Origin of the sequence: Pseudomonas putida (genome assembly GCF_026625125.1) — a bacterium.
GTDB lineage: Bacteria > Pseudomonadota > Gammaproteobacteria > Pseudomonadales > Pseudomonadaceae > Aquipseudomonas > Aquipseudomonas putida_X.
Genome location: NZ_CP113097.1, coordinates 1315355 through 1546040 on the forward strand (window position 1 = coordinate 1315355; position 230686 = coordinate 1546040).

The 230686-nt window shown below is 60.3% G+C and carries 207 protein-coding genes, 4 tRNA genes, 2 pseudogenes and 1 riboswitch (2 of these 214 cut by a window edge); of the genes and pseudogenes, 120 read left to right on the forward strand and 93 right to left on the reverse strand.

What is annotated here, in order from left to right:
* The 8 genes from OSW16_RS06030 to OSW16_RS06065 all read left to right on the forward strand — a co-directional run.
* Positions 1–6 carry the 3' end of a flavin monoamine oxidase family protein gene (locus OSW16_RS06030; RefSeq protein WP_267821502.1) on the forward strand. It extends 1929 nt beyond the left edge of the window, so only the last 6 of its 1935 coding nucleotides appear in the window; its start codon lies beyond the left edge, outside the window; the stop codon is at positions 4–6.
* Between the two features lie 149 nt (positions 7–155).
* Positions 156–1052, forward strand: coding sequence for a nitrilase family protein (locus OSW16_RS06035; RefSeq protein ID WP_267821504.1), 897 nt, complete (start codon positions 156–158; stop codon positions 1050–1052).
* 10 nt (positions 1053–1062) lie between these two features.
* Positions 1063–2217, forward strand: coding sequence for a hypothetical protein (locus OSW16_RS06040; RefSeq protein ID WP_418942033.1), 1155 nt, complete (start codon positions 1063–1065; stop codon positions 2215–2217).
* Entirely contained in the window at positions 2214–3203 is a 990-nt protein-coding gene (locus tag OSW16_RS06045) for an asparaginase (protein WP_267821507.1), read from the forward strand. The genes OSW16_RS06040 and OSW16_RS06045 overlap by 4 nt, the downstream gene beginning before the upstream one ends.
* A gap of 73 nt (positions 3204–3276) precedes the next feature.
* A complete protein-coding gene (locus OSW16_RS06050; RefSeq protein WP_267821509.1) occupies positions 3277–3831 on the forward strand; it encodes a UPF0149 family protein in 555 nt (184 codons plus the stop codon).
* 129 nt (positions 3832–3960) lie between these two features.
* Positions 3961–4584, forward strand: a complete 624-nt coding sequence (locus OSW16_RS06055) for a glutathione S-transferase family protein (protein ID WP_267821511.1) — start codon at positions 3961–3963, stop codon at positions 4582–4584.
* Positions 4585–4611: 27 nt separating this feature from the next.
* Entirely contained in the window at positions 4612–6642 is a 2031-nt protein-coding gene (locus OSW16_RS06060) for a pyridoxamine 5'-phosphate oxidase family protein (RefSeq protein ID WP_267821513.1), read from the forward strand.
* A 52-nt stretch (positions 6643–6694) separates the two neighbouring features.
* Positions 6695–7591 carry a LysR family transcriptional regulator gene (locus tag OSW16_RS06065; protein WP_267821515.1) on the forward strand — a complete coding sequence of 299 codons (897 nt, stop codon included), beginning with the start codon at positions 6695–6697 and terminating at the stop codon, positions 7589–7591.
* Between the two features lie 2 nt (positions 7592–7593).
* Here the strand turns inward: OSW16_RS06065 and OSW16_RS06070 are convergent, their stop codons facing one another.
* The 8 genes from OSW16_RS06070 to OSW16_RS06105 all read right to left on the reverse strand — a co-directional run bounded on the left by OSW16_RS06070 (position 7594) and on the right by OSW16_RS06105 (position 15620).
* Positions 7594–8511 carry an aldose 1-epimerase gene (locus OSW16_RS06070; protein WP_267821517.1) on the reverse strand — a complete coding sequence of 306 codons (918 nt, stop codon included), beginning with the start codon at positions 8509–8511 and terminating at the stop codon, positions 7594–7596.
* Between the two features lie 24 nt (positions 8512–8535).
* Positions 8536–9456: an EamA family transporter gene (locus tag OSW16_RS06075; RefSeq protein WP_241802718.1), complete on the reverse strand. Its 921-nt coding sequence runs from the start codon at positions 9454–9456 to the stop codon at positions 8536–8538.
* A 156-nt stretch (positions 9457–9612) separates the two neighbouring features.
* Positions 9613–10893 carry a TRAP transporter large permease gene (locus OSW16_RS06080; protein WP_267821522.1) on the reverse strand — a complete coding sequence of 427 codons (1281 nt, stop codon included), beginning with the start codon at positions 10891–10893 and terminating at the stop codon, positions 9613–9615.
* Positions 10894–11421, reverse strand: a complete 528-nt coding sequence (locus OSW16_RS06085) for a TRAP transporter small permease (protein WP_241802720.1) — start codon at positions 11419–11421, stop codon at positions 10894–10896.
* Between the two features lie 68 nt (positions 11422–11489).
* Positions 11490–12461 (reverse strand): TRAP transporter substrate-binding protein, encoded by a 972-nt coding sequence (locus OSW16_RS06090; RefSeq protein ID WP_267821524.1) that lies wholly within the window; start codon positions 12459–12461, stop codon positions 11490–11492.
* A gap of 65 nt (positions 12462–12526) precedes the next feature.
* Positions 12527–13405, reverse strand: coding sequence for a glucurono-1,5-lactonase (locus OSW16_RS06095; RefSeq protein WP_267821526.1), 879 nt, complete (start codon positions 13403–13405; stop codon positions 12527–12529).
* Between the two features lie 26 nt (positions 13406–13431).
* A complete protein-coding gene (locus OSW16_RS06100) occupies positions 13432–14238 on the reverse strand; it encodes an NAD-dependent epimerase/dehydratase family protein (RefSeq protein ID WP_267821528.1) in 807 nt (268 codons plus the stop codon).
* A 143-nt stretch (positions 14239–14381) separates the two neighbouring features.
* Complete coding sequence (locus OSW16_RS06105; RefSeq protein WP_267821531.1) at positions 14382–15620, reverse strand: OprD family porin; 1239 nt, start codon at positions 15618–15620, stop codon at positions 14382–14384.
* Between the two features lie 617 nt (positions 15621–16237).
* On the opposite strand from OSW16_RS06105, the gene OSW16_RS06110 reads away from it, so the two are divergent.
* Entirely contained in the window at positions 16238–17086 is an 849-nt protein-coding gene (locus OSW16_RS06110; protein WP_267821533.1) for a hypothetical protein, read from the forward strand.
* A gap of 233 nt (positions 17087–17319) precedes the next feature.
* On the opposite strand, the gene OSW16_RS06115 is transcribed toward OSW16_RS06110, so the two are convergent.
* From OSW16_RS06115 to OSW16_RS06145, 7 genes are all read right to left on the reverse strand, one after another.
* Positions 17320–18540, reverse strand: coding sequence for a type II toxin-antitoxin system HipA family toxin (locus OSW16_RS06115; RefSeq protein ID WP_267821535.1), 1221 nt, complete (start codon positions 18538–18540; stop codon positions 17320–17322).
* Entirely contained in the window at positions 18540–18761 is a 222-nt protein-coding gene (locus tag OSW16_RS06120) for a helix-turn-helix domain-containing protein (protein ID WP_372490412.1), read from the reverse strand. The genes OSW16_RS06115 and OSW16_RS06120 overlap by 1 nt, the downstream gene beginning before the upstream one ends.
* Before the next feature lie 361 nt (positions 18762–19122).
* Complete coding sequence (locus OSW16_RS06125; protein WP_267821537.1) at positions 19123–19659, reverse strand: Bro-N domain-containing protein; 537 nt, start codon at positions 19657–19659, stop codon at positions 19123–19125.
* A gap of 936 nt (positions 19660–20595) precedes the next feature.
* Positions 20596–23100, reverse strand: a complete 2505-nt coding sequence (locus OSW16_RS06130) for a hypothetical protein (protein WP_267821539.1) — start codon at positions 23098–23100, stop codon at positions 20596–20598.
* The gene (locus OSW16_RS06135; RefSeq protein ID WP_267821541.1) at positions 23097–24050 is read right to left on the reverse strand and encodes a TniB family NTP-binding protein; all 954 of its coding nucleotides are present in this window, start codon (positions 24048–24050) and stop codon (positions 23097–23099) included. Before OSW16_RS06135 ends, OSW16_RS06130 begins: the two co-directional genes overlap by 4 nt.
* 4 nt (positions 24051–24054) lie before the next feature.
* Positions 24055–25968, reverse strand: a complete 1914-nt coding sequence (locus tag OSW16_RS06140; protein ID WP_267821543.1) for an integrase catalytic domain-containing protein — start codon at positions 25966–25968, stop codon at positions 24055–24057.
* Between the two features lies 1 nt (position 25969).
* Positions 25970–26620 (reverse strand): hypothetical protein, encoded by a 651-nt coding sequence (locus OSW16_RS06145; protein ID WP_267821545.1) that lies wholly within the window; start codon positions 26618–26620, stop codon positions 25970–25972.
* Positions 26621–27020: 400 nt separating this feature from the next.
* Between OSW16_RS06145 and OSW16_RS06150 the strand changes: the two genes are divergently transcribed.
* From OSW16_RS06150 to OSW16_RS06165, 3 genes are all read left to right on the forward strand, one after another.
* Positions 27021–27899: a hypothetical protein gene (locus OSW16_RS06150; RefSeq protein WP_267821546.1), complete on the forward strand. Its 879-nt coding sequence runs from the start codon at positions 27021–27023 to the stop codon at positions 27897–27899.
* Positions 27900–29067: 1168 nt separating this feature from the next.
* Positions 29068–29256, forward strand: a complete 189-nt coding sequence (locus tag OSW16_RS06160; RefSeq protein ID WP_267821548.1) for an antitoxin Xre/MbcA/ParS toxin-binding domain-containing protein — start codon at positions 29068–29070, stop codon at positions 29254–29256.
* Between the two features lie 134 nt (positions 29257–29390).
* Entirely contained in the window at positions 29391–29549 is a 159-nt protein-coding gene (locus OSW16_RS06165) for a hypothetical protein (RefSeq protein ID WP_169725158.1), read from the forward strand.
* A gap of 90 nt (positions 29550–29639) precedes the next feature.
* On the opposite strand, the gene OSW16_RS06170 is transcribed toward OSW16_RS06165, so the two are convergent.
* The gene (locus OSW16_RS06170) at positions 29640–30062 is read right to left on the reverse strand and encodes a hypothetical protein (protein ID WP_267821553.1); all 423 of its coding nucleotides are present in this window, start codon (positions 30060–30062) and stop codon (positions 29640–29642) included.
* 339 nt (positions 30063–30401) lie between these two features.
* Entirely contained in the window at positions 30402–31379 is a 978-nt protein-coding gene (locus OSW16_RS06175) for a DNA-binding protein (protein WP_267821555.1), read from the reverse strand.
* A 173-nt stretch (positions 31380–31552) separates the two neighbouring features.
* Here OSW16_RS06175 and OSW16_RS06180 point away from each other — a divergent pair, with 173 nt between their 5' ends.
* The gene (locus OSW16_RS06180; protein WP_267821557.1) at positions 31553–32461 is read left to right on the forward strand and encodes a site-specific integrase; all 909 of its coding nucleotides are present in this window, start codon (positions 31553–31555) and stop codon (positions 32459–32461) included.
* A 283-nt stretch (positions 32462–32744) separates the two neighbouring features.
* Here the strand turns inward: OSW16_RS06180 and OSW16_RS06185 are convergent, their stop codons facing one another.
* Positions 32745–32945 carry a hypothetical protein gene (locus OSW16_RS06185; RefSeq protein WP_267821559.1) on the reverse strand — a complete coding sequence of 67 codons (201 nt, stop codon included), beginning with the start codon at positions 32943–32945 and terminating at the stop codon, positions 32745–32747.
* Between the two features lie 463 nt (positions 32946–33408).
* Positions 33409–34476, reverse strand: a complete 1068-nt coding sequence (locus OSW16_RS06190; RefSeq protein WP_267821561.1) for an aromatic ring-hydroxylating dioxygenase subunit alpha — start codon at positions 34474–34476, stop codon at positions 33409–33411.
* Between the two features lie 117 nt (positions 34477–34593).
* Between OSW16_RS06190 and OSW16_RS06195 the strand changes: the two genes are divergently transcribed.
* Positions 34594–35547 carry an AraC family transcriptional regulator gene (locus OSW16_RS06195; protein ID WP_267821563.1) on the forward strand — a complete coding sequence of 318 codons (954 nt, stop codon included), beginning with the start codon at positions 34594–34596 and terminating at the stop codon, positions 35545–35547.
* A gap of 121 nt (positions 35548–35668) precedes the next feature.
* Here the strand turns inward: OSW16_RS06195 and OSW16_RS06200 are convergent, their stop codons facing one another.
* Positions 35669–36490 carry an SDR family NAD(P)-dependent oxidoreductase gene (locus tag OSW16_RS06200; protein ID WP_267821565.1) on the reverse strand — a complete coding sequence of 274 codons (822 nt, stop codon included), beginning with the start codon at positions 36488–36490 and terminating at the stop codon, positions 35669–35671.
* A 286-nt stretch (positions 36491–36776) separates the two neighbouring features.
* On the opposite strand from OSW16_RS06200, the gene OSW16_RS06205 reads away from it, so the two are divergent.
* From OSW16_RS06205 to OSW16_RS06235, 7 genes are all read left to right on the forward strand, one after another.
* Complete coding sequence (locus OSW16_RS06205; RefSeq protein ID WP_267821567.1) at positions 36777–38384, forward strand: DUF1302 domain-containing protein; 1608 nt, start codon at positions 36777–36779, stop codon at positions 38382–38384.
* A gap of 17 nt (positions 38385–38401) precedes the next feature.
* A complete protein-coding gene (locus OSW16_RS06210; RefSeq protein WP_267821569.1) occupies positions 38402–39751 on the forward strand; it encodes a DUF1329 domain-containing protein in 1350 nt (449 codons plus the stop codon).
* Positions 39752–39806: 55 nt separating this feature from the next.
* Positions 39807–40877, forward strand: coding sequence for a WD40/YVTN/BNR-like repeat-containing protein (locus OSW16_RS06215; RefSeq protein ID WP_267821602.1), 1071 nt, complete (start codon positions 39807–39809; stop codon positions 40875–40877).
* An 11-nt stretch (positions 40878–40888) separates the two neighbouring features.
* Complete coding sequence (locus OSW16_RS06220) at positions 40889–43363, forward strand: efflux RND transporter permease subunit (protein ID WP_267821604.1); 2475 nt, start codon at positions 40889–40891, stop codon at positions 43361–43363.
* A 186-nt stretch (positions 43364–43549) separates the two neighbouring features.
* Positions 43550–44080: a transposase gene (locus OSW16_RS06225; protein ID WP_267821606.1), complete on the forward strand. Its 531-nt coding sequence runs from the start codon at positions 43550–43552 to the stop codon at positions 44078–44080.
* Positions 44081–44146: 66 nt separating this feature from the next.
* On the forward strand, positions 44147–44368 hold the full coding sequence (locus tag OSW16_RS06230) for a hypothetical protein (protein WP_267821608.1): 222 nt from the start codon (positions 44147–44149) through the stop codon (positions 44366–44368).
* Between the two features lie 48 nt (positions 44369–44416).
* Positions 44417–44641: a hypothetical protein gene (locus OSW16_RS06235; RefSeq protein ID WP_267821610.1), complete on the forward strand. Its 225-nt coding sequence runs from the start codon at positions 44417–44419 to the stop codon at positions 44639–44641.
* A gap of 330 nt (positions 44642–44971) precedes the next feature.
* On the opposite strand, the gene OSW16_RS06240 is transcribed toward OSW16_RS06235, so the two are convergent.
* From OSW16_RS06240 to OSW16_RS06255, 4 genes are all read right to left on the reverse strand, one after another.
* Entirely contained in the window at positions 44972–45781 is an 810-nt protein-coding gene (locus OSW16_RS06240) for an alpha/beta fold hydrolase (protein WP_267821612.1), read from the reverse strand.
* 94 nt (positions 45782–45875) lie between these two features.
* Positions 45876–46214, reverse strand: coding sequence for a c-type cytochrome (locus OSW16_RS06245; protein WP_267821615.1), 339 nt, complete (start codon positions 46212–46214; stop codon positions 45876–45878).
* Positions 46211–47869, reverse strand: a complete 1659-nt coding sequence (locus OSW16_RS06250) for an FAD-binding oxidoreductase (protein ID WP_267821617.1) — start codon at positions 47867–47869, stop codon at positions 46211–46213. The genes OSW16_RS06245 and OSW16_RS06250 overlap by 4 nt, the downstream gene beginning before the upstream one ends.
* Before the next feature lie 32 nt (positions 47870–47901).
* Entirely contained in the window at positions 47902–48495 is a 594-nt protein-coding gene (locus OSW16_RS06255; RefSeq protein ID WP_267821619.1) for a hypothetical protein, read from the reverse strand.
* Positions 48496–48953: 458 nt separating this feature from the next.
* Here OSW16_RS06255 and OSW16_RS06260 point away from each other — a divergent pair, with 458 nt between their 5' ends.
* Complete coding sequence (locus OSW16_RS06260; RefSeq protein ID WP_418942034.1) at positions 48954–50180, forward strand: FAD-dependent oxidoreductase; 1227 nt, start codon at positions 48954–48956, stop codon at positions 50178–50180.
* Positions 50181–50226: 46 nt separating this feature from the next.
* Here the strand turns inward: OSW16_RS06260 and OSW16_RS06265 are convergent, their stop codons facing one another.
* From OSW16_RS06265 to azu, 8 genes are all read right to left on the reverse strand, one after another.
* Positions 50227–52992, reverse strand: a complete 2766-nt coding sequence (locus OSW16_RS06265; RefSeq protein WP_267821623.1) for a LuxR C-terminal-related transcriptional regulator — start codon at positions 52990–52992, stop codon at positions 50227–50229.
* 119 nt (positions 52993–53111) lie between these two features.
* Complete coding sequence (locus OSW16_RS06270) at positions 53112–53909, reverse strand: N-acyl homoserine lactonase family protein (protein WP_267821625.1); 798 nt, start codon at positions 53907–53909, stop codon at positions 53112–53114.
* 192 nt (positions 53910–54101) lie between these two features.
* On the reverse strand, positions 54102–54488 hold the full coding sequence (locus OSW16_RS06275; RefSeq protein WP_267821629.1) for a carboxymuconolactone decarboxylase family protein: 387 nt from the start codon (positions 54486–54488) through the stop codon (positions 54102–54104).
* 18 nt (positions 54489–54506) lie between these two features.
* The gene (locus OSW16_RS06280) at positions 54507–55403 is read right to left on the reverse strand and encodes an NAD(P)-dependent oxidoreductase (protein ID WP_267821631.1); all 897 of its coding nucleotides are present in this window, start codon (positions 55401–55403) and stop codon (positions 54507–54509) included.
* A gap of 128 nt (positions 55404–55531) precedes the next feature.
* A complete protein-coding gene (locus OSW16_RS06285) occupies positions 55532–56200 on the reverse strand; it encodes an alpha/beta hydrolase (RefSeq protein WP_267821632.1) in 669 nt (222 codons plus the stop codon).
* Positions 56201–56214: 14 nt separating this feature from the next.
* Positions 56215–57171: a VOC family protein gene (locus OSW16_RS06290; RefSeq protein ID WP_267821634.1), complete on the reverse strand. Its 957-nt coding sequence runs from the start codon at positions 57169–57171 to the stop codon at positions 56215–56217.
* A 47-nt stretch (positions 57172–57218) separates the two neighbouring features.
* A complete protein-coding gene (locus OSW16_RS06295) occupies positions 57219–58274 on the reverse strand; it encodes a maleylacetate reductase (protein WP_267821636.1) in 1056 nt (351 codons plus the stop codon).
* A 440-nt stretch (positions 58275–58714) separates the two neighbouring features.
* On the reverse strand, positions 58715–59155 hold the full coding sequence (gene azu, locus OSW16_RS06300; RefSeq protein ID WP_267821639.1) for an azurin: 441 nt from the start codon (positions 59153–59155) through the stop codon (positions 58715–58717).
* A 206-nt stretch (positions 59156–59361) separates the two neighbouring features.
* Between azu and OSW16_RS06305 the strand changes: the two genes are divergently transcribed.
* From OSW16_RS06305 to OSW16_RS06355, 11 genes are all read left to right on the forward strand, one after another.
* The gene (locus OSW16_RS06305; protein ID WP_267821641.1) at positions 59362–59979 is read left to right on the forward strand and encodes a TetR/AcrR family transcriptional regulator; all 618 of its coding nucleotides are present in this window, start codon (positions 59362–59364) and stop codon (positions 59977–59979) included.
* Between the two features lie 118 nt (positions 59980–60097).
* Complete coding sequence (locus OSW16_RS06310; RefSeq protein ID WP_267821642.1) at positions 60098–61132, forward strand: aromatic ring-hydroxylating oxygenase subunit alpha; 1035 nt, start codon at positions 60098–60100, stop codon at positions 61130–61132.
* A gap of 88 nt (positions 61133–61220) precedes the next feature.
* Positions 61221–62168 (forward strand): PDR/VanB family oxidoreductase, encoded by a 948-nt coding sequence (locus tag OSW16_RS06315; protein WP_267821644.1) that lies wholly within the window; start codon positions 61221–61223, stop codon positions 62166–62168.
* Positions 62169–62280: 112 nt separating this feature from the next.
* Positions 62281–63087 carry an SDR family NAD(P)-dependent oxidoreductase gene (locus tag OSW16_RS06320; RefSeq protein ID WP_267821646.1) on the forward strand — a complete coding sequence of 269 codons (807 nt, stop codon included), beginning with the start codon at positions 62281–62283 and terminating at the stop codon, positions 63085–63087.
* Between the two features lie 25 nt (positions 63088–63112).
* Complete coding sequence (locus tag OSW16_RS06325; RefSeq protein ID WP_267821648.1) at positions 63113–64276, forward strand: serine hydrolase domain-containing protein; 1164 nt, start codon at positions 63113–63115, stop codon at positions 64274–64276.
* Positions 64277–64314: 38 nt separating this feature from the next.
* Positions 64315–65571: a cytochrome P450 gene (locus tag OSW16_RS06330; protein WP_267821649.1), complete on the forward strand. Its 1257-nt coding sequence runs from the start codon at positions 64315–64317 to the stop codon at positions 65569–65571.
* 106 nt (positions 65572–65677) lie between these two features.
* Positions 65678–66637: a SphA family protein gene (locus tag OSW16_RS06335; protein WP_267821651.1), complete on the forward strand. Its 960-nt coding sequence runs from the start codon at positions 65678–65680 to the stop codon at positions 66635–66637.
* A 72-nt stretch (positions 66638–66709) separates the two neighbouring features.
* Entirely contained in the window at positions 66710–67909 is a 1200-nt protein-coding gene (gene fdhA / locus OSW16_RS06340; protein WP_267821653.1) for a formaldehyde dehydrogenase, glutathione-independent, read from the forward strand.
* A gap of 835 nt (positions 67910–68744) precedes the next feature.
* A complete protein-coding gene (locus OSW16_RS06345) occupies positions 68745–70337 on the forward strand; it encodes an SAVED domain-containing protein (protein ID WP_267821654.1) in 1593 nt (530 codons plus the stop codon).
* A 240-nt stretch (positions 70338–70577) separates the two neighbouring features.
* Positions 70578–71558 carry a cyclic GMP-AMP synthase DncV-like nucleotidyltransferase gene (locus OSW16_RS06350; protein ID WP_418942176.1) on the forward strand — a complete coding sequence of 327 codons (981 nt, stop codon included), beginning with the start codon at positions 70578–70580 and terminating at the stop codon, positions 71556–71558.
* Entirely contained in the window at positions 71540–72217 is a 678-nt protein-coding gene (locus OSW16_RS06355) for a hypothetical protein (protein ID WP_267821660.1), read from the forward strand. Before OSW16_RS06350 ends, OSW16_RS06355 begins: the two co-directional genes overlap by 19 nt.
* A 117-nt stretch (positions 72218–72334) precedes the next feature.
* Here the strand turns inward: OSW16_RS06355 and OSW16_RS06360 are convergent, their stop codons facing one another.
* Positions 72335–73453, reverse strand: a complete 1119-nt coding sequence (locus OSW16_RS06360; protein ID WP_267821663.1) for an SAVED domain-containing protein — start codon at positions 73451–73453, stop codon at positions 72335–72337.
* Positions 73454–73731: 278 nt separating this feature from the next.
* On the opposite strand from OSW16_RS06360, the gene OSW16_RS06365 reads away from it, so the two are divergent.
* The 3 genes from OSW16_RS06365 to OSW16_RS06375 all read left to right on the forward strand — a co-directional run bounded on the left by OSW16_RS06365 (position 73732) and on the right by OSW16_RS06375 (position 75067).
* Positions 73732–74091: a histone-like nucleoid-structuring protein, MvaT/MvaU family gene (locus tag OSW16_RS06365; protein WP_267821666.1), complete on the forward strand. Its 360-nt coding sequence runs from the start codon at positions 73732–73734 to the stop codon at positions 74089–74091.
* Between the two features lie 139 nt (positions 74092–74230).
* A complete protein-coding gene (locus OSW16_RS06370; protein ID WP_267821668.1) occupies positions 74231–74410 on the forward strand; it encodes an AbrB/MazE/SpoVT family DNA-binding domain-containing protein in 180 nt (59 codons plus the stop codon).
* 105 nt (positions 74411–74515) lie between these two features.
* Complete coding sequence (locus OSW16_RS06375; protein WP_267821670.1) at positions 74516–75067, forward strand: 3'-5' exonuclease; 552 nt, start codon at positions 74516–74518, stop codon at positions 75065–75067.
* Here the strand turns inward: OSW16_RS06375 and OSW16_RS06380 are convergent, their stop codons facing one another.
* From OSW16_RS06380 to OSW16_RS06395, 4 genes are all read right to left on the reverse strand, one after another.
* Positions 75068–75388, reverse strand: coding sequence for a Mov34/MPN/PAD-1 family protein (locus OSW16_RS06380; RefSeq protein ID WP_418942178.1), 321 nt, complete (start codon positions 75386–75388; stop codon positions 75068–75070).
* A 158-nt stretch (positions 75389–75546) separates the two neighbouring features.
* Positions 75547–76935: a ThiF family adenylyltransferase gene (locus OSW16_RS06385; protein ID WP_267821672.1), complete on the reverse strand. Its 1389-nt coding sequence runs from the start codon at positions 76933–76935 to the stop codon at positions 75547–75549.
* Between the two features lie 382 nt (positions 76936–77317).
* Complete coding sequence (locus tag OSW16_RS06390) at positions 77318–78571, reverse strand: nucleotidyltransferase (protein ID WP_267821674.1); 1254 nt, start codon at positions 78569–78571, stop codon at positions 77318–77320.
* A 656-nt stretch (positions 78572–79227) separates the two neighbouring features.
* On the reverse strand, positions 79228–79737 hold the full coding sequence (locus tag OSW16_RS06395; protein WP_267821676.1) for a hypothetical protein: 510 nt from the start codon (positions 79735–79737) through the stop codon (positions 79228–79230).
* A gap of 142 nt (positions 79738–79879) precedes the next feature.
* Here OSW16_RS06395 and OSW16_RS06400 point away from each other — a divergent pair, with 142 nt between their 5' ends.
* Positions 79880–80158, forward strand: a complete 279-nt coding sequence (locus tag OSW16_RS06400) for a helix-turn-helix domain-containing protein (RefSeq protein WP_267821678.1) — start codon at positions 79880–79882, stop codon at positions 80156–80158.
* Between the two features lie 141 nt (positions 80159–80299).
* On the opposite strand, the gene OSW16_RS06405 is transcribed toward OSW16_RS06400, so the two are convergent.
* A complete protein-coding gene (locus OSW16_RS06405; protein ID WP_267821680.1) occupies positions 80300–81550 on the reverse strand; it encodes a ribonucleotide-diphosphate reductase subunit beta in 1251 nt (416 codons plus the stop codon).
* Positions 81551–82097: 547 nt separating this feature from the next.
* The gene (locus tag OSW16_RS06410; protein ID WP_241802730.1) at positions 82098–84977 is read right to left on the reverse strand and encodes a ribonucleoside-diphosphate reductase subunit alpha; all 2880 of its coding nucleotides are present in this window, start codon (positions 84975–84977) and stop codon (positions 82098–82100) included.
* 682 nt (positions 84978–85659) lie between these two features.
* Between OSW16_RS06410 and OSW16_RS06415 the strand changes: the two genes are divergently transcribed.
* Together OSW16_RS06415 and OSW16_RS06420 are read left to right on the forward strand one after the other, a co-directional pair.
* On the forward strand, positions 85660–86358 hold the full coding sequence (locus OSW16_RS06415) for a response regulator transcription factor (RefSeq protein ID WP_267821682.1): 699 nt from the start codon (positions 85660–85662) through the stop codon (positions 86356–86358).
* Positions 86355–87962 carry an ATP-binding protein gene (locus tag OSW16_RS06420; RefSeq protein WP_241802732.1) on the forward strand — a complete coding sequence of 536 codons (1608 nt, stop codon included), beginning with the start codon at positions 86355–86357 and terminating at the stop codon, positions 87960–87962. Before OSW16_RS06415 ends, OSW16_RS06420 begins: the two co-directional genes overlap by 4 nt.
* Before the next feature lie 3 nt (positions 87963–87965).
* On the opposite strand, the gene OSW16_RS06425 is transcribed toward OSW16_RS06420, so the two are convergent.
* Positions 87966–88667 (reverse strand): 4'-phosphopantetheinyl transferase family protein, encoded by a 702-nt coding sequence (locus OSW16_RS06425; protein WP_267821685.1) that lies wholly within the window; start codon positions 88665–88667, stop codon positions 87966–87968.
* Between the two features lie 63 nt (positions 88668–88730).
* On the reverse strand, positions 88731–89522 hold the full coding sequence (locus OSW16_RS06430) for a dienelactone hydrolase family protein (protein ID WP_267821687.1): 792 nt from the start codon (positions 89520–89522) through the stop codon (positions 88731–88733).
* A gap of 129 nt (positions 89523–89651) precedes the next feature.
* On the opposite strand from OSW16_RS06430, the gene OSW16_RS06435 reads away from it, so the two are divergent.
* From OSW16_RS06435 to OSW16_RS06450, 4 genes are all read left to right on the forward strand, one after another.
* Positions 89652–90257, forward strand: coding sequence for a porin family protein (locus tag OSW16_RS06435; protein ID WP_241802735.1), 606 nt, complete (start codon positions 89652–89654; stop codon positions 90255–90257).
* Between the two features lie 125 nt (positions 90258–90382).
* Entirely contained in the window at positions 90383–91060 is a 678-nt protein-coding gene (locus OSW16_RS06440) for a response regulator (protein WP_241802736.1), read from the forward strand.
* On the forward strand, positions 91057–92403 hold the full coding sequence (locus OSW16_RS06445) for an ATP-binding protein (RefSeq protein ID WP_267821689.1): 1347 nt from the start codon (positions 91057–91059) through the stop codon (positions 92401–92403). The genes OSW16_RS06440 and OSW16_RS06445 overlap by 4 nt, the downstream gene beginning before the upstream one ends.
* A 314-nt stretch (positions 92404–92717) precedes the next feature.
* Positions 92718–94040, forward strand: coding sequence for a dicarboxylate/amino acid:cation symporter (locus OSW16_RS06450; RefSeq protein WP_241802738.1), 1323 nt, complete (start codon positions 92718–92720; stop codon positions 94038–94040).
* A gap of 105 nt (positions 94041–94145) precedes the next feature.
* On the opposite strand, the gene OSW16_RS06455 is transcribed toward OSW16_RS06450, so the two are convergent.
* A complete protein-coding gene (locus OSW16_RS06455; protein ID WP_241802739.1) occupies positions 94146–94640 on the reverse strand; it encodes a SprT family zinc-dependent metalloprotease in 495 nt (164 codons plus the stop codon).
* 139 nt (positions 94641–94779) lie between these two features.
* Positions 94780–95379 (reverse strand): Yip1 family protein, encoded by a 600-nt coding sequence (locus OSW16_RS06460; protein WP_241802740.1) that lies wholly within the window; start codon positions 95377–95379, stop codon positions 94780–94782.
* 262 nt (positions 95380–95641) lie between these two features.
* Here OSW16_RS06460 and ttcA point away from each other — a divergent pair, with 262 nt between their 5' ends.
* Positions 95642–96466, forward strand: a complete 825-nt coding sequence (gene ttcA / locus OSW16_RS06465) for a tRNA 2-thiocytidine(32) synthetase TtcA (protein WP_241802741.1) — start codon at positions 95642–95644, stop codon at positions 96464–96466.
* 3 nt (positions 96467–96469) lie between these two features.
* Complete coding sequence (locus OSW16_RS06470) at positions 96470–97141, forward strand: DNA-3-methyladenine glycosylase I (protein ID WP_267821692.1); 672 nt, start codon at positions 96470–96472, stop codon at positions 97139–97141.
* A 33-nt stretch (positions 97142–97174) separates the two neighbouring features.
* Here OSW16_RS06470 and OSW16_RS06475 read toward each other — a convergent pair whose 3' ends face one another.
* From OSW16_RS06475 to arsC, 3 genes are read right to left on the reverse strand one after another with little or no spacing between them, the layout of a single operon-like run.
* A complete protein-coding gene (locus OSW16_RS06475) occupies positions 97175–97588 on the reverse strand; it encodes a DUF2069 domain-containing protein (protein ID WP_267821694.1) in 414 nt (137 codons plus the stop codon).
* Positions 97581–98186, reverse strand: coding sequence for an NAD(P)H:quinone oxidoreductase (gene wrbA, locus OSW16_RS06480; protein ID WP_012313121.1), 606 nt, complete (start codon positions 98184–98186; stop codon positions 97581–97583). Before wrbA ends, OSW16_RS06475 begins: the two co-directional genes overlap by 8 nt.
* Positions 98183–98536 (reverse strand): arsenate reductase (glutaredoxin), encoded by a 354-nt coding sequence (gene arsC, locus OSW16_RS06485; RefSeq protein ID WP_241802744.1) that lies wholly within the window; start codon positions 98534–98536, stop codon positions 98183–98185. Before arsC ends, wrbA begins: the two co-directional genes overlap by 4 nt.
* A gap of 85 nt (positions 98537–98621) precedes the next feature.
* Between arsC and OSW16_RS06490 the strand changes: the two genes are divergently transcribed.
* Positions 98622–99086, forward strand: coding sequence for a TlpA disulfide reductase family protein (locus tag OSW16_RS06490; RefSeq protein ID WP_241802745.1), 465 nt, complete (start codon positions 98622–98624; stop codon positions 99084–99086).
* A gap of 208 nt (positions 99087–99294) precedes the next feature.
* Here the strand turns inward: OSW16_RS06490 and OSW16_RS06495 are convergent, their stop codons facing one another.
* The 4 genes from OSW16_RS06495 to OSW16_RS06510 form a co-directional block, all read right to left on the reverse strand.
* Entirely contained in the window at positions 99295–99699 is a 405-nt protein-coding gene (locus OSW16_RS06495; protein WP_267821698.1) for an META domain-containing protein, read from the reverse strand.
* On the reverse strand, positions 99696–100133 hold the full coding sequence (locus OSW16_RS06500) for a hypothetical protein (RefSeq protein ID WP_267821700.1): 438 nt from the start codon (positions 100131–100133) through the stop codon (positions 99696–99698). The genes OSW16_RS06495 and OSW16_RS06500 overlap by 4 nt, the downstream gene beginning before the upstream one ends.
* A 31-nt stretch (positions 100134–100164) precedes the next feature.
* Positions 100165–101154, reverse strand: a complete 990-nt coding sequence (locus tag OSW16_RS06505; protein WP_267821702.1) for a 2-hydroxyacid dehydrogenase — start codon at positions 101152–101154, stop codon at positions 100165–100167.
* A gap of 215 nt (positions 101155–101369) precedes the next feature.
* Positions 101370–104129 (reverse strand): response regulator, encoded by a 2760-nt coding sequence (locus tag OSW16_RS06510; protein ID WP_267821704.1) that lies wholly within the window; start codon positions 104127–104129, stop codon positions 101370–101372.
* 194 nt (positions 104130–104323) lie between these two features.
* Between OSW16_RS06510 and OSW16_RS06515 the strand changes: the two genes are divergently transcribed.
* The 7 genes from OSW16_RS06515 to OSW16_RS06545 all read left to right on the forward strand — a co-directional run bounded on the left by OSW16_RS06515 (position 104324) and on the right by OSW16_RS06545 (position 112608).
* Positions 104324–105040: a response regulator transcription factor gene (locus OSW16_RS06515; protein WP_267821706.1), complete on the forward strand. Its 717-nt coding sequence runs from the start codon at positions 104324–104326 to the stop codon at positions 105038–105040.
* Positions 105041–105043: 3 nt separating this feature from the next.
* Entirely contained in the window at positions 105044–106435 is a 1392-nt protein-coding gene (locus tag OSW16_RS06520; RefSeq protein WP_267821708.1) for a sensor histidine kinase, read from the forward strand.
* Positions 106436–106552: 117 nt separating this feature from the next.
* Positions 106553–107452 carry a cysteine synthase CysM gene (cysM, locus tag OSW16_RS06525; RefSeq protein WP_241802752.1) on the forward strand — a complete coding sequence of 300 codons (900 nt, stop codon included), beginning with the start codon at positions 106553–106555 and terminating at the stop codon, positions 107450–107452.
* A complete protein-coding gene (gene rlmD / locus OSW16_RS06530; RefSeq protein ID WP_267821710.1) occupies positions 107453–108811 on the forward strand; it encodes a 23S rRNA (uracil(1939)-C(5))-methyltransferase RlmD in 1359 nt (452 codons plus the stop codon).
* 95 nt (positions 108812–108906) lie between these two features.
* A complete protein-coding gene (relA, locus tag OSW16_RS06535; RefSeq protein WP_267821712.1) occupies positions 108907–111147 on the forward strand; it encodes a GTP diphosphokinase in 2241 nt (746 codons plus the stop codon).
* A gap of 61 nt (positions 111148–111208) precedes the next feature.
* A complete protein-coding gene (gene mazG, locus OSW16_RS06540; protein ID WP_267821714.1) occupies positions 111209–112042 on the forward strand; it encodes a nucleoside triphosphate pyrophosphohydrolase in 834 nt (277 codons plus the stop codon).
* Between the two features lie 26 nt (positions 112043–112068).
* Entirely contained in the window at positions 112069–112608 is a 540-nt protein-coding gene (locus OSW16_RS06545) for a DUF2058 domain-containing protein (RefSeq protein WP_241802756.1), read from the forward strand.
* 275 nt (positions 112609–112883) lie between these two features.
* On the opposite strand, the gene OSW16_RS06550 is transcribed toward OSW16_RS06545, so the two are convergent.
* From OSW16_RS06550 to purM, 4 genes are all read right to left on the reverse strand, one after another.
* Positions 112884–113066 carry a hypothetical protein gene (locus OSW16_RS06550; protein ID WP_241802757.1) on the reverse strand — a complete coding sequence of 61 codons (183 nt, stop codon included), beginning with the start codon at positions 113064–113066 and terminating at the stop codon, positions 112884–112886.
* A 165-nt stretch (positions 113067–113231) separates the two neighbouring features.
* Positions 113232–113942 (reverse strand): DUF3108 domain-containing protein, encoded by a 711-nt coding sequence (locus OSW16_RS06555; RefSeq protein ID WP_241802758.1) that lies wholly within the window; start codon positions 113940–113942, stop codon positions 113232–113234.
* 8 nt (positions 113943–113950) lie between these two features.
* The gene (gene purN, locus OSW16_RS06560; RefSeq protein ID WP_267821719.1) at positions 113951–114604 is read right to left on the reverse strand and encodes a phosphoribosylglycinamide formyltransferase; all 654 of its coding nucleotides are present in this window, start codon (positions 114602–114604) and stop codon (positions 113951–113953) included.
* The gene (gene purM, locus OSW16_RS06565; RefSeq protein ID WP_012313138.1) at positions 114604–115662 is read right to left on the reverse strand and encodes a phosphoribosylformylglycinamidine cyclo-ligase; all 1059 of its coding nucleotides are present in this window, start codon (positions 115660–115662) and stop codon (positions 114604–114606) included. Before purM ends, purN begins: the two co-directional genes overlap by 1 nt.
* A gap of 317 nt (positions 115663–115979) precedes the next feature.
* On the opposite strand from purM, the gene OSW16_RS06570 reads away from it, so the two are divergent.
* From OSW16_RS06570 to OSW16_RS06590, 5 genes are all read left to right on the forward strand, one after another.
* The gene (locus tag OSW16_RS06570; protein WP_267821721.1) at positions 115980–117047 is read left to right on the forward strand and encodes a DUF2066 domain-containing protein; all 1068 of its coding nucleotides are present in this window, start codon (positions 115980–115982) and stop codon (positions 117045–117047) included.
* Positions 117048–117059: 12 nt separating this feature from the next.
* Positions 117060–118133, forward strand: coding sequence for an AI-2E family transporter (locus OSW16_RS06575; RefSeq protein ID WP_267821723.1), 1074 nt, complete (start codon positions 117060–117062; stop codon positions 118131–118133).
* A gap of 689 nt (positions 118134–118822) precedes the next feature.
* Positions 118823–119530, forward strand: a complete 708-nt coding sequence (gene hda, locus OSW16_RS06580) for a DnaA regulatory inactivator Hda (protein ID WP_039601502.1) — start codon at positions 118823–118825, stop codon at positions 119528–119530.
* Positions 119531–119656: 126 nt separating this feature from the next.
* The gene (locus OSW16_RS06585) at positions 119657–120301 is read left to right on the forward strand and encodes a C40 family peptidase (RefSeq protein WP_267821727.1); all 645 of its coding nucleotides are present in this window, start codon (positions 119657–119659) and stop codon (positions 120299–120301) included.
* A 135-nt stretch (positions 120302–120436) separates the two neighbouring features.
* Complete coding sequence (locus OSW16_RS06590) at positions 120437–120970, forward strand: C40 family peptidase (RefSeq protein ID WP_267821729.1); 534 nt, start codon at positions 120437–120439, stop codon at positions 120968–120970.
* Positions 120971–120982: 12 nt separating this feature from the next.
* Here the strand turns inward: OSW16_RS06590 and OSW16_RS06595 are convergent, their stop codons facing one another.
* On the reverse strand, positions 120983–122299 hold the full coding sequence (locus OSW16_RS06595; protein WP_267821731.1) for a PQQ-dependent sugar dehydrogenase: 1317 nt from the start codon (positions 122297–122299) through the stop codon (positions 120983–120985).
* A 192-nt stretch (positions 122300–122491) separates the two neighbouring features.
* Positions 122492–122712, forward strand: a riboswitch (cobalamin riboswitch).
* Between the two features lie 117 nt (positions 122713–122829).
* Here OSW16_RS06595 and cobO point away from each other — a divergent pair.
* The 15 genes from cobO to OSW16_RS06670 all read left to right on the forward strand — a co-directional run bounded on the left by cobO (position 122830) and on the right by OSW16_RS06670 (position 135313).
* Entirely contained in the window at positions 122830–123441 is a 612-nt protein-coding gene (gene cobO / locus OSW16_RS06600; protein WP_267821733.1) for a cob(I)yrinic acid a,c-diamide adenosyltransferase, read from the forward strand.
* Positions 123438–124733 carry a cobyrinate a,c-diamide synthase gene (locus tag OSW16_RS06605; RefSeq protein ID WP_267821736.1) on the forward strand — a complete coding sequence of 432 codons (1296 nt, stop codon included), beginning with the start codon at positions 123438–123440 and terminating at the stop codon, positions 124731–124733. The genes cobO and OSW16_RS06605 overlap by 4 nt, the downstream gene beginning before the upstream one ends.
* Positions 124730–125380, forward strand: coding sequence for a 5,6-dimethylbenzimidazole synthase (gene bluB / locus OSW16_RS06610; RefSeq protein WP_241802769.1), 651 nt, complete (start codon positions 124730–124732; stop codon positions 125378–125380). Before OSW16_RS06605 ends, bluB begins: the two co-directional genes overlap by 4 nt.
* Positions 125377–126285, forward strand: coding sequence for an adenosylcobinamide-phosphate synthase CbiB (gene cbiB / locus OSW16_RS06615; RefSeq protein WP_267821738.1), 909 nt, complete (start codon positions 125377–125379; stop codon positions 126283–126285). Before bluB ends, cbiB begins: the two co-directional genes overlap by 4 nt.
* Positions 126278–127270, forward strand: a complete 993-nt coding sequence (gene cobD / locus OSW16_RS06620; protein ID WP_267821740.1) for a threonine-phosphate decarboxylase CobD — start codon at positions 126278–126280, stop codon at positions 127268–127270. Before cbiB ends, cobD begins: the two co-directional genes overlap by 8 nt.
* Complete coding sequence (locus tag OSW16_RS06625) at positions 127267–128721, forward strand: cobyric acid synthase (RefSeq protein ID WP_241802772.1); 1455 nt, start codon at positions 127267–127269, stop codon at positions 128719–128721. The genes cobD and OSW16_RS06625 overlap by 4 nt, the downstream gene beginning before the upstream one ends.
* 1 nt (position 128722) lies before the next feature.
* Positions 128723–129244: a bifunctional adenosylcobinamide kinase/adenosylcobinamide-phosphate guanylyltransferase gene (gene cobU / locus OSW16_RS06630; RefSeq protein ID WP_267821742.1), complete on the forward strand. Its 522-nt coding sequence runs from the start codon at positions 128723–128725 to the stop codon at positions 129242–129244.
* Positions 129241–130296, forward strand: coding sequence for a nicotinate-nucleotide--dimethylbenzimidazole phosphoribosyltransferase (gene cobT, locus OSW16_RS06635; RefSeq protein ID WP_267821744.1), 1056 nt, complete (start codon positions 129241–129243; stop codon positions 130294–130296). The genes cobU and cobT overlap by 4 nt, the downstream gene beginning before the upstream one ends.
* The gene (cobC, locus tag OSW16_RS06640; protein ID WP_267821746.1) at positions 130293–130862 is read left to right on the forward strand and encodes an alpha-ribazole phosphatase family protein; all 570 of its coding nucleotides are present in this window, start codon (positions 130293–130295) and stop codon (positions 130860–130862) included. Before cobT ends, cobC begins: the two co-directional genes overlap by 4 nt.
* Before the next feature lies 1 nt (position 130863).
* Positions 130864–131598, forward strand: coding sequence for an adenosylcobinamide-GDP ribazoletransferase (locus tag OSW16_RS06645; protein ID WP_267821748.1), 735 nt, complete (start codon positions 130864–130866; stop codon positions 131596–131598).
* A 163-nt stretch (positions 131599–131761) separates the two neighbouring features.
* Complete coding sequence (locus OSW16_RS06650; RefSeq protein ID WP_267823901.1) at positions 131762–132883, forward strand: glycoside hydrolase family 5 protein; 1122 nt, start codon at positions 131762–131764, stop codon at positions 132881–132883.
* A 42-nt stretch (positions 132884–132925) separates the two neighbouring features.
* Positions 132926–133330 carry a MarR family winged helix-turn-helix transcriptional regulator gene (locus OSW16_RS06655; RefSeq protein WP_241802778.1) on the forward strand — a complete coding sequence of 135 codons (405 nt, stop codon included), beginning with the start codon at positions 132926–132928 and terminating at the stop codon, positions 133328–133330.
* A 63-nt stretch (positions 133331–133393) separates the two neighbouring features.
* Positions 133394–134596 (forward strand): MFS transporter, encoded by a 1203-nt coding sequence (locus OSW16_RS06660; RefSeq protein ID WP_241802780.1) that lies wholly within the window; start codon positions 133394–133396, stop codon positions 134594–134596.
* Positions 134593–134715, forward strand: coding sequence for a hypothetical protein (locus OSW16_RS06665; RefSeq protein WP_267821751.1), 123 nt, complete (start codon positions 134593–134595; stop codon positions 134713–134715). Before OSW16_RS06660 ends, OSW16_RS06665 begins: the two co-directional genes overlap by 4 nt.
* Positions 134716–134761: 46 nt before the next feature.
* Positions 134762–135313: a glutathione peroxidase gene (locus OSW16_RS06670; RefSeq protein ID WP_267821753.1), complete on the forward strand. Its 552-nt coding sequence runs from the start codon at positions 134762–134764 to the stop codon at positions 135311–135313.
* Between the two features lie 202 nt (positions 135314–135515).
* Here the strand turns inward: OSW16_RS06670 and OSW16_RS06675 are convergent, their stop codons facing one another.
* From OSW16_RS06675 to OSW16_RS06685, 3 genes are all read right to left on the reverse strand, one after another.
* Complete coding sequence (locus tag OSW16_RS06675; protein ID WP_267821755.1) at positions 135516–136781, reverse strand: OmpP1/FadL family transporter; 1266 nt, start codon at positions 136779–136781, stop codon at positions 135516–135518.
* 146 nt (positions 136782–136927) lie between these two features.
* Positions 136928–137410 carry a hypothetical protein gene (locus tag OSW16_RS06680; protein ID WP_241802788.1) on the reverse strand — a complete coding sequence of 161 codons (483 nt, stop codon included), beginning with the start codon at positions 137408–137410 and terminating at the stop codon, positions 136928–136930.
* 248 nt (positions 137411–137658) lie between these two features.
* Positions 137659–137880, reverse strand: a complete 222-nt coding sequence (locus tag OSW16_RS06685; protein WP_241802790.1) for a hypothetical protein — start codon at positions 137878–137880, stop codon at positions 137659–137661.
* A 953-nt stretch (positions 137881–138833) separates the two neighbouring features.
* Between OSW16_RS06685 and OSW16_RS06690 the strand changes: the two are divergent.
* Positions 138834–139178, forward strand: a pseudogene (locus OSW16_RS06690) (sel1 repeat family protein); the annotation flags it as partial.
* A gap of 169 nt (positions 139179–139347) precedes the next feature.
* Positions 139348–140721 carry a DNA recombination protein RmuC gene (gene rmuC / locus OSW16_RS06695; RefSeq protein ID WP_241803389.1) on the forward strand — a complete coding sequence of 458 codons (1374 nt, stop codon included), beginning with the start codon at positions 139348–139350 and terminating at the stop codon, positions 140719–140721.
* On the opposite strand, the gene OSW16_RS06700 is transcribed toward rmuC, so the two are convergent.
* Both OSW16_RS06700 and OSW16_RS06705 read right to left on the reverse strand, forming a co-directional pair.
* On the reverse strand, positions 140693–144169 hold the full coding sequence (locus tag OSW16_RS06700; protein ID WP_241802791.1) for a hybrid sensor histidine kinase/response regulator: 3477 nt from the start codon (positions 144167–144169) through the stop codon (positions 140693–140695). The genes rmuC and OSW16_RS06700 overlap by 29 nt on opposite strands.
* Positions 144170–144313: 144 nt before the next feature.
* A complete protein-coding gene (locus OSW16_RS06705) occupies positions 144314–145051 on the reverse strand; it encodes a GntR family transcriptional regulator (protein ID WP_267821758.1) in 738 nt (245 codons plus the stop codon).
* A gap of 167 nt (positions 145052–145218) precedes the next feature.
* Here OSW16_RS06705 and OSW16_RS06710 point away from each other — a divergent pair, with 167 nt between their 5' ends.
* Positions 145219–146052: an amidohydrolase family protein gene (locus tag OSW16_RS06710; RefSeq protein ID WP_267821760.1), complete on the forward strand. Its 834-nt coding sequence runs from the start codon at positions 145219–145221 to the stop codon at positions 146050–146052.
* Positions 146053–146084: 32 nt separating this feature from the next.
* Positions 146085–147386 carry an SLC13 family permease gene (locus OSW16_RS06715; RefSeq protein WP_267821761.1) on the forward strand — a complete coding sequence of 434 codons (1302 nt, stop codon included), beginning with the start codon at positions 146085–146087 and terminating at the stop codon, positions 147384–147386.
* Positions 147387–147452: 66 nt separating this feature from the next.
* Here OSW16_RS06715 and OSW16_RS27025 read toward each other — a convergent pair whose 3' ends face one another.
* Entirely contained in the window at positions 147453–148316 is an 864-nt protein-coding gene (locus OSW16_RS27025) for a methyl-accepting chemotaxis protein (protein WP_372490476.1), read from the reverse strand.
* Between the two features lie 39 nt (positions 148317–148355).
* Positions 148356–149441: pseudogene (locus OSW16_RS27030) on the reverse strand (methyl-accepting chemotaxis protein); the annotation flags it as partial.
* Positions 149442–149638: 197 nt separating this feature from the next.
* On the opposite strand from OSW16_RS27030, the gene OSW16_RS06725 reads away from it, so the two are divergent.
* The gene (locus OSW16_RS06725) at positions 149639–151516 is read left to right on the forward strand and encodes a 1-acyl-sn-glycerol-3-phosphate acyltransferase (RefSeq protein WP_267821765.1); all 1878 of its coding nucleotides are present in this window, start codon (positions 149639–149641) and stop codon (positions 151514–151516) included.
* Between the two features lie 10 nt (positions 151517–151526).
* Here the strand turns inward: OSW16_RS06725 and sugE are convergent, their stop codons facing one another.
* Positions 151527–151844, reverse strand: a complete 318-nt coding sequence (gene sugE, locus OSW16_RS06730) for a quaternary ammonium compound efflux SMR transporter SugE (RefSeq protein ID WP_012313171.1) — start codon at positions 151842–151844, stop codon at positions 151527–151529.
* Between the two features lie 201 nt (positions 151845–152045).
* Positions 152046–152966: a recombination-associated protein RdgC gene (gene rdgC / locus OSW16_RS06735; RefSeq protein ID WP_267821767.1), complete on the reverse strand. Its 921-nt coding sequence runs from the start codon at positions 152964–152966 to the stop codon at positions 152046–152048.
* Between the two features lie 216 nt (positions 152967–153182).
* Here rdgC and OSW16_RS06740 point away from each other — a divergent pair.
* From OSW16_RS06740 to OSW16_RS06755, 4 genes are all read left to right on the forward strand, one after another.
* Positions 153183–153258, forward strand: a tRNA-Val gene (locus OSW16_RS06740).
* A gap of 13 nt (positions 153259–153271) precedes the next feature.
* Positions 153272–153348 (forward strand) — tRNA-Asp (locus OSW16_RS06745).
* Positions 153349–153517: 169 nt separating this feature from the next.
* Positions 153518–153593: transfer RNA gene (locus OSW16_RS06750), tRNA-Val, on the forward strand.
* Between the two features lie 13 nt (positions 153594–153606).
* Positions 153607–153683, forward strand: a tRNA-Asp gene (locus OSW16_RS06755).
* 88 nt (positions 153684–153771) lie between these two features.
* Here the strand turns inward: OSW16_RS06755 and map are convergent.
* Positions 153772–154569, reverse strand: coding sequence for a type I methionyl aminopeptidase (gene map, locus OSW16_RS06760; protein WP_267821769.1), 798 nt, complete (start codon positions 154567–154569; stop codon positions 153772–153774).
* A 292-nt stretch (positions 154570–154861) separates the two neighbouring features.
* Here map and OSW16_RS06765 point away from each other — a divergent pair, with 292 nt between their 5' ends.
* The 4 genes from OSW16_RS06765 (at position 154862) to pcaQ (ending at position 163127) form a co-directional block, all read left to right on the forward strand.
* Positions 154862–158851 (forward strand): bifunctional nitrate reductase/sulfite reductase flavoprotein subunit alpha, encoded by a 3990-nt coding sequence (locus tag OSW16_RS06765; protein WP_267821771.1) that lies wholly within the window; start codon positions 154862–154864, stop codon positions 158849–158851.
* A gap of 302 nt (positions 158852–159153) precedes the next feature.
* Positions 159154–161706 carry a nitrite reductase large subunit NirB gene (gene nirB, locus OSW16_RS06770; protein WP_267821773.1) on the forward strand — a complete coding sequence of 851 codons (2553 nt, stop codon included), beginning with the start codon at positions 159154–159156 and terminating at the stop codon, positions 161704–161706.
* Positions 161706–162068: a nitrite reductase small subunit NirD gene (gene nirD / locus OSW16_RS06775; protein WP_267821775.1), complete on the forward strand. Its 363-nt coding sequence runs from the start codon at positions 161706–161708 to the stop codon at positions 162066–162068. The genes nirB and nirD overlap by 1 nt, the downstream gene beginning before the upstream one ends.
* A 126-nt stretch (positions 162069–162194) precedes the next feature.
* On the forward strand, positions 162195–163127 hold the full coding sequence (gene pcaQ / locus OSW16_RS06780) for a pca operon transcription factor PcaQ (protein WP_267821777.1): 933 nt from the start codon (positions 162195–162197) through the stop codon (positions 163125–163127).
* Between the two features lie 62 nt (positions 163128–163189).
* Here pcaQ and OSW16_RS06785 read toward each other — a convergent pair whose 3' ends face one another.
* Positions 163190–164506, reverse strand: coding sequence for a hypothetical protein (locus OSW16_RS06785; RefSeq protein ID WP_267821779.1), 1317 nt, complete (start codon positions 164504–164506; stop codon positions 163190–163192).
* Positions 164507–164853: 347 nt separating this feature from the next.
* Between OSW16_RS06785 and OSW16_RS06790 the strand changes: the two genes are divergently transcribed.
* The 6 genes from OSW16_RS06790 to OSW16_RS06815 all read left to right on the forward strand — a co-directional run bounded on the left by OSW16_RS06790 (position 164854) and on the right by OSW16_RS06815 (position 168123).
* Positions 164854–165606, forward strand: coding sequence for an FKBP-type peptidyl-prolyl cis-trans isomerase (locus tag OSW16_RS06790; RefSeq protein WP_241802803.1), 753 nt, complete (start codon positions 164854–164856; stop codon positions 165604–165606).
* A gap of 279 nt (positions 165607–165885) precedes the next feature.
* On the forward strand, positions 165886–166326 hold the full coding sequence (locus tag OSW16_RS06795; RefSeq protein WP_267821782.1) for a YkvA family protein: 441 nt from the start codon (positions 165886–165888) through the stop codon (positions 166324–166326).
* A 73-nt stretch (positions 166327–166399) separates the two neighbouring features.
* The gene (locus tag OSW16_RS06800) at positions 166400–166570 is read left to right on the forward strand and encodes a YhfG family protein (RefSeq protein WP_241802805.1); all 171 of its coding nucleotides are present in this window, start codon (positions 166400–166402) and stop codon (positions 166568–166570) included.
* Entirely contained in the window at positions 166567–167175 is a 609-nt protein-coding gene (locus tag OSW16_RS06805) for a Fic/DOC family protein (protein WP_267821784.1), read from the forward strand. The genes OSW16_RS06800 and OSW16_RS06805 overlap by 4 nt, the downstream gene beginning before the upstream one ends.
* A 244-nt stretch (positions 167176–167419) precedes the next feature.
* A complete protein-coding gene (locus OSW16_RS06810) occupies positions 167420–167758 on the forward strand; it encodes a helix-turn-helix domain-containing protein (protein WP_241802810.1) in 339 nt (112 codons plus the stop codon).
* Complete coding sequence (locus OSW16_RS06815) at positions 167755–168123, forward strand: hypothetical protein (RefSeq protein ID WP_012313182.1); 369 nt, start codon at positions 167755–167757, stop codon at positions 168121–168123. The genes OSW16_RS06810 and OSW16_RS06815 overlap by 4 nt, the downstream gene beginning before the upstream one ends.
* A 144-nt stretch (positions 168124–168267) precedes the next feature.
* Here OSW16_RS06815 and OSW16_RS06820 read toward each other — a convergent pair whose 3' ends face one another.
* Positions 168268–170349 (reverse strand): carboxy terminal-processing peptidase, encoded by a 2082-nt coding sequence (locus OSW16_RS06820; protein ID WP_267821788.1) that lies wholly within the window; start codon positions 170347–170349, stop codon positions 168268–168270.
* Positions 170350–170491: 142 nt separating this feature from the next.
* On the opposite strand from OSW16_RS06820, the gene OSW16_RS06825 reads away from it, so the two are divergent.
* Complete coding sequence (locus OSW16_RS06825) at positions 170492–171454, forward strand: NAD(P)H-quinone oxidoreductase (protein WP_267821790.1); 963 nt, start codon at positions 170492–170494, stop codon at positions 171452–171454.
* A gap of 115 nt (positions 171455–171569) precedes the next feature.
* Here the strand turns inward: OSW16_RS06825 and OSW16_RS06830 are convergent, their stop codons facing one another.
* The 6 genes from OSW16_RS06830 to OSW16_RS06855 form a co-directional block, all read right to left on the reverse strand.
* Entirely contained in the window at positions 171570–172223 is a 654-nt protein-coding gene (locus OSW16_RS06830) for an HAD family hydrolase (protein ID WP_267821792.1), read from the reverse strand.
* Between the two features lie 13 nt (positions 172224–172236).
* On the reverse strand, positions 172237–173226 hold the full coding sequence (locus OSW16_RS06835) for an ABC transporter ATP-binding protein (RefSeq protein ID WP_267821795.1): 990 nt from the start codon (positions 173224–173226) through the stop codon (positions 172237–172239).
* A 1-nt stretch (position 173227) separates the two neighbouring features.
* Positions 173228–174034, reverse strand: a complete 807-nt coding sequence (locus OSW16_RS06840) for an ABC transporter permease (RefSeq protein WP_267821797.1) — start codon at positions 174032–174034, stop codon at positions 173228–173230.
* A complete protein-coding gene (locus tag OSW16_RS06845) occupies positions 174024–174863 on the reverse strand; it encodes an ABC transporter permease (protein WP_267821799.1) in 840 nt (279 codons plus the stop codon). The genes OSW16_RS06840 and OSW16_RS06845 overlap by 11 nt, the downstream gene beginning before the upstream one ends.
* Complete coding sequence (locus OSW16_RS06850) at positions 174860–175666, reverse strand: alkaline phosphatase family protein (protein WP_046787413.1); 807 nt, start codon at positions 175664–175666, stop codon at positions 174860–174862. The genes OSW16_RS06845 and OSW16_RS06850 overlap by 4 nt, the downstream gene beginning before the upstream one ends.
* A 109-nt stretch (positions 175667–175775) precedes the next feature.
* Positions 175776–176840: an ABC transporter substrate-binding protein gene (locus tag OSW16_RS06855; RefSeq protein WP_267821802.1), complete on the reverse strand. Its 1065-nt coding sequence runs from the start codon at positions 176838–176840 to the stop codon at positions 175776–175778.
* Between the two features lie 340 nt (positions 176841–177180).
* On the opposite strand from OSW16_RS06855, the gene OSW16_RS06860 reads away from it, so the two are divergent.
* Positions 177181–177894 (forward strand): UTRA domain-containing protein, encoded by a 714-nt coding sequence (locus OSW16_RS06860; RefSeq protein WP_267821804.1) that lies wholly within the window; start codon positions 177181–177183, stop codon positions 177892–177894.
* Positions 177895–177921: 27 nt separating this feature from the next.
* Here OSW16_RS06860 and OSW16_RS06865 read toward each other — a convergent pair whose 3' ends face one another.
* Positions 177922–180078, reverse strand: coding sequence for a mechanosensitive ion channel family protein (locus OSW16_RS06865; protein WP_267821806.1), 2157 nt, complete (start codon positions 180076–180078; stop codon positions 177922–177924).
* Positions 180079–180122: 44 nt separating this feature from the next.
* Positions 180123–180290, reverse strand: coding sequence for a hypothetical protein (locus OSW16_RS06870; protein WP_012313193.1), 168 nt, complete (start codon positions 180288–180290; stop codon positions 180123–180125).
* 210 nt (positions 180291–180500) lie between these two features.
* On the opposite strand from OSW16_RS06870, the gene OSW16_RS06875 reads away from it, so the two are divergent.
* Both OSW16_RS06875 and OSW16_RS06880 read left to right on the forward strand, forming a co-directional pair.
* Positions 180501–180932 carry a hypothetical protein gene (locus OSW16_RS06875; RefSeq protein WP_267821808.1) on the forward strand — a complete coding sequence of 144 codons (432 nt, stop codon included), beginning with the start codon at positions 180501–180503 and terminating at the stop codon, positions 180930–180932.
* A gap of 51 nt (positions 180933–180983) precedes the next feature.
* The gene (locus OSW16_RS06880) at positions 180984–181790 is read left to right on the forward strand and encodes a hypothetical protein (protein WP_267821810.1); all 807 of its coding nucleotides are present in this window, start codon (positions 180984–180986) and stop codon (positions 181788–181790) included.
* On the opposite strand, the gene OSW16_RS06885 is transcribed toward OSW16_RS06880, so the two are convergent.
* The 5 genes from OSW16_RS06885 to minC form a co-directional block, all read right to left on the reverse strand.
* Positions 181766–183055 carry a M18 family aminopeptidase gene (locus tag OSW16_RS06885; protein WP_241802829.1) on the reverse strand — a complete coding sequence of 430 codons (1290 nt, stop codon included), beginning with the start codon at positions 183053–183055 and terminating at the stop codon, positions 181766–181768. The two genes, OSW16_RS06880 and OSW16_RS06885, sit on opposite strands and share 25 nt — an antisense overlap.
* A gap of 339 nt (positions 183056–183394) precedes the next feature.
* Positions 183395–184030, reverse strand: a complete 636-nt coding sequence (locus OSW16_RS06890) for an RluA family pseudouridine synthase (protein ID WP_241802831.1) — start codon at positions 184028–184030, stop codon at positions 183395–183397.
* Positions 184031–184230: 200 nt separating this feature from the next.
* Positions 184231–184485 (reverse strand): cell division topological specificity factor MinE, encoded by a 255-nt coding sequence (minE, locus tag OSW16_RS06895; protein WP_241802832.1) that lies wholly within the window; start codon positions 184483–184485, stop codon positions 184231–184233.
* Positions 184486–184488: 3 nt separating this feature from the next.
* Entirely contained in the window at positions 184489–185301 is an 813-nt protein-coding gene (gene minD, locus OSW16_RS06900) for a septum site-determining protein MinD (RefSeq protein ID WP_012313198.1), read from the reverse strand.
* Positions 185302–185401: 100 nt separating this feature from the next.
* Complete coding sequence (minC, locus tag OSW16_RS06905; protein WP_267821815.1) at positions 185402–186154, reverse strand: septum site-determining protein MinC; 753 nt, start codon at positions 186152–186154, stop codon at positions 185402–185404.
* A gap of 111 nt (positions 186155–186265) precedes the next feature.
* Here minC and OSW16_RS06910 point away from each other — a divergent pair, with 111 nt between their 5' ends.
* A complete protein-coding gene (locus OSW16_RS06910) occupies positions 186266–187201 on the forward strand; it encodes a lipid A biosynthesis lauroyl acyltransferase (RefSeq protein ID WP_267821817.1) in 936 nt (311 codons plus the stop codon).
* 66 nt (positions 187202–187267) lie between these two features.
* Positions 187268–188416, forward strand: coding sequence for a patatin-like phospholipase family protein (locus tag OSW16_RS06915; RefSeq protein ID WP_267821819.1), 1149 nt, complete (start codon positions 187268–187270; stop codon positions 188414–188416).
* A 56-nt stretch (positions 188417–188472) separates the two neighbouring features.
* Here OSW16_RS06915 and OSW16_RS06920 read toward each other — a convergent pair whose 3' ends face one another.
* Together OSW16_RS06920 and OSW16_RS06925 are read right to left on the reverse strand one after the other, a co-directional pair.
* Positions 188473–189297, reverse strand: a complete 825-nt coding sequence (locus OSW16_RS06920) for a VacJ family lipoprotein (RefSeq protein ID WP_267821821.1) — start codon at positions 189295–189297, stop codon at positions 188473–188475.
* Positions 189290–190588 carry a serine/threonine protein kinase gene (locus OSW16_RS06925; protein ID WP_241802847.1) on the reverse strand — a complete coding sequence of 433 codons (1299 nt, stop codon included), beginning with the start codon at positions 190586–190588 and terminating at the stop codon, positions 189290–189292. Before OSW16_RS06925 ends, OSW16_RS06920 begins: the two co-directional genes overlap by 8 nt.
* Before the next feature lie 195 nt (positions 190589–190783).
* Here OSW16_RS06925 and OSW16_RS06930 point away from each other — a divergent pair, with 195 nt between their 5' ends.
* The gene (locus OSW16_RS06930; RefSeq protein ID WP_267821824.1) at positions 190784–191152 is read left to right on the forward strand and encodes a hypothetical protein; all 369 of its coding nucleotides are present in this window, start codon (positions 190784–190786) and stop codon (positions 191150–191152) included.
* Between the two features lie 256 nt (positions 191153–191408).
* Here OSW16_RS06930 and OSW16_RS06935 read toward each other — a convergent pair whose 3' ends face one another.
* Entirely contained in the window at positions 191409–192974 is a 1566-nt protein-coding gene (locus OSW16_RS06935; protein ID WP_267821826.1) for a beta (1-6) glucans synthase, read from the reverse strand.
* A gap of 197 nt (positions 192975–193171) precedes the next feature.
* On the opposite strand from OSW16_RS06935, the gene OSW16_RS06940 reads away from it, so the two are divergent.
* From OSW16_RS06940 to OSW16_RS06950, 3 genes are all read left to right on the forward strand, one after another.
* Complete coding sequence (locus OSW16_RS06940) at positions 193172–194032, forward strand: glycine betaine ABC transporter substrate-binding protein (protein ID WP_267821828.1); 861 nt, start codon at positions 193172–193174, stop codon at positions 194030–194032.
* 164 nt (positions 194033–194196) lie between these two features.
* Positions 194197–194508, forward strand: a complete 312-nt coding sequence (locus OSW16_RS06945; protein WP_267821830.1) for a DUF485 domain-containing protein — start codon at positions 194197–194199, stop codon at positions 194506–194508.
* Entirely contained in the window at positions 194505–196169 is a 1665-nt protein-coding gene (locus OSW16_RS06950) for a cation acetate symporter (protein ID WP_241802854.1), read from the forward strand. The genes OSW16_RS06945 and OSW16_RS06950 overlap by 4 nt, the downstream gene beginning before the upstream one ends.
* Before the next feature lie 73 nt (positions 196170–196242).
* Here OSW16_RS06950 and OSW16_RS06955 read toward each other — a convergent pair whose 3' ends face one another.
* A complete protein-coding gene (locus tag OSW16_RS06955; protein ID WP_003252624.1) occupies positions 196243–196395 on the reverse strand; it encodes a DUF3309 family protein in 153 nt (50 codons plus the stop codon).
* 205 nt (positions 196396–196600) lie between these two features.
* Here OSW16_RS06955 and OSW16_RS06960 point away from each other — a divergent pair, with 205 nt between their 5' ends.
* Positions 196601–197416 carry an SDR family oxidoreductase gene (locus OSW16_RS06960; protein ID WP_267821832.1) on the forward strand — a complete coding sequence of 272 codons (816 nt, stop codon included), beginning with the start codon at positions 196601–196603 and terminating at the stop codon, positions 197414–197416.
* Positions 197417–197536: 120 nt separating this feature from the next.
* Positions 197537–197725, forward strand: a complete 189-nt coding sequence (csrA, locus tag OSW16_RS06965; protein WP_241802856.1) for a carbon storage regulator CsrA — start codon at positions 197537–197539, stop codon at positions 197723–197725.
* A gap of 54 nt (positions 197726–197779) precedes the next feature.
* Here csrA and OSW16_RS06970 read toward each other — a convergent pair whose 3' ends face one another.
* From OSW16_RS06970 to mnmC, 5 genes are all read right to left on the reverse strand, one after another.
* Complete coding sequence (locus tag OSW16_RS06970; RefSeq protein ID WP_039603187.1) at positions 197780–198007, reverse strand: YheU family protein; 228 nt, start codon at positions 198005–198007, stop codon at positions 197780–197782.
* 61 nt (positions 198008–198068) lie between these two features.
* A complete protein-coding gene (locus tag OSW16_RS06975; protein WP_267821835.1) occupies positions 198069–199253 on the reverse strand; it encodes an osmoprotectant NAGGN system M42 family peptidase in 1185 nt (394 codons plus the stop codon).
* Between the two features lie 144 nt (positions 199254–199397).
* Positions 199398–201143, reverse strand: coding sequence for an N-acetylglutaminylglutamine synthetase (gene ngg, locus OSW16_RS06980; protein ID WP_267821837.1), 1746 nt, complete (start codon positions 201141–201143; stop codon positions 199398–199400).
* A gap of 3 nt (positions 201144–201146) precedes the next feature.
* Entirely contained in the window at positions 201147–202934 is a 1788-nt protein-coding gene (locus OSW16_RS06985; RefSeq protein WP_267821839.1) for an N-acetylglutaminylglutamine amidotransferase, read from the reverse strand.
* Positions 202935–203211: 277 nt separating this feature from the next.
* Positions 203212–205185, reverse strand: a complete 1974-nt coding sequence (gene mnmC, locus OSW16_RS06990; protein WP_267821841.1) for a bifunctional tRNA (5-methylaminomethyl-2-thiouridine)(34)-methyltransferase MnmD/FAD-dependent 5-carboxymethylaminomethyl-2-thiouridine(34) oxidoreductase MnmC — start codon at positions 205183–205185, stop codon at positions 203212–203214.
* A 191-nt stretch (positions 205186–205376) separates the two neighbouring features.
* On the opposite strand from mnmC, the gene pap reads away from it, so the two are divergent.
* Together pap and OSW16_RS07000 are read left to right on the forward strand one after the other, a co-directional pair.
* Positions 205377–206870 carry a polyphosphate:AMP phosphotransferase gene (pap, locus tag OSW16_RS06995; RefSeq protein WP_267821843.1) on the forward strand — a complete coding sequence of 498 codons (1494 nt, stop codon included), beginning with the start codon at positions 205377–205379 and terminating at the stop codon, positions 206868–206870.
* A gap of 119 nt (positions 206871–206989) precedes the next feature.
* Positions 206990–207952 (forward strand): DMT family transporter, encoded by a 963-nt coding sequence (locus OSW16_RS07000; protein ID WP_267821846.1) that lies wholly within the window; start codon positions 206990–206992, stop codon positions 207950–207952.
* A 306-nt stretch (positions 207953–208258) separates the two neighbouring features.
* On the opposite strand, the gene OSW16_RS07005 is transcribed toward OSW16_RS07000, so the two are convergent.
* Positions 208259–209653, reverse strand: coding sequence for a class II fumarate hydratase (locus OSW16_RS07005; protein WP_267821848.1), 1395 nt, complete (start codon positions 209651–209653; stop codon positions 208259–208261).
* A gap of 155 nt (positions 209654–209808) precedes the next feature.
* Here OSW16_RS07005 and OSW16_RS07010 point away from each other — a divergent pair, with 155 nt between their 5' ends.
* The 7 genes from OSW16_RS07010 to OSW16_RS07040 all read left to right on the forward strand — a co-directional run bounded on the left by OSW16_RS07010 (position 209809) and on the right by OSW16_RS07040 (position 217965).
* On the forward strand, positions 209809–210333 hold the full coding sequence (locus OSW16_RS07010; RefSeq protein ID WP_241802870.1) for a DUF2059 domain-containing protein: 525 nt from the start codon (positions 209809–209811) through the stop codon (positions 210331–210333).
* A 10-nt stretch (positions 210334–210343) separates the two neighbouring features.
* Complete coding sequence (locus OSW16_RS07015) at positions 210344–210643, forward strand: BolA family protein (protein WP_241802871.1); 300 nt, start codon at positions 210344–210346, stop codon at positions 210641–210643.
* 342 nt (positions 210644–210985) lie between these two features.
* A complete protein-coding gene (locus tag OSW16_RS07020) occupies positions 210986–211918 on the forward strand; it encodes a rhodanese-related sulfurtransferase (RefSeq protein WP_267821850.1) in 933 nt (310 codons plus the stop codon).
* Between the two features lie 4 nt (positions 211919–211922).
* Entirely contained in the window at positions 211923–212555 is a 633-nt protein-coding gene (locus tag OSW16_RS07025) for a DsbA family protein (protein ID WP_267821852.1), read from the forward strand.
* Positions 212548–214380 carry an ABC transporter ATP-binding protein gene (locus OSW16_RS07030; protein ID WP_241802876.1) on the forward strand — a complete coding sequence of 611 codons (1833 nt, stop codon included), beginning with the start codon at positions 212548–212550 and terminating at the stop codon, positions 214378–214380. Before OSW16_RS07025 ends, OSW16_RS07030 begins: the two co-directional genes overlap by 8 nt.
* Before the next feature lie 303 nt (positions 214381–214683).
* On the forward strand, positions 214684–217140 hold the full coding sequence (locus OSW16_RS07035) for an EAL domain-containing protein (protein ID WP_267821854.1): 2457 nt from the start codon (positions 214684–214686) through the stop codon (positions 217138–217140).
* A gap of 39 nt (positions 217141–217179) precedes the next feature.
* The gene (locus OSW16_RS07040) at positions 217180–217965 is read left to right on the forward strand and encodes a TenA family transcriptional regulator (protein ID WP_241802884.1); all 786 of its coding nucleotides are present in this window, start codon (positions 217180–217182) and stop codon (positions 217963–217965) included.
* Positions 217966–218005: 40 nt separating this feature from the next.
* On the opposite strand, the gene OSW16_RS07045 is transcribed toward OSW16_RS07040, so the two are convergent.
* The 3 genes from OSW16_RS07045 to ubiG form a co-directional block, all read right to left on the reverse strand.
* The gene (locus OSW16_RS07045) at positions 218006–218746 is read right to left on the reverse strand and encodes a YciK family oxidoreductase (protein ID WP_241802887.1); all 741 of its coding nucleotides are present in this window, start codon (positions 218744–218746) and stop codon (positions 218006–218008) included.
* A 149-nt stretch (positions 218747–218895) separates the two neighbouring features.
* Positions 218896–219567: an N-acetylmuramic acid 6-phosphate phosphatase MupP gene (mupP, locus tag OSW16_RS07050; protein WP_241802891.1), complete on the reverse strand. Its 672-nt coding sequence runs from the start codon at positions 219565–219567 to the stop codon at positions 218896–218898.
* A 2-nt stretch (positions 219568–219569) separates the two neighbouring features.
* A complete protein-coding gene (gene ubiG, locus OSW16_RS07055) occupies positions 219570–220268 on the reverse strand; it encodes a bifunctional 2-polyprenyl-6-hydroxyphenol methylase/3-demethylubiquinol 3-O-methyltransferase UbiG (protein WP_241802900.1) in 699 nt (232 codons plus the stop codon).
* A 110-nt stretch (positions 220269–220378) separates the two neighbouring features.
* Between ubiG and mtnA the strand changes: the two genes are divergently transcribed.
* The 7 genes from mtnA to rpsA all read left to right on the forward strand — a co-directional run.
* Complete coding sequence (gene mtnA / locus OSW16_RS07060; protein ID WP_267821859.1) at positions 220379–221455, forward strand: S-methyl-5-thioribose-1-phosphate isomerase; 1077 nt, start codon at positions 220379–220381, stop codon at positions 221453–221455.
* A gap of 315 nt (positions 221456–221770) precedes the next feature.
* On the forward strand, positions 221771–224542 hold the full coding sequence (gyrA, locus tag OSW16_RS07065) for a DNA gyrase subunit A (protein WP_241802903.1): 2772 nt from the start codon (positions 221771–221773) through the stop codon (positions 224540–224542).
* A gap of 175 nt (positions 224543–224717) precedes the next feature.
* Positions 224718–225803 carry a 3-phosphoserine/phosphohydroxythreonine transaminase gene (gene serC, locus OSW16_RS07070; protein ID WP_267821861.1) on the forward strand — a complete coding sequence of 362 codons (1086 nt, stop codon included), beginning with the start codon at positions 224718–224720 and terminating at the stop codon, positions 225801–225803.
* Entirely contained in the window at positions 225803–226897 is a 1095-nt protein-coding gene (pheA, locus tag OSW16_RS07075) for a prephenate dehydratase (RefSeq protein ID WP_039604669.1), read from the forward strand. Before serC ends, pheA begins: the two co-directional genes overlap by 1 nt.
* A gap of 331 nt (positions 226898–227228) precedes the next feature.
* Complete coding sequence (locus tag OSW16_RS07080) at positions 227229–229469, forward strand: bifunctional prephenate dehydrogenase/3-phosphoshikimate 1-carboxyvinyltransferase (protein WP_267821864.1); 2241 nt, start codon at positions 227229–227231, stop codon at positions 229467–229469.
* Positions 229466–230152, forward strand: a complete 687-nt coding sequence (gene cmk, locus OSW16_RS07085; RefSeq protein WP_267821866.1) for a (d)CMP kinase — start codon at positions 229466–229468, stop codon at positions 230150–230152. The genes OSW16_RS07080 and cmk overlap by 4 nt, the downstream gene beginning before the upstream one ends.
* Positions 230153–230275: 123 nt before the next feature.
* A protein-coding gene (gene rpsA / locus OSW16_RS07090) for a 30S ribosomal protein S1 (RefSeq protein WP_012313291.1) crosses the window boundary here: on the forward strand, positions 230276–230686 show its beginning. The gene runs 1266 nt beyond the window's last position; 411 of the gene's 1677 nt are visible here — the first part of the coding sequence; the start codon lies at positions 230276–230278; the stop codon falls past the right edge of the window.

Below are 230686 nucleotides of genomic sequence, written 5' to 3' on the forward strand. Positions count from 1 at the left end.
CGGTAAACAAAGCGTTTGAAGGTCTTCGAATAGGCCGTTTCCTACCAAAACTCTTCACTTTTCCTACAGGTCTCTGGGAGCGGGCTGACTGTCGCTCCCCAGCCTGGCCCCGCTTTACTGGCGCTCTTCCACAACAACCATAAAAGGAAGCCGCCATGTCCGAACAATGCCTCCCGATAAGCCCGGTAAAAGTTGCCGTCATTCAGTTCGACCCTCAGGTCGGCCTAGAAAATCGCAATGCCAACCTGAAACGCGGGTTGGCGCTGGCCCGTCGAGCGGCCCGTGAAGGCGCCGGCCTGATTGTGCTGCCTGAACTGGCAGACACCGGTTATACCTTTCAGTCGCGTGCCGAAGCCTATGCTCATGCCCAGACGCTACAGGACGGGCCCAGCCTCCAGGCGTGGGCGGACTTTGCTCAGGAGCAACAGGTTTATCTGGCCGCAGGCTTCGCGGAACGCGATGGTCTGAAACTCTATGACAGTGCAGTACTGTTCGGGCCAGGAGGGATGCTTGGGCATTACCGCAAGGCTCACCTGTGGAATCAGGAAAAGCTGTGGTTCACCCCCGGCGACTTGGGTTTCCCTGTTTTCGAAACGCCCATCGGGCGTATAGGTTTGTTGATCTGTTGGGATATCTGGTTTCCCGAGGTCCCCCGCTTGATGGCGGCCCAAGGCGCCGACATCCTCTGCAGCCTGAACAACTGGGTATGGACGCCACCACCGCTGTTCGATGTTGCCGGCCGTTGCATGGCTTCTTACCTCACCATGACCGCAGCACACGTCAACAATGTTTATATCGCCGCCGCCAATCGAATCGGTAGCGAGCGGGGAGGCCGTTTTCTGGGCTGTTCGCTGATCGCTGGGACCAATGGGTGGCCTATCGGCGAAATGGCCAGTGCAGATCACGAAACCATCCTCTATGCCGATGTCGATCTCAGCGCGGCCCGTTCGGCGCCAATCTGGAACAGCCTCAACGATTTGCCACGAGACCGGCGGACAGATCTTTACGACGCCACGCTCGGCTACCGCATGCATGCACCCATGCCACGCTGAGGAGATGGTAATGAAGGTTAAGTTCATTTCTTCCCAGCAATTGCTTCCTGCGTTGATGCTTGCCGGCCTGACAGCATTGCTGACTGCCAGTGTGGTACTGGGTCAATGGCCCGATTATGCACAGTGGACTGCGACCCTTGATCAGCCACTAAGCCGCCTGCGCTGGATAGTCGCAGACATCAGCGAAGTCACTTTCTACAAGCATGAACTACCCGCTCTCGGCTTGCTGCTCGGCGCTTGCCTGGCGCATTGGGCCTATATCCGAGGCTACCGGTGCCAGGGCTTCGCCGTCTGTTATGGCAGCGGTTTGTGGCCCTGGGTTGTCACCAGCTCGCTGCTAGGGCTGCTGCTCAGTCATACCATGTGGGGCTGGACCCTGGCCAGTGGCGCCTGGCAACCCACATTCGTCGCCTTCGTCTCGCTGCCGGCTGCCATGGTGCTGCTGTTTGGTGGCGGCTGGCAGGTAACGGTCACTGGTGCGGTCCTGGGTGCACTGCTGGTAGCACCAGCCAGCCTGTTGCTGGTCAATTACCTCTGCTACCCCCTGCAGTTACCTCCCGTGATCGGCACTGTCAGCGGGATGGCTGTAGCAAGCGTGATGGCTTTCATGCTGTGCAGGCGTTTTCCTTCGTTGGTCAAGGGCGGCCGCAGGCCCGCGACGTTGCAGGCCGTTGCGCCAAATCCGGACTATGGAGTGCTCTGGTCACTCCGGCGAGTGCTGGCCGATTTTAGCGAAGGCCCATTCTTCGGAAATGAACTGGCCAGTCTGGGGCTCTTGCTGGGGGTGCTGGCCGCCTACATGCTAGCGCCCGCTGCCCCCGCCTATGGCTCGCAACTGGTTGTTCAACTGTTGGCCGGGCAGGGGTTGTCTTCGTTGATTGGTGTTGTGATCTGGCGGCGTCAATGGCAAGCACGTGGCTGGTATCCCACTTATATCCCCATCGTGTCCATCGTTCCTGCCGCGATACTGACCCATGGCGGTAGCTGGCAGGTGGTCATGCTCAGTGCAGTGTCGGGCGCACTGATCGCACCGCCGTTGGCTGTGGCCATCAGCCAGCGATTACCGAGCTATATGCATGGCTACATCGGCAATGTTCTGTCCATGGCCATCAGTACAGTCGCTATCGTGCCGCTGGTCGGTCTTGTTACGGGAGTTGGCATATGACGGAAGTTGAAAATTTGCCTCGCTTGTCGATTGCCAGCCTGGGAGGAACGGTCAGCATGCAGGCCGATGCTCCTGGGCGGGGAGTGACGCCGAGTCTCGATTGTGAGAAGCAATTGGCCTTGCTACCCCAATTACGTGAGATGGCGCAGCTTGAAGTTGCCACGCTGTGCCTTGTCCCTAGCGCCTCCCTGAGTTTCGTGATGCTTCTTGAGGTGCTGGCCTGGGCCCGTGTTGAAATCGAAGCTGGCTCACAGGCAGTGATACTGACTCAGGGAACCGACACGCTGGAGGAGACGGCGTACTTCTTCGACCTGCTCTGGCCTTACGATGCGCCGCTGGTGCTCACCGGTGCAATGCGCTCGGCCAGCCAGCCGGGGAGCGATGGGCCGGCCAATCTGCTGGCGGCGGCGCAGGTAGCACTGGCTCAGGAGAGTAGGGGACGAGGTGCGCTGGTGGTGATCAACGATCAGATCCACTGCGCAACGAGGGTTCGCAAGACAGCCAGCCTGGCGATGGCGGCGTTCGAGTCGCCTGGCAGTGGTGCCGTTGGAGAGCTGGTAGAAGGCATGGCGGTTTATCGTCAAATGCCTTGCCCGCGCGCCGTGCTACCGCTGCCCGAACGCGTTGAACATCGGGTTGCACTGCTGGAGGCCTGCCTCGATGCAGATACCGCCTTGCTGCAGGCTGTGGCGGCCTTTGGGTTCGAGGGGCTGGTAATAGCTGGTTTCGGTGCTGGGCACGTTTCCAGCGCCTGGTCCGATGTGCTGGGTGAGCTCGCGCCGAATCTGCCAGTGATTGTCGCTACCCGCACCGGAAGTGGTACCACCGCTCGGTCGACCTATGGCTTTGCGGGGGCAGAGATCGACTTGCAGTCCAAGGGCGTACATATGGCCGGGCAGCTGTGTCCGCGCAAGTGTCGAATATTGTTGTGGTTGCTACTCGGCTCGGGGCAACAGTCGTCGCTGTGCACCTGGCTACCCCATTAGGGGAACTGCCCGCAGCCCTTGCCCCGCCGCTGTGATAGGGTGCACACACTTTGGCTTTTCAGGATGTGCCCCCATGCTTCCTCCCCTCAGCGAAAAAGAGCTCAACCGCCTTGAAGACCTGCTGATCACCTACGGTAACGACTATTCGGTACTCAACCTTGCCGAGCTCAACGGCTTTTTCACCGGCCTGGCCAGCTCGCCGGGTCGGGTCAACCCCGAGCAGTGGTTACCTGCGGTCGCCGGTGGCAAGGTGCCGAAGTTCAAGAAGCCTGCCCATGAAGAAGCCTACACGGCACTGATGCTGCGCTATGCCCACCAGGTGGCGGAACAGCTTGCGGAGAATGTCGACGGCTTCGAGCCGGTGTTCGAAGAAAGTGAAGGCGAGGAAGGGCCAGCGATCATCATGGAGGAGTGGTGCTTTGGCTACATGCGCGCTACCCAGGTCGCGCAATGGGGCGAGCTTCCGCCAGAGCAGGATCAACTGCTCAAGGCCATTTCGCTGCACGGGCTGGAAGATAACTTCGAGCTGCTTGATACCATGAGCTTCGATGAGCTTCAGGCTTGTGTGCCCCACGTGGTCGCTGCAGCCAAGGGCTTGTATCGGTATCAGAAGCAGCAACGACATTGATCTGCCCAGGGTCATTATTTCGCCTGGCGAAATTATGATCTCCTCTGCGCGCTGATTCTGCTGCCCGCCGAATCAGCGCAGCATGTGTTCCAGCAGCACCACCCCGGTGCCACGCCTGGAGCGCAGACCATGATCAAACTCTACAACTTCCCCAAATCCGGCCATGCCCACCGCATCGAGCTGATGCTGTCACTGCTGAACCTGCCCACCGAACTGGTCTTCGTAGACCTGGCCAAAGGGGCGCACAAGCAGCCGGAATTTCTCGCCATCAACCCGTTCGGCCAAGTGCCTGTTATCGATGACAACGGTACTGTCATCGCCGACTCCAACGCCATCCTCGTCTACCTCGCGGGTACTTATGACAAACGTGGCCAGTGGCTGCCCCAAGATCCGCTTGCCGCTGCCCGCGTGCAGCGCTGGCTGTCGGTTGCTGCCGGGCCCGTTGCTTTCGGCCCTGCTGCTGCTCGCCTGGTCACGGTGTTCGGCGCCTCGTTCAACACCGACGAAGTCATCGGCCGTGCCCACAGCTTGCTCAAGGTGATGGATGCCGAGCTGGCCAAGACGCCGTACCTGGTGGGCAGCGAGCCAACCATCGCCGACGTCGCCAACTATTCGTACATCGCCCATGCCCCCGAAGGCAATGTCTCGCTGGACCCGTACCCCAACGTGCGTGCCTGGCTGGCGCGTGTCGAAGCGCTGCCTGGCTTCGTTGCCATGCCACGTACCGCCGTGGGCCTGCAAGCCAGCGCCTGAGCCGCTACCCTACCGAGGAACGCCGCCATGCAAGCACTACCAGACCCTCGTACTTCCCCTTGGCACGCTGGCGAGAAACGGCTGCAGGAACAGGCCGGTGTGGCGGAACGTATGGAGGTGTTCGGGCGGAAGGTCATTCGTGACTACATGCCCGACCAGCACCGCGACTTCTACCGGCAATTGCCGTTTCTGGTTGCAGGTGCCGTGGACGCCCACGGTAAACCCTGGGCGACGCTGCTTGAAGGCCCCGAAGGCTTCGTCAGCTCGCCCGACCCTCGGCAGTTGCTGATCGACACCCAGCTCGCCAGTGACGACCCGGCAGCGCCAGGCCTGGGCCCAGGTGGTGCTGTCGGCCTGCTGGGCATCGAGCTGCACAGCCGCCGCCGCAATCGCATCAACGGCCTTGTCCAGCAAGGGAACGATGGGCGGCTGGCGGTGGCGGTGGAGCATGCTTTCGGCAATTGCCCCCAGTACATCCAGATGCGTGCTTACACGCGTGTCGATGAGCCGGCGCAGGGGCGGCTGGATTCAAGCGTGCTGGATGCCCATGCGGTGACCATGATCGAGCAGGCCGACACCTTTTTCGTGGCCAGCTACATAGACCACCCAGACGGCCACCGCGCGGTGGACGTCTCGCACCGCGGCGGCCGGGCCGGGTTCGTCAAGGTCGATGGCAACCGCCTGACCATCCCCGACTATGCCGGCAACCTGCACTTCAATACCCTCGGCAACCTGTTGGAAAATCCGCAGGCAGGGTTGTTGTTCGTCGATTTCAGCAACGGTGATGTCCTGCAACTGACTGGCCGCACCACTATTGTGCTCGACAGCCCACTGATCAAAGACTTCGAAGGCGCCGAGCGGCTATGGACGCTTCAGGTCGAACAGATCGTGCTGCGCCGGGCTGGCGTGTCATTGCGCTGGGCCTTCCAGGAGTACGCACCTACCAGCCTGATGACCGGCACCTGGGCCGAGGCCGAGCAGCGCCTGCAGCAGCGCGAACGGCAGCGCCAATGGCTGGCCTGGCGTGTGCAGCGGGTGGAGCAGGAAAGCCGAGACATCCGCTCGTTCTACCTCGCCCCAGATAGGCCGGTAACGTTCGCCCCAGGGCAGCACATTCCGGTGCGCCTGGCCTTGGGAGGCGAGACGCCGTTGATTCGCACCTACAGCCTGTCGTGCGCGCCATCGGACGGCTACCTGCGCATCAGCGTGAAGGCCCAGGGGGCGGCTTCGCGGTATCTGCACGAACAGGTCGGCGTGGGCGATCTGCTCGGCGTGCGGCTGCCCATGGGCAGTTTCACCTTGGATGGCGACAGCGCAAGGCCCATCGTGCTGATGGGGGCAGGCGTGGGCATTACCCCGCTGATCGCCATGTTGCGCGAGCAGCTGGCCCGGCAGCAGGCGCGGCGAATCCACCTGTTCCACAGTGCCCGCCGCCTCGCCGACTTGCCATTTCAGCAGGAACTGGCGGCGTTGGGCGAGCAGGCAGGCGGCCTGTTGAGTGTGCATCGTTTCCTTAGCCAGCCCGAGGACGATGCACTACCAGGACGCGACTACGACCATGCCGGGCGCCTGGCGATCGAGCAGGTCAAAGCGAAGCTGGCGCTGGATGACTACGACTTCTACCTGTGTGGGCCCGCCAGTTTTACCCAGGAGCTGTACGAAGGGCTGCGCGCCATTCATGTACCCGACAAGCGCATCCATGCAGAAGCCTTCGGCCCGTCGACCCTGAAGCGTCATACCGATGACAACCAGCCGACATTGCAGCAGCCACCGGCTGCCAGCGAGCCGGTGCCGGTGTACTTCGCCAGCTCGGCCAAGGAGGCGCGCTGGGCGCCGGGCGGTGGTACCTTGCTGGAACTTGCCGAGGCCCGAGGGCTGTCCCCGGACTTCAGCTGCCGGGGCGGTTCGTGCGGCACCTGCAAGACCAAGGTGGTGAGCGGCCAGGTGCATTACCCGAACCCGCCTGCGCAGATGCCGGACGCGGGGACAGTGCTGATCTGTTGCGCGGTACCGGGCAAAACGCAGGAGGGTGGGCAAGCGTTGGTACTGGACATTTGATGCCGCCTGCAGATGGCTGATAATCACTCGACACCCGTCCCCAGGAGCTGACATGGACCAGATTCACCTGATGAAGGTGTTCGTTGCGGTAGGCGAGCTGGAAAGCTTCGCAGCCGCCGCCCGCCGTCTGGATATCTCGCCCGCTGCCGTAACCCGCGCGGTCAGTGCGCTCGAGGACATGCTCGGCGTCAAACTGTTGCTACGCACCACGCGCAGCGTGCGCCTGACCCAGGCGGGTGGCCGCTATCTGGAGGACACCCGCCATATCCTTGCCAGCATCCTTGAGGCCAACGAGGCCGCCGCCGGCATCAACGCCACGCCCAAAGGCGAGCTGGCGGTCACTGCGCCCATCCTTTTCGGCAAGAAATTCGTCATGCCGAGCATCGTGCGTTATCTGCAGCAGTACCCCGAGGTCAACGTCTCTGCCTACTTCCTCGACCGCATCGTCAACATGGTCGAGGAGGGCATGGACGTTGCCGTGCGTATCGGTCCGCTGCCTGACTCCGGCCTCAAGGCCCTGCGCGTGGGCAGGGTCAGGCGCATGCTCTGCGCCTCGCCTGAATACCTGCTGCGCCATGGCTTGCCGCAGCACCCTTCGGACTTGCCGGCGCATGCGGTGATCGCCACCACCAACCTGTCACCGCGCGCGGGCTGGCGCTTCGGCGTGACGGACGAACCGACCCTGGTGCGCATCCAACCCAGGCTCACCGTGACCAGCAACGACGGTGCGATTGCCGCGGCGGTGGGTGGGCTGGGGATTGCCCGGTTGCTGTCCTATCAGGTGGTGGACGAGATCGCCAGCGGGCAGTTACAGGTGATCCTTGCCGACTATGAAGAAGCCCCATGGCCGATCCATGTGCTGCACCGCGAAAGCAAGCACGGTTCGGCCAAGGTGCGCGCGTTCGTCGACATGCTGGCGCATGAGCTGCGGGCCCAAGGGCTGGACTGACGTCATCCTGCTTTCGGGCCACCCGGCTCAGCTTGCTCGCTGACAACCGTCTGGATCGCCTGGTACTCCAGGCTGAACCCCAGGCTCATTTCTTCACCCTGCTGCAACAAACGCAGCCCCGGTTGCCCCGGCAGGTGATGGGCATTGATTGGATGGCTCACCGGCTCAAAGCAGAAGAACGGTTTGTCCTGGGGGCAGAACAGCAAGAAATGCTCGGCGCCGTTGGCGCTGCATGCCAGGCGATAACCGGCCGCGGGTTGTTCGATCACGCAGTGCCCGGCCCAGCCGCCGAAGGCATGGTCGACCACGGTGCTCGGCAGGCCGGCCGGCGCATCGAAGCGCCACGCTTCAGGCACTGCTGCCTTGTACGACGGCAACCGCCCCTCTTCGGCCAGCCACACATGCTGCGCCGCTGCCCGCAGCCGGGTGTCTGGGTAGCGCGGGAAGTAAGGATGCAAGCCCAGCCCGTACCAGGTAGCGGGCTCATCCAGATGCGTCACATGCAGGTCAAGCCTCAGGCAGCCTTCATGCACATGCACATCCAGTACCGCCCGGTAGGCGAACGGCACGCTGCTCTGAAGGGTCAACCTTGCACTTCGCTCAGTGTGGTGAGCCACCTGCCAGGCCTGCTGCCAGGCAGTGCCATGAATCGGATACGGATCGTGTGGGGTGTTGGGCGCCAGGGCCAGCCAACCTTCGGGTCTTGCAAAACCACCTTCGCCGATGCGGTTGGACCACGGCGCCAAGGGGTAGCACGCCAACTGCCGCGGTGTACCGCTGGCCAGCGTCGCCGGGTCGGTATGACGCAGCAGCGCCTGCCCGGTCGCCTTCACTTCCCAGTTGACCAGGCTGGCGCCCAGCTCGGGCGCCAGGGTCAGGCGGGTCAGGCGGTCTTGCAGCTGCAGTTCGGTGACAGCCATCAGCGGCTCCTTTCACAAAGCGGGTCAGTTGGCCCGGCGGTAGGTCAGCAGCACGATGCCGCACACCACCACGGCGGCGCCGATCAATTGCCAGGTGCCCAGGCGTTGATCCAGCAAAGCCCAACCCAGCAGGAGTGTAGCGATGGGCTCGATATTCATCACCGGCGCGTTCTGCGCCATGTTCAGCCGTGGCACGCAGACGAATAGCAAGGTGAAGGCCACGCCATACAGCACCACCAGGCTGGCCAACGCTGCCCAGCCGCTGGCGCTGGCCGGCAGCGACAACCCGGATGGCATCACCCCGCTGGCACCGGCCACCAGCATGCTGGCGAACACGATCAACAGGGTCAGCAAGCTACGCACCGGGCCGCGAACCGCCGCCAGTTTGTGGTCAGTGATCCACAACGCGCAGGCGAACACGCAGGCGGCGCAGAACGAAAGGCCCACGCCCAGGAGCCAGTGCGGGTTGGCCTCACCCTCATTGCTCAGGCGCCCAGGTACATCCAGCGCCAGCACCAGGCCACACAGGATCAGCCCCATGAACAGCACGGTGCGCCCGGTCGGGCGAGCGCCGCCCAGCGCCCAGGTCAGCAGCGCCAGCAGCATCGGGAAGGTATTGCCTACCAGCAGCGCCAAGGCAACCGGGATGCGCGCCACGGCCGAGTACAGGCACAGGCTCTGGGTGGCGATCAGCAGGCCCAACAGCAGTTGCCAATGCCGCGTGCCAGCCGGCAGGCTCAGTGGCTGGCGCTGCCATAGCACCAGGCTGGCCAGCACCAGGAAGGTGATGCCGGAACGACAGAGGATGGCCAACAGAACGCCGGTGTCGTCATCGAAGGCGATGCGTGCGGCAATGTGGTTGCCGGCGAACGAGCAGGCCAGCAGCGCCAGTAGCGCGACCGCCAGCTTGCGTGGGAAAAGCGAGGTAGAAACAGCGACAGCCATGTGCAGGGTCCATTTGCAGGAGTGTCCATGGGCTACTGCGCAGCCCATCGCCGGCACGCCAGCGCCCACAGGTTTCGCATGATCCATCAGATCGGCGCTGTACCTGGGAGCCGGCATGCCGGCGATGGGCCGCACAGCGGCCCCGGATGAGGTCGGTTACAGCACGACGCTCGGCAGCCACAGCGAGATGGCCGGGATGTAGGTGACCGCGATCAGCACCAGGAACAGCGCGATGTAGAACGGCAGCAGCGCCTTCACCGTCGATTCGATACTCACCTTGCCGATGGCCGAGCCGACGAACAGCACCGCACCGACCGGTGGTGTGATCAACCCAATGCCCAGGTTCACCAGCATGATCATGCCGAAGTGCACCGGGTCCACACCTATGCCGGTGATGACCGGCAGCAGGATCGGCGTCAGGATCAGAATCAGCGGCGCCATGTCCATCACCGTGCCCAGCAGCAACAACATGAAGTTGATGCACATCAGGATCACATAGCGGTTGTCTGACAGGGTCAGGAACACGGTGGTGATCTTCGACGGGATCTGCATCAGCGTCATCACGTAGCCGAAGCTGGCGGCAAAGCCGATCAGGATCATCACGATCGAGATGGTCCGCACCGTACGGTGCATCAGCTTGGGCAGGTCGCGCCATTTGTAGTCACGGTAGATGAACATGGTCACGAAGAACGACCAGACCACTGCCACGGCCGCTGATTCGGTGGCGGTGAACACACCCGAGAGAATACCGCCGAGGATGATCACCATCGCCATCAGCCCCCACAGTGCTTCGCCGGCGATCTTCAGCGCTTGGCGCAGCGGGATCACCTCGCCTTTGGGGTAGTTGCGCTTCTTGGCGAACATCAGGCACAGGCCCATCATCACCGCGCTCAGCAGCAAGCCCGGCATGATCCCCGCAATGAACAGCGAGCCAATCGACACCGTGCCGCCCGCCGCCAGCGAGTACAGCACCGAGTTGTGGCTGGGTGGGGTGAGCAATGCCTGCACCGAGCCGCTGACGGTCACCGCCGTGGAGAACTCACGCGGGTAGCCCTTGCGCTCCATCTCGGGGATCAGGACCGAGCCTACCGATGCGGTGTCCGCCACCGACGAGCCGGAAATGGCGCCGAAGAAGGTCGAGGCCATGATATTGACCAGCGACAAACCGCCCCGTACGAAGCCCACCAGCACGCCGGCGAAGGCCACCAAACGCCGTGACATGCCACCTTCGGCCATGATTGCGCCAGCCAGTACGAAGAACGGAATGGCGAGCAGCGAAAACTTGTTAACCCCACTGGCGATCTGAATCATCATCGCCTGCAGCGGGATGTCGATCCACCAGGCGCCGATCAGCGCCGACAGGCCCAGAGCGAAGGCCACCGGCATACCGATCAGGATGAGCACGATGAAGCTGCCCAACAGAATGAACGCATCCATTTACGCAGCTCCTTCGTTTTCTTCGGCCAGATCGTAACGAACCACCTTGCGGTTGCTCTGATCGCCCAGCAGGAGTTTTTCCAGTACAAAAACCAGGGTCAGCAGGCCACCGACGGGGATCGGCGCGTAGGTCATGCCCACCCGCACCCCAGGCAACGAGGCCAGCGACTGGTTCCACGTGGTGATGCACAGCTTGACGCCGTAGTAGGTCATGAACACGCATACCAGGATCATCAGCACCTGAACCAGCAGTGCAACCAGCTGGCGCTGCAGTGGTGGCAAACGGTCGGTGATCATCCCCACCGCCATGTGCGCGCCGGCCCGGTAGCTGGCGGCAGCGCCGACAAAGGTGAACACCACCATCAGCAGGATCGCTACCGGCTCCGGCCAGCTGGAGCCGGTACCCAGCACATAGCGGGCGAAGATGCCCCAAGGGATGATCAGCGACATGGCCAGGATCGACAGGCCCGCGACCCAGATACAGCTGCGGTAGAGCGTGTCGTTGACGCTCAGGAAAAGCGATTTCATAGGTATCACCAAAGCGGCAGGGCGACGGGCGTCGCACTGCCGAGGTCAAACTTGGAAAGGGGCCGGTATTACTGTACGGCGTCGATACGCTTCATCAGGTCGGCGTACGGTGCACCGTATTTCTCGCGTACCGAAGCGGTAGCGTCGAAGAACGGTTTCTTGTCGACGGTGATGAACTCCACGCCAGCGGCCTTGAGCTTCTCTTCACTGGCGGCAGTCTTGGCATCCCACAGCGCACGCTCTTCCATCTGCGCTTCGCGGGCGACCTTCTTCACCAGCGCCTGCTGCTCAGGGGTGAGCTTGTTCCAGGTGGTCTTGGACATCACCACCGGCTCTGGCAGGATCAGATGGCCAGTGAGGGTGAAGTACTTGGCGCTCTGATAGTGGTTGTGCTCGAGCAGGGTTGGCGGGTTGTTTTCGGCGCCGTCGATCACCCCGGTCTGCAGGGCGCTGAAGATCTCGCCGGTATCCATGGCGATGCCGTTGCCCCCCATGGCGTTCATCATGTCGATGAACAGCGGGTTGCCCTGCACGCGGATCTTCATGCCCTTGAGGTCTTCCAGGCTGCGCACCGGCTTCTTGGTGTAGATGCTGCGCGAGCCACCGTCCATCCAGGCCAGGGCCACCAGGTTGAATTCGGAATTGGTGATCTTGTCGAGGATCTCCTGGCCGATATCGCCGTCGATGATCTTGCGCATGTGGTCATGGTCGCGGAACACGAACGGCATGTTGAACACATTCACGTCAGGCACCACCGGGCCGACGATCCCCAGGCTGACGCGGGTCATCTGCACGGCACCGATCTGCGCCTGCTCGATGACTTCCTTTTCCGAGCCGAGGACGCCGCCAGGGAACATCTTGAAAGTGATCTCGCCATTGCTGGCCGCTTCGATCTTCTTGCCCATGTTCTGCTCGGCGACCACGGTCGGGTAACCGGCCGGGTGGATCTCGGCGAACTTGATGTCCAGCGCGTGGGCTGGCAGGGAGAGGCTGAAAGCGAACGGGAGTGCAGCAAGAAGCAGCTTGCGTTTGAACGTCATGATGAAACTCCGTGGTTTTTATTATCTGGTTTCGGGCGTGCGAGTGTGGTTGGCAGTACGGGTGTTCAGCCCCGGCAGGCAGGTTCCTCCAGGCCTTTGACGCCGAGTTCGAAAGCAAAAACGCCCCCGGCCAGCGGCTGGTCGCCGAGGTCGATGCCCGTGGGGCGGATCGAGGTGACGAACAGGGTGTCCAGGTGCGAGCCGCCGAATGCGCACATCGCTGGCTTTTTGACCGGCACGTTGAGTGAGCGGTCCAGGCGGCCATCCGGTGTGAACCGATGGACCTGACCGGCATCGTTGCCGCAAATCCAGTAGCAGCCGTCCTGGTCGATGGCAGCGCCGTCCGGGCGGCCGGGGAAGGCATGCATATCGACGAACAGCCGCTTGTTGTGGGGTGTGCCACTGTCAATGTCGTAGTCGAACACCCAGATTTTCTGCACGTCAGGGTGCGAGTCCGACAGGTACATGCGCGTGCCGTCGGGGCTGAAGGCCAGGCCATTGGGCACGATCATGCCGTCCTGCTGCAGGTGCAAGCGGCCCTCGCCGTCATGCCGGTACAGCGCGCCGACCGTGGCGCCTTGCTGCATGTCCATCAGCATGGTGCCGGCCCAGAAGCGGCCCTGGCGGTCACAGCGCCCATCGTTGAACCGCATACCGCTGCGGGCATGGTCGACGGCGCTGAGCAAGTGGCTGGCCAGGCTGCCATCGGCCTTGGTTTCAAGCTGGAAGATGCCGCTTTCCATGCCGGCGATCCAGCCCTGCTCAGTGCGCGCTATGCAGGCGATCATCTCGTCGCCTTGCCAGCTCTGGTGCGCACCATCGGGCTGCCAGCGATGCAGCGTGCGGGCAGGAATGTCGACCCAGTACAGGGCTTGTTCGGTGGGGTGCCACACGGGGCTTTCGCCGGTGCCGTTGCGGGCGTCGACGATCAGTTCGCAGTTCATGGCCGGGCCTCCTGAAGCACTGGGTATCAGTTGAACGGTCCGGCAACGGCGAAGGCGCCGCCCTGATAGACCATGCTCGGGTCATCGGCGGCAGGGGCCGGCTGGGCCTCTACCACGTCGCGAAACACCTCGGAGGTGTCTTTAGGCGCGTAGCCCAGGTGCGCGGCATAGCGGTTGTCCCACCATACGGTGCGGTTGTCGGAGGCACCGTAGACGATGGTGTGGCCCACATTGGGGGTGTGCAGCCCGCGTTCGATCAGCTGCACCAGGTCGTCGTAGCTCAGCCAGGTGCACAACATCCGCAGGTTCTGTGGCTGGGGGAAGGAGGAGCCAATGCGGATGCTGACGGTCTCGATGCCATAGCGGTCGAAGTAGAAGCTGGCCACATCCTCGCCGTAGCACTTGGACAACCCGTAGTAGCTGTCGGGCCGGCGCGGGGCGTGGGCGTCGATGCGTTCGTCCTGGCGGTAGAAACCGATGGTGTGGTTGGAGCTGGCGAAGATGATGCGCTTGACCCCATGCTTGCGCGCCGCCTCGTAAACGTGGAACACACCGCAGATGTTGGGGCCGAGGATGTCTTCGAAGGAGTGTTCGGTGGATACGCCGCCGAAATGGAGGATGGCGTCGACACCTTCTACCAGCGCGTGGACGGCGGCCTTGTCGGCCAGGTCGCAGGTCACGACCTCTTCATGCGGGCCCGCAGCAGGTGCCATCGGGCTGATATCGGAAAGGCGCAGGACCTCGGCGTAGCCTTGCAGGCGTTCGCGAAGGACCTTGCCCAGGCCGCCTGCGGCTCCGGTGAGCAGCAGGCGCTTGAGGGGGGTAGTGGTCATGGCCGGCTCTTTTGTTAATTGTTGTAGGTTGTCGTATGACTTGCCTGGATTATCGGCAGTGACTTCCGGGGTTGTCAATGTTATTTCTGTGACCTTGCGGCCCATCGCGAGCCACGGCGCGATGGGCCGCCACGTGCCTGCCTTTACAGCAACGACAATGGGTAATTGAAGATCAACCGGTTCTCATCGAATTCGTTGTTGCTGTAGTCGCGCCGAATCGAGGAGTTGCGCCATTTAACGCTCAGATCCTTGAAAGCCCCGCTCTGGATCACATAGGCCAGCTCCGTTTCCCGCACCCACTCCTTGCCGTCGCTGACCGACGCGGTGTGCACGTCCTGGCCGCTGATGTAGCGGTTCATCAGCGTCAGCCCCGGCACGCCAACGGTGACGAAGTTGAAGTCATGACGCACCTGCCAGGAGCGCTCGTTGGCATTGTCGAAACTGGAGTTGTAGCTGTCGTTGGCCAAGGTCCCGCCGCTGGTACCGTTGACCCGCATCCAGGTATCGCCATCGACTTTCTGCAGGCCCACCCAGAACGTGTTGCCGCCATATTTGGCCGAGAACATCCCCGAATACGTCTTGTTGTCCAATTGCCCGGCCTTCTCGGAGCCGTCTTCGCCGCCGTGGAAGTAACCGAGGTTGGCGCCGAAGGTCCAGCTGCCCACCGGCTGGCTGTGGCTCAGCTGCAGATACTGCTGCTCATAGACGTCCTTGAGCACAGCGTTCCACAGCCCGACCAGGGTGCGGTCCTGGTTGAACTTGTATTCGCCACCGACGAAGTTGAAACGGTCCGACAGGGCGCCGGCGTAGCTCATGTCGTCCATGCTGGCGTCGTTGCGCGGGCTGTTGCCGCGGAACTGCCCGCCGTACAGCGTCAGCCCGGCGATTTCATTGGACGTGATCTGCCCACCGCGGAAGGTCTGTGGCAGCGAGCGGCCATCGTCGGAACGCAGAATGGGCAGCACCGGCATCCACTCGCCGATCTTCAGCTCAGTCTTGGAAATCCGCGCCTTGCCCGCCACCGCCAGGCGCCCGAAGTCATCCGCCGGCCGGCCATCGTCATGCCGTGGCAGCAGGGCGGTGCCATAGGTGCCGCCACCGCCATCGAGCTTCACCGACCACATCCCCAGCACATCCACACCGAAACCGATCGGCCCCTCGGTGAAGCCTGAGCGTGCATCGAGGATGAAGCTCTGCGTCCACTCCTCGGCTTTGCTCTGCGGGTTGCTGGGGTTGGTGAAGTTGCGGTTGATGTAGAAGTTGCGCAGGCCAAGCGTGGCTTTGGAATCCTCGATGAAGCCTGCGGCCACGCTGGTGCCCGGCAAGCTCCCGATCATGCCGGCGCCCAGCAGGGCGAGGGGAAGGGTTTGGCAGATTTTCATTATTGTTGTGCTCCACAAAAGGGTGAGGCAACCCGTCCACCGGGCACGCGAAAGCGGCCTGCGGCAGGAGCGGGTGGGTACGGGCCGGTGAAGGCCGGGTAGGGTGAACCGGGTTTACGGCACTAGGTGGCCGTGCGTGATGCAATGGAGGGCGGTGCGAGGCTTGGGTGTAGCGCGATGGGGGTCGACATGGGGAGAGTGTCCACTGATTGTTGTTTTTGTTATGTGTTGTCGTACAACTATGGCGATTTTTTAGCAAGCGCAGGCGGTTATGTCAACGCCTACCGAGGCCAATCACGCCTGGTGTAGTAGCTTTCTGAGAGGCATTTTTGATCAACAGAAGCTCTAGCCCGGGCATCCCCCTGCTTTGAAAGAGATACTACGACTAAAGTCGGTGTGAAGGGCGTTGATTGGCCGGTAACCCTGGAATTTTGTGTATTCGGACCGGATCAGGGCGGTTAAGACGCGTTATGTTGAATTCAAGACCCGGCGAGATTGTTGAGCGCCTCTGCAAGCGTGCGTACCGAGCAGACCCTTTCCCATGAACCTTTGCTAACAGGACATGTCTTACTGCCACCATCGACATGATGTCATTTCACACGCAAGGAGGCTCCATCATGCAATCCACCCCACCTACATCCACCGGTAAGCTGCTGGGCACCTATGGCTACGGCAAGGCGCTGATCATCAGCATGCTCATCCTGGGCAGCATCTTCTTCGGCTTGGCCGTTTTCGTCGGCTACCAAAGTATCGCCAGCGACCTGCAATTCAACGGACCCAAGCACATCTTCTACTTCACCGTCGCCTTGTTGGCTGTGCTCGGGCTGAGCATGTTCGCGCTGGCCCTGTGGCAGATAAAGCTGCGCAAAGCGCGTTACGAGGTCTACGAAAAAGGCATCTGCCAGATCATCGGCAGCGAACGTGACTACGTGCCTTTCAGCGAGATGAATGACGTGTACCTGTTCGCCTCTGGCCAGACAGCCTTCGCAGGCCTCATCAACAACGTGGCTTATCGGCGCAACGCAAGCGAGCCTTTCCGCCGGGTCAATCCGCACCTCAAGGGCCTGTTCGCCTTTATCGAACAGGTGCGCGACCAGCATCTGAACGAACGGCTGCCAGCGGTATACGCCACGCTTCAAAATGGTGGCGGAGTGCAGTTCAACTATCTCGACACCAAACAGGTATGGGGCAAGCGGATCAGTGGCGACTTCTTTAACGTCACCACCAAGCCCCTGACCGTCACCCGCGACGCGCTCGACATCGATGGCCGTAAGGTCGCGTTGAGCAGCCTGGCCAATGTCGACCTCAATCAGTGGACAGAGTTGGTCGTTATCAAGGACGAGAGCGGTCAAACACTGTTGTCGACCGTAGGTAACGGGATCATGAGCTTTGACCTGTTCCTCAATACCCTGCACAACCTGCTAGACGCACCGCAAGCGCAGGCGGACAACGCCGTCACTGCCTGACGACAGGCATCGGAGCCGCTTGGCGGCTCCTGATTGAGTCAAACCTGAATTGAAGCGCTTCGATGGGGTTGGTGTCTCCGCCAACCGGCCTTATACTCCTCCACGGCCTCGCCCTCGACCACGTGACTGGCTTGTTCCATGTCGGGCACACTTCTGCCCCTTGTCGGCGTGGGCGAGGCCTCTCCCTTATCCAGTTGTCCCCCCGGTCCACGCTCGAATGCTGTGCTTGCAGGTCATTCAAGCAGTTTGCTTGCACCCATGGCCATTATGGCAAGGTCCCGCTCCGGCACTTCGAGGCTGCGACGATAATGCTCCTCGAGATCCGGTGCCCAGCTCACCACTTCATCAATTATCTCGATGGCCTGCGCCTGGGAGAGCCCATAGTGTTCAACTTGGCTCAACAGGTTTCGTCGTGAAATTTCATGCCCATAACTCCCGATAGCCATTGCCAGGCGTGAAGGCGGGGCCCCATCGGTAGTCGGCACTACGTCATACATCGGCGACAATCGCCAGCAGTCGTTCGTAAACACCACTGCCACATTCTTAGGATGGTCATCATCGTTACCGACAAGAATGTTGAAACAGATCCGCTTGAACAGCTCCTGGCGGTCCGCTTCCGGCACGCCACGGCGGTTCATTTCGTCTACCAGCACCCCGTAATGCCATTTCTTCCAATCCCCCTGCCCGAGCCAGTTGCTGTCGAGCAAGGTCAAGCCGCTTAGCATCGGAACGCGTGAGTATTGGCCGTTAGCTGCCGGCGCTCTGTCAAACCGGTCGACCAGCAATGTGTTGACCCGCCCTTTGTGCAAGCGAACGTTGGCAACATTCAAGCCTTTGTTGGCGGCGAATACCATGCACGCATACTCAAGCGAAGGGATGTCGTAGTTGTCGTGGCGATCCCGAGGTTTGGCCAGGATGAATCTGCCTGCCTCGACCAAGGTACATTTGGGGCGCGCACCACCGAGCGAGGAGCGTTGCTGCAACGTAGCCTTGGTCGCTCTATCCGTGCCAGGTGGGAAGCCGCCCTGGACTCCGTCTGCAAACTGGATGAACGCATCCAGTTGAGTGAGTGTGCCCAGACCTGCCTGGCCGATGCCTTCAGGTGGCACTTTGCTGCTGCCCACCATCAGGCTGCCGGCGCGATCATGGTTGGGCGACTTCTGCAGGTAACTGATAGCGTCCATCTCGCCGCCATGCTCGCGGATGACCAGCCGCTCGCCCCAGCCATCCGGCGCGGCATCCCTGATGAAGCCAGGAAGGCCGCCGTTCTTGGTAATGTTGGTATAGGGCTCCACGCGCAGAGGGTAGTGCAGTGGATCAGGCACCCAGCCCCCTGCCTTGTAATAGTCAGGGCTGTAGACGAACTCACCAACACCCTTTTCCACGGTAAGGCGCCCGAGCGTGGTGATCTCAAGCGATCCAGGTTGCTGGATGTAAATGTACAGTGAAGGCATCAGAAATCATCCTCGGAGATACGCTTGAGACGCACGCGATGCTCGGTGGTGTAGGGCGCGGGGGAGGTCTCAGGGATTTCCTTGAAGACATCGTCAAGCAGGCCGAGATGCCACAGTGCGGTCATATAGCTGCGCATTTCCACAGTCGGCGTACCTGCTTCGATTTTGCTCAGCGTGGTGGTAGACAGGCCGGATTGAGCTGCAAGATCTTTCTGACGCATTCGACGTTCTAGCCGTCTGGTTTTGACCAGAAGCCCGATTTTCGTTAGCCGGTCTGCACACATCAAGGGGAAGGCGAGCATTTTAAGATATTCTATAAGCGTTTTTATCGAAGGTAAGCATGACTATAGCACTGCTTATATGTACTGAAAACCCGAGTGCCGACCCGAGTGTACGGGCAGGCGAATCATGGAGCATACGTCTTCCACTGGATTCGGCAGAGCACTCGAGGTAGGCGGCGAGCCCGTAAGACTTCAGCATTTAACGTCTCTATAAGCATGCTTAAGTGGCTTAAGCATGCTTATAGAGGCTTTTATGAAGAGAGTTGATCGGCATTCGCTACGTGGTGCTCACAGCAGCTCTTTAGACGCCATGCATGCGCAATGCCCGCTGAGCGCACTCGCGCCAGCTCATTTTGCGCTTCGCCATCGGCGAGTGTCCGGCCGCTTCCCCCGCCATCATTACCGGCATATCCCGCATCCTAACCCAGGGCTCACTTTGCCAATACAACAGCGTCGCCGTACGCCCGCCTGGCCAACACATCTGTCCAAGTCGCGGCACATCCTCGAATGCTGCCGCCTGCCCATCGCGCAGAACCGCCACCACCTCATGCGTCAGCCACCAGCGCAGGTGGCGATTCTCCGGAATGTGATGATGCGCCAATAAGGTGTAGGCCCCGGATTCGCTGACCATCATGGTCTCTTTACACTGCCCATAGCGCAGCAGTTGCACGTTGCGGTACTGGTCCGGGTCGAGTTTGCGAATGCAGTGTTCATCGAAGAAGCGAGCGCTCAGCCGGCCTAGTTCGTGAGCGCAGAACCAAGCTTGGGATTCGAGCCAGAGCGAGTGGAGGGGGCGGTTGTGGCGGGTGAAGAGGATAGGGGTGTGAAGGTCAGGCATGGCCGGCCTCCGCAATCTTTAAAGACTCGAGCAGGTGTGGTGCATGTGGGGAAGGTACGGTATTGCTAGGCCTGATAGGCATTTCCTTTACCTCTACGTGATTTCAGCTTTCTTAGGGCTGGGTGTCGGGAGCTAAGAAATCCCACGTAGCGGACCGGACGTATTCCCCTTGCGGGTCTTGTATTAGTCCGCTCCCGACATAACACGTTTTCTGCGCGCAGGATTAAACCACAGGCAAAAAAATGCCGCATCTGTCGGGGCGGATTGACCGCTACGTGAGGCGTTTCTTAGGCGCCGCGGAGAAAGGTAAATCGATCAGACGAGCCCGTCAAACTCAAAAGCTGTAGTCCTTTTCTGAACTTCTTTGTTAGGCTTTTTTGCTTTGGCTGTGGTTGCCGGGATATATGAGGGTAGGTTTAAGATTAAGTTTCCAAGTTTGAGCTTGCGGAGTGCTTAATCAAAGCTCCTGATCTGCCATAGGTAACAAACTCAATTGCCGAAAAGAGCTCAGGTAGCCTGTATTGCCTCAATAAAAAGGGCTGCCTCTTGGCAGCCCTTTGCCTTATTTTTCACTGACTTCCGAATATTAGGCATTGATAAATATAGTTTTTTTCAGCGCGGACCGAACAAAAATATCAAAAAAATTGAACCAGAAGACTTTTAGTCACTGGCAATCGTATTGATGTTATCAAGGGCGCCTAGGTTCGAGTTCTGATCGCTCAGGCGCTAGGGCAGGTGGACGTCTGCAGACTATGCAAGCGCCATAAAGGTGCCCTGCTCTCTGGTCGATTGTGACCGCTTCACGGGGATTTGTGGTGGGCCGAATGACTGAGTGCGCTCCTCTCGCAGACTGTATTGATGTCTACGAAGGCAGTCGATCGGACCTAAATGAACTACAGCCCTGGAAGGTGAGTTTTTGAAGTGTAGGCTGTCATATTAATAACGCCTACCGGGTGAAGATTGAAAACGCTTGATTTGAATGGCGACTGCCCGTTTGCTGATGAATATCCCGCCCGCTAATTGGAGCGGAAGCTTGGTTGCGATGCGTATTGCACCTATGTCTATGAGATATTTAAAACGCCCTTTGGCACCTGCGCGTGAATCTGCCATGGCTAAAGTGCAGTAGGCTTTCAGAAACTGACGAACCTTGTTGTGATCTTCATGAGAGATCCAATCCTTGTCCCTTGCGCGGATGGTGTTCACGTACCCCGTCTTGGTGAAATGCTTGGTAAAATCTTGAAGGGAAATCTTAAGTTTATTGCATGCATCTGGCAGTGATACGAAACCATCTAGATATGTTTCGTTCGAACTGTTGGTAACGAGCTTGAAGCCTAGCTGTTGAAGATCTCTGAGAAGAAAAAAAGTTTCACATGCTTCGTTGGGGTTTCTATGTGTTGGTAATATATTTCTATTTTTTAAAAAGGTTTGTATTTTTGAAGGGCTGATACCAATCATTTTGGAGGCTTCGGTGGCACTAATATGATTGATTAGAAATTCATCTGCCTTCGATTTGTCGATGAATAATTTGCTCGGCGCACCATTGCAATCGGCAGATATCTCACGAGTTGTCAATAGTGTTGTTACAGTGCTTACCGAAAGCTGAAGGTAGCTGCTGGCTTCAAGGATTGTCATCGTTTCGTTATTGTGGCTTGAGTTTTTGCGGACTATTTCTTCAATGTCTTTACGGTGAAATATTGTAGTGTCACCGCAGCCAGCAAATGGACCTGCTAACGGCTTCAATCCCAAGCTTATAAGCAGCTTGGTTGCTAAATTATGGACGGTGCCAATAATTTTTGCGAATTCTTCCGCTTTTAAGAAATCATATTTTGCTGCCTCAGCATCCGTTTTTAGCAAGTATAAAGAGTTACCCCTCCGTTTTCTTCGTCGAGCGATGAGCCAACCATCTTTAATAAGCTTAGCGATTGTGCAAGGTGAGAGGTTTGACAGCTCTGAGGCTTTCTGCGAACAGCAATACTTATCGATTTCTGCCTCATCAATAAACGCCAGTTGAGCTCTTTGAACTCTTGGGTGCTTCTCATGCGGCACTCGTGCCTCCAGATATGCACCGAGCCGATCGGTAACAGAGCGTTCTAGAGGGACCGCATAAGTGAATTGCTGTGCTGGAGGGGGGATTATATCGAGGGCCTGCATAGCCAATATCACTGAATTTCTATCCGTATTAGTCCTTGAGCAGAACTGCGCCAAGGTTTCGTACCTATCTTCAAAATTTCGAATCTGACGCTCGTTGACGCTATAGGAATTGTCGCCATGAACTGTAACCTCAAGCAGACCCTCTTGGATGATTCGATTAAGCCTATGCCTAGTTACACCGAGTCGTTGTGCTGTAGACCCTAGAGTCATTCCTTTTTTTTCTGGCTCCTTCCTGATTGGGCGATTTCTGAATTCATCAGCTTTTTCTACCAACTCAAGGATAAGGTTTTCAGGAATCATACGTTGGCGGCCAACGCTTTTCCAAATGTGCTGAGTTTCTTTGTAGAGGGCTAGCAACACACTTCGAGGTAGGTTTAAGAGTTTTCTGATTTGTGTTCTAGCTAAGAAAAACGTTTTTCCTGGTTGTCTGTGAGGTGTGCTGGATGAACCAGAGGTAGCGGGATGGCCTGCATCTTTGTTATCCAAGAACGATTCAACCACCTTTCTAGAAGCTTCAGTTTCTACATTCGATAATGCCGCCGCAATGATGCGGCGCTCCAAATGTGGATGGCGGGAGTGAAGGGTGTTAAGAAATTCAATCAGGGTTTTTTGATCATTTTCAACTATCGCCACTGCAACAAGGAGCGTAGCCCTGTCAGGGTCACCGCTTGAAACAGGGTAGGTGTAATTTAGAGCGTGGAGCGCATGCTCTAGCAAATCAATATTTTCTTGCTTTGACTCACGAAACCAGTTTAGTAATTTCTGTTCTGGGTTTGTATCTTCGATAGTGCATGGTGGAGAGATCAATTCATTCTCGCAGGCTCTGCAGTGTAGCGTCAGTGCATCAAACCACGAGATGAGAGCGCTGCAATGTGGGCAATTAAATAAATAATTTCTGGTGTGGAAGGGGCAATGGAAGCAAAATCGAATGTCCTTAAGAAAGTGCTCCATGCCTTCATGCCAGCAGTCAGAGCACAATCCTCGTCCCGACCAGCGTATCATCGAGTTCTTGATCAAAAGGTTGTTAACAGAGTAATGCCTATTTGATCGAAATGCAGTTAAAGGGGAATAGAATCCTGATAATACTTTATCTTTGTAAATGCCGGACCTGTCGGCGAGCCATACTGCCGGTTCCCCATTGCGGCTGAGTGAATTAAACAAAGGCAATGGGATACCGAGACTCGAAAATTGAGCGCGTGTAACGCAGCCGTGCTTTAAAGCGAATCGTTTCAATAAGCTTGTCGGGCTTTCCTCAGGCAAGGGAAACGGCAAGTAAAATACTTCATTCATGCTGACACCCGATACAATTTTATTTTCTCTTGAACCTCTTTTGATTCTATAAGTCGAAGATTGCTCACTAGATCTGCTGCGAATGGGTTGCGAGATGATAGCCTGGTATCTAAACTTAGGTGCTCACAGGAATAATGCAGGTCGGCTAGCTTTAAACCCTTGCCATCATCGCGTAAGAGACATCGCTTCAGCGCAACGAAGAGAATCTTCCTGAGCCAGCCAAGGTTACCTGCTGTTGCTATGAAAAGGCCCAAAGCGATGGACGGGTCATGAAGGTTAATGTCACTGGAAAGGCCTGTGACCGTGAAAAGAGCCTCATTTAGCTTTTCCAATGTGCGAGCGTAATCTGAGTTTGGATCGTCACTGTAGGTGAAAAACTCCAAAGTTACTTGATATGGGAAGCGTGTCGCGAATGCGCCGAGATGAGACCGTATGTCAACACATTCTTCGGTGCCGCTAATAATTACTGGCTTACCTAGCTTCGTAGTAAAAGATGCTATCCAACCAAGAGTTTGCGGGCGTATTTTTTTGGCGGCGCCGATACAAAGGCGGTTGATTTCATCTAAGAATACAAGCTCTACACGTAGTTGTTTCAGCAGGCTTACAAGTTGCTGTGTCATTTCCTCAAGACTGCCTCTGGGTTTGCTAATGCCTAGTGCGATTAACATCTGTCGCGGCATGCCCTTTACTGTCACGTCGCTAGGGACTTCGAAGTAGATTACGGGCTTGCATAGGTCGACTCCACCTTCGACAATGCTTGCATACCTTTCTACGTATTGTTCCATAGCACTAAAACATAGCGTTGTTTTTCCTGTGCCCGTCCTGGCGCACAATATTGCCCCATAAGGTTCTTCTGATACCTTAGTATCCTCGATTGCATCCAGTAGAACCGAATGCGCAGCATTGAATCGTGGGAAGTGAACCCTACAATGCTTGAAGGCATTGAGCATTGAATTAATCCGTGCGGTCTCCATTTCGACGGCCCCCTATTGAAAGCGTAAAGTCTTCAGGAGTTGCAGTGTTATATTCGTGACAAGGCACTACGTTGTCCAATGGCAATGATGGTTGCTCATAAATTTCTGTCACTTGCTGCGTACTCAACTTCCCATCCTCTAGCGCTGTCAAGAGTGTTTGGTAGCCCTTTTTGTTGGCCTTTGCAATCTTCCAGAGTAGTTGTGTTCGCGCCTCCAGTGCTTTGCAATAACACTGCGTCTTCCTGATAGCCTTTTGCTGCGCTTGGATCAGATGATGAAAATGCAGCGTTAGACCCTTTTGGTATTGAGGGTGCATCGGGATTAGCGGCTGGATATCATGCGGATAGCTCGGGTGGCAGATCCAGGCTTGGCTTACGTCGCCAGCATCAAAATAAAGAATGAGCTTCTTTACTAGGGGGTGCTTTGTGGCTAGATAACTAACCGCAGGCCCATACCAGTGCAGATTCTGATGGCGTACCCGTCCGCTTGGATTTCCCGTTACTTCCGCAGATCGCCAAAAACAGCGACGCAGATCCTCGTCTGAGAATCTTTGAGGCGGAAATTGGTTAGTCACGGCTAGTGACCAAGCTTCGTTTGGGGACATTTCCAACGAACTGTGTTTGTCAGCATGATACGTATCAAGCCATTCGGTGAAAATGCTTTGGACTTGTTCGATCGTATACATCGCTTGCCCTTCAGAGTCGTAGTCACCTTTCGCCTCAATACTTTTGTGGGTCGTGCCGCGCATCATGTGCTCTATTTCACAGGCCCAGGTCTTAAAGAAAGCTTCGATATGCGGTTTCTGATTCGGTTCGTCTTGCTCGCAAAAAGTGACCGCTGAGCCCAAGAAATGAAGAAGTTTTCTCAGGGTTTTAGCGATAAATTCGGCACCGTTATCAAAAATGTATAGTTCAGCCAAGCCACCTCGCGGATTGTTGGAACTTAACGATCTCTGTAAGACATTGATGGTAGAGTCCAAGGACGCCGGATTAAGCGAGATCAGCCAAGCGATAACATAGCGGGTCTTAACTTCGATAAAGGCAGTAAGTACAGGCTTTCCTACTGGCTTGCCATGTTTATCCACTACTATGACGTCCAAGGGGCGTGAGTCGGCCTCTACACGCTCAAATAGTCGATCAGGCTCAGGTATCGGCGCGCCCCAGTAATGAGTTTTCTTGGCAGCTTTTCGGCCGCGCTGATGAAGTATGGTTTCGTGAGCGTTAACCTCGTTGATGATTCTATAAAGAGTTGATACGGATGGAACGCGAAACTGCTCAGTGAGCCGGCGCCGTTCATTCAATGCTTTCAGCATCAACCTAATGCTGGAGATTAGGGCTGTTTTAGTGAAGGGGGTTGGGTTCCAGAAAAGTGTGGCGATATTGGATTTTATGAGTTGCTGTACTTCCAGGGGTTGATGAGAAATGTGCTTGTTGATTGACCTGAAAGTGTTAGGTATTAAGGCGGTAAAGTTTCTGCCGGCATTTAAAAATGCCCGTTTCCATTCCCACAAAGTAGTATAACTAGGAGCCTTATGAGGCCCAAGTTTTTTGACCATGATTTCGACAAAATCATGATGAGTCCGCCGTGTGACCCACCCGCAGTCTCCTAAGAAGGCTTCGACATAGGCGGCGCGAGTTTCGAGAGCACGAGCTTCCCTCTTGGGTAAGCGGGAAATTATTAAGTGGGCATCAGTTTGTATTGGTGCTTCCTGCAGTTTAATCATCTTGCCCTGATCAATTGCTCGACGAAGCGTGGTGATATATTGATAAACAACTTGAGCAGGACCGTAGATCGAACGTAGTTGGGCGCGTTCGTCGTCAACTTCCATTACCTGGTAATCTCTGCCGCAGTAGTGATAACGCTCTCCCGTCCGAATTTCAATCAAAGCGCGCATGTTAAGAGCTACGCACGCGGGTATCGAGGTTGAATGGTTGGCTAAGATTGACAGAGGTCATCTTGTGAAAAATTGAATAAGCTATGTCTTCAGCCAGATGGCCGCTGCTGAGCAGATGCTGGACTGATACCTCATCAGAATCGAAATTATTAATTGTTGCAACTACCCGGCGCGCGCCTTCTGATGTGCCATGCAGGGCGTGATGGTAAAGAAGCCTAAGGTTATGAGTTTTTGGGGATTGGCTAATGCTGGCGAGCATGATTATTTCCAGGTTTAGCCCCGCTTCGCTAAAGAGTGCGCGCAGCCCGCTCTGCCTATCTTTTTCTACTTGAAGAATGACAGTTGTAGGTTTCAACAGTTCGTAGAAGACCATATGCCCTTCGTCGAACAAGGCGCAGAAGTCAGGGCTGTAGCACTGATTAGTTTTTTCGAAACGAATTTTTCCGGGCCGGCTGCAGTAGCCTGTGACTCTGGGTTCATATTCTAAATGAATACAAAAATCTGAATGCTGCAGTACCGTGCAGCCCACAGCGGACTTGTTTTTATTCGATGGGAAGTGGGTGATTCGCCTATGGTGTTGACCAGTCGTTAATTCAGCACGCGCTGTGATCGTAACCGTGCCTGGCAGATGGCGTTTCAGATCAAGTTCCATAAAGTCTCCGTACAGACGGGCTTTGGGCTCTCTAATCAAAACTGTGATCTTCCCCTGCCTCAGGCACTGACGGTGGGCTTGACGCGGGTCAGCGGGGGAAGGCATCCCCGTTGACTCCATTTTCACCCAGCTCGGCTCACCTTGACAGACCATGATATGAATAAAATCTATTGTTCTGACGTAGGCAGTTTTTCGAAAAATCAATAGGTTAACAAATGCGAAAACTTCTGCATTTGTGAATAGGGACGGCAATGACCGCTCCTTTGTAGTGCCGCAAGTCCGTCATGTAGTGGTAAGGCTTGATGTGTAGTGCTGCTACATTTTTTGTTGCGACACTACATTCAGATGCGATCCGTTTCCTCCTCATGGGTTAGGGCGACACTGGAAAGGAGTTCTTGTTATGAGGGATGGCCGGTTGGATTTGCCCGAGCTCAGACGTGCTCGAGGCATCGCTTTTTCCGTTTCGGTGGCTGAATGCTATGGGTGTCAAGACAGTGCTTCAGCGGTAGCAGCCTGTGAAGCTGCCCACGACATCACAGTTCTCCCGCAAACGGGAACACCTCTAGAACTGCTCAAGCTTTGGCGACGCCGGTTCAAGGGCGCCGTTGCGTCTGAGCCAGCTCGAGTGAGTTTGTATGAGCGCTTTCCCGACCTCCGCAGTGTTTTCGATTCCTCCTTGTGGAGCTTGCTCAAGCCAGATTTATTGCCCACACGCGTTGAAGAGTTAGCGCAATCGGTGCGCGTGAATGGCAAGCAGTTGGCAGGCTTCAGCCCGAAGTCATTGGCAATACTCTCTGGCTGCCCTCATTGGCAGCGGCTAGCTCCGCTGCTCGCGATCCTTCGCTCGAAATCGAGCACGTTCCTTATGCAGCGCTGCTGGTTGAGAAAGTCCTTTGCCGCTTTTTGCTGCTTGATGTGTGTGCGACCAGGTCATAGAAAACTGGCAGTACCGCTTTGGAAGGCAATTCATTCACTAGAGGCCCAGGGCAAGCTCGGTGACATAGCGTTTTGGCCGGCGGATGCTGGGTGCTTCGAGCGCCTCTTGATGAAGCAGATCAAACTGGGTGATCGGCTGATTAGTAACGGATGGGTCGATGGTTGGGATGATGAGTGTCTGCTTTGGCTTTGGTCTTTGGCTGAACCACAACACACTGGATTGGTGGAAGCCCTGCTATCCACAGAGGTGTTTCCGCACGGCATGAAACCCCCCGCGGTAACCATCGAAGTGCAACGGGCGTTAGTCAAAAGGGCACGATTTGTTGTCACGCTGTCGATGTGAAGAAGGATCAGATTCTCCAAATCTCAAAATGATCGCCGAGCGATGGGCTCAGCTCGGTCAACCTTTGTTTGCTATGGATACCGGCCCGGTAGCAACACCTCGGGCCCTGCCAATATTCACGCTTGCTCTGGCATTGATCGATCGACTGGACGAGTCAGTTGTCATCTTCCCACGTAAGTGCTAAGCGTCAGTGGCGTGGAGTACATGTGTACTCTAGTCGGAATGTCCGGAAGGTAGTCTCGTGCCGGCACGTGCAGAGGATTCATCGACTGGATGGTGTGGGAGGACCGCTTGTGGTACCTGTGAGGCATCGTTTGCCGGTATCGAAACCCGGAAATGGGTCAACAACTCTGCACATTTTTCTGCATAAATTCCTATCCACCCTGAATCAGATGACGCGGGGCTTTCCTCGCTTTCTCATCGGTTGAATATGGCTGTTTTCTACACATTTTTTTGCTGACATTTTCGGACATATCTACGCGCTTACCGCAGCAGCCGATCCGGAGCAACGGAGCGGCCGGCCTGTCGCGACGGCGAGGCACATAACCGGTCCCTCCCAACTGAGTTGGATCTCATCGCCCAGTGAAAGGTCGTTTGAGGGGCAAACTTCACTGAGACCAGGACGTCACGGGGCTGGACGGATTTGCCCCAGCCTGGATACTTCCGTCAGTTTCATCAATGCGCCACGCTACGACTCAATCGCTCACCCGTTGGTGTCTCCATTGCCCCAGCTGCAGAACGATCTCATAGGAATTGAAAGATTAGCGATCAAATACCTTCTCAGAGCTCCCCTAGCGCAAAGCTCTTTTTCCACTCTTGTTATGCAACAGTGCTCAGAGCCGCTGATGCCCGTTACGATGTCCGTGGCTACGTGTTATCAGAGCTGGTCAGCCTGTGCTTAGGCAATCGCGCTACAGTACCGCTTGTATATCGCGCCCATTACGAACGCTACGTGCAAAGGGAGGCGATGGCTTTCGTGGAGTCTTTCACCGCTCAGTTATTGTTTCGGGCGGGACGATTCTCTCCTCACGAATACCGTTACAGACCAGAGGCGCCCGCAGCGCCTGTGGGCAATCACCCACCGGAGCCGCGCATGACTGCATTTAGAGTTCTCGCACCCAGCTCGCCTTTTCCTAACAGGTGTTGGAGTCTGAACCATCACTGCTTCATGAGACGACGCCATGAGATTTTGATAACCGGTGAGCAGGTGTTCGGAAATCGTGAGCTGGCTGAAACATGGTTCACCAAGCCGGCGATCGGACTTGGCCGGCGTCTGCCGTGCATGCTGTTGAAAACCAAGAACGGTTATACGGAGCTGGCGGAGTTCCTCGTCCGGCTCGATTACGGTGTTTATTGATCGTCACCCGGCTTCTAAGTAGCACGCCTGCGTGCCCCGGGCTGATACTGTCGAGTATGATGCGAGGACGCGTCTTGTCATCGCCACCGCCCAGCAATCCTATCCACCCGAAGGTCACGACACACGAGGTGTCTATGAGGCAGATCAAGCAGGAACCCAAACCCTTGATGGCCGCCCGCTTTCAAGCAGAAGCACGCGAAGCCCTGGCCAAGCGCAGTAGCCAGGGTCGCTTTATTGATATTGCCGCCTCCAAAGACCGGAGTTGGGAGCCAGTAGGGCGTTTGGCTGGTTGAGTTTTCCGGGGGAAAAATGTTGCTTAGGCCCTCATGGGCAGATATGCCCACAGCCTTGGCGACGCTAACGCGAAATGTACAGGCAATCTATCACCCATGCAGCGCTCCGTACGCCTCGCTTCGGGCTGCATCCAGTACCCGCGCGGGGACGGTGGCGATCATATCCTTCGGCAACTGGCCTCCCAAGTAGCTATTGGTTGAGCCGAACCAGAGCGCCATAGCCCAGTCATGCTTGCTAGAGGCGAGTGTCGTGATAATGGCTGCCAATGGCGAAAGCGGACGGAAGCCGGAAGCGGGGTCAAAGGCGTAGAGAGGAAAGAACTCCTTGTCTTCATGAGCCAGCGAAAAGATGTTCCTCGCCCGCTTCCACGCCATGAGTTCAAGAGTGCATTGCTCCGTGCTCAGCTGAGCCATGACTGCGAACGCTTCGGCAGTCAAGAAGTCACCGCTGCTCAGGAGACGTACTTTGCCCTTTTCCAGCATGGCCGTTTCTCGGGAAAGGGTAGGGCGCATACACATGGATATCCGTCTGGTGATCAGTGGATGCCTTCCCCTCAGTTCTGCGATGTGATCCAAGGGTCCAACAATCTGTGCTGGGCTGGCAGGACCCCGCGTCGTAAGTCGGGATCGCCAGGTCGCTGTGGCAGGCTAGCTTAGTGCTTGAGTGGATGAGGCTATCCGGGAATTTTCTGTGCAGAAAGACTCGGTCATCAGCTTTTTCTTAAGTGGCCCATGAAAATCTTCATTTTTGGAGTTTTGCTCTATTTTTTCTTAACTTTCCTGCCCGGCATGCGCTGAGGTACACAGCGACGCTCGCCTGAGGTGGGACGACTCCGCGCCAGGTTTGATCCATCATTGAGGAATTGGACTGTCAGATGACCCCGGCTCGACCACGCCCTGCAGGCGTGCCAGTTGTTGCGCCTGCGCCCGCAGGAGGCGCTGGTCATGACGGTGGGCGAGGAGGTAAGACCTGGACTTCTCGCGGAGCAAGGTGATCTCACTCGCCATCATTTCTGCCTGCTGATGCGCCTGGTTCATCTGCAGCTTCTCGGCCGCCAAGTGCTGCTGCGCGGCATTCAACTCCCGCTCGAGCTGACGGAGCTGTTGCTGCTGGTAGCCCTCCGTGCTGGTCGAGCGTTCCAGGTCTCGGTACAGCTGTGTCAGTTCTTCCTGGCGGACAGCGAGTTGTTCACGCAATCCCCGCACCTCGGCTTGCAACTGACTCAACTGCTGATCATGCCGTTGCAGTTCTTCCTGGCGTTGCACCTGATGCTGCTGGCGAAAGTGCTCCAGCGATTCACGCGCCTGTTGGTGTTTGGTCTCGAGCGAGTGGATCGTCGTCGCTCGCTCCTCGAGCAGCTGGAGCTGCTGCCGGCACGCTTCTTCAAGACGCCGTCGCTCACCTTCGGTCAGTTGCAGTTGATCCGTCAGCTGCACTTCACGCAGACGCAACTGCCGATGGGCCTCTATTTCTGCGGTGTGTGCCACTTGCAACTGCTCGAAGCGCGCAGCCTCCACCGCGCGCTGCTGCTGGTAGGCCGCTTGTTGCCGCTCCAGGCGGGCGCGATCGGCGGCGACCGTGGCCTGCGCTTCGTTGGCCAAACGCTCAGCTAGACTTTGCAGCAGCGCCTGTAATTCTTCCGACAGGTTCACCTGTGGCGGATGGGGTTCTGCTACATCCAGCTCACGCAGGTAGCGAAGGATGGTGGTCTTCGAGCCCGTATGGCCGAGTTCCGCACGTACGGCCTCGATACTGGGTGACAGACCACGGGCGAGGAGGGCATCACGTGCTCGCTGCACGAGGGCTTTATTGATTCCGGCGCGGGCCATGCTGCTGCTCCCACTTTTTCGTACTGTTCAAACAGTATGGAAGTACACGCGTACAGATGCCCGATTCGGTACCAATAATCGGACAGACTGACGTTTGAGAAGCCAAGTTTCTCGCACGTGATAGCGCGTTTAGCGGTGATTTGCTGTTTTCGGGGGTACAGACGGAGGCCGTGGTGGACACTTCGCCCGATCGTTATCTCCAGGCCGCGCGTCGCGCCAGTACCGAGCGACGCTACGCTCAGGCCATCGCGCACTTCGAGACGGAGTGGGGTGGGTTGCTGCCCGCCTCCAGCGAAAGTGTCGTGCGCTACCTCACGCATTACGGCGACCAACTGACGAGCCGAACCCTGCGGGTGAACCTGGCCGCCTTGGCCCGCTGGCACCAGCAATTGGGCTTTACCGATCCCACCAAATCCTATCGGGTGCGCGATACGCTGAAGGGGATTCAGGCGCTGCATCCGCAGCCGGTGAAACAGGCCGAGGCCCTGGCGCTCCACGAGTTGGAGCTCTGCATCAATCAATTGGCTGAGGAGTTTGCGGATCCGCTGCCAGTGGTGAGGCTGCGTGCAGCCCGTGATCAGGCGCTCATCCTGCTCGGCTTTTGGCGGGCATTTCGCAGCGATGAATTGAGCCGGTTGCGCATCGAGCATATCCAGTGGCGGCAAGCGCAGGGCCTGGAGCTATTCTTGCCGAGCAGTAAGTCCGATCGCAGCAACCGCGGCCGTGTGGTCAAGGTGCCGGCCCTCAAGCGCTTATGCCCCGTCGCGGCCTATGAGGTGTGGTTGGAAGAGAGTGGGCTCACCGAGGGGGCGCTGTTTCGTTCCATCGACCGCTGGGGCCATATCGGGAAGCAGGCACTTAATGCAAACAGCCTCTCGCGGTTGTTGCGCCAGGTTTTTCTGCGCAGTGGCGTCGACCCTGAAGGGTATTCGGCCCACTCGCTGCGACGCGGCTTCGCCACTTGGGCGAGTGAAAATCAATGGAGCAGCAAAGCCTTGATGGACTATGTCGGATGGCGCGATGTGCAGACGGCTGCTCGGTATATCGAGAGCGACGCGCCGTTCGGGAAATGGCGCCGCTGACAAATCTACACGTTCACCCCGCGACGTGCGTTCGGGTGAATAAATGAGGACGTTCCGCTATGCATCATTGGTATGTGCGACCTGTTGTTGAAAGCGTGGTGTCGAAGAGTAGTTGGGGAGGCCGTGCAAGTATCTAAAGGACGATGTGCTACCGAATTCGATCAAAAACGCGCTCGGCTGCCAGGTGGTTGAAGCGTATTTGCAGCGCGTAGAGTAGTTATTGATATGTTCATCAGTATGGATGCCTCAGGATACGTGAACACTCCGCACGAGGCCTCAGATGTCACAGAAGCTGCTGAAAAGTAATTTCAAGTTCAAGGGTCGCGCAGATCAACGCTTGAATAGCATTACCACTGAACCGGATTTGATGTGTGCGTTTCTGATTTCCCGGATGCGCGGGGGTGTAGACGACCAATAACTCGCGATTGGTGGCGTCATACTTCACTTCAGAAATAGTTTGAACATGGGCAACAGTAAAATTCATTCAGTACAATGCCAGGCGCGGGAGGAAACCGCGTCTATAGCATCCCTCTCATCAGACAGCTGATAGTAAGGCCCCTCAAGGTATGGAAGGCCATCCCCGGAAGCCCTGTGGCAGATTGCATGGTGCGTTTGCTATTTGACAGACGCTGACCATCTGCGTCGTCTGCTCAGCGGGTGTTGGGGAAATTAGCAAGAGGGCCATAGCGCCGAACAGACATGCCAGCAATGCCAGAGTTTTTATTTTTGTTTTCATATCTTCGTCTCGTGAGAGCAAAAATTAGCTCCAAGATGAAGGGCGGTCCGTAGAATAGATCCTATCTTTTGATTGGAGCGGGCTTGGATCGCCTGACGGTTGACAGTGAAAGCTATTGCGCCATGACCGACCGGCGGTCAGTACCGCCGATCGCCTGCCGTGGGCAATGGTTGCTACCTAAAAATGACCGTAAAGATTTCGCTCGGTCAGATCATGAAAGCGTTTGGTCTTTATGCGCTGCTGATAATTCTTCTTTTTTCAATTTATCTAGCACCCAGCGCATCATCGACAAGGCGGTGTCGAATGCGATCGGGATCTGCTTTGGATTCGGCGTTTGCTGGAGCACTCTGGCCTGGGCCTCAATCATGATCCTGTCCTCTTCAAAGGCCATGCGTGCAATCGCAATCATGTCATCGGCCAGTTTCTCGCTACACCCAGCGAGTGCATGACGATTGGGCGCCCATGAAAAAAAGTAACGGGAATTATTCTCATTAGTGGGGGTAATTGCTTGGCAAGTTACGTCATGCGTGATGGGGGCGATACCCTGCGGTTGCTCTCCATTGAAGCTCTCAAGGGTTCCCCGGGGAAAGGCATACGAATTCATCACCATTACCCCAGGTGCCAAGTAATCATAGGCCGTGAAAATATCGACGGTCTCAGACTCGACCACCCCCTTAATGTGATTGGGTGTTGGTTGGGCGGGGAGCCATCGTTGAACCCTTACCCCTCGGTCGAGGCGGGATACCGTAGGCCGAACGTGTGCCCAGTCCTCGCTCATACCAAAGCTCTCAGGGTGGAGAAAATACAGATGGGAGAAGTCCAAGAGATTGTCGTTCACCAACAGGTAGTTAGCTTGATACTCGATACTCCCGGAGCGGAAAATCCAGTCTGGATGGTCATGACCTACTGCGGGCGGAATAAGCGCCGGGTCGGCTGCCTTCGGATCTCCGAGCCAAACCCAGACCCAGCTGTCGCGCTCAATGACTGGGAAGCTGCGCACGCATGCTTGCGCGGGGATAACATCTTGCCCGGGTATTTCGGTGCATTTGCCGGAGCTGTCGAACTTGAGGCCATGGTACATGCAGCGAACGCAATCTCCCTCCTTCCTGCCTATGGATAGGGGCGCCGAGCGGTGGCAGCAGCGATCCTGCAATGCGGCTATGGCCCCGTTGGCCATGCGGTAAAGCACGATAGGTTCATCAATGATTGTGCGCGCTACCAGCCCATCATTGATCTCATGGTCCCAGGCTGCAACATACCAGCATTCATGTAAATACATAAAATCCTCCGGCGACTCTGCTCTTTTTATTAGTATCGCCAGCTTATTGAGGCGGCAGCAGTCGTTCCATGCCCTGTTGGAGCGACTTTCGGCTGTATCCATCACTTTGGAGCGAACATGGACCTGCTAGGTGAAGTGCTTTTATCCTTGAAGGTGGAGAGCAACTCGGGCGGCATCTATACATTAGGAAACCCGTGGGGGCTCAGTGTCCCTGCCTTTCCGGTTGCCAGTGCTTACGCCTTGTTCTGCTTGGATGTACCGATGTGGCTCATGGCTTCAAACCAAGCTCCCGTGCGTCTGGAACCGGGTGATTCGGTGTTGTTGCTGCATGGGATTGCTTACCGGGTCGCGTCAAGTCCAGACAGTGACTGCGTCGATTTAATGGAGTATTGGCACGCCAACGAATTGCCGAAGCTGGTCGCCGGGAAGTCCCAGGCGGCGCCGATCAGTGGTCTAGAACTAGGGGAGGGTGAGAAGGTAGGGTGCATGATGATACTGGCATTCCTACTTCAAGCTGCGCAGAGCAATCCACTACTACATGCCCTCCCGAGTGTGATTCATCTAAAAGCCAGTACCAGCGGCATTTTTCCATCTATAGGGTCACTGGTGGAGTTTCTCGTTGAGGAAGAAACGGCTAGCCGCCCTGGATATGTGGCGACAGCGGCTCATATTTCGAACCTGATCATTTCCAGTTTCATCCGTGCATACGCATTATCCGCGCCGCAGGATCGCAGCGGCTGGTTGAAGGGGATTGCGGATCGCCGCATTCGCCAAGCATTGGCGGCCATGCACGCGCGTCCAGGCGACCCTTGGACCACTGATTCGTTGGCGGTTGAATCGAGTATGTCGCGGCACACTTTTGGGCGCCGTTTTACTCGTTTGGTCGGCCAATCTCCTATTGATTACCTTATTGACCTACGGATGCAGATTGCTGCGGAGCACCTGCGCGCTGGTAGACCAGTGGCACGTGTGGCTGAAGCCGTTGGTTACAATTCGGAGCGTGCATTCCGTGAGGTTTTTCGTAAGCGATTCGGGGTGTCTCCGCTGCGGTACAGCAAAGTAGAGGACTGACCTTCTCCTTTCTGAATCACCTGCCCTGAACCACGTAATGATGTGCTGATCGTCCGGTATCAGGTTGGCAGGGTGAAGAGGTTCCTTAACCCTGCCGAGGAAAAGTGGGCAGTCTGTACGGCTAGTCTGCTTGCCCCAGAATTGCACCGCCGTCAACGACGATTTCGCTCCCTGTCATGAATGATGAGGCTGCAGAGGCAAGTAACAGCGCTACGCCTTTGATCTCGGACGTTTTGGCGACTCTGTGCTGTGGATTCCCCGCTTCTAAAAGCTCACGCACTTCAGGAAGACCAGCATGGCCGTCAGCAATATTGGTAGCAAACGGCCCTGGGGCTATGGCATTCACCTGGATGTTGTATTTGGCCAGCTCAAGCGCCGCTTGACGCATCAGATGTGAGCCTGCGGCTTTAGCAGCCAGGTAGGGTGTCCCGACCCAGGCGACGCTTCGAAGGCTTGCGATTGAAGTGGTGACCACTATTTTTCCCGAACCTTGCGGTTTCATATACTTGGCAGACTCTTGTAGACAATGAAGTACACCATTTAGATTGATCGCCATTACGCGCTGCCAATTCAAGTGGTCGAGGTTCTCGAGTGCACCCTCCTTTAGCCGTTCCCCCTGGAGACCGAGAAATCCTGGTCCGGCATCGATCCCGGCGTTCGCAAACACAACGTCAAGCCTGCCGTAGTGATTGATCGTATTCTGAAATGCATTAGCGACGGATGCATGGTTGCTGACATCCACAATCTCTCCCCGTACTTCGAATCCTTGGCCTGTTAGCGAAGAGACGGTCTGGTCGAGAAGCTGAGCGTTTATGTCCATCAGAATCACTTTTGCGCCATTTTCGGCGAGTGCCTCCGCGCAGGCCAGCCCAATGCCACTCGCACCGCCAGTGACTACGCAGATCTGACCAGATACATCAAACAAACGTGAAGCAGTGCTCATGTTGACTCTCGCTTTTTTTAGGGGGAAGCGTTTCAAATAACGCGAATGCTTCTGCGTGACACCTATCGGATGGCGGTGCCTGGAACTGCCCATCACTGGCATTACGATTTATGAAACAAGCATCTGCATCTGAGTGAGGCACGCTATCTATGGATAGGTGCTCAAGGGGGTGCCATCTCCGTACGTTCGTTGCACAGGTGCTTGCTCTAGCAGCTAGATGGAATTCAATAGAATTTGATCGGCCTAATCAATCTAGTGCCTTACCGATGGTCGGAGAACAATAATAATGTCGAAAAATAAGCCTGATAGTTTGGCAAAAACTAATAACATAAGACCGGCATCGTCACTGCCTGCAGCAGCATTGCTGAGCATGGCGTTCGCTACATGGGGTATCAGCGCTCCCAGCAGTGCTGTGCAATTCCAAGTGGATGAGGTCGACGTCAATTGGACGAATACATTTAAGTATTCCCTCGGCACGCGATTGACCGACCCTACTGAAAAGAATCTCGCCAACCCTAACGCGGATGACCCTGATCAGAATTTTGAGCAAGGCTCGTTGATCATGAATCGCTTTGACTGGTTAAGTGAATTCAGCGCCCGATGGCAGAATATTGGATTGAATTTGAGTGGTGCGGCTTGGTACGACAATGTATATAATCAAAGTAATGATAATAAATCGCCTAGTTCATTCAATCCTTATTCAGTAGAACATGATCATTTTACTGAGCAGACAGAGAAGTGGGCCGGTAAGAAAATTGAACTAATGAACGCTTTCGTATCTGGCCAATTCACGCCGCTTGATGTGCCGGTGAGCATGCGTTTGGGTCAGCATACTTTAATCTGGGGTGAAAGTCTTTTTATCACAGATAATGGTGTCGCTGCGGGTATGGCGCCCGTGGACGCTTATAAAGCGCTGAGTGTACCGAATATCAAAGCTCAAGAAGTTTTTTTGCCAACGAATCAACTGTCACTGAGTGTTCTTCTTTCTGACAGTTGGGTCGTTGAGGGTTACTACCAGTTCGAGTGGGAGAAAACTCGGATCCCACCGGTGGGCAGTTATCTCTCCTCAGTCGATATTCTCGATGAAGGCGGCGAGCGCATTATTGCTGGAGCCGGGACCTTTTTCTATCGCGGTGCAGACAAGACGCCTGACGCCGCACAGTATGGCCTTTCGGTGCGTTGGCGACCGGTTGACCTGAACCTCGATATGGGCGTTTATGCGCTTCGTTATAACGATAAAACTCCACGAGTGAACACCATCCTGTCAGGCGGTTTCGATCCCGTAACCGGTTCAATCGGTGAATATTATCTGGATTATAAGGAGCATATTGATCTGTATGGAGTGAGTGCTAACATGTCGTTCGGTGCGCTCAATCTAGGTGGAGAAGTTTCTTATCGCAACGGTGTGGCGCTTCGGGCCGCCGGTGATGTACTTACTCCCGATGTGTTAGGCAATACATTGCACGCTCAGTTGTCAGCGGTGTGGGTGGGTAACGCAGGTGTGGCGTGGGATGGGGTCAGTATCGCAGCGGAGCTAGCGGGGCACAGACTTCTTGAAGTCACAAAAAACGAGCAGCAGCGTGACACCACCTTGGATGATTCAGCGTACGGGATTAGAGGCGTTACAACCTTCAAGTACTTTCAAGTTCTACCGAGCTTGGATGTCGAGGTTCCAATCGGTCTGGGCTATAACTTCAAAGGAAAGTCACCAATATCGGCAGCTTTTAACAACTACGGTGGTAATGAAGGCGGCGACATTACGGTCGGTGTTGTGGGGACCTATCAGCAGGCGTGGACGATCGGCGTGAACGCGACTCACTTCTTTGGAAGTGAATCGTCGAATTACTATTCAGGTCGTGATTTTTTGATGGCTTCCGTTAGTCGCTCCTTCTAATATTCAGGTATCCATTTATGAATAATTACAAAATCAAATGTTTACTGTCAATCGCGGTGCTGACGGCACTGATCAGTGCTCCTGCGCGGGCCGCAGTGACTTCTGCCGAGGCGGCGAAGTTAGGGAGCGAATTGACCCCCTTGGGAGCCGAGCGAGCAGGTAATGCCGAAGGCAGTATTCCTGAGTGGACGGGGGGGTACAAAGGCGTACCAGCGGGGCATAAACCCGGCAGCATGATTGCTGATCCGTTCCCGGACGAAAAGCCGACGCTGGTCATCACCGGCAAAAACGTCGCGTCTTACAAGGAGCGGTTGTCTCAAAGCGTTGTGAAAATGCTGGAGCAAAATCCTGAGTGGCGCTTGGATATCTATCCAACCCATCGTACCGCGTCGGCGCCAGATGCTTTTTATAACTACACAGAGCAGAATGCGGTCACGGCGCAGTTGAGTGGCGACGGTATTGGCGTCAAGAATGCCTATGGTGGTATTCCGTTTCCATTACCCAAAAACGGTTCGGAAGTTCTTTGGAACCATTTTCTCTCATGGAAAGGGGTCGGGGTGGAAATGGAGGGTGGCATGTACATGGTGGATGCCAAAGGACGGTCTTCATTGACGGCTGCGTTAAAGATGGATGGTTTCTATCGATATGCCTTGCCGGGCGGGGAAAAAGATTTCGATGGCTTCTTCCAATGGCATAGATCGCTGACGACTGCGCCTGGACGGAGCGCCGGCGAAGCGCTCGTAGGCATCTGGCCACAGGACTTTACGGTTCAGCAACCGGGGTCATGGCAATATATGCCCGGACAGCGTCGAGTTCGAAAGCTGCCTAATGTGCAGTTCGATACGCCGAATTTCCTCATGTCGGGGTTAACCCAGTTCGACGAGGCATATGGGTTCTTTGGCTCGCCCGAACAATATAATTGGAAGCTTGTAGGGAAGAAGGAGATGTATATACCCTATAATACCAACAAGCTTTTTTCTGCAACGCCTGATGCGCTCATGACACCTAAAGTTCTCAATCCCGATTTTATCCGTTGGGAACTGCATCGTGTCTGGGAGGTTGAGGCCTCACTCAAAACCGGCTTTCGAAATGTGGTGCCCAAGCGAACGGTCTACATGGACGAAGATACCTGGGGCATTGTGCTTGCAGACCTCTGGGATTCACAAGGCAAGCTCTATCGCGGGGCCATCAACTATCCTGTAGTGAATTACGACCTGCCCGGCGTAGTGTTGCGACCTTTCATGTCAGTAGATTTCCAGCAGCAGGCTTACACGCTCGGTGAGCTCCTAAGCAAATACTTGCCCGTCACTCCAAAGCCTCGTTCTTTCTATTCCGCGGAAGCGTTGGTCCAAGACGCCCTGCGTTGAAAACTGGTCCTGGGCGGTCATCGCCGCTCAGCGCCAAAAATGCTAGGAGTAGACAATGAGTTCAATGAGTATGCGTGCCATTAGCTGGCTGAGCGTGTTGTGCATGATCGTAACCGCATGTCAGGTAAATGCGGGAAACGGCCGGCCCGCTGTCCTCGACAGCCCAGCTCGTGAAGTGATGCATCCTGCCGCGACGTTTCTTCTTGATGTGACGGCAGCAGGGGCGCGCCTGGTGGCGGTAGGCGAGTCAGGACGTATCATTTTGTCAGATGACCAGGGGAAGCATTGGCGCCAAGCGGAGGTTCCCACCAGCGTGTTATTGACCGCCGTTGAATTCGCCAATGAGAAAGTTGGATGGGCAGTCGGTCATTCTGGAATCGTGCTTCGGACTGACGATGGAGGAGAAAATTGGCATCGGCAGTTGGACGGTGTCCAGGCAGCGCAGCTGGTTTATGACGCCGTAGCTAAATCGCGCCTGTTGGAGCCAACGCATACCAAAGGTATGAGTATTGGACAAGCAAAGCGGTTAATCGATGATGGTCCAGATAAGCCTCTACTTGCTATTAAAGTGGAAGATGCTAACCGAGTAACAGTCGTGGGCGCTTTTGGATTTGCGTTTCGCACTGTAGATGGGGGTGAGCAATGGTTCCCCTTGGAGAGCCAGCTCAACAACCCAATGGGCCTCCATTATTACGGCATAGCGAAAGCTTCCGCAGGCTTAGTGCTGGTCGGTGAGCAGGGCATCGTTCAGTACCAAAAAGGAAGCAATGAATTTGTAGCGAGTGCACCCGCTGATGGAACGCTTTTCGGGGTTTTATCACTTGACGAACACGTACTAATTGCGTACGGGTTACGTGGCAAGTTGGTGCGAAGTGCTAATGGTGGGCAGACTTGGAATAGTGTGCAAAGCGGCGTTGAAGCGTCAATTCAAGCAGGAACTATTCTGTCCAATGGCGCTGTTTTGCTAGTGGCTGAAAACGGCCGGATGATTGCGAGTAAAGATCAAGGACATACCTTCACGGTGTTACCGGCCCTCATTCAGCCTACAGCTGACATCGTTTCTGTTTCCGAAAAAAGCATTATGTCGGTTGGACCGCACGGCGCCCAAACCGTTCCTGTGCCCTGAGATATGACACTATGAAAATCAATATTGATTCGGCAACGAAACGCTCCGATTTTGACCCCGCCGGCGGAACGGTGCTTGAGCGTGTTTTGTTCAATAATCGATTGCTTGTGGTGCTAGTGTGTAGCATCGTATCGATCCTTTTAGGATGGAGTGCGCGCGCTGTAGACATCAACGCAAGCTTCAAGGCGGTCATCCCTATCGACCATCCTTATATCCAGAATTACCTCAATAATGAGGCTGATCTTCAGGGGTTGGGTAATACCTTCAGAGTAGTGGTTTCTACAGAAGGCGGGACAATTTTAGATGCTGAATACTTGGAGACGTTACGAAAAATAAATGATGAAATCCTCACCATCCCTGGAGTTGAACGCCCTTTCCTGCAGTCCCTCTGGACCCGCAGTACACGTTGGCTGATGGTTACTGAGCTGGGGATAGATGGCGGCCCTGTCATGCCCGATACATTTGACGGCAGCGCCACAAGTCTCGAGGAACTAAGACTTAATATTCTCCGTTCGGGTGAGATTGGGAAGTTGGTAGCCGCTGATTTCCAATCTAGCGCCATCGTGGTCCCGCTATTGGAGTACGACGCCCAAGCCCAGGAAGCACTTCACTATGGAGATCTCTCTAAGCGATTGGAGGCGATCAGGAAGAAATATGAGGGAAATGGCATTACCATCCACATCGTCGGGTTCGCAAAAGTTGTGGGCGATTTAATTGACGGTCTGAATCAGGTTCTCATGTTTTTTGCTATTGCTGTTGCGATTGCCGCAGCAATGGTATTTTGGTTCACCCGTTGCCTTCGCAGCACCGTGTTGGTTGTCACGTGCTCCGTGGTTGCGGTCATCTGGCAACTTGGAATCCTCCCGCTGATAGGTTTTCATTTGGACCCCTACTCAATTTTGGTGCCGTTCCTCATTTTTGCGATCGGCATGAGTCACGGCGCGCAGAAAATGAATGGGGTTATGCAAGATATTGGTCGAGGTATGCATCGTCTCCATGCCGCGCGCAACACCTTTCGCCGCTTGTTCTTGGCAGGCTTCACCGCGCTGGTTTGTGATGCGGTAGGTTTCGCTGTGTTGTTCATGGTCAATATACAGGCGATCCGAGAGCTGGCCATCGCTGCAAGCATCGGCGTGGCGATTCTAATTTTTACTAACCTCATTTTGCTCCCGATATTGCTCACCTTCACTGGTGTTAATGCTCGTGCCGCTCAACGCGCCCTTCTCCAGGAAAGCGGCGCCCTAGAAGGGACTCAGCAACGTCAATCAATATGGCACCTGTTAGCACGGTTTACCGAGCGGCGATGGGCAGCGGGATCAATCATCACCGCCCTCATGCTTGCCATCGGAGGGCTGTTGGTTGCGTCAAAACTACAAATAGGTGATTTGGATGCGGGGGCTCCAGAGCTACGTGCAGACTCTCGATACAATATCGACAACGCTTATTTGACCAGCCATTACGCGACCAGTACTGATGTATTGGCAATCATGGTCAAAACGCCGCCAGACATGTGCGTGAACTACGAAACTCTGGTCAAGGTTCGTGATTTACAGATGCTGCTTGGACAACTGAGCGGGGTCGAGGCAACCAAATCCTTCGCAGATTTGGCCAGACAAATGACGTCTGCCTATAGCGAAGGCAGCTTCAAGTGGTCTGAAATCTTGCCCAACCAGGCGGCGTTAAACTCCCTCATCGGGCAAACTCCGCGTGGTCTGCTCAACACCAACTGTGATCTGCTCACCATGTACGCGTACCTCAAGGATCACAAGGCAGAAACGCTCCAGCAAGCCGTTGAGGTTATTGAGAATTTCGCCAGAGCCAATGACAGCGAACAGGCCAAATTCCTTCTCGCAGCGGGGAACGCGGGTATCGAGGCAGCGACGAATCAAGTCGTCAAGCATAATAATTATTTGATGCTTGGAGGGGTTTACATTGTGGTAATCATCCTTGCGTGGGTTGCCTTCCGCTCATGGAGAGTGGTTATTGTAGCAGTCGTACCTCTGATCTTGACCAGCATTCTTGCTGAAGCGCTGATGGTATGGTTGGGAATTGGTTTAAAGGTTTCGACTCTTCCGGTCACGGCCTTGGGAGTTGGAATAGGTATAGATTATGCGCTTTATATTTTGAGCGTGATGCTAGCCTGGATGCGCTTGGGTATTTCAGTGCGCGAGGCTTATTACCGCTCGCTCTTGTTCGTTGGGCGAGTAGTAATGCTTACCGGTATGACTCTTGCGGCAGGTGTCGCCATGTGGGCATTCTCCCCAATCAAATTTCAAGCGGATATGGGGCTGCTCTTGGCTTTCATGTTTCTGGTGAACATGTTTGGCGCACTGGTTCTGTTGCCGGCCTTGGCGAGTTTTCTCCTGAAGCCGCAATATTTGGCCAGCCATCACGACGCGCCCGTTTTGTCCGTCAACCAGAGCGAACAGCTGCAACCTGCAGGAGTCGGTGTAGGCGGAACGCCTTTGGGATCTAAATGCGTCTGAGCACCGATGCCCAGCAATGCCGCAGGGTCGCGGCTTTTGCTAAGCACAATGGATTTATGAGAACGGAAGCTGTAGGTAGTTTCTGCGTAAGCGTCCGGCGAACTCACCTTCTGAGCTCCAGCGTTTAGGGCGATGGTGTCCGCGTATTTTTAAGCGGACGCGATCACCCTTATCGTCTGGATTTCCATGCGCCAACGAAGCTCCTATCCGAAACCATTCAAAGCCCAGGTCGTCCAGGAATGCCTGCAACCTGGCGCAACCGGGTACAGTGTCGCCATCAACCACGGCATCAATGCCAACGTCATCCGCAAATGGCTGCCGCTCTATCGAGATCAGCCTGCAATGTCTTCATTTCCGGCATTCGTCCCGCTAAACGCCGCACCTGAACGGCCAGTCGTAGCGTCAATGATCATCGTGCGCATGCATGGCCAAGGTGCGCGGGACTCGCTACAACACCGGCGACGGCATCCGATGGCCTTGGACGTGGGCGCGGTTGCCCATAGCAACTGGTCGGGTTGTCACGCGGTGTCTTACGACCTCAACGCCCAGGCCATGGGCGACCTGAGCCGGCTCAATCAGCAGAAGAACTATTACCACCTAGGGGTGGTGGTCAACGCCGACGGACAACGCTTCGTAGGCGAAGGAGAAGACTTTCGCAACTACACATACTCGGGCATGGGCGCGAAGGTCATGGAACAATCGGGTGGCATCGCCTAGCACATCTTCGACCAGCACAGCCATGATCTGCTGCCGGATGAATACCGCGGGCGCAACGTCACCCTGGTGCAGGCCGACACGCTCGAAGCGCTGGCCGCGCAATTGGACGGCGTGAATGCCCCGGCCCTGCTCGAAACCCTCAAGTCCTACAACGCGTCCGTGCGCGAGGATGTGCCCTTCAACCCGGCGATCCGCGATGCCCGTTCGACGTGGGGCCTGGAGCTTCCCAAATCGAACTGGGCCAACCCGCTCACGTGCCCGCCCTTCGTTGCCTACGGCGTGACCTGAGGCATCACTTTTACCTTCGGTGGGCTGAAGATCAACAGCCAGGCCCAGGTGCTGGACGAAGAGGATCAGCCAATCGCCGGCCTGTACGCGGCGGGCGAGCTGGTGGGCAACCTTTACTACGTCAAGTACGCGGGCGGCGCCGGGCTGATGTCTGGCTCGGTCATGGGCCGCATCGCCGGTAGTCGAGGCCGCCGCGACGCGCACTGCGTAGAGAACGATCACCAGCTCTTCTCGGGCCGCTCACCGACCCGAGTTCCCGTTAGAGGTAGGTGACCCCACGGTTCGCTCATTCTGGAACGCGCTGACCCATCTGCCGGTCGGGCGCAAGTTGCTTTGCGGCTTCGGCCTGTTCTGCGTGTTGTCCCTGGGGCCGGTGGGCATTGCCTTTGAGGCGGCCGAAGAACTGCTGGAGGGCAATTGCCAGAGCCCGGGTTTAGCGGACCTCAACCTACTGTTACTCGAAGCGCGGCGGATGGAGAAAGTAGACATCCAACCTCGTGCAGGATGTGTTGCGTGAACGCTTACGTTATAACCGCACCACCATCAACCAGATGAACGCAGCATGTTGTCTGCACGGTCTAGCGTTAACTAACGTTTCAGGGGCTAAGGACGAAGCAGGAACTCGCTGACTGCATGACGGGCCGTGGCCGACTCATCTAGCACTAAGTGGCCCGCCTGCCCAACCACCTTCACTTCGCTCTGAGGGATCAACTGATGCCAGAATTCTGCTTGGCCTACTGGTAAAATCCTGTCTTCTTTTCCCCAGATGATTAAGGTAGGGATTTGAATGGATTGCAAGACCGAAGGCATGTCGGGGTTGATCATTTTGCCGCCGTGCATGAAGCGCTCCGACGCCTCTGCTTCCTGCCTGCGCATGGCAGCGAATTGAGCATCTTCGCCCTCCGGTAGGTAGGGAGTCAGGTGACAGGTGTCATGCACAAGAAACGCTGGTATCTGATCCGGACTGACCTTGCTCAGATCCGTCGCGGGAAATCTCTCTACTTGGAGACCGGCGGGGCACGCGAGCACCAGTCGTTTAACGCGATTGCTGTGCCGTGCAGCGAACTCAGCTGCAAGAAACCCCCCCAGCGAAGTGCCTACCAGATTAACCTGATCGAAACCAAGCAGATCGAACAATCTTTCGTAATGATCGACGTAGCCCTGCATCGATGTGATTCGCGGATTGACGGAAGAAGCTCCGAAGCCTGGGTGGTACGGCAAGTAGCTTGAGAAATCAGCAGGCCATAGTTCAGCAAAGCTAATGCCGTGCCAAGTTCCCGCTCCGTGAAAATAGACTAATGGATCGCCGGAACCAGCGTGGTAGACAACCGTGCTTGTACCGTCCACTTGCCATATTTGTTGTGTGTAATTTCCGTGATCTACTCGCCGATCACCGGTGGGAAAGTGAATCATAGTGGGGCTCCCTTTGATGGCGCTTAGTACCTACCTGAGCGGCGCCTGAGCGCTATAGAGGCTGCCCGGCGCCTGTAGATGAATGTCTTGAGCTCTATTTTTCACTCATTGATTTGGCGAGATACGCGGCCAGTGCATCTAATTCACCGTCACTTATTTCAACTTTACGGAAGAACGGCATGATAGAGACGCCGTTGCGCACAAAGTATTCGACCATTTCAGGTGAGAGATCCGAGCGCTCTTCAAGACTGGCGGGGAGTGTTCCTTTATAGCGAGCATCCAAAGCCATAGTTCCCGCATAGGCATCGCCTGGAGCGTGACAAGCTGCGCACCATTGCTCATAAACTTTCTTGCCATCGATATCGCTAGCTGATCCACAAGCCGCCCACGTGCTCAATACGAAAATTGCTACTGCGCTACGAAGCCGTTTCATCGCTTGGCTCCTCGGCGAAGATCTTGTGGCCAAATACCGTAACGTCCCGGAGAGATGATGCCGTTAGGGTCGACCGCATCTTTCAACGTTTCGTGGAAGCGTAGCAACATATTGTTGTTGAATGAGTAAGTGTCCATGACATCGTTCTGAAAGGCGGTAGCAGTTCGGTACTCTCCCCAGCCATGCTCGGCCGCAATCTTGATCAAGGCGCGAAACGCTTCCCGGGTCTGCTTGTTTTTTTCCGGATCTTTAGAGATCCAGAAGGGGATGATGAACACAAAGCATCGCTCCCAGCAGGGAACAGGAACATTGAGGGCGAATGCGAAAGGCACTCCAAGTTTGCGAGCCGCCGTGCCCAACACCTCGTTAATCTTAATGATCGTTTCTCCATCACGCGGAATTATTGGAGAGAACCAGGCATGGCCGTCAGAAGGGGGGGTCGGATTCCAATGGGATCGTGCACCGATCGAAAATGCTCGCATGTTGGGTATGCCGAACTGTGCGGGATACTGAACAGTCTTTTTCTGTTCCTCCGTGAGGGGCAGATTGTAGTATTCTGTCTCTTCGAACGTGGCACTCGGTACTGTCTTGCGGAACCGTTCCTGTACATACTCCCACTGGGCACGAATAACTTTTTCCGGGCCGTAGAAGCTAAACGCACCGTTCCAGAAGGGGATGCGATTTTTTTTGCCGTAATTTTCGTATTCTTCGGGTTTCGCGCCGCGATCTGCCAAGGCTTTATACTCGGCATCACGCGCCACTGGACCGTGGAGTAGGAAATCGTGTAGGCCAGCCAAGCTAGGTGAGCCGAGCAAAGGGCTGTTGATATCGGGGAAGCCCGTGTAAATTTTCTGATTCTCCAACTCGGTCATCAGATCCACTAAGGGGATTAAGTCACGATAGTTGGAGAGGTGCACGGTACCCTTCAGAAACGCCTCTGGTTCAGGCATTAGCCAAAAACCCATTTTGGTTACAATTCCAAAGTTGGATTGGCTAAAAATGCCGTCGACGTATGGACCGAACCCTGTCTTGTACATTTGCCATGTTTCTGCCCCCGGCATCGCGCCCATGCCGGTCCGCATGATCTCGCCATTTGCCAACACCACTTCCATTCCACAATGGGCGTCGAAGTGGTTGCGAAAATTGGCCGCCGTGTAGCCAGCGCCTCTGTCAATAGCGTTCCCTAGCACACTGCCCCAGCCGGGATCGGGTACATCCATCCACAATTTTATTTTTTTGTCCTGTAAATATCGGTAAAGATCAAAGTAACTCACGCCTGGTTCAACTACGCAATAAGCTTGCTTTTCATTGACCTCGAGGATCCGATTCATTCGCTTCAGGTCCAACACGACGGATCCTGAGTAAGTGGGCGCGGACCCCCCATATCCCAGATTTTTGCCCGTGGAGATCGGGTACATCGAGACTTTGTACTGGTTGGCGATGCGCATCAATTGTTGAACTTCTTCGGTGTTCCCTGGAGCAACGGCGGCGGATGCGCGAATCTCCTCAGGCTCCCCCCAGTAAGGGGAATAGGCATCGCGGTAAAGATCAAGGTCCTCTGCGCTGCTGAAGACCCATTTATCTCCTACTACCTTGCTAAATTGACGTAGCACCTCGGCAAAATCTTCTGTCGTGAGTCCGGTTGGAGTGGGCATAATCATTCCTCATTAAAGCGGTCAGTGATGTCTCAGGCGACGAGCGGGGCAATGACCCAACTCACCAGCGGGCCATTTAACAAGCTGGGTTCGGCTGCTGTTGAGAAAGTTCGGTGCGGTTGACACCCGTGGTTAGTACGCGCCCAGGAACATGTTCCGGCAACTCCAGCCATACGCTCGCTCCAGTCAGCTCCTTGAAGTAGTTCGCTCAGAGGGTGGTGCAAGTGATTATTGGCTTCGATGTGATGAGCAACGTGATTGTTCTCTGTCGCCTCATGTGTGATTCGAAGCACGACCCTCATGCCGCGGTCCAGAGCGAGGCGCTCTAGGCAAAACAGAGGTTGGCGGGCGGTCATGCCGGCAATGATCGAAGGTTTTTGCCGCCATTGTGGGTCAAGCTGCGAGAACCACAGGTCGGTAATGTCTCCATCGATCAGATGGTGCGGCAAGCCGCGGCGTGCGGCCTCCATACCAAAGCGACGGCTGGCTTCGAACCGCTCATCAACGATCACCAGCTCTGGTACAGAGGGCGCCAGTGAGCCTAGGCCAGCTGCGATTGCCTTGACGTTGAGGCCGGCAACTACACCGCCGGCGAGACCAATTTTGAGAAGATCGCGACGCTTCATCCGAGTTCCCATTCTTCGATATTATCGATGCAAGTTTTCAGCACGAACAATCGCTGCAAGGACTGACTGCAAGTTGCCTGCGGAAGGGTGCAGTGAGAATAGCGATATGTCATAGAATTCTGCTCATTCGATTATTGGATAGCCGCGGCGACGAGTGCACGCGGGCCAGGCGAGATGTTGTAATGAAGACAGAGTAATTGTGATTGAGATGGGGCGAGCTACACCTGTCGAAAGATAGGGCTGGACTGACCAACGTGCGCCATTGCTTCCCTAGCGCTTCGCTATCTTTGGGTAGGTCTCATTAGTGGCCGTTAAGGAGTAAATCCCATTAGGAGCGTCCTGCGTTTCGGAGCACCCGCCTTTCCGGACAGTTCGGCGCTACTAAAAAAATCAATTGAGCGGGGTTACAGATGGCAACAGGTAAGCGTGTATTAATAGTTGGTGCAGGACCCACAGGTTTGATCGCAGCACTTGGGTTGGCTCGTCAAGGTGTACAAGTTACAGTTATTGACAAGGCACCTGAAGTTTCGCGCTGGCCGAGGGCGATGGTTTACTTGTCCTCAACATTAAAAGTCTTGGATGAGCTCGGTTTACTTGCCGCAGCCCACGATGTAGCAGCAACCGGTTATGAGTATAATATTCGCTTTGGCCTGACTGGCACTATCGGGCGACTAAATTTTCGCGACGTCGAAGATCTGACACCGTATGCCTATAATTTACATTTCGGCCAGGATGTTTTGGCTGAAATTGTCCTGAAGGAATTCTTGAAGCTTCCCGGCGCTCAAGTGCGTTGGAACGTGGCGTTCGAAAATGTAGTTAAAAATGATAGCTCTGTTGTAGTTTCTGTAGTAACGGCGGAAGGGCCCAGCATTTTAGAGGCTGATTGGTTAATTGCCGCAGATGGCGCGCGTTCTAGCGTTCGTAAAAACCTGGGGATTGATTTCGAAGGTTTTACTTGGGACGATGTGTTCATGGCGACCAACGTCATTTACGATTTCGACAAACATGGTTATGCCCCATCGACCATGCTGGCCCATGCTGACGATTGGGCGGTGATCGCGAAGATCGACAATCACCATCAATGGCGAATCGCCTACGGGGAAGCAGCCTCCTTATCCGAGGACGAGCGGCTCGCTCGGATCCCGGAGCGTATCAAACAGTTCTTGCCGGACCCTTTGCAGCCTTTTGAATTACTGATGGCGAATGCGTACAGTGTCCATCAGAGAAGTGCTGCTACCTATCGGCTGGGTCGAATACTACTTGCCGGTGATGCTGCCCATGCTACCAACCCCATAGGGGGCCTTGGTTTCACCAGCGGGATTCAAGACGCCGATCAATTGATCAAATGCCTGGGCGGATGCATCAATGGAGTATTTTCGGTAGATGCTCTGGACTGGTATGCCTATGAGCGTCGGCGCTGCTTCCTGGAAATTGCAAATCCCACAGCCATTGAATTCAAGCGCCGGACACAAGAGAAAAATCCGGTAAAACGCCTGCAGGATGAAGAAAATTTTCTCGCATTGATGGGCAATCGCGAACAGCGCCGACGAGCGATGACATCTATCTTCAGTTTGGCGGGCCGCGATTATTGTCCTGAATGGAGAGAGCTCTATTTGAAAGCAGATGAATCAGGAGCCTCGCCAAACCTTGGTGCACATGGGGGCATTATGATCTCAGAAGAGTGATCGACGCCCCCTCCGTGGTCCGGAGGGGGCTTTCGGGCCGGCATGCTCAACGTAGAATGCCCAACTGACGAGCTCGATCTGCGGCTTGGGTGCGGCGGCGAACACCTATCTTGTCGTAGATTTGCTGCAAGTACCATTTGACTGAACCTTCGGTCATCCCCAGTTTGACTCCTATTTCCCGATTGAGCAGCCCCTTGTCGACCATTTCCAGAATATCGATCTCGCGGCTGTTAAGGGCTCCGAGGATCGGAAACGGCTGGCTTGTATCGAGGCTTGACTTGCTTGCCGAATTTTCTGAGGGTCGCATACACCGCAATAAATGGGTGGCGAACGTGTCGGCAGGCTCGTTTGCGATGACTGCATTCTTCAGTTGTTCATGCAATAGTCCTGCTAACCAAGGACCTTCATCGAGGAAGACTCGGATGAACTGACGGGGCGCAGCTTGGAGCATCGTACGCCGTAACATGCGTTGAGCAGCTCGGTGGTCACCAGAAAGCACGGAGAGATGCGTAATTATCAGCCCCCAGCGGATCATATTCCTGAGCACATCGACGTGCTCAAGATACCGGTGCCAGAGCTTCGCTAGGCTCAGCGCTTCAGGTAGCCTATCTTCGGCTTGGGCAACCCTGATCCAGGCCATGGCTCGCGCCTCATCACGGGTACTTGCATGCGTTGACGGAGAGACTTCGCTAACAGAGCACTTGAGCCCGTTGCGGCGACCTAATCTGATGACCTCATCAATGTCACCACTGCGCAATAACCATTTCAGGCGTTCGGCTAATGTGAATAATCGCAGGCGTTCGAACTTGTGTTCAGTTGCAAAAATATCTGCGTCATCGAGCGTCGCGAACGCAGTGGCTTGATCGCCCCCGATCATGGCAAGCCTCGCCTTGGTCAACCACCCTGCAATGGCTTGATCCACGAAGCCGATAAAAGTTGCCGCCGGGAGGTAACGCGTAATTAAATCTTGGGCTTGGGGCAGATCATCACGCTCGTAGTGGATTTTCGCCAAAAGGACAGCCACCATTGCTGCCAACGGCGAACGCTCGCCCGCCAAATGCTCTGCCGTTTTAAGAGCAGTGTTGAGTGCCTGGATTGCAGCATTTATTCGACCAACCATAAGCCGCGAAGGGGCCACAGCGGCACTGTGGAACACCTGGCCAAGTTCATTGGGCAAGCGTTTTAGATGCTCTGTGGCCAGAGTATTCAGTCGTTCAACATCGCCAAGCTTGTAATGCTCTCGTTGAGCGGTCACAAGCGCGGTGTACAGGCTCGCTCGAACCACAGGGTGGGCGTCTTCGTAGTCGTCAAGCAGGGCTTGAGCCCGTACCTGCACCGTCGTAAGGTCATCCCTCAAAAGTGCTAGCATCAGCTCACGGTGCTCAAGCAAATGACTGAGCGAACGGAGCTTCTGTTCCGGAAGTGATTTGTCTTGCTTCAACTGCTGTATGCACCGACGGCTGGTTTCCATCAGTTCAGAGCACGTCTCGAATTGCCAAAGCATTTCGAGCTGCCATACCTGAGCAAGGAGTATGGAGGGGAACTGCCCGACAACCTCTCTCGGCAAGCGATCTACCATTTGCCATGCCCGTTCCTGAGTGGCGAAAATGTCCTGACAGTGGGTGTCCATGATTTCCGCTGCGCGCTGCACTTGTTGAGCCGCGAAGGCCTGACTAAAAGCCTCCAGGTGATTGCCTTGCTCCGTAAACCAATTGCTGGCACGTTCATGTAGGGCTAGTTGCAAGCTTGCGTCTTGGTCGCGCAGCTCCTTGCGCAGGAACTCTGCAAATAATGGGTGGTAGCGATACCAATAATTCTGGTCATCTATAGGGGTCATAAACAGACCCAAGCTTTCGCACTCTCGTATTAGCTCATGACTATGATGCGAACCGGTGAGGAGATCGCAAAGTGGGGGGCAGAATTGATCTACGACCGACGTGTGAAGCAAGAACCTTTTGATGGTTGCCGGCTGCCGGTTAAATACATCCTGCAGGAAAAATTCAGCGAACTGACGTCTGTCCCCTGAGATATGGTCGAGGTGTTGGAGCAACTCTGGATCTCGACGTAATTGAACTGCACTCAAGACTAGACCACCAGCCCAACCTTCAAGCCGTTTTCTCAAACTTTCGATCTGCAGAGGATCGATAGTACGAATGCCATGCATTTCGAGGATAGCACTGGTCTCCCCGTCGCTTAAGCTGAGATCCCGGACGCCAATATCAACCACTTTACCGTGCATCCGAAGTCTTGCAACGGACAGACAAGGTTCACCACGGAAGCTTAGAGAAATCTGGAGGTTGACAGGCGCTTTTTCTACCAGCATTGAGAGCAGTCGAACCGAATCACTTCCTGACAGGTGATGAACGTCATCGAGAATGAGAAAAATAGGTTGGTCGAGATAATTATCCAGCAAGCCGAGCAGGGCGTTGAGGCATTCGGTTAGACCTCCCCCATGCAAGCGAGCGTCCTTATGCGGGACTGTACGGCCTTGAGCCGCTTGCTCAATCATGGTTTTGAGGTACATCGTGAAAACGTCGAGTTCCCGGTCTGAGTGATCTATCGTCAGCCAAGCGACGCGCCTGCCTTGCCTCTGGAGAGAATCTCGATACTGGGCGAGTACGCATGTCCTGCCATAGCCAGGCGCGGACTGCAGCACAATGAGCGGGACGTTGCTTGATTCGACCAGACGCTGCAGTAGCTGCGGTCGGGCAATGAGTTGTGTCAGTCTGGGAGGATGCAACTTAGAGCTAAGCAATGTTGCATCGAGCTTTTCCAGATTTACCCGATGGGGCATAGGGTTATCACTGCGCATTGCGGCACGCCTCCAAAAGTACGGGTCGATGTCTTCGACCTCTTGTTTGAATTTTTCGCATAGCGGGTTTTGCTGGTGTACGTCGCTTCGATCCTAGCATGCTGGTCGTGTGCTAGTGCTCATTGACGCTTCTGCCGAGGAGGCTTGTGCAGGGCCACTATATCGTTGACGGGATCTCCCTCGAATGGATAGAGACTACGGACCATTGGGTCGTGCCCTGGGATGATGTGGTCGGCCGAATCGGCGAGAGCTGATAATGTCTGATATCCCTTCAGCATTTCACCCACATGAAGTACGACTGGGAAGGGCGATTCTTCCTCCATATTGTCGTAGTAATGGCTGGCGTCCGATGCCAAGACCACCCAGCCCCGCGAGGTATGGACCCGCACTGCCTGTAGGCCTTGAGTATGGCCACCGATATGAATCAGCTGAATACCAGGTGCCAGTGATGCGTTCCCTTGATGGAAAACCACACGCTGCTGATACACTCCCCGTACGATATTGATCACATCACTCACACTAAATGGCTGACGCAGTGGGCTGTAACGCATGTATCGGCCGGTGGCGTAATGCATCTCTGATTCTTGAAGGTGGAATTGTGCGCTTGGGAGTAAATCAACGTTGCCGGCATGGTCGTAATGCATGTGGGTAAGGATGACGTCACCGACGTCCTCGGGTCGTAGGCCAAGCAGCCGTAGCGCTTGGATCGGACAGCGGAGGAGGGTTCGACCGCGGCTATCTGCTGCCGATTGGTTGAAGCCCGTGTCGACCAGATAATGTTCATTTTCTTTACGGATCAGCCAGACGAAGTAGTCCATCGGCATCGGGCCGTCATGCGGGTCAGGAACCATGAAATTATTGCGTCGTAAGCGCTCGTGTGTTGCATAGCGGATAGCGAAGACTTCGTACTCGGGCATAGGCTGCATTACTTGACCTCTACCTTGATCGCGAGCTGGATGGCCTGCATCGCGTCTTGGTGATTAAACGGAATCGTGAGTCGTGCATGTCAGCGTGGGCCGGGCAGTGGGCCGGTGGCAAAATACGCTCTCGTCTGTAGCGCTCACCCGCTGCTATCTCCGAACCAGCGGGTGAGAATGAGGCCGCTGCTCTCAGCGGTTTTCTGCTTCCCACGCAATGATCGCTTCGCTAGCGACGCGGAATGCTGCCAAGGCGAGTGGAACCCCGCAATAAATAGCAGCTTGCATCAGCACTGCCCGAATTTCTTCTTTCGTAACCCCGTTGGTCAGCGCACCTTTAACATGCACTGACAGTTCGTGATGTTGGCTCATCGCTGTCAACGCTGAAAGGTTGACGATGCTGCGGGTCTTGAATGAGAGGGTGTTGTCACCCCACACTTCACCCCAGCAGTATCGTGTCACAAGCTCTTGCATGGGCTTGTTGAAATCATCTGCATGGGCCCAAGACTTCTCAACATGTGCTGCACCTAGCACGGCCTTACGATTGGCAAAGCCTTTCTCGAAATTTTCGCTACTCACAGTCATTACTCCTAAAGGTCAGGCTTTAGTAACTATCGGCAGTTCAACGCCGGCCCATTGCTCCAGCACGCAGATCATGCGAGTGTAATCTGCATCGTCACCGTAGGTGGCACGTGTCATGTTGAGCATCTGACGCACGGCATTTCCGACTGGCATTGGAATACCCATGGCTTCGGCTTCGTCCAGACAAAGGCGTGTGTCTTTTAGGGAGAGAGCGGTAGTGAAGCCGAAGTCGAATGTGCGCGGGAGCACTGCCCTAGGAAGCTTGTCCACTGTAGCACTGTTACGACCACTTCCTGCATTGAGCACATCGAGCATCACCTCTGGAGCCAATCCCGCTTTTACGCCCATGACCATTGCTTCGGAAGAAACTGCAAGGGCTGTTACTGAGACAAGGTTGTTGACGAGTTTCATGGTTTGACCCAGTCCAGCACCGTCGCCGCAGTAAATCGCTTTTCCAATACATTGAAGCATTGGCGCTACCTCGTCGAATGCGGCACTGGGGCCTGAGGCCATCAAAGCCAATGTGCCTTTAGTCGCACCTGCAGCGCCACCGCTCACCGGACAATCCAGAGCTATAATGCTACGGGCGATCAGTTCTCTGGCGACAAGCTTCGCGACCCGAGGCCCGGTGGTCGACAGGTCAATATAGATACGGACTTTTTTCCCCGTAGCTATACCACCTTCTCCCAAGGCGACTTTTTGAACGATCTCGGGAGTAGGTAGGCTTACAAAAACGACCTCTGCCGTATCTGCTACTTCCGCCACCGATGTGGCCTGCCGCGCCCCAAGTACTGCAAGGCGATCTGCCGCAGCGCGGTTCAGGTCAAAGACTGTTAGTGGGAAACCTGCCTGAGCCAGGCGAGTCGCCATCGGCTCACCCATAGTGCCCAGTCCGATAAATCCAATGTTCATTATCAATACTCTCTTATCGCGTTGTGCAAGCACGGCTCTGTTTTTTGGCTTCATCGCAGCACAGGTCGCAAGGGGCTTGGAGGGGAGTCAGAAAAAAAGCGAATTAGGACCCAGTAACAGTTCTGGCGTTAGCGGGGGTTCTCGTGCTCCGTCGTTAGGTGCAACGCACGCTGAAGCAATGCTCTGCTCGCCATGATTTCGTCGTCGCAAATCTCATGCGACCGGCCGGGATATACCCTGAACTCTGTATCTGCGCCTAAGGCTTTGAACACATTCAGGGTTTCTTTCGTGCGCTCAACGGGTACCCACGGGTCCTGATCTCCGTTGCTCAAGAAAACACGCATTCCCTCTAGACAGCCTGCAGGCTGCCATTGCATTCCATCGGGTCCGATCAGCCCGCCGGTGTAAGCCACAAGCGCAGCAAATGGCTGGTGCTTCCTAAATACGTACTCACATGCTAGGCATGCGCCTTGGGAAAAGCCGACGATTGCGATGCGATCATTGGGAATGCCGCTGGCATTGAGTTCACTTATCAGACGATCCAACCTTTCCAGTGAATAGCCCAAGCTTGGTTCATTGTGGGCAACGGGCTCCATGAACGGGTAGGGATACCAAGAGTTGTCTGCGGCATCCACGGCCACAATAGGCATTTGTGGCAAATCCAGCCGTTTGGCAACATCTAGCATGTCGCGTGATGACTGACTACGACCATGGATTAGCACCGCGACTGGACCATCGGCTTCAAGAGCAGGTCCTGTGTGCTGACTGGGTATTCTCATGTGGGGGTTGGTGATCATTTATGACACCTCACTCAATATTTCAGGGGTTCTAGGTAGGCGATGATTTCTTCGGCCCTAGGTCCTAACTGAGGTGGGATCTGGATGGATTTTCCGAGCGACTCAAAAGGCTCGTCTACTGTGAATCCAGTGGGTTTTGATACGGTTGCCTCAAAGAGGGCTCCACTGGGTGTGCGGACATACACGGAATCAAAATACCCACGGTCTTTGCGTTCGGAAACATCTGTGTAGCCAAGACCTTCCAGGTGCAACTTGACGTTACGTTGTACATCTAGGTCTGTGACCTCGAATGCACAATGATGCACGGTGCCTTCACCGTATGCCCAGGAGCCTTGAGGCAGATTGGGCTCCAACTGATAATCGATAATGGTACCGCTTCCACCATTTCCTACTTCATAGCGTGTAAATGCTCCGTCAGTATGGGTATGTCTTCCATTCCAGCCGTAGTGCATAAATTCAGCAGAGTTTTCAAAATCACGGACTGAGACGGTGATGCCGTGGGTTCCGCGTATACCGAATCCCGCTGGAACGACCCCGTTTGAATAAGGTTTCCGATCATCGTCTGCGATGCCGACAAGTTCATAGCAGATTCCACAAGGGTGGGAGAAGTGAAGTAGCTTTTCGCCAAAGCGTTCTTGATATTCCGGTTTGAAACCGTGGGCTTCCAAGTGTTTTGCCCAAAACACAAGCGACGATTCCGGTACCGAAAGTGCGAGCGTTTTAATTTGTCCGCTGCCGGGCCTCCCCATGCGCCCTGATTGGCGCATAGGAAAGCACGTCACCAAAGTGCTTTCTTCACCGATATCGTTCCCGTAGTAAAAATGGTAGATCGGATCATTTCCATCATAAAGGCCAGTCTTTTTTACGCTCTTCAAGCCTAGGACTTTAGTGTGAAAATCATAATCGTCCTGAGCACCACCTACGTTTAGCGTGATGTGGTGATGTCGCAAGATATGGGGATTGAGCTCCATGTCTTCTCCTATGTCCTTCTGTCTGAGGGGATTGCTCGAGTGCACATTTACGGCCTGTCACCGGCCCAGGCATTAGCCAGTAATTCGGCAATCGCTCTAGGCTCAATGGCACGGGGATTCCAATAGGGAGATGCACACGCGATCTCGGTTGCCTTTGTGAGGTCATCTTTCTTCAACCCAAGCGCGGCAAGGCTGGTTGGGCCGCCGAGACTTTTCGCAAGGTCATACAATCCCCGCGGTGCGTCATCGACACCAAGCGCTGTCGCGATTCGCGCCATGGCCTCAGGGGCAGCCTCGGCGTTGTAGGCTGCCGCATGGGGCAGTACAGCAGTGTGGGTTTGAGCATGGGGAAGGTTGAAGCTCCCACCCAGCGTATGACATAGCTTGTGATGAATAGACATCCCAACTGCACCAAGGCACACCCCACATGCCCAGGCACCATAGAGCGCATCAGACCGCGCTTCACGGTCATGAGGGTTATCCACGATCCGAGGCAAGGCGCGGGCAATGGCTGCAATACCCTGTTCAGCGAGCATGGAAACGAGAGGGTTGGCATCTTTTGCGTAAAGCGCCTCAACTGCATGGGCGATTGCATTGAGGCCGCTGGTAACTGACATTTCAACTGGTAATCGCAACGTTAGATCGACGTCATACACAATGACTTCGGGGAGTACCTTCATAGTTTTCTGAGTGGTTTTGATACCGTTATCAGTTTGACCGATGATCGGTGTGGCTTCTGAGCCTGCATAAGTTGTTGGAATGACGATTTGAGGCGCATCGGTGTGTAGCGCTATGGCTTTGCCGAGGCCAATAGTGGATCCGCCACCTATGGCAACCACGCAGTCTGCCGCTGCTTGTTGAAATTCTTGCAGAGCGTCGAGCGTGATATCGGTAGGGGTGTGCATCGCTGCCTTTACGTACGTCCCAACCGCCAAATCGCCCAGTTGCGTGACCAATTGTGCAGCCTGCATTTGTTGCTCAGGCGTGCTGATAACGAGTGCGCGAGAACATCCAAGTGCGCGGATTTCAACTCCGACCTGACTTAAGGTGCCGAATCCAAATATCACTCGCCCAGGCAAAGCGTTGAAAACAAACGGTTGCATTCGTCCCTCCGGAGAAAAGTCAGCCGGCTCCCTCTATTCAGGAGCTTCGCATCAAGTTTCGTTTGGAGCTGAGAGGGGAAATGAATGCGCTTTCCAGTCAACGGTTAACCGCTGACAAACGCCGCTCCCGATTTTGGGTGCTCCCCTGTCCAGCTCCCGTGTTGCATGAATGTGACTGAAGATTCATGCCTTAGAGGCTGGTAATCACCTATCAAAAGATAGCGAGAAGCTGGGGGAGGAGGCTGATTCTGTGCGTAACACCGAAGCGGAGAATCATAATTGGGATCATGCGCGTGCCGCTTGAAAGCACGTTATGCATTGCTGTTACTTTGAAGGCATTATTTATAGAGGCATAAAAAGAGGGGGGCAGCCGCACGCTGCCACCCTAAAGGTGCATCGCGACGATGAATAACTATCCGATGACTTGGCTGTGCTGAAAATTAGGGGATGAGGTTCAAAGCGCCCTGCATGATTGATCGATGGCCAGGGAATGAGCAGAAGAACACATAGTCTGCTGATGGATCAATTTTTTTTGCGTCAAGCAAAACGGTACTTTCTTCCCCGCCTCCAAGCAGTGCTGTGTGAGCAAGCACACGTTCGTCGTTGGGTTTTAGATAACCATTATGAGAGCCAGCCGAAACTGCGTCGGCCGCCACTGCATCCAAATCTGATTTTTTAACGACCACGAGGTTGTGACCCATCGCCAGTCGGGGTAATTTACCCACGTGCTTTAAAGTAATCGCAAGCTCTGTACAGGACTTAGGAAGGTTTATCATTTTTGTGCTGTATTGCATTTGGTCATTACTGGTGATTACGACTTGGCATTCATTTGCGATAGCTCCCGTCGAGATCAACATGCCCAAGATTAGTGCATTGCGCATTCATGCGCCCTCTTACTTGATCGATTAATTTCACACTCTAGAGCTCGCTGTGTGCGAATACACCTTTCCTTCGATAGGCATTGATTCAACAGGTCAAGCGGTTAGTGAGTTAGCTCTGCTGTTATCCCTAGGAACTCCGAGGTGATAGGCTGACCGCACTAACACGGCTGGTACCCTGCTGGCTGGCGTACACAAGGGAGGTTGATTTGAAAGACCGGAATGATGAGCGGGCCCTGTCGCCCATCCGTGAGGCCCAGGCGCGAATGACACGAGACCGCATCGTCGAGGCAGCCTTTAGCGCGTTCTCACTGAAGGGCTATCAAGCTACCTCGGCAACCGAAATTGCCTCCGCCGCCGGCGTGAGCCGCGCTACTTTCTACCTGCATTTCACCACTAAAGCCGAGATCATTCTCGACGTTATTGAACGTAATCAGGCAGAGCTGTTCAGTCGCTATGCGCTTCTCGCTCGTGATTCCTGTGGAAGCGAAGACGACGTCTGCCAGTGGCTGATCGCTAGCATTGAGCGCTGGAAAGGTGAGAGTCTGCATTACCAGGCGATGGAGCAAGCGGTAGCTTCCGAGTCGAAAGTCGCCCAGCTTTGGATCCAGAGCATCACGCAAGCAGCGAGCCTGTTTACGCATGAATTCACACCTGATGCCACTGGTAGCCGTTTCACTGACAACCATCTGGCGGTCCTTGCGCTGATCATTCAGTTCGAGAGATCGATGTTTTTCTCAGTCGTCGGCGACCTGCTTGACATGGAGCCATATTGCCGAGCCCTGGCCCGGCAGTGGTGGGCGGTGCTTGCCCAGATCCGCGGCTGAGTGATAGGAAAGGAGATCTCCAAAATAGACACCTGTCTACTGAGTAGGCTATTGACAACCGAGATCGCCTAGCAGAACATGAATTCAATCCAAAACAACTCCAATCAGAGGATTAGTCATGTTCCAACGGAATGCGTGGTATGTCGCCTGTACGCCTGATGAGCTGGCCGAAAAGCCTCTCGGTAGACAGATTTGTGGTAAAAAAATGGTGTTTTTCCGCGGGAATGACGACCAAGTCTGTGCCTTAGAAGACTTCTGTCCTCACCGCGGCGCCCCCCTGTCTCTCGGCTATGTTGAAAATGGCAATCTGGTCTGCGGTTACCACGGTCTAGCGATGGGGTGCGATGGCCAGACTGTGTCTATGCCGGGTCAACGGGTCGGAGGCTTCCCTTGTATTCAAAAATTCGCGGCAATTGAACGTCATGGGTTCATCTGGGTATGGCCTGGGGATCAGTCATTAGCTAATCCCGACGAAATCCATCATTTGGAATGGGCAAACAGTGCTGACTGGGCCTATGGTGGTGGGCTCTACCACATTGCCTGCGATTACAGACTTATGATCGATAATCTCATGGACCTTACCCATGAGACGTATGTTCACGCCTCAAGCATCGGCCAGAAAGAAATTGATGAAGTGCCATGCAAGACCACCGTGAATGGGGATGAGGTGGTGACCGAGCGCCATATGTACAGTATCAGCGCTCCGCCCTTTTGGAAGATGGCACTGCGGGGGAATGATCTCGATGAAAATTCTCTAGTCGACCGATGGCAGATCTGCCGGTTTACACCGCCAAGTCATGTGTTGATTGAAGTCGGTGTGGCACTTGAAGGAAAGGGAGGCGTGAATGCCCTGCCCGAGCACAAGGCCTCGTCCATTGTAGTGGACTTCATTACGCCCGAGACCGAAACCTCTATTTGGTATTTCTGGGGTATGGCTCGAAACTTTAAACCCGAAGATCAAGATCTCACGGATACTATTCGAGAGGGGCAGGGTAAAATTTTCAGCGAAGATCTCGACATGCTCGAGCAGCAGCAGAAGAATCTTTTGCTTTATCCAGACAGAGCGTTGCTTAAGCTCAATATAGATTCAGGTGGCGTACAGTCCCGTCGCGTTATTGAGCGATTGCTTGCCCGCGAGTCAAATAAAATCTAAAAAAGTAATGTCGTTAACAGGTCGCGTGCATATTTGTCTGTAATATTCAGGCGGGTGTGGCTGTGATCGAATCGCAGGAGATCTGCCCGTGATTAGTGTCGAAATTATCGCCCGCAAGGCCGAAGCGCAAAATATCTACAGTTTCGAATTGGTGTCAGCCACTGGAGATAAACTACCGGCGTTCAGTGCGGGCTCACATATCGATGTGCATTTGCCTGGCGGTTTAGTCCGGCAATACTCGCTTTATAATAATGCGCAAGTTGACAAAAGTTACAAAATTGCCGTGTTGTTGGCACCCGACGGACGAGGTGGTTCGGCGGCAATGCATCAGTTGCAGGTCGGCCAGGTGATCAATGTGAGCCAACCCCGTAACTTATTTCCATTGTGCCATGAAGCAAAAAAGACATTGCTGTTCGCCGGCGGAATCGGCATCACGCCGATCCTGTGCATGGCAGAACGGCTTGCGCACATTAATGCTGATTTCGAGCTGCATTATTATAGCCGTTCCCGAGATCATGCCGCTTTTGCGGAGCAACTGGAACAGTGCTCGTTTGCCGAAAGGGTGCACCTGTATTTTGATTCCGAGCCTGCCACCAAACCCGACTTGGCCGATAAGCTTGCGAACCCTTCTATGGAGCATCATCTCTTCGTATGCGGTCCTACAGGTTTCATGAACTATGTGTTGGGCACAGCTGCCGACGCCGGTTGGGCGGATCATCAGCTTCACCGGGAGTACTTCGCTAACGAAGCGGGCTCAGCGGACGGTAATCAAGCCTTTGACGTAACCATTGCCAGTACCCAGGAAGTCCTGCACGTACCTGCGGATAAGAGTATTTTGCAAGTTTTACAGGATAATAATATAGACATCCCATACTCTTGCGAACAAGGTGTCTGCGGCACCTGTTTGGTGAGAGTTCTCGAGGGTGTTCCGGATCACCGAGACTTGTACCTGTCGACAAGCGAAAAAAGTGCTAACGATCAAATTCTGACATGCTGCTCGCGGGCTGGCAGCAATCATTTGGTTCTTGATCTCTAATCTATCGTTGATACGTCAATCTTAAGCGTTTGCTCCATTGCTTTCTGATAACTCGCCGCTATGGGAGTTATCGTTTGCGCACACCCTTAATAAAACAATTATAGAGGTTTATATGAAGCTTGAAGGGAAAATTGCTTTTGTCACCGGTGCGGCTTCTGGTATCGGCGCTGCAACAGTCGATGTGTTTGTTGCTCAAGGCGCCACGGTTATCGCTGCTGACCTGTCACTCGTCCGGCTTAACGAAAGGTTTCAAGACCCTCGGATTCAGTGTGTGGAACTGGATGTTAGTGACAGCAAACGGGTGAATGCCGTCTTTTCTGAGTTGAACGAAACGCATGGTAAGCTTGATGTGCTGATTAACGCAGCTGGCATCAATGCTCCTAGCAAAGAAGCAAACGATAAGTTGAACAAGTCAAATATCGAAGCAGTGGAGGCAGCGGCCCGAGGTGAACGCTTCTTGCCGACATTTCTCGATGATACGAGTGATGAAGAGTTCGCTAAAGTCTTGGCTGTCAACTTGGCCGGTACTTTTTATTGCCTGAGGGCGGCTGCACCGCTGATGAAGAAAGCAGGCGGCGGCTCTGTGGTAAATATCTCCAGTGTTGCAGCTTTGGTCGGTGTACCGATGCCGCTCTATTATCCTGCCTCCAAAGCTGCTGTGCTGGGTCTGACCCGTTCGGCGGCCGGTGAATTGGCACCTCATAACATCCGGGTGAACGCCGTTGCTCCAGGGGCCGTAGACACGCCTTTGCTGAACACGCTACGTCCAGATATCAAAGAAAAAATTGTCGCCATGCAACCGATCCCGAGAGCGGCACTGCCTGCTGAAATTGCGCAAACCCTGTTGTTCCTGGCGTGTGACGACGGCGCCTACTATACCGGGCAAACGCTCTGCCCATCTGGCGGTATCTACATGTAATCCAACCTCGGGATAGGAGCAGCAAATGTCTAACACCAAATTTTTTGATGCTGGCGCTTTGCAGCGTTTGAATCAAACAATCCAACAGGAAGTTGAGTCCGGTCTTTACGACGGCGCTAACATTATTGTCGCCCGTCACGGTGAAATTGGATACGAAGCCTCAATTGGTTGGGCGGACCGTGAGAATGAAAGACCTTCGTCGCCTGACGACATCTATCGGGTTTTTTCGCTTACCAAAGCCTTTACCAATGTCATGGTGCTTCAGGCAATTGATCGCGGAATGCTGGCCCTCACCACTAAAGTGGTAGATTTAATCCCAGAGTTCTATGGCCGAGATCGTTTCCGAAGTGGCCGTAAGGGTAATATCAATTTGGGGCATCTACTGACCCACCGTGCTGGATTAGTTCCTACACCTTCCCCGCTGCCTTACGATCAGTTGGGTGACATGGACGCCGTGGTCGATGCCATTTGTCAATTGGATGTGACCGGCGAGCCCGGTCTCTCACTCAACTATTCTCCGACCTTGAACCACGTTTTGATGGCTGAAATGGTCCGCCGAGCCTCCGGCGGCGTGCGGTTCAGAGATCTGCTGCAGACGAATCTGTTTGAACCGCTCGGCATGTCCAGTACTGCGCTGGGGGCGCCGGATGCATGGCAGGATCGCTATGTACCGATCAGAGCGAAATTTCCAGACGGCGGGTGGTTGTCCGTGGCCGACATTGAGGTCATGAATGACATTATTAACAACGACTCGGAAATGCCGTGGGTTGGAGCAGTTTCAACAGCGCGAGACGTTTTCAAGTTTGCTGAGATGCTGCGCAAAGCAAAAATTGGTGCTCACGGCATGCCTCTCAGTTCGGCAATGATGGATATCGCTACGACAAACCAGACCGGTGATCAACCGAGTGATCTATACAAAGCGCTCGCAGAGGCCCGTGGCTGGGAGGTTCCACCTGCAAACTTTGGGTTGGGGTTTGCGCTTTCCGGATCAGGTCTATACCCCTCTTATTTCGGTCCAACCACTAGCGCTCGCACTTTTGGCAACTACGGCGCGGGTTCAACGCTCTTTTGGGTCGACCCTGAGCGCGATGTCACGTTCGTCTGTCTTACTGCCGGGATCATGGAAGAAAGCGAAAACCTCCTGCGGTTCCAGCGTCTATCCACGCTGGCAATCGCAGCCGCTATCTAATAATTGTCACCCGATTTCAGTGAGACAGGAACTCCGTTATGAGCCGTTGTCCTTTTAATCATGCTGCACCCGCCGAGTTTGATCTTTTCAGTAATTTCTATCTGAATGATCCAGCTGCAGTGTTCACCAATGCCCGAGATGTTGCTCCGGTGTTCTGGTACGAACCTATCGGTGCCTGGATCATCACCCGACGCTCCGATGTAGATGCAGCCCTCATGGACTGGGAGCTGTGGTCTTGCAAGTCTAATGGCGCTTTCATCGATATCCCCGCCGCGTATTCGTCTATCGTCAGTCCTGAACTGATGACCGAAATCATGATTGGTATGGATCCGCCCAAGCACACGGGTGCCCGGAGGGTTGCACAAAAGGGCTTCCTGAAGCCAACTATCGCCAAGCTGGCACCGGAAATCGAAGCTCGGGCAAACCGGATTCTCGACAAGCTGGAACCCATAGGCAGCGCGGAGTTTATGGAAGGGTACTGCCTTGAATTAACCACCCAAACGCTCATGGCGTTACTAGCGCTACCGGAAGAAGATGAGGGATTTATTCGGCAATTGCGCGACGACCACTTCCGAGTATTGGCTAGCGGTCGCGAACCCATCCCAGAGCCTGAATTTTCGGCGGTGTGGCAGCGTTATTCGTCGGCTCAGTTGCATCTGCGCGAGCTCGTCAGGGCGCGTCGAGACAGCAAAGAGAGCGATATCATTTCCGTTATGGCGAGCTCTCGCGAGGCTGACGGATCTTATTCGCTGCCAGAAGAACGAATCGCAATGCATCTAACGGAGTTCGCCGCAGCGGGAACAGATACTACCGCCCAAGCCATGGCGAACGGGATTCTCTTCTTGTCGCAGCACCCTGAGCAACTGGCGGATGTGCTTGAGGATCCCTCGTTGTGGCCCAAGGTATTCGAAGAGACCGTTCGTCGACGTCCCTCTGCTCCATTCACCTCACGGGTCGCCACCAGAGACACTGAGGTAGCGGGTGTAACAATTAAACAGGGCGACTTTGTCTGGCTTGCTCTGGTCAGTGCCAATACCGACCCCTCCGATGTTGCCGACCCGATGGCATTCAATATCCACCGGGAAATGTTGGATGAGCAGAGCCACTATGCATTTACCAAGGGCCGTCATACCTGCTTGGGCGCTCCTTTGGGGCGACTTCAAGGAACGATCGGATTGCGTGTGGCATTCGAGCGACTTAAATCGCTCCGAGTAACGCCTGGTCAAGAATTGGATTTCCTGCCTCTAGCTCTTCTGCCAATTCGACGCTCCATACAGGTCGAATGGAAACCATGACCGCGATGTAAGTGTTGCACCGCAGGCCCAGATCGAACGCTTCAATCCGGGCCTGCGCCGTTCTAAGAATACGTATACCTACAAAAATAAAATTCCGGAGTAACGTATGCACATGACTGAGCGTGCTGCTAGCCTTTTGTTCGCCGCAGCAATAACGAGTATCAGCTTCTCTGCCCGTGCCGCAGAATCGATATCCCCAGCAGGCCCGATCGGCGGCACCGATATAAGGTCAGCTCTCCTTCCTCCGCCGGGTAATTACGTCGCTGGCGTAGCAGGCGGCATTAATGTTGAAAAGTGGTACACCGACAACGGCGACTCGATTTCTGCAGATGGTCATGTATATTTCGCCGGCGCGGGTATGTTGCACGTCTATGATCAAACTTTTCTATCCGGTACGCTTGGGTCGACGCTTTATCTTGGTGTCCAACGTACTTGCTTCGGTATTACTTCAGTATCCTGTGCTTCGGGTCTGCAAGATATTTATTCCGATGTTTTTGCCTGGAGTAAATTTAATCCCTCTTCACATTTCGCTCCCGGTAGCACCATTCCTTATGGTACGGCCTATTGGGTAGGCCTGGGTCTTAATATTCCTACGGGTAACTACGACAAAGATCGCGCTCCGAATATTGGATCTAATTTTTTTACCGTTTCACCTAATGTGGGTATCACTCACACATTCCCAAGTATCTTTCCCAGAGTGCTCGGTGAAGCTACGGAGCTCAGCGCTAGGCTGTTTTTCAACTACTACACTGAAAATCGCGATACCGACTACCAGTCAGGTTATGTTGTCAGTCTAGATTTTGCAGGAACGCAGCGCAGCGGTCCATGGCAATACGGCATCACCGGAACCACATATCAGCAGCTCACCGACGATAAGCTTAACGGCGCTAGAGTCGCAAACGGCGGTAGCCGCGCAGCTTCTTTCAGCATTGGTCCCTTGTTGGCCTACGATTTTTCGATTGATGGCAAGCCATATAACTTAATGGCAAAATATTTGACGTCAACTTGGGGTGAGAATACTACCGGCGTGAGTGGCTTAACGCTCCGTTTGTCAACTCAGTTTTAAGCGGGTTCGAGTTTGCTTGCTGCGCGATTTGCGGCATCAACTATCAGTCATTGGAAAGGGAAGGAGACAGTTATGATAGACAATCGTGGAGTTGTTTACACGGGCCAGGGTCAAGTCGAAGTCCGGAAAATCGATTATCCCAAAATGCAGGACCCGCGTGGCAAGAAGATTGAGCACGCGGTAATCCTCAAGGTAGTCTCTACAAATATCTGCGGCTCCGACCAGCATATGGTCCGCGGCCGCACCACCGCTCAGATCGGACTAGTATTGGGCCATGAGATCACCGGCGAAGTCATCGAAAAGGGCCGCGATGTCGAGCACCTGCAAATTGGCGATCTAGTGTCGGTGCCTTTCAATGTCGCCTGCGGCCGCTGCCGCTCGTGCAAAGAAATGCACACCGGCGTCTGCCTGACTGTGAACCCGGCCCGTGCCGGCGGCGCCTACGGGTACGTCGACATGGGTGACTGGACCGGCGGCCAGGCCGAGTATGTGCTAGTGCCTTATGCTGACTTCAACCTACTGAAACTGCCGAATCGAGACAAGGCTATGGAGAAGATCCGTGACCTGACGTGCCTGTCTGACATTCTACCTACCGGCTACCACGGCGCCGTCACTGCTGGCGTCGGCCCAGGCAGCACCGTTTACGTTGCAGGAGCTGGCCCCGTCGGTTTGGCAGCCGCTGCATCGGCGCGCCTGCTGGGCGCTGCCTGTGTCATTGTCGGCGATCTGAACCCTGCGCGTCTTGCGCATGCTAAATCGCAAGGTTTCGAAACAGTCGACCTTTCCAAAGACACCCCGCTGCACGAGCAGATCATCGATATTCTTGGCGAGCCGGAAGTCGACTGCGCCGTTGATGCGGTCGGCTTCGAAGCCCGTGGCCATGGCCACGAAGGTGCCAAGCACGAAGCCCCAGCCACCGTGCTCAATTCGCTGATGCAAGTGACGCGAGTTGCCGGCAAAATCGGTATACCTGGGCTATATGTGACTGAAGACCCTGGCGCCTCTGATGCTGCAGCGAAGATCGGGGCCTTGAGTATTCGCTTCGGTCTGGGCTGGGCAAAATCGCACAGCTTCCACACCGGCCAGACTCCGGTAATGAAATACAACCGGGCACTGATGCAGGCGATCATGTGGGACAGGATCAATATTGCTGAAGTCGTAGGGGTGCAGGTGATTAGTCTTGATCAGGCACCGGATGGCTACGGTGAATTTGACGCCGGGGTACCTAAGAAGTTTGTCATTGATCCCCACAAGATGTTCAGTGCTGCTTAACTCTCGAGATAGTTCGTGCAGAGCTAATCTGCACGATCATAAATCAATGATTTTCCGGAGTGTCATTTACCATCAGGCCTCTAGGCGGTTTTGCTGATGGGCTTTTGGTGGTTAAGCACGGCGCGGTAAATTGAGGCGATCTTCATTATTCAAACCAAGGGATAGACCCAACTCAGTCGTGATAGCTCGAGTCGCGACTTATTCTGCGGAAAGATCGTGACGGGAATTTTATGTTGGAGGCAGCGACAATCACACCTTGTTGGCTCAGGGGCACGTTGACTACGGAAGATGCACTATCGAAGTGCGTGGAGCTGTGGAAGCATCCTCAGTAAACCCTTTAGCTCCGTTGTCGTAAAAGCCGGCAGGCGGTGTGAGCCTAGCGTAAAGCTGCCCTAACCCAACAGGCTGCCCGGTTAATGGTTTACGAAATGAGTCGCAGCCCTCGTGCGCTGTTTACGAAACAAGACTCGACCCTGCCGTTTGGCGGGGTCTTTGACTTCGACGGCCGGCTGCATACGCGATTTTTGAGGAAGACCGCGTCCATTCCCAACCCCATGATCGATGACGAGCAGGCCTCGACGCACACTTAACTGCGGGCTACTGAAGCTTGAGGTTCACCACTGTAAATTGTAGTAGGGGCGAATGATATTTTAAATTCGCTGTTAAACTTAATTTTTTTAGATTTTTAATATATGGTACATCATGCTGTGCCTTAAAGAGCCGCGCACTATATTGATTTGGGGAGGGTCTTTTCGTAATCTCGGATCGCTGGGTGTAGCCAGCGATGTGGCATCTTCCTGCCGAACGTAAAGGTGGTAACTCCCAGGAGAGACTAATGGCTGTACCGTTGGATGCACTCTACGATCAGGACCTGAAGGCCACTCTGGAGTATTGGCAGCAGACCCCGAACTGTCGGGTCATCATGGCCTTCGAGCAGGGTGGTTGGAGGTTTGCAATCGTTCGAATCGAAACGTTATCAGGCGCGCTTGATCATGCTGTCACTGGCGATTTGGGGGAGGAGACCAAGGCGTTCTTGACCGCCTGGGCAGCGGCGAGGCCTGCATTCAGTATCAAGCTGGAGCTTCATGCTGTATCAGATATACCTGTGGTTGCTACCGACGTTACGCAGTTCGCAGAAGGCTTGGTTGTGCTTCCTGAAGCAAAGGCTACAAAAGGGGCTCTGACATCCTTCATAAAATGCCGCGAGGCTCTGCTTAGCGACCTCAAACGGCCTAGCTTGCCAGACCAGGTCGTTAACTGGGTCTATTCGAGGTCTGCCGGCATTTGTGAGTTTGAGGGCTGTGATGCCGTCTTGTTCAAGGATGATCGTGACCACTACGGCTATTATGGGTATCTCGCGCATATCGTAGCGGCTAAGGCCAAGGGACCTCGGGGCGATGAAAAGCTCTCCGCTGTCTTGGCGCAGTCGCCGAACAACATCATGCTCTGCTGCGACATCCATCACCGGTTAATAGACAAAGTCGACCCCGACAGCTATCCGCGTGAGCGACTAGAGGCCATGGTTGCGTCTCGGGTGAAATGGCGTACTCATCAGGTCAGGACACTGGCGTATCCGGTGGTTCATGCCCTGGCATTCATTGGCGACATCGCAGGTAGAACCACCTCGTTCTCTCAGCACGATGCCCGTAAGGCTTTGCTGCAAGCTCAGTTGAACCCGGCCAGCGAAAGGGTTGCTGAGTTCCTGCTACGCGACTCCCAGGGCGGCAATGACGTGAATGACCCGGGTTATTGGTCGTCGTTCTTGAGAGCATTCCGGTCTCAAATCTTGCACATCCACGAAGCGATTCGTGGACACGGCGCATTTGGTAGCCAAGCAGAGCAGTTGGCAATCTTTCCGTTGGGCAACATGCCGGCAATGTTGCTGGGCGGATGGTTGATCGGCGAGGCTCGCCGGGTTGAATTATTTAGCTTCAGACGCAATCACGGCACTTGGGTACGCCCTGAGACGGATCCAGCACCTGTGACCTTCATTTGGACTAAGCCAGACCAGCCCCCTTCGCCTGCGGGTAGGGTGCTGATCACTCTGGAATTGACTGCGGAAATCACTGACTCGGCGCTGAATGATGAGCTTCTGTCGATGCCCCGCATCCGTATTGAGCCCAGCGTCCATGGTGTTGATGTGGTTGTGCCCCCGAAGGCAATGGAGGCTTACCGGGTGGCTTGTCATGAGGCCTGGGCTTACGTCACTGATGTCCTCAAAGCATCGGAAGTATGTATATGCGCCATCGCCCCGGCAGCTGCAGTCTTTGCTTTTGGGATGAAGCTGCAGGCAAGGTTGCATCCACTAATCCACATGTACCAGATGGCTCCGCAGAAGCCGCCATTCAGGGCCTTCAGTCTCGGCCGGCACACCATCATTGCTCCACATGAACCACCCCATAACGAGCTGCAGCTCGAAGCCTTCTGAGCGCTGGCTGGACATATCGGCTTCAACCCAATCAAGGAGTTTCAACGTGGACCATGGAGAACGTAGCCTGATCATCGCAGTGGAAGCGCTTGAGTTGCCACCTGGTGCATATGAGAGAGCTAAGCGCCGGTATGAATCGTTGGGTGAGTGGTTCAGCCGCAAGAAGTCCACGCTGGCGGCTAACGATCCCCATATCTTCGTGCAGGGTCATTTGCCCTCGGCACGGCGATCAAGCCGCTGCTGGAGGGTGAAAGCTATGATCTAGACCTTTCCTGCAAATTGCGGGAGGAAGTGTTCCGCCATACTCACAGCCAGGCGCAGCTCAAAAAAATGGTGCGCCTTGAGCTCGAAGGCTACCGGGATGCCAAGCAAATCCGCGAGGATCTGGAAGAGAAGCATCGGTGCTGGCGTCTCTACTACCAGGATGATATGAATTTTCACATGGACGTAGTGCCAGGCGTTCCTGTGGATGAGGCCAGAAAACAAGCGCTTTCTATCGCCATGGAGAGTTTCGGCTTCAGGCAAGTGCTTGCGAACGATGTCGCGGAGCTGGCCGTTTACATCACTGATGATCAACGCCCTAACTACGAGGCAATCAGTGATGACTGGCTACTAAGCAATCCTGATGGTTACTGCAAATGGTTTGAGTCGAAGTCAGATCCAGAGCCGGTCGGGCCGGTAGTGATGATGGAAGCACAGGTTGATGAGGTGCCATTCCACTCACGAAAAACTAATCTGCAGCGGGCAGTTCAGCTCCTCAAGCGGCATCGGGATGTCATGTACAAGGACGATCCGGATCCCAAGCCCATCTCGGTCATCATCACTACCCTGGCTGCAAGCAGTTATCTGCCCGCCGCGACGCTTGGAGAGGCCCTCACATGCTGCTTAGGTGCACTCAGCCACTTCGTCGAGTCAAATGCCAATGTGGTGCCAAACCCAGTTAACCCAAAGGAAAACTTCGCCGACCGCTGGGCAACCCCTGAAGGGAAAAAGCTTAGGTTGAAGGAAATTTTCCAACTCTGGGTACGCCAAGCAGTACGTGACTTCGAGAAAATCCGCTCACTCGATGGGCAGTCCCTTATCGACCACTTGAAGGACGTGCTTGGCGTAAACGTTTCATTGAACCAGGTCGGCGCACCTGTCATGGCTTCAGCAGCATCGACGCCGGCGCCCGCGATCGTCGTTACCAAGGCGCCGAGGCCATGGAGTGGTCGCGGTTGAGGGCATTTGATCCAGCGATAGAGGCATTTTTAGACGTCTATCCGATGATGCGGCATCGGCCAACAGTGGACGGTGCTGTCAGGTTGGCTGGCCGTTTAGTGTTCTCTGCGATTTCGGAAGGGCTTCCGGAGTTAGGGGATGAGTACCGCGTCCAGATCGACATAGCCAAGCCCTTGGATCAATCGCTGCCTCAGGTTTTCGAGATGGGTGGTCGAATTGCCAGGGAGAGGGTGAATCATGTGAACCCTGATGGCTCACTCTGTCTGGGCTCTCTGCTCAGTCAGCGCCTTGTCCTCGGTACCAAGCCAACCTTGACTGACTTTGTCGAAAAGTGCGTCATTCCGTTTCTTTATGCTCATAGCTTGCGTGAGCGAGGCTTGGCACTGTTCCCTTTTGGTGAACTCGAGCACGGGGAGCAGGGCCTGATTGACGACTACCTCAAGATTTTTGGCGTGCCTGATTCTGCCAGTCTGCGATTGCTTATGAAAATGCTCGCACTTAAGCGGCGGCGAGCGAACAAGCTTTCTTGTATCTGCGGTTGCGGACGCCGCTTCGCGGCTTGCGGCCTTCATGCTCGTGCTCATGCCGCTCGGCGCACGCTTTCCCGCCTGGATATAAAACGAGCCTACAAAGAGATTTGGTTTGAGGATGCTCACTAGTACGGCGGTCAGCCTCTTGCGGCTGCGGGTGATGTCCTCTTCACGGATGGCCAACTGCGTAAGTGTGGATCAGCACGCCAGCCGGCCAACAAACTCGTCGGTTTCTCACTGCGTAGTTTAAGACAGTGGTTCTGCCGCTCTTTTCACCTCGTATCGAAAAATTGAGGGCTCATCCTGCGCGTGAGAGGGAAGGGCAACCCCCCAGGGGAAGGCCGGACTGGATGACCGTTCGTATTGATAGACAATGGCCAGAGGTAGCAGTCTCCGATCATAGATACGCCCCAGATTGAATACCACGCTGTTTGGCGCGGCGATGATCAGGTGAATTGTCTTGGCCCCTTTAGCTAACAAGCCCTTCACGACTTGCAGGAATTGTTCTGCCAACGCGCTTTGCTTTTCAATAGACCAGTGTGCGTTGGACGAGAGATCGTCCATTCTCATGTGCAAAACGGGCAATTCTGGGAAGGCTTTTGCGATGCCTGCCTCGTCTACCGGGTAAGAAATCGAAAGAGCAAAAACGACTTCTTCTACCCTGTCGGCGATGGCAGACACAGTTTGAAGTCGCTGATTGTCGTCGACGCCGCTCTGAATCAAGCGCCATTGGCCGACCCCTAGGCGGTCCCAGTCAAAGATCTTGATTCTACCTCCCTCGTCATCGAGCAGGCATCCAGTCAAAAACGTGAATGGCACGGCCATGAGTCCGCCGTAGACGATCTCAATATCGTTTTTATTCTGCCCATCAAGACGTCGGACCAGATCACCTCTACCGTCTACCACCTTTTTCAGGGCGATCTCTGGATTAGTGATGCGCCCCTCGGTAATGCCTTCGCGAATGTCGACAAGGATGGTGTCGACGTTACCCCCGAGGGTGCTCTTTACTGTGGTGTCCAAAGGACTATCAATTTTGAAGAGTCCTTTTTGCTCGAGGATCATGACCCGTTGGCGGGCCAGTTGCTGACGGTCGTGCAGGTTGAGGCAAACCCCAAGTACAATCATCAGTACGCCAACGCCGAATGCAGTCAGGCTGATCCAGGTGGCAGGTCCTCCTGAGGTGTCTACGCTGGCCTGTAGCTGGGTCGAATCGCTTTTATACACAATTTGCCCGACGATCCCGCCGGCGAGCGAAAGGCCTATGACTAAAGCGCCGCTGCGGATCAGCGTTACGCCCAGGTTTTTGGGGCGCACAAACCAGTCGACTAGCTTTCTTCCCCAATTCAGCAATTCTTCCTTAAGCATAAGTACATCCTAGGTCTGGTTGGCTGCCGCAATCTTAAAACTGACTACAGGTGGTTAGTTGATCGGGCGGGCTACAGTGAAATTAATAGATTTAGCATTTCAACAGGTCGGAAAAGCTATAAGCGTTGGTGAGAATGATATCAAACTGTCCTGATAGATAGGATTTCTTGCGCACTTTGGATTCGTTTTTTTGTCGGGCGTAGATGGGATTGCATCAGGTTGACATGCTAAGCAAGCTAATGATTGAATGTTGGACTTACTCACTGAAGGTTATTTTCATGTCTAAACTCGCTGAATTTCGTGCCCTTGAGCAAAAGCTTGCGGCGCAGCTGGCCGAGCTGGAAAGCTTGAAAAATGACAACGCGCTGAAGCAAGAAATCGAATTTGAAGGAAAGCTGCGTTCTTTGTTGGGAGAATATGGTTACAGCTTGCGCGACGTAATTCAGATTTTGGACCCCAGCGCTCGCACAGAAGTAGCAGTCCTGCCGGCCAAAAATGCTCGAAAACCTCGTCAAATGAAGGTCTTCAAAAACCCCCACACGGGAGAGGTGGTTGAAACCAAGGGTGGGAATCATCGCACCCTGAAAGAATGGAAGGCTCAGTACGGTGCCGGTACCGTAGAGTCCTGGCTTTCATGACTTCCTCACTGATCCTGTTTCCCAGCAAGGAGGCCCAGATTGGCGGCCACCGTCCCCTTCAAGGCAGGCTGACCGAGTCAGGTGCTGAGCAGGAAGGGTCTTGTGGGATTTTCTATGCGTGGCGGATTTTGGAGCGACGATGAATACCCGATTCAGAATAACCATTGAAGACTGGGATGGAGACGGAGCCGTCCGCATACCCGATGACGTTGGGGATTCGCTCTATCTGATTGAAGAGAGCGTCGGCACCAGTCGCTGTTTGGTGCTCTCAAAGACACCAAAAATTCCGGATCGCGTGGACGAGCTATTTGGCGTTTGAATACTTATTGCCATATTCCAATATGCTCGGCTGCTAGCCTGTTTTCTAATAGGATAGTGAATTCGACCCTGCAGATCGTCAGTTGTCTATCCAGGAGGTAAGGAAATGAGCACTGAAGAACTTTATATTTCTATAGATATCGAGGCTTCAGGTCCGATCCCTGGGGACTACAGCATGCTCTCCCTTGGGGCGTGTGTTGTCGGGCGCCCAGATCAGGCTATCTACCTGGAGCTACAGCCAGACAGTCCCAAGCATGATCCTGAAGCGGTGGCTGTAACGGGGTTCGATCTGCAGGAGTTGACAGTTACAGGAATTGTTCCCGTACAGGCGATGCAGAAGCTTGCGGAATGGTTGGCCAATGTCAGTCTGCCCGGTCAAAAAGCTATATTTGTCGGTCTCAACGCTCCTTTTGATTGGTCTTTTGTCAATTATTACTTTCATAAGTATGTGGGGGAGAACCCCTTCGGGTTTGCGGCACTCGATATTAAGGCGTATTACATGGGGGCTTTCAATCTCGATTGGAAGCAGACTAAATCATCGCACATGAGTGCAAATCTACTACCGCAGTCATCTCCCACGCATAATGCGCTGGATGACGCGCGCTATCAGGCAGAGCTTTTCCAGTTGATGCTGCAGCGTAGGGCAGCGCTGCCCTGATCAGTTGGCCAAGGCGGCTTCCACGCACTTCCCGTCACGGAACAACCACGCCTTGATGCCGTCGGGTTCTGGGGATAGGCCTACAATCACTGCGATCGGGTGGGGTAGCTCCTGCGCGTAGCGTGCTGCGAATCGAGAAAAGCTTGCTATATCTGTGGGTGAAATCGCCGGAACGGTTTGTGGATGTGTATGCCAATACCCCACAAGCCGAAGCCCTTGTGCATTGGCCGATTCAATTTCCCTGAGGCAGCGGTCAGCGTCGAGTTCCAGCCAGGACCATCCAGCGCGGTCTCTTGCATGTGGCGGTGTGGCGAGGCTCATGATCAAGCCAGCGGGGTTGGCCAGGTCGACTAACAGTTGACCACCTCTTTCAGTTCTCCACGTTCGTTGCCTGTACTGATCAAGCACTTCGGCAACAGTTTGGGAGACCGACAAGCGAACATCGATTCCAGGCCATTGCCATGCCCACGCTATAGCACTCACTGCTTACCACTCTCCGCATCTGGCCAATCACGTTCAAGCACGATGTGTTGGACGCCATCTGCTAAGGGTGGCCCGCTGTAAGTGCCGTCATGAGTAGGAATGTCCTGAGGTCGATAGATACTTGTGGTCCACACAGGTTTGGTGATCTGCCCGGTAAGACCCCTCAATGCTACTTGGGTAACCATCGACGCCACGTTGGCCATGCCTGAGGCGCCTCCAGGGATGAAGGTTTGGCCACACGCCGGCAGTGGAACCACCCCGCCACCGTTCGGCCACTCGGTGTACTTGAAGTTGAAATTACCAGCGTCATCGAACAAGGGGCGTCCATCATGCTGCCCTTGTGGCGCTAAGAGCGCATGCCCAACAAACGAGTGAGGCTCACTCCACGCTTGCAGGAGATTCCAGCCTGCGGCTTGCGCTTTGCGGAACCACAGGGCTACTTCCGATGACCAGTCTGCAGTGGTGACAAGCACCATGTCTGCATCGTCGAAAATTTCCGGCATCTTGAGCAGCATGAGCTCAGCGAAATCCATGAAGGCCATGACCTTAACGGTAGGCAGATCATGCGTAATCTTTTCGGCAAGAGCAGTCGCTTTTGACTGAGCGAGATCGTCGGCCCCTAGTACATGACGTCCCAGATTCGCAGACTCTAGGATGTCAGGGTCGATGAGGACGAGCTCTCCCACGCCCGAGCGGGCAAGTTGTAAGGCAACAGTGCTCCCCAGCGAGCCGACGCCGACAATTACTACTTTGGACTTTTCCAGGCTCTTGGCGGTACCGCTGAGGTCGCGGGAAAGAATGTCATCCCGATCTAACACATTGAGAATGGCGCCCCTCACCAGAACAGGCGAGTGGGATGGCTGATTCTTGCCTGACCATCGCCGAGCTGAGCGAAAGCCATACCAGCGGCCATGGTCTGGTTGTTTACTGTAAGAGCGGACATCTAGGCAATACAGAGGCGCTCCTGTGGGACCGGGTAATTCAAGTACAAGCCACCGATTGGCCAGTGAGCCCTTTCCGGAGAACCAGGCCAGGAATTGCTTGCTATCGTCTGGGCTGAGGTGCGGTGTCAGCCATTCCAGCAAGCGATCAGGAGTCGGAAATTGGATATCAGGGAAGGTCAGCAACTCCAGATAGAAGCCTGCGACTGCTGGTGCTTTGATTTTCGCGCTTAACCCAAGCGTACGGTTGATATGCGTTCTGAGTAATTGCACATCTGGTGCAAGCCAGGCGGTACGGGTGCGTCGGCCTGGGCGGGGGTCGCTGGTTGCAAATAGTTCTGATGCCGCCTTAGGCCTCTCTAGCAGCAAGACATCTTGAGGAGAAATATCAAGCTGCATGTTCCAATACGAGGTAAATTCTTTTTGGAACTCAGTGTCACGCAATGTAGGATCTGCATCTGTTCGAACAAACTCAAGAATTGCCCCAAGCCGTACGAGGCAGTCCTGTACCACTGTTTCCGGATCTCCCGTAATTGGCCTTTCGCGGAAACCGTGCAGACAGAGCCCGGATCTAGTGGCATGCGGCCATGCGAGCCAGGGGGACGGCTCGACTTGGATCCTCAGCGAAACCAATGGAAACTGGTTTGGAAACGCTATGCGCAGCTGCCTTTCAATTCCGGTGTAGTCGGGTGGGAGAGGCAACAGAAAGCTGGCGGCTTCGCCTTGCTTTCGATCTGTGGTTCTAAGGATCGAAGTCGCAACTTCCTCGCCTATAAATGCGCGAAGCGCGGCGATGCCACGCTCTACGGCCGGGGACAGGTTGGGCTTAACCGAGGCGTTCAACTGGCTTCACATTCGTCTGTGGAGTGGCGTGGCTCGAGCTGCCAAAGATTGCAGTGGCGGCTAAGATGTTTTTGGTAGTCCCAACTTTTCGACCAGCCATCGTCCAGTGCCCCGGAATTTCGTTGTTGACCTCTGTAATCACACTCTGGCCGATCCCGAAGTTTCGCTTCATGACGTTGGCGAATGAATCAGCGCTGTCGTGTGGCTGTAGGCCAAGCCTAAAGGCAACCAATGCACTCGCATGCCAATTGTCAAAGGCTTGACAGTACTTGTGTCCTTCCTCAGACCTATTCCATTTCTCCGCGAAGTTTTCACCGGGATCTCGAGGGTTCACCACATAGTACTTCCCAGCAAAGACTTTGATCTCCTCAGGTATTTTTTCCACGATCTTGAGAATCGCATCGATCGGGGTCAGTGGAGTGTGATGTGATTCTTTTACGACCTTGAGGTATGCATGAGTTGCCAAGGTGGTGATCACGGCAGAAATTGGGCGGTAATCCTCATTTCGCGTTTCAATTGCCCATTCATCGCGGTGCCGTTTAAGCAGTTTGATGGTGGCTCGCAAAGGATCGAGCTTGTCGTACTCCTGATACGAGGGAAGGGGCTCTTGTGTGGCAGAGTCCATGGCTCGACTCTCATTGGCCACAAAGCTCTTGAGGAACTCCAGCGAGATTTTTTGCTCCGAAGCGCTATGTAGCCAGTCGGCATACGGGATTGGGCTACTGGCCTTCCAGCCTGTGACACGGTCAGGTACTTCAAGTTTTCCTTGACCGTTACTCTCGTTATTCCCTTGCACCGCACGCGCCGGTGTGATGTCAATGTGGAATCCGGGATTTTCGTCTGCGTACTCGATACGGATCCCTCGACGCAGCTGGACGATATCCGATTGCACTCGGCTGCCTTCACGGAAGCGCTGTTCTATAGCTGCTAGAACTGTGTCCGCATCTGCATCACCGGCATTAGGAAGCCAGACGATGGCATCAGCATCGATCGTGCCGAGATCTTTGGGGGCATCTTTGACTGGATTGATCGTAGTCTTGAGGCGCATGGAACCTTGAGGGAAGATATGCGCACCCTCAAGCAAAGGGTCTTTGGAGGCCGAGAGGATACTCTGCAGCTGTGAGTAGCGATCCTCAATCAATTTGTATTGGCTGGCAGTCAAAGAGATGCTGCTCGCAGCGCGCAGAAGTAAACGCTCCCAGCTACTGCGCCTGGTTGATTCATCTTGTGTAATCATGGTCGAGTCTCGTCAGAAGTGTGGCCCAAGGTCATAATGCGTTGGAATGGTTTAATAGCTCCATTCGTTCGCGTGTATAACGCATATGCTTCCTGCTGCTCCGGCGCTGCCAGAACCAATCTCTTTAGATGTACCGGCAATGAAGGTGGTAGTGTTGCAGGTTGTAAATTTTGAGCTGATAAATAATGCGCGCGGCCGTGGGATGAAATCCCTAAGGGTGCTCACAGAAGTGCGCGGTGAAAGTTACCCAAGACTAGAGCTTGCACCGTTTTTTTCGCTGCCGAATTGACGGCGATTTTTTGACAATCGATTTGCTGAATGTTTGACCCTCACCGCAACAGGCTGAAGAACGGGTGTGGATATTCTATCTAGACCAGATTTGATCATGGATCCAATTGGAAGTCAAAGAAGATAAACTTTGATGAATCGTTTCATCTAATTTTGCTTTTGAAGCAAAACATAGTGTTTTCAAATCGTAACTTGTAACTGATTAGGGGGCGACTTAATATGTCGCACCCGGATTGCCTACTTGATCTGCTTAATGCGGTTAAGTGATTCTCATGTTGAAAAAACTCAACGACCTAGTGGGGAGGGCGTGGCCCCTGCGCGAGCAAAATTAGCGCGAGTTCTGAAAGTGATTTCAAGCGTTGTACGTATCAGCATTTGACACCGCTTTTGCTAGCTAGTGGCTGCAGCTTGTTAATTTTTCCTTGAGCTGGCGAGCGTCTTGCCCGCGCTTTGTATACTGTTTTTAACGCTGATTGACTTTGTTTTTTGCGCTTTCCGTACACACGATCCTCATAATATGTTTCGTCAATCGTGTGGTAGATGATCGAGTTTGGTACTTCATTGTCATCGAAGCCTACCTCAAGTTTGGCGAGTGCCTCGGTGCGCCATATCCTAGATCGGTTAGCATGAGGAGGGGTTGATATAATAATTTGTACTATTCGTATTTGCTCATCCCGTTGACAGCATTTCAGAAAATCCAAGAGCGCCCGCGGGGTCGCCAGCAATATTACGCCGAAGGTGAGCTTGGGGTCCCCTTGTTGCTTAGTATGAACCTGGAAGAATGTTTCGCTAGTATCAACTCTAGGCCAACTCTTGTGGCTGGGGTCGACCTTGCCTATAAGAGTGATGACCTCTTCCTGGGGATCTGAAACAAACACGGCTTGAAACCTCAATCGAAACGGAGACGGAGTGGGTCGTACTGATTATTTAGGAGTACAACGAATTTTCTCATATATGCTGTATGCAGCATAGCGTTTGAGTCCGCATCAGGGCTTTATCGTTCCTTTTGTGGGTAACAAGATGGAACGCAAGTTGGCTTTTGGCTCCGCGCTTAAGGAGGTGCGGGTACGAAAGGAGATCGCACAAGAGCAGCTGGGTGCGAGCCAATCCTTCGTTTCCACAGTTGAGCGTGGCATTCGCAGTCCAACGATCGAAAAAATGGAAGAATTTGCGGAGCGACTAGGAGTGAATCCTGCGACCCTGATTGTCTTGATGCAGGTCGGTCAGGAGGGCGATGTGGACGAGCTTCTGGCAAAAATCCGGGATGAAATCAGAGCGCTGAAGCGGGTAGGGATTTAGCCGTTCTTCGGCTTATACGAAAAAGCCACCTTGGCCTTTGCGGTTCAGGTGGCTTTTTTCCATTTCATGCGCTTATTTGGTGCGAGAATTCGGAAAATTTGAAATTTGTTCGGTTCTCGCTGAAAAATAAGGCTTTGGATATCAATCCCAGCTCAACGCCCCACCCGTCTGATACTCGATCACGCGCGTCTCAAAGAAGTTCTTCTCCTTCTTCAAGTCCATGATCTCGCTCATCCATGGGAACGGGTTGGTAGTCCCTGGGTACTCTTCCTTCAGACCAATCTGGGTCAAACGACGGTTGGCGATGAACTTGAGGTAGTCCTCCATCATCGCAGCGTTCATGCCCAATACACCGCGTGGCATGGTGTCACGGGCGTATTCGATCTCCAGCTGGGTCCCTTGCAGGATCATCTGGGTCGCTTCTTCCTTCATCGCCGCGTCCCACAGGTGTGGGTTCTCGATCTTGATCTGGTTGATCACGTCGATACCGAAGTTCAGGTGCATCGACTCGTCACGCAGGATGTACTGGAACTGCTCGGCAACGCCGGTCATCTTGTTGCGGCGGCCCATGGACAGGATCTGGGTGAAGCCGCAATAGAAGAAGATGCCTTCCAGCACGCAGTAGTAGGCGATCAGGTTGCGCAGCAGCTCTTTGTCGGTTTCGACGGTGCCGGTGTTGAACTCTGGGTCGGAGATGGCGCGGGTGTACTTCAGGCCCCAGGCGGCTTTCTTCGCGACCGACGGGATCTCGTGGTACATGTTGAAGATCTCGCCTTCATCCATGCCCAGCGACTCGATGCAGTACTGGTAGGCGTGGGTGTGGATCGCCTCTTCGAAGGCTTGGCGCAGGATGTACTGGCGGCACTCCGGGTTGGTGATCAGGCGGTACACGGCCAGGGCCAGGTTGTTGGCAACCAGCGAGTCGGCGGTGGAGAAGAAGCCGAGGTTGCGCATCACGATACGGCGCTCGTCTTCGGTCAGGCCGTCCTGGCTCTTCCACAGGGCGATGTCGGCGGTCATGTTGACCTCTTGCGGCATCCAGTGGTTGGCGCAGCCGTCGAGGTACTTCTGCCAGGCCCAGTCGTACTTGAACGGTACCAGCTGGTTCAGGTCGGCGCGGCAGTTGATCATGCGCTTTTCGTCAACGGCAACACGGGCCGAGGAGCCTTCCAGCTCGGCCAGGCCTTCGGCAACGTCGAGGGCGTCGAGGGCAGCCTTGGCACGTTTGACGGCATCGGAGTCAGAAGCGGTGGCCGCACGGGCTTCCAGGGCGGCGGCACCACCGGCGCTGTCGAGCTTGTCGAGGGTGGCGGCGGCAGTGGCCTGCGCAGGGGTGTTGCCTTTGGCGGCTACTTCGCCGTCTTCTTTGTCGAATTCGTCCCAGCTCAGCATGGTTTGGCTCCTGCTTGAGGGTCGCCATGGGGCAACCGGTTGGATTTTAAGAATGTGATGCCTGACGCAAGGCCGTAACGGCGAATGGACAGCTCGAGAGGCTGACTCTCGTTTACATCTGAATGTGTTCTGGCTTGTCCTGGCCAGGCCTCGGGGAGGGGCCAGGACACTGAATGGCGCTCTTTTCAGAGGGCGCAAAGTATACCGGAATTCACCTTCGATCGGGGCGCATGTCTTGCGGGCGAGGGTAACTTTTTCGACCGGTTTTGCGTGCGTCCGTTCACGAAATGGCTGTGTTGTTCTACGGGGGGAGAGTGTAGCGCCAACCTATATCTTGTGCCAGTTTAAATTTTAAGGCACACCATATAGTGTTTAGAGAGAATTGTGTCGCGCGTCCCAGCGATGAGGCCGGGTCAGGCAACACGAGCTGCGGTGGCTACTTCTACCGAGCCGCGCGAGCGGCGGGCAAGGCCCAAGGTTTCTGTGAGGCGCGGATACAAAAATGCCGCGCGTGGCACCCGTAGGCACCCCGCGCGGCAGTCAGGCCTTACTGGCAGGCTTCGCAGTCAGGCTCGTCGATCGCGCAGGCCTTAGGCACTGGCGCTGGGCCGGCTGCCTGGACCGGGGCGCTGTCGCCACCGCTGGAAACGGCGTTGAGCTTGCCGGTGTTGATGGTCGACTTCTCGGTGCTGGTCGCGGCCAGGGCACGGAGGTAGTAGGTGGTCTTCAGACCACGGTACCAGGCCATGCGGTAGGTCACGTCCAGCTTCTTGCCCGAAGCGCCGGCGATGTACAGGTTCAGCGATTGCGCCTGGTCGATCCACTTCTGGCGACGCGAGGCGGCATCGACGATCCACTTGGTCTCGACTTCGAACGCGGTGGCGTACAGGTCTTTGAGCTCCTGCGGGATACGCTCGATCTGCTGCACCGAACCGTCGTAGTACTTCAGGTCGTTGATCATGACCGAGTCCCACAGGCCGCGGGCTTTCAGGTCGCGGACCAGGTACGGGTTGATCACCGTGAACTCGCCCGACAGGTTCGATTTCACGTACAGGTTCTGGTAGGTCGGCTCGATGGACTGCGACACGCCGGTGATGTTGGCGATGGTCGCGGTCGGCGCGATGGCCATGATGTTCGAGTTACGGATACCTTTCTGTACGCGGGCACGTACCGGTGCCCAGTCCAGGGTTTCTTCCAGGTTGACGTCGATGTACTTCTGGCCACGGGCCTCGATCAGGATCTGTTGCGAATCCAGCGGCAGGATGCCTTTGGACCACAGCGAACCCTGGAAGGTCTCGTATGCGCCGCGCTCATCGGCCAGGTCGCAGGACGCCTGGATCGCGAAGTAGCTGACCGCTTCCATCGACTTGTCGGCGAACTCGACGGCAGCGTCGGAGCCGTAAGGGATGTGCTGCAGGTACAGTGCGTCCTGGAAGCCCATGATGCCCAGGCCGACCGGGCGATGCTTGAAGTTCGAGTTGCGTGCTTGCGGCACCGAGTAGTAGTTGATGTCGATCACGTTGTCGAGCATGCGCACGGCGGTGTTCACGGTGCGTTGCAGCTTGGCGGTGTCCAGCTTGCCATCGACAATGTGGTTCGGCAGGTTGATCGAGCCCAGGTTGCAGACCGCGATCTCGTCCTTGTTGGTGTTCAGGGTGATCTCGGTGCACAGGTTCGAGCTGTGGACCACGCCCACGTGCTGCTGCGGCGAGCGCAGGTTGCACGGGTCCTTGAAGGTCAGCCATGGGTGGCCGGTCTCGAACAGCATCGACAGCATCTTGCGCCACAGGTCTTTGGCCTGGATGGTCTTGAACACCTTGATCTTGTTGTACTCGGTCAGGGCTTCGTAGTACTCGTAGCGCTCTTCGAAGGCCTTGCCGGTCAGGTCGTGCAGGTCTGGCACTTCCGATGGCGAGAACAGGGTCCACTTGCCGTCATCGAAGACGCGCTTCATGAACAGGTCAGGGATCCAGTTGGCGGTGTTCATGTCGTGGGTACGACGACGGTCATCACCGGTGTTCTTGCGCAGCTCGATGAATTCTTCGATGTCCAGGTGCCAGGTTTCCAGGTAGGCACACACCGCGCCTTTGCGCTTGCCGCCCTGGTTCACGGCCACGGCGGTGTCGTTGACCACTTTCAGGAAGGGTACGACGCCCTGGGATTTACCGTTGGTGCCCTTGATATAGGAGCCCAGTGCACGCACAGGGGTCCAGTCGTTGCCCAGGCCACCGGCGAATTTCGACAGCATGGCGTTGTCGTGGATCGCGTGGTAGATGCCCGACAGGTCGTCCGGCACGGTGGTCAGGTAGCAGCTCGACAGCTGCGGGCGCAGGGTGCCGGCGTTGAACAGGGTCGGGGTCGAGGCCATGTAGTCGAAGGACGACAACAGGTTGTAGAACTCGATCGCACGGGCTTCCTTGTCTTTCTCTTCCAGCGCCAGGCCCATGGCCACACGCATGAAGAACACCTGCGGCAGCTCGAAGCGTACGCCATCCTTGTGGATGAAGTAGCGGTCGTACAGGGTCTGCAGGCCCAGGTAGGTGAACTGCTGGTCGCGCTCGTGGTTGATCGCCTTGCCCAGTTTGTCCAGGTCGAAGTCGGCCAGGGCCGGGTTCAGCAGCTCGAACTCGACACCCTTGGCGATGTAGGCCGGCAGGGCCTTGGCGTACAGGTCGGCCATCTCGTGGTGGGTGGCGCTGTCGGCGACGTTCAGGAAGCCCAGGCCTTCGGCACGCAGGGTGTCCATCAGCAGGCGGGCGGTGACGAACGAGTAGTTCGGCTCGCGCTCTACCAGGGTACGGGCGGTCATCACCAGGGCGGTGTTGACGTCTTTGATGGCCACGCCGTCGTACAGGTTCTTCAGGGTTTCGCGCTGGATCAGGTCGCCATCGACTTCGGCCAGGCCTTCGCAGGCTTCGCTGATGATGGTGTTCAGGCGCGCCATGTCCAGCGGCGCCAGGCTGCCGTCGGCCAGCGTGATGCGGATGCTTGGGTGCGGCTCGATCGCGGCGTCGGTGTTGGCGCGGGTGGCGCGCTCTTTGGCACGCTGGTCGCGGTAGATCACGTAGTCACGGGCGACCTTCTGCTCGCCGGCACGCATCAGGGCCAGTTCGACCTGGTCCTGGATTTCTTCGATGTGGATGGTGCCACCCGATGGCATGCGACGCTTGAACGTGGCGGTGACCTGTTCGGTCAGGCGCGCGACGGTGTCGTGGATGCGCGACGAGGCAGCGGCGGTGCCGCCTTCAACTGCGAGGAACGCTTTGGTGATGGCCACGGTGATCTTGTCGTCGGTGTAAGGGACGACAGTGCCGTTGCGCTTGATCACGCGCAGCTGGCCCGGAGCGGTCGCGGCCAGATCCTGGTTGGAATCGGCAGCCTGCGGCGCCAAAGCCTGCGGGTTCTCGCGAGTTGTGTCGGTTTGCATGGGTGGGTGTCTCCACAATTTCTATATGTTCAGGCGCCTTTTGGGCGCCCACCGTTCTGTCCACTCGTTCGACGGCCCTGGCGGGGATGCGTCATGCGCACGCATCCGCCCGCTCGGGCGTACCGACTTCGGGACAGACTCAGGAATAAGGGGCAAAGAACATGCCGCTCCCTGGCCGAAGTCAAAGGCTATGGGGCTAGCCCAAAAGCTGTTGCTCTCCATCTCCGCTGGAGCGGTTTGGTTGTTGAAACCACAATAAGTTCAGGCAGAAAAATCGCTTGAGTTTCTCTGCTGACTCGTGCTTGGGGTTGGTACGTGAAACCCAACATCTAGTGGTTCGCTGCGCTGGGGATACAAGATAATGCGGTATCGGGGGCTTTGCAAGGCGAGCGCCTGTGGATAACTTGTGCGTACTTTGTGAGTGAATAGTGGGTATTCGCTGTAGGCCTTGTACCAAGTGGTTTGCAGTATTTTTTTCTGCAGCTCATTGCCCCAGTGCAGATTTTTCAGGGCGCGAACCCTAGCACAAAAAACGCTTCAGTCCAGGGGTGTTTCGGGTGAGGTTGGCAGTGCTGGGTGCGGGACGTAGTATCGGCAGGGGATGTTGCCTTTTGGTTAAGGCGGCGATGCCGGCGATAGCGCCGGCACAGGCAACGCAAAAACAACAATCAAGGCAAACGCCATGGACCAACCCGTACCCCGCATCCTGATCGTCGAAGACGACCAGCGCCTCGCCGAGCTCACGGCTGAATACCTGCAGGCCAACGGTTTCGAGGTGGCAGTGGAGGGCGATGGCGCGCGCGCCGCCCGGCGCATCGTCGACAGCCAGCCAGACATGGTCATCCTCGACCTGATGCTGCCCGGTGAAGATGGCCTGAGCATCTGTAGCCGGGTACGTGGCCAGTACGCAGGCCCCATCCTCATGCTCACCGCCCGCAGCGATGAACTCGACCAGGTCCAGGGCCTGGACCTGGGTGCTGATGATTACGTGTGCAAGCCAGTGCGCCCGCGCCTGCTGTTGGCACGCATCCAGGCCCTGCTGCGGCGCAGCGAGCCGGCACAAGGCAAAACCCAAGAACTGGCCTTTGGCGCCCTGCGCATCGACAATCGCCTGCGCGAAGCCTGGCTTGGCGAACAGCTGATCGAACTGACCGGTGCCGAGTTCGATCTGCTCTGGCTGCTGGCCAGCAACGCCGGGCGGGTGCTGTCGCGCGAGCAGATCTTCACCGCCCTGCGCGGTGTCGGTTACGACGGCCAGGACCGCTCCATCGACGTGCGCATCTCCAAGATCCGCCCCAAGATCGGTGATGATCCTATCCACCCCCGGCTTATCAAGACCCTGCGCAGCAAGGGCTACCTGTTCGTCGGCGATGCACCATGAACAACTCGATCTTCCTGCGTATTTATGGCGGCATGCTCGCGGTCCTGGTGCTGGTGGCCCTGCTCGGCGTGCTCAGCCTGCACCTGGTCAACGAGGTGCGCGCCGCCCAGCACCGCGAGCGTCTGGCCCAAGGCACGTTCAGCCTGATGGCAGACAACCTGGCCCAGCAGAATGAAACCGAACGCAAACGTTCGTTGTTGATGTGGGAGCGCTTGTTGGGCGTGCCCCTGGACTTGCAACCGATGTCAGCGCGCACCCTTGATGGAGGCCAGCGCGCGCGGCTCAATCGCGCCCTGGTGGTGGTGCACAAGACCGGCCCGCACGCCGCGCAGGTGCTGCGCAAGGTGGGCCAGGAAGACCTGCTGCTGGTGGCCGAGGTCAAGCAGGTCAGCGAGCAGTTGGCGCGGGCCACGCTCTATTTGCTCGCCGATGAACTGGTGCGCTACCCCGTCACCGAACAGCAACAGCGCCTGGCGCAGATCAAGCAGAGCAAGGGGTTCGGGTTTGGTATTGCCCTGCAGCGCCTGGAGCGCGTGGGCCTGGACGATGACCAGCGGCGCCGGGTAGAGGAGGGCGACACGGTCATGGCGCTGGGCAAGGATGGCGATTCGATCCGCGTGTTCGCAGGCTTGCCGGGCTCGCCCTGGGTATTGGAAATTGGCCCGCTGTACCAGCTCAACCCCTATCCGCCGCAATTGCTGGTGCTGATCGCATTCCTCGGCCTGTGCCTGATTGGCCTGGTGGTCTATTTGCTGGTGCGTCAGTTGGAGCGGCGGGTCTCGGGCCTGGAAATGGCCGCCACGCGCATCGCCCAGGGCAGCCTGGAAACCCGCGTGCCGGCCGACGATGCCGATTCGGTCGGGCGCCTGGCGGCAGCGTTCAACGGCATGGCCGAACACCTGCAGCGTTCGCTGAACATGCAGCGCGAACTGGTGCGAGCGGTGTCCCATGAGTTGCGCACGCCCGTGGCGCGTTTGCGCTTTGGCCTGGAAATGATCGAAAGCGCGCCGACCGATCAGGCCCGCGCCAAGCACCTGGCGGGCATGGACGGCGATATCCAGGACCTGGACAAGCTGGTCGACGAGATGCTGACCTACGCCCGCCTGGAGCAGGGCGCGCCGGCCCTGAAGTTCCAGCGCGTCGACCTGGACGCCTTGCTGGACCGGGTGATCGACGAACTGGCCCCGCTCAATACCGAAGTCAGGCTGGTGCGCGGTGCCTGTCAGCTTCAGGGTGGCGAAGAGGCCTGGGTCGAGGCCGAACCGCGCTATCTGCATCGGGCGCTGCAGAACCTGGTCAGCAATGCCCTGCGCCATGCCCGGGCAGAGGTGCGGTTGAGCTATGAGTTGGGCCAGCAGCGCTGCCGCATCGAAGTCGAAGATGACGGGCCGGGCATCCCCGAAGGTTACTGGGACCGCATCTTCACGCCGTTCACCCGCCTCGACGACAGCCGTACCCGGGCTTCGGGAGGGCATGGCCTGGGCCTGTCGATCGTGCGGCGCATCATCTACTGGCACGCCGGCCGGGCCACGGTAGGTCGAAGTGAAGCGCTGGGCGGTGCCTGCTTCAGCCTCAACTGGCCACGCGAGCAGGCGCCGCTGTAAGGCTTAAACGCTGACCAGGCTGAGCAGGTGACCGTCCTGCACGCAGAACTGGCCGTCCAGCTCGACGCCATGGCGCCATTCGGGCGACAGGTCGATGAGCAGGCGCAGGCGTGCAAGGCCTTCCGGTGACCACTGCAGTATCTCGGCGTGCTCGAAGTAGAAGCGCTGCCGGGTCAGTGGGTAAAGGGTCTTGAACAGGCTTTCCTTGAGTGAAAAGGTCAGGGTAACCGCCAGGCCCACCTGGCTGCGGTCCAGGCGCTCGAGCTCTGCCGGGGTGAGGATTTCGCCCATCAGCCGTTCGGCTCGCTCGTCGTCCAGCAGTGCTTCCTGGTCCAGCCCCAGGCCGCGGCAACTGCCGTGCGCTGCAACCACGGCCGCAGCCCAGCCTTTGCCGTGGGTGATCGAGCCGTGGATGCCCGTGGGCCAGATCGGCGAACGGTCTTCGTGGGTGCCGGGCACATGGTCACGGCCATCCAGGCGTTGCAGCGCGGCGCGCGCGCACACCCGGCCGGCCAGGTACTCGGCCTGACGCTTGGCCACCGAGCGTTGCAGGCTGGGGCTGGGTTCGATACCGGCACGCTGGAAGTCGTCGGCGGCCAGGCGGTTGGGGTCGAAGGCACAGCTGACCAGCACCGCGCCGGGCAACGGGCGGGGCAGGGGCCAGTGGTGCTGGAGCGGGTCACAGCAGGAAGGCAATCTGTTCATGGCGGTATTGTGCCAGCCGCTGTGGCTGTGTGGGAGATGGGCCGCGAAGCGGCCCGGCAATCTTCAGTCGAACGCTTTCTTGAAGAACGCCTGCATGTCCGCCCATGAACGCTCGTCCGCAGCCTTGTTGTAACCAATGTCCGGCCCGCCATGGGCGCCGTGGCTCAAGCGGTCGGCATCCGGGTTGGTGAAGCCATGCTTGGCGCCGGGGATGCTGACGAACTGATAGTTGACCTTGGCCGCGTCCATTTCGGCCTTGAACGCGGCGACCTGTTCATCAGTGACCATGCTGTCCGCCGCGCCGTGTTCCACCAGGATGTCGGCCCTGACCACACCAGGCTTGGCCGGCGTCTGGGTAGCCAGTGCACCATGGAAGCTCACCACGCCGTCCAGTTTCTCGCCGCGCCGGGCCGCATCCAGCACCACCTTGCCGCCGAAGCAGTAACCTACGGCGCCCAGTTGATGCTTGTTGACGTTCGGCTGCTTTTTCAGCAGTTCAAGGCCCGCGTCGAAGCGCGCGGCCGCCGCGGCCGGGTCCTTCAGCGCTTGGGCCATGAATGCCTGGGCATCCTGCGGGTGCTCGGTGTGCTTGCCGTCACCGTACATGTCGATGGCCAGCGCTTTGTAGCCCAGTGCCGCGAGGTCACGGGCACGACGCTTGGCGTAATCGTTGAGCCCCCACCATTCATGCACTACGACGATGCCCGGGCGTTTGCCCTCCAGTGCATCGTCATAGGCGTAGTAGCCGACCAGGCGGTTGCCATCGTCGTCCTGGTAGGGGATCTCTCGGGTCACTACTGCCGCCTGGGCAAGAGCGGCGCTGCACATCAGGGTCAAAGCCAGCAGGGCACGCATGTTCACTACTCCTTGTTTTGCAAACGTATCGTTCAGCCCTGGTTCAGCCAGGATTCAGCCGCGGTTCAGGGCGTTCTGCTTACTCTAGCTTCCAGACCGAAACAGCGCATTCAACTGGAGTACAACGCCATGAAAACCTTCAATACCTTACTTGCTGCCATGGCCGTCTGTGCAGCTGGCATGACCACCGCCCAGGCCGCCGACGACAACTTCGCCAGCCTGACCTACGGCCAGACCAGCGACAAGGTCCGCAAGTCTGGGCTGTTGCAACGCAACACCGACCACCTGAACGCCGACGGCATCATCGGCAAGGATGACACCTGGGGCGTGCGCCTGGGCAAGATCAACGACCAGGGTCGCTACTACATGACCTACGACAACGTCTCGGGCGACCACAGCGGCCTGAAGCTGCGCCAGGAGAACCTGCTGGGCAGCTATGATCTGTTCCTGCCGGTAGGCGACACCACCAAACTGTTCGGTGGCGGCAGCCTGGGCATGACCAAGCTGACCCAGGACTCGCCAGGGGCCAGCCGTGATACCGACTATGGCTATGCAGTGGGCCTGCAGGCCGGCGTAATCCAGGAAATCACCGACCGGGCTTCGGTTGAGCTGGGCTACCGCTATCTGCGTACCAATGCGGCGACCGAGGTAGGGGCGAGCGGCGGGCCGAAAGAGGGTACCTTGCGCCTGACCAGCAGTGCTCAGACTTACCTGTCGGCGAACTACACGTTCTGATGCCCGAGTCGAGTTATCCTCTACGGGCCTCATCGTCTGCAAGCCGGGTTCCCCACTGCTATTGAGTGCGGGAGCCGGCCTGCCGGCGCTCAGGCCGGTACAGCCAACATAGGAAGGAGCGTCACATGAAACTGCTGGTGGTCGAGGACGAAGCCCTGCTAAGGCACCACCTCCATACCCGCCTGAGCGAAAGCGGCCATGTGGTCCAGGCCGTGGCTGATGCCGAAGAAGCGCTGTACCAGGCCGAGCAATTTCACTTCGACCTGGCCGTGATCGACCTCGGCCTGCCCGGCATCAGCGGCCTGGAGCTGATCGGCCGCCTGCGCGCCCAGGCCAAGACCTTTCCCATTCTGATTCTCACCGCCCGGGGCAACTGGCAGGACAAGGTCGAAGGCCTGGCCGCCGGTGCCGATGATTACTTGGTCAAGCCCTTCCAGTTCGAAGAGCTTGAAGCACGCCTCAATGCCCTGCTGCGCCGCTCCAGCGGCTTCACCCAGTCGACCATCGCCGCAGGGCCCTTGCTGCTGGACCTCAACCGCAAGCAGGCGACCCTTGACGAGCAGCCGCTGGCGCTGACCGCCTACGAGTACCGCATCCTTGAATATCTGATGCGTCATCACCAGCAGGTGGTGGCCAAGGAGCGCCTGATGGAACAGCTGTATCCAGGCGACGAGGAGCGTGACCCCAACGTCATCGAAGTGCTGATCGGCCGTTTGCGTCGCAAGCTCGAAGGTGAGCGCGGGTTCAAACCGATCGACACGGTGCGTGGCCTCGGCTACCTGTTCACCGAGCGCTGCCGATGATTCGTTCGCTGCGGGTGCGCTTGATGCTCGCGGCAGCGGTGCTGGCGGTGCTGTTCATGCTGGCGCTGCTGCCCGCGCTGCAGAAGGCCTTCAGCCTGGCCTTGCAGGAATCGATCGAGCAGCGCCTGGCGTCGGACGTGACCACGCTGATTTCTTCGGCGCGCATCGAGCATGGCCAGTTGCAGATGCCCGCACTGCTGCCGGACGAGCGTTACAACCTGCCGTATACCGGTTTGCTCGGTTACATCTTCGACCGCGAAGGTAAGCTGGTCTGGCGCTCCCGGGCCACGGCCGACCAGCACATCAACTACCAGCCGCGCTACGATGGACGCGGTAATGAGTTCGCCCGTATGCACCAGGATGACGGTGAGGAATTCTTTGTCTACGACGTCGAAATAAAGCTGCTGGGTGGCCAGAGCGCCGCCTATAGCATCGTTGCCCTGCAGCCGGTGCGTGAGTACCAGCAAACCCTCGATGGCCTGCGTGAAAAGCTCTACCTGGGCTTTGGTGCGGCCTCGCTGGCGTTGCTGGTATTGCTTTGGGCCGGCCTGACCTGGGGCCTGCGTTCCCTGAGGCGGCTGAGCCGCGAGCTGGATGAGGTGGAGGCCGGTGCCCGCGACGGGCTAAGTGCCGAGCACCCCCGTGAGCTGCTGCGCCTGACCGGTTCGCTCAACCGTCTGCTGCGCAGTGAGCGGGAACAGCGCCAGCGTTATCGCGACTCGCTGGGGGACCTGGCGCACAGCCTCAAGACGCCGCTGGCGGTGCTGCAGGGCGTGGGCGAGAGCATGCAGCAGCGCGCGGGTGAGCGTGAGCAGGCGCGGGTGCTGCAGAGCCAGATCGAACGCATGAGCCAGCAGATCGACTACCAGTTGCAGCGCGCCAGCCTGCGCAAGAGTGGCCTGGTGCGCCACAGCGTGCAGTTGCTTCCGGTGCTGGACAGCCTGTGCAGCACCCTGGCCAAGGTGTACCGCGACAAGCGCGTCGAAGTGCTGCTCGAGGTGCCGGCGCAGGCACAGGTGCCGATGGAGCAGGGCGCGCTGCTGGAGCTGTTGGGCAACCTCTTGGAAAACGCCTTCCGCCTGTGCCTGGGGCAGGTGCGGGTGAGCCTGCAGGAGGCGCCTGGGCGGCTGACCTTGAGCATCGACGATGACGGGCCGGGTGTACCGGCCGATCAGCGTGAGCGGATTCTCGAACGGGGCGAGCGGCTGGACCGGCAGCATCCGGGGCAGGGAATCGGCCTTGCAGTGGTCAAAGATATCGTCGACAGCTACGACGCTGAATTGAGCCTGGACGACTCGCCGCTGGGCGGAGCGGCATTGCGGGTCACCTTCTACCTGGATTGACGTTCAGGCGCAGGGTGCCCCATCACCTGCGGGCGGATTCCCGCCAAGGCCCCTGTACAAATCCCGCCATCGGGCGGAAATCCGCCATCTCTCCTCAGGCAATTCGCCCTGTCGTTGGGCATTTCCCACGAGCAAATACGGCCTTTGCACCCTTCGTGGGCGTTTTGGCATCGCCCTTGCTATCTGACTTGGCAGAGGCCTGCCCAGGCAGCTCGAACACAACGACAAATCCCTCCGGGTGCAGGAGGGTTAGCGATTCAGGTGCCCTGACATCCTGGGAAGGATGAAGCCGGCACACTTGAGGAAATTTAGCCATGACGACACGTCAGCCGCTGTACAAATCCCTGTATGTCCAGGTGATCGTTGCCATCACCATCGGCATCCTGCTCGGCCACTTCTACCCGGAAACCGGCGTCGCCCTCAAACCGTTGGGTGATGGTTTCGTCAAACTGATCAAGATGGTCATCGCGCCCATCATCTTCTGTACCGTGGTCAGCGGTATTGCTGGCATGCAGAGCATGAAGTCGGTCGGCAAGACCGGCGGCTACGCACTTCTGTACTTCGAGATCGTTTCCACCATCGCCCTGATCATCGGCCTTGTCGTCGTCAACGTGGTCAAACCAGGCGCTGGTATGCACATCGACGTCAGCACTCTGAACGCCAGCAGCGTGGCCGCCTACGCCGCCGCCGGTGCTCAGCAGACGACCGTTGGCTTCCTGCTCAACATCATCCCTAACACCGTGGTAGGTGCCTTCGCCAACGGCGATATCCTGCAGGTGCTGATGTTCTCGGTGATCTTCGGCTTTGCCCTGCACCGTCTGGGCAGTTACGGCAAACCGCTGCTGGACCTGATCGACCGCTTCGCCCATGTCATGTTCAACATCATCAACATGATCATGAAGCTGGCTCCGGTCGGTGCCTTCGGTGCCATGGCCTTCACCATCGGCCAGTACGGCGTTGGCTCGCTGGTACAGCTGGGCTACCTGATGGCCTGCTTCTACATCACCTGCCTGTTGTTCGTGCTGGTCGTGCTGGGCGGTATCTGCCGCGCCCACGGCTTCAGCGTGCTCAAGCTGATCCGCTACATCCGTGAAGAACTGCTGATCGTACTGGGTACCTCGTCCTCGGAATCTGCGCTGCCACGCATGCTGGCCAAGATGGAGCGCCTGGGTGCCAAGAAGTCGGTGGTTGGCCTGGTGATCCCTACCGGTTATTCCTTCAACCTGGACGGCACCTCGATCTACCTGACCATGGCCGCGGTGTTCATCGCTCAAGCCACCGACACCACCATGGACATCACTCACCAGATCACCCTGCTGTTGGTGCTGCTGGTGGCGTCCAAAGGGGCTGCCGGTGTTACTGGCTCTGGCTTCATCGTGCTCGCCGCGACCCTGTCGGCTGTCGGCCACCTGCCGGTTGCCGGCCTCGCGCTGATCCTTGGCATCGACCGCTTCATGTCCGAAGCCCGCGCCCTGACCAACCTGGTGGGCAACGCCGTCGCTACCGTGGTGGTGGCCAAGTGGGTCAAGGAAATGGACGACGACAAGCTGGCATCGGAGCTGGCTTCGGGTGGCGCGCCGCTCGAGCTGAACACCCCGACCGATGACCTGGGCGTTGCTGAAGTCCCGGTTCGTTGAGTGTGATGCCGTCATGAGAAAGGCGACCCTCGGGTCGCCTTTCTCGTTTCTGCCATGAAGCCAGCGCAGTATCTGCGGGGGCCGGCTTGCCGGCGATAGGCCGGTTTATTCAACCCGCGTCTCGCCACTGTAGATCAGAACTTCTTTACACCGCCTGCACAGGTAGCGCCGCCCCTGATGCACCAACTTGTGCCGCTGTGCCGTGAACGGGAAATCGCTCTGCGGGCACGGGCAGCGGTAGATGTAGCGGGTCGCCACACGCCGGCGCACCTCATAATTGTGGCAACGATTGGGCGGCAGTTCATACACCCCGCGCATGATCAGTTGCCACTCTTCGCCATGGGCCTGAATGCGGTCGCCGAACAGTTGGTGAGCCACCAGGTGCGCCACTTCATGGGCCACGGTCTGGCGCAGGAAATCTTCCTGGTTTTCGCGGTACAGCTGCAGGTTGAAGCGCAACAGGTTTTCGTGCAGGTGGGCGACGCCCGCCTTCTGGCCGCGCAGCTTGAAGCTGACTTCCGGGCGCGGGAAGGGGCGCTTGAAAAAGGTTTCGGCTTGCTGGTAACAGGTTTCGACGCGTTGTTTGAGCAGCTCGGGCATGGCGGGGTGATTCTCCTGACCGGGCATTATGCCGCAAGCAGTGGCAGCCTGCCGAGCCACCGGTCAGCAGACAGCCGGAAGTCGCCTTGCGGCGGCTTCCGGTTTGATGCCCCAGTGTTGGATCTAAGTGTTTTCGAAGCTAGTTGGTATAGACGGGCCCCACGCCCAGTCCCCAGATGATCACGGTCGCAGCCATGATCGCTACCAGTACCACCAGGCCCACTGCCAGCACCGAGCTGGAGAACAGGAAGCCTTCATCGGTCGGTATGTTCATGAATGTCGGCAAGCCGACGTACAGCAGGTAGACGGTGTAACAAATGGCCGCGGTACCCACCAGCATGCCCAGCCACAGGTGCGGGTAAAGCGCTGCCAGGCCGCCGAGGAACAGCGGTGTGGCGGTGTAGGTGGCAAAGGCGATGCATTGCGCCATGGACGGGCTGGCGTCATAGGTACGTGCCATCCAGTGGATGAACGCGCCCATGACCGCAACCCCGGCGAGCATCGCCAGGTAGGACATGATGCTCATCCATAGAGCGCTTTCCATCGTCAGCATCACCGCTGGCCGGTCGCCGATCACCCAGCCGACCTGGGTAGTGCCGATGAATGCCGAAACGGCGGGTATCGCCGCCAGTATCAGCGTGTGCGTCAGGTACATGTGGCTGATGCTTTCTTCTTCCCCGCGTATCTCCCGCCACTCCTGATCGGGGTGGGTAAACAGCCCCACAACGTGATGAATCATGCCGGTCACTCCTCTCGTTGTTGCCAATCGCCCCCCAGATGGAGCGCAAGCGGCCCGAGGCCAGGGCACCGATGGAAGCGGTAATGTGGCCTTATGTCGCAGTATAGGAAGCCGTTACCCGCACAAACTGCGCTTTTTAGAGCAAATCGCGCTGTAAGGCCGCCTGCTGATTCCCTTGAAGTCTTTATCGGAATCCCTACAGGTGCGCGTGGTTTGTGCGTAAAATAGCCGGCTTTTGTCACACCTCGCGGATCCAAGCGCTATGGGCACCCTCTCGGTCAACCAGAACAAACTGCAAAAACGCCTGCGTCGTCTCGCCGGCGAAGCCATCACCGACTACAACATGATCGAGGATGGCGACAAGGTCATGGTCTGCCTGTCCGGCGGCAAGGACAGCTACACCATGCTCGACGTTCTGTTGCACCTGCAGAAGGTGGCACCGATCACGTTCCAGATCGTCGCGGTGAACATGGACCAGAAGCAGCCGGGCTTCCCCGAGCATGTGCTGCCGGCCTACCTGAAAGCGCTGGGCGTCGAGTACCACATCGTCGAGAAGGATACCTACTCGGTCGTCAAGGAGCTGGTGCCAGAGGGCAAGACCACTTGCTCGCTGTGCTCGCGCTTGCGCCGTGGCACCCTGTACACCTTCGCTGACGAAATCGGCGCAACCAAGATGGCGCTTGGGCACCATCGCGACGACATCGTCGAGACCTTCTTCCTCAACATGTTCTTCAACGGTTCGCTCAAGGGCATGCCGCCCAAGCTGCGTGCCGACGACGGCCGTAACGTGGTGATCCGCCCGCTGGCATACTGCAGCGAGAAGGACATCCAGGCCTACTCGGACATGAAGGAATTCCCGATCATCCCGTGCAACCTGTGCGGTTCGCAGGAGAACCTGCAGCGCCAGGTGGTCAAGGACATGCTGGTGGAGTGGGAGCGCAAACACCCGGGCCGTACCGAGAGCATCTTCCGCGCCCTGCAGAACGTGGCCCCGTCGCAGTTGGCCGACCGCAATCTGTTCGACTTCACCAGCCTCAAGATCGACGAAAGCGCCACCCCGCGTTTCCTCGATGTACTGAACATCTGATCCATGCGCGATTACCAGTGGTTGCATGAGTACTGCCTGAACCGCTTCGGCTCGGCCCAGGCCCTGGAGGCCTTCCTGCCGCAGCCGCGCACCCCGGCGCAGCTGCGCGACATCAGCAACGACCGCTACCTGTCGACCTTGGCCTTGCGCGTGTTCCGCGCAGGGCTCAAACACAGCCTGGTCGATGCAAAATGGCCGGCATTCGAGCAGGTGTTCTTCGGTTTCGACCCGGAGAAGGTCGTACTGATGGGCGCGGAGCACCTGGAGCGGTTGATGCAGGACGAGCGCATCATCCGCCACCTGGGCAAGCTCAAGAGCGTGCCGCGCAATGCTCAGATGATCCTTGATGTGGCCAGGGAGAAGGGCAGCTTTGGTGCGTTCATCGCCGATTGGCCGGTGACCGATATCGTCGGGTTGTGGAAGTATCTGGCCAAGCATGGCAATCAGTTGGGCGGGTTGTCAGCGCCACGGTTTTTGCGCATGGTCGGCAAGGATACGTTCATCCCCACCGATGACTTGGCCGCTGCGCTGATTGCCCAGAAGGTGATCGACAAGCAGCCGACCAGCCAGCGCGACCTGGCGCTGGTGCAGCAGGCTTTCAACCAGTGGCATGCCGAGAGCGGGCGGCCGCTGTGCCAGTTGTCGGTGATGCTGGCCCATACCGTCAACCATTGAAAAAACCCGGGCTGCAACAGCAGCCCTGCGGATTCAACGGCCTTCACCTGCCATGCGCCGTTCATGCTGGAATTTCCAGCGCACGAACAGCAACCCGCTGATGAACAGCCCCAGGCTCAGCAGCACCTCGACCCAGCCGAACACTGCCCGCGACGGGTCGAACGCCGCCAGCACCCCTTTGATGAAATAGATATTCACCACAAAGCAGGTCCAGGCATGCGCCCGGGCGCTGCCCAGCAGCATGCCGGGCAGCAGCAACAGCAGCGGCACAAGCTCGATCGCCAGGATCACTTCTACCCGCGCCCCGTGCAGGTTGGCGAACCACAGGTTGTTCGCCACCAGCAATGCGATCAGGCCAAAAAAGAATGCCAGGCTCAAGGCGCGGGTGAGGCGCAGGCGCGGTGCCAGCCACTCCAGTGGTGGCAACACCTTTGGCTTCTTAGCCACGCGAGGCCTCCAGGGCCTTGGCCGTGGTTGCCAGGCGTTGGCCCAGCGCGCGGCACAGGGTGATCTCGTGTTGATCCAGCTCACGTTTGCCGTCTGCGCCGGCATGGTGGCTGGCGCCGTAAGGCGTGCCGCCGCCGCGGGTTTCGAGCAGCGCCGATTCGCTGTAGGGCAGGCCCATCACCAGCATGCCGTGGTGCATCAGCGGCAGCATCATCGACAGCAGGGTGGTTTCCTGGCCGCCGTGCAGGCTGGCGGTGGAGGTGAACACGCCGGCCGGCTTGCCGACCAGTTCACCCCCCAGCCACAAGCTGCTGGTGCCATCGAGGAAGTATTTGAGTGGTGCGGCCATGTTGCCGAAGCGGGTCGGGCTGCCCAGCACCAGGCCAGCGCAATGGCGCAAGTCGTCCAACGTGGCGTACAGCGCGCCGCTGGCCGGAATGTCTGGCGCCACGGCCTCGCACTCGGTGGAAATCGCCGGCACCGTGCGCAGGCGCGCTTCCATGCCGGCCAGCTCGATACCGCGGGCGATATGCCGGGCCATTTCGCTGGTCGAGCCATGTCGGCTGTAGTACAGCACCAGGATGTAGGGCGCACTCACGGCAGGATCTCCAGCACGTTCTCTGGTGGTCGGCCGATCACCGCCTTGTCACCGGCCACCAGGATCGGGCGTTCGATGAGCTTAGGGTGCTGGGCCATGGCGTCGATCAGTTGTGCATCGCTCAAGGCCGGGTTGGCCAGGTCCAGTGCCTTGTATTCGTCTTCACCGGTGCGCAGCAGCTGGCGTGGGCCGATGCCCAGTTTGCCAAGCAGAGCCTTGAGGGTGGCGGCGTCGGGCGGGGTTTCGAGGTAACGAACGATGGTCGGCGCCAGCCCGCGTTGTTCGAGCAGTTCCAGTGCGCCGCGGGATTTTGAGCAGCGCGGGTTATGATAGAGCGTCAAGTCAGTCATGTCGGGTCGCATCCAGCTGGGTGTGGCGGCTATTCTAACCGCAGGAACTGACCTATTCGCTTGAAACTTCGAGAAGGATTGACCCATGGCAAGGCGTTTGGCAGCAGTATTGGCCATCACCGCTGGCCTTTTGCTCAGTGGCTGCGGTGCCGACTACGGTGTGGACCAGCATGGCAACACGGTGAAGGCCGAACAGATCGACGGGCACTGGCTGGTGCTCAATTATTGGGCTGAATGGTGCGGCCCGTGCCGTACGGAGGTGCCTGAGCTGAACACTGCGGCCAAGCAGTGGGCGGCCGATGGCATCAAGGTGGTGGGGGTGAACTTCGATGGCCTGCAGGGGCAGGAGTTGAAGCAGGCGGCCGATACCTTGGGCATCGGCTTTACCGTGCTGGCCCAGGACCCGGCCGAGCGTTATGACCTGCCACGCAGCGAAGCGTTGCCGGTGACCTACATCATCGATGACCAGGGCAAGGTCCGCGAGCAACTGCTGGGTGAGCAGACCCTGGAAGGGCTCCAGGCCAAGATCAAAGCGCTCAAGGGGGCCTGAGAGCGGCAAGCTTCAAGCTTCAAGCCGCAAGAAAAAGCGGGCCGTGCATAGATCCGCCTTTGCTTGCAGCTTGTAGCTTGCAGCTCAAAGCACTCAACGGGGCCTCAAAGCGGCAAGCCTCAAGCTTCAAGCTGCAAGAAAAAGCTGGCCGTGCGCCGATCCGCCTTTGCTTGCAGCTTGCAGCTTGCAGCTTAAAGCTTCCAAGAGCTTAGCCCTCTTCGGGCCAGAACCGCAGGGGCTTGCCTTCGGCCGGCCAGAAGCGCAACTGCTCTACAGGGGACACATCCCAGCGCTGCACCGTCTCCAGCGCCTGCAGGAAGCGCTTTTCCTGCTCCATCAACGCCGGCGCGCAAAGCTTGCGGGTCTTGCCGACCTTGCCGAAGCTCAGGTGCTCGCCGTCCAGCGTGTACTGGGCGAACCAATGGTTGCAGCCCGCATTGCCATAGGCCCGGCCGTCACTGGCCAGCGTCAGTGTCAGGTGGCTGTAGTCGATCAGCGGCCGTTCACCGATCCACTCCAGCACATAGCTGCGCTCCAGTTGCAGCTTCGAAGGTTCGGTTGCGCAGCCGAGCAGGCCGGTGGCAATCAGGGCGCCGGTCAGCAGATTCTTCACTCGGTGCTCTCCTGGCAACGCGGGCACACGTGCTTGTCGCCACGACTGGCCCAGCCCAGCTCGGCGATACGCGCCGTAGCGGCCGGCTGGCGGGCCTTCTTGCCCAGCTTGGCGTCCACGGCGAACTCGAAGTCCAACACGGCATCGCAGCTGTCGCACTCAGCCTGCCAATTGAGGATTTCCAGCTCGTGGAACAGCGGGCCGCTGGCCACGGCCACCCACTGGCCACGCGGGTTGATCAGGTGGCGCACGCTCTCGACCGTCAGGCGCATGGACAAGTCCTTGCTGCCCTTGAGGGTGACCAACAGGGTGTCGCCCTTGTGCATCGAACCACCGTTGCCGGTCACCTGGTAGCGGCCCGGTACCAGGGCGCGGCACTCGATCAAGGTGTGTTGCGGGTTGAAAAGGGTGTAGCGGAAATCGTGCTCGACCATGGGTCCTCCAGAAATGCCGCGTATCCTAGCATCAACCTGTGACCAGATTCTGCGCATTACCCGCCGCCCAGCGGTTGATGTTTTCCAGCGTGGTCGCGGCAATGGCATCCAGCGCTTCGCGGGTCAGAAACGCCTGGTGCGCGGTGACGATCACATTGGGGAACGTCAGCAGCCGCGCCAGCACATCATCCTGCAGCGGCAGGTCAGAACGGTCCTCGAAAAACAGCTGGGCTTCTTCTTCATACACATCCAGCCCCAGGTACCCGAGCTGGCCGCTTTTCAAGGCCTCGATCAGGGCCGGGGTGTCGACCAGCGCACCACGGCCGGTGTTGATCAGCATGGCGCCGGGCTGCAGCTGGGCCAGGCTTTGCGGGTTGATCAGGTGCCGGGTGTGTTCGGTGAGCGGGCAGTGCAGGCTGATGATCCGCGCCTCGCGCAGCAGTTCTGGCAGCTCGACGTAGCGCGCCCCAAGCGCCAGCAGTTGGGGGTTGGGGGAGGGGTCATAAGCCAGCAACTGGCATCCGAAGCCTGCCATGATCTGGGCGAAGGCGGCGCCGATCTGGCCGGTACCGACCACGCCGACGGCCTTGCCGTGCAGGTCGAAGCCGGTCAGGCCATGCAGGGTGAAGTCACCCTCGCGGGTGCGGTTGTAGGCCCGGTGCAGGCGTCGGTTGAGGGCCAGGATAAGCGCCACGGCATGCTCGGCCACGGCGTGCGGTGAGTACGCGGGTACGCGCACCACCGCCAGGCCGAGCCTTTGGGCGGCAGCCAGGTCGACATGGTTGTAGCCGGCCGAGCGCAGGGCGATCAGGCGCGTACCGCCAGCCGCCAGGCGTTGCAATACCTGGGCGTCGAGCTCATCGTTGATGAATGCGCACACCACCTCGAAGCCCTGAGCCAGGGCGGCTGTGTCGAGGGTCAGGCGGGCGGGCTGGAAATGCAGCTCCACAGCGCTATCACAAGCGGCCTGGGTGAAGCTTTCCTGGTCGTAGTGCTGGCTGCTGAACAAAAGAGCGCGCATGGTCGGGCTTCCTTGATCGTGGTTGGGGGATTGTAGCCACCTGCGCGCACAAGGAAGTTGATCTACGCCGCCCCCATCGCCGGCAAGCCGGCTCCCACCGCAACCGCGCACTGCTTCAGGCCTGCGCTTTACCTGTGGAAGCCGCCGTCTTGCCCCATTCATAAAAGCCGGCGCAAATCCCTGTGGCCGGCTTGCCGGCGATGAGGCCTTGAAGGTCAGGCGTTCTGGCGGGCCTGCTCCGCCAGCCGGACAATTGCGCCATCCAGCTCGTCGAGCGCCTGCTGCGCTTGCGGATGCTCCTGTTTCAGCAAGGTCTCGCTGCGCTGGCAGGCGGCACGCAACTGCGGCACGCCGCAATAGCGCGAGGCACCGTTGAGCCGATGCACCTGCTCGATCAGCACACCATGATCGTCCGCCTCCCGTGCAGCACGAATGGCTTCACGGTCCGACGCCAGCGACGCCAGCAACATGGTCAGCATGTCTGCCGCCAGATCCGGCTTGCCTGCCGCGAGGCGCAAGCCTTCGTCAGGGTCGAGCACCGGTAGATCCTGGCCCTCGGCCTGCTGTTCCTCCAGGCGCTCCAATGGCCCGACACCCAGGCTCAGGCCGGTCCATTTCATCACCACCTGGGCCAGCTGGCGCTCGCTGATCGGTTTGGTCAGGTAGTCGTCCATGCCGCTGTGCAGCAGTGCCCGTTTCTCGTTGGCCATGGCGTGGGCAGTGAGGGCGACGATCGGCAGCGGGCTGCCGCTCTGGGTGTTTTCCCACAAGCGGATCTGCTCGGTGCAGGCACGGCCATCCATGCCTGGCATCTGCACGTCCATCAGCACCAGGTCGAAGTGTTCGCTCTGTACCGCCTGGACCGCAGCATGGCCGTTGTCGAGCGCCAGCACATCGGCGCCGAGGTCTTCCAGCAGGGTTTGTACCAACAGCAGGTTGGCCGCATTGTCGTCGACACAGAGGATTTTCGGCTGGCGCTGGCCGCGCGTTGGCGCGGCCAGTTCGCCCCGCGTACGGCGCGGTTGCAGCAGCTCCAGCAGCAGGCGGCGCAGCTTGCGCGTGCAGGTCGGCTTGGACAGCAGTTGGCCATGGCCATTAGGCAGGTGAGGGTGGTACAGCGCTTGCTCGGTGGTCGGGCAAAGCACCACGCAATGGCAGTGGTAGCGCTCCAGTTGCTGGTGGTATTGGCCCAGCTGTTCGGGCGTGAGAGTGCCCAGGTTGGCACCCAGCACTGCGAACTCGAAGGGCATGCCGGCCTGGAAGCCCGCCTGAACCCCCTGCAGCAGTTGTTCATACGAGGCGAACAGGCTTACGCTCAAGCCGCAGTCCTGCAACTGATGCTCCAGGGCCTGGCGTGCCAGGTCATGCCCGTCGACGATCGCCGCGCGACGCCCCAGCAGCGGCTGCGACGCCTGCGTCTCGCTGTCGTCGTGGGCCTTGGGCAGGCTCAGGCTGATCCAGAATTGCGAACCCTCCCCTGGGGTGCTGTCGACCCCGATCTCGCCGCCCATCTGCTCGATCAGGCGCTTGGAAATCACCAGCCCAAGGCCGGTGCCGCCCGGCTGGCGGGCCAGCGAATTGTCGGCCTGGCTGAACGCCTGAAACAACGTGCGCACATCCTGCGGTGACAGGCCGATACCGGTGTCCTGCACGCTGATGCGCAGTTGCGCGCTGTCTTGTTGCTCGTCCTCGAGCATTGCCCGCACGACGATGGTGCCCTCGCGGGTGAATTTGATGGCGTTGCTCACCAGGTTGGTGAGGATCTGCTTGAGCCGCAGCGGGTCGCCAACCAGCGATGACGGTGTGTCGCGGTAGATCAGGCTGAGCAACTCCAGCTGCTTGGCGTGGGCGGCGGGCGCCAGGATGGTGAGGGTGTCCTGGACCAGGTCGCGCAGGTTGAAAGGGATGCTGTCGAGCACCAGCTTGCCGGCCTCGATTTTGGAAAAGTCGAGGATCTCGTTGATGATCCCCAACAGGTTGTCGGCCGATTTCTCGATGGTGTTCAGGTAGTCCAGCTGGCGCGGGGTCAGCTCGCTTTTCTGCAACAGGTGGGTGAAGCCGAGAATACCGTTGAGCGGCGTGCGGATTTCGTGGCTCATGTTGGCCAGGAATTCCGATTTGATGCGGCTCGCCTCCAGGGCCTCCTTGCGCGCCATGTCCAGCTCGATGTTCTGGATTTCGATGGTTTCCAGGTTCTGGCGCACATCCTCGGTGGCCTGATCGATGCTGTGCTGCAGTTCTTCATGGGCGCTGTGCAGGGTTTCTGCCATGCGGTTGATGCCCCTGGCCAGTTCGTCCAGCTCGTGGCTGCCCATGGCGGGCAGACGTTCTTCCAGGTGGCCGTCTTTGAGCTGGTTGACGGCATGCTTGATGCGCGCGATCGGGTCATTGATGGTGCGGCTCATGCGCATTGCCAGCAGGCCGCTGAGCACCAGGCACGCGAGTATCAGCAGCATGCTGGTGAACAGGTTGCGGTAGCCGCGCAGCAGCGTACCGTCGTGCGACAGTTCGATCTCGACCCAACCCAGCAGGCGCTCGGCTTCGGCCGGGACGGCTTCGGTGGCCAGGTCGCGGTGGTGGCCGAACACCGGCATCAGGTAGCGGGTGGCATCGTTGCCGCTGCGCTCCAACAGTTGAGTACCCGTGCCGCCGCTGGGCGCCTGGTTGATCATGCTGGGGCCAGCGTGGGCCAGACGGGTGCGGTCCGGGGCGAGGAAGGCCACTGCACGCACATCGGCCTGCTCCAGCGTTTGCGCAGCGATCCGCTCCAGTTGCGCAGGCGCCTGCCGGGCCATGGCGGGCGCGGCCAACGGTGCCAGTTGTTCGGCAATCATCTTGCCGCGTTGCAGCAGTTGGGTGCGCAACTGGTCTTGCTGCAGCCACGTGAAATAGCTGCCCAGCACCAGAGCCATCAAGCTGGCAGGCAGCAGTGCCAGCAGCAGTACCCGGCTTCTGATTCCCAAACGATCGAGCACACTCGCCTCCTGTGATGTGCCTGGATGCCGTTACTGGCGTAACGGAGCAAAGCGGAAAGTTACTCCGCCTGCCTGCCTAATGCACCCTTTATGTGGCTGTTTTCACCCAGCAGTCGGGCGTTGAGCGCAGGGCGGTTGCCTATGGCGGACGCATGCTCAATAATCGCGTAATTGAGAATATGTGGCAGTTGCCAATGAATCCCGTAACTATTAATACTTCCAGCATCCTCGCCATCGAGGATGACCCGGTGCTGGGTGCCTACCTGCACGAAGAACTGCAGCGCGGCGGCTTTGCGGTGACCTGGTGCCGCAACGGCCTGGAAGGCCTGGAAACCGCCGGTCGTCAGGACTTCGACGTGGTCCTGATGGATATTCTGCTGCCCGGGCTCAACGGTCTTGATGCCCTGGCCCAGCTGCGTCGACGCAGCGCCACGCCGGTTATCCTGATGTCGGCGTTAGGTGCCGAGGCCGACCGCATCAATGGCTTCCAGCGCGGTGCCGACGATTACCTGCCCAAGCCTTTCAGCATGGTCGAGCTGCAGGTGCGCATCGAGGCCATCCTGCGCCGCGTCGCGCTGGAGCGTCGTCATCAGCCGCCATCGGGTATTGCCTGCGGCGAGCTGTGGTTCGACGAGACGGTTTGCGATGTCAGCTTCGGTGGCCGGCAGGCAGGCCTCACCCCTAGCGAGTATCGCCTGTTCGATCTCCTCAACCGCAACGTCGACGAGGTGCTGAGCAAGCCTTTTCTCTACCAGCAGGTGCTGCAACGGGGCTATTCGCGGCATGACCGTAGCCTGGACATGCACGTCAGCCAGATCCGCCGCAAGCTCAAAGGCATCGGCTACCTGGAGCGGCAGATCCGCACCGTGTGGGGCAAGGGTTACGTGCTCAGTGCCGGTGAAGCGGAGTAGGCCATGCTGGACCGTCACTCGCTGTTCTGGAAGCTGGCCATCCTGCTGGTAGGTTTCTGCCTGCTGATGATCGGTCTGAGTTACACCTGGGGCCGGCATATGGAAACCCAGAATGCCTACCTCGATGAGCCTGCCCGCCAAGTGCTGCGCAGCTATGCCGGGGAGGCCGAGGCGGCCTGGCGCAGTGGTGGCCGCACCGGGCTGGACCAGTGGGTTGCGGCCATGCACCAGCGTGAGCGCGGCTGGATAGGCGTGCTCGATAGCAATCTGCAGCCCCTTGCCAGCACCGCCCTCGGCCCCGAGATCATGCAGCGGCTCACGCGCCTGCGCGGTGTCGACTGGCCCATGAGCCGGCGCAGTACTGACCAGCCCTGGCTGCGCATACCGTTTCCGGGGGCACCGGAGCAGGGCATGCTGGTGATGGTGCTGCCCGAACGTTTCAACCCTGGCCAGTACCGGGTGCTGTGGCGGGTGTTGACCAACGGTGTGATTCCCGGGTTGTTCACCTTGCTGCTGTGTGTCGGCCTGTACCGCATGCTGATCGTGCCGCTCAACCAGTTGCGCGAGCAGGCCAATGCCTGGCGTGCCGACCAGCTGTCGGCGCGGCTGGACGCACGCACCACCGCCCGGCATGACGAACTGGGCGAGCTGGCCCGCGCCTTCGACCAGATGGCCGAACGGCTGCAGGGCACGGTGGCCATGCAACAGCAGTTGCTGCGTGATTTGTCCCATGAAATGCGCACACCGCTGAGCCGGTTGCGGGTGGCCTGCGACGGTGAAACCGACCTTCAGCGCCTGCGCGAGCGCCTGGGGCGCGAGGTGGACTGTATGCAGCAGTTGGTCGAGAACACCTTGCAGCTTGCCTGGCAGGATGCCGAGCGTGCGCCGATGAACCTTGAGCCTATCCAAGTGCAGGCCCTGTGGGACCTGCTGGCAGAGGATGCCAGTTACGAAAGCGGCTGGTCCCCCGAACGCCTGCGCTGCGAACTGCCAGCCGACTGCTGGGTGCAGGGCAACCTGAATCATCTGGCTCAGGCGTTGGAAAACATGCTGCGCAATGCGATCCGCCACTCCCCGGAAAACGGCGTGGTGCAGCTGGCCGGGCAGCGTGAAGGTAGCCATTGGCGCCTGTGGCTGGAAGATCAGGGCGGTGGTGTGGCTACCGAGGATCTGGAGCGCATCTTCGCCCCCTTCACCCGGCTCGATGGCTCGCGCCCCGGCGACGGCGGTTTCGGCCTGGGCCTGAGCATCGCCCGCAGTGCGATCCAGCGTCAGGGCGGCACCCTGTGGGCAGAGAACGGCAAACGCGGTCTAAAGCTCTGCATGCGCCTACCGCTGCACCTCCCCGCGCCATCTCTGCAACCCCCGCCCCCACAAACGCTACCCACAGCTTGAAGCTTGCAGCTTGCCGCTTATAGCTTGTAGCTATACCCACCACAGATTGCGTGATATGGCCGGGAAGTGTTTGCCGGTATGATAGGCGCCCCTGCCGTCCGGATTGTGAAATACACCATGACCTTGCAGTACCCAACCATCGCCGATTGCGTCGGCAATACGCCCCTGGTTCGCCTGCAGCGCATCGCTGGAGAAACCAGCAACACCCTCCTGCTCAAGCTCGAGGGTAACAATCCAGCAGGCTCCGTGAAGGACCGCCCGGCACTGTCGATGATCGCGCGCGCCGAACTGCGCGGCCAGATCAAGCCCGGCGACACCCTGATCGAAGCTACCTCCGGAAATACCGGTATAGCCCTGGCCATGGCGGCAGCGATCAAGGGCTACAAGATGATCCTGATCATGCCCGACAACTCCACCGCGGAGCGCAAGGCAGCGATGACTGCCTACGGTGCCGAGCTGATCCTTGTGACCAAGGAAGAGGGGATGGAAGGTGCCCGCGACCTGGCCGAGAAGCTGCAGGCCGAAGGCCGCGGTCTTGTGCTGGACCAGTTCGCCAACGGCGACAACCCGATTGCTCACTACAACAGCACCGGCCCGGAAATCTGGCAGCAGACCCAGGGCACCATCACGCATTTCGTCAGCTCCATGGGCACCACCGGCACCATCATGGGTTGCTCGCAGTACCTCAAGGAGCAGAATCCGGCCGTGCAGATCGTTGGCCTGCAACCGATGGAAGGCTCGGCCATTCCGGGCATCCGCCGCTGGCCCGAGCAGTACCTGCCGAAAATCTTCGATGCCACCCGCGTTGACCGCGTCATGGACATGTCCCAGCAAGAAGCTGAAGACACCATGCGCCGCCTTGCCCGCGAAGAGGGCATTTTCTGCGGCGTGTCTTCCGGTGGTGCGGTGGCAGCCATGCTGCGCCTGTCCCAGGAAGTGGAAAACGCGGTAATGGTCGCGATCATTTGCGACCGTGGCGACCGTTACCTGTCCACCGGCCTGTTCGACCCGAGCTAAATGTCCAGAAAGAAAAGCAACAGCGGCCTGCGCTTCCAGCCAGCCGGTGGTAACCGCACGCCCCAGGTACCCGTGGGCAAAAAGCAGCGTCTGGACATCGAGCGCCTTGCCGGTGACGGCCGTGGCATCGCCTTCCACGACGGGCGGACCTGGTTCGTCAGCGGCGCCCTGGCCGGTGAGGCGGTCGAGGCGCGGGTGCTCAATGCCCGTGGCAAGGTGGTCGAGGCGCGCCTGGAGCGTGTGCTGCAGGCCAGCGCCGAGCGCCGCCAGGCGCCGTGCCGCCATTACGAGCGTTGTGGTGGCTGCAACTTGCAGCACCTGCCGCATCAGGCGCAGCTGGCGCTCAAGCAGCGAACCCTGGCCGAACAGCTGCAACGGGTGGCCGGGGTGCAACCGCAAGAATGGGCGGCGCCATTGAGCGGGCCGGAATTCGGCTATCGGAGGCGGGCGCGTGTGGCCGTGCGCTGGGATGTCAAAGCGCGTCAGCTGGAAGTAGGGTTCCGTGCCGAGGCCAGTCAGGACATCGTCGCCATCGACGACTGCGCCGTGCTGGTACAGCCTTTGCAGTCCATCGTGCGGCATTTGCCTACGGTGCTGCGTTCGTTGAGCAAGCCCCAGGCCATCGGCCACGTCGAGCTGTTCAGCGGCACGGCCGAAGCGTTGCTGGTACGCCATGTGGCACCGTTGCCGGCCGATGACCTGGCGCGTCTGCAGGCATTCTGCAACGAGGCCAAGGCCCAGCTGTGGCTGCAGGGCGAAGGCGAACCGGTGTCGGTGGAGGCTGGCGCGAAGCTAGGCTTCACCTTGGAGCCGTGGCAGCTGGAACTGGCCTGGCGCCCGGGCGATTTCGTTCAGGTCAACGCCCAGGTCAATACTGCAATGGTCGAGCAGGCCCTGGCCTGGCTCGCTCCGCAGGCCGACGAGCGTGTGCTCGACCTGTTCTGTGGCCTGGGCAATTTCGCCCTGCCGCTGGCCCGCCAGGCACGGGAAGTGGTGGCGGTTGAGGGTGTGCAGGCGATGGTGGACCGGGCTGCGGCCAATGCCCGAAACAACAATGTGCATAACGCACGGTTTTTTCAGGCCGATTTATCCCAGCCTTTGGCGGGCGCCGGATGGGCCGCCGAGGGCTTTTCTGCGGTACTCTTGGATCCACCGCGCGACGGTGCTTTCGAGGTGGTGCAAAGCATCGCACGCCTCAAGGCCACGCGGCTGGTTTATGTATCATGCAACCCGGCCACACTGGCGCGAGACGCCCAGGTGCTGGTCGGCCAGGGGTACCGGTTAAAAAGGGCCGGGATTCTCGACATGTTTCCTCAGACGGCGCATGTCGAGGCCATGGCGTTATTCGAAGCGGGCTAGCAGGCTGGCCCCTTGGTGCGGTTCCCATGGACTGGGAGCCACACGGTGATAGCCAGCGCTCCGAGTGGTGCGCTGTATGGAAAGGTAAAACAAAGATGGTACAGGTGAGAGTGCACCAGCCGGTCAATACGGACGGCAGTATCAATCTCGAAGCATGGCTGGATCATGTGGTGAGCGTCGATTCGGCATTGGATCGCGTGGCACTCGAAGAGGCCTGCGAGTTCGCCCAGGAAATCGAGAAAAAGGGCAACCCTGCCAAGCATTCCTGGGCCGATGGAACCTCCAGTTTCCAGGCTGGCCTGGAAATCGCCGAAATCCTCGCCGACCTCAAGCTCGACCAGGATTCGCTGGTGGCGGCGGTGATCTACCGCTCCGTGCGTGAGGGTAAGGTGACCCTGGCCGAAGTCGGGCAGCGTTTCGGCCCTGTGGTGTCCAAGCTGATCGACGGCGTGCTGCGCATGGCCGCCATCAGTGCCAGCCTCAGCCCGCGCCAGTCGCTGGTGCTGGGCTCGCAGGCGCAGGTCGAGAACCTGCGCAAGATGTTGGTGGCGATGGTCGACGATGTGCGCGTGGCGCTGATCAAGCTGGCCGAGCGCACCTGCGCGATCCGTGCGGTGAAGTCCGCCGATGACGAGAAGCGTCTGCGTGTGGCGCGGGAGGTCTTCGACATCTATGCGCCGCTGGCCCATCGGCTTGGCATCGGCCACATCAAGTGGGAGCTGGAAGACCTGTCCTTCCGCTACCTGGAGCCCGATCAGTACAAGCAGATCGCCAAGCTGTTGCACGAGCGCCGGCTGGACCGTGAGCGCTTCATCAGTGACGTGATGAACCAGCTGCAGAATGAGCTGCTGGCCACCGGCGTCAACGCCGATATCAGTGGGCGGGCGAAACACATCTACTCGATCTGGCGCAAGATGCAGCGCAAAGGCCTGGAATTCAGCCAGATCTACGACGTGCGTGCGGTGCGCGTGCTGGTACCGGAAGTGCGCGACTGCTATACGGCGCTCGGTATCGTCCACACCTTGTGGCGGCACATTCCCAAAGAGTTTGACGACTACATCGCCAACCCCAAGGAGAACGGCTACCGTTCGCTTCACACCGCCGTGATCGGCCCCGAGGGCAAGGTGCTGGAAGTGCAGATCCGTACCCACGGCATGCACGAAGAGGCTGAACTTGGCGTTTGCGCCCACTGGCGTTACAAGGGCACCGACGTCAAGCCCAGCTCCAATCACTACGAAGAGAAGATCTCCTGGCTGCGCCAGGTGCTCGAATGGCATGAGGAACTGGGCGACATCGGTGGCCTGGCCGAGCAGTTGCGGGTCGATATCGAACCGGACCGGGTCTACGTATTCACCCCCGACGGCCATGCCATCGACCTGCCCAAGGGCGCCACGCCGCTCGACTTCGCCTATCGCGTGCACACCGAGATCGGCCACAACTGCCGTGGCGCCAAGATCAACGGGCGTATCGTGCCGCTCAACTACAGCCTGCAGACCGGCGAGCAGGTGGAGATCATCACCAGCAAGCACGGCAACCCGAGCCGGGACTGGCTGAACTCCAACCTGGGGTACGTCACCACTTCACGGGCCCGGGCCAAGATCGTCCACTGGTTCAAGCTGCAGGCCCGCGATCAGAACGTCGCCGCAGGCAAGACCTTGCTCGAGCGCGAGCTCAGCCGCCTGGGCCTGCCGCAGGTAGACTTCGAACGCCTGGCCGAGAAGACCAACGTCAAGACCGCCGAGGACATGTTCGCCTCGCTCGGTGCCGGTGACCTGCGCCTGGCTCACCTGGTCAACGCTGCTCAGCAACTGCTCGAGCCCGAGCGTATCGAGCAGATCGAACTGGTGCCGCGCAAGCCTAGCGGCCCGCGCAATGGCAAGCGTGGCGACATCCAGATCCAGGGCGTCGGCAACCTGCTCACGCAGATGGCCGGCTGCTGCCAGCCGCTGCCGGGCGATGCCATTGTCGGCTACATCACCCAGGGCCGCGGGGTGAGCATTCACCGCCAGGACTGTGCCTCGGTGCTGCAACTGGCAGGGCGTGAGCCGGAGCGGATGATTCAGGTCAGCTGGGGGCCGATACCGGTGCAGACCTACCCGGTCGATATCGTTATCCGTGCCTACGACCGCCCAGGGTTGCTGCGCGATGTGTCGCAGGTGCTGCTCAACGAGAAGATCAACGTGCTGGCAGTCAACACCCGCTCGAACAAGGAAGACAACACCGCGCTGATGTCGCTGACCATCGAGATCCCGGGCCTGGATGCGCTGGGGCGTCTGCTGGGCAGGATTTCGCAGTTGCCGAACATCATCGAGACGCGGCGTAACCGTACCCCTTGAACCTGCGGTGGCTTCTTTGTGGGCTTGCCCGCAACGAAGTCACCGCCGAAGGACCTGCTACATGACCTATTCCCTCGAAGACCTGCTGCACCTCATGGCCCGGCTGCGCGACCCGCAGTACGGTTGCCCGTGGGACCTCAAGCAGAACTACGCCAGCATCGTGGCGCACACCATCGAAGAGGCTTACGAAGTTGCCGACACCATCGAGCGCGGGGATTTCGAGCACCTTCAGGGCGAACTCGGTGATCTGCTGTTCCAGGTGGTCTACTACAGCCAGCTGGCCAGGGAGGAGGGGCGCTTCGAGTTCGACGGTGTGGTCGATGCGATTACCCGCAAGCTGATACGCCGCCACCCCCATGTATTTCCCACCGGCGAGTTGTACGCGCCGCTGGACACGCCGAGCCTGAGCGAGGCACAGGTCAAGTCGCGCTGGGAAGAGATCAAGGCCCAGGAACGTGCCGAGAAAAGCGAGCCTGAACAGCTGTCGCTGCTCGATGACGTGCCGGCGGCATTGCCTGCCCTGTCCCGAGCCGCCAAACTGCAAAAGCGTGCCGCCACTGTCGGTTTCGACTGGCCAGACGCATTGCCGGTGCTGGACAAGGTCCGTGAGGAGCTCGACGAAGTGTTGCAGGCCATGGCCGACGGGGATGCCGAGTCCGTCGAAGATGAAGTCGGCGACCTGCTGTTCGCGGCTGTCAACCTGGCCCGTCACCTCAAGCAAGACCCGGAAAATGCACTGCGTCGTGCCAACCGCAAGTTCGAGCGGCGTTTCCGCTTCATCGAACAGGCATTGCGCGACAGCGGTCGCCCCATCGAATCGTGTAACCTTGACGAACTGGACGCCCTTTGGGGGGAAGCCAAACGTCAGGAAAAGAACCTGCCCAGCTGCGGCTGAGTGGCTGCATAAGTGAGTGAACATCCATGAGTCTTTCCCTTCGCGATCAATTGCTCAAGGCCGGTCTGGTCAACCAGAAGCAGGTCTCCCAGGCCAACAAGGCCCAAAAGAAACAGAAACGCCTGGAGCACAAGGGCCAGGTCGAAGTCGACGACACCCAGCAGCGCCTGGCCAAGGAAGCGATGGCCGAGAAGGCCAAGCGTGACCAGGAACTGAACCGTCAGCAGCAGGAAAAGGCCGAACAGAAGGCCCGTGCCGCGCAGATCAAGCAGTTGATCGAGGCGACCCGCCTGCCCAAGCTCACGACCGAGGACTACTACAACTTCGTCGACGACAAGAAGGTCAAACGTATTGCGGTAAACGCCCTGATGCGTACCAAGCTGAGCAATGGCGCGCTAGCGATCGTGTCGTTTGGTGGGGGGTACGAAGTCATTCCGCGCGAGGCAGCGGTGAAGATCCAGGAGCGCGACCCTCATCGCATCCTGCTGCTCAATACCCATGTCGAGGAAGCGGATGAGGACGATCCGTATGCGGCGTACAAGATCCCTGACGACTTGATGTGGTAAGCATCAAGCACCCCGCCTTAGCGGTAGTGTCAGTCAGTTAGCGTTAGTGGGGCCGCTGCGCGGCCCATCGCTGGCAAGCCAGCGCCCACCGGTACAGCACACACCTCGAGTACTGCGCTGCCCCCAGGAAGTGGGACACCCAGCCAATGTCTTGTGGTACTCCATCCTGTGGGGCAACCGTCTTGCACAACTTCTAAAAGCTGGCGCGATCCCGGTGGGAGCCGGCTTGCCGGCGATGGGCCGCGCAGCGGCCCGAAATCAAAAACCTGTGCGGGTCATTGCGAAGTGCGCTGGTTTTCCTGCACTTCAAGCTCTGCCCGGTATTGGTGGGCTTCGTGTTCGTTGTGGAACATCCCGACCAATTCGCCTTGCTGGTGCACATCCCAGATCCGCACGCCAGCGGCCAGGCCTTCGTGGGACATTTTCGATTCGTCGCGTTCAGTTACTTGGACTGTCATCGTTAAACTCCACTGTTCAGTTGGTTGCGACATTCTGTCGCGCACCTCTTTTATAGAGTTTGTTAGCAGCCTAAGTAAATAAAATAGCCATGAAACAAGTTTCATGTTGCCCAGGCAAAAAGAAGCCCCGCACAGGGCGGGGCTACGGATCTTGCGGGCTGCGGCTTAGCTGCCTTTGACCGACTTGCCATCGACCGTACCATCCTGCAGCACGATCACATACTCCTTGCCATCGGTTTCGACCTGGCGCAGTTGGACCAGCAGGTAGTCCCAGTCCTTGGCGAACCACAGCTCGGTGATGCGCTTGCTCTGGCTTGGGTCGCGCACGCGCTCGACCTTCACCGCCTCGACCTGGCCGGTCTTGGTGGTGACTTTCTCAGTGCCCAGCACGCGGAAGTCGTAGGTGTCGATCTCGTCACCATCGACCACCTGGTAGGTCATGCTTTTCTTGCCAGCGGCCACATCATGCTGCAGCGCCAGCTGATAAGAGGACTTGTCCAGCACGCCGCGGTTGAGCGGCAGGCTGACGGCGTCACCCCGGTCGCTGCCGGTGACTTTCTTGCCGTTCCAGTCGAAGGTGAGGTCGACTTTCTTGGCTTTGCCCAGGCCGCCACGCTCGAAGTGATACTTCTGCGGCAGCAGGGTGTCGTTGTCCATGCGCAGGGTGCTTTGCTCGGTCAGGCTGGCGATCATCATGGAAGCCTTGAAATTAAGGTCCCAGGTACCGTTGGCATTCTTGACCAGGCTGCGCTCGGCAGTGCCGCTCATGGGAAGTTGCTTCCAGTCGGCGGTGTAACTGGCCGAGAAGGGTTTCAGATCGGCTGCCTGGAGGGGCAGGGCGAGCACGGCGAGAGCCAAGAGCAGGGCGCGACGCATAAATTCTCCTAGGGTCGGATCAAATGACCACTGGCCGGCAGTGGCTGGCCATCCAGTAATGCACCCTGTTCGCCCAGGCGCAAGCGCCCCTCGGCAAACCAGTGCACTGCCAGCGGGTAGATCTGGTGTTCCTGTTGGTGTACTCGCAGGGCCAGGCTTTCAGCGCTATCGCCTGACGCGACCGGTACCACAGCCTGTACGACCAGAGGGCCGCCATCGAGTTCCTCGGTGACGAAGTGTACGCTGCAGCCGTGCTCGGCGTCGCCTGCCTCCAAAGCCCGTCGGTGAGTATGCAGGCCCTTGTACTTGGGCAGCAGTGACGGGTGGATGTTGAGCAGGCGGCCCTGATAGTGGCGAACGAAGCCGCCACTGAGGATACGCATGAAGCCGGCCAGCACCACCAGGTCGGGCGTGAAGCCGTCGATGCGCGCCATCAGCGCTGCATCGAAGGCTTCACGGCCGTCGAAGCCGGTGTGGTCCAGTACGGCGGTGGCGATACCCGCCGCCGCCGCGCGTTGCAGCCCGTAGGCATCGGCGCGGTTGGAAATCACCGCAGCGATGCGTACCGGGCTGTTTTCACCATGGCTGCTATCGATCAAGGCTTGCAGGTTGCTGCCCGAACCCGACAGCAGTACCACTACATTGCAGGGCTCGCTCGGCATCAGTGTGCCTTGAGGTTCTGCAGCTCGACCTGGGCAGCGCCTTCAGCGGCTTGTTCGATGCGACCGATGACCCAAGGCTGCTCGCCTTCTGCACGCAGTACATTCAGTGCTGCCTCGACCTGGTCCTGGGCCACGCAGATGACCATGCCCACGCCGCAGTTCAGTACACGGTGCATCTCGTGCTCGTCGACGTTGCCTTTCTCTTGCAGGAAGTCGAATACCGCAGGGCGCTGCCAGCTGGCCACGTCAACCACGGCCTGGGCGTTTTTCGGCAGAACGCGCGGGATGTTGTCCAGCAGGCCACCACCGGTGATGTGGGCCATGGCCTTGACGGCGCCGGTCTGCTTGATCAGTTGCAGCAGTGGCTTGACGTAGATGCGGGTCGGTGCCATCAGCAGGTCGGTCAGCGGCTTGCCGTCGAGCTGGGTGTTCTCGATGTCGGTCGCCGACACTTCGAGGATCTTGCGGATCAGCGAGTAACCGTTGGAGTGCGGGCCGGAAGACGGCAGGGCGATCAGCGCGTCGCCGGTAGCGACCTTGGAGCCGTCGATGATCTCGGCCTTTTCCACCACGCCGACGCAGAAACCGGCCAGGTCGTAATCTTCGCCTTCGTACATGCCCGGCATTTCTGCGGTTTCGCCGCCAACCAGGGAGCAGCCGGCCAGCTCACAGCCGGCGCCGATGCCGGTGACCACGGTCGCGGCGACGTCGACGTTGAGCTTGCCGGTGGCGTAGTAGTCGAGGAAGAACAGCGGCTCGGCGCCGCAGACCACCAGGTCATTGACGCACATGGCGACCAGGTCCTGGCCGATGCTGTCGTGCTTGTTCAGGTTCAGCGCCAGGCGCAGCTTGGTGCCGACGCCGTCGGTGCCAGAGACCAGCACCGGCTGCTTGTAGCCGGCCGGGATCTCGCAGAGGGCGCCGAAGCCACCCAGGCCACCCATGACTTCAGGGCGTGCGGTGCGTTTTGCCACGCCCTTGATGCGTTCGACCAGTGCTTCGCCGGCGTCGATGTCTACACCGGCGTCCTTGTAGCTCAGGGAGGGTTGCTTGCTCATTGATCCAGGCCTTTAAGAGGGAGGGATTCGTAAAAACGACCGTGACGGCCAAGGCCGGCTGGGAGCGGCGGCTGCCTGAAACGTCAGTGGTCTGTGAAGGCGCGCGATTTTATCAGGGTTGCGGTGCAGCGGCCATCCTCAGGCCGACGGGCAGGGCAGTAAATTACTGAAAAGTCCTCGCGGCTGGTTGATGCAGCCCCTTCTGTATAAGCTGCAATCAGCGAGCCCCAGTCGCGAGTCAAAGCGCTGGGGTTCTGACTGCTTTTTCTTACAGCTTGAAGCTTGCAGCTTGAAGCTCGACTGGACAGGAATCCTCAATGCGTCTTCTCAATTATCTGTCAGCCGGCTGCCTTGCCTTGGTCAGTATCGCCGCCCAGGCCGAAAGCGTTTCCGGGCTCTATCAGGTGCGCGAACCGCTCGAAGGGCAGGGCGCTGAAGCCCGTACTGCAGCCACCACCAAGGCGCTCGATACGTTGGTGCTGCGCCTGACCGGCGACCCCAAGGCCCCGCAAAACCCGGCGCTGGCCGAGCTGCGCAAAGACCCGCAACAGATCATCAACCAGGTCGGTACCGAGGCCGGCCCGCCTGAGTCGGTGATGGTCGAGTTCGACCCTGGTAGCACCGAGCGGGCCTTGCGCAAGGCCGGGCTGGCGCTGTGGGGCAGCAATCGGCCGTCGATTCTCGGCTGGTGGCTCAATGACAGTGTCGAGGGCAGCAGCCTGGTTGGCGATGGCCAGACCAGCGCCCAGGCGCTGCGCCGTGCCGCCCAGCACCGTGGCCTGCCACTGCGCCTGCCGCTGGCCGACCTGCAGGAGCAACTGGTGGCCAACGCCAAACAGCTCGAAGGCAACGACCCGGCGCCACTGCGCGAAGCTTCCGAGCGTTATGGTGCCGATGCGCTGTTGGCCGTACACGCCCTGGAGGCTGACGGCAAGTGGCAAGGCAAATGGCAGCTGTGGCTGGGCGACAAGCGCGAGCAAGGCAGCGCCGAAGGCGCAGACCAGGCCGCATTGGCCGATGCTGTGATGCTGGCTGTCAGCAACCGCCTGGCCCCTCGTTACGTGACCCGGCCCGGCGCCAGCAGCCAGTTGCAGGTGCAGGTGCAAGGCGTGAACCTGCAGCGTTACGCTGAGCTCAACCGCGTGCTCGAACCTTACGGCCCGCGCCTGCAACTGGCCGACGGCAAGACCTTGACCTACGGCGTCACTGCCAACCCTGAGCAGTTGCGTGCACAGCTTGGCTTGGCCAAGTTGCAGGAGGTCCCCGCTGAGCAGGCGCCTCCCGCCCCGGCTACGCCTGCGCCTGGAGCCGAAGCTACGCCAGGGCAACCGGCAACGGCTGCTGTAGCCCCCAAGCCGTTCGACGGCCTGCGTTTTCGCTGGTAAGGATAAGCGACCATGACTGATATGCGCCGTTGGATCTGGGTGGGTGTCGCCCTGCTGATCGCCCTGCTTCTTTATGGCCTGCACAACATCCTCTCACCCTTTTTGGTGGGGATCCTGCTGGCTTATCTGGCCGATCCGCTGGTCGATCGCCTGGAGCGCATGGGGTTGTCGCGGACCTGGGGAGTGGTGGTGGTCTTCGGCCTGTTCACCTTGATCCTGCTGGCACTGCTGCTCATCCTGATCCCGATGCTGGCCAAACAGTTGGTGCGGCTGTATGAACTGACGCCGCAGATGCTCGACTGGTTGCAACATGTGGCGCTGCCCTGGGTGCAGAGCCGCCTGGGCCTGGCCGACGGGTTCTGGAAGTTCGACAAGATCAAGGCCGCGGTCAGTGAACACATGGGCCAGACCACGGACATCGTTGGCATGCTGCTGTCCCAAGCCACTGCCTCGAGCCTGGCGCTGCTGGCCTGGCTGGCCAACTTTGTGCTGATCCCGGTGGTGGGCTTCTATCTGTTGCGCGACTGGGACCTGATGATGGCCAAACTGCGCAGCCTGCTGCCGCGCCAGCGCGAGTCGCAGGTGGTCGGGCTGGCCGCAGAGTGCCATGAGGTGTTGGGGGCCTTCGTGCGGGGCCAGTTGATGGTCATGCTGGCGCTCGGGGTGATCTATTCCGCCGGGCTGATGCTGGTGGGGCTGGAGCTGGGGCTGCTGATCGGCATGCTGGCCGGCCTGGCGGCCATCGTGCCCTACATGGGCTTCATCATTGGCATCGGTGCGGCGCTGGTGGCCGGGTTGTTCCAGTTTGGCGGCGACCTGTACCCGATGCTGGGCATCGTCGCAGTGTTCATGGTCGGCCAGGCGCTGGAAGGCATGGTGCTGACACCGTTGCTGGTGGGGGACCGTATCGGCCTGCATCCGGTGGCGGTGATCTTCGCCATCCTTGCCGGGGGCGAACTGTTCGGCTTTACCGGCGTGCTGCTGGCCTTGCCAGTGGCTGCAGTGATCATGGTGTTGCTGCGCCATGTGCATGATCTGTACAAGGAGTCGGACATGTACGCGGGGGAGGTCGACCCTGATCTGTAAGCTACTGTCTTGCTCTACTTCTAAAAGCTGGCGCCATCCAAGTGGGAGACTGCCGGCGATGGGCCGCAAAGCGGCCCCAGATGCTCGTTGGTGCCGTCGAGGGCGCTCGGGGTAGTACAGCTCCGCTATGGGGGCTGCTACGCAGCCCATCGCCGGCAAGCCGGCTCCCACCACGACCGCACCGTTCTTCAGGCCTGCGCTTTACCTTTGGAAGCAACCGTCTTGCCCAACTTCTAAGGCCGGCTCCCACCGCGACCGTGCAGTTCTTCAGGCCTGCGCTTTACCTGTGGAAGCAACTGTCTTGCCCAATGTCTAAAGGCAGGCGCAATCCATGTGGGAGCCGGGCTTGCCGGCGATGGGCCGCAAAGCGGCCCCCGATGCTCGCTGGTTCCGTCGAGCACGCTCGGGCTATTACAGGTCATCTATGGTGGCTGCTACGCAGCCCATCGCCGGCAAGCCGGCTCCCACCACGACCGTGCCGTTCTTCAGGCCTGGGCTTTACCGGTGGAAGCAACCGCCTTGCCCAATTTCTAAAACCCGGCGCAAACCCTGTAGGCGCCAAACTGTCTTGCAACTCTTTGATTTTGCTTGTGCTACGTGCCTTCGCGATTGTGCCACCCGCGTTGCGGGTATAGACTTTGCACACCGATCACCCTAGGCCCCCTGTGGTCTCCCGACCGCCCGCGAGCATGAAACCACCGATCCAGTTGCCCCTGGGTGTGCGCCTGCGCGATGACGCCACCTTCATCAACTACTATCCGGGCGCCAATGCAGCGGCGTTGGGCTACGTAGAGCGGCTGTGCGAAGCCGACGCCGGCTGGACCGAGAGCCTCATCTACCTATGGGGCAAGCAGGGTGTCGGCCGTAGCCACCTGTTGCAAGCCGCCACTCACCGCTTCCAGCAGCGGGGCGAAGCCGCTGTGTACCTGCCGCTGGCGCAGTTGCTCGATCGTGGTATCGGGTTGCTCGATTACCTGGCGCAGTACGAACTGGTGTGCATCGACGACTTGCACGTGATTGCCGGCAAGGCAGAGTGGGAAGAGGCGATGTTCCATCTGTTCAACCGCCTGCGCGACAGTGGTCGGCGCCTGCTGCTGGCCGCCTCGGCCTCGCCGCGCGAACTGCCGATCAAACTGCCCGACCTCAAGTCCCGCCTGACCCTGGCGCTGGTATTCCAGATGCGCGGGCTGTCTGATGAAGACAAGCTGCGCGCCCTGCAATTACGCGCTTCGCGCCGTGGCCTGCACCTGACCGACGAAGTCGGCCACTTCATCCTGACCCGTGGTACGCGCAGCATGAGTGCCCTGTTCGACCTGCTCGAGCGGCTCGATCAGGCTTCTTTGCAGGCACAGCGCAAGCTGACCATCCCGTTCCTGAAAGAAACCCTTGGCTGGTAAGCCCTTGAATACGGTGCTTTGAGCGGCAAAACGAAAAAGTCACATCTTTTTCGATAAAATTTGCAAATGGGCCTGATAGAAGGCATAGTTTCCCCCTTCTAAAGGACTACAGACACGGTCGTGCCCATGCTCAAGCGCTTCGCACCCCTCGTGCCCCTCGCACTTGTGACCCTGCTGATTGGCTGCGCGGCCCAAGGCCCTGTTTCCCAGCCCCAGGATCACACCCCGGTCGCCGCCCAGTCGGCGCCCAAGGCCAAAGCTTCGGTATCGTCCGTGTTCGGCGAGCAACCCGAAGTGGCCACTGAAGATGACCTTCAGGCGTTCTCCAGCACCAGCAAGCCTTATCAGTTGCCAGCCTTGGCCGACAGCATCCTCGAACGTGGCATGTCGCTGATCGGTACCCGTTACCGCTTCGGTGGTACCTCGCAGGCGTCCGGTTTCGATTGCAGCGGTTTCATCGGCTACCTGTTCCGCGAAGAGGCCGGCATGACCCTGCCGCGCTCGACCCGCGAAATGATCAACGTCGATGCGCCCAAGGTGGCCCGCAACAAGCTCAAGCCGGGTGACCTGCTGTTCTTCAGCACCAATGGCCGTGGCCGTGTCAGCCATGCCGGCATCTATCTGGGTGACAACCAGTTCATCCACTCCAGCAGCCGCCGCAGCGGTGGTGTGCGCATCGACAACCTCGGTGATCGCTACTGGAGCAAGACCTTCATCGAGGCCAAGCGCGCCCTGGCCATGGCGCCGGCGAGCAATCTCGCACGCAACTGATATCAAAATGATGTACCCTGCCACGGCGACGATGCTTGAAAAGCTAGTCGCCGTGCGCATTTACAGAATGCGTCTAATCTAAATTCTCAACACTTTTCGGTTGCAGCCCAGCGATCTCAGACAGGATGTTCTGCCATGGTGATGATGGCGCGCTTCGCACTCCTTTCCCTGGTGGCATTGCTTGCCGCCTGCTCCAGCCGTGCCCCGGCACCGGCGCCTGTGACACAGCCTCAGGTCTCGTACAGCCAACCTCCTGCTTCGCCGATTGCCAACGACGTGCTGATGCGCGCGATCGGCCTGGTGGGTACGCCGTATCGCTGGGGCGGTAACACACCCGATTCCGGTTTCGATTGCAGTGGCTTGATCAACTACGTCTACCGGGATGCGGCGGGTATCAGCCTGCCTCGCTCCACCCGAGAGATGATCGTCATGCGTGCTCCGACCGTGGATGTCCACTCCCTGCAATCGGGCGACCTGGTGTTCTTCGCCACCAGCGGTGGCTCGCAGGTCAGTCACGCCGGTATCTACGTGGGCGAAGGGCGTTTCGTGCATGCTCCGTCCACCGGTGGCACTGTACGTCTGGATTACCTGTCCAACAGTTACTGGTCCAAAGCCTACCTGCAGGCAAAACGGGTGATCACTCAAGGGCATCTGGCGCATAACCCTTGATCGCGCAAGGCGCTACGGCGCCTTGCTTACCCGCCACACCACGTTGCCCACATCGTCTGCCACCAGCACGCCGCCGCGATGGTCGTTGACCACGCCTACCGGTCGCCCCATGGCGTTGCCATCGCCATCCAGAAAGCCGCTGAGCAGGTCGATGGGTTTGCCGACAGGTTTGCCAGCCGTGTCGAATGGCACGAAGATCACCTTGTAGCCACTGTGCGGTTGGCGATTCCAGGAGCCATGCTGGCCCACGAAAGCACCCTGGTCGAACGGTGCAGGCAGCGCACCGGGCTCTGCAAACGCCAACCCCAGTGATGCGGTATGGGGCCCCACGGCATAGTCCGGCACAAGTGCCTGCGCGACTTTTTGCGGGTTCGGCGGCACGACCCGCTCATCGACGTGCTGGCCGTAATAGCTGTAGGGCCAACCATAAAAGCCGCCATCTTTCACCGATGTGATGTAGTCGGGCACCAGGTCACTGCCGATCTCGTCACGCTCGTTGACTGCCGTCCACAAGGCACCAGTACGCGGCTCCCAGGCCAGGCCGTTGGGGTTGCGCAGCCCAGAGGCAAAGATCCGGTGCGCGCCGCTGGCCGCATCGACCTCCCAGATCGCAGCGCGTCCCTGTTCCTGTTCCATGCCGTTCTCACCGACATTGCTGTTGGAGCCGACTGTCACATACAGCTTCTTGCCATCGGCACTGGCAATGACGTTCTTGGTCCAGTGATGGTTCAGGGGCCCCGCTGGCAACTCGATGACCTGCTCCGGCGGTTCGCGAAGCTGCAGAGCCCCCGAGGTGTAGCGAAAGCGCAGCAGCCTGTCGGTATCGGCGACATAGAAATCCTGGCCGATCAGTGCCATGCCAAACGGCGAATTGAGCCCGTCGATGAAGGTCGTGCGGGTGTCGGCAACGCCGTCATGGTCGGCATCGCGCAGCAAGGTGATGCGGTTGGCGCTGGGCACCGCGGCACCGGCGCGCTTCATCGCCCTGTCCATGGCCCAGCCACGCAGGCCCTTGCCATCATCAGGCCTGGGCGGGGCATTGGTCTCTGCCACCAGCACATCACCGTTGGGCAGTACATGAAGCCAACGCGGGTGGTCGAGGTTGTCGGCGAAGGCTTTCACCTGTGTGCCTGCTGCCGCCTTGGGTTTTCCACCCGTTGGCCAGCCGATGGCCGGCGCGATGTTGACGGTGGGTATCAACGTCTTTTTCGGTGGGGGCAGCTGTACAGACGGGCCGCTGCCCTCACTGACCTCCAGCATGGCCCTCTCGGTGCAGCCCGCCAGGCAAGCGCCCAGTACCCAAGGAAAGACAACACGCATGTGTTTCATGTCTGCACCCCTGTGACGATGCTCTTGAAGATTCAGAGCCGGGAGAACGGCCAGTGGTTCAGCTGAGCACTTCCCGGTCGTAGCGGCCGATCCGCTCGCAGCGATCCATGAGCAATCGATCATGCGCCTTTATCGGCATCAGATCGCTGCCAAATCACCCCCTTCGATTGACGCTCCCGGTGCAACACTCTAACCTTCGCGCGTGTTTCAGGTGCCCTGCAAGCCCGTCTGGGCAGGGTGAAACTGGGAAGCCGGTGTGCGCCTATAAGGTGCGAGTCCGGCGCTGCCCCCGCAACGGTAGGTGAGTCAAAAACCGCGCACGGCCACTGGATGCCAGTATCCGGGAAGGCGCGCGGGCCCGGGCCAACGCCCGCTCACGAGCCCGGAGACCGGCCTGTCACTGCCAACGGCATCACGGAGGGTGATGCGCGGTGCACCGTGGCGTCTGGCCACGGCCCTGCGCGCTCTCCGTCTGCCCGCCTATCGACCTGTCGCCGTGTCTTACGCGGCGACAGCCTGCGGAGACCCCCATGAGCGAAACCACCGAACGCGACGAACGTCACCTGGCGCGCATGCAGCGCAAGAAGGCGATCATCGACGAGCGCATCGCCAATTCCCCTAATGAGTGCGGCCTGCTGCTGGTGCTGACCGGCAATGGCAAGGGCAAGAGCAGTTCGGCGTTCGGCATGCTCGCACGCGCCTTGGGCCATGGCATGCAGTGTGGCGTGGTGCAGTTCATCAAGGGCCGCAACAGTACCGGCGAGGAGCTGTTCTTCCGGCGCTTCCCCGAGCAGGTGCGTTACCACGTGATGGGCGAAGGCTTCACCTGGGAAACCCAGGACCGCCAGCGCGACATTGCCGCCGCTGAGGCAGCCTGGGCGGTTTCACGCCAGCTGCTGCAGGACCCGAGCGTCCAGTTCGTGGTGCTCGACGAGCTGAACATCGCCCTCAAGCACGGCTACCTCGACCTCGATCAGGTGCTTGGCGACATCCAGGCGCGCCCCCCCATGCAGCATGTGATCGTCACTGGCCGCGCGGCCAAAGCCGAAATGATCGAACTGGCCGACACCGTTACCGAGATGGGCATGCTCAAGCATGCCTTCCAGGCGGGTATCCGTGCACAGAAGGGCGTCGAACTGTGAGTCAGACGCGCCACTGCCCAGCCGTCCTGATCGCAGCACCGGCATCTGGCCAGGGCAAGACCACCGTGACCGCAGCCCTGGCCCGCCTGCACCGCAACCTTGGGCGCAAGGTCCGTGTGTTCAAATGCGGGCCTGATTTTCTCGACCCGATGATCCTCGAGCGTGCCAGCGGGGCGCCAGTGTACCAGCTCGACCTGTGGATGATCGGTGCGCAGGAAAGCCGCCGCCTGCTGTGGGACGCGGCGGGTGAGGCCGACCTTATCCTGATAGAGGGCGTGATGGGGCTGTTCGACGGCACCCCGTCCAGTGCCGACCTGGCGCGCCACTTCGGCGTGCCGGTGTTGGCGGTGATCGATGGCACGGCCATGGCCCAGACCTTTGGTGCACTGGCCCTGGGGCTGGCGCGCTACCAGCCCGACCTGCCGTTCGCTGGGGTGCTCGCCAACCGTGTCGGCAGCCTGCGCCACGCGCAGTTGCTCGAAGGCAGCCTGACCGAAGGCCTGCGCTGGTACGGCGGGCTGTCGCGCGAGCGCGGTATCGAGCTGCCCAGCCGCCACCTGGGGTTGGTGCAGGCCAGCGAGCTGAATGACCTGGATGCGCGTCTGGACGCTGCCGCCCAGGCACTGGGCAGCAGCTGCGATGCCGCATTGCCGCCGCCGGTGGCATTCGCCGCGCCGCAGGACGTGCCCTGCACCGCCTCGCTGGCGGGTGTGCGCATTGGCGTCGCCCGGGACGCAGCGTTCGCCTTCACCTACGGCGCCAACCTCGACCTGCTGCGCAACCTGGGCGCACAGCTGGCGTTCTTCTCACCGCTGCACGACCGCGCGTTGCCCGATGTAGACAGCCTGTACCTGCCGGGCGGCTACCCGGAGCTGTACCACCATGCGCTGGCCGCCAACGCCCCGATGTGCGCCGCGATCCGTGCGCACCACGGCGCCGGCAAGCCGTTGCTGGCCGAGTGCGGTGGCATGCTCTACCTGCTCGATGCCCTGACCGACGTAGCCGGTGAACGTGCAGCGCTGCTCGGCCTGCTGCCCGGCGAGGCGACCATGCAAAAACGCTTGGCGGCGCTGGCCCTGCAAGCTGTGGAGCTGCCCGAAGGCACTCTGCGCGGCCACACCTACCACCACTCCCTGACCAGCACCGAGCTGCAGCCCATCGCGCGCGGCCTGAGCCCCAACGGCGGGCGCGGCAACGAGGCGGTCTACCGCCTTGGGCGGCTCACTGCATCCTATGTGCACTTCTATTTCCCCTCCAACCCAGAGGCGGCGGCGGCGCTGTTGCGGCCATGAGCGAGCACGCCTTCAGCGATGCCGAGCGCGCGGCCGTCTACCGGGCAATCGGCGAGCGCCGCGACATGCGCCACTTCGCCGGCGGCAGCGTTGCGCCTGACGTGCTCGGCCGCCTGCTCGGCGCGGCGCACCAGGCCCCCAGCGTTGGCCTGATGCAGCCTTGGCGGTTCATCCGCATCAGCCAGGGGGATCTGCGCGGGCGGATCCAGGCGCTGGTCGAGGAGGAGCGGGTGCGCACGGCCCAGGCCTTGGGCGAGCGCAGCGACGCCTTCATGAAGCTCAAGGTAGAAGGCATCAACGACTGCGCCGAAGTCCTGGTGGCGGCATTGATGGACAACCGCGAGCCACATATTTTCGGCCGGCGGACCTTGCCGGAAATGGACCTCGCCTCGCTCGCCTGCGCCATTCAGAACCTGTGGCTGGCGGCCCGTGCCGAAGGGCTGGGGCTGGGCTGGGTATCGTTGTTCGACCCGCAGGCATTGGCTGCGCTGCTGGGCATGCCTGCCGGCGCCAAACCGGTGGCGGTGCTGTGCCTGGGGCCTGTGACCGAGTTCTATCCGGCCCCCATGCTGGTGATGGAAAACTGGGCCCAGGAACGGCCTTTGAGCGACATGCTGTATGAGAACCACTGGGGAGAGCGCCCATGAGTGTCGCCTTGCTGACCGTGGCCGGTGTGGCCCTGGATGCATTGTTCGGCGAGCCGCAGCGGCGCCATCCGCTGGTGGCCTTCGGTAACCTGGCGTCGAGCCTGGAGCAGCGCCTGAATGCCGGTGGGCGTGGTTGGCGCAGCCACGGCGTGAGTGCCTGGTTCCTGGCCGTGGTGCCCTTGACCCTGGTGGCGCTGATCCTCTCCTGGCTGCCCTACATTGGCTGGCTGGTGGATGTGCTGGCGCTGTACTGCGCCCTGGGCCTGCGCAGCCTTGGCGAGCATGTGCTGCCGGTCGCCAGCGCGCTGCGCCAGGGTGATCTGGAGGCGGCGAGGCGCCGCGTCGGTTACCTGGTCAGCCGCGAGACCCGCGAGCTCGACGAGCCGGCCGTGGCCAGGGCCGCAACCGAATCGGTGCTGGAGAACGGCAGCGATGCCGTGTTCGCCGCGCTGTTCTGGTTCATCGTGGCCGGAGCGCCGGGCGTGGTCCTGTACCGCCTGAGCAATACGCTGGATGCCATGTGGGGCTACCGCAATGAACGCTTTGAGCGCTTCGGGTGGTGCGCGGCGCGCATCGACGATGTACTCAACTATATTCCCGCAAGGCTGGTGGCACTGACCTACGCCTTGCTCGGCAAAACCCGCCTGGCGCTGGCCTGTTGGCGCAGCCAAGGCCCGTTGTGGGACAGCCCTAACGCCGGGCCGGTGATGGCGGCGGGGGCCGGTGCGCTGGGTGTCGAACTCGGTGGCCCGGCGGTGTATCACGGTGAGCGCCACGAGCGCCCGCGCCTGGGCGAAGGCCCGGTGGCCGATGCCGGTGCCATCGAGCGCGGCTGGGCCCTGGTGCAGCGTGGCGTGTGGTTGTGGTTGCTGGTGATCTGCGTGGGAGCCTACTGCAATGCTTGAACATGGCGGCCGACTGCTCAGGGCAGTGCGGCAATACGGGATTGCCCGGGAGGCCTGGCTCGATCTGTCCAGCGGTATTGCGCCGTGGGCCTACCCGGTGCCGCCGATCCCGGCGCACGCCTGGGCGCGGCTACCCGAGACCGAAGACGGCCTCGAAGAGGCGGCCCGCCAGTACTACGGTGTTGGCCAGTTGTTGCCGGTAGCGGGCTCGCAAGCGGCGATCCAGGCCCTTCCGCATCTGCGCCCGAGCGGTCGTGTCGGGGTGCTGTCGCCGTGCTATGCCGAGCATCCACAGGCCTGGCGACGCGCCGGGCATCACGTGATCGAACTGGATGAAAGCGAGGCCCAGGCGTGCCTGGACAGCCTCGATGTGCTGGTGCTGGTCAACCCGAACAACCCCACCGGCCACCGCGTGCCGCGCGATCGCCTGCTGGCATGGCATGCCCGCTTGGCCGAGCGCGGCGGCTGGTTGGTGGTGGATGAAGCCTTCATGGACAACACGCCCGAGCACAGCGTGGCCGGTTGCGCCGAACGCCCTGGGCTGATCGTGCTGCGCTCGTTCGGCAAGTTCTTCGGCCTGGCCGGTGTGCGCTTGGGCTGCGTGGCAGCCGAGCAGCCACTGTTGCGGCGCATGGCCGACCTGCTGGGCCCATGGACCGTCAGTGGCCCGACCCGGGTGCTGGCCCAGGCGTGTTTCGCCGACCGGGCAGCGCACCCGCTGCAGATCGAGCGTTGTGCCCGTGCCAGCCAACGGCTTGCCCGGCTGCTGGAAAACACCGGCCTGGCCCCCGCAGGTGGTTGCGACCTGTTCCAGTACGTACGCTACGAGCGCGCAGCGCACCTGCATGACTTTCTGGCCCGCCGCGGCATCCTGGTGCGCCTGTTCGAACAGCCACCTGCCGTGCGCCTGGGCCTGCCCGCCTGCGCTGCTGAAGAGCAGCGGCTGGCCCAGGCCCTGGCCGATTATCAGAAGGAAATGGCATGACCACCCTCATGGTGCAAGGCACCACCTCCGACGCCGGCAAGAGCACGCTGGTGACCGCCCTGTGCCGGTGGCTGCTGCGCCAGGGGGTGGCCGTGGTGCCGTTCAAGCCGCAGAACATGGCACTCAACAGTGCCGTGACTGCCGATGGCGGTGAGATCGGCCGCGCCCAGGCGGTGCAGGCCCAGGCTTGCCGCCTGGCGCCGCACACCGACATGAACCCGGTGCTGCTCAAGCCCAACAGTGACACCGGCGCCCAGGTCATCATCCATGGCCGCGCGGTCACCAGCATGAATGCGGTGGCCTATCACGACTACAAGGCCATCGCCATGCAGGCGGTACTGGCGTCCCACCAGCGCCTCAGCGGCCAGTACCCGGTGGTGATGGTCGAAGGTGCAGGTTCGCCTGCCGAGATCAACCTGCGTGCGGGTGACATCGCCAACATGGGGTTCGCCGAAGCGGTCGACTGCCCGGTGATTCTGGTCGCCGACATCAATCGCGGCGGCGTTTTCGCCCACCTGGTCGGTACCCTGGAACTGCTGTCGCCGACCGAGCAGGCCCGGGTCAAGGGCTTCGTCATCAACCGTTTCCGTGGCGACATCGCCCTGCTGCAGCCGGGCCTGGACTGGCTGGAGCAGCGCACGGGCAAGCCGGTGCTGGGTGTGCTGCCGTATGTCACCGACCTGCACCTGGAGGCCGAAGACGGCATCGATGTACGCCAGGCGGCCAAGGATGAGCGCGTGCTCAAGGTGATCGTGCCGGTGCTGCCGCGCATCAGCAATCACACCGACTTCGACCCATTGCGCCTGCATCCTCAGGTGGACCTGCAGTTCATCGGCCCTGGCCAGCCGATTCCGCCTGCCGACCTGATCATCCTGCCTGGCTCCAAAAGCGTGCGTGGTGATCTGGCGCAACTGCGCGCGCGCGGTTGGGATACCGCCATCGCCCGCCATCTGCGCTACGGTGGCAAGCTCATCGGTATCTGTGGCGGCCTGCAGATGCTGGGCCGTGAGGTGCATGATCCGCTCGGCCTCGAGGGGCCTGCCGGGTCCAGCCCGGGGCTGGGCCTGCTCGATTACGCCACGGTGCTTGAGGCCGAGAAGCAGCTGCGCAACGTAGCCGGGGCCTTGCACCTCGGACAGTCGCCTGTGGCCGGTTACGAAATCCATGCCGGCGTCACCCAAGGCCCCGCGCTGGAGCGCCCCGCCGTGCAACTGGCCGATGGCCGCAGCGACGGAGCCATCAGCGCCGACGGGCAGATCCTCGCCACCTACCTGCATGGCCTGTTCGAAGGCAGCCAGTCATGCGCAGCGCTGCTGCGTTGGGCGGGCCTGGCGGACGTGCAGCAGATCGATTACCAGGCCCTGCGCGAACGGGATATCGAACGCCTGGCCGACCTGGTGGAAAAGCACCTGGACACCGCGCAACTGCGCAAACTTTGTGGGCTCGCCTGACATGCGCAACCTGATCCTCGGCGGTGCCCGTTCGGGCAAGAGCCGCCTGGCCGAACAACTGGCAGCCGGTAGCGGCCTGCCGGTGGCCTATATCGCCACCAGCGAACCCCTCGACGGCGAAATGAACGAACGGGTACGCCAGCACCGCCAGCGCCGGCCAAGCGATTGGGCGCTGATCGAAGAGCCGCTCGCCCTGGCTGCCGCGCTGCGCGCCGAAGCGGGCGAAGGGCGCTGCCTGCTGGTGGACTGCCTGACCCTGTGGCTGACCAATCTGTTGATGCTCGACGACGATCAGCGCCTGGCCCGAGAGCGCGATGCACTGCTCGACTGCCTGGAGCAATTGCCCGGCGTGATCATTCTGGTCAGCAATGAAACCGGCCTGGGTGTAGTGCCCATGGGCGAGCTGACCCGGCGCTATGTCGACCAGGCCGGCTGGCTGCACCAGGCCGTCGCCGAACGTTGCCAGCGCGTGGTACTCACCGTCGCTGGCCTGCCCCTGATGCTCAAAGGACCTGCTCTATGAATTCGACCTGGTGGCTTGATGCCTGCCAACCTCTGGACACCGCCGCCATGGATCAGGCCCGCGCCCGTCAGCAGCAGCTGACCAAACCTGCCGGGTCGCTCGGCCAGCTGGAACACCTGGCTGTGCACCTGGCCGGGCTGCAGGGGGTTGAGCGACCGAGCCTGGATCAGGTCGCCATCACCCTCTTTGCCGGTGACCATGGCGTGGTCGAGGAGGGGATTTCGGCCTATCCGCAGGCGGTCACCGGGCAGATGTTGCGCAACTTCGTCGGCGGCGGCGCAGCGATCAGCGTGCTGGCGCGCCAACTGCAGGCAAGGCTGGACGTGGTCGACCTCGGCACCATCGACCCGAACCTGCAATTGCCTGGTGTTCGCCACCTGTGCCTGGGTGCCGGCACCGCCAACTTCGCCCGCCAGCCGGCGATGACCGAGGTGCAACTGCGGGCGGCCCTGCAAGCCGGCCGTGACAGCGCCCTGCGCGCAGCCCAGAACGGCGCGCAGCTGTTCATCGGTGGCGAGATGGGCATTGGCAATACCACGGCTGCTGCAGCGCTGGCCAGCACCCTGCTGGGCTGCCCGGCGCGCGAACTCAGTGGCCCAGGCACTGGCCTGGACAGCGCAGGGGTCCGCCACAAGGCTGAGGTGATAGAGCGCGCTTTGGTGCTGCACGGCCTGCGTGCCGACGACCCGCTGCAGGCGCTGGCCTGTGTGGGTGGTTTTGAGATCGCCGCCCTGGCCGGCGCCTACCTGGCCTGTGCACAGCAGGGCATAGCGGTGTTGGTGGACGGCTTCATCTGCAGCGTCGCCGCGCTGGTAGCCGTGCGCCTGAACCCACACTGCCGGGCCTGGCTGCTGTTTGCCCACCAAGGTGCCGAGCCTGGGCACAAGGCGTTGCTCGAGGCCCTGCAGGCCGAGCCGCTGCTGGCCCTGGGGCTGCGCCTGGGCGAGGGCAGCGGTGCGGCGCTGGCGGTGCCACTGTTGCGCATGGCCTGCGTGCTGCATGGGCAGATGGCGACCTTTGCCGAAGCAGCCGTGGCGGACCGGCCGGCATGATGCTGCACTTGTTGCGCCACGGTGAAACCGAACAGGGTGGCGGTTTGCGTGGCAGCCTGGACGATGCCCTCACCGAACTGGGCTGGGCGCAGATGCGCAGTGCCGTGGAGGATCGCGCCCCTTGGCAAGTAGTGGTCAGCTCACCCTTGCAGCGTTGTGCGCGGTTTGCCGATGAGCTGGGTGAACGGCTGGGTTTGACGGTGCAGCGCGAAGCCGATCTGCAAGAGCTGCACTTCGGTGAGTGGGAAGGGCGCAGCGCCCTGCAGATCATGCAGACGCAAGCGGATGAGCTGGGACGTTTCTGGGCCGATCCTTACAGCTATACGCCGCCCGGCGGTGAGGCCGTCAGTGCGTTCGCCCAGCGGGTGCTGGGGGCTGTCGCCCGCTTGCATCAGCAGCATGCCGGCAAGCAGGTGTTGCTGGTCACCCACGGTGGTGTCATGCGCCTGCTGCTGGCGCGTGCGCGCGGTTTGCCCAAGGAGCAGTTGCTGCAGGTCGAAGTGGGCCACGGCGCGCTTGTACGTCTTAGCCTGGGCGGAGACGGCCAATTGACCGAGGTGCACTGAAATGCTGCCTTTTTGGATTGCCCTGCAGTTTCTCAGCAGCCTGCCGGTACGCTTGCCCGGTATGCCTGAACCGCGTGAGGTGGGGCGCTCGCTGCTGTGCTATCCGCTGGTCGGATTGCTGTTCGGGCTGTTGCTGTGGCTTGCCAGCCATCTGTTGCAAGGCGCGCCGGCACCTTTGCACGCGGCGTTGCTGTTGGCCCTATGGGTATTGCTCAGTGGTGCGCTGCACCTGGACGGCCTGGCAGACAGCGCTGATGCGTGGCTGGGTGGGTTCGGCGATCGCGAGCGCACGCTCAAGATCATGAAGGACCCGCGCAGCGGGCCGATTGCCGTGGTCACCCTGGTGCTGGTGTTGTTGCTGAAGTTCTGTGCGCTGTGGGTGCTTGTCGAGCGGGGTGCGGGTGCACTGCTGGTGCTGGCACCTGTGATTGGGCGGGCAGCGATGCTGGGGCTGTTCCTGGGCACGCCATACGTGCGCCCTGGCGGGCTTGGGCAAGCGCTGGCCGAGCACCTGCCGCGTCGCACGGCGCGCTGGGTGCTGGTGGGCAGTTTGCTGTTCTGCCTGCTGCTGGGAGGCTGGAGTGCGCTGTGGGTGGGCCTGCTGGCGTTCGCGGTGTTCTGCTGGTTACGACAGCTGATGTGCCAGCGCTTGGGCGGGACCACTGGCGATACCGCGGGGGCAGTGCTGGAGTTGCTGGAGCTGGCCGTGGTGCTGGGGCTCGCTTTGGGGATGTAGCTGCACCTGCCAGGTGCAATGCCCGGCAATACATCAGCAAATGCTTCGTGGGTCGGAAAGGGTATCCTCGGTTTTTTCAATTGGCCAAGGAGGCCTCATGTGGCATTGGATCCTTGCCAGCTTGTTCATCTTTGCCCTGCCACCGGCCCTTGCCGCCGACCTCATGGGTTTCTGGAGCACCCCGCGCCACGGCGGTAACAGCTTCAACCGCCTGCCACCCGATCAGGCTTACTTCGACGCTTTGCGCGGTTATGGCGCCACCTGGGTGCGGTTGTCCTATGACAAATGGCAACCTGCGCAGCGCGACTTTCTGTTGGGTAGCGCCGACCATTACCGGGGCTTGGCCGAAACGGACCTCAAAACACTGCGTGAAACACTTGATCGTGCGCATGAGGCTGGCCTGAAGGTCGTGATTGCCCCACTTTCGCTGCCGGGCATGCGCTGGTCGCAAAACAACCAGGGCCAGTTCGATGACCGCCTGTGGCAAGACAAGCAGTACTGGGCCCAGGCGGCCGATTTCTGGCGTGACCTGGCGCGCGAGCTCAAGGGCCACCCGGCCATCGCTGCCTACAACCTGATCAACGAACCTGCACCGGAGCGTGAGGGCGGCCTTGCCGAGCATGCGCCCGAGCGGCACATGCAGCAGTGGTATGCGCGCGAAAAGGGCGGTACACGTGATCTGCCCGGCTTTTACCGGCAACTGCTGCTGGCGATCCGTGAGGTGGATACGCTCATGCCAGTCATGCTCGACGCTGGTTGGTATGCAGCAGCCGATGCTTTGAGCTACTGGCCCGAGCCGCTCAAGGATCAGCGGGTGCTGTACAGCATTCACATGTACGAGCCCTATGCCGCCACCAGCGCGCCAAACATGGCGCGCAAAAAACCGTATGCCTATCCAGGGCCGGTACCCTTTGCCGGGCAAACCTGGCACTGGGATGGCAAACGGGTAGAGCAGTACCTTGAGCAGCCGCTGGCGTGGATGGCGGCCAACAACGTGCCGCGTGAGCGCCTGGTCGTTGGCGAGTTCGGTTGCATGCGCCGCTTGCCGGGCTGCAGGCAGTACCTTGAAGACGTGCTCAGCGTGCTTGATCGCAACCAGTTGCACTGGGCCTTCTACAGCTTCCGTGAGGACAGCTGGGATGGCATGGACTATGAGCTGGGTTCGGCCAAGGTGCCCTGGCGCTATTGGCAAGCCATCGATAACGGGGCACCGGACCCGCTGGCGCGCAGCGCTACCGAAGCATTCGAGCCGATCCGCCGACGTTTGAGCCCGCAGCAGCGCTGAAACTTCTTGCAACATGCCAAACGCGGGTATATACACGTAACCATGTTGACCAGTGAATGCATCTGCACCCACCTGCGTCGTGCCGCCCGTGGGGTGAGCCGGCATTACGACGAAGCCCTCGAAGGTTTCGGCATCAACGTCGCCCAATTTTCCCTATTGCGCCACCTGCAGCGGCTCGACCGGCCGAGTATCACCACCCTGGCTGAAGCCATGGGCCTGGAGCGCAGCACCCTTGGCCGCAACCTGAGGGTGCTGGAAGCCGAAGGCTTGGTAGCTTTGGCTGAGGGGGATGACCAGCGCAACCGTGTCGTGCTGTTGACTGACGCGGGGGCGAGCCGCTTGCAAGCGGCCTACCCAGCATGGGAGCTGGCGCAGCAAGTACTGGTGCAGCGATTGGGTGAGGGGCAGCGCGACCAGTTGGTGCGTTTGCTGGCAGAACTGGCTTGAGCCAATTTGACTTAAAGCGGGTATATACCCGCATAACCTTGTGATGTGCTGGAGATAACGACAATGACTTCGGTTTGGCGAACCAGCGGGTGGGTACTGGTGGGGGCTGCGTTGATCCTGGCATTGTCCCTGGGTGTGCGGCACGGCTTCGGCTTGTTCCTGGCGCCGATGAGCGCAGATTTTGGCTGGGGCCGTGAAGTTTTCGCGTTCGCCATTGCCCTGCAGAACCTGATCTGGGGTTTGGCGCAGCCGTTTGCCGGTGCGTTGGCAGACCGCCTGGGCGCAGCGCGGGTGGTCATCATCGGCGGCATCTTGTATACCGCGGGCCTGCTGCTGATGAGTACGGCCGACTCGGCCTGGTCGCTGTCACTCAGTGCCGGCCTGCTGATTGGTATCGGCCTGTCCGGCACCTCGTTCTCGGTCATTCTTGGCGTGGTTGGCCGGGCGGTGCCGGCTGAGAAGCGCAGCATGGCCATGGGCATTGCCAGCGCGGCAGGCTCGTTCGGCCAGTTTGCCATGCTGCCCGGTACGCTGGGCCTTATCGAATGGCTGGGCTGGTCGGCAGCGCTGCTGGTGCTCGGCCTGCTGGTGGCATTGATCGTGCCCTTTGTCGGGCTGCTGCGTGACCGCCCGTTGCCTGCCCTCGGTGGCGAACAAACGCTGGGCCAGGCGTTGCGTGAAGCCTGCTCGCATTCGGGTTTCTGGCTGCTGGCGCTGGGCTTTTTTGTCTGCGGCTTCCAGGTGGTATTCATTGGCGTGCACTTGCCGGCCTATCTGGTTGACCAGCACCTGGCGGCAACCACCGGTACCACCGTGCTGGCGCTGGTCGGGCTGTTCAACATCGTCGGCACCTACACGGCGGGCTGGTTGGGTGGGCGCATGTCCAAGCCGCGCCTGCTCACGGCGTTGTACCTGTTGCGCGCGGTGGTGATCGTGCTGTTCCTCTGGGCACCCGTGACCCAGTTCAGCGCCTACCTCTTCGGCATTGCCATGGGCTTGCTGTGGCTTTCGACCGTGCCCTTGACCAATGGCACCGTTGCCACGGTATTCGGCGTGCGTAACCTGTCGATGCTGGGCGGCATCGTCTTCCTGTTCCATCAGTTGGGTGCCTTCCTCGGTGGCTGGCTGGGGGGGGTGGTGTATGACCGTACCGGTAATTACGACCTGGTCTGGCAGATCTCCATTCTGCTCAGCCTGCTGGCAGCCGCACTCAACTGGCCGGTGAGTGAACGCCCGGTCGCCCGCCTGCAGGCTCAGGCGGCATGAACCGCTACCTGGCCCGCGCGTTGCTCGCCGTGGGGGCGGCACTGCTGCTGGTGCTGGCGTGGTGGGGCTGGCATCGGGGCGGCATGGCCCTCATGCAACTGGGCGTAGGTGTGTGTTAAGCGCTACCCTGCAAGTTCGAGGGTCGTCTTGCAGAGGAGTGTTTCGATGCGTGCATATGGGTTGATGATGCCGTTGCTGGTCATGTTCGCTGCCGGTTCTGCCTGGGCGGCGGATTGCCCGGCATTGTTGCAGGGCAGCTTGCCGGAGTTGCGTGGCAAGGGTGAGGTCGACCTTTGCCAGCGTTTTGCCGGTAAGCCTCTGGTGGTGATCAACACGGCCAGTTATTGCGGGTTTGCGCCGCAGTTCGAGGGGCTTGAGAGTGTCTACAAGAAATATCACGAGCAAGGCTTGGAGATGCTTGGCGTGCCGTCCAACGATTTCAAGCAGGAAGACGCCGACAGCGAGAAGACCGCCAAGGTCTGTTATGCCAACTATGGCGTGACGTTCACCATGACCAAGACCCAGGCGGTGCGCGGCAAGGATGCGATCCCGCTGTTCGTGGGGCTGGCGGAGCAGAGCAGTGCTCCGAAGTGGAATTTCTACAAGTACGTGATTGATCGCAGGGGCAAGGTGATTGCCAACTTCTCCAGCCTGACCAAACCGGATGATGCTGAGTTCACGGCGGCGATCGAGAAGGCGATTGCATCGCAGCCCTAACCCCGCGCTCTTGTTTTGCCTTTTTCGCTTGGGGTTTGCAGCCCATCGCCGGCAAGCTGGCCCTTACAGGTACAACACAGAACCTAAAGCACTGCGCGGTCCCTGTGAGCGCCGGCGTGCCAGCGATGGGCTGCGTAGCAGCCCTGATATCGCGGACTGACTGGCGTCAGCCACACGGGCTGCTTTTACACAGCCGTGCGGATCAGAAACGGTAGGTGAGGGAGGCACCTACACCGTGAGCGCTGTTCTCGTACTTGGCCTGGTAGCTGCCTTTGGTGGCGCTGACCTGGTTGACCTTGGTGTCCTCTTCCCACAGGTAGGAGTAGGCCACGTCGATGGTCATGTCGTCGTTCGGGCTCCAGCCCGCACCCAGGCTGAACACCTTGCGGTCGCCAGTCGGGATGCGCGGTGAACGGTCGTGGTTGTTGGTTGGCGATTGGTCGACGGTAAAGCCGGTGCGCAGCACCCACTCCTTGTTCACCTTGTAGGACGCGCCAATGGCGTGGGCCCAGGTGTCGTGCCAGTTCTGCTCTTCGCTGATGGTCTCGAACGCCGAACCTGCAAGCGGTGCCGGCACATCGTTCTGCACGGTGATGTCTTTGAGGCGGCTCCAACGGGTCCAGGTGCTGCCCGCGTAGAGGGTCCATTGGTCGTCGAGTTCGTGGGTGACCGAAAGATCCACCGACTCCGGTGTCTTGATCTTGAGGCTGGCGTCGAACTTGTCGCCATTGAAAGGCCCGATCAGCGGGGTGCTCACACGGGTCTTGCCTTCGAGCTTGTAGTCGACCATGGAGTGGTAGGTCAGGCCGACACGAGTACGGTCGGTGGCCTGCACCAGGATACCGATGTTGTAACCGACAGCGGTATCGTCGCCCTTGATCTTCACTTCACCGTCATTGCTGCCCGGCGTGAACGGGTTGATCAGGCTTGAGCCCAACTCGCCCTTGATGCGGTTGATGGTCGGGCCGAAACCGATCGACACCTTATCGTTGAAGGCGTAGCTGACGGTTGGCTGGAAGGTGATGACTTCGACGTGGCTCTTTTTACCCCAATAGCGCGCGGCATCGTCGCTACCGTAGTCGGTGACCAGGCCAAACGGTACATAGACGCCGAAACCGACGCTCCAGTGATCGTCGAGGGGTTTGACGTAGTAGCCCATCGGTACGCCGACCACAGGCACCATGTCACCGTCGGTTTCCCCCCCGAGGTTGCTTCCAGGGCCCGAGATATCGGTTTTGGCAATGACGGCAGCGCCGCCCACGGTGAATTGTTCGCGCTTGAGGCGTGACATGCCTGCCGGGTTGCCAAACACAGTACTGGCATCTTCGGCAGAAGAAGAACGTCCCGCGAAACCTGTCCCCATGCTGCTGATGCTCTGTTCGTTGAGGGCAAAGCCGGCAGCGAACAGATGGCTGGAAGCGAAAGCCACGGCCAAGCCGAGGGAGGTTTTGAGCATTACTTTTTTCATTATTAGAAACTCCTTGGGATCTCCGGGGCGAAAAGCTACCAACAATTCACGCGCCGCGCCATAGCCTGTATCGCAGGAGATAGAGCGGTTTTGTAGGACAATCCGACCAAAATTCCATTTTTTCCGGTAGTGCTGTAGGGCGTTTCCTAAGATGCCTGTGGCAATTTCTGAGTAATACACAGATGCCAGGCCTGCGTGAAGTCGCGCAGACGGCCCTGGGGGTGAAAGATCTGACGCCAGATTCGCGCCTGGCCTAGCAGGTCGTCGACGGCAGGCAGGGGCGTGGCTTGCGCTTCGATGAGCATCCAGGCGATGGCGGTGGAGTAGCGCAGGTTGACTGCAAGCTCCAGGTGCGGGCCACCCAGAAACGCATGTTGGCTCGCCAGGCCGCGGACCAGGCTGGCCAGCTCAGGGTCACGGGCGAGAAAATCGTCCCAGACCGCGCGATGGCGATGCTCGCCGATACGGTAAAGCCCGTGGCCACGGCGATCATGCAGCGCCGACCCGAGTGCCGACTGGCTGGCCGCGATGCCCAGCAAAAGGGCTTCGGCACTGGCACAATGACGATTGAGATAGACCAATGTTGGTCGAATCACATACTGACACAATTCATTCGCCGCAATACCCATGATGCCCTCGAGCAATAAGGGGCCGACGGGCGTGGGAGCTTGGCAGCTGGTGAATGATCAGGCCCGCCGGAAGCGGCAAGGACCGCTCGAGTTGAAGTGTAGTGTGATAATCGTGGTGTAAAGGGCTGTTTTTAAATCGATTGCTGCCTGTCGTTCGGCGCTATATGCCTTGCGGCAATTAGGCCAAGAACGATCAGGTAGCTTACCGTGTGCGTCATTCAGCGACTGAATGCCACGGTATTCGCCGCTCACGCAGTGAGCGACTGGCGCGTCCGGGCAATGACGGCTTGCAGCGGTTCCGAGCGGCTGTACTGTTCGGGGTACAGGCGTTCGGTGTGGCAGGCAACGCCGTGCTCGTCCACCAGGGTGAAGCTGAAGTTGCCCTTGCGTGGGGCGGTGATAAGGCACTTCAACGGCGAGAAGGCCTGGGAGAGGGTGCCAATGGCAGCCTGAATTTGTTGAGTTTGCATATTGTTGGATGTTCCTGCTTTAAACACGGGGATTATGATCCGTGCATGATAGAAACGTTCCAGTGACGCCTTTATTAAGGGACGAACGAACCTGACTGGAACAGGGCAGCCAGAGGGGGCGCAATCATAAGGTGGGCGCTTGGGCTGACTGGTAGGTACTTCAGAGGGCAGGCAGCATGCCGGGGCCAAGGTTCAAGGCCATCGGTATGGAATCCTGATCAATCTGTCACGTGATTCGTGCTGAACAGCGCAAGGCTGGAGAGTGAATCATCGAAAGGGCCGGTCCTGGTTTCAGCAGTGGTGCTCTTGGGGGGAGCAGGCCTGCAAGGACGCTTCTGGCCAGAATTGACTTTCAGCTTGGTACTAACGAGGCGCACCTTACCGCAAGCTCAGAAGCTTTGCAAGCATTGCCACGTTTCTTCGGGTAAGCCGGGCAGTATGGCGCTTCTTTTGCGTTGTGTGAAGAGGGGGCAAATGGCCCATAACCGGCCGGATGTACCAATTTCGTGCATTCAAATGCAGGTTTTCGGTGCACTTGTTCACATTCCGGGCGTGACTTGTAACAGCTCGGCAACACCCCCCATCGACCCTGCCAATGCCTTGACTGATGCCTTAAGTCAATGAAAAAAAACACTATTTTTTACTGGTGAAAAAATCGTCAGTTTGACTGAAAGCCCCGGTTCACGCGGGTTTGCGGGGTGGTTTGGGGGGTTGTCCACCGAGTTATCCACAGGAACTGTGGATTGTCCCGAGCGCTTGCTCTAGGACGGGAGTGCCAGCAAATTACAGAACTGTCCGACAGTTATCAGTCAGCTGCAGATCCGCCGGTCATCTACTTGGGAACGTCAAGAAACGATCATCGAGAATTTTTTCCAGGCGTTGAAAATCGTCGGGCCACGGCAAGAAAAAAAGGGTAGAGTGGCGCGCTTTTCAAATTGCCTTCTCTGTTCGTCATGAAATTTCGCGGTAGATCCTCCACCGAACCCGCTGTTACGCCATCAGCCCCTTCGTCCAGACGTTTTTCCCTGAAAGTGGCCCTTTGGCTGTTGGACAACCCGCGCCTGGGCGAAAAACCTCAGGTCAAGCATCTGGCCGGGCGCCTGCTCAAGCAGCCGGCTCGGGAGGGCGTGGTGGTGGCCCAGAGCCGATTGGGGCAGATGCTTTGCCGCGACTGCGGCAACGCGCGTGACAGGCGTATCGGGCACGAACTGCTGCGCCAGGCGGCGCGCGCCGGTGACCGCCGGGCGCAACTGGAATATGCGCGGCTGTGCCAGGCCAACGCGCCAGAGCAGGCGCAGAAACGGACTGACTGTTAAGCTGCACCTCATTTGCGACAGACTGTTCGGGGTAAGCATGGCAGTGGATCTGACCAGCATCGTGCTGGGCTTGGTGGCAGGCGCCTTGCCTTGCCTGGTGTGGGTCATGCAGGTGCAGCGCCGTCAGGCTGCCGGCCAAGGCGAGCGGGCCTTGCTCGAAGAACGCCTCAATGGGGCCCTGCTGGCCCAGGCAGGCCTGCAAGCACAACTGGATGCCAGCCGTGACGAGGTGAGCGACCTCAGCGAAGCCAACACGCTCAAGCAGGCCCAACTGGCCGCCCAGGGCCGTGAACTCGAGCTGCTGCAGATTGACCGCGACAATGCCCGTGACGCTGCCCACGCCTGGCACCTGGAGCGCGCCAACCGGGAAGCCGAACTGCGTCGCCTGGAGGCCCAGGCAGCGCGCCTGGAAGCGGAGCTGCGTGAGCAGCAGGACAGCCATCAGCAGCGCTTGGAAGACCTGCAGGAAGCCCGCGATACCCTCCGCGCGCAGTTCGCCGACCTGGCCACGAAAATCTTCGACGAACGTGAGCAGCGTTTCGCGCAGACCAGCCAGCAGCACTTGGGCCAGTTGCTTGACCCGCTAAAGGAGCGCATTCAGGCCTTCGAAAAGCGTGTCGAGGAGAGCTACCAACAAGAAGCCCGTGAACGCTTTTCCCTGGGCAAGGAACTGGAGCGCCTGCAGCAACTCAACCTGCGCCTGTCCGACGAAGCCACCAACCTCACCCAGGCGCTCAAGGGCCAGAAAACCCAAGGCAACTGGGGTGAGCTGATTCTCGAGCGCGTGCTCGAGCATGCCGGCCTGGAAAAGGGCCGCGAGTACCAGACCCAGGTCAGCCTCAAGAGCGCCGACGGTGAGCGCTTCCAGCCAGACGTACTGATCATGCTGCCCGGTGACAAGCAGGTGGTGGTCGATGCCAAGGTCAGCCTCACGGCCTACCAGCAGTTTGTCAGCAGCAATGATGAGAGCGCGCTCAAACAGCACGTACAGTCGCTGCGCAGCCACGTCAAAGGGCTGTCGAGCAAGGACTACAGCCGCCTGGACGGCTTGCACAGCCTGGATTTCGTGTTGTTGTTCGTGCCCATCGAGGCCGCGTTTTCGGCAGCCCTGCAGGCCGAGCCGAACCTGTTCCAGGAGGCCTTCGACCGGCAGATCGTGATCGTCAGCCCGACCACCTTGCTCGCCACTCTGCGGGTCATCGACAGCCTGTGGAAGCAAGAACGCCAAGGGCAGAACGCCCGCGAGATCGCCGAACGCGCCGGTTGGCTGTATGACAAGTTCGTGCTGTTCATCCAGGACCTGGACGAGCTGGGCAATCGCCTGCAGCAGGTCGACAAGGCCTATGCCGCTGCGCGCAACAAACTCTGTGAAGGGCGTGGCAACCTGGTCAGCCGCAGCGAGCAGCTCAAGCTGCTCGGCGCCCGTGCCAGCAAAAGCCTGCCGGCCGATTTGCTGGAGCGGGCACTGACGGATGAAACGCTGGCGGACCAGGCGGTTACTGAACCAGGCTCAGATGGCGATTGAGCAGCGCGCGCAAGGCCGCAGGCTTGACCGGCTTGGCCAGGTAATCAAGGCCTGCGGCATGCACCGTGGCCAAGGTTTCCTTGCTGCCGTCGGCGCTGATCACCACCCCAGGCACCGGCTCGCCGAGGCGCGCGCGTAGCCAGCCCATCAGCCCGGTTCCGGTTTCGCCGTCATCCAGGTGATAGTCCACCAGCGCCAGGTGCGGGCGCATGCCCTGCGCCAGCAACGCCTCGCAATCGGCGCGGTTGCGCGCCGTCCATACCTGGCAGCCCCAGCGGCTGAGCAGGCTGTTCATGCCGATCAGAATGCTGTCTTCGTTGTCGATGCACAGCACCTGCAGCCCGGCTAGCGGTTGGCTGGCTTGCTCCACCGGGGCGCTCGGCGCGGCCGCTGCCTGGCGGGCGATCGGTACATTGACGCGGAACACCGTGCCTTTGCCAGGCCAGGAACGCACCTGCAGCGTGTGGCCGAGCACCCGGCACAGGCCATCGGCAATCGCCAGCCCCAGCCCCAGGCCCTTTTCGGCGCGGGTCTGGTGGCTGTCCAGGCGCTTGAACTCCTGGAAGATCACCTGCAGCTTGTCGTCGGCGATGCCCGGGCCGCGGTCCCAGACCTCCAGCCACAGCCGTTCGCCCTGGCGCCGGGCGCCCAGCAGGATCGGGCTCTTGCCATAACGCAGGGCATTGGTCAGGAAGTTCTGCAGCACCCGGCGCAGCAGTTTCATGTCACTGTCGATTCGCAGGCGGCTACCGCGCAGGCGGAACTCCAGCCCCTTTTCGGCGGCCAGGACCTTGAACTCGGCACCCAGCGTATCGAACAGCTCATTCAGGGCAAAAGGCTTGGCGTCTGGGGTGATCTTGCCGTTTTCCAGGCGCGAGATATCCAGCAGGTCGCTGATCAGCTCTTCGGCTGAACGCAGCGAGCTGTCCATGTGCTGCACCAACTGTTGGGCTTCCTCGTTCATGCCCCCGGCCTGCTGCGACAAGGCGGCGGAGAACAAGCGCGCGGCGTTGAGCGGCTGCATCAGGTCATGGCTGACCGCCGCCAGGAAGCGGGTCTTGGACTTGCTGACCGCTTCGGCCTGGCTTTTGGCCTCCGACAGCGCCTGGTTGAGTTGCGACAGCTCGTGGGTGCGTTCGGCCACCCGCTGTTCAAGGCGCTCGTTGGCGTCGCGCAACGCCTGTTCGGCCTCGCGGAACGGGGTGATATCGGTGAAGCTCATGACGAAGCCGCCCCCGGGCATCGGGTTGCCGATCAGTTCGATCACCCGGCCATTGGGGAACAGCCGCTCGGACGAATGCGCGCGGCCTTGGCGCATCCAGTGCAGGCGCCGGGCCACATGCACCTGCGCCTCTCCCGGGCCGCACAGGCCGCGTTCGGCGTTGTAGCGGATGATGTCGGCGATCGGCCGGCCGACGCTGATCAACCCGTCGGGGTAGTTGAACAGCTCCAGGTAGCGGCGGTTCCAGGCCACCAGGTGCAGGTTCTGGTCGACCACACTGATGCCCTGGTTGATGTTCTCGATGGCGCCTTGCAGCAGGGCGCGGTTGAACTGCAGCACTTCGCTGGCTTCATCGGCGATGCGCACCACGTCTTCAAGCTGCATGTCGCGGCCTTCGATGGCCGCCTTGACCACGGCGCGGGTCGAGGAGCTGCCAAGCACCCCGGCGAGCAGGCGCTCGGTGTGTTCGATCCAGTCGCCGTCAGCGTTCTGGTTGGGATTGAAGCCTTTGCCCTGGCGATAAGCAAAGCGGATGAAGCTTTGCCGGGCACGCTCCTCACCGACAAAGCGTGAGGCCAGCGTCAGCAGGTCATCGATCTGCACCGCCAGCAGCGGTTTGCCGTTGGGGCGGGCACTGGTCTGCTGGCCAATGAAACGCCCCGCCTGCCAATGCTCCGACACGCGCGTGCGCGACAGCATCGAGACCCAGGCGAACAACGTGAAGTTGCCCGCCAGTGACAGCACTACCCCCTGTGTGAGCGGCGTGATCGGCAGGCCCAGCGGGTTGCCGTGCAGCCACGCCAGGCCCGGGAACAGCTGCAGCGACCAGCCCAGGCTGTGGGCGGTGATTGGCAGCACCAGGGTGTAGAACCACAGGAAGATACCTGCAGCGAGGCCGGCGAACACGCCACGGCGGTTGGCTTGCTTCCAGTACAGCGCACCGAGCATGGCCGGGGTGAGTTGGGTCACGGCGGCGAAGGCGATCTGGCCGATGGTTGCAAGGCTTGCCGTAGAGCCAAGCAGGCGATAGCTGACATAGGCCAGCAGCAGGATGACCACGATGGTCACCCGGCGCACCGACAGCATCCAGTGGCGGAACACCTCGAAGGGCCGTTCGGCGTTGTTGCGGCGCAACAGCCACGGCAGCAGCATGTCATTGGACACCATGGTCGACAACGCCACGGCCTCGACGATGACCATGCCGGTGGCGGCCGAGGCACCGCCGATGAAGGCCAGCAGAGCCAGGCTCGGGTGCGCTTCGGCCAACGGCAGGCTGATCACGAAGGAGTCGGAAATCACCGTGCCTGGCAGCAGCATTTGCCCAGCCAGGGCAATGGGCACCACGAACAACGCGGCCAAGGCCAGGTACATCGGGAACACCCAGCGCGCCAGGCGCATGTCCTGCGGCTCGATGTTCTCCACCACGGTGACGTGGAACTGCCGGGGCAGGCAGATGATCGCCATCATCGCCACGGCGGTCTGCACCACCATCGAGGGCCAGTTGATCGTCTCCTGCCAGTAGCTGTCCAGCAGCACCGACTGGCGCGCCTGGGTGAACAGGTCGTCAAACCCGTCGTACAGGTTGAACACCACGAACACGCCCACGGCGAGGAAGGCCAGCAGCTTGATCAGGGACTCGAACGCGATGGCCAGGACCATGCCGCGGTGGTGTTCGGTGACGTCGAGGCTGCGCGTGCCAAAGACGATGGCGAACAACGCCAATACCAGCGACACCACCAGCGCGGTGTCCTGCACACGGGTGCCAGTGGCGTCGGCATTCGCGCCGATCAGCAGGTTGACACCGAGCACGATGCCCTTGAGCTGCAAGGCGATGTAGGGCAGCACCCCGACCAGGCAGATCAGCGCCACCACCACGGCCAGGGTCTGCGACTTGCCGTAGCGGGCCGCGATGAAGTCGGCGATCGAGGTGATGTTCTGCTGCTTGCTGATCAGCACCATCTTCTGCAGCACCCAGGGCGCGAAGATCAGCAGCAGGATCGGGCCCAGGTAGATTGGCAGGAAGGCCCACAGCTGCTCGGCCGCCTGGCCGACCGCACCGAAGAAGGTCCAGCTGGTGCAGTACACCGCCAGTGACAGGCTGTACACCCAGGCGCGCAGCCGCGGCGGCAATGGTGTGCTGCGGCGGTCGCCGTAGAAGGCGATGGCGAACATGACGGCCATGTAGGCCAGGGCGACCAGAGCGATCAGCCCGCTGGACAACGACATGAAGACTCCGGAGCAAAAAAAGTAACGCGATCCCGATCAGTCAGTCTGGCACGCAGGCGGGGGTTCGTCAGCGCCGACGATGGTCGCAGTGGCGCGTCGTCGCAGGCGCTGGCACATCGAGCTGCGCCAGTGCCCGCCATCGCCTCAGGAAATATCGATCTGGTAGCGGAAGCCTTCGGCTGCTGCCTGGGACACGCGGTACTCCAGCGGGCTGCGATCGTAACCCAGTGCCGTGCGCTGGATGACCACCACGGGCGCACCTTCCTTGATTGCCAGGTGGCCGGCACTGGCTGCATCGGCTGTACCCACGGTCAGTGTTTCCTTGGCCGAGGCGACGCACTGGCCACAGCTGGACTCGTAGAAGGGGTAGAGCAGGTCGCCGAAGGCCTCAGTGTCAATATCCAGCAGGGCCATGAACCGCTTGGCCGGTAGCCAGATCTGCTCATGGAACAGCGGGCGGCCGTCCACCAGGCGCAGGCGCTCGAGCCAGATGACCTGTTCTGCATCGCCCAGGCCAAGGGCTGCGCTGACTTGCTCCGGCGGCTCGCGCAGCTGCTTGTCCAGTATGCGGCTGATCGGCACCAGCCGCTGGCCGGTCGAATCCACCTGTCGGAAAAACCGCACCAGTGATCCCTCGAAGTCAGGGCGCCGGACGAAGGTGCCGCGGCCCTGGCTGCGCAGCAGCAGGCCTTCATTGACCAAGGTGTCGACCGCCTTGCGCACTGTGCCGATGGCGACACCGTAGAGGCGGGTGAGCTCCGTTTCAGTGGGGATCGTTCCCCCGGGTAGCCATTGCCCGGCGGCGATCCTGGCGAGGATTTCTTCCCGTACTTGCTGATAAAGCGGTAGGCGCGGGTCTTGTCCGAGAATCCCGTTACTCATTGTGCTAAGGGTCCATGGCTGACGAGTTGGCACTACTTTACCACTCGGGGCTTGATTGACAGCGTCGGTCGACTGAAGATATGGTCATATATTCATATATATGACTGCATGTTTGTATAACAACGCAGCGCTCCAGCTGCCAATAACAATCGACCAGGGTTCGCTTCATGACCAACCCCTATCTGCCCGCCATCACCGGCGTCGATACCCATGCCCATATCTTTCGCCAAGACCTGCCGATGGTGCCCAACCGTCGCTACAGCCCAGACTACGATGCGCTGATCGAGCAATACCTCGATCATCTGGATCAGCATGGCCTGTCCCATGGCGTGCTCATCCAGCCCAGTTTCCTGGGCACCGACAACAGCTTCATGGTCCAGGCTCTGCGCCGCTTTCCTGAGCGCTTGCGTGCTGTGGCGGTCGTCGATGCCACGGTCAGCGATCAGCAGCTCGATGCGCTGGGTGACGCCGGCGTAGTGGGCATCCGCCTGAACCTGGTCGGCAAGCACCTGGCAGACTATGCCGGGCCCGAGTGGACCGCCTTGTTCAAACGCTTGGCTGCGCGCGGCTGGCAAGTGGAAATCCAGCGCTGTTTCGATGACTTGGCCTTGATCGTGCCAGCGATCCTCGCCTGCGGCGTAAACGTGGTGGTCGATCATTTTGGCCTGCCTGCCGAGGGGATCGACCCGCAAAAGGACAGCCACCGCACCTTCCTTCACCTGCTCAGCGAACCGAAGGTGTGGCTGAAGCTGTCCGCCGGTTATCGCAGCCAGACCGACCCGGCCAAAGCGCAGGTGCTGCTGGCCCAGATACGGCAGGCAGCGGGTGGCCTGGATCGGTTGCTGTGGGGAAGCGACTGGCCCAACACCCAGTTCGAGCGCCAGACCCACTACGCCGACCAGTATGCCTTCTTCGAAGCGCTGCTCCCCGATGCGGGCGAGCGTGCCCAGGTGCTGAGGCTCAATCCGGCGAAGCTGTTCGGCTTCGACCGTTCGCGCTGATACTTACACAATAACAACAGGACACTCTCAACATGATGAGCATGCTAGTCGTCGCGGCCATCGTCGCCGCCGTGGCCCTCGGCTACAAGACCAAGATCAACATCGGCCTTTTCGCCATCGCCTTTGCCTATCTGATCGGTTGTTTCGGCATGGGCCTGAGCCCCTCGGAGGTCATCGGCCTGTGGCCTCTGAAGATCTTCTTCGTGATCTTCTCGGTCTGCCTGTTCTATAGCTTCGCCACCGTCAATGGCACCCTGGAGAAGCTGGCCGAGCACCTTATCTACCGCTGCCGCGCCGTGCCGCAGTTGCTGCCGTTCGCGGTGTTCTTCGCCGCCACCGTGATCGCCGCGATGGGGGCCGGGTATTACACCGTACTGGCGTTCATGGCGCCTATCACCCTGCTGCTGTGCGAGCGTACCCGCATGAGCCTGATCGTCGGCGGCATGGCCGTGAACTATGGCGCGCTCAGCGGGGCCAACTTCATGTCCAGCCAGAGCGGCATCATCTTCCGTGGGCTGATGACCAATGCCGGCGTGAGTGACAACCAGGCCTTCATCAATGCTGCCGGTATCTTCGTCAGCACCTTGGTCATCCCACTGCTGGTGATCGGAGTATTCGTCTTCCTTACCAGCCATGGGCGTGCGTTGAAGGCCTCTGTCGTTGCTGTCGAGGCGCCAGCGCCGCTCAACAACCAGCAGCGAACCACGTTGTGGCTGACTCTGGCGATGATGCTGATGGTGCTGGCTGCGCCTGTGGCCAGCATCGCCCTGCCGGGCAATGCCACGGTGGCGTTCATCAACGCCAAGGTGGATATCGGCCTGATCGCCAGCCTGTTCTCGGTGATTGCCCTGTTGCTGAAACTCGGTGACGAGCGCAAGGCCATGGCGACCGTGCCTTGGGGCACGCTGATCATGATCTGCGGTGTGGGCATGCTGATTTCCGTGGCGATCAAGGCCGGCACCATCGACATCCTCGCCTCCTGGATCGGCACCAGCATCCCGCCAATCATGGTGCCGGTCGTATTCGGTGCGGTGGCGGCATTCATGTCCATTTTCTCCAGCACCCTGGGCGTCGTGACGCCAGCCTTGTTCCCCATGGTGCTGCCAATTGCGCAGAACATGGGTATCGAGCCCATGATCCTGTTCATTGCCATTGTCGCGGGTGCTCAAGCCACCTCCATCTCGCCGTTCTCCTCCGGCGGCAGCCTGATTCTGGGTTCCTGCAGCAACGAGAAGAGCCGCATGTCGCTATTCCCGCAGTTGCTATTCAAGGCGGCGCCGATCGGTTTCGTGGCGGCGCTGGCGTTCAATGTGCTGCTGACCTTCGTGCTCTGACGTTCCAATGCATGAAAAAAAAACCGCAGCCTGGCTGCGGTTTTTTTGTGCCTGCGGTTGCGTTGACTAGAACCGGAACCGGCTGATCATCTGCTGCAACTGCCCACCCAGCCGCGCCAGTTCGACACTGGAGGCGGACGTCTGATGGCTGGCTTGCGCCGTCTGTTCGGAAATATCCCTCACCGTCACCACGCTACGGCTGATCTCTTCGGCCACCGCGCTCTGCTGCTCGGAAGCTGCGGCAATCTGCTGGTTCATCGATTGGATTCCCGAAACGCGCTGGGTTATGCCTTCCAGCGCCACCCCGGCTTCCCGCACCAGCGCCACGCTGCTCTGGGTCAGGCTCTGGCTTTCGTCCATCAGTTCGCTCACTGAACGGGTGCCTTCCTCCAGGCTACCGATGGCCGACTCGATCTCCAGGGTGGACGCCTGGGTGCGCTGCGCCAGGCTGCGCACTTCATCGGCCACTACGGCAAAGCCACGGCCAGCCTCGCCAGCGCGGGCCGCTTCGATCGCGGCATTGAGCGCCAGCAGGTTGGTCTGCTCGGCCACCGCCTTGATGACGTCCATCACCTTGCCGATACGCTGGCTCTCGTTGCGTAGTGCGCCCATGGCTTGGCCAGTGGCGTCTACCTGGTTGGCCAGCCGGCCGATCTGCGCGACGGCGCGGTTGACCACGCGGTCGCCTTCGCGCGCTTCTTCGTCCGTGGCACTGGCAGCCTGCGAGGCCTCACCGGCGTTGCGCGCCACTTCGTGTACGGTGGCGGCCATTTCCTGCATGGCCGTGGCAACCTGATCCGTTTCAACTTTCTGGCTGCTGGCGCCAGCACTGGTCTGCTCGGTGATCGCCGACAGTTCTTCGGTGGCACTGGCAATCTGCGAAATACCGTCGCGCACCTGCGCGATCAGGTCGCGCAAGTTGCCGGTCATGCCCTGCAAGGCATTCTGCAACTGGCCGACTTCGTCGCGGCGGCGGCTGGGCGGTTGCTCGCTGAGGTCCCCGGCTGCAACTTGCTGCATGGCGCGCAAGGCCTGCTGCAGTGGAGCACTGATCTGGCGGGCGATGATGAGCGCGGCGAAGACGCCCATGAGCAGCGCCAGCAGCGTGGTGAAGATCTGCAGGTTCTTGGCGAACTGGCTGTCGTTGACCACCGACAGTGCCTGGGCGTCGAGCAAATCACCGATCAGGCCTGTGAGCGTGTCGATGTCACTGGCCATGGCGTTGCGGCGCTCGATCAGCGTGTTCACTTCACCCCGGTACGCTTCGACCGCGTCGGCATAGGCACGAACCTGTTGGTTCAGGGTGCTGAACTGTGCGTCGAAATCGCCATTGAAACGCGCCACCAGGCCAGGCAGGTCGTTCACCGTGGTGGCGATCTGTGCGTTCATCAGTTTTTCGGTGTCGGCGTTGGTGTTACCGGTGTAGCCGCGTACGTGGTAGCGGAGCAGGATCAGGTTCTCGCGGATCTGATTGATCGCTTCGCCGCGGACAACGCGTTGCTCGGCGTCGGGCAGCGCGCGTACCTGGGTGCGGATCGTTTCGATGCTGGCGAACGATCGGGTGGCGAGGGCGCCCATTTCCTTCTGTGCCGCCCGCATTTTCTGGTACGACTGGAAGCTCTGTGCCTGGTTGGCAGCATACCCTGCAAGGGTCTGCTCGGCCTTGTCGAGCAGCGCCAGGTTCTGGGGCTTGACCAATGTCCCACGCAGTTTCGCCAGCGGCGTCTTGAACGCGTCAAGCGCATCCTGCAACGCCTTGGCCTGGTCTTCTGCGCCATTGGCCATGGCATGGCTCAAGCGCGCCTCACGCAGGTCGCCCAAGGCATCGTTGAGGCGCGCCACCGCACCGACCACCTCGCTGCGGCGCACCAGGCTGCCCATGCCTTCCCAGCTGATCAGCGACTGGAGCAAGGTCAGGCCCAGCACCAGGCCGAAACCGAGGAAGAGTTTGTGGGCGATCCTGAGATCGCCTATCCAGGTAAGCATGCTGCTGAGCTCCTTTTCTTGTGCGTTGGAGGAGACCGGAGGTCCATTCCTTCTGTTAGATACAGTCATCTATATGTTTAGTCGGCAGATGTAACAAAATCTGAACACCGATAGCAAGAAGATTGGCGTCAAAATGCCATCATTTGGGTGGCGGGCGGTCTACACGACGTAACTGGCTTGCCAGCAACAGGCTTTACCGTGCAGATTTGTGGCTTATTGCGGCCTGCGTGCCTCAAATGACTAAAGCCCCTCAGGGAACAAGGACGATGAGTCATTCCTCGCAATTCACCTTGCTCGGCAAGCGGCGCTTCCTGCCGTTTTTCATCACCCAGTCGCTGGGTGCCTTCAACGACAACCTGTTCAAGCAATCGCTGATCCTGGCCATCCTGTTCAAGCTCAGCCTTGGCGACGGGGACCGCTCGATCTGGGTCAACCTGTGCGCGTTGCTGTTCATCCTGCCGTTCTTCCTGTTTTCGGCGCTGGGCGGGCAGTTTGGCGAGAAGTTCGCCAAGGACGCGTTGATCCGTGCGATCAAGCTGGCCGAAATTGCCATCATGGCCATCGGGGCGCTCGGCTTCGTCAGCGACAGCCTGCTGCTGATGCTGGTGGCGCTGTTCGGCATGGGTACCCATTCGGCGCTGTTCGGCCCGGTGAAGTACTCGATCCTGCCCCAGGCCCTGCGTGAAGAAGAGTTGGTGGGCGGCAACGGCCTGGTGGAAATGGGCACCTTTCTCGCCATTCTCGCCGGCACCATCGGCGCCGGTGTGATGATGGCCAGCGACAGCTACGCCACCGTGGTGGCGGGCGGGGTAGTGGGTACCGCAGTGCTGGGCTACCTGGCCAGCCGCTGGATCCCGCGCGCGGCGGCCATATCACCGCAAATGGCGCTGGACTGGAACATCTTCAAGCAGTCGTGGGTGATCCTGCGCATGGGGCTGGGGCAACCGCCGGCGGTGTCGCGCTCCATCGTCGGCAACTCGTGGTTCTGGTTCGTCGGTGCCATCTACCTGACCCAGATCCCGGCCTATGCCAAGGACTGGCTGCACGGGGACGGCACGGTGGTGACCCTGGTACTGACACTGTTCTCGGTGGGTATCGCCCTGGGCTCGTTATTGTGCGAGCGGCTCAGTGGGCGCAAGGTCGAGATCGGCCTGGTGCCCTTCGGCTCTTTCGGCCTGACGCTGTTCGGGTTGCTTTGGTGGTGGCATTCCGGTGATGTGCCGGCCGGCGCAGCCCCCCACGATTGGCTGGCATTGCTGGGCCTGAGCCAGGCCTGGTGGATCCTGCTGTCGATCGTCGGGCTTGGGGTATTCGGTGGCTTCTATATAGTGCCGCTGTACGCGCTGATCCAGGCGCGTACCGCCGAGGACCAGCGCGCGCGCGTGATCGCCGCCAACAATATTCTCAATGCCTTGTTCATGGTGGTGTCGGCCATCCTCACCATCGTCCTGCTGGGCCTCGCGGACCTGAGCATTCCGCAGCTGTTCCTGGTGGTGTCGCTGCTCAACATCCTGGTCAACGCTTATATCTTCAAGATCGTGCCCGAGTTCACCATGCGCTTCTTGATCTGGCTGTTGAGCCACTCGATGTACCGGGTGGAGCACCGCGGGCTCGAGCGCATTCCCGACGAAGGCGCAGCGCTGCTGGTGTGCAACCATGTGTCATTCGTTGACGCGCTGCTGCTCGGCGGTGCCATCCGCCGCCCGATCCGGTTCGTGATGTACTACAGGATCTACAACCTGCCGGTGCTCAATTTCGTGTTCCGCACCGCCGGTGCCATCCCGATTGCCGGGCGCAATGAGGACCCGGCCATTTACGAGCGCGCATTCGCCCGTATCGCCGAGTACCTGTCGGCGGGGGAGGTGGTGTGCATTTTCCCGGAAGGCAAGCTGACCGGCGATGGCGAGATCGATGTGTTCCGCGGCGGTGTCAGCCGCATTCTGCAAGAAACCCCGGTGCCGGTGATTCCGTTGGCGCTGCAGGGGCTGTGGGGCAGCTTCTTCAGCCGCGACCCGGGCAAGGGGTTCTTCAAGCGCTTGTGGTCGCGGGTGACCATCGTCGCTGGCGCTTCCATCCCGGTGGAGGTGGCGCAGCCTGAGTTGCTGCGTGAGCAGGTCAGCCGCTTGCGCGGCGACCTGCGTTAGGCGTAGGCGGTCAGCTGGCGCTGACTTTCAGGCCGATCAGGCCGGTAACGATCAGCGCCACACTGACCAGCCGCACCAGGGCCATGGACTCACCGAACAGGATGATGCCGGCGATGACGGTGCCGACGGCACCCACGCCGGTCCAGATGGCATAGGCGGTGCCCAGCGGTAGCTCTTTCATGGCCAGGCCCAGCAGGCCGAGGCTGATGACCATTGCGCCGACGGTAAGCACGGTGGGAAGCGGGCGGGTGAAGCCGTCGGTGTATTTGAGGCCGACAGCCCAGCCGACTTCGAACAGGCCGGCGAAGAACAGGATGATCCAGGACATGAGTAAGTCTCCATCGTTTGACTGATGGGGCCGTCCCCGTAATGGTCACGCAGTGCGTCGTGAGGTCGTCCTCACAGAGGCCCTGATAATGCAGCTTCAAGCTTCAAGCTTCAAGCTTCAAGCAGTACGGCGGTGTATTGAGCACCGCCGTACTGCTTTTGATTTTTCTTGCAGCTTGCAGCTTACAGCTTGAGGCTGCCTTTAGACCCCTTGGGGGATCTCTTCGCCGCCGAGGGCTTCGAACAGCACCGGGAGGAATTCGCTGAAGGTCATCATCATCAGCTGGAAGCTGGCATCGAACTGCTGGGCCGCTTCATCGCCGCCATCCTGCTCGGCCTGCTCTTGCAGCAGCTCCTCGAACTTCAGGCGCTTGATCACCATCTTGTCGTCCAGCACGAACGACAGCTTGTCCTGCCAGGCCAGAGCCAGTTGCGTGACCACCTTGCCAGTGCTCAGGTGCAGCTGGATTTCCTCGCCAGTCAGGTCCTGGCGTTTGCAACGCACGATGCCGCCATCTTCGGCCGTGTCGCGCAGCTCGCATTCATCCAGCACATAGAAACCTTCGGCAGCCTGCTGCGACTTGACCCAGTCGGTCATGGTCGCGGTCGGTGCGATTTTTACCGTCGCCGGGCGCACCGGCAACGAACCCATCACCTCACGCAGCGTCGACAGCAGGTCTTCGGCGCGCTTGGCGCTCGCCGAGTTGACCAGGATCATGCCCAGGCGCGGGGCGATGGCGGCGAAGATCATCGAGCGGCGGATGAACGCCCGCGGCAGGAACGCCTGGATGATCTCGTCCTTGATCTGGTCGCGCTCCTTTTTATAGACCTTGCGCATCTGCTCGGTCTCGATCTCTTCGACCTTCTCCTTCACAGCATCGTTTACCACGCTGCTTGGCAGAATGCGTTCTTCCTTGCGCGCGGCAATCAGCAGGAACTCGCCGCTGACGTGCACCAGTGGGGCGTCTTCGCCCTTGCCGAACGGAGCGACGAAACCGTAAGTGGTCAGCTCCTGGCTAGCGCAGGGGCGGGCCGGCTTGCTGGCCAGGGCGGCCTCCAGTGCTTCAGCCTCGAATGGGACATCCTGGGTCAGGCGGTAGGTCAGCAGGTTCTTGAACCACATGAGGGTGAGTCTCTCCTTAATGCATAAGGGGGGCATTATTCTCCGTGCAGCCGTTCCAGGCCAGCCCTGTCATTGGGCCAGCAGCTATATAGGAAGAAAGAAACCCTGGACCGCGCTAGGTCTTTGAAAGGCCTGAACATTTTTTTTAGAAAAGTTGAAAAATGTGCTTGCCAGGGTGGCGGCCCATCCGTAGAATGCGCGCCACACCGAGACGAAGGGTGATTAGCTCAGCCGGGAGAGCATCTGCCTTACAAGCAGAGGGTCGGCGGTTCGATCCCGTCATCACCCACCACTCGATGTATAGCGCAGCGGTAGTTCAGTCGGTTAGAATACCGGCCTGTCACGCCGGGGGTCGCGGGTTCGAGTCCCGTCCGCTGCGCCATATTCCACTTCCAGGGCCCACTGAACACCCGGAAGTAACGAAGAAAGCGACCTTAGGGTCGCTTTTTTTGTGCCTGCTGTTTGGGGTTTCGATTTTTTTCAAAAAAAACAGCCCTACGGCTTGCCAGGCTTGCGCTTGCTCCGTAGAATGCGCGCCTCACCGAGACGAAGGGTGATTAGCTCAGCCGGGAGAGCATCTGCCTTACAAGCAGAGGGTCGGCGGTTCGATCCCGTCATCACCCACCACTCGTTGAATAGCGCAGCGGTAGTTCAGTCGGTTAGAATACCGGCCTGTCACGCCGGGGGTCGCGGGTTCGAGTCCCGTCCGCTGCGCCATATTCCACTTCCAGGGCCCACTGAACACCCGGAAGTCACAAAAAAAGCGACCTTAGGGTCGCTTTTTTTGTGTCTGTATCCCGTGCTTTCAACCCACGCGTTCTTCCTTGCGTAGCGTCAGCACCTCGACCCCATCCTCGGTCACCGCCACGGTATGCTCCCACTGCGCCGACAGCGTATGGTCGCGGGTAATCACCGTCCACCCGTCCTTCAAGGTCCGTGTGCCACGCCCGCCCTGGTTGATCATCGGCTCGATGGTAAACACCATGCCCGGTTTGAGCTTCATGCCCATGCCGCGCTGGCCGTAATGCAGCACCTCTGGCGCTTCGTGCATCTGCTGGCCAATGCCATGGCCGCAGTACTCGCGCACCACGCTGTAGCCCGCCGCTTCGGCATGGGCCTGGATGGCGTGGCCGATGTCGCCAAGCGTCGCCCCCGGGCGCACCTGCTCGATCCCCCTCCACAAAGCCTCATAGGTGGTGTCGACCAGGCGCCGTGCCTCATCGCTGATCGGGCCCAGGCAATACATCTTCGACGAGTCGGCGATGTAGCCGCCTTGTTCCAGCGTGATATCCACGTTGATGATCGACCCTTCACGCAATACCTCATCGGCCTTGGGCATGCCGTGGCAGACCACATGGTCCACCGAGGTATTGAGCGAGTAGGGGAAGCCGTACTGGCCCTTGCTCGCCGGGCGTGCCTTGAGGGTGTTGACGATGAAGGCCTCCGCGCGGTCGTTGATCTGCATCGTGGTCACGCCGGGGCGAATGAACGTGTCGAGGTCGGCGAATACCTGGGCCAGTAAACGGCCGGCGTTGCGCATCAGGTCGAGTTGAGCAGGGGTCTTGAGGATCACTTGTGACATGTGGGGGGCGCAGTAACTCATGCTGGGATTTGCCCCAGCATAGCGCCATGGGGCGTTGGGGTGCCACCGCATGGTGCGTTGCCCTGCTGGCCTTGCCTGCTCCCCCCGCGTTGAAATACCGGTGATCCTGCAGCGGCCGGCTTGCCGGCGACGGCGCGGCAGGGCTGGCCCGACAATTGCTCAAAGACCCCCATCAAGGCCGTCAACGTCGACTGCCTTCAACCCTTCACGACAAAGGCGCCGTGTTGCCCTCGCTTGCCAAGCAAGCCGGGGCAGCCGGCGCCTTTTGCGTTTGCACCAGGAGACCCGCCCCATGGCCAGCACCGAAGTACGCAGCGTCTGCCCCTATTGCGGCGTAGGCTGCGGCATCGTCATGAGCGTGGCCGATGGCAAGGTCAGCAAGATCAGCGGTGACAAGCAGCACCCGAGCAACTTCGGCCGTCTGTGCACCAAAGGTCTTACCGCGCACCTGCCCCTGACCGCCGCCGGGCGCATGGACAGTGCCTTTGTGCGCCAGCAACGCGACCATGAACCGGCGCGCAGCAGCATGGACCAGGCCATCGCCCAGGCTGCCGAGCGCCTGCGCGGCATCATCGACCAGCACGGCCCGGACGCCGTAGCGCTTTACGTTTCCGGGCAGATGTCACTGGAAGCCCAGTACCTGGCCAACAAACTGGCCAAGGGCTTTATCCGCACCCGTCATATCGAGTCCAATTCACGCCTGTGCATGGCCAGCGCCGGCAGCGGCTACAAACTCTCGCTGGGAGCCGATGGCCCGCCCGGGAGCTACCAGGACTTCGAGCGTGCCGAGGTGTTCCTGGTGCTGGGTGCCAACATGGCCGACTGCCACCCGATCCTCTTCCTGCGCCTGCTCGACCGGATCAAGGCGGGGGCGAAGCTGATCGTGGTCGACCCACGCCGCACCGCCACCGCCGACAAGGCCGACCTGTTCCTGCAAGTGCGCCCCGGTAGCGACCTGGCACTGCTCAACGGCCTGTTGCATCTGCTGCACCGCAATGGCCAGACCAACCCCGACTTCATCGCTCGCCACACCGAGGGCTGGGAGGCGCTGCCGGCCTTCCTCGACGACTACACACCTGAGCGCGTCGCCGCCATCACCGGCCTTGCAGAAGATGATATCCGCCAGGCTGCCGCATGGATCGGCAGTGCAGGGGAGTGGATGAGCTGCTGGACCATGGGCCTGAACCAGAGCGTGCACGGCACCTGGCATACCAACGCAATCTGCAACCTGCACCTGGCCACCGGCGCCATCTGCCGCCCCGGCAGCGGGCCGTTCTCGCTGACCGGCCAGCCCAATGCCATGGGTGGCCGCGAGATGGGGTACATGGGGCCGGGGCTGCCGGGCCAACGCTCGGCGCTGGTCGACACCGACCGTAGTTTTGTCGAAGCGCAATGGGGCCTGGCACCCGGCAGCCTGCGGGCAGAAAGCGGCGAGGGCACGGTAGCCCTGTTCGAGCAGATGAAAACCGGCGAAGTGAAAGCCTGCTGGATCATCTGCAGCAACCCGGTGGCCAGCGTCGCCAACCGCCAGCAGGTGATCGATGGCCTGCGCCAGGCGCAGCTTGTGATCACCCAGGATGCCTTTCTCGACACCGAAACCAACCCATACGCCGACATTCTTCTGCCCGCCGCACTCTGGGCTGAAGGCGAGGGTGTGATGATCAATAGCGAACGCAACCTCACACTGATGCCTCGCGCCGTGCCGGCACCGGGCCAGAGCTTGCCGGACTGGCAGATCATCGCCCGGGTCGCCTGTGCCATGGGGTACGCCGAAGCCTTCGACTACGCCGACGCTGAAGCGGTGTACGACGAAATCCGTCGCTTCTACAACCCGCTCACCGGTTACGACCTGCGTGGGGTGGGCTACCCGCAACTGCGCGACAAGCCGCACCAGTGGCCTTGCCCGCCCGGCCGCGTGGACGACCGCAGCCCGGTGCGTTACATCGAGGACGGCGCATGCGCTGCCCCGGTGTTCCCCACCGCCAGTGGCAAGGCCCGCTTCTTCGCCCGGCCCTGGCTGCCCGCGCCGGAGCTGCCCGACGCCGACTACCCACTGGTGCTCAATACCGGGCGCGTGCAACACCAATGGCACACCCTGACCAAGACCGGCAAGGTGCCGGCCCTGAACAGGCTGGAGCCCGGCCCCTTCGTCGAGCTGCATCCCGAGGATGCCGCCCGGCTGGGCATCCAGGGTCGGGACCAGGTGGCGATCCGCTCGCGGCGGGGCCAGGCCGTGCTGCCGGCGCGTGTCAGCGACCGGGTCATGCCGGGCAATTGCTTCGCGCCGTTCCATTGGAACGATGTGATCGGCGAGCAACTGGCAATCAATGCCGTGACCTGCGATGCGGTCGATCCGCTGTCGCTGCAGCCTGCCCTCAAGCACTGCGCCGTGGCCCTCGAGCGGGTTGCTGGAGAACGCATCGATGCCCTGGACCTTGGCACCACCACCCATGCACCGGAGCCTGCCCGTATGCCGACCGCGATCCTCTCTCGCCTGCTTGGTCTGGACACCCTCCCAGCCCCCGTACTGGCCGAAGACGAACGCCATTACCTGCAGGGCTTTCTGCTCGGCCTGGACCAGGCGCGAGCCGAAGGGGTTCCCCGTTTGCCGGCCAGTGCGCCCTTGGCGGCCTCGCGCCGGTCGTTCGTGGATGGGCTGCTGGCCGGCCTGTACGCCCAGCAGCCGGCAGCAGCGGCGCTGCTCCCCGCCACGGCCCGGCATCAGGTGCTGTGGGCCTCGCAAACCGGCAACGGCGAGGCGCTGGCCGAGCGCTGCGCAGAGCGTTTGCGCGGCGCAGGGCTGCAGGTGCAGCTCAGTTGCATGGAGGCGATCAGCCCAAGCCAGTTGCAAGGCGCGGCGAGTGTGCTGCTGATTGCCAGCACCTTTGGCGATGGTGATGCGCCGGACAGCGCCACCGGGTTCTGGCGGGCGCTGCAAAGCGAGGAGGGCGCCCACTGCGCTGAGCTGCCTTATGCGGTGCTGGCCCTTGGCGACTCCAGTTACGCCCAGTTCTGCGGCTTTGGTCGCAAGCTCGATCAGCGCCTGGCCGAACTTGGGGGGCGCCGCCTGCTGCCGCGGGTCGACTGTGAACCGGATTTCGATGAGGCCTTTGCCACTTGGCTCGACGCGCTGTTGCCCCAGCTGGGCAGCGCTGCCGTGGCGCGCCCGGTCAACCACGCCGCCGCCGCTGCGCCGTACAGCAAGCAACGGCCGTGGGCGGCGACGCTGCTGGAAAACACCCTGCTCAGTGGCCCCGGTTCAAGCAAGGAAACCCGCCAGCTGGTGTTCGAGCTTCCCGGCAGCGGCTTCACCTACGCGGTGGGCGATGCGCTGGGCGTGTGGCCCCGCAACTGCCCGGCGCTGGTGGAGGAGCTGCTGGCGCTCATGCAGCAGGACGGCCAGGCCCTGGTCGAACTCAAGGGCCAGCCGCCCATGCCGTTGGCCCAGGCCTTGGCGTCGCACCTGGAAATTGCCAGGGTCACCCCTCAGCAACTGCAGGTCTTCAGCCAGCAGGCTGAAGACCTCCGGCACCTGTTGCAGCCTGAGCGCACGGCAGCCCTGCAGGATTGGCTATGGGGCCGGCAGTTGGCCGACGTGCTGCGCGCGTTTCCACAAGACCTGCCGTTGGCAACCTGGCTCGAGTTGCTCAAACCCTTGCAACCGCGCCTGTACTCGATCAGTTCCAGCCCATTGGCCCACCCCGGCCAGGTGCATCTGACCGTCTCTACCGTGCGTTATGGCCAGCGAAAAGGGGTGAGTTCGAGCTTCCTCGCTGACCGGGGGCAGGCTGTGAAAGTGGCGATCTTTCCCCAGGCATCCCGGCATTTCCACCTGCCTGAAGACGATGACGTGCCGCTGATCATGGTTGGTCCCGGTACAGGCATCGCGCCGTTTCGTGCGTTTCTCGAAGAGCGCGAGGCGCGGGGGGCAAAAGGGCATAACTGGCTGTTCTTCGGCGAGCAATGTGCAGCCACCGATTTTTACTACCAGGCGCAGTTGCAGGCCTGGCAGGCCAGCGGCCACCTGCGCCTGGATACCGCGTTCTCCCGCGATCAGGCAGAAAAGATCTATGTGCAGCAGCGGATGCGTGAGCAGGGTGCGCAGGTGTGGCAGTGGCTGGAGGCGGGGGCCTACTTCTATGTGTGCGGTGATGCTCAGCGCATGGCCAAGGATGTGGATGCAGTGCTGCGCGAGATCATTGCCGAGCACGGTGGTGTGGATGCCGATGCCTACATGCAGGCCTTGAGCAAGGCCAGGCGTTATCGCCGGGATGTGTATTGAAGTGCTCCAGGATGGGGAGCAGTGCACCTTGAGTGGGCGTGGTTCGGGTTGGCTCAAAGGTCGGTAAGCCGGCTTTCACGCCTGCAGCACAGGGCCAAATGACAGCAAAGCCCCTGTATGCGCCGGGTTGCCGGCGATAGAGCCGCGACAGGCGAGGTAACTGGCACATTCCCTGCTTTATCTCCAGCACAACAAGCCCCACTGATCAACGGCGATCAACCGGGGGCACTCCGTGATGAATACAGGCAAAGGCGCCTGGAGCTTCGGCTCCAGGCGCTTTTTTTTTGATCGAGGATCGGCTTATGAAGGCAACAGCGAGCAGCGGGCAACGAGAGCGACTGGTCATCGTCGGCAACGGCATGGTGGGCCACCATTGCGTCGAGCAACTGGTCGAACGCGGCGCGCTGGCGCGCTTCGAGTTGCGCGTGTTCGGCGAGGAGCGCCAGCGCGCCTACGACCGCGTGCACCTGTCTGAATACTTCAGCGGCAGCTGTGCCGAAACCCTGGCCCTGTGCGAGCAGGGTTTCTATGGCGCCAACGGGGTGCACCTGCACCTGGGTGAAGCGGTGCTGCAGATCGACCGCGAGCGCTGTGAAGTGGTGACCGCCGAAGGCCGCTACGGGTACGACCATCTGGTCCTGGCCACCGGCTCTTACCCCTTCGTGCCCCCGATCGAGGGCTCCAGCGGCAACGCCCGCCTGGTCTATCGCACCCTCGACGATCTCGACGCGATACGCGCCGCAGCCGTCGATGCCACCCGTGGCGTGGTGGTGGGCGGCGGTCTGCTGGGCCTTGAGGCGGCCAATGCCCTCAAGTCCCTGGGCCTGGAAGCGCACGTGGTGGAGTTCGCGCCACGGCTGATGCCGGTGCAACTGGATGCTGAAGGCGGCGCCGCGCTCAAGGCGCAGATCCAAGCCCTGGGCGTAGGCGTGCACCTGTCGCGCGCCACCCAGTCGATCAGCGACGGCGAGGCCTACCGCTATCGGATGAATTTCGACGGTGGCGAACACCTGGAAACCGACCTGGTGGTGTTCTCTGCCGGCATTCGCCCGCAGGATGCCCTGGGCCGTGCCTGCGGCCTGGAGATCGCCGCGCGCGGCGGGGTGGTGGTCGACAACCACTGCCGCTCCAGCGACCCCCGGATCTTCGCCATCGGTGAATGCGCCTCGTGGAACGGCAGCGTGTTCGGCCTGGTTGCGCCGGGCTACAGCATGGCGCGCAACGTCGCGGCGCTGTTGTTGGGCGAGGCGGCTGGGGAATTCACCGGGGCCGACATGTCGACCAAGCTCAAGCTGCTGGGCGTCGATGTCGGCTCCATCGGCGATGCCCATGGCGCCACGCCGGGCTCGCGCAGCTACCGCTTCATCGACGAGGCCAATGCCGCCTATCGCCGGCTGGTGGTCGATGCCAGCGGCAAGCACGTACTCGGTGCCGTGCTGGTGGGCGACAACAGCTACTACGATACATTGCTGCAATACGCCCAGAACGGCATCGCCCTGCCTGCCGACCCGGCGGCCTTGATCCTGCCGCAAAGCGGCGGCGTACCAGCCCTGGGCGCCGATGCGCTGCCTGACAGCGCGACCCTCTGCTCGTGCCACAACGTCAGCAAGGGCGCAGTCTGCGCAGCGATTGACAGTGGTTGCGCCGACCTGGCTGCGGTCAAGGGCTGCACCAAGGCTGCCACCGGCTGTGGCGGCTGCGCGGCGCTGCTCAAGCAGGTGTTCGAGCATGAACTCACCGCCCGTGGCGTGGCCGTGGACAAGCGCCTGTGCGAACACTTCGCCTACACCCGGCAGGAGCTGTACGGGCTGGTGCGGGTGGGTGGCATACGCACCTTCAATGATTTGCTGGCGCGCCATGGCCAGGGCCATGTCGGCTGCGACATCTGCAAGCCGGCGGTGGGCAACATCCTCGCTTCGTGCTGGAACCAACCGATCATGGACCCTGCGCTGGTGCCGCTGCAGGACACCAACGACACCTTCATGGCCAACATGCAGAAAAACGGTACCTATTCGGTGGTGCCGCGCATTCCCGGCGGCGAAATCACCCCGGACAAACTGATCGTGATCGGTCAGGTGGCCAAGAAGTACGACCTTTACACCAAGATCACCGGCGGCCAACGCATCGACCTGTTCGGCGCCCAGTTGCACGAGCTGCCGCTGATCTGGGGCGAGCTGATCGAGGCCGGCTTCGAGACTGGCCACGCCTACGGCAAATCGACCCGCACGGTGAAGTCCTGCGTAGGCAGCACCTGGTGCCGCTACGGTGTGCAGGACAGCGTCGCCATGGCGCTGCGCCTGGAGGACCGCTACAAGGGCCTGCGCAGCCCGCACAAGCTCAAGTTCGCGGTCTCTGGCTGCACCCGCGAATGCGCCGAGGCGCAAAGCAAGGACATCGGCGTGATCGCCACCGACAAAGGCTGGAACCTCTACGTCTGCGGCAATGGCGGCATGCGCCCACGCCATGCCGAGCTGTTCGCTACCGACCTGGACGACGAGACCCTGGTACGCCTGATCGACCGCGTGCTGATGTTCTACATCCGCACCGCCGACAAGCTGCAGCGCACGTCGGTGTGGCGTGAAAGCCTGGATGGCGGCCTGGACTACCTCAAGCAGGTGATCCTCGAAGACCGCCTGGGCCTGGCTGCCGAGCTGGAAGCGCAGATGCAGCATGTGGTCGAGCAGTACGAGTGCGAATGGGCCAATGCCCTCAATGATCCGGAAAAGCTCAAGCGCTTCCGTACCTTCGTCAACGATCGACGCGCCGACCCGGACGTGCACTTCATCCGCGAGCGTGAACAACGTCGCCCCGCTGCACCCCTGCACCTGATCCCTACCGTCGAGGAGGCTGTCTGATGACCCTGTCCAATGCTGCTGTGGCAAAGCAACCCAACTGGCAAGCGGTGTGCCACACCGCTGACCTGGTCGCCGACTCCGGTGTGGTGGTCTGGCTCGATGGTATCCAGGTCGCCCTGTTCTACCTGCCGGGGCAGGCGCAGAGCCTGTACGCGGTGGACAACCGCGACCCACGCTCGGGGGCCAACATCATTGGCCGCGGGCTGGTGGGCAGCCTGCAGGGTGAGCTGGTGGTGGCAGCCCCGCTGTACAAGCAGCACTTCAGCCTGCACAGCGGGGCCTGTCTGGAAGATGCCAGCCAGCACTTACGTGTTTGGCCGGTACGGCTGAACGGGGAGGCAGTGGAAGTGGCGCTGGCCTGATCCCGGCTCGGGTTCTGCGTGTGCTTCTGAACAAGCGATAGCGCGGGCGCCGCCGATTGCGACTTCTAAAGACCGGGGCGAGGAACCCTGGGTACGCCACAGGTGGCGATGCGGTAAGCTTGGCGCATGAACCTCGACACCCGCATCAAGTACCGCCACCTGCTGTGCTTTCTGGAGATTGCCCGGCAGGGCAGCCTGGCCAGGGCCGCTGACATTCTGGCGATCAGCCAGCCTGCGATTTCCAAGACCCTCAAGGAGCTTGAGGACCTGCTCGAAACGCGTCTGTTCGAGCGCAGCCGCCAAGGGGTCGAGCTGACCCCGGCCGGCACCCGTTTCATGCATTACGCCGGGCCCAGCGTGCAGGCCCTGCGCGACGGCGTGAGCAGCTTGCGCGGTGAAGCGCGGGCACCGTCGCAGGTGCGCATCGGCGTGCTGTCCACGGTCGAAGGCCTGCTGATGCCCGAAGTGCTGTGCCGGTTGCACCAACGCCACGAGGCATTGCTGATCAGCGTGGTGACCGGGGCCAGTGCACAGTTGCTCGGGCAGTTGCGCCTGGGGGAACTGGAATTGGTGGTGGGGCGCATGACCGACAGCCCGCAGATCCAGGGTTTGTCGTTCGAACACCTGTACAGCGAGTCGATGGCTTTGGTCGTGCGCCCCGGCCACCCATTGCTGGCCAGCACGCAAGTAGACCGAGCCCGCGTCAGCCGATACCCGCTGGTGCTCCCGCCACCGGGCACGACCATTCGCCAGCACGCCGACAGCCTGTTCGTGCAATGCGGCATTCAACTGCCGGCCCAGCGCCTGGAGACCCTCTCACTGGCCTTGAGCCGCCGCTACCTGCTAGGCAGTGACGCCGTGTGGGTGGCGCCGCGTGATGCGGTGCTGCTCGACCTGCGCCGCGGCGAACTGGCCGAGCTCGACCTAGGGGTGCGGGAACCGGGTGGGTCGGTGGGTATCTGCCGCAATGCCGCCTTGGCGCTGAGCCTGCCCGGGCAGTGGGTGTGCGATGTATTGCGGGAAGTGGCGGGGCAATATCGCGAGCGGTCGTACCCGTAAGCTTCGTCGTAGCCGAGCGTTCCTGGCCGAGGAACGCTCGTGGGCTTGATGCTCAACTGCTGTCAAGCGCTTGGCAAGGCCACCGCTGCCACACAGGGAACAGTCGAGCCGCGGATCTCATCGTCACGGCCATTGATCAACAAGCGCTGGTTGCCTGCATCGAGCGAGACCGTCGATCCAGAGGCATAGAAGCCGTCCTCTGGTACTTTTGCGCCGAACTGGCCGTAGCCGAAGGGCGGGACGAAGCGGGTGTCGAACGTGCCCTCGGAGGTCAAGCTGAAGGCAAGCATATAATCGTAGAAATGACCGTAACCCACCAGGCCACCGGCAGTTTCTACGCCGGCGAACCAACCGCCCGGCTTGTCAAATACCAACGCTTCGCCGCCGTTGAACTCCCTGGCCGGCGCCCCCGAGTAGTCGATGCGGTAAACGGTCGGGTAGCTGATATTTTCAGCGACGTCGAACAGTTCCCCGTAAAATGTGATTCGCTTGGCGACCGGGTCTACGGAAAACCCATTATTGATGATCCAGGGGGCGGACCAGTGGAAACCTTCGGTGCCAAAGGTATCATCCACGATCCCGTCAAGGGTCATGGCTGTGGTAACGCTGTAGGCGTCTTCCCCCCGCATCAGATACCAGGTCAATACCAGCTGCTGCGCATTCGAGGGGGACATGAAATTGGCAATGCCGTCGACGAAGTGTGAACGGGTATCGGGTATTAGCTTGCCGACATCGACCAGGCCATCAGCACCAAAATCCACGCGCAATGCGCCGTCATTGTCCAGCCCCAGCACCACCGGCTCGAAGTTCTCCGACTTGCGAGCGGTGGCGAAAATGAGGCCCTTCGTCACTGCCAGGTGCTCCAGCAGCAAATCTTCGCCGATCAAGTCGCGGGGGTCGACGTACCCATTGCCCTTCCCAAATTCCCGGTCCGGTTGCCCCTCGGCACTCAGTTTCCAAAGGTGGCTGGCTGATTGCTCCTGCATCGTTATGGATATCAGCAAATTTCCCCTGGCATCCTCCACGATGCACTCGGGGGCTGAGTATTCGGTGCTCCCTGCCTTGTTGAAATCGAAGATTCCACCGTCACCAAAGCTGTTGTCCAGGGTGCCTCTATCCTTCAGGCAAGCGACGAAAACCTTGGCTTCATTCGTTTTGGGGTTGTGACTTGTACCGATTACATAAGTGCGACCAGCGCTCACCGTGCTGTTGATGATTGCATAGGTGTTAGCCCGTGACCCGGCGATTTTTTCAAAGATGTAGGCGAGCCCATGGATGCCGTAATCACAATCGAGGGGGGCCTGCGGCAGCTTGATGGATGTGCGGGGCCCGGCATGGGCTTTACGGGTTGAGCGGTTGGGCTTTGGTGAAATGTTCATGGCTCTTCCTCGGTAATGAGTAAACGCGGGGCCGTGCGGCTTAGGGGGGTGATCAGCCATTGCGCGTCAGGTGCGTTGCAGGCTCATTGGAAACCAGGCTCAAGGAGGGCGCTACTGGCAGAAATGCCAGCTTGGGGCCGGCCGCTGGAAGGGCCAAGTTTGCAGGGGCGTTTGCTGGGCTTATGGTCAATACTGGCCAAAGGCCCTTAAGGTTGAGTGCAAGCGCGCTACCGAGTGAACTAACTCCATGAAACCCGCTCTTATGCCGGTAGCCATTGGTAATGGCCGCCTGATAAGCTCGCGGCTTTACCCTGATTGCCCACATGGCGCATGAACAAGGAAATAGCATGAAACAGCATCGTTTGGCGGCTGCGGTTGCCCTGGTAGGCCTGGTACTGGCTGGCTGTGATCAACAAGCCAGCAGCCCCGAGCTGAAAACTCCGGCACAGAAAGCCTCCTACGGTATCGGCCTGAACATGGGCAAGAGCCTGGCTCAGGAAGGCATGGAAGACCTTGATTCCAAAGCCGTCGCCCTCGGCATCGAAGACGCCGTTGGCAAGAAAGAACAGCGCATCAAGGACGAAGAGCTGGTAGAAGCCTTCACCGCGCTGCAGAAGCGCGCCGAGGAGCGCCTGGCCAAGGCCAGCGAAGAAGCCGCCTCCGCCGGCAAGAAGTTCCTCGAAGAAAATGCCAAGAAGCCAGGTGTGGTCACTACCGCCTCGGGCCTGCAGTACGAAGTGGTCAAGAAGGCCGACGGCCCACAGCCCAAGCCGACCGACGTGGTGACTGTCCACTACGAAGGCAAGTTGATCGATGGCAAGGTGTTCGACAGCTCGGTCGAGCGTGGCAGCCCGATCGACCTGCCGGTCAGTGGTGTCATTCCAGGCTGGGTCGAAGGCCTGCAGCTGATGCACGTTGGCGAGAAGTACAAGCTGTTCATCCCGGCTGAACTGGCCTACGGCGCACAGAGCCCAAGCCCGCTGATCCCGGCCAACTCGGTGCTGGTGTTCGACCTGGAACTGATCGCCATCAAGGACCCGGCCCAGCTGCAAGGCGACGCGCCTGAAGCTGAAGCTCCGGCTGAAGCACCAGCCAAGTAATACCGGCTGGTAGCGCACAACGCCCCGTTCTACGGGGCGTTGTCGTTTGTGCAGCAGGCCTCGGGCCGAACCTCCGCGGCAGCAGACTGTCCGAGAAAGGGCAGCGTGAAGAAGCAGGAGGCTTCTGACGCAAATCGTTTGCGGTTTTGAAACGACTGTGTAAAAAACGCCCGATCTGACCGGGGCCCTTGCTTTACAGGCACCTGCCGTCAGAAACTTCGCCCTGTTCACAAGGTTATCCACAATAAATGTGGATAACCTCTCCCTGCTGGAGGCTACATGAGCGCACCCTGGAATTTCGCCCGCTTCCTGCCCTTGGCCGAGCGCCTGCTAAGCCGTGGCCGCTTGCCGGCTTTGCTGTTCGCGGTGGCCCGCAAAGGCCCGCGCCTGGGCCAGTTGCGTGAAGACATCAAGCTGTTGCAGTCGCTGTGCCTGGCCTGGTGGCGTGGCGAGTACCGCGCGATCAGCCCGAAGGCGCTGGTGACCATCGTCGCCGGCCTGCTGTATTTCGTCAGCCCCATCGATGCGATCCCCGACTGGCTGCTGGGCGTAGGTTTTCTCGATGACATCGCCGTGCTCGGCTGGGTGCTGAAAACCGTCTCCGATGAGCTGGCGCGGTTCAAGGCTTGGCGCGACAACCAGGCACCCGAGCGCTTGCGCGTGGTCGAGCGCTTGCCTGACACCCCTGAAGCGTTGCGCCTGGAGCGTAAAACGCCCTAAAAGCACCGTTTTCCAATGGTGCAAAGGGTTCGGCTACAATACACACACTGCATGCTAACCAAGGGTCATAGAGATGGAAAAGCTCAGTTTGGAAGCCAAGAAAGCTTGGTTCGCCAAGCACCGCAAAGCCAACTATGCGGCCAGCCTGCGCCTTGAAGGTGTATGGGTGTCGAATGGCGAGGGTGAGATCAAGCTGCCAACGCGTGCCGCAGCCCTCAAAGCAGTGCGGCTGATCAAGGCTTGAGTTCGGACAAGTACGGTTCTGAACAAGACTCGGACTGCTATCCGGGTACTGACGTTCTGATTAACCTGCTCGAGTTGCACGACCCTGACGATCTCGAAGATGCCGAACGCTACCTCAGCGCGCTCGCGGCTTCCCGTTTGGAGTTTTTACCGCCTCCTTACAGCCTGGATTCGCTGAAGCAAATCCACAGTGCCCTGTTTTCCCGCATCTACAGCCGGGCAGGGCGAGTTCGCAGCAGTGCGATCAGTAAGGGAAGTACGCGGTTTTGTAGCCCAGAATTCATAGAACCTGAAACCAGGAAGGAGTTTTCAAAGATCGCTGCGGCAGGGTGGTTTGAAGGGTATTCGCGTGACCATCTGATCACCGCAGTAGCTGAAGCTTACGGTACATTGAATGTCGCGCACCCCTTCAGGGAAGGCAATGGCCGTACGCAGCGCATTCTGTTTGAGTGGATCATCATCAATGCGGGCTTTTCGATTACGTGGGAGGCTGTCGGGCGTGAAGAGTGGATTCACGCCAACATTCTTTCCTACCATGGCGACGACGGATATTTAGCCCAGATATTCGCTCGGTGTATCGGTCAGCCGATCCTGGAAAATGACTAAACGCTGCCTGTAGGCGCCAGCGCATTCGCGTGATTGTCCTCCTTGACTGACGAGAGCGCGCGGCAGGTGGAAATCCCTTACAATGAGATATAACAGAAGAAGAGCAGCCCGATTGCCTTTCGCTATTGGTCGACGACGGCTTTATGCATCGGCAAGCACGCGCAGTTAAGGCAGGCCTGTGAGAGATGCAAGCCTGGGGCTGTTGAGCGGATTACATGCGGTAATCCTACGTAAGGGGGTTGTTATGGGTATTCAGGTCATTAGCCGGGACGGTCAGCCCGAGTACGCCGTCGTTCCCTGGGAGCAGTATCAGGCGCTGCTCAAGGCGGCCGGCCAGGCGCCTGCCGAGGCGGTTGGCGAAACCCGCGATCACACTGAGCCAAGTGCCAGTTTGCCCGCGTTCAGCGAGGTAGGGCAGTTGCGTCAGGCCAAAGGCATTGCACCCGAGCAATTGGCGCGCAATGTGGGGGTAAGCCCCGCCTACCTGGCGATGATCGAGTCTGGTGAACGCCAGCCGGATGCAGCGATCCGCCGTGCCCTGGCCTGGCACCTGGGGGTGGCGGGCTGGAGCGAGCCGTCATGAGCCAGGTCAGGATCAGCCGTCAGCATTGGCAGAGCTTGCTGGACGAGCTTGACCTGGCCCGCCGCCAACGGCATTTGCTGACTTACCGCGCACTGATCGAGCGTTTGCAATTGCCCAGCCCTGCCATGCAGACGCTGACTGCGGCGCTCGAGTACCTGGCGGTGCTCGATGCCCGTGCCGAGCAGCCGCTGCGTAGCTCACTGGTGATCAGCCAGGGCGCCAGCCGCCTGCCGCGCACCGGTTTTTTCGAATGCGTTGAGCGCCTTGGGCGCTTCTCCGGGCCGGTCGACGGCATGGAGGCCGCGTCGTGGCATGCTTCGGAAGTTGTGCGGGTCTTCGAGTATGCCTACCCGGAGATTGCCTGACAGGTTGAGGGCGGCACTGTGAATGCGGTCGTAGGCCGATAGACGTGCGCCGCACTGTTGCCACCCATGGTACACACCGAAAGTAGAAGGGGCCGAGCACTTACGTGCTCGGCCCCTTTTGTGTCACATCAGCGCGATGACTGACTACTGCTTGGCTACCTTGGTGCTGGCACTGAGGTAATCGATCAGGATGCGACCCGTCTCGGACAGGTAAGCGTCGTCTTCGGGCTTGGTGTTTTCATCCTCGGTCGGCAGGGCGTCCTCGTCCTCTTTCTTCAGTTCCTTGAGCGGCTCTTCACCCTTGGCCTTGCGGCGGATGTTTTCCAGCGCGAGCTGCTTGGCCTCGATTTCATCGTGGCGGGCGCGGCGGTCCTGCTCGTTGAGGCTGACGGTCTTCTCATTCATCAGCTTCTGGGTCAGGGCCAGGCGGTCACGGATATAAGTGAACTCCGCGTCCTTGTCGCTGCGCGCTTCATGCTGCGCCTTGAGCTGCGCCAGGAAGGGCTTGAAAGGGTCGGCCGCTGGCTTGACCACCGGACGGATGGTGTCCCACGGCATGGCCTCGGGCAGGGCGCTTTCACCGATTTCCTTGGTGTCGATGATCGACGGGTAATCGATGTCCGGCAGCACGCCCTGATGCTGGGTGCTCTGCCCGGAAACCCGGTAGAACTTCGCCAGGGTCAGTTTCAGCTCGCCATGGTTGAGCGGCTGAATGGTCTGCACGGTGCCTTTACCGAAGGTCTGGCCGCCGATGATCAGCGCGCGGTGATAATCCTGCATGGCGCCGGCGAAGATTTCCGAGGCCGAGGCCGAGAGGCGGTTGACCAGCAGCGCCAGCGGGCCTTTGTAGAAGGCGCCAGGGTTTTCGTCTTCCAGCACGTCCACCCGGCCATCGCTGTTGCGAACCAGCACCGTAGGGCCCTTCTCGATGAACAGGCTGGTCAGCTCGGTAGCTTCTTGCAGGGAGCCGCCGCCGTTGTTGCGCAGGTCGATGACCACGCCGTCGACTTTTTCCTTCTGCAGTTCGGTGAGCAGCTTTTTCACGTCACGCGTAGTGCTCTTGTACTCCGGGTCCCCGGCGCGATACGCCTTGAAGTCCAGGTAGAAGGCCGGAATTTCAATGATCCCCAGCTTGTAGTCACGGCCAGCCTGCTTGAGCTTGAGCACCGACTTCTTCGCCGCCTGCTCTTCAAGCTTGACCGCCTCGCGGGTGATCGATACCACTTTGCTGGTCTGGTCGCTCGGGGCATTGCTGGCCGGGATGATTTCCAGGCGCACGACCGAGCCTTTCGGGCCACGGATCAGCTTGACCACTTCGTCCAGCCGCCAGCCGACCACGTCGACCATTTCCTTGTTGCCCTGGGCAACGCCGATGATCTTGTCGGCCGGGGCCACTTGCTTGGTCTTGGCTGCAGGGCCTGCAGGGACCAGGCGCACGATCTTGACCTGGTCGTTGTCGCTTTGCAGCACCGCGCCGATGCCTTCGAGCGACAAGCTCATGTTGATGTCGAAGTTCTCGGCGTTGTCCGGCGACAGGTAGTTGGTGTGCGGGTCGTAGGACTGGGCGAACGTATTGATGTAGGCCTGGAAGATGTCTTCGGCACGGGTCTGGTCCAGGCGCGACAGCTGGTTCTTGTAACGCTTGGTCAGGGTTTCCTGAATCTGCTTGGGCTCTTTGCCGGCGATCTTCTGGCGCAGCACCTCGTCCTTGACGCGTTTGCGCCACAGGTCGTCCAGCTCGGCCTGGTTCTTCAGCCACGGCGCGTCCTTGCGGTCGATCAGCAAGGTTTCCTTGGTGGTGAAGTCCATCTTGTCGACGCCCTTGTTCAGCTCGGCCAGGGCGAAGTCCAGGCGTTGCTTGACGCGGTCCAGGTAGCGCTTGTAGATGGTGAAGCCAGGGTCGAGGTTGCCGCTTTTGAGGAAGTCGTCGAACTGGCGCTTCCACTTGTCGAACTCGGCGATGTCAGCCGCAGTGAAGTAGCTGCGCGCAGGGTCGAGCAGCTTGATGTAGCTGTCGTAGATGATCACCGAACGGGCGTCATCGAGCGGCGGCTTGCTGTAATGGTGACGTTTGAGCAACTCAACCACATTGAGGCTGGCGACGATTTCGTCACGGTCCGGCTGCAGGCTGTCCCATTTGTTGGCGGCCGACGCATTGCCGCCGAGCGTGAGGCTACCCAGCCCGATCATCAGGGCCAGGGCGGTGCTTGGAAGGAAATGCTTCATGCTGATTCGACGTGGAGGCAATTGATCACGCATAGTAGGCCGTCTTTTCCGTTGCCGGTTCCATGGAGCCGGACAAATACTGCAAAAAGCCAGGGGCGTGGGTACCCCAGGCTCAGTCATGTCAATCAACTATGGAGGCACTGTGAAGGCATTGCAAGGCGAAGACGGACATGTGGAGTGGGTCGAGGCCGAGCGCCCGGCCCTGGATGCTGGCCAGGTACGCATTCGCGTGGCTGCGGCGGGCCTGAATCGGGCCGATCTGCTGCAAATGAAGGGGCTTTATCCGCCACCGCCCGGCGCCAGCCCTTACATGGGCCTGGAATGCGCCGGGGTGGTGGAAGAGGTGGGCGCGGGTGCCGACTGGCGGGTAGGCGACCGAGTGTGCGCGCTGCTGGCCAGCGGGGCCATGGCCGAAGAAGTGGTGGTCGATGCCCGCCATGTGCTGCCGGTGCCCGAGGGCCTGACCCTGCACGAGGCCGCAGCGCTGCCCGAAGTCTACGCCACCGCGTGGCTGAACATTTTCCAGCTGGGCGCAGTGAAAGCTGGCGAGAAGGTGTTGGTACACGCCGGTGCCAGTGGCGTCGGCTCGGCCGCCATCCAGTTGTGCAAGGCGTTCGGCAACCCGGTGTACGTCAGCGTTGGCTCGCAGGAGCGCCTGGCGTACTGCCAGGCACTGGGCGCGACAGGCGGGGTGGTGCGCAACGAAAACCTGGACGCGCTGGAGGGCATGGGCCCGTTCGACGTGATTCTCGACCCGGTGGGCGCCAGCTACGGGCAGCTCAACCTCAAGCTGCTGGCACGCGATGGGCGCTGGGTGATCATCGGCCTGATGGGCGGGCGCACGGTTGAACTGGACCTGGCGCAGGTGCTGGGCAAGCGCCTGGAAATCACCGGCTCCACGTTGCGCAACCGTGACGACGGGTTCAAGGCCGAGCTGCTGCGCGAGTTGCAACAGCAGGTGTGGCCGTTGTTCAGCGAAAAGCGTTTGTCGCCGCAGCTGGTGGACACCTACCCGGTCGAGTTCGCCCAGGCAGCGTATGCCGAACTCGAGAGCAATCAGGTGTCGGGCAAGCTGGTGATGGTGATCGACCCTAGCCTGGCGTGAGAGTGCCGGGGCTGCTTTACGGCCCAACCGCGACACCGGCCCGCTGCTGCAGGGGCGTGCAAGCTCCTGCAGCCGCCGTGGGTCGCGATTGGGGCGCAAGGCGCCCCCGCGGCCCTCAAGACCAGCTCAAGATTGGCCAGCCATTCTTCTCGGCATGCTCGCGCAGCACCGCATCAGGGTTTACTGCATGCGGGTGATCCACCTTCAGCAACAACGGCAGATCATTGCGCGAGTCGGAATAGAAGCTCGCCCCCTCCAGGTTTTCCTGCTCCTGGTCCAGCCACTCCAGCAAGCGGGTGATCTTGCCCTCACGGTAAGTCAGCACGCCGTGGGTCTTGCCGGTGTACACCCCGTTCACACCCTCCAGCTCGATCGCCAGGTACTCGTCCACGCCTAACCGCGCCGCAATCGGCCCGACCAGGTGGGTGCCGGAAGCAGAAATGATCAGGATGCGGTCGCCACGCTTGCGGTGCTCGGCGATGCAGCGGCAGGCATCACCGAAAATGATCGGCTCGATGACGTCCTCCACCCAAGGCTCAACCAGGTGCTCGACTTCTTCCAGGGTGCGCCCGGCAATCGGCTCCAGGCTGAAGGCCATGTACTCCTCCATCTGCAGGTGGCCTTTGCCGTAGGCCTCCATCAGGTCATGGTCGCGGCGCAGGAACTCCTTGCCGTCGACCCAGCCCAGCCGCGCCATCTGCTCGCTCCATAGCGACGCGCAGTCGCCGTGGATCAGGGTTTCGTCCAGATCGAAAATTGCCAGTGCCATGCGTTGAGTCTCCTTAGGCCACTTCCCGTAGCGCCGTGGGGTCGATCGACAAGGATACCCGTTGGCCGTCCGCGTGCAGATCGGCCGATGAGCGATTGAGCACATCCACCACCAGTTCCACGTCACGCACCCGTACCCGGTAGCGGATCACATTGCCGAGCAGGCTGTGGCTGCGCACTTCGCCGTCCCGTTCGCCCTCCAGGCTCAAGGTGATCGACTCGGGGCGAATCGCCAGGCGGCTGGTCACCGGGCGCTGCAGCAGGCGGCTGGCGCTTTGCGGGTCGAGCAGGTTGTAGTTGCCGATAAAGCCGGCGGCGAACAGGTCCACCGGTGCCGTGTAAAGGGTTTCGGCATCGCCGCTCTGGACGATACGCCCTTGGTTCATCAGGAAGATGCGATCAGACATGGTCAGCGCTTCTTCCTGGTCATGGGTAACGAAGATGGTGGTCAGCCCCAACTCGCGCTGAATGGCGCGGATCTGCTCGCGCAGGTGCTTGCGAATACGTGCATCCAGCGCCGACAGCGGCTCGTCGAGCAGCAGCAGGCGTGGGCGGGTGACCAGCGAGCGGGCCAGGGCCACACGCTGGCACTGGCCGCCGGACAGCTGGTGCGGGTAGCGCCCGGCAAAGCTGCCCAGCTCCACCAGGTCCAACGCCTCGCGCACCCGTACCTGCGTGTCACTGGCCTTGACCTTCTGCATGCGCAGGCCAAAGGCGACGTTCTGTTCCACGGTCATGTTGGGGAACAGCGCATAGCTCTGGAACACCATGCCAATGCCGCGCTTTTGCGGGCTCAGCGGCACGATATCCTGCCCATCGAGCAGGATCTGCCCGCCGTCCACCGGGGTCAGCCCGGCGATGCAGCGCAGCAGGGTGGACTTGCCGCAGCCGGAGGGGCCGAGCAGGGTGACGAATTCGCCGCGTTCGATGTAGCAGTCGATATGTTCGAACACCGGGGTCCCGGCATAGCGTTTGTGCAGTTTCTGTACGCTGACGAAGCTCATGTCAGGTCTTGTCCTTGTTCAGGCGGTTGGCGACCCAGGTGAGTACCAGCACGAAGGCGAAGTACGAGATCACCAGCGCGCTGTTGAAGTGGCCGCTGCTGTTGCGCATGTTGTTCAGGTACACCTGCAGGGTTTCGTAGCGCGTGCCGACCAGCAGGTTGGCGAACACGAATTCGCCGAACAGGAACGAGAACGACAGCAGCAGCGCCACCATCAGGCCTTTGCGCAGGTTGGGCAGCACCACCAGGAATGCCGCCTGCCAGGTGCTGGCGCCGAGCAACTGGGCGGCGTCCATCAGGTCGCGCAGGTTGATCGCCTGCAGGTTGTTGGTGATCGCCCGGTACATGAACGGCAGGGCGATGGTGAAGTAGCAGCCGATCAGGATCCACGGCGTGCCGACCATGGCCATCGGCCCGCTGCCGTACAACTGCAGCAGGCCCACCGAGGACACCACTGGTGGCACCGCGAAGGGCAGCAGGATGAGGATGTTCATCAGTGCATCGAGCCTGGGGAAGTGGTAGTGCACCACGAACAGCAGCGGCAGGATCAGCACCACCGACAGTAGCAGCGCGCCCAGGCACACCAGCAGCGACTGGCCGAAGGCCGCGAGAAAGCGCGGCTCGCCCCACAGCGCCACGTACCACTTCAGGGTCAGGCCGCTGGGCAGCAGGCTGGCTGACCAGCTGGTGGCCAGCGAGTAGAGCAGGGTGCCGGCCAGTGGTAGCAGCAAAATGAGAAACAGCAGGTACACCACGACGCGGTGGTAGAGGCTGCCGGCGCTCGGCCTGGTTGAGCGGTTAGCGTGCATGGTAGCTCCGTTTCAGCAGCCATTGATGAACGAGCGTGACCACCGTCATCAAGCCCACCAGCACCATGGCCAGCGCGCTGGCCAGGTTGGGGTCCAGGCTGATGTCACCGGCCACCAGGCCGGCGATGCGGATCGGCAGCACGTTGAAATTGCCGGTGGTCAGCGCATACACCGTGGCATACGCGCCCAACGCGTTGGCCAGCAGGATGACGAAGGTGCCGAGCAGGGCCGGTGTCAGCACCGGCAGGCCGATGTGCCGCCAGTATTGCCAGTGGCTGGCGCCCAGCAACGCGGCCGATTCGCGCCAGTCTTCGCGCAGGGCATCGAAGGCCGGGTAGAGCAGCAGCACGCCCAGGGGGATCTGGAAGTAGGTGTAGACCAGGATCAGGCCGTTGCTGGAGTAGATGCTGAAGTCTTCCAGCAGGCCAATCTGCTTGAGCAGCAGGGTCAGCGCCCCATTGAAACCCAGCAGGATGATGAACGCGAAGGCCAGCGGCACGCCGGCGAAGTTGCTGGTCATGTTGGCGAAGGCGCTGACGAAGTCGCGCAGGCGCGAATCGACCTGGCGCAGCGAGTAAGCACCGAGGGTGGCGATGATGATGCCGAACAGGCTCGACCAGAAGCTGATTTCCAGGCTGCGTTGCAGTGCCTGCAGGTAGAACTTCGAAGCGAACACTTTGCTGAAGTTGGCCAGCCCCCAGCCCGCCTCCGACTGCACGCTGTTGATGGCCACCCAGGCCAGCGGGGCGATCTGGAAGATGACGAAGAACACGGCAAACGGCAGCAGGCAGAGCAAGGCCAGGTAGCGCCCGCGGGCGCCGCCACTCACTTGAGCAGCTCCCGGCAGACCGTCTTGTCGTGGGCAACGCCAAGCAACTCGCAGATGGTGCCGCATAGCTCGGTCTGCAGCGGCTTGGCGGCCGGGTCGAGGCTGAAGGCGTCGCCAAACACGAACAGCGGTACTTCACGCTCCTCGGCCAGCAGGCCGTTGTGCGAACGGTCGTTGTTCATGCCGTGGTCGGCGGTGACCAATACCTGGTAGCCCTCTTCGAGCCAGTGCGGCAGGTAGTCGGCCAGCAGGATGTCGGCGCTGCGCGCAGCGTTGCGGTACTGGCTGCTGTCCAGGCCGTGGCGGTGGCCGGTGTCGTCGATGCTCATCGGGTGCACCAGCAAAAAGTTCGGCGCATGCCGGCGGCGCAGGTACTCGGCGTCGGCCAGCAGGTGCGAGTCGGGGTAACGGTCGTCCCAATAGAACAGGCCATGCTGGATCGGCAGCTTTGGCGCGTGGGTATGGCGGTCGCGCTGCGGGTCGAAAGGCGAGCGGTTGTACAGTTCGCTCATCCAGTGATAGGCCGCCGCCGCGGTGCCCAGGTTGGCCTCGCGGGCGTAGTGGAACACGCTGCGCTGGTTGGACAGGCGGTTGACGTTATTGTGCACGATGCCGCTGTCGATCGGCGCCACGCCGGTGAGGATGCACTCGTACAGTGGCCGGGACAGCGAGGGCAGCTCGCATTCCACCCGGTACAGCGCGGCACGGTCGGCTTCGACGTACGCGTGCAGGTGGCCCATGGCGTGGTGCGCGACCTGGTGGTTGAGGCCGTCGAGCAAGACCAGGATGACGTTGTGTTGCATGGTGGCTCCCAGTGGAGCTGCAAGCTTCAAGCTACAAGCTGCAAGCACACGCCGGCATGTGGATCACCGGCTTGTACTTGCAGCTCGCAGCCTGAAGCCTGAAGCTTCTTCATTCCATCTCGATGATGACTTGCTCCTGCCACATCTGCGGCAGCTGTTTCGAGGTCATTTCCCATACCTCGGGGTTCTTGATCGGCTGCGCAGCGCCGTACTGCTCGTTAGGCAGCAGCTTGGCCTGCACGTCCGCCGGCAGTTTCAGGTGCTCGGCGCGGATCGGCCGGGCATGCCCCTTGGCCAGGTTGATCTGCCCGGCATCACTGAAGATGTACTCACGCGCAAGTTTGGCCGCATTGGGGTTCTTGGCGTACTTGTTGATGATGGTGGTGTAGCCGGAAATGACCGAGCCGTCCGAAGGGATCAGCACTTCGAAGCGTTTCGGGTCGATCTGGTCGCGGTAGCTCAGGCCGTTGAAGTCCCATACCACGCCCACCTCGACCTCGCCTTTCTCCAGGGTCTGGATGGTTGGGTTGGCCAGCGACAGTCGCTTCTGCTGGGCCAGCTTGGTGAACAGCTGAAGGCCCGGGGCGACGTTGCCCTCATCGCCCTTGTAGGCGATGGCTGCGGCCAGCACACCATTGGCGGCCTGGGCGGCAGTGCTGACATCACCGATGGCGACCTTGTACTTGCCTTTTTCCAGATCGTGCCAGGTTTTAGGGCGTTCTTCTTCCTTCACCAGGTCCTTGTTGATGATGAAGGCGATGGTGCCGGTATACGCCAGCGCCCAGTGCCCATCCTTGTCCTTGGCCCACGCCGGCACCTGGTCCCAGGTGCTTGGCTTGTACGGCTGGCTCACGCCCTTGGCCACCGCAATCGGGCCGAAGGCGGCCCCGACGTCACCGATGTCGGCGCTGGCGTTGTCCTTCTCGGCATCGAACTTGGCGATTTCCTGGGCCGAGCTCATGTCGGTGTCGGTGTGCTTGAGGCCGTACTTGCTGGCCAAATCTTCCCAGGTGCCTTTCCAGTTGGCCCAGGCATCGGGCATGCCCACGCTATTGATCGTGCCTTCCTTTCGGGCGGCGTCTTCCAGGGCCTTGAGGTCGGTGCCGGCGGCCATGGCCGAGGTACACAGGGCCATGGCCGAGCCCAGCAGTGACGCCATGAACAACTTTTTCATCCGAAGCTCCTTTGGTGGGTGCCTTGCGCGATCGTTGTTATGAGTGAAGCCTTGCTTGGCAAACCTTTGGTCTAGGTCAGCAAACCTTGCGCCAAGGTAGGCCGGTTGCGTGACAATTTGATGTAAGGGAAGGGGTGAACCCGGTGCTGCCGCTTCCTGCGAATACAGCGTAGACCAGATCGCAAGCCCCGATTCACAAGGCTTGGCCCGAATCTGGCAGTGCCCTGATCAAGCGTGCAACGGCGCTTTGTCACAGCATGTTCATCAGCCCTGCCTAGGCTTGCACTATTCTCCAAGTGCCCTGTTCTGGGGCTGGACTAGTCCAGATAGGTAACCCTTGATGCAGTCGACGCCACCGCGTGCGGTAACAGCCATCTGCCATGCCTTGCAGGAGCAGATCGAGCACGGCCTGCTGGCGCCGGGCGGCAAACTGCCGTCCGAGCGCAAGCTCAGCGAAGTGTTCGATACCACCCGTATCACCCTGCGCGAGGCCCTGGTGCAACTGGAAGCCCAAGGGCTTATCTACCGCGAAGAGCGGCGCGGCTGGTTCGTCGCCCCCGAGCGGCTGACCTACGACCTGATCGAGCGTAGCCATTTTCATGCGATGGTGCGCAGCCAGGGGCGGGTGGCCAGTACCGAACTGCTTTCGGCCCGGTTGCAACCGGCCTCGGCGGCCATTTGCGCGCGGCTGCACCTGCCGGCGCTGTCCAGCGTGATCCGCATCTGCCGCCTGCGGCGTATCGATGGGCGGGCGGTGCTGTATGCCGAGCATTACCTCAACCCGCGCTATTTTCCCGAAATCCTCGAACATGACCTGGCGCAGTCGCTGACCGAGATCTATGGGCGGGTCTATGGCATCCGCTATGGGCAGGTGTGCTTTGAAATCCTGCCCACGGCGTTACCCGTGGCGGCGGCGGCGGCCTTGAAGGTGTCCACCGGCAGCCCGGGGCTGCATATCACCCGGGTCAACAGTGACCAGCAGGGGCACCTGATCGACTGTGACCTGGAGTATTGGCGGCATGATGCGATCTGCATCCGCGCCCAGGCGGGCTAGCGGCTGCTCTGCAGGCCCGCGCAGGGGCTAACTGGCAGCGCCGCCGGCCTCTGCCATCGCGCCGCCGCCCGCTGTCACTACCTGCACCGACAAGCGTGGCGTCGCCAGGTCCAGCCCTGCGGCATCCAGCTGGCGCTTCAAGGCCAGGTTGAACGCCCGCGACACTTCCCATTGCTTGATGGGCGCGGTCTTGAAGCGCGCCCGCAGAATCGCCGACCCCGACTCGAAACTTTCCACCCCTTGCAGCTCCAGGGGTGACCAGATATTGCGGCGCATCAGTGGATCGTTGCGCAGTTTCTGCCCCACTTCGCGGATCAGCGTGATGGCCTGGTCGATGTTCATGCTGTGCGGGATGGCCACCCGGAAGATCGCATAGCCGAACTCGCGGGAGTAGTTCTTGATGCTCTTGATCTCGCTGAACGGGATGGTGTGCACGATGCCATCGATGTCACGCAGGCGTACGGTGCGGATGGTCAGGCCTTCGACGGTGCCCAGGTGGCCGCCCACATCGACGTAGTCGTCGATGGCCAGGGAGTCTTCGATGATGATGAACAGGCCGGTGATCAGGTCGGCCACCAGCGACTGCGCGCCGAAACCGATGGCCAGGCCGATCACACCGGCACCGGCCAGCAGCGGCGTGACGTTCATGCCCATGTTGGCCAGGGCGACGATCAGCGCAATGATGAAGATCACCACGAACATCACGTTGCGGATCAGCGGCATCATGGTTTGCGCGCGGGCATTGGCCAGGCCACGACGCGAACGCACCAGCGCGTGGTGCACGGCCGTGTCGGCCAGGATCCACACCAGCCAGGCGACAATCAGCGTGCCGGCCAGGCCAAGCAGGCGCAGGCTGACTTCATGCCCCTCACCTTCGGCAAAGCTGATCATCGACTGGCCCCACACGCGCAGCCCCAGTTCGATGAACACCAGCCAGATGAACAGGTGCACCAGCACATACCCGAAGTTGCGCAAGCGCTCGGTGTACACCGCCTGACGCTTGCTGGCGCGCTTGGGGTTGGCCGCGTGACGGCGCACCAGGCCGTTGAGCACCATGCACAGCACCACCAGTACCGTGCACATCAGGGACTGGCGCAGCGCGGTGCTGGTGTCGCCGGCCGACACGAAGGTGGCGAACAGCGAGATCGCCACCAGGATCATCGCCGGTATGTACCAGAAGCTGCCGAGGATTTCGATGGTGTCGCTCAGGGTGCGCCGGGTCAGGCGCCGCGACAGTGGCTGGTTACGGATCAGGTGGGCGATCGGGCGGCGGAAGCGCAGGATGAACAGCCCGGTGCACAGCGCGGCAATCACATTGGCCAGGGTGGCCAGGGTGTGCGCCAGGTGCGTGCCCAGGGCGACGGTCAGGCGCGGGTCGCTCATCGCTTCGCCAAAGGCGGCGAAGCTGCCGATCAGCCACAGCGGCCTGAAGGCCTGGTGGCGCAGGATGTGCAACGCGCGGTGGCGGTGCGGGCCGTCGAGCAGCGAGAAGGCGATCACACAGATGGCCGAGAAGCAGGTGCCCACCACCAGCGCATAGGCCAGCACCATGGCCATGGACTTGCCGAGCGAGGAGGGCAGGGCAAAGCTCAGGTACACCGTGAACACCAGCGCCACCAGCCAAGGCCCGAGCTTGCGCAGGGCGAAGCGCACCAGGTCCCAGGGGCGCGGGTGCTGTGGCAACTCCTCGGTCAGGCCGAAGCGCACCCGTACACGGTGGCCGATCCAGTTGAACGCATAGGCCAGCAGGCTCCACACGGCGATGATCGCGGCAAAGCCGAACAGGATCGCCGGCCATTGGTGCACGGGCACCACCAGTGCCGCCAGCTCCGCCTGGGCCTGGTCGATTTCCAGCGTCCAGCGGTGGAACGGGCTGGCGTCGCCGCTGAACTGCTTTTCGAAATCATGCAGCGCACCGCCTATCAACCCCAGCACGCCCTGTTCGACGGTGGGTTGCGACTGCTTGGTGGCGTCACGCAGCTTTTTCAGGTCGGCCAGCAGCTTGGCGCGTTGCTGGTCGTTCTCCAGGTTCTTGATCACCTCGTCCAGCGATTTGCCCAACGGCTCGGTGGCTTCCGGCTGGGCCGGCGCACTGGAACCAAGCAGGCCGGGCAGGCCGGCCGCCTGTACCGGGGAGATGAACAGAAACAGCAGCAGGGCAAGGCAACGCAGAAGGGCTGGCACCGGGAAATCTACCTCAGGTCAAACGATTGGCCGAGTGTAGAGGTTTATGTGGGGAGTTTCTCCAGGATCTTCCAGCAGGTGAGGCCGAAGATGCCCAAGGTGCCGATCCACATCATCAGCACACCGACGTCGCGCTCGCGCAGGCTGAAGCCGATGGTCAGCAGCATCAGGAAACCGAACACGGGGACGAACAGGGACAGGAAAGGGGACATGACGGGCGATCCTTCTGCACGTGTGGGGATGCTTTAAGCATAGTGGCTAACTGGCGAAGCGGAATGACATGTATCACATAATGTTTAATCGGTGGGGTTGAAAGTTCATATTTCCTACGCATCTATCGGACCAGTTTCCTACACAGGAACGCATCCATTGGCCGATATAAGATTCACCACGGCGCGTGGGGGTTTTTAGAAGGTTCTACGATGAGTGCACTATCAGTACGCAACAGTTTATCGGTGCTGGCGATGGCAGGGCTGAGCGTTACCGCCCATGCCGAGAATAACTTGGCAACGGTGATTGTCGATAATAAAACAAGTGCCCCAGCCAGTTACACTTATGAGCAGATGTCAGGTACGTCACAGCCGGTGATGGGTGAAGTGAATGCCCGCCAGAATAGAGTGTTTTTAGTGACAAGCTTTGCTGATTCAATATCGGGCATGCGCTTTGTGTACGCATCCGGCAGTAAAAAGTGTCGTTTCTCCGTATCGCATACTGCGCCTCCACCCACCTATATACCTACCTGGAAAAAGGATGCTGTTTCGATCGGGTCCTCGCGCGCAACGTGTACGGTGAAGATGGAGAAGATAGGAACGCAAATGCCTTATCACTACACGGTGAGGTTCACTTTTCAATGAACCTCGCGGGGCGCCAGTGAAGGTGCCCTCAATGAGCACCGAGGAACGCCCATGAAAATTTTCAGCGTTAATGCCGCACCTGTCGTGCGTCAGGAAAACGTTCAGCCACCGCCCACAAAGTCGGCGCAAGGTACTGCACAACCAGCGTGCAAGGTGAGTTTGTCCGATGAGGCCCTTAATGACGCCAGAAACAAGGACGAGGTTCGAGCACTTCATGCACGGATCTATGGAACACCGTCGCTCGGGGATCGAATCAGTTATAGCTATCGAAGTCGGGGAGAAGAAAAATTCATGAATGAGCCGCCTCCAGAAAATTACACGCCTGAACAGGCTGACCGCCACCGGCAAGCCCTGGATTATCTGGTAGGTATCGAAAAGCGCTCAGGGGTAGAGACTCAGTTTGAGGAAAACCCGTTTTGGGGGTTGGACCGCGCTCATCTAGTGGCTATCGAGCAGGATGAAAACAGTTATACCGAAGTGGAACGTTATGCGGCAGCCAGAGCAAAAACAACATTGGACAATATTTTCTTCACACGTCTCAGCGACCATGCCTATAACACAGGCGACCTACGACCCGTGTTCAAGGGGTATCTTGAGTATCTGGATAACTTGACCGACGTCGAACGCCTTAATTTTCCAGCCGATGAACGTGAACGGGTAGCCGGCCGTTTGGCTCGTGCGCAAAGCGAATCTGGCAGCCTCCCCGAAGGCTTCTCCCTCTGGCAATACATGAACTGGGCCCCTGAAGGCCGCCTCGACCTCGACGCGCTGCTGAACCTCGCGCCTTCGTCGGCACCGCCCGCCGCCACTGAAGGGGCGGGCGATGCAGTAAGTCAGGGCAGTTCGCGGCTGCGGTAGAACGCGGTCAACACCTTCACCAGGTGCGCGAGGTCATGGCTGCCGCACAGTTCACGGATCGAGTGCATGGCAAAGGTCGGCAGGCCGATGTCGACCGTGCGCACGCCAAGGTGGCTGGCGGTGATCGGGCCGATGGTCGAACCGCAACCCATGTCGCTGCGCACCACGAAGCTTTGCACCGGTACTTCTTCGGCCATGCACAGGTGGCGGAAGAACCCGGCGGTTTCGCTGTTGGTGGCATAGCGCTGGTTGTTGTTGACCTTGATCACCGGCCCTGCGTTGAGCTTGGGCCCGTGGTTGCCGTCATGCTTGTCGGCGTAGTTGGGGTGCACCCCGTGGGCATTGTCGGCCGAGACCATGAGCGAGCGCTGGATGGTGCGCACGTAGGTGTCGCCGTCCGGCAGCAGGCGCTGCAGGGTTTGCTCGAGCATCGGGCCGTCGGCGCCGCAGGCCGAGCAACTGCCGACTTCTTCGTGGTCGTTGCACACCAGCACGCAGGTTTCGTCACTGTCAGCGGCCAGCAGCGCCTGCAGGCCGGCGTAGCACGACAGCAGGTTGTCCAGGCGAGCCCCGGCGATGAAATCACCGTTCAGGCCGATCAATGCGGCGTCCTGGGTGTCGTAGAAGCTCAGCTCGTAGTCCAGCACCACATCGGCATTGAGCTGGTGCTCACGGGCCAGCTGCTCGGTGAGCAGGGCGCGGAAGTCGATGCGCTCGTCGCCAGCCACTTGGGCCAGGATCGGCGGCAGTTCGTTCTGTGGGTTGATCTGCCAGCCTTCGTTGGCCGTGCGGTTGAGGTGGATTGCCAGGTTGGGAATGATGGCGATCGGCAGCTTGAAGTCGATCAGCTGGCTTTCGACCTTGCCATCACGCCGGAAGGTCACGCGCCCGGCCAGCGACAGGTCACGGTCGAACCACGGCGCCAGCAGGGCGCCGCCGTACACTTCCACTCCCAGTTGCAGAAAGCCCTGGCGCTGCAGCTCTGGCTGCGGCTTGACCCGCAGGCACGGGCTGTCGGTGTGCGCACCGACCATGCGAATGCCCCCGAGCAGCGGTGCTTGTTTGCCCAGGTTGATGGCGATTATCGAAGAATCGTTACGGGTGACGTAATAGCGGCCGCCAGGCACCGTGGCCCAACTGTCACGCTCGTCCAGGCGCTGGTAGCCGGCCGCTTCCAGGCGCAGGGCCAGGCTGGCGGTGGCGTGAAAGGGCGTAGGGGAGGCCTTGAGAAAATCAATCAGACCGGTGTTCAGTGCTTCACGCATAACTCACTCCAATTCGAGCTGCAAGCTTGAAGCTTCAAGCCGCAAGCTGCAAGCCTCAAGCCTCAAGCCTCAAGCCGCAAGCCGCAAGCCGCAAGCTGCAAGCCTCAAGCCTCAAGCCTCAAGCCTCAAGCCTCAAGCCTCAAGCCTCAAGCTGCAAGCAAGAGCAGACCGCGGAGTAAGCTCCAACGCGATCTGCTTTCGCTTGAAGCTTGCAGCTTGAAGCTTACCGCTTAAACAGCGCAGGGCTCTTGGGCTTCAAGCCGCAAGCAAGAGCAGACCGCGGTGTAAGCTCCAACGCGATCTGCTTTTACTTGCAGCTTGTAGCTTGCAGCTTGCCGCTTAAAAAGGCGCAGGACATTCGAACGTCAGTCGTTCGCCGGAAACGGGGTGGGTGAAGCTCAGCATTGCTGCATGCAGGCACAAGCGATCATGCGCCGCCAAGGCTTCGGGGTTGGCATACAAACGGTCACCGAGCAGCGGGTGCCCGATCGACAGCATGTGCACCCTCAACTGGTGCGAACGGCCGGTGATTGGCGTCAACTCCACCCGGCAGTGGTCGCCGCAACGCTCAAGGATGCGCCAGAAGGTCAGGGCATGTTTGCCTTGCTCATGGTCCACCACATGGCGTGGCTTGGTGGGCGGGTCGTAGCGCAGGGGCAGGTCGATGCTGCCGCTGTCCAGCACCGGCTGACCCCAGCACAGCGCGGTGTAGGCCTTCTCCGTCTCGCGGTCGTGGAACTGGCGCGACAGCTCGCGGTGGCTGTCGGCATCGCGGGCCAGCAGGATGATGCCGGAGGTTTCCCAGTCCAGGCGGTGGACGATCAGCGCATCCGGGTAGCCGTTTTCCTGCAGGCGAGTGATCAGGCAATCCTTGTTGTCATCGGCGCGGCCTGGCACCGACAGCAGCAGGGTCGGCTTGTTGACCACCAGGATGGCGGCGTCTTCATGAAGGATCTGGACGTTCGACAGCGGCATTGCGGGTTCTCGGTCAAATCGGGGAAAACCATTGGGGCCGCGTTGCGGCCCATCGCCGGCAAGCCGGCTCCCACACGTACCGCGCAGGCCCCGTAGAAGCCGGCAAACCGGGTTCCAGAGGTACAACGCAGACCCTGTGGGAGCCGGCTTGCCGGCGATGGGCTGCAACGCAGCCCCAATGATCGAGCCAGTTCGCTGTATCAGCGCTCAGGCAACGTGATGTTCAGCTCCAGAATCGAGCAACTGCCCTGGTTTTCCAGTTCGATGTGCACATCATCGCTACCGATGTTCACATACTTGCGGATCACCTCGAGCAACTCTTTTTGCAGCGCCGGCAGGTAGTCCGGTTCGCTGCGCTGGCCGCGCTCATGCGCCACGATGATCTGTAGACGCTCTTTCGCCACCGACGCACTGGTCTGTTTCTGTCTGCCACGAAAGAAGTCAAAAAGGTTCATGGTTTATTTGCTCCCGAAAATGCGCTCGAAGAATCCCTTCTTCTGTACATCGATGAAGCGCATCGGCTTCTCTTTGCCCAGCAGGCGGTCGACCGCATCGCTGTAGGCCTGGCCGGCATCGCTCTGATCATCGAGAATGACCGGGATACCTTGGTTGGACGCCTTGAGTACCGCCTGCGACTCCGGGATCACGCCCTTGAGCTTGATCGACAGAATCTCTTCCACGTCGGCCACGCTCAGCATTTCGCCCTTGACGACGCGCTCCGGGTGGTAACGCGTGATCAGCAGGTGTTCCTTGATCGGCTCTTCCCCGTTTTCGGAGCGGCGCGACTTGCTCGACAGAATGCCCAGCATACGGTCGGAGTCACGTACCGAAGACACTTCAGGGTTGGTCACGACGATGGCTTCGTCGGCGAAGTACATGGCCAGGTGCGCGCCTTTCTCGATACCCGCCGGCGAGTCGCAGATCACGTACTCGAACTGTTCTTTGAGGTCCATCAGAACCTTTTCAACGCCTTCCTGGGTCAGCGCGTCCTTGTCGCGAGTCTGGCTGGCGGCCAGTACGTACAGGTTCTCCAGGCGCTTGTCCTTGATCAGGGCCTGCTGCAGGTTGGCTTCGCCGTTGACCACGTTGACGAAGTCGTAAACCACGCGGCGCTCGCAGCCCATGATCAGGTCGAGGTTACGCAGGCCCACGTCGAAGTCGACGATGACCGTCTTGTGGCCGCGCAGTGCGAGGCCGGTGCCGATGGCGGCGCTGGTGGTGGTCTTGCCCACACCCCCCTTGCCGGAAGTAACGACGAGAATCTTGGCCAAGGTGTTTCACCCCTAAATAAGTCGGGACAGGCGTCCCAGCAAAATGCAAAAAAACGGCAACAGGTAAAAAAGTTGCTCTAAAAATGACGGCAAGTATCCGTTAAAGACGGGTGATGTTCAACACGTCACCAGACAGGCTGACTTGCACGCCGCCGCCCCACAGCGGGTCGCGGCGCAGGTCCTCGCAGACCTTGTACTGGCCAGCGATGGAGACCATTTCGGCGGTCATCTGCTGGCAGAAGATACGGGCCTTGGTGTTGCCTTTGATGCCGGCCAGGGCACGGCCGCGCATGGCGCCGTACACATGGATGTTGCCATCGGCGAGAAGTTCCGCACCCGGGCTTACCGACCCTGTGACCACCAGGTCGCCACCCTGAGCATAGATCTGCTGGCCGCCACGTACAGGCGAAGTGATGATCCGCGTCGGGCGGATTTCCGGCTCTGCAGCGGGCGCCGGTGCCGGCTCGGGCTTTTTCACTTCCGGCTCTGGCTCCAGCGGCCGCTCACGGGCGCCGGAGGGCGGCAGTACCGGCAGGTCGATGGCGATCGCCGCAGCGATGTCCTCGATGCGGCTGGCCCGGATCGCCAAGGTCCGCAGGCCATGGTGACGGCAGATGCGCATCAGCCCGGGCAGGTCGATCGCCCCTTCGTCGGCTGGCAGCTTGTCCAGCGCCAGCACCAACGGCGTGTTGCTGAAGAAATTAGGGGCCTGGGCCACTTTCGCCGCCAACTGGCGGTCGAGGGCGTCAAGGTCGTTGCGCCCCAGCTCCAGCACAGTGATGGCGAGCATGCTGCCCTTGAGCTGGAACACGGAGGCGGTGTCGGGTGTGTGGTTTGGGCTCATGGTCTGCATAGACGGCTTGTTGCGGAAAAAGTGCCCTGACTTATAACGATAAGACCGGTTGGCCGCAACCGGCGCCGATCCGATGTAGAATGCTCGGCCTTTGACTTACCGGAAGCTTCAATGGAACGCCCGCGTTTTCGTCCCTATTTCCTCCACCCCAGGTTCTGGGGCCTGTGGCTGGGCCTGGGCCTGCTGTGGCTGGCGGTGCAGTTGCCCTACCGCGCCCTGCTGTGGCTCGGCGCTGCCCTGGGCGCGCTGATGTATCGGGTGGCCGGTGAGCGCCGACGCATCGCTGCACGCAACCTGGAACTGTGTTTCCCCGAGATGTCCGTCGACGAACGGCGCCGTTTGTTGAAGGCGAATTTCGCCTCCACCGGCATCGCCTTCTTCGAAATGGCCATGAGCTGGTGGTGGCCCAAGGCCAGGTTGGCGCGCCTGGCGCACATCGAGGGCCTCGAGCACCTGCAAGCCGCGCAACAGGCCGGGCAGGGCGCGATCCTCATGGCCGTGCATTTCACCACCCTGGAGATCGGCGCCGCCTTGCTCGGCCAGGTGCACACCATCGACGGCATGTACCGCGAGCATGGCAATGCGCTGTTCGACTTCATTCAGCGCAGCGGCCGTGAGCGCCACAACCTCGATTCGCTGGCCGTGGAGCGTGAAGACGTGCGCGGCATGCTCAAACTGCTGCGTGCCGGGCGCGCCATCTGGTATGCGCCCGACCAGGACTACGGCGCCAAGCAGAGCCTGTTCGTGCCGTTGTTCGGCATCCAGGCGGCAACGGTCACCGCCACCACCAAGTTCGCCCGCCTGGGCAAGGCGCAGGTCATTCCCTTCACCCAGAAGCGCCTGGAGGATGGCAGTGGCTATCGCCTGGTGATCCACCCGCCGCTGGAAGCCTTCCCCGGTGAAAGCGAAGAGGCCGATTGCCTGCGCATCAACCAGTGGATCGAAGGCGTGTTGCGCGAGTGCCCCGAGCAATACCTGTGGGCGCACCGGCGCTTCAAGTCGCGGCCTGAAGGTGCGCCGCGGCTGTATGACAAGAAAAAGCGCTGACCATGTGGCAGCCGGCTTGCCGGCGATGAGGCCAGCGCTGGCAGTCAAAGATCCTGGGAGCAAGACATGGCCCCACCCCCCACCACCGGCCTGATCCTCTCTGGCGGCGGCGCCCGCGCCGCCTACCAGGTCGGTGTTCTGGCCGGCATCGCCGAGCTGCTGCCTGCCGGCGCAGCCAACCCCTTCCCGGTGATCGTCGGCACCTCGGCCGGCGCCATCAATGCCGTGACCCTGGCCAGTGGCGCCATGCGCTTCAACGAGGCGGTACAAAGGCTCACCGCCTTCTGGCAGAACCTGGGCAGCCACCTGGTGGTGCGCAGCGACTGGCCGGGCGTGATCCGCCAGGCCGGCCGCTTTGTCGGCCACAGCCTGCTGGGGCTGGGCGGCCAGGCACCGGTTGCGCTGCTCGACAGCAGCCCGCTGCGCGGCCTGTTGCAGGCGCACATCGACCTGGATGGCATCACCCATGCCCTGGCCAGCGAGCAGCTGCGCGCGGTTGCGGTCACCGCATTCGGCTACGAGTCTGGCCAGGCGGTGACCTTCTACCAGGGCCGCGGCACCATCGACGCCTGGCTACGCCACCGCCGCCTCGGCGTGCCCACGCCATTGACCGTTGACCACCTGCTGGCCAGCGCGGCTATCCCGCTGCTGTTCGCCCCGGTCCGGCTCGGTGACGAGTACTACGGCGACGGCGCGGTACGCCAGTCGGCGCCGATCAGCCCGGCGCTGCACCTGGGGGCCAGCCGCGTGCTGGTGGTCGGCGTCAGCGGCAACCCGCAACGGCCAGCACCACCTTTGCCGCCCCAGCGCGTGTTCAGTGGGCACCAGCCAAGCCTGGCGCAGATCGCAGGGCATATGCTCAACAGCACGTTCATCGACAGCCTGGAAGGCGATATCGAGCTGTTGCAGCGCCTGAATCACCTGAGCCGCCTGCTGCCGGCCCACCTGGATGCGCGACGCCTGGGGCTGGCGCCGATCGAGGTGCTGGTGGTGGCGCCCAGCCAGCCGCTGGACGAAATCGCCGCACGGCATCGGCGTGAGCTGCCGGCGGCGCTACGGGTGTTCCTGCGCGGCCCGGGGGCGACGCGGACCAGTGGGGCAGGGGTGTTGAGCTACTTACTGTTCGAGGCCAGCTATTGCAGCGAGCTGATCGAGCTGGGGCGGCGGGATGCGCTGACCAAGCGGCGGGAGCTGGAGCAGTTTCTGGGGCTGTAATCGATGGGGCCGCCGTGCGGCCCATCGCGACACCAAGCCGCCTTTACGGCAGCGCGTTACTCGGCAATCTGCAGCTTGCGCGACTGGGTATACACATACCGGACCTTCTCATACTCGAAGGGCGAATTGAGCTGGCCGTAGCGGAATTTGGTGGTGTAGCGCTTGTCCACCGCGCGCAGCAGGAAGATTTCCGGATGATCGGTGCTCACCTCGGCCATGTTCAGGTAATTGATCGCCTGTTCGCCGGCGTAATCCACCACCACCCCGGTGGTATCGCGCAGGTTCGACGGCCCCAGTACCGGCAGCATGATGTACGGGCCATCAGGCACGCCATAGAAGCCCAACGTCTGGCCAAAATCTTCGCTCTGGCGCGGCAGGCCCATCTTGGTCGCCGGGTCCCAGAGGCCACCCACACCGATGATGGTATTGAACATCAGCCGCGCGGTGATCTCTGCCGAACGCTTGGCCTTGAGCTGCAGCACGCTGTTGAACAGGTTCGGCACATCGCCTAGGTTGTTGAAGAAATTGCTCACCCCGGTGCGCACGAACCGGGGCGTGACGTACTGGTAGCCGTCCACCAGCGGCAGCAGCACCCACTGGTCCAGGCGGTAGTTGAAGTGGTAGATGCGCCGGTTCAGCGACTCCAGCGGGTCGTATACGTTGAGCGCCGCCAAGGTGGAGCGTTCGAACTCGCGCTGGTCCAGGCCTGGGTTGAATTTCAGTTCGCGCAGCGGGTCGATGAACCCGTCCGCTTCGGGGGCCAAAGGTTGGGCGGTTACCTGAGGGTCGGACTCGATCACGCTGGTGCGCGGCGCGGTTTCCGCGGCCAGGGCATTGCCGGCAAACAGCAGGGCGGTGGCGAAGAGGAATTTGTTAACCACGGAAGAACTCCAGCATGGCGTCGCTGTTGACGCGGTAGTTGAGGTTGCCGCAATGGCCGCCATGGGGGTAAAGGGTCAGGCGATCACCAAACACCTTGCGCAGGAAACCGATATCGCCCGGGCCGAGGATGACATCGTCGGCATTGTGCATCACGGCGATTTTCGGGCTGTTGCGCAGGTAGTCCTCCAGCGCGTACAGGCTCACCTGGTTGACCAGTTGCAGGATACTGTTGCCGTCGGTGCGGGCGCGCCACATCGGGATCACCTGCTCAGTCATGTAGCAGTCGAAGTCGCACTGCAGGGCACGCTTGAAGAACGGCGTAAGGCTGCTGCCTTCGGTGATCGGGTACTTCGGCGGGATGATCAGGCCGCGCCGGTTGATCAGGTCCGAAGTGAAGGCGATATCGGCCGCCGAGAAGCGGAACGAGGTGCCGATCAGCATCGCCATCTGTTCGTTGGACAGGTGCTGACGCGACTGCTGGAAGTCATACAGCAGGGCTTCGTTGAGGTCGATGTAGCCCTTGTCCTGGAAATAGCGGGTGAGCTTTTCCAGCATCAGCTCATAGAACGTGGTGCTGCGGTCGATGCCTTTGACCTGGGTCTGCACCAGTTTGTCGAGGTTGTTGATCGAGGTGTACAGGTTGACCGGCGGGTTGAGCAGCAGCACACGCTTGAAGTTGAAGCTGCGACGGGTTTCATCCAGGTGGCTGACGAACGCTGCGTCCAGCGCGCCCAGGCTGTAACCGGTGAGGTAGTACTCGCTGATCGGCAGGCGCGGGTGCTGGGCACGTACGGCTTGCATCACCCGGTACATGTCTTCGGCGTCTTCCCGGCTGATGCCCGGGGTGGCGAAGCGCGAGGCGGCGCTCATGAAGTCGTAGCTGGTCGGCGACGACAGCTGAACCACGTGGTAACCGGCCTGATAGAACAGTTTTTTCAGGTATTCGTTGATGGTGCTCGAATACGGCGCGCCGGTGCCGGCGATGATGAAGATTAGCGGCGCTTCATGGTCCTGGCGAGCCAGCCGGTACTTGAGCTTTTTCACTGCCCAGAAGTTGTCTGGCAGGGTGAACTCACGCTCCGGGCGCAAATTCAGGCTGTAGTCGCTCTGGTCGATTTCGTCGTCGCTGGGCAGCGTTGGTCGCTGATCGGGCGGCGTCGTGGCGATCGTCGCCTCGAACGGGTTGGTCAAGGGGAAGCCGTAGGTCGCGGCGTCGATGTCGCGCGCAGAAGCGGCCACAGCCATGAGCAGGCCGCCAAGAAGGGCGGCTAGGCGCCAATATCGAAGCATGTAATCCCCCAGAAAGAACGCGAGCAAGGTACTGCGCTACGCAGGCTAGGACCACAAGTGCCTTGGCAAAGTTGCCAAGTGCGGTGGCCTTTGGTGTGCTTGTTATCTGCAACATAGCTGCAGGAGTGTGATTTTGCCTTACAACCGGCCTTGGGCGATCATGCACCGTTTCGATTACTGCTATTGGAGAACAGGATGTCTCGTACCTTGCCGGCTGCGCTGCTGTTGCTGTTTCTCGCCTTGTGGCTGGCTGCCAGTTACGGCGTGCGTTACGGGTTGATGGAGGATGCGCAGTGGGTCGGCCTTTGCGCCGTGCCCGGTGAACACTGGCAGTGCCAGGTGCGCTCGGTGCTGGGGTTGGGGATTCACTTTCAGGTGATGGCCTGGGCCGGGCTTGGGCTGGCGTTGCTGGCGCAGGTGGTTGGCGGGCGCAACGGTTGGTGGCTGGCGTTGCTGGCGCTGGTGTTCGGCATCCCGGCGCTGGTGCTGTATACCGCCAGCATTGCGGTGTTTGCCGTGGTGCTGGCGGGGTTACGGCTGGTCCGGCAAGCGCGGCGCGGCTGACTGCAATTGCTGTGTTGGCAACTGTTTTACCGGTTGGTCGGTCGTAGGCAGGCCCGGCCTCATCGCCGGCAAGCCGGCTCCCACAGGGGTGGAGGTGCCCTCAGGAAGTTCGGCACCAACCCAAGGTCTTTGGGGCAGTCCAAAAGGAGTGGAGGTGCGGCGCTGCGGGCATTCGCGCAACTGTCTTGCTCAACGTCTAAAAGCTGGCACGATCCCTTGTGGGAGCCGGCTTGCCGGCGATGGAGGCGCCTCGGTATCACGCCTTGCTCACGCGCAAACTCCGCCACAACGCCGCAGTCATCAGCACACTGACCACCGCCCAACCCCAGGCCTGCTGATTCTCCAGCCCTTCCCGGTACAGCTGAGGCATCACCCCGGCCCCGACGATGAATGCCAGCAGCGCCACCTCTGCCCGTGCCGCCACCACCGGGCGCAGCAGGTAAACCACAGCTGGCAACGCCAGCGCCGCCGTGGGGAAACTGCGATAACGCGGGTCGAACACCATCGCCAGCATGCTCACTGCCGCCGCAAAGCCCGCCGCCAGCAATAGCCACCCTGCGCGCGCCTCGAACCAGGCGAACCAACGTTCCCGCCAGCCAGCCCGGCGCGCCAGCGCCAGCACCGCATGGGCCAGCACCAGCAGGTTCAGCCCCGCCAGCAACGCCGCCCACAGCCATTCCCCGGCAAACCGTGCGTGGGTGCGCATCAACTCGCCCCACAGCCCCAGGCAGCCAGCCCCAAACGCCGCCAGCAAGGGCAACAGCAAAGCCCCGGTCGCGGTGCCGGGGCGCCCGGCGAACAGCAGCATCGTTGCCATCAACACCACGCTTGCCAGCAACCATTGCGGCCAGTGGTGCAGGTTGCTCACCGGACCCTCGAGTACCCCTTTGTCCTGCCGGTCGGCATCGTACAGCCCCCAGTAGCCGCCCACCGCGCCTTCACTGGCGCGCTTCCACGGCTGGTCGAAGGCTTCGATCAGGTTGTAGTGCCAGCCATTGGCCTCGGCCATGGCGACGAAACCGCGGATGAAGCGTGCCTCGTTGGCCCGGCTGGGCACGGCCGTCTCGCGCTGGCGGCCTTCGCTGGGCCAGCCGGTTTCGCCGATGAAGATATCCTTGGGCGCAAAGCGCGTACCGAACACCCGACGCACATCGGCGACATGCGCCAGGGCATCTTCGATACCACGCGGGTCGTCCTCCCAGTAGGGCAACAGGTGAATCGTCAAAAAGTCCACCGCTGGCGCCACCTGCGGGTGCTGCAGCCAGAATTCCCAAACATCGGCGTAAGTCACCGGTACCTTGACCTGGCGCTTCACGTTGCCGATCAGCGCGGCCAGGCGCTCGCCGGTCACTTCCTTGCGCAGCAACGCCTCGTTGCCCACGATCACCGCACTGACCACATCCGGGTTGGCGTTGGCGGCGGCAATCAGCAGATCCACTTCCTTGTCGGTATCCACCGGGTTGCCATTGACCCAGGCCCCGAGCATCACCTTCAGGCCATGCTTGCGCGCCAGTGCCGGGATCGCTTCCAGTCCGGTCATGGAATAGGTGCGGATGCACTGAAATCGTTCAGCCAGCAGCGCCAGGTCAGCGTCCATGCGCGCCGGGCGCAAGCGAAAAGGCTGGTCGAATGGCGACTGGTCCTTGTCGAACGGCGTGTAGGAGGCGCACTGCAATTTGTGCGTGGGGCTGGCCGCGTCCGGTAGCAGGATCGGCTTGCCGAGCGTGTACCAGAGCGCCCCAAGCCCTGAGAGGGCAAGCAGGCAGGCGAACAGGTACAGCGGGAGCAGCAGGCGGGCAGGGCTGGGCATCAGGCGGTCCATCGTCAGGCGCAAAGCGTTAGATAGTAGCCCGGCGCCAAACCTTTGGCATGCAAGGATCGCGCAGAATGGCGCAGGCAGATGCCGCTAATGGCACAGTGCTGTCGCAAAGGGTTCGGGTGCAGGTCGCAGCTGGAGCAGGTTGGGCAGCGTTGCAGGACCATGATGCAATCTCCGAGACCTGACGAGGGGATGCTTTGATGGCAACTTTGAAAAAAATGCGACGACTCCTGGGGGCGGGCACCGCCCTGGTATTGGCCATGAGCGGTGCACAGGCCATGGCCAAAGAAGTGAGCATCGGTTACGTGGATGGCTGGGCCGACAGCGTGGCGACCACCAACGTGGCCGCCGAAGTGATCAAGCAGAAGCTCGGCTACGACGTGAAGCTGCAGGCCGTGGCCACCGGCATCATGTGGCAGGGTGTGGCCACCGGCAAACTCGACGCCATGCTCTCGGCCTGGCTGCCGGTAACCCATGGTGAGTACTGGACCAAGAACAAGGACAACGTGGTCGATTACGGCGCCAACTTCAAGGATGCCAAGATCGGCCTGATCGTGCCGGAGTACGTCAAGGCCAACAGCATCACCGACCTCAAGACCGATGAAAGCTTCAAGCAGAAGATCGTCGGCATCGACGCAGGCTCCGGGGTAATGCTCAAGACCGACCAGGCCATCAAGGACTACGACCTTACCGGCTACAAGCTGCAGGCAAGCTCCGGCGCGGCGATGACCGCAGAACTGGGCCGTGCCTACGCCAAGAAGCAGTCCATCGCCGTGACCGGCTGGGTGCCGCACTGGATGTTCGCCAAATGGAAGCTGAAGTTCCTTGAAGACCCCAAAGGCGTCTATGGCGCGGCCGAGACGGTCAACAGCATCGGCAGCAAAGAGTTGGCGACCAAAGCGCCGGAAGTGGCCGAGTTCCTGAAGAAGTTCAGCTGGAAGTCCAAGGATGAGATTGGCGAGGTGATGCTGGCGATTCAGGAAGGCGCCAAGCCTGAAGCTGCGGCGAAAGATTGGGTAGCCAAGCACCCGGATCGTGTCCAGGAGTGGACGGGCAAATAACCGATCAGATTCTCCAGAACGGGGCCACACAGTGGCCCCGCTTTGTTACTGATTCTGCAAAACACCCTTGCATCTAAGACTAAGGTCGTCTGGTTGGCGTTCAAAGGCAGCATAAAGTGACGGTGTGGGTTCCATCCCCTATCTGTGCTGCTAGGACAAAAACAATGAACGACAGCATTTACCTCTCGATACAAAACAGCCCCCGTTTCAAGGAGCTGGTCACCAAGCGCGAACGGTTCGCCTGGGTTCTCTCGGCGATCATGCTCGGCCTGTACTGCGCCTTCATCCTCCTGATCGCCTACGGTCCTCATCTGCTGGGCGCCAAGCTCAGCCCTGAGTCGTCGATTACCTGGGGCATCCCCCTGGGCGTCGGCCTGATCGTTTCGGCATTCGTCCTGACCGCCATCTACGTGCGCCGCGCCAACGGCGAATTCGATGAGCTGAACAAGGCCATCCTCAAGGAGGCGCAACAATGATTCGCCACACCAAAGCCTTGGCCGTACTGGCCTGCGGCGTTTTCGCACCCGCCGTGTGGGCAGCCGATGCCCTGACCGGCGAGGTGCAGAAACAGCCGCTGAACGTTGCAGCGATCGCCATGTTCGTGGCCTTCGTCGCCTTTACCTTGGGCATCACCTACTGGGCCTCCAAGCGTAACAAGTCGGCAGCCGACTACTACGCTGCCGGCGGCAAGATCACCGGCTTTCAGAACGGTCTGGCGATTGCCGGCGACTACATGTCGGCAGCGTCGTTCCTGGGTATTTCCGCGCTGGTGTTCACCTCCGGCTACGACGGCCTGATCTACTCGATCGGCTTCCTGGTCGGCTGGCCGATCATTCTGTTCCTGATCGCCGAGCGCCTGCGCAACCTGGGCAAATACACCTTTGCCGACGTAGCCTCCTACCGCCTGGGGCAAAAGGAAATCCGTACCCTGTCGGCCTCCGGTTCACTGGTGGTGGTGGCCTTCTACCTGATCGCGCAGATGGTCGGCGCCGGCAAGCTGATCGAGCTGCTGTTCGGCCTGGACTACCATGTCGCGGTGATCCTGGTGGGCATCCTGATGTGCCTGTACGTACTGTTCGGCGGCATGCTGGCCACCACCTGGGTACAGATCATCAAGGCCGTACTGCTGCTGTCCGGTGCCAGCTTCATGGCACTGATGGTGATGAAGCACGTGGGCTTCGACTTCAACACCCTGTTCTCCGAAGCGATCAAGGTGCACAGCAAGGGTGAGGCGATCATGAGCCCGGGCGGCCTGGTCAAGGACCCGATCTCGGCGTTCTCGTTGGGCCTGGCGCTGATGTTCGGTACTGCCGGCCTGCCGCATATCCTGATGCGCTTCTTCACCGTCAGTGACGCCAAGGAAGCCCGCAAGAGCGTGCTGTACGCCACCGGCTTCATCGGCTACTTCTACATCCTGACCTTCATCATCGGCTTTGGCGCGATCCTGCTGGTCAGCACCAACCCGGACTTCAAGGACGCCGCCGGCGCCCTGCTGGGCGGCAACAACATGGCGGCGGTGCACCTGGCCGATGCCGTGGGTGGCAGCATCTTCCTGGGCTTCATCTCGGCGGTAGCGTTCGCCACCATCCTGGCGGTGGTTGCCGGCCTGACCCTGGCCGGTGCCTCGGCGGTGTCCCATGACCTGTACGCCAGCGTGTGGCGCAAGGGCAAGGCCAACGACAAGGACGAGATCCGTGTGTCGAAGATCACCACCATCGCCCTTGGCGTGCTGGCGATCGGCCTGGGCATTCTGTTCGAGAAGCAGAACATCGCCTTCATGGTCGGCCTGGCGTTCTCCATTGCCGCCAGCTGCAACTTCCCTGTCCTGCTGCTTTCGATGTACTGGAAAAAGCTGACCACCCGCGGCGCCATGATCGGCGGCTGGCTGGGCCTGGTGAGTGCAGTGACGCTGATGATCCTTGGCCCGACCATCTGGGTGCAGATCCTCGGCCACGAGAAGCCTATCTACCCGTACGAGTACCCGGCGCTGTTCTCGATGCTGATTGCCTTCGTCGGTATCTGGTTCTTCTCGGTCACCGACAAGTCCAAGGCAGCTGAAAGCGAACGTGCACTGTTCTTCCCGCAGTTCGTCCGCTCGCAGACTGGCCTGGGGGCTTCGGGCGCCGTGTCGCACTGATTGACGCCCAATGAAAAACCGCGCTGCGGCTGATGCCGTAGCGCGGTTTTTTGCATTGCAGCGCCTGACAGCGCTAGATCATCCCAAGCAACAACAACACCAGCAGTATCACCAGCACCACGCCAATGATGCCGGACGGGCCATAGCCCCAGCTGCGCGAGTGCGGGAAGACCGGTAAGCCACCAATCAACAGCAGGATGAGGATGATGATGAGGATCGTGGTCATGACGGAGTCCTTGCGTGGTTAGGGGTCAAGGGCCTCGAATAGCTGGCCTCTTGTTAATTCGGACCGGCGCCGCTTGGCAAAGATTCCATTTGCTTGGCACGACCGTAGGGTCATGCCCACCCATTCACTACCCTGATGGACCCTCCCTGACGGCAACGCCTTGATTAGACTGGGCTCATCACCCATCAGTACAAGGCCTGCCACCATGCACAAACGCATCATGATCACTGGCGCCGGTTCCGGCCTCGGCCGCGAGATTGCCCTGCGCTGGGCGCGCGAGGGCTGGCGCCTGGCGCTGGCCGATGTCAACGAGCCAGGGCTGCGCGACACCCTTGAGCAGGTGCGGGGTGCCGGTGGCGAGGGTTTCATCCAGCGCTGCGACGTGCGCGACTACAGCCAGCTGACCGCCCTGGCCCAGGCCTGCGAAGAGAAGTTCGACGGTATCGACGTGATCGTCAACAACGCCGGTGTAGCGTCGGGCGGCTTCTTCGCCGAGCTGTCGCTGGAAGACTGGGACTGGCAGATCGCGGTCAACCTGATGGGCGTGGTCAAGGGCTGTAAGGCCTTCCTGCCACTGCTTGAGCGCAGCAAGGGGCGCATCATCAATGTGGCGTCGATGGCGGCCCTGATGCAGGGGCCGGGCATGAGCAACTACAACGTTGCCAAGGCAGGTGTGCTGGCGCTGTCGGAGAGCCTGCTGGTAGAGCTGCGCCAGTTGGAAGTGGCGGTGCACGTGGTGTGCCCGTCGTTCTTCCAGACCAACCTGCTGGACTCCTTCCGTGGCCCGAACCCGGCCATGAAGGCCCAAGTGGGCAAACTGCTGGAGGGCTCGCCGATCAGTGCAGCGGACATTGCCGACTACATCCACCAGCAGGTCGAGGCCGGTGAATTCCTGATCCTGCCCCACGAGGCCGGGCGCCAGGCCTGGCAGCTCAAGCAGCAGGCGCCGCAGCGGCTGTATGACGAGATGGCAGAGATGGCGGTGAAAATGCGTAGCAAGGCCCAAGCGCGCGGATTGTAGTACCGTCTGTAGGGCGAATTACCAGCCAGTGTAGGCTTGCTCTGAATTGCTCCCGGGGCGTTGAGTCAGCGGATTTCCCCATGCAATCTCCGGTTTTTCCTGTTGCCGGAGGGCCGGAACATGTTGGTCATTGGACGTGAAGTCGGCGAAGTCATCAACATTGGTGACGACATTCAGATCAAGGTGGTGGAAACACGCAATGGCATGGTGCGTTTTGGCGTGAGCGCGCCGCGTGAAGTGTCGGTGCACCGGGCAGAGGTGTACAAGCGGATAAAGGCGGGGGAGAAGCGCAAGGGCAAATCGGCTTGATGTCGACGTTACCCACCGCTTCGCGGGCGAGTGCCGCGAAGCGGTGGGTATCGATCAGTCGAGCAGTTCGCGCGGCACATCGTGCTTGGCCAGCAGCTGGCACTGCTGGCTTTCCGGGTCGAACAGGATGAACGCCTGGCCCTTGGCCAGCGCCTGGCGCACCCGCAGCACACGGGTTTCCAGTGGCGTGTCGTCGCCATTGTCGGTGCCGTCGCGGGTGACGAAGTCCTCGATCAGGCGCGTCAGGGTTTCGGCTTGCAGGTGTTCGTAGGGGATCAGCATGGGCGGCAATCAGCTTGGTAACGGAATGCGCCCATGCTACGCCAAACCGGGCCGCTGCGGCTCACTCCTTGTTCCCCACCAGGCTGTCGACTGCAGGCACCCGGGTGTCGCTCTCCATCTGCGCATCATGCTCCAGCTGGTGGCTGAAGCGCTCCAGGGACGCATTGGTCGGGTTGGAATCGCTTGCGAACACCGGCGGGCTGAGCAGGTAGCCCGACAACAGGCGGCTGAGCGCGGCCAGGCTGTCGATATGGGTGCGCTCGTAACCGTGGGTGGCATCGCAACCGAACGCCACCAGCGCGGTGCGGATGTCGTGCCCGGCGGTGACCGCCGAATGGGCATCGCTGAAGTAATAGCGGAACACGTCACGGCGCACCGGCACGTCCTGGTCGCCGGCCAGTTTCAGCAGGTGGCGTGACAGGTGGTAATCGTAGGGCCCCGACGAGTCCTGCATGGCCACACTGACCGCGTGCTCGCTCGATGCCTGGCCGGGTGCTACCGGGGCGATGTCGATGCCGACGAACTCGCTGACGTCCCAAGGCAGGGCAGCGGCAGCGCCTGAGCCGGTTTCTTCGGTGATGGTGAACAGCGGGTGGCAGTCGATCATCGGCTGGCGGCCACTTTCCACCACTGCCTTGAGGGCTGCCAGCAGCGCAGCCACGCCGGCCTTGTCGTCCAGATGGCGGGCACTGATGTGGCCGCTCTCGGTGAACTCCGGCAGCGGGTCGAATGCCACGAAGTCACCGATGGCAATCCCCAAGGACTCGCAGTCGGCGCGGGTGGCGCAGTAGGCGTCCAGGCGCACTTCAACGTGTTCCCAGCTGACGGGCATCTGGTCGATGGCGGTATTGAAGGCGTGCCCGCTGGCCATCAGCGGCAATACGCTGCCGCGGAACACGCCGGTGTCGGTGAAGACGCTGACCCGGCTGCCCTCGGCGAAGCGGCTCGACCAGCACCCCACCGGGGCCAGGGCCAGGCGGCCGTTGTCCTGCAGCTGGCGCACGCTGGCGCCGATGGTGTCCAGGTGGGCCGAGACGGCGCGGTCCGGGGAGCTTTGCCGGCCTTTGAGGGTGGCGCGGATGGTGCCGCGGCGGGTCAGTTCGAAGGGAATGCCCAGTTCGTCCAGGCGTTCGGCGACATAGCGCACGATGGTGTCGGTGAAGCCGGTCGGGCTGGGGATGGCGAGCATCTCCAGCAAGACGCGCTTGAGGTAGTCAAGGTCCGGCTCGGGGTATCGTTCAGACATGGGTACTCCTCAGGTATTGCTTTGCTCTTGCGGGCCCTATCGCCGGCAAGCCGGCTTCCACAGGCAGGGGGTAATGCACAGGTTCAGGACACTGCGCGCGAGACCAGTGGGAGCCGGCTTGCCGGCGAGAGGGCCGTCATGGATTCACGCCAACGCCCGGCTGTGCGGGAACAGCAGGTCGACAAAGCGCTCTGCTGTTGGCTGCGGCTCATGGTTGGCCAAGCCGGCGCGCTCGTTGGCCTCGATGATCACGTAGTCCGGCTGTTCGGCATCACGCACCATCAGGTCCAGGCCCACCACTGGAATCTCCAGCGCCCGCGCAGCGCGCACGGCGGCATCGGCCAGCACCGGGTGCAGGCGCTCGGTAACGTCCTCCAGGGTGCCGCCGGTGTGCAGGTTGGCGGTGCGGCGCACAGCCAGGCGCTGGCCTGCGGGCAGTACGCTGGTGTAGTCGAAACCGGCGTCACGCAAGGTGCGCTCGGTCTCGTCGTCCAGCGGAATGCGGCTTTCACCACCGGTAGCGGCCTGACGGCGGCGGCTCTGGGCTTCGATCAACTGATGGATGCTGTGCTTGCCGTCACCAACCACCTGGGCCGGATGCCGAACCGCCGCTGCAACCACCTCGAAACCGATCACCACGATGCGCAGGTCATGCCCCGGGTGGAAGCTCTCCAGCAGCACGCGGCTGTCGAAGCGGCGGGCGTGTTCGATGGCCTGGCTGACTTCCTCGTAAGTCGTCAGGTTCACCGCCACCCCTTGGCCCTGCTCACCATCGACCGGTTTGACCACCACCGCGCCGTGCTCGTCGAGAAACGCCAGGTTATCGTCGGCATTGCCGGCCAGTTGCTGCATCGGCACCAGCAGGCCTGCGTGGTGCAAGGTTTGCTGGGTCAGGCGCTTGTCCTGGCAGAGGGTCATGCTGACCGCACTGGTCAGGTCGCTGAGCGACTCGCGGCAACGCACGCGGCGCCCGCCGAGGCTAAGGGTGAACAGCCCGCCTGCGGCGTCGTCCACCTGCACCTCGATGCCACGGCGGTAGGCCTCATCGACGATGATCCGTGCATACGGGTTCAACCCCGCCTCAGGGCCGGGGCCAAGAAACAATTGCTGGTTGATGCCGTTCTTGCGCTTGACGGCGAAGGTCGGCAGGTTGCGGAAACCGAGCTTCTCATACAGCCGCTTGGCCTGACGGTTGTCGTGCAGCACCGACAAGTCCAGGTAGGCCAGGCCGCGGCTCATGAAGTGCTCGACCAGGTGGCGCACCAGCACCTCACCCACGCCAGGGCGGGTGCAATGCGGGTCCACGGCCAGGCACCACAGGCTGCTGCCGTGCTCGGGGTCATCGAACGCCTTGCTGTGGTTCAGGCCCATGACGCTGCCGATCACCGCGCCGCTGTCTTCATCCTCGGCAAGCCAGTACACCGGCCCGCCCTGGTGGCGCGGCGTCAGCAGTTCCGGCTGCACCGGCAGCATGCCGCGTGCCTGGTACAGGGTGTTGATCGCCTGCCAGTCGCTGCTGCTTTGTGCGCGGCGGATGCGGAAACCGCGAAACACGCGTTGCGCCTGGCGGTAGTCGGTGAACCACAGCCGCAGCGTGTCGGACGGGTCCAGAAACAGCTGCTGCGGTGCCTGCGCCAGCAGCTGTTGAGGGGCCGCCACATACAGCGCGATGTCACGTTCGCCGGGGCGTTCCTGCTGCAGTGCCTCGGCCAGGCTGGCCGGGTCGGGGTAGGTGTGACCTATCAGCAGCCGGCCCCAGCCGCAGTGCAGCGCACGCGGCTGGTCGTGGGGTTCGCTGCCATCGCCGGCCAGGCGCGCCTGGAGGCGCTCGTAAGACGGCGTCTGGCCACGCAACAGGCGCTGACCGTAGGCAGTTTCATGGGCTTTCATCGGTCAGATTCCTTGTTCGCTGAGCCACAGGTTCAGCGCCGCCAGCTGCCACAGCTTGGAGCCGCGCAGCGGGGTAAGTTGGCCATGCGGGTTGCTCAACAGGCGGTCGATCATGGTCGGGTTGAACAGCCCGCGGTCCTGGCTGGGGTCGGTGAGCAGCTCGCGTACCCAGTCCAGAGTGGCGCCTTGCAGGTGCTTGAGGCCGGGTACCGGGAAGTAGCCTTTCTTGCGGTCGATCACCTCATGGGGGATCACCCGGCGTGCGGCTTGCTTGAGCACATGCTTGCCGCCATCGGGCAGTTTGAAGCGCGCCGGGATACGTGCCGACAACTCGACCAGGCGGTAATCCAGGAACGGCGTACGGGCTTCCAGGCCCCAAGACATGGTCATGTTGTCGACCCGTTTGACCGGGTCGTCGACCAGCATCACCGTGCTGTCCAGGCGCAGCGCCTTGTCCACCGCGTCGGGCGCGCCCGGGCGGGCGAAGTGTTCACGCACGAAGTCGCCGGCCACATCGGTCTCCAGCAGCCAAGGGGCTTGCACGGTATCGCGGTACTCGGCATGGCTGCGGTCGAAGAACGCATCGCGGTAGGCGCCAAAGGCGTCATCGGCGCCGTCCACCTGCGGGTACCAGTGGTAGCCGGCGAACAGCTCGTCGGCACCCTGGCCGCTCTGCACGCCCTTGCAGTGCTTGGCTACCTCGCGTGACAGCAGGTAGAAAGCGATGCAGTCGTGGCTGACCATCGGCTCGCTCATGGCGCGGAACGCGGCCGGCAATTGCTCGATGATTTCGCTTTCGGCGATGCGCAGCTGGTGGTGGCGGGTGCCGTAGTGCTTGGCGATCAGGTCGGAGTACTGGAACTCGTCACCGCGCTCGCCGCCGGCATCTTCGAAGCCGATGGAGAACGTCGACAGGTCATCGACGCCCACTTCCCGCAGCAAGCCGACCAACAGGCTGGAGTCGACGCCGCCGGACAGCAGTACACCCACGTCTACCGCGGCGCGTTGGCGGATGCCGACGGCATCGCGGGTAGCATCGAGCACACGGGTGGTCCAGCCTTCCAGGTCCAGGTCGCGCTCGTCCGGGTTGGGGCCGTAGTGCAGCTGCCACCAGGTCTGGCGCTCGACTTCACCGTGGCGGTCGATGCGCATCCAGGTGCCGGGTTCGAGCTTTTGCACATTGGCCAGCAAGGTGCGTGGCGCCGGCACCACCGCGTGGAAGTTGAGGTAGTGGTTGAGCGCTACCGGGTCGATCATCGGATCGATGTCGCCACCTTTGAGCAGCGCTGGCAGGGTCGAGGCAAAGCGCAGGCGTTCGCCGTTGCGCGACAGGTACAAAGGCTTGACGCCCAGGCGGTCGCGGGCCAGGAACAGGCGCTGGTTGTCGCGCTCCCAGATGGCCAGGGCGAACATGCCGTTGAGCTTGGGCAGCAGGGCCGCGCCCCAGGCGTGGTAGCCCTTGAGCAGCACCTCGGTATCGCCGTCGGACCAGAAGGTGTAGCCCAGGTCCTGTAGCTCTTGGCGTAGTTCGGGGAAGTTGTAGATGGCACCGTTGAAGGCCAGAGACAGGCCCAGGGTGTTGTCGACCATGGGCTGAGCCGAGCCGTCGGACAGGTCCATGATTTTCAGCCGGCGATGGCCAAGGGCAATCGGGCCCAGGCTATGGAAGCCCCAGGCGTCGGGGCCACGGGGCGCCAGGTGATGGGTCATGCGCTCTACCGCGGCGAGATCCGCCGGGCGAGGGGCTTGGTCGATGGGGGTGAAACGCAACTCTCCTGCTAATCCGCACATAGGTCCTTACCGGTTTTTCCGTTGGGGAATCAGCGCCCCGGATTAGGGCGCCTGTAAGGAACTGACCTGGGGGATTTGTGAGAGTTTTAGATCGATCTGTTATAAGTAGTGCCCTGCTTTACGGCCAATCGCCGGCAAGCCGGCTCCCACCGCGACCTCGGAGTTCTTCAGACCTGCGCTTTATCTATGGCAGCAACTGTCTTACTCAACTTCTAAAAGCTGGCGCGATCCCGGTGGGAGCCGGCTTGCCGGCGATTGGGCTGCACAGCAGCCCCATTCACTTCCCCCGAATCAACCTGCGCAAGCCAAACCGGTTCGGGTGGCACGCCTCTGCCACCGCCCGCGGCAGCGGCAACGGCTCGCCACTGACCCACGCCGCAATCAGCTCGCCCGAAAGCGGCGCCGTGATCAGCCCCCGCGACCCATGCCCACTATTCACATACAGCCCCTCCAGCCAAGGGCAGGGCACTTCGGGCACCTGCCGCGCATCCTTGGCCAGTACGGCGTAGGCCTCGGCAAAGGCTGCAGGGTCGGCAACCGGCCCCACGATCGGCAAGTAATCCGGGCTGGTGCATCGAAATGCCGCGCGCCCCTGCAACCGCTCAGGGTCAAGCGCCGCAGCACCCAGCCGCCGGGCCAGGTCGGTAGAGATTTCATCGAGCATCGCCAGGTTGCCCTGGTGTTCGGCCACGGTCGGCGTCAGGTCATCGCTATGGAAGTCAAAGCTGGCGCCCAGCGTGTGCTCTTCACCCCTGGGCGGTGCTACATAGCCCTCGGCGCAGACCACGGTAGCCAGCGCCCGGCTGGCGTCGGTCGCCGGCAGGCGGGTGACCTGCCCGCGGATGCGCTTGAGCGGTAGCTGGGCACAAGGCTCGAAACGCTTCACATCAGCCGCCCCGGCCAGCACCACCACAGGGGCGCTGGCCAGTAACCGGTCGCCGGCCCAGGCTTGCCACAGGCCATCGGCCTTGCGCAGTGCGAGTACATCGTGATGGGCCAGCAGGCGAATGTTGGGGTGCTGCAGTTGTGCCTGGCACAGTGCCGGTGGATGCACCCAGCCGCCTTCGGGGTAGTACAACCCGCCGGCCGGGAGCGCGACCCCGGCGATCGTTTCGGCTTCACTGCGCTGCACTGCTCGCAGCAAGCTGCCCTCGAAGGCGTCGGCGAGCTTGCCCTGGCGTTCGGCTTCCTTGTGGTCGAATGCCAGTTGCAAAACCCCGCACGCATCCCAGTCCTGGCCGCGCTGCAGGCGTTGAAGCTGGCGCCGGGTGTAGCCGAACCCGGACAGGATCATCTGCGACAAAACCGTGCCGTGCGCGGACAGCTTGAGGTACAGCACGCCCTGGGGGTTGCCGGAGGCTTCGCGGGCGGCGGCGTCGTGACGCTCCAGTACCGTTACTTGCCAGCCCCGTGCGGCCAGGCTGGCAGCGCTGGCAGTGCCGGCGAGCCCTGCGCCGATCACCAGGGCCTCGCGCGGGCCTTCGGGCGCTCGTGGCCGCGCGTACCAGGGCGCCGACAGGGGGGCGTTGGGCGGGCCGGTGTACTCACCGCTCATCACCTCCCACTTCTTGCCGATGCCAGGCACCTTTTTCATGGTGAAGCCGGCTTCGATCAGGCTGCGACGCACCCAGCCGGTAGTGGTGAAGGTGCCCAGTGCGGTGCCGGCATGGGACAACCTGGCCAGTTGCCTGAACAGCTCGGGTGTCCACATGTCGGGGTTTTTCGCCGGGGCGAAGCCGTCGAGAAACCACACGTCGATACGCGCGTCCAGCTGCGGCAGCTGCTCCAGCACATCGCCGATCAGCAGGGTGAGGGTGATTCGGCCCTGGTCGAAGGTGAACTGCTGGAAGCCTTGATGCACCGCGACGTACTGCTGCAGAAAGGGTTCGGTGAACCCGGCCAGCTCCGGCCACAGGCGCATCGCGCGGGCCATGTCGGCGTGGCCCAGGGGATACTTCTCGACGCTGATGAAATGCAAGCGGGCATCTGCGTGGGCTGTTTCGGCGAACAGCTGCCAGGCACAGAAAAAATTCATGCCGGTGCCAAAGCCGGTTTCACCGATCACCAGGCAGCCGTGGGGCGCCAGGTCGGCGAAGCGCTGGCGCAGGCGGGTTTGTTCGAGGAACACATGCTGGGTTTCGGCAATGCCCTCGTTGATGGCGAAGTAGACATCGCCGTATTGCCGCGAATGTGGGCGGCCCTGGTCGTCCCAGTCGATCTGGGCATGCTGAAGGAGGGTGGGTGCGGGCATGGCTGGTTTCGCTGGAAGTGGGTAGCTGCAAGCTTCAAGCTACAAGCTGCAAGAAAAAGCAGATGGTGGCACGCCCTGGCTTTTCTTGCAGCTTGAAGCTTGCGGCTTGCGGCTTGCGGCTTGCGGCTTGCAGCTTGCAGCTTCCCCCCAAGATTCCGCTAGTCTTGCTTATCCATTGAAGGAGCGAGTGCATGTTTGAATCCGCGGAAATTGGTCACAGCATCGACGACGATACCTTCGAGGCAGAAGTGCCCGCGCTGCGCGAGGCTTTGCTCGAAGCCCAGTACGAACTCAAACAGCAGGCACGCTTCCCGGTGATCGTGCTGATCAATGGCATCGAAGGCGCTGGCAAGGGCGAGACGGTCAAACTGCTCAACGAGTGGATGGACCCGCGCATGATCGACGTGCTCACCTTCGACCAGCAAACCGATGAAGAGCTGGCCCGCCCGCCCGCCTGGCGCTATTGGCGGGCGCTGCCGCCGAAGGGGCGCATGGGCGTGTTTTTCGGCAATTGGTACAGCCAGATGCTGCAGGGCAGGGTGCACGGGCAGTTCAAGGATGCCGTGCTCGACCAGGCCATCACCGGCGCCGAGCGGTTGGAGCAGATGCTTTGCGACGAAGGTGCGCTGATCATCAAGTTCTGGTTCCACCTGTCCAAGAAACAGATGAAAGCGCGGCTCAAGTCGCTCAAGGACGACCCCTTGCACAGCTGGCGCATCAGCCCGCTGGACTGGCAACAGTCCCAGACCTACGACCGCTTCGTGCGCTTTGGCGAGCGGGTATTGCGCCGTACCAGCCGTGACTATGCACCCTGGCACGTAGTCGAAGGCGTCGACCCCAACTACCGCAGCCTGGCCGTCGGGCGCATCCTGCTGGAAAGCCTGCAGGCCGCACTGGCCGTCAACCCCAAAGGCAAGCACCAGGGCAACATTGCGCCGCTGGGCCGCAGCATCGACCAGCGCAGCCTGCTGGGCGCGCTGGACATGACCCTGCGCCTGGACAAGCAGGACTACCAGGAGCAACTGGTGACCGAGCAGGCACGCCTGGCCGGCCTGCTGCGCCACAAACACATGCGTCGGCATGCCCTGGTGGCGGTCTTCGAGGGTAATGATGCGGCGGGCAAAGGGGGCGCGATCCGCCGCGTGGCCGCTGCGCTGGACCCGCGCCAGTACCGTATCGTGCCAATCGCCGCCCCTACCGAGGATGAGCGTGCTCAGCCGTACCTGTGGCGGTTCTGGCGGCATATCCCGGCGCGCGGCAAGTTCACCATCTTCGACCGGTCCTGGTATGGCCGGGTGCTGGTCGAGCGCATCGAGGGTTTTTGCACCCCGGCCGACTGGATGCGCGCGTATGGCGAGATCAATGATTTCGAGGAGCAGCTGGTGAACGCCGGCGTGGTGGTCGTCAAGTTCTGGCTGGCGATCGACCAGCAAACCCAGCTGGAGCGTTTTGAAGAGCGCGAGCAGATCCCGTTCAAGCGCTACAAGATCACCGAGGACGATTGGCGCAACCGCGAGAAGTGGGACCTGTACGTGGATGCCGTGGGCGACATGGTCGACCGCACCAGCACCGAGATCGCGCCATGGACCCTGGTCGAGGCCAATGACAAGCGCTGGGCGCGGGTGAAGGTGCTGCGCACCCTCAATGAAGCCCTGGAAGCGGCGTTTGCCAAGCACAAGAAATAGCCTGTCGGCATGCCGCGGGGGAATGACCTGATGAATTCTTTTCCCGGCTTTTTTCCCCGGTGGCAGGCAGCAAGCCTTTAGAATCGAGGCACCCCACAACGGGCTTGACCGAGGACTTTATGCACATCACATCCGGGCGCCGGAGCTATGGACTGGCTCTGGCGCTTTTGACTGCACTGCTCTGGGGCATCCTGCCGATCAAACTCAAGCAGGTGTTGCAGGTGGTCGACCCCATTACCGTCACCTGGTTCCGCCTGCTGGTGTCCGGCGGCCTGCTGTTCGCCTGGCTGGCGGCCAAGCGCCGCTTGCCTTCTTTCGCCAAGCTCGGCGCCAAGGGCAAAGGCTTGGTGGGGGTGGCCGTATGCGGGCTGATGGGCAACTACGTGCTGTACCTGATCGGCCTCAATCTGCTGAGCCCCGGCACGGCGCAATTGGTGGTGCAGATCGGCCCGGTGCTGCTGCTGGTGGCCAGTGTGTTCGTGTTCAAGGAACGCTTCAGCTTGGGCCAAGGCCTGGGGCTGATGGTGCTTCTGGCCGGCTTCGGCCTGTTCTTCAACCAGCGCCTGGAAGAGCTGCTGACTTCGCTGGGCGCCTACACCACAGGCGTGCTGACCATCCTGCTGGCCACCAGCATCTGGGTGTTCTATGCCCTGAGCCAGAAACAGCTGCTGACGGTGTGGCATTCGCAGCAGGTGATGATGGTGATCTACCTGAGCTGCGCCGCGCTGCTGACACCTTGGGTGCACCCGCTGGAGGCGCTGCAGCTGACCCCCCTGCAAGGCTGGTTGCTGCTGGCGTGCTGCCTGAACACGCTGGTGGCGTATGGGGCTTTTGCCGAGGCCCTGGCGCACTGGGAGGCATCGCGGGTCAGCGCCACACTGGCGCTGACGCCACTGGTGACCTTTGTGGCGGTGGCGATTGCGGCCTGGCTGTGGCCGGACTATGTGCAGGCCGAGGACATCAATGCCTTGGGCTATGTTGGCGCGGTGACCGTGGTGCTGGGGTCGACACTGGTGGCCCTGGGGCCATCGCTGGTGGCTGGGTGGCGGGCGAGAAGGGCGCGTTTGGCTCAGGTTGGTTGAGAGCCTGTTCCGGCCCTATCGCCGGCAAGCCGGCTCCCACACGGACCGCGCCAGCTTTTAGATGTTGAGCAAGACTGTTGCCCCACAGGTCCCCACCAAGCCTGAAGACTGTGGGGTACCGGTGGGAGCCGGCTTGCCGGCGATAGGGCCCTAAGTACCCGCCAATCAATCAGCCCTGGCCACCCGGCGCCCGCACGTTCTATCGAAGCGTGCGGAGCAACTGTCCCCCTCAAATTTCAAAAGCTGGCGCCATCCCAGGTGGGAGCCGGCTTGCCGGCGATAGGGCCCTAAGCAACAGCCAATCAATCATCCCTTGCCACCGGGCGCCAGCATGTTCTCCGGCCTTACCCACTCATCGAACTGCTCGTTGGTCAGGTATTGCAACTCCAGCGCCGCCTCGCGCAGGGTCTTGCCCTCGCTGTAGGCCTTCTTGGCGATTTCCGCCGCTTTGTCATAGCCGATATGCGGGTTGAGTGCGGTCACCAGCATCAGCCCACGCTCCAGGTGCGCCGCCATCTGCTCGGCATCCGGCTCGATCCCCGCCACGCAGTGCTGCTGGAAGTTGCGGCAGCCATCGGCCAGCAGTTCGATCGACTGCAGCAGGTTATGGATGATCACCGGCTTGAACACATTCAACTGCAGGTGCCCCTGGCTGGCGGCGAAACCGATGGCCGCGTCATTGCCCAGCACCTGGCAGGCCAGCATCGACAGCGCCTCGCACTGGGTCGGGTTGACCTTGCCCGGCATGATCGAGCTGCCCGGCTCGTTGGCCGGCAGGCGCACCTCGGCCAAGCCGGCGCGGGGGCCGGAACCGAGCAAACGCAGGTCGTTGGCGATTTTCATCAAGGCGACCGCCAAGGTTTTCAGTGCCCCGGCCAGGCTGGTCAACGGCTCGTGGCCGGCCAAGGCGGCGAACTTGTTCGGCGCGGTGACGAACGGCAGGCCGGAGAGGGCGGCCAGCTCAGCAGCGATGGCTTCGGCGAACCCCTGCGGGGCATTGAGCCCGGTACCCACGGCAGTACCGCCCTGGGCCAGCTCGCACACCGCCGGCAAGGTGGCGCGGATGGCGCGCTGGGCGTAGTCCAGCTGGGCAACGAAGGCCGACACCTCCTGGCCGAAGGTGATGGGCGTGGCGTCCATCATGTGTGTGCGGCCGGTCTTGACCAGTTTGTGGTGGCGCGCCGCCAGCTCCGCCAGCCCCGAAGACAGCTCGGCGATCGCCGGTAGCAGTTGCTCGTGCACCGCCTGTGCTGCGGCGATGTGCATGGCGGTGGGGAAGCAGTCGTTGGAGCTCTGCGAACGGTTGACGTGGTCGTTAGGGTGCACCGGCGCCTTGCCGCCGCGGCCTTGGCCAGCGAGCTCGTTGGCCCTCCCGGCGATCACCTCGTTGACGTTCATGTTGCTCTGGGTGCCGCTGCCGGTCTGCCACACCACCAGCGGGAACTGGTCATCGTGCTCACCGGCCAACACTTCGTCGGCCGCCTGCTCGATCAGCCGGGCGATGTCCGCGGGCAGGGCGCCATTGCGGTCGTTGACCCTTGCCGCGGCCTTCTTGATCAGCGCCAGGGCGTGCAGCACCGGTAGCGGCATGCGTTCCTTGCCAATGGCAAAGTTGATCAGCGAGCGTTGGGTCTGTGCGCCCCAGTAGGCGTGCTCCGGAACTTCGACCGGGCCCAGGCTGTCTGTTTCGATACGGCTCATGCTGCGTTCACTCCCCTGTCAGTCAGAATCAGCAGTTTAGGCCCCCATGCGATCGCGCGGTTCAATCGCGCTTCGTGCCACTTGAGCGCTGCCCCCTGGCGGGAGCAGAATGCTCATCTCTGAGGTAACGCCTCCCCCTCCTTGAAGGATATGCAATGACCCGTCTCCGTGCCCTCTGTGCTGCCGTCGCCCTGGCCTGTGCCAGCGGCCAGGTGCTCGCTGCCACTGCCAGCCACAACGCTGCCGCCGAGAAATTCCTGACCCTGGCCAACGCTGACAAGCTGGGCACCCCGGTGTACATGCAAGTCCAGCAGATGTTCGCCCAGCGCTTCGCCCAGACCAAGGCCCCGGCCAGCAAGCAGTCGGTGCTCGAGAGCTACCAGGCCAAGGCCAACGCCGCGCTGGACAGCGCCATCGGCTGGAACAAGCTCAAGCCGAAGATGGTCGACCTGTACACCCAGACCTTCACCGAGCAAGAGCTCAAGGACCTGGTCAAGTTCTACCAGTCGCCACTGGGCAAGAAAGTCCTCACCCAGATGCCCAAGGTCACTCAGCAGTCGGCCCAGCTGACCCAGCAGAGCCTGGAGCCGGCAGTGCCGGTGGTGAACAAGCTGCTCGAAGACATGACCAAAGAGCTTGACCCCAATGCCGGCAAGGCCGCCGCCCCTGCCAAGAAGTGAGTGACGCGCGATGACCATGCAGCAACGCATCGAGCAGCAGCTTGCCGCCCTGGCGCCGCAGCACCTTGAAGTGCTCAACGAAAGCCACATGCACAGCCGTGGCCAGGAAACTCACTACAAGGCGGTGATCGTCAGCGAGCAGTTTGCCGGGCTCAACAGCGTCAAGCGCCACCAGAAGGTCTACGCCACCATGGGTGAGCTGATGGGCCAGATCCATGCCCTGGCCATCCACACCTACACCGACGAGGAGTGGGCGAAGGTGGGCGTCGCGCCTGCGTCGCCGGTGTGTGCAGGCGGCGGCAAGCACTGAATCCTTTCTGTCGTTCTGGTACACTCCGCACCATTCCTAGGGGGCCGCTTGGCGGCCCATCGCCGGCAAGCCGGCTCCCACAGGTACAGCGCAGCCCTTGAGCATTGCGCCGGCCTTATGGGAGCCGGCTTGCCGGCTCTCACTGGTACAGCGCAGCCCTTGAGCATTGCGCCGGCCTTATGGGAGCCGGCTTGCCGGCTCTCACTGGTACAGCGCAGCCCTTGAGCATTGCGCCGGCCCTGTGGGAGCCGGCTTGCCGGCGATGGGCTGCAGGGCAGCCCCCAGCTTTTTGCCAAACCCGGTCCGCCCCTTACGAGGGCAACCACCTGGAGATTCAACGCAATGACCCACCCGATCGTCGTGGCGGCGCTGTACAAGTTCGTCACCCTTGAAGACTACGTAGAACTGCGCGAGCCCCTGCTGAAGGCCATGCTCGACAATGGCGTCAAAGGCACTCTGCTGCTGGCCAACGAGGGCATCAACGGCACCGTTTCGGCCACCCGCGAAGGCATCGATGGCCTGCTCGCCTGGCTGCGCAGCGACCCGCGCCTGGTCGATGTCGACCACAAGGAGTCCTACTGCGACGAGCAGCCGTTCTACCGCACCAAGGTCAAGCTCAAGAAAGAGATCGTCACCCTCGGCGTACCCGGCGTGGACCCGAACAACGCCGTTGGCACCTATGTCGAGCCCAAAGACTGGAACGCCCTGATCAGCGACCCGGAAGTACTGCTGATCGACACCCGCAACGATTACGAAGTGGCCATCGGCACCTTCAAGGGCGCAATCGACCCCAAGACCGAGACCTTCCGCGAGTTCCCCGAGTACATCAAGGCCAACTTCGACCCCAGCAAGCACAAGAAGGTCGCCATGTTCTGCACCGGCGGCATTCGTTGTGAAAAAGCCTCCAGCTACATGCTCGGTGAAGGCTTCGAGGCGGTCTATCATCTTAAGGGCGGCATCCTGAAATACTTCGAGGAAGTACCCCAGGAAGAAAGCCTGTGGGACGGTGACTGCTTTGTCTTCGACAACCGCGTCACGGTGCGCCATGACCTGAGCGAGGGCGAGTACGACCAGTGCCATGCCTGCCGCCACCCGATCGACGCCCAGGACCGCGCGTCCGAGCACTATTCGCCAGGCGTGAGCTGCCCGCACTGCTGGGACAGCCTGAGCGAAAAGACCCGGCGCAGCGCCATCGACCGGCAAAAGCAGATCGAGCTGGCCAAGGCCCGCAACCTGCCGCACCCGATCGGTTACAACTATAAAGCCGAGGCCTGATTGCATGACTGCCCGCCTGCTCTATGTGATGGACCCGATGTGCTCCTGGTGCTGGGGTTTTGCACCGGTGGCCCAGGCCCTGATCGCCCAGGCGCGTGAGGCGGGCGTGGCCACCCGAGTGGTGCCGGGCGGGTTGCGCCGCGGTGCCAGCCCGCTGGACGCCTCCACCCGCAAGTACATCCTCGAGCATTGGCAGGCGGTGGCCGACGCTACCGGGCAGCCGTTCGCGTTCGACAATGCCATGCCCGACGGTTTCGTCTACGACACCGAACCGGCCTGCCGTGCCCTGGTGGCCGCCCGCGAACTGGATGCCGAGCAGGTCTGGCCGCTGCTGGCGCTGATCCAGCGGGGGTTCTACCAGCAGGGCCTGGATGTCACCAGGGCGCCGCAGCTGGTCGAGCTGGCCGAACAGGCCGGGTTCGATCGCACAACCTTCGCCGAGGCCCTGCAGGGTGCGGACGTGCGCGCCGCCACCGCAGCCGATTTCAGCTGGGTGCAGGACCTGGGTATTGCTGGCTTTCCGACGCTGCTGGCTGAGCGCAACGGCCAGCTCGCCCTGTTGACCAATGGCTACCAGCCGCTGCAAAGCCTGCAGCCCTTGCTTGCCCGCTGGCTACAGCAGGCCGCCTGTGCTTGACCTGCCCGGCTCGCCCGACCCGGTGCCCGGGAAGCCCGCCCCTGTGCCTGACCGGCTGAGCTGGGCGCAAATCCGCCGTTTGGCGCTGCACCACAAGAAACACCTCTGGGCCGCCAACCTGGTGGCCGTGCTGGCGGCCTGCTGCAGCGTGCCCATCCCATTGCTGCTGCCCTTGCTGGTGGACGAGGTGTTGCTGGGCCACGGCGATGGCGCGCTGAAGTTCATGAACCACCTGCTGCCCAGCGGTTGGCAGGTGGCGGCCGGGTATATCGGCCTGATGCTGGTCGCCACCCTGTGCCTGCGCGTGGCCGCCCTGGGGTTCAACGTGGTGCAGGCCAAGCTGTTCGCTGGCCTTGCCAAAGACATCGTCTATCGCCTGCGCATCCGCCTGATCGATCGGCTCAAGCGTATTTCGCTCAAGGAATACGAAAGCCTGGGTAGCGGCACCGTGACCACACACCTGGTCACCGACCTGGAGACCCTCGACAAGTTCGTCGGCGAAACCCTGAGCCGCTTCCTGGTGGCGATGCTGACCCTGACCGGCACAGCGGCGATCCTGATCTGGATGCACTGGCAGCTGGCCTTGCTGATCCTGTTGTTCAACCCGCTGGTGATCTACTTCACCGTGCAGTTGGGCAAGCGCGTCAAACACCTCAAAAAGCTCGAAAACGACAGCACCTCGCGGTTCACCCAGGCGCTGGCCGAAACCCTGGACGCCATCCAGGAAATCCGCGCCAGCAACCGCCAAGGCTACTTCCTCGGGCGCCTGGGCCTGCGCGCCCGTGAAGTGCGCGATTACGCCGTGGATTCGCAATGGAAAAGCGACGCCAGTGGCCGTGCCAGTGGCCTGCTGTTCCAGTTCGGTATCGATATTTTCCGTGCGGCGGCCATGCTCACGGTGCTGTTCTCCGACCTGTCGATCGGGCAGATGCTGGCCGTGTTCAGCTACCTGTGGTTCATGATCGGCCCGGTCGAGCAGTTGCTGAATCTGCAATATGCCTACTACGCCGCCGGCGGTGCCCTGAGCCGGCTCAACGAATTGCTGGCGCGTGATGACGAGCCACAATACCCGGCTGCCCGCGACCCGTTCGCCGGCCGTGAAACGGTTGGCATCGAGGTGCGCGACCTGCGTTTCGCCTATGCCGACGAGCCGGTGCTGGAGCACCTGGACCTGACCATCGCCGCGGGCGAAAAGGTCGCCATTGTCGGCGCCAGTGGCGGCGGCAAAAGTACCCTGGTGCAATTGCTGCTGGGCCTTTACAGCGCCCAGGCCGGGACCATCCGTTTCGGTGGCGCCAGCCTGCAGGAAATCGGCCTGGAGACCTTGCGTGAAAATGTGGCGGTGGTGCTGCAGCACCCGTCACTGTTCAACGACACGGTACGCGCCAACCTGACCATGGGCCGTGACTGCACGGACGAGGCCTGTTGGCAGGCGCTGCGCATCGCTCAGCTGGACGCCACCATCGCTGCCTTGCCGCAAGGGCTGGACAGCGTGGTCGGCCGCTCTGGTGTGCGCCTGTCTGGCGGCCAGCGTCAGCGCCTGGCGATTGCCCGTATGGTCCTGGCGGAGCCGAAGGTGGTGATCCTCGACGAGGCCACTTCGGCGCTGGACGCCGCCACTGAGTACAACCTGCACCAGGCGCTGGCGCGTTTCCTGAGTGGCCGCACCACCCTGATCATCGCCCACCGCCTTTCTGCGGTGAAGCAGGCCGACCGTGTGCTGGTGTTCGATGGCGGCCATGTAGCCGAGGATGGCGGCCACCAGCAGTTGATCGCCGAAGGCGGCCTGTACGCCAAACTGTACGGCCACCTCCAGCAGACCTGAGCAAGCTTCAAGCTGCAAGCTGCAAGCTGCAAGCGGACCGTGTGCGGCCCTGCTTTTTCTTGCAGCTTGCGGCTTGTAGCTTGCGGCTTGCAGCTATAAGCGGACCGTGCGCGGCTCTGCTTTTTCTTGCGGCTTGAAGCTTGCGGCTTGCAGCTACAAGCGGTCCGTGCGCGGATCTGCTTTTTCTTGCAGCTTGCCGCTTACAGCTTGCCGCTCAAATTTCCCTCCAAATAGATGGCAGATGGCCTACTCTGAGCTTGTCTAGGTTGGTTCGAGCCTTATCTGCTCAGTGACAGGGACTTCATGAAGGGACATCGCACACTAGAGGCGCCAAGGCTGCTGGGTATCATCTGGCCCTTCATCGCCGTTGTAGTCTTCCAGGTCCTGCTGGGCAGCCTCAGCCTTTACGCGCTGTCGGCGGTGCGTGCCTACGTCGCCGGCGAAAGCCTGTGGTCCAAGGCCCAGAAAGACGCCATCTATTACCTGAACCTGTATGCCGAAACTGGCGATGAGCGCAATTATCAGCGCTATCGCCAAGTCATCACTGTGCCCCACGGTGACAGGCAGATGCGCGAGGTGCTCGACCAGCCAAACCCAGACCTTGACGTCGCGCGCCAGGCCGTGCTGCAAGGCGGCAACCACCCCGACGACATCGACCGCATCATCTGGTTCTACCGCAATTTCAGCCGGATCAGCTACGTGCAGGCGGCGATCGACTACTGGAATGTCGGTGACGATTACCTTAAACAACTGGATGTGCTGGGCAACGAGATACGTGAAGGTTTTGCCAAAGGCCAGGTGGGGCCGGGCCAGGTCAGCCAATGGCGCGCTCGCATCGTCGCTATCAACGATGGTGTGACGCCAGCGGCCAAAGCCTTCAGCGATGCCCTGGGTGAAGGGTCGCGCATGCTGTTGCGGGTGCTGCTGGTCACCAACCTGCTCACCGCGCTGTTTCTCATTGGCTTCGCCTGGCGCCGGTCGAGCAAGCTGCTGGCCCAGCGCCAGGCCTTCGCCAGCGCCCTGCAGGAAGAAAAGGAACGCGCGCAGATTACCCTGCAGGCGATCGGCGATGCGGTGATCACCACCGATGTCGATGGCAGCATCGGCTACATGAACCCGGCGGCCGAGCAACTGACCCATTGGCAGGCAGGTCAGGCCCTGGGCCTGCCATTGACAGCGCTGTTCAGCCTGGTGGATGAGCACGCCCAGAGCGACAGCAGCACCCTGTTCGAACAGGTGCTCAGCGGCAGCCTCAAGGGCGGCGCCGAACATGCACGGTTGATCCAGCGCCTGGACGGCAGCACGGTTTCGATCAACCTGGTAGGTTCGCCCATCATCAGTGATGGCCAGGTGGCGGGCATTGTCCTGGTGCTGCATGACATGACCCAGGAGCGCCAGTACATCGCCAACCTGTCCTGGCAGGCGACCCATGACGCCCTGACCGGCCTGGCCAACCGCCGTGAATTCGAGTACCGCCTGGAGCAGGCCCTGAACGACCTGGTGCGCCAGGGCGGGCGGCATTCGCTGATGTTCCTGGACCTGGACCAGTTCAAGCTGGTGAACGATACCTGTGGCCATGCAGCCGGTGACGAATTGCTGCGGCACATCTGCGCCGTGCTGCAATCGGTGCTGCGCGAAGGCGATACCCTGGCGCGGCTGGGCGGCGATGAATTTGGCGTGCTGCTGGAAAACTGCCCGGGCGAACAGGCCGAGCGGATTGCCGAAAGCCTGCGCCAGGCAGTGCAAAGCCTGCACTTCGTGTGGAAAGGCAGGCCGTTCGTCACCACTGTGAGTATCGGCCTGGTGCACATGGCCCAAGCCCCGGCCACGCTGGAAGCCTCCCTGCGGGCAGCGGACATGGCGTGCTACATGGCCAAGGAGAAGGGCCGTAACCGCATTCAGGTCTACCATGCCGATGACAGCGAACTGTCGATGCGTTTTGGCGAAATGGCCTGGATACAGCGCCTGCACGTTGCCCTGGAGGAGAACCGCTTCTGTTTATATGCCCAGGAAATCGCTGCGCTCTCGGCCCTCGAAGGGCCGGGGCATGTCGAGATCCTGTTGCGCCTGCAAGACGAAAGCGGCCGCACCATCCTGCCTGACAGCTTCATCCCGGCGGCCGAGCGCTATGGCCTGATGACCGCTATCGACCGCTGGGTGGTGCGCAATGTGTTTCAGGTCATTCGCCGTTGCCTGGACGAGGAGCGCGAGGGCCCGCTGTCGATGTGTGCCATCAACCTGTCGGGGTCGAGTATCGGTGACGACAAGTTCCTGGAGTACTTGCAGCGGCTGTTCGTCGAATATTCGATTCCGCCACGGCTGATCTGCTTCGAAATCACCGAGACCAGTGCCATTGCCAACCTTGGCAGTGCCATCCGATTCATCAATGAATTGAAAGGGCTGGGTTGCAAGTTCTCGCTGGATGACTTTTGTGCCGGAATGTCGTCCTTCGCTTATTTAAAACATTTACCTGTCGACTTCTTGAAGATCGACGGAAGTTTTGTCAAAGATATGCTGGATGATCCGGTCAATCGGGCCATGGTCGAAGTCATCAATCACATCGGCCACGTCATGGGTAAGCGCACCATTGCCGAGTTCGTCGAAACTCCGTTGATCGAGCAGGCCTTGCAGGAGATCGGCGTGGACTACGCCCAGGGCTATCTGATCGAACGACCGCAGGTCTTCACTTGCGACAGTCTGCAGCGCCAACGGATTGCTGCACGGCCCCTGCTGCATCGGGCGCCTGGAACCTTTCGCTGAAGTAGCGTTGGTAAATCACAGGGATCAAGGAGCTGAAAAGTGATCGATGCATTCGTCCGTATCGGGCCTTTGATGGACCCGGCCAGTTACCCCCAATGGGCCCAGCAACTGATCGAAGACTGCCGCGAGAGCAAGCGCCGGGTAGTGGAACATGAGTTCTACCAGCGCCTGCGCGATGGCCAGTTGCGGCAAGCGACCATTCGCCAGTACCTGATCGGTGGCTGGCCGGTGGTTGAGCAGTTTTCCTTGTACATGGCCCACAACCTGACCAAGACCCGCTATGCCCGCCACCCGGGCGAAGACATGGCGCGGCGCTGGCTGATGCGCAACATCCGCGTGGAGCTCAACCATGCCGATTACTGGGTGCATTGGTGCCACGCCCACGGCATTCACCTGCACGAACTGCAGTCGCAGGAAGTGCCCGCCGAGCTCAATGGGCTGAATGACTGGTGCTGGCGTGTGTGTACCACCGAGTCGCTGGCCATTGCCATGGCGGCCACCAACTACGCGATCGAAGGGGCGACGGGGGAGTGGTCGGCAGTGGTCTGTGCTGAAGACACCTACGCCATGGGCTTCCCGGAGGACCAGCGCAAGCGCGCCATGAAGTGGTTGAAGATGCATGCGCAGTATGACGACGCCCACCCGTGGGAGGCGCTGGAGATCATCTGTACGCTGGCTGGCGAAAACCCGACCCTGGGGCTGCGCAATGAGCTGCGCAAGGCGGTCTGCAAAAGTTATGACTGCATGTACCTGTTCCTGGAACGGTGCATGCAACTGGAGGGCCGCCAGCAAGGGCGCATGCGCCCGAGCCTGGCAGCTGGCTGAAATGCCTGGGGTCGCACGGCGGCCCCCTAGGCATAAAGCCTTACTGGGCGTTGAAGGCTTGCCCGTTCACCCCGGTACTGTCTGGCCCCATCAGGTACAGGTACACCGGCATGATCTCTTCAGGCAGCGGGTTGTTCTGCGGGTTTTCGCTCGGGTAGGCCTGGGCCCGCATCGCCGTGCGGGTAGCCCCGGGGTTGATGCTGTTGGAGCGCACCGGTGCCACACCTTCCAGTTCGTCCGCCAAGGTTTGCATCAGGCCTTCGGTCGCGAATTTGGACACACCATAAGCGCCCCAGTAAGCCCGGCCCTTGCGCCCGACGCTGCTGGAGGTGAACACCACCGAGGCGTCCTCCGAGAGCTTGAGCAGCGGTAGCAGGGTGCTGGTGAGCATGAACGTGGCATTGACGTTGATGTGCATCACCCGCATGAAGTTGTCGCCCGAAAGCTGTTCAAGCGGGGTGCGTGGGCCGATGATCGAGGCGTTGTTGAGCAGGCCGTCCAGGCGGCCGAACTGGTCCTCGACCATCGCCGCCAGTTCGTCGTACTGGTGGGGCAGGGCGGTTTCCAGGTTGAACGGAATCACCACCGGCTGTGGGTGGCCGGCGGCCTCGATTTCATCGTAGACCTCGTTCAGGTTGGCTTCGGTCTTGCCCAGCAGCAGTACAGTGGCGCCCAAGGCGGCATAAGCCTTGGCGGCGGCAGCACCGATGCCGCGACCAGCGCCGGTGACCATGATGACGCGACCCTGAAGCAGGTCGGGGCGGGCAGTGTAGTCGAACATGCGTTTGTCCTTGGTTTGAAGCGGCAAGCTTCAAGCTTCAAGCTTCAAGCTTCAAGCTTCAAGCCGCAAGCTTCAAGCTGCAAGAGAAAGCGAGCAGCGCGCGGACTGCTTTTTCTTGCAGCTTGCAGCTCGAAGCTTGCCGCTGAGTGTCAGCACCCGCAGAGTGCGGCGTCGAGCACCTTGCGCAGTTCCAGTGGGTGGTCCACCACCACGTCGGCGCCCCAGTTGTTCGGGTTGTCTTCTGGGTGAATATAGCCGTAGCGCACAGCCGCCGTGCGGGTGCCGGCATCGCGGCCCGACTCGATGTCGCGCAGGTCGTCGCCGACGAACAGCACGCTGGCCGGGTCCAGGTTCAGGGTCTTGCAGGCCAGGATCAACGGCTCAGGGTCGGGCTTGCTGTTTTTCACGTGATCCGGGCAGATCAGCAGTGCCGAACGCTCGGCCAGGCCCAGGCGCTGCATGATCGGCTCGGCGAAGCGGACCGGCTTGTTGGTCACCACCCCCCACAGCAGGTTGCCTCTCTCGATATCGGCCAGCAATTCGCCCATGCCGTCGAACAGCTTGCTGTGCACCGCGCAGTCGCGCTGGTAGCGTTCGAGGAACTCCAGGCGCAGGGCCTCGAAGCCCTCGTCCTCCGGGCTCATGGCGAAGGTCGCGGCGACCATCGCCCGCGCGCCGCCAGAAATCACGTCACGGATCAGCTTGTCGTCGATGGCCGGCAGGCCACGCTCGGCGAGCATGGCTTGGCAAATGGCGATGAAGTCCGGCGCCGTGTCGAGCAGGGTGCCGTCCATGTCAAAGAGTACCGCTCGCAAACGCATGCTCATTCCTCGCGCAGGGTCTGGATCATGTAGTTGACGTCCACATCGCTGCTGAGCTTGTAGTGCTTGGTCAGCGGGTTGTAGGTCAGGCCGATGATGTCCTTGACTTCAAGGCCCGCGACGCGGCTCCAGGCACCCAGCTCGGAGGGGCGGATGAACTTCTTGAAGTCATGGGTACCGCGCGGCAGCATCTTGAGGATGTACTCGGCGCCGATGATGGCCAGCAGGTAAGCCTTGGGGTTGCGGTTGATGGTCGAGAAGAACACCTGGCCACCCGGCTTGACCATGCGGTAGCAGGCGCGGATGACCGAGGACGGGTCGGGCACGTGCTCGAGCATTTCCAGGCAGGTGACCACATCGAACTGCTCGGGCATTTCTTCCGCCAGGGCCTCGGCGGTGATCTGCCGGTACTCCACCTGCACGCCGGACTCCAGTTGGTGCAGCTGGGCCACGGCCAGGGGCGCTTCGCCCATGTCGATGCCGGTGACGGTAGCGCCACGCAGGGCCATGGCTTCACTGAGGATGCCGCCGCCGCAGCCGACGTCCAGCACCTTCTTGCCCGCCAGGCTGACGCGCTCGTCGATCCAGTTGACGCGCAGCGGATTGATGTCGTGCAGCGGCTTGAACTCGCTCTCGCGGTCCCACCAGCGGTGCGCCAAGGCTTCAAACTTGGCGATTTCGGCGTGGTCGACGTTGCTCATTGAACAGTCCTCTGAAACTTCTACGAATTGCGCCGGAGTATACCCGAGCGCCCGAGGCTGTTGGTCGCTATAATCGTCCGCTTTTGATATGCGAAAGTCAGGGAGAGGTGATGCGCGAGCGACTTATGGCGGCGGAGAAGGTGACCGGTATCCGGTGGCACCACGGCGCCTTGCACCTGCTCGACCAGCGCCTGCTGCCTTCGCAAGAACGCTGGCTGGCCTGCGACACTGTCGCGCAGGTGGCGGCGGCGATCCGCGACATGGCTGTGCGTGGTGCGGCGGCCATCGGCATTGCGGCGGCCTATGGCCTGGTGCTGGCCCTGGAAGAGCGCCTGGCCGAGGGCGGCGACTGGGAAATGGACCTGGAAGAGGATTTCCTCAGCCTGGCCGAGGCGCGCCCTACGGCCGCCAACCTGTTCTGGGCGCTCAACCGCATGCGTGAACGCCTGCAGCGCCTGCGCCCGGGCGAGGATGTGCTGGCCGCGCTGGAGGCCGAGGCCGTGGCCATTCATGAAAGCGACCGTGAGGCCAACCTGACCATGGCCCAGCAGGGCATCGAGCTGATCCGCCGCCACCAGGGCAGCGAGCAGGCCCTGCTGACCTATGGCAACTCCGGTGCCCTGGCCAGTGGTGGTTTCGGTACGGCGTTGGGTGTGATCCGCGCGGGCTTTCTCGAAGGCATGGTCGAGCGTGTGTATGCCGGCGAAACCCGGCCCTGGCTGCAGGGTTCGCGCCTGACCGCCTGGGAGCTTGCCAACGAAGGCATCCCGGTGACCCTGTGCGCCGATTCGGCGCTGGCCCACCTGATGAAGAGCAAGGGCATCACCTGGGTGGTGGTCGGCGCCGACTGCATTGCCGCCAACGGTGATGTGGCGAGCAAGATCGGCACCTACCAGCTGGCGGTGAACGCCATGCATCATGGCGTGCGGTTCATGGTGGTGGCGCCGAGCACCAGCATCGACCTCAACCTGGCCACGGGTGAAGACATCCCGCTGGAAGAGCGTGATGCGGACGAATTGCTGGATTACGCCGGTAACCGCGTAGCACCGCAGGTTGAGGTGTTCAATCCGGTGTTCGATGTGACCCCGGCTGACCTGATCGATGTGATCGTGACCGAGAAAGGCGTCGTCGAGCGCCCGGATACCGCCAAACTGGCGCAATTGATGTGTCGCAAGCGCCTGCATTGAGCGTTTGGGGTGGGGGCAGGAGAGGGGGGGCGCATGGCCGGGCGCCGGCAATGCGGTATCGGCGGCGATCGCGCCAACAATCCCCCACAAAACCCCCTGTACCCCCTGCGCCATATCTCCCCACCGCTACTGCCTTTGTGATAACATCCGGCAGTTTCCAAGACCGCCCATGACGGCGGCCTTCATTGCGCAGATCCATGGCACAACTCATTGATTTGTCGTAAGTCGTCGCACCCTTATGCGCTGCGGCGGCGAGCTTCGTTCGGCCCTTGATGGAGCTGCGAAGTTTCACCAGAAAAAGGAATCAGGCTTCTCATGGGCGAACTGGCCAAAGAAATCCTCCCGGTCAATATCGAAGACGAACTGAGACAGTCTTACCTCGACTACGCGATGAGCGTGATTGTCGGGCGAGCGCTGCCCGATGCACGTGATGGCTTGAAGCCCGTGCATCGTCGCGTTCTCTATGCGATGAGCGAACTGGGCAACGACTGGAACAAGCCGTACAAGAAATCCGCCCGCGTGGTCGGTGACGTGATCGGTAAGTACCACCCGCACGGCGACACTGCGGTCTACGACACCATCGTGCGTATGGCCCAGCCCTTCTCGCTGCGCTACCTGCTGGTCGACGGCCAGGGCAACTTCGGTTCGGTCGACGGCGACAACGCCGCGGCGATGCGATACACCGAAGTGCGCATGGCCAAGCTGGCCCACGAGCTGCTGGCCGACCTGCACAAAGAAACCGTCGACTGGGTGCCCAACTACGACGGCACCGAGCAGATCCCGGCGGTCATGCCCACCCGCATCCCCAACCTGCTGGTCAACGGTTCCAGCGGTATTGCCGTGGGCATGGCGACCAACATTCCGCCGCACAACCTCGGTGAAGTCATCGACGGCTGCCTGGCGCTGATCGACAACCCGGAAGTCACCGTCGACGAGCTGATGCAGTTCATCCCCGGCCCCGACTTCCCGACTGCCGGCATCATCAACGGCCGCCAGGGCATCATCGAGGCGTACCGTACCGGCCGTGGCCGCATCTACATGCGCGCGCGCTCCGAGATCGAAGACATCGACAAGGTCGGTGGCCGCCAGCAGATCGTCGTCACTGAGCTGCCGTACCAGCTGAACAAGGCGCGTCTGATCGAAAAGATCGCCGAGCTGGTCAAAGAGAAGAAGATCGAAGGCATCACCGAGCTGCGCGACGAGTCCGACAAGGACGGGATGCGCATCGTCATCGAGCTGCGCCGCGGCGAGGTGCCGGAGGTGGTGCTCAACAACCTCTACCAGCAAACCCAGCTGCAGAGCGTGTTCGGCATCAACGTGGTGGCACTTATCGACGGCCGCCCACGTGTGCTCAACCTCAAGGACCTGCTCGAAGCGTTCGTCCGCCACCGCCGTGAGGTGGTCACGCGCCGTACCGTGTTCGAGCTGCGCAAGGCCCGTGAACGTGGCCACATCCTTGAAGGCCAGGCGGTCGCGCTGTCCAACATCGACCCGGTCATCGCGCTGATCAAGGCTTCGCCGACGCCGTCCGAGGCCAAGGAAGCGCTGATTTCCACTGCCTGGGAATCCAGCGCCGTGCAGGTCATGGTAGAGCGCGCCGGCGCCGATTCCTGCCGCCCGGAAGACCTGCCGGAACAATACGGCCTGCGCGAAGGCAAGTATTACCTGTCGCCGGAACAGGCCCAGGCGATCCTCGACCTGCGCCTGCACCGCCTGACCGGCCTGGAGCACGAGAAGCTGCTGGCCGAGTACCAGGAGATTCTCGAGCAGATCGGCGAACTGATCCGCATCCTCAGCAGCGCCGAGCGCCTGATGGAAGTGATCCGCGAAGAACTCGAAGCGATCCGCGCCGAATACGGCGATGCGCGCCGCACCGAAATCCTCAACGCCAGCCACGACCTCAACTACGGCGACATGATCCCGGAAGAAGAGCGCGTGGTGACCATCTCCCACGGTGGCTATGCCAAGACCCAGCCGTTGTCCGCTTACCAGGCCCAGCGCCGTGGCGGTAAAGGCAAGTCGGCGACCGGCGTGAAGGACGAGGACTACATCGAACACCTGCTGGTCGCCAACAGCCACGCCACCCTGCTGCTGTTCTCCAGCAAGGGCAAGGTGTACTGGAAGAAGACCTACGAGATCCCTGAGGCATCCCGCGCCGCGCGTGGCCGCCCGCTGGTCAACCTGCTGCCGCTGGAGGAGGGTGAGCGCATCACCGCCATGCTGCAGATCGACCTCGAGGCCCTGCAGCAGAGCGCCGACCCGGACGAAGAGCTGGAGGACGGCGACGAGGGCGTGATCGAAGGTGAAGTGGTCGAGGTTGAAGAAGTCGACGAAGAAGACGGCGACACGCCTGAGTGGGTGGCTGAGCCGACCGGCGCGTACATCTTCATGGCCACCGCTTCCGGTACCGTCAAGAAAACCCCGCTGGTGCAGTTCGCCCGTCCGCGCTCCAATGGCCTGATCGCCTTGAAGCTCAAAGAAGGTGACACCCTGATTGCCGCGGCCATCACCGATGGCGCCAAGGAAGTCATGATGTTCTCCGACGCCGGCAAGGTGATCCGCTTCGCCGAGAGCGTGGTGCGCGAAATGGGCCGTACCGCCCGTGGTGTGCGCGGCATGAAGCTGGGCAAGGGCCAGCAGATCATCTCGATGCTGATCCCGGAGTCTGGCGCGCAGATCCTCACTGCATCCGAGCGTGGCTTCGGCAAGCGTACCCCGCTGTCCAAGTTCCCGCGCCGCGGCCGTGGTGGCCAGGGCGTGATCGCCATGGGTACCAAGGGGCGCAACGGCCTGCTGATCGGTGCTATCCAGGTGCAGGAAGGTGAAGAGATCATGCTGATCTCCGACCAGGGCACCTTGGTGCGCACACGGGTTGGCGAGGTATCCAGCCTCAGCCGGAACACCCAGGGCGTGACCCTGATCAAGCTGGCTGCAGACGAAACGCTGGTAGGCCTGGAACGTATCCAGGAGCCTTCCGAGGAAGAGCTCGACGAGCTGCTCGGGACGGACGAGGAGGGCGTTGAGGTCGAGGCGCCGGAAGCGGCGGACGATGACAATGCTGGCGCCGAAGAGGCACCGCAAGAGTAAGCAAGTGCAACAACCCTGACGGGGCGACCAAGGTCGCCCCGTTTGACTGATTACGGGCCTGTGGGGGCGGTTTGCCGGCGATAGGCGGCGAAGCGGCCGCGATACCACCGGGCCTCCCTGCAGGGCCAGGGCTGCAAGTTACGATTTTGTTCTATTTGGCAGAGCGAGAGTGGATGTGAGCAAACGAGCCTTTAACTTCTGCGCAGGCCCTGCCGCGCTTCCTGAAGCTGTCCTGCAGCGCGCCCAGGCCGAAATGCTGGACTGGGGTGGCAAGGGCTTGTCGGTGATGGAAATGAGCCATCGCAGCGACGATTACGTGGCCATCGCCGAAAAGGCCGAGCAGGACCTGCGTGACCTGCTGTCCGTCCCCTCCAACTACAAGGTCCTGTTCCTTCAGGGCGGCGCCAGCCAGCAGTTCGCCGAGATCCCGCTGAACCTGCTGCCGGAGAACGGGACTGCCGACTACGTCGAAACCGGTATCTGGTCGAAAAAGGCCATCGAAGAAGCGCGCCGTTTCGGCAACGTCAACGTCGCCGCCAGCGCCAAGCCTTACGACTACCTGGCCATCCCTGGGCAGAACGAGTGGCAGCTGACCAAGAACGCAGCGTACGTTCACTACGCATCCAACGAGACCATCGGCGGCCTGCAGTTCGACTGGGTACCGCAAACCGGTGACGTCCCGCTGGTGGTGGACATGTCCTCCGACATCCTCTCGCGCCCGATCGACGTGTCGCAGTACGGCCTGATCTACGCCGGCGCGCAAAAGAACATCGGCCCGAGCGGCCTGGTGGTGGTGATCGTCCGTGAAGACCTGCTGGGCCACGCCCGCAGCAGCTGCCCGACCATGCTCGACTACAAGGTCTCGGCCGACAACGGTTCGATGTACAACACCCCAGCCACCTATTCCTGGTACCTCTCGGGCCTGGTGTTCGAGTGGCTCAAGGAGCAGGGTGGCGTCGACGCTATGGAACAACGCAACCGCGCCAAGAAAGACCGCCTGTACGCGTTCATCGACGCCAGCGAGTTCTACACCAACCCGATCAGCCACAACGCCCGTTCGTGGATGAACGTGCCGTTCCGCCTGGCCGATGAGCGCCTGGACAAGGCCTTCCTGGCCGGCGCCGATGCCCGTGGCCTGCTCAACCTCAAGGGCCACCGCTCGGTGGGCGGCATGCGCGCTTCCATCTACAACGCCCTGGGCCTGGACGCTGTCGAGGCGCTGGTGGCCTACATGGCCGAATTCGAGAAGGAGCACGGCTGATGTCCGAACATGAGCTCAAGGCGCTGCGCGTACGCATCGACAGCCTTGACGAGAAAATCCTCGAGCTGATCAGCGACCGCGCCCGTTGCGCCCAGGAAGTGGCCAAGGTCAAGACCGCCTCGCTGGCCGAGGGCGAGCAGCCGGTGTTCTACCGCCCTGAGCGTGAAGCTGCCGTGCTCAAGCGTGTGATGGAGCGCAACAAGGGGCCGCTGGGCAACGAAGAGATGGCGCGGTTGTTCCGCGAGATCATGTCGTCCTGCCTGGCCCTGGAAGAACCGCTGAAAATCGCCTACCTGGGGCCTGAAGGCACCTTCACCCAGGCTGCGGCAATGAAGCACTTCGGCCACGCTGTGATCAGCCGGCCGATGGCTGCCATCGACGAAGTGTTCCGTGAAGTGGCTGCCGGCGCCGTCAATTTCGGCGTGGTGCCGGTGGAAAACTCCACGGAGGGTGCGGTCAGCCACACCCTGGACAGCTTCCTTGAGCACGACATGGTGATCTGCGGCGAAGTGGAGCTGCGCATCCACCATCACCTGCTGGTGGGCGAAAGCACCAAGACCGACAGCATCACCCGCATCTACTCCCATGCCCAGTCGTTGGCCCAGTGCCGCAAATGGCTGGACGCGCACTACCCGAATGTGGAACGCGTGGCGGTGTCGAGCAATGCCGAGGCGGCGAAGCGGGTCAAGGGCGAGTGGAATTCGGCGGCGATCGCCGGCGACATGGCGGCCAACCTGTACGGGTTGACCCGCCTGGCCGAGAAGATCGAAGACCGCCCGGACAATTCCACGCGCTTCTTGATGATCGGCAACCAGGAAGTGCCGCCGACTGGCGATGACAAGACGTCGATCATCGTTTCGATGAGCAACAAGCCAGGGGCCTTGCACGAATTGCTGGTGCCGTTCCATGACAATGGCATCGACCTGACCCGCATCGAGACCCGCCCGTCGCGCAGTGGCAAGTGGACCTATGTGTTCTTCATCGACTTCGTTGGACACCACCGCGACCCGCTGATCAAGGCGGTGTTGGAGAAGATCAGCCAAGAGGCTGTGGCGCTGAAGGTGTTGGGTTCGTATCCAAAGGCGGTGCTCTGATTCAAGCTCGCCGGGGCCGCTATGCGGCCCATCGCCGGCAAGCCGGCTCCCACTGGTACAGCGCAGGCCCAAAATTCGCGCCGTACCTGTAGGGCCCAGCTTGCCGGCGATGGCCAGCAAAGCACCCCTCAGGCACAGCCCAAACCGTAAAACTTGCGCCGTACCTGTAGGGCCCAGCTTGCCGGCGATGGCCAGCAAAGCATCCCTCAGGCACAGCCCAAACCGTAAAACCTGCGCCGTACCTGTGGGAGCCGGCTTGCCGGCGATGGGCTGCACAGCAGCCCCCCGCAGTCTCACAGACTGTCCTGATTTCTGAACAGGGTTCGCACCAGTGGTAATTGCAGCAAACAACAAACCCGCACCACTCATCGGCCGCCTCGTCGTCGTAGGCCTGGGTCTGATCGGCGGCTCCTTCGCCAAGGGCCTGCGTGAAAGCGGCCTGTGCCGCGAAGTGGTCGGCGTCGACCTGGACGCCCCTTCACGCAAGCAGGCTGTGGCCCTGGGTGTGGTCGACCGCTGCGAAGAAGACCTCGCTGCCGCCTGTGTCGGTGCCGACGTCATCCAGCTGGCGGTGCCGATCCTGGCCATGGAAAAGCTCCTCGCCCGCCTGGCACAACTGGAGCTGGGCAACGCCGTCATCACCGACGTCGGCAGCGCCAAAGGCAACGTGGTGCGTGCTGCGCGTGAAGTGTTCGGCGAGCGCCTGCGCCACTTCGTGCCCGGCCACCCCATCGCCGGCTCCGAACAAAGCGGGGTGGAGGCCTCCAACGCCACCCTGTTCCGCCGCCACAAGGTCATCCTCACGCCCCTGCCCGAAACCGACCCCGCCGCCCTGGCCCTGGTCGACCGCCTGTGGCGTGCGCTGGATGCCGACGTGGAGCACATGCCGGTCGAGCGCCACGACGAAGTGCTGGCCGCCACCAGCCACTTGCCACACCTGCTGGCGTTCGGCCTGGTCGATTCGTTGGCCAAGCGCAATGAAAACCTTGAGATCTTCCGGTACGCTGCCGGTGGTTTCCGCGATTTCACCAGAATCGCCGGCAGCGATCCGACCATGTGGCATGACATATTCCTCGCCAACCGCGAGGCTGTCTTACGCACCCTGGACACTTTTCGCAGCGACCTCGACGCCTTGCGCGACGCGGTCGATGCAGGGGACGGGCACCAGTTGCTGGGTGTATTCACCCGCGCTCGGGTTGCCCGCGAGCATTTCAGTAAAATCTTGGCCCGCCGGGCCTATGTGGACGCTATGAACGCCAACGATCTGATTTTCCTGGCCCAACCGGGTGGCCGCCTGACCGGGCGAATCCGCGTACCGGGCGACAAGTCGATTTCCCACCGTTCGATCATGCTCGGCTCCCTGGCCGAAGGCACGACCGAAGTCGAAGGCTTCCTCGAAGGTGAGGACGCCCTGGCGACCCTTCAGGCTTTCCGTGACATGGGGGTGGTCATCGAAGGCCCGAACCACGGCCGCGTCACCATTCACGGTGTGGGCCTGCATGGCCTCAAGCCACCGCCCGGCCCGATCTACGTGGGCAACTCCGGCACCTCCATGCGCCTGCTCTCGGGCCTGCTGGCCGGCCAGTCGTTCGACGTGACCATGACCGGCGACGCGTCGCTGTCCAAGCGCCCGATGAACCGTGTGGCCAACCCGCTGCGTGAAATGGGTGCTGTGGTCGAGACCGGCCCGGACGGCCGACCACCGCTGACCATCCGCGGTGGGCACACGCTCAAAGCGCTGACCTACACGCTGCCGATGGCCAGTGCCCAGGTCAAATCCTGCTTGCTGCTGGCTGGCCTGTACGCCGAGGGCAAAACCACCGTTACCGAGCCTGCACCCACCCGTGACCACACCGAGCGCATGCTGCGCGGCTTCGGTTATGCGGTAGAGTCCAACGGCCCGGTAGCTTCGCTGCAGTCCGGCGGCAAACTCACTGCCACCCGCATCGAAGTGCCAGCAGACATCTCGTCGGCCGCGTTCTTCCTGGTGGCAGCCTCCATCGCCGAAGGCTCGGAGCTGGTGCTCGAACATGTCGGTATCAACCCGACCCGCACCGGTGTCATCGACATCCTGCGCCTGATGGGCGGCGACATCACCCTGGAAAACCAGCGCGAAGTCGGCGGTGAGCCGGTGGCCGACCTGCGGGTGCGCGGTGCCAAGCTCAAGGGTATCGATATCCCTGAGCACCTGGTGCCGCTGGCCATCGACGAATTCCCGGTGCTGTTCGTGGCCGCCGCCTGCGCCGAAGGGCGCACCGTGCTGCGTGGCGCCGAAGAGCTGCGGGTGAAGGAGTCTGACCGCATCCAGGTGATGGCCGACGGCCTGATCGCCCTGGGCGTGAAGTGCGAGCCGACCCCTGACGGCATCATCATCGACGGTGGCCAGATTGGCGGTGGCGAAGTGCATGGCCACGGCGACCACCGCATCGCCATGGCCTTCAGCGTTGCCTCGCTGCGCGCCAGCGCACCCATCCGCATCCATGATTGCGCCAACGTCGCCACCTCGTTCCCTAACTTCCTCGCGCTGTGCGCCGAAGTGGGTATTCGCGTGGCAGAAGAGGGCAAGTCGTGAATTCCCAAGCGCCGGTCATCACCATCGATGGCCCGAGCGGCTCGGGCAAGGGTACGGTCGCGGGCCTGTTGGCGCGCGAGCTGGGCTGGCGGTTGCTGGATTCCGGCGCGCTTTACCGTCTGCTGGCGTTCAACGCCAGCAACCACGGTGTCGACCTGACCAACGAAGAGCTGCTCAAAAAACTGGCCGCCCATCTGGATGTGCAATTCATCGCCGCCGAGCCGGGTAAGCTGCAAAAAATCATTCTCGAAGGTGAGGACGTCAGCAATGTCATCCGCACCGAGACGGTGGGTGCCGGGGCGTCGATGGTCGCCTCCCTGCCGGCAGTGCGTGAAGCCCTGCTGCAGCGCCAGCGCGCTTTCCGCGAAGCGCCGGGCCTGATCGCCGATGGCCGCGACATGGGTACCGTGGTGTTCCCTGACGCGCCACTGAAGGTGTTTTTGACCGCCAGTGCCGAGGAACGTGCCCGCCGCCGCTACCTGCAGTTGAAGGGCAAAGGCGAAGATGTTAGTCTGTCGAGTCTGCTAGATGAGATTCGTGCGCGCGATGAGCGCGACACCCAGCGCGCAGTGGCCCCGCTCAAGCCGGCGGCCGATGCCATACAGCTGGATTCCACGGAGCTGTCCATCGAGCAGGTGCTGCACCGTATCAGGAGCGAGCTCGCCCAGCGCGACTTGGTCTGATCGTCAGGAAAGCAGGCAGGGGCACCAGTCAACGTCCTGCCCGTTTTCCTTTACTTAACGAAACCCACATTGTCTGGAGTGTGGCGATGGGCGTCTGTTTCGCCCGAATCTACAGGAATTAAAATGAGCGAAAGCTTTGCAGAACTCTTTGAAGAAAGCCTGAAAACCCTCAATCTTCAGCCGGGTGCGATCATCTCCGGTATCGTTGTCGACATCGACGGCGACTGGGTTACCGTACACGCTGGCCTGAAGTCCGAGGGCGTCATCCCGCTCGAGCAGTTCTACAACGAAGCTGGCGAGCTGACCATCAAGGTCGGTGACGAAGTTCACGTTGCGCTGGACGCGGTCGAAGACGGCTTTGGCGAAACCAAACTGTCCCGTGAAAAAGCCAAGCGCGCCGAGTGCTGGATTGTTCTGGAAGCAGCTTTCGCCGCCGAAGAAGTGGTCAAGGGCGTTATCAACGGTAAGGTTAAGGGCGGCTTCACTGTCGACGTTAACGGCATCCGTGCGTTCCTGCCGGGCTCCCTGGTTGAT

Bases quoted from the DNA above. Each gene is read 5' to 3' on its own strand.
- OSW16_RS06380 (WP_418942178.1), bottom strand. From the start codon at position 75,388: ATGAGCCTCGCCACACCGCCACATGCAAGAGACCGCGCTGGATGGTCC.
- OSW16_RS06070 (WP_267821517.1), bottom strand. From the start codon at position 8,511: ATGGCTGTCACCGAACTGCAGCTGCAAGACCGCCTGACCCGCCTGACC.
- minC (WP_267821815.1), bottom strand. From the start codon at position 186,154: ATGCAGACCATGAGCCCAAACCACACACCCGACACCGCCTCCGTGTTC.
- nirB (WP_267821773.1), top strand. From the start codon at position 159,154: ATGAAGGCAACAGCGAGCAGCGGGCAACGAGAGCGACTGGTCATCGTC.
- OSW16_RS06040 (WP_418942033.1), top strand. From the start codon at position 1,063: ATGAAGGTTAAGTTCATTTCTTCCCAGCAATTGCTTCCTGCGTTGATG.
- OSW16_RS06150 (WP_267821546.1), top strand. From the start codon at position 27,021: ATGAGGGATGGCCGGTTGGATTTGCCCGAGCTCAGACGTGCTCGAGGC.
- OSW16_RS06245 (WP_267821615.1), bottom strand. From the start codon at position 46,214: ATGAAACGGCTTCGTAGCGCAGTAGCAATTTTCGTATTGAGCACGTGG.
- OSW16_RS06160 (WP_267821548.1), top strand. From the start codon at position 29,068: ATGAGACGACGCCATGAGATTTTGATAACCGGTGAGCAGGTGTTCGGA.
- OSW16_RS07045 (WP_241802887.1), bottom strand. From the start codon at position 218,746: ATGTTCGACTACACTGCCCGCCCCGACCTGCTTCAGGGTCGCGTCATC.
- OSW16_RS06425 (WP_267821685.1), bottom strand. From the start codon at position 88,667: ATGAACAGATTGCCTTCCTGCTGTGACCCGCTCCAGCACCACTGGCCC.
- OSW16_RS06400 (WP_267821678.1), top strand. From the start codon at position 79,880: ATGGAACGCAAGTTGGCTTTTGGCTCCGCGCTTAAGGAGGTGCGGGTA.
- OSW16_RS06215 (WP_267821602.1), top strand. From the start codon at position 39,807: ATGAGTTCAATGAGTATGCGTGCCATTAGCTGGCTGAGCGTGTTGTGC.
- OSW16_RS06880 (WP_267821810.1), top strand. From the start codon at position 180,984: ATGAAAATTTTCAGCGTTAATGCCGCACCTGTCGTGCGTCAGGAAAAC.
- purM (WP_012313138.1), bottom strand. From the start codon at position 115,662: ATGAGCAAGCAACCCTCCCTGAGCTACAAGGACGCCGGTGTAGACATC.
- OSW16_RS06390 (WP_267821674.1), bottom strand. From the start codon at position 78,571: ATGATTACACAAGATGAATCAACCAGGCGCAGTAGCTGGGAGCGTTTA.
- OSW16_RS06440 (WP_241802736.1), top strand. From the start codon at position 90,383: ATGAAACTGCTGGTGGTCGAGGACGAAGCCCTGCTAAGGCACCACCTC.
- OSW16_RS06680 (WP_241802788.1), bottom strand. From the start codon at position 137,410: ATGGGTATTGCGGCGAATGAATTGTGTCAGTATGTGATTCGACCAACA.
- OSW16_RS06930 (WP_267821824.1), top strand. From the start codon at position 190,784: ATGTCTCGTACCTTGCCGGCTGCGCTGCTGTTGCTGTTTCTCGCCTTG.
- OSW16_RS06115 (WP_267821535.1), bottom strand. From the start codon at position 18,540: ATGCCTTCACTGTACATTTACATCCAGCAACCTGGATCGCTTGAGATC.
- OSW16_RS06120 (WP_372490412.1), bottom strand. From the start codon at position 18,761: ATGCGTCAGAAAGATCTTGCAGCTCAATCCGGCCTGTCTACCACCACG.
- cbiB (WP_267821738.1), top strand. From the start codon at position 125,377: ATGAGTGTCGCCTTGCTGACCGTGGCCGGTGTGGCCCTGGATGCATTG.
- azu (WP_267821639.1), bottom strand. From the start codon at position 59,155: ATGCGCAATGCACTAATCTTGGGCATGTTGATCTCGACGGGAGCTATC.
- OSW16_RS06850 (WP_046787413.1), bottom strand. From the start codon at position 175,666: ATGCAACACAACGTCATCCTGGTCTTGCTCGACGGCCTCAACCACCAG.
- OSW16_RS06830 (WP_267821792.1), bottom strand. From the start codon at position 172,223: ATGGCACTGGCAATTTTCGATCTGGACGAAACCCTGATCCACGGCGAC.
- OSW16_RS06190 (WP_267821561.1), bottom strand. From the start codon at position 34,476: ATGTATTTACATGAATGCTGGTATGTTGCAGCCTGGGACCATGAGATC.
- OSW16_RS06955 (WP_003252624.1), bottom strand. From the start codon at position 196,395: ATGACCACGATCCTCATCATCATCCTCATCCTGCTGTTGATTGGTGGC.
- OSW16_RS06250 (WP_267821617.1), bottom strand. From the start codon at position 47,869: ATGCCCACTCCAACCGGACTCACGACAGAAGATTTTGCCGAGGTGCTA.
- OSW16_RS06355 (WP_267821660.1), top strand. From the start codon at position 71,540: ATGGAGTGGTCGCGGTTGAGGGCATTTGATCCAGCGATAGAGGCATTT.
- OSW16_RS06090 (WP_267821524.1), bottom strand. From the start codon at position 12,461: ATGACGTTCAAACGCAAGCTGCTTCTTGCTGCACTCCCGTTCGCTTTC.
- OSW16_RS06650 (WP_267823901.1), top strand. From the start codon at position 131,762: ATGGGTTTCTGGAGCACCCCGCGCCACGGCGGTAACAGCTTCAACCGC.
- minE (WP_241802832.1), bottom strand. From the start codon at position 184,485: ATGAACCTTTTTGACTTCTTTCGTGGCAGACAGAAACAGACCAGTGCG.
- OSW16_RS06170 (WP_267821553.1), bottom strand. From the start codon at position 30,062: ATGCGCCCTACCCTTTCCCGAGAAACGGCCATGCTGGAAAAGGGCAAA.
- OSW16_RS06545 (WP_241802756.1), top strand. From the start codon at position 112,069: ATGAGTCTTTCCCTTCGCGATCAATTGCTCAAGGCCGGTCTGGTCAAC.
- ngg (WP_267821837.1), bottom strand. From the start codon at position 201,143: ATGAAAGCCCATGAAACTGCCTACGGTCAGCGCCTGTTGCGTGGCCAG.
- OSW16_RS06135 (WP_267821541.1), bottom strand. From the start codon at position 24,050: ATGCTCAATGCCTTCAAGCATTGTAGGGTTCACTTCCCACGATTCAAT.
- OSW16_RS06625 (WP_241802772.1), top strand. From the start codon at position 127,267: ATGACCACCCTCATGGTGCAAGGCACCACCTCCGACGCCGGCAAGAGC.
- OSW16_RS06795 (WP_267821782.1), top strand. From the start codon at position 165,886: ATGAGCGCACCCTGGAATTTCGCCCGCTTCCTGCCCTTGGCCGAGCGC.
- cobC (WP_267821746.1), top strand. From the start codon at position 130,293: ATGATGCTGCACTTGTTGCGCCACGGTGAAACCGAACAGGGTGGCGGT.
- mnmC (WP_267821841.1), bottom strand. From the start codon at position 205,185: ATGCCCGCACCCACCCTCCTTCAGCATGCCCAGATCGACTGGGACGAC.
- relA (WP_267821712.1), top strand. From the start codon at position 108,907: ATGGTACAGGTGAGAGTGCACCAGCCGGTCAATACGGACGGCAGTATC.
- OSW16_RS06935 (WP_267821826.1), bottom strand. From the start codon at position 192,974: ATGGACCGCCTGATGCCCAGCCCTGCCCGCCTGCTGCTCCCGCTGTAC.
- OSW16_RS06675 (WP_267821755.1), bottom strand. From the start codon at position 136,781: ATGAAAAAAGTAATGCTCAAAACCTCCCTCGGCTTGGCCGTGGCTTTC.
- OSW16_RS06960 (WP_267821832.1), top strand. From the start codon at position 196,601: ATGCACAAACGCATCATGATCACTGGCGCCGGTTCCGGCCTCGGCCGC.
- OSW16_RS07035 (WP_267821854.1), top strand. From the start codon at position 214,684: ATGAAGGGACATCGCACACTAGAGGCGCCAAGGCTGCTGGGTATCATC.
- OSW16_RS06055 (WP_267821511.1), top strand. From the start codon at position 3,961: ATGATCAAACTCTACAACTTCCCCAAATCCGGCCATGCCCACCGCATC.
- rdgC (WP_267821767.1), bottom strand. From the start codon at position 152,966: ATGTGGTTCAAGAACCTGCTGACCTACCGCCTGACCCAGGATGTCCCA.
- OSW16_RS06595 (WP_267821731.1), bottom strand. From the start codon at position 122,299: ATGAAACACATGCGTGTTGTCTTTCCTTGGGTACTGGGCGCTTGCCTG.
- OSW16_RS06050 (WP_267821509.1), top strand. From the start codon at position 3,277: ATGCTTCCTCCCCTCAGCGAAAAAGAGCTCAACCGCCTTGAAGACCTG.
- OSW16_RS06360 (WP_267821663.1), bottom strand. From the start codon at position 73,453: ATGCTTAAGGAAGAATTGCTGAATTGGGGAAGAAAGCTAGTCGACTGG.
- cobU (WP_267821742.1), top strand. From the start codon at position 128,723: ATGCGCAACCTGATCCTCGGCGGTGCCCGTTCGGGCAAGAGCCGCCTG.
- OSW16_RS06550 (WP_241802757.1), bottom strand. From the start codon at position 113,066: ATGACAGTCCAAGTAACTGAACGCGACGAATCGAAAATGTCCCACGAA.
- OSW16_RS06110 (WP_267821533.1), top strand. From the start codon at position 16,238: ATGCAATCCACCCCACCTACATCCACCGGTAAGCTGCTGGGCACCTAT.
- OSW16_RS06320 (WP_267821646.1), top strand. From the start codon at position 62,281: ATGAAGCTTGAAGGGAAAATTGCTTTTGTCACCGGTGCGGCTTCTGGT.
- bluB (WP_241802769.1), top strand. From the start codon at position 124,730: ATGAGCGAGCACGCCTTCAGCGATGCCGAGCGCGCGGCCGTCTACCGG.
- OSW16_RS06080 (WP_267821522.1), bottom strand. From the start codon at position 10,893: ATGGATGCGTTCATTCTGTTGGGCAGCTTCATCGTGCTCATCCTGATC.
- OSW16_RS06840 (WP_267821797.1), bottom strand. From the start codon at position 174,034: ATGCACGCTAACCGCTCAACCAGGCCGAGCGCCGGCAGCCTCTACCAC.
- OSW16_RS06205 (WP_267821567.1), top strand. From the start codon at position 36,777: ATGTCGAAAAATAAGCCTGATAGTTTGGCAAAAACTAATAACATAAGA.
- OSW16_RS06280 (WP_267821631.1), bottom strand. From the start codon at position 55,403: ATGAACATTGGATTTATCGGACTGGGCACTATGGGTGAGCCGATGGCG.
- OSW16_RS06335 (WP_267821651.1), top strand. From the start codon at position 65,678: ATGCACATGACTGAGCGTGCTGCTAGCCTTTTGTTCGCCGCAGCAATA.
- OSW16_RS06210 (WP_267821569.1), top strand. From the start codon at position 38,402: ATGAATAATTACAAAATCAAATGTTTACTGTCAATCGCGGTGCTGACG.
- OSW16_RS06715 (WP_267821761.1), top strand. From the start codon at position 146,085: ATGATGAGCATGCTAGTCGTCGCGGCCATCGTCGCCGCCGTGGCCCTC.
- OSW16_RS06670 (WP_267821753.1), top strand. From the start codon at position 134,762: ATGCGTGCATATGGGTTGATGATGCCGTTGCTGGTCATGTTCGCTGCC.
- OSW16_RS06140 (WP_267821543.1), bottom strand. From the start codon at position 25,968: ATGCGCGCTTTGATTGAAATTCGGACGGGAGAGCGTTATCACTACTGC.
- OSW16_RS06345 (WP_267821654.1), top strand. From the start codon at position 68,745: ATGGCTGTACCGTTGGATGCACTCTACGATCAGGACCTGAAGGCCACT.
- OSW16_RS06175 (WP_267821555.1), bottom strand. From the start codon at position 31,379: ATGGCCCGCGCCGGAATCAATAAAGCCCTCGTGCAGCGAGCACGTGAT.
- OSW16_RS06875 (WP_267821808.1), top strand. From the start codon at position 180,501: ATGAGTGCACTATCAGTACGCAACAGTTTATCGGTGCTGGCGATGGCA.
- OSW16_RS06515 (WP_267821706.1), top strand. From the start codon at position 104,324: ATGAATCCCGTAACTATTAATACTTCCAGCATCCTCGCCATCGAGGAT.
- cobT (WP_267821744.1), top strand. From the start codon at position 129,241: ATGAATTCGACCTGGTGGCTTGATGCCTGCCAACCTCTGGACACCGCC.
- OSW16_RS06890 (WP_241802831.1), bottom strand. From the start codon at position 184,030: ATGCCGCTGTCGAACGTCCAGATCCTTCATGAAGACGCCGCCATCCTG.
- OSW16_RS06435 (WP_241802735.1), top strand. From the start codon at position 89,652: ATGAAAACCTTCAATACCTTACTTGCTGCCATGGCCGTCTGTGCAGCT.
- cobO (WP_267821733.1), top strand. From the start codon at position 122,830: ATGAGCGAAACCACCGAACGCGACGAACGTCACCTGGCGCGCATGCAG.
- rlmD (WP_267821710.1), top strand. From the start codon at position 107,453: ATGTCCAGAAAGAAAAGCAACAGCGGCCTGCGCTTCCAGCCAGCCGGT.
- mupP (WP_241802891.1), bottom strand. From the start codon at position 219,567: ATGCGTTTGCGAGCGGTACTCTTTGACATGGACGGCACCCTGCTCGAC.
- OSW16_RS06130 (WP_267821539.1), bottom strand. From the start codon at position 23,100: ATGAATGAAGTATTTTACTTGCCGTTTCCCTTGCCTGAGGAAAGCCCG.
- OSW16_RS06075 (WP_241802718.1), bottom strand. From the start codon at position 9,456: ATGGCTGTCGCTGTTTCTACCTCGCTTTTCCCACGCAAGCTGGCGGTC.
- OSW16_RS06500 (WP_267821700.1), bottom strand. From the start codon at position 100,133: ATGGTCGAGCACGATTTCCGCTACACCCTTTTCAACCCGCAACACACC.
- OSW16_RS06790 (WP_241802803.1), top strand. From the start codon at position 164,854: ATGAAACAGCATCGTTTGGCGGCTGCGGTTGCCCTGGTAGGCCTGGTA.
- OSW16_RS06970 (WP_039603187.1), bottom strand. From the start codon at position 198,007: ATGCTGATCCCCTACGAACACCTGCAAGCCGAAACCCTGACGCGCCTG.
- gyrA (WP_241802903.1), top strand. From the start codon at position 221,771: ATGGGCGAACTGGCCAAAGAAATCCTCCCGGTCAATATCGAAGACGAA.
- OSW16_RS06095 (WP_267821526.1), bottom strand. From the start codon at position 13,405: ATGAACTGCGAACTGATCGTCGACGCCCGCAACGGCACCGGCGAAAGC.
- OSW16_RS06105 (WP_267821531.1), bottom strand. From the start codon at position 15,620: ATGAAAATCTGCCAAACCCTTCCCCTCGCCCTGCTGGGCGCCGGCATG.
- ttcA (WP_241802741.1), top strand. From the start codon at position 95,642: ATGGGCACCCTCTCGGTCAACCAGAACAAACTGCAAAAACGCCTGCGT.
- OSW16_RS06555 (WP_241802758.1), bottom strand. From the start codon at position 113,942: ATGCGTCGCGCCCTGCTCTTGGCTCTCGCCGTGCTCGCCCTGCCCCTC.
- OSW16_RS06310 (WP_267821642.1), top strand. From the start codon at position 60,098: ATGTTCCAACGGAATGCGTGGTATGTCGCCTGTACGCCTGATGAGCTG.
- OSW16_RS06255 (WP_267821619.1), bottom strand. From the start codon at position 48,495: ATGAAGCGTCGCGATCTTCTCAAAATTGGTCTCGCCGGCGGTGTAGTT.
- OSW16_RS06705 (WP_267821758.1), bottom strand. From the start codon at position 145,051: ATGAGTAACGGGATTCTCGGACAAGACCCGCGCCTACCGCTTTATCAG.
- OSW16_RS06065 (WP_267821515.1), top strand. From the start codon at position 6,695: ATGGACCAGATTCACCTGATGAAGGTGTTCGTTGCGGTAGGCGAGCTG.
- OSW16_RS06820 (WP_267821788.1), bottom strand. From the start codon at position 170,349: ATGAAGCATTTCCTTCCAAGCACCGCCCTGGCCCTGATGATCGGGCTG.
- OSW16_RS06785 (WP_267821779.1), bottom strand. From the start codon at position 164,506: ATGAACATTTCACCAAAGCCCAACCGCTCAACCCGTAAAGCCCATGCC.
- OSW16_RS06505 (WP_267821702.1), bottom strand. From the start codon at position 101,154: ATGCGCGCTCTTTTGTTCAGCAGCCAGCACTACGACCAGGAAAGCTTC.
- OSW16_RS06450 (WP_241802738.1), top strand. From the start codon at position 92,718: ATGACGACACGTCAGCCGCTGTACAAATCCCTGTATGTCCAGGTGATC.
- OSW16_RS06195 (WP_267821563.1), top strand. From the start codon at position 34,594: ATGGACCTGCTAGGTGAAGTGCTTTTATCCTTGAAGGTGGAGAGCAAC.
- OSW16_RS06445 (WP_267821689.1), top strand. From the start codon at position 91,057: ATGATTCGTTCGCTGCGGGTGCGCTTGATGCTCGCGGCAGCGGTGCTG.
- OSW16_RS06870 (WP_012313193.1), bottom strand. From the start codon at position 180,290: ATGTCCCCTTTCCTGTCCCTGTTCGTCCCCGTGTTCGGTTTCCTGATG.
- OSW16_RS06800 (WP_241802805.1), top strand. From the start codon at position 166,400: ATGGAAAAGCTCAGTTTGGAAGCCAAGAAAGCTTGGTTCGCCAAGCAC.
- OSW16_RS06975 (WP_267821835.1), bottom strand. From the start codon at position 199,253: ATGTCTGAACGATACCCCGAGCCGGACCTTGACTACCTCAAGCGCGTC.
- OSW16_RS06185 (WP_267821559.1), bottom strand. From the start codon at position 32,945: ATGAATTTTACTGTTGCCCATGTTCAAACTATTTCTGAAGTGAAGTAT.
- OSW16_RS06725 (WP_267821765.1), top strand. From the start codon at position 149,639: ATGAGTCATTCCTCGCAATTCACCTTGCTCGGCAAGCGGCGCTTCCTG.
- OSW16_RS06835 (WP_267821795.1), bottom strand. From the start codon at position 173,226: ATGAGCTTCGTCAGCGTACAGAAACTGCACAAACGCTATGCCGGGACC.
- OSW16_RS06885 (WP_241802829.1), bottom strand. From the start codon at position 183,055: ATGCGTGAAGCACTGAACACCGGTCTGATTGATTTTCTCAAGGCCTCC.
- OSW16_RS06490 (WP_241802745.1), top strand. From the start codon at position 98,622: ATGGCAAGGCGTTTGGCAGCAGTATTGGCCATCACCGCTGGCCTTTTG.
- OSW16_RS06220 (WP_267821604.1), top strand. From the start codon at position 40,889: ATGAAAATCAATATTGATTCGGCAACGAAACGCTCCGATTTTGACCCC.
- OSW16_RS06290 (WP_267821634.1), bottom strand. From the start codon at position 57,171: ATGGAGCTCAATCCCCATATCTTGCGACATCACCACATCACGCTAAAC.
- OSW16_RS06950 (WP_241802854.1), top strand. From the start codon at position 194,505: ATGATTCGCCACACCAAAGCCTTGGCCGTACTGGCCTGCGGCGTTTTC.
- OSW16_RS06710 (WP_267821760.1), top strand. From the start codon at position 145,219: ATGACCAACCCCTATCTGCCCGCCATCACCGGCGTCGATACCCATGCC.
- OSW16_RS06125 (WP_267821537.1), bottom strand. From the start codon at position 19,659: ATGCCTGACCTTCACACCCCTATCCTCTTCACCCGCCACAACCGCCCC.
- cysM (WP_241802752.1), top strand. From the start codon at position 106,553: ATGACCTTGCAGTACCCAACCATCGCCGATTGCGTCGGCAATACGCCC.
- OSW16_RS06265 (WP_267821623.1), bottom strand. From the start codon at position 52,992: ATGCGCAGTGATAACCCTATGCCCCATCGGGTAAATCTGGAAAAGCTC.
- OSW16_RS06520 (WP_267821708.1), top strand. From the start codon at position 105,044: ATGCTGGACCGTCACTCGCTGTTCTGGAAGCTGGCCATCCTGCTGGTA.
- OSW16_RS07005 (WP_267821848.1), bottom strand. From the start codon at position 209,653: ATGAGCCGTATCGAAACAGACAGCCTGGGCCCGGTCGAAGTTCCGGAG.
- OSW16_RS06855 (WP_267821802.1), bottom strand. From the start codon at position 176,840: ATGAAAAAGTTGTTCATGGCGTCACTGCTGGGCTCGGCCATGGCCCTG.
- OSW16_RS06285 (WP_267821632.1), bottom strand. From the start codon at position 56,200: ATGATCACCAACCCCCACATGAGAATACCCAGTCAGCACACAGGACCT.
- OSW16_RS06060 (WP_267821513.1), top strand. From the start codon at position 4,612: ATGCAAGCACTACCAGACCCTCGTACTTCCCCTTGGCACGCTGGCGAG.
- mazG (WP_267821714.1), top strand. From the start codon at position 111,209: ATGACCTATTCCCTCGAAGACCTGCTGCACCTCATGGCCCGGCTGCGC.
- OSW16_RS06575 (WP_267821723.1), top strand. From the start codon at position 117,060: ATGACTGATATGCGCCGTTGGATCTGGGTGGGTGTCGCCCTGCTGATC.
- OSW16_RS06660 (WP_241802780.1), top strand. From the start codon at position 133,394: ATGACTTCGGTTTGGCGAACCAGCGGGTGGGTACTGGTGGGGGCTGCG.
- OSW16_RS06145 (WP_267821545.1), bottom strand. From the start codon at position 26,620: ATGGAACTTGATCTGAAACGCCATCTGCCAGGCACGGTTACGATCACA.
- purN (WP_267821719.1), bottom strand. From the start codon at position 114,604: ATGCCGAGCGAGCCCTGCAATGTAGTGGTACTGCTGTCGGGTTCGGGC.
- OSW16_RS06165 (WP_169725158.1), top strand. From the start codon at position 29,391: ATGAGGCAGATCAAGCAGGAACCCAAACCCTTGATGGCCGCCCGCTTT.
- OSW16_RS06985 (WP_267821839.1), bottom strand. From the start codon at position 202,934: ATGTGCGGATTAGCAGGAGAGTTGCGTTTCACCCCCATCGACCAAGCC.
- OSW16_RS06685 (WP_241802790.1), bottom strand. From the start codon at position 137,880: ATGCAAACTCAACAAATTCAGGCTGCCATTGGCACCCTCTCCCAGGCC.
- OSW16_RS06910 (WP_267821817.1), top strand. From the start codon at position 186,266: ATGGAACGCCCGCGTTTTCGTCCCTATTTCCTCCACCCCAGGTTCTGG.
- OSW16_RS27025 (WP_372490476.1), bottom strand. From the start codon at position 148,316: ATGACCGGCAACTTGCGCGACCTGATCGCGCAGGTGCGCGACGGTATT.
- OSW16_RS06940 (WP_267821828.1), top strand. From the start codon at position 193,172: ATGGCAACTTTGAAAAAAATGCGACGACTCCTGGGGGCGGGCACCGCC.
- OSW16_RS07020 (WP_267821850.1), top strand. From the start codon at position 210,986: ATGACCCACCCGATCGTCGTGGCGGCGCTGTACAAGTTCGTCACCCTT.
- OSW16_RS06700 (WP_241802791.1), bottom strand. From the start codon at position 144,169: ATGTCGTTGTCCAGCGGGCTGATCGCTCTGGTCGCCCTGGCCTACATG.
- OSW16_RS06815 (WP_012313182.1), top strand. From the start codon at position 167,755: ATGAGCCAGGTCAGGATCAGCCGTCAGCATTGGCAGAGCTTGCTGGAC.
- OSW16_RS07025 (WP_267821852.1), top strand. From the start codon at position 211,923: ATGACTGCCCGCCTGCTCTATGTGATGGACCCGATGTGCTCCTGGTGC.
- OSW16_RS06035 (WP_267821504.1), top strand. From the start codon at position 156: ATGTCCGAACAATGCCTCCCGATAAGCCCGGTAAAAGTTGCCGTCATT.
- OSW16_RS06810 (WP_241802810.1), top strand. From the start codon at position 167,420: ATGGGTATTCAGGTCATTAGCCGGGACGGTCAGCCCGAGTACGCCGTC.
- map (WP_267821769.1), bottom strand. From the start codon at position 154,569: ATGAGTTACTGCGCCCCCCACATGTCACAAGTGATCCTCAAGACCCCT.
- OSW16_RS06405 (WP_267821680.1), bottom strand. From the start codon at position 81,550: ATGCTGAGCTGGGACGAATTCGACAAAGAAGACGGCGAAGTAGCCGCC.
- mtnA (WP_267821859.1), top strand. From the start codon at position 220,379: ATGCGCGAGCGACTTATGGCGGCGGAGAAGGTGACCGGTATCCGGTGG.
- OSW16_RS06925 (WP_241802847.1), bottom strand. From the start codon at position 190,588: ATGCTTCGATATTGGCGCCTAGCCGCCCTTCTTGGCGGCCTGCTCATG.
- OSW16_RS06765 (WP_267821771.1), top strand. From the start codon at position 154,862: ATGGCCAGCACCGAAGTACGCAGCGTCTGCCCCTATTGCGGCGTAGGC.
- OSW16_RS06460 (WP_241802740.1), bottom strand. From the start codon at position 95,379: ATGATTCATCACGTTGTGGGGCTGTTTACCCACCCCGATCAGGAGTGG.
- OSW16_RS06240 (WP_267821612.1), bottom strand. From the start codon at position 45,781: ATGATTCACTTTCCCACCGGTGATCGGCGAGTAGATCACGGAAATTAC.
- OSW16_RS06665 (WP_267821751.1), top strand. From the start codon at position 134,593: ATGAACCGCTACCTGGCCCGCGCGTTGCTCGCCGTGGGGGCGGCACTG.
- OSW16_RS06365 (WP_267821666.1), top strand. From the start codon at position 73,732: ATGTCTAAACTCGCTGAATTTCGTGCCCTTGAGCAAAAGCTTGCGGCG.
- pcaQ (WP_267821777.1), top strand. From the start codon at position 162,195: ATGAACCTCGACACCCGCATCAAGTACCGCCACCTGCTGTGCTTTCTG.
- OSW16_RS06225 (WP_267821606.1), top strand. From the start codon at position 43,550: ATGCGCCAACGAAGCTCCTATCCGAAACCATTCAAAGCCCAGGTCGTC.
- ubiG (WP_241802900.1), bottom strand. From the start codon at position 220,268: ATGAGCAACGTCGACCACGCCGAAATCGCCAAGTTTGAAGCCTTGGCG.
- OSW16_RS06375 (WP_267821670.1), top strand. From the start codon at position 74,516: ATGAGCACTGAAGAACTTTATATTTCTATAGATATCGAGGCTTCAGGT.
- OSW16_RS07010 (WP_241802870.1), top strand. From the start codon at position 209,809: ATGACCCGTCTCCGTGCCCTCTGTGCTGCCGTCGCCCTGGCCTGTGCC.
- OSW16_RS06655 (WP_241802778.1), top strand. From the start codon at position 132,926: ATGTTGACCAGTGAATGCATCTGCACCCACCTGCGTCGTGCCGCCCGT.
- OSW16_RS06585 (WP_267821727.1), top strand. From the start codon at position 119,657: ATGCTCAAGCGCTTCGCACCCCTCGTGCCCCTCGCACTTGTGACCCTG.
- OSW16_RS06410 (WP_241802730.1), bottom strand. From the start codon at position 84,977: ATGCAAACCGACACAACTCGCGAGAACCCGCAGGCTTTGGCGCCGCAG.
- OSW16_RS07000 (WP_267821846.1), top strand. From the start codon at position 206,990: ATGCACATCACATCCGGGCGCCGGAGCTATGGACTGGCTCTGGCGCTT.
- sugE (WP_012313171.1), bottom strand. From the start codon at position 151,844: ATGTCCTGGATCATCCTGTTCTTCGCCGGCCTGTTCGAAGTCGGCTGG.
- OSW16_RS06415 (WP_267821682.1), top strand. From the start codon at position 85,660: ATGGACCAACCCGTACCCCGCATCCTGATCGTCGAAGACGACCAGCGC.
- OSW16_RS06945 (WP_267821830.1), top strand. From the start codon at position 194,197: ATGAACGACAGCATTTACCTCTCGATACAAAACAGCCCCCGTTTCAAG.
- OSW16_RS06570 (WP_267821721.1), top strand. From the start codon at position 115,980: ATGCGTCTTCTCAATTATCTGTCAGCCGGCTGCCTTGCCTTGGTCAGT.
- OSW16_RS06915 (WP_267821819.1), top strand. From the start codon at position 187,268: ATGGCCCCACCCCCCACCACCGGCCTGATCCTCTCTGGCGGCGGCGCC.
- OSW16_RS06470 (WP_267821692.1), top strand. From the start codon at position 96,470: ATGCGCGATTACCAGTGGTTGCATGAGTACTGCCTGAACCGCTTCGGC.
- OSW16_RS06325 (WP_267821648.1), top strand. From the start codon at position 63,113: ATGTCTAACACCAAATTTTTTGATGCTGGCGCTTTGCAGCGTTTGAAT.
- OSW16_RS06270 (WP_267821625.1), bottom strand. From the start codon at position 53,909: ATGCCCGAGTACGAAGTCTTCGCTATCCGCTATGCAACACACGAGCGC.
- OSW16_RS06370 (WP_267821668.1), top strand. From the start codon at position 74,231: ATGAATACCCGATTCAGAATAACCATTGAAGACTGGGATGGAGACGGA.
- hda (WP_039601502.1), top strand. From the start codon at position 118,823: ATGAAACCACCGATCCAGTTGCCCCTGGGTGTGCGCCTGCGCGATGAC.
- csrA (WP_241802856.1), top strand. From the start codon at position 197,537: ATGTTGGTCATTGGACGTGAAGTCGGCGAAGTCATCAACATTGGTGAC.
- OSW16_RS06085 (WP_241802720.1), bottom strand. From the start codon at position 11,421: ATGAAATCGCTTTTCCTGAGCGTCAACGACACGCTCTACCGCAGCTGT.
- OSW16_RS06330 (WP_267821649.1), top strand. From the start codon at position 64,315: ATGAGCCGTTGTCCTTTTAATCATGCTGCACCCGCCGAGTTTGATCTT.
- OSW16_RS07015 (WP_241802871.1), top strand. From the start codon at position 210,344: ATGACCATGCAGCAACGCATCGAGCAGCAGCTTGCCGCCCTGGCGCCG.
- OSW16_RS06590 (WP_267821729.1), top strand. From the start codon at position 120,437: ATGGTGATGATGGCGCGCTTCGCACTCCTTTCCCTGGTGGCATTGCTT.
- cobD (WP_267821740.1), top strand. From the start codon at position 126,278: ATGCTTGAACATGGCGGCCGACTGCTCAGGGCAGTGCGGCAATACGGG.
- OSW16_RS06455 (WP_241802739.1), bottom strand. From the start codon at position 94,640: ATGCCCGAGCTGCTCAAACAACGCGTCGAAACCTGTTACCAGCAAGCC.
- OSW16_RS06045 (WP_267821507.1), top strand. From the start codon at position 2,214: ATGACGGAAGTTGAAAATTTGCCTCGCTTGTCGATTGCCAGCCTGGGA.
- arsC (WP_241802744.1), bottom strand. From the start codon at position 98,536: ATGACTGACTTGACGCTCTATCATAACCCGCGCTGCTCAAAATCCCGC.
- OSW16_RS06295 (WP_267821636.1), bottom strand. From the start codon at position 58,274: ATGCAACCGTTTGTTTTCAACGCTTTGCCTGGGCGAGTGATATTTGGA.
- pheA (WP_039604669.1), top strand. From the start codon at position 225,803: ATGTCCGAACATGAGCTCAAGGCGCTGCGCGTACGCATCGACAGCCTT.
- OSW16_RS06645 (WP_267821748.1), top strand. From the start codon at position 130,864: ATGCTGCCTTTTTGGATTGCCCTGCAGTTTCTCAGCAGCCTGCCGGTA.
- OSW16_RS06420 (WP_241802732.1), top strand. From the start codon at position 86,355: ATGAACAACTCGATCTTCCTGCGTATTTATGGCGGCATGCTCGCGGTC.
- OSW16_RS06860 (WP_267821804.1), top strand. From the start codon at position 177,181: ATGCAGTCGACGCCACCGCGTGCGGTAACAGCCATCTGCCATGCCTTG.
- OSW16_RS06200 (WP_267821565.1), bottom strand. From the start codon at position 36,490: ATGAGCACTGCTTCACGTTTGTTTGATGTATCTGGTCAGATCTGCGTA.
- nirD (WP_267821775.1), top strand. From the start codon at position 161,706: ATGACCCTGTCCAATGCTGCTGTGGCAAAGCAACCCAACTGGCAAGCG.
- pap (WP_267821843.1), top strand. From the start codon at position 205,377: ATGTTTGAATCCGCGGAAATTGGTCACAGCATCGACGACGATACCTTC.
- OSW16_RS06430 (WP_267821687.1), bottom strand. From the start codon at position 89,522: ATGCGTGCCCTGCTGGCTTTGACCCTGATGTGCAGCGCCGCTCTTGCC.
- fdhA (WP_267821653.1), top strand. From the start codon at position 66,710: ATGATAGACAATCGTGGAGTTGTTTACACGGGCCAGGGTCAAGTCGAA.
- OSW16_RS06100 (WP_267821528.1), bottom strand. From the start codon at position 14,238: ATGACCACTACCCCCCTCAAGCGCCTGCTGCTCACCGGAGCCGCAGGC.